The sequence below is a fragment of the Mesorhizobium sp. P2_E6 genome, from assembly GCF_056403835.1.
This window is the reverse complement of the sequence record NZ_JBFUEQ010000001.1, coordinates 112,494-338,272: the sequence shown is the minus strand read 5'-3', so window position 1 is coordinate 338,272 and position 225,779 is coordinate 112,494. Positions and strand designations below refer to the sequence as shown.

The 225,779-nt window shown below is 63.6% G+C and carries 217 protein-coding genes, 1 tRNA gene and 2 pseudogenes (2 of these 220 cut by a window edge); 118 read left to right on the top strand and 102 right to left on the bottom strand.

Going from position 1 to position 225,779, the window contains the following annotated elements:
• From AC1D08_RS01655 to AC1D08_RS01640, 4 genes are all read left to right on the top strand, one after another.
• Window positions 1–1,113: the 3' portion of a methyl-accepting chemotaxis protein gene (locus AC1D08_RS01655; RefSeq protein WP_477422451.1), read on the top strand. 702 nt of this gene lie to the left of the window's left edge; only the last 1,113 of its 1,815 coding nucleotides appear in the window; its start codon lies beyond the left edge, outside the window; the stop codon is at window positions 1,111–1,113.
• A 337-nt stretch (window positions 1,114–1,450) separates the two neighbouring features.
• The gene (locus AC1D08_RS01650) at window positions 1,451–2,554 is read left to right on the top strand and encodes a hypothetical protein (protein WP_457150159.1); all 1,104 of its coding nucleotides are present in this window, start codon (window positions 1,451–1,453) and stop codon (window positions 2,552–2,554) included.
• Window positions 2,555–2,665: 111 nt separating this feature from the next.
• Entirely contained in the window at window positions 2,666–3,286 is a 621-nt protein-coding gene (locus AC1D08_RS01645) for a nucleoside triphosphate hydrolase (RefSeq protein ID WP_457150160.1), read from the top strand.
• Window positions 3,287–3,370: 84 nt separating this feature from the next.
• Window positions 3,371–3,718 carry a hypothetical protein gene (locus tag AC1D08_RS01640; RefSeq protein WP_457150161.1) on the top strand — a complete coding sequence of 116 codons (348 nt, stop codon included), beginning with the start codon at window positions 3,371–3,373 and terminating at the stop codon, window positions 3,716–3,718.
• Between the two features lie 33 nt (window positions 3,719–3,751).
• On the opposite strand, the gene AC1D08_RS01635 is transcribed toward AC1D08_RS01640, so the two are convergent.
• Entirely contained in the window at window positions 3,752–4,456 is a 705-nt protein-coding gene (locus tag AC1D08_RS01635) for a glutathione S-transferase family protein (protein ID WP_457150162.1), read from the bottom strand.
• A 400-nt stretch (window positions 4,457–4,856) separates the two neighbouring features.
• On the opposite strand from AC1D08_RS01635, the gene AC1D08_RS01630 reads away from it, so the two are divergent.
• A complete protein-coding gene (locus tag AC1D08_RS01630) occupies window positions 4,857–5,675 on the top strand; it encodes a class I SAM-dependent methyltransferase (RefSeq protein ID WP_095083329.1) in 819 nt (272 codons plus the stop codon).
• Window positions 5,676–5,804: 129 nt separating this feature from the next.
• Here AC1D08_RS01630 and AC1D08_RS01625 read toward each other — a convergent pair whose 3' ends face one another.
• Window positions 5,805–7,013, bottom strand: a complete 1,209-nt coding sequence (locus AC1D08_RS01625; protein WP_457150163.1) for a beta-ketoacyl-[acyl-carrier-protein] synthase family protein — start codon at window positions 7,011–7,013, stop codon at window positions 5,805–5,807.
• Window positions 7,014–7,018: 5 nt separating this feature from the next.
• Entirely contained in the window at window positions 7,019–7,273 is a 255-nt protein-coding gene (locus tag AC1D08_RS01620; RefSeq protein WP_184873030.1) for an acyl carrier protein, read from the bottom strand.
• Between the two features lie 215 nt (window positions 7,274–7,488).
• On the opposite strand from AC1D08_RS01620, the gene AC1D08_RS01615 reads away from it, so the two are divergent.
• Genes AC1D08_RS01615 through AC1D08_RS01595 form a run of 5 tightly spaced genes read left to right on the top strand, consistent with a single transcriptional unit; the run spans window position 7,489 to window position 9,850 of the window.
• Window positions 7,489–8,322 carry an urease accessory protein UreD gene (locus AC1D08_RS01615; protein ID WP_457150164.1) on the top strand — a complete coding sequence of 278 codons (834 nt, stop codon included), beginning with the start codon at window positions 7,489–7,491 and terminating at the stop codon, window positions 8,320–8,322.
• A 28-nt stretch (window positions 8,323–8,350) separates the two neighbouring features.
• Window positions 8,351–8,653, top strand: coding sequence for an urease subunit gamma (locus AC1D08_RS01610; RefSeq protein WP_095083338.1), 303 nt, complete (start codon window positions 8,351–8,353; stop codon window positions 8,651–8,653).
• A gap of 11 nt (window positions 8,654–8,664) precedes the next feature.
• Window positions 8,665–8,919: a DUF1272 domain-containing protein gene (locus AC1D08_RS01605; RefSeq protein WP_457150165.1), complete on the top strand. Its 255-nt coding sequence runs from the start codon at window positions 8,665–8,667 to the stop codon at window positions 8,917–8,919.
• Between the two features lie 31 nt (window positions 8,920–8,950).
• The gene (locus tag AC1D08_RS01600) at window positions 8,951–9,538 is read left to right on the top strand and encodes a HupE/UreJ family protein (protein WP_457150166.1); all 588 of its coding nucleotides are present in this window, start codon (window positions 8,951–8,953) and stop codon (window positions 9,536–9,538) included.
• A gap of 6 nt (window positions 9,539–9,544) precedes the next feature.
• Complete coding sequence (locus AC1D08_RS01595) at window positions 9,545–9,850, top strand: urease subunit beta (protein ID WP_457150167.1); 306 nt, start codon at window positions 9,545–9,547, stop codon at window positions 9,848–9,850.
• A 50-nt stretch (window positions 9,851–9,900) separates the two neighbouring features.
• Here the strand turns inward: AC1D08_RS01595 and AC1D08_RS01590 are convergent, their stop codons facing one another.
• Window positions 9,901–10,395: a basic helix-loop-helix domain-containing protein gene (locus tag AC1D08_RS01590; RefSeq protein ID WP_477422447.1), complete on the bottom strand. Its 495-nt coding sequence runs from the start codon at window positions 10,393–10,395 to the stop codon at window positions 9,901–9,903.
• Window positions 10,396–10,509: 114 nt separating this feature from the next.
• Window positions 10,510–10,881, bottom strand: coding sequence for a hypothetical protein (locus AC1D08_RS01585; RefSeq protein WP_457150169.1), 372 nt, complete (start codon window positions 10,879–10,881; stop codon window positions 10,510–10,512).
• A gap of 179 nt (window positions 10,882–11,060) precedes the next feature.
• On the opposite strand from AC1D08_RS01585, the gene ureC reads away from it, so the two are divergent.
• The 9 genes from ureC to AC1D08_RS01540 all read left to right on the top strand — a co-directional run bounded on the left by ureC (window position 11,061) and on the right by AC1D08_RS01540 (window position 17,815).
• Window positions 11,061–12,776 carry an urease subunit alpha gene (ureC, locus tag AC1D08_RS01580; RefSeq protein ID WP_457150180.1) on the top strand — a complete coding sequence of 572 codons (1,716 nt, stop codon included), beginning with the start codon at window positions 11,061–11,063 and terminating at the stop codon, window positions 12,774–12,776.
• Between the two features lie 31 nt (window positions 12,777–12,807).
• Window positions 12,808–13,242, top strand: a complete 435-nt coding sequence (locus AC1D08_RS01575) for a hypothetical protein (protein WP_457150170.1) — start codon at window positions 12,808–12,810, stop codon at window positions 13,240–13,242.
• A 33-nt stretch (window positions 13,243–13,275) separates the two neighbouring features.
• The gene (locus AC1D08_RS01570; protein ID WP_477422445.1) at window positions 13,276–13,869 is read left to right on the top strand and encodes a hypothetical protein; all 594 of its coding nucleotides are present in this window, start codon (window positions 13,276–13,278) and stop codon (window positions 13,867–13,869) included.
• A 113-nt stretch (window positions 13,870–13,982) separates the two neighbouring features.
• Window positions 13,983–14,588, top strand: a complete 606-nt coding sequence (locus tag AC1D08_RS01565; RefSeq protein WP_457150172.1) for a glutathione S-transferase family protein — start codon at window positions 13,983–13,985, stop codon at window positions 14,586–14,588.
• The gene (gene ureE, locus AC1D08_RS01560) at window positions 14,585–15,190 is read left to right on the top strand and encodes an urease accessory protein UreE (protein ID WP_457150173.1); all 606 of its coding nucleotides are present in this window, start codon (window positions 14,585–14,587) and stop codon (window positions 15,188–15,190) included. The genes AC1D08_RS01565 and ureE overlap by 4 nt, the downstream gene beginning before the upstream one ends.
• Entirely contained in the window at window positions 15,183–15,854 is a 672-nt protein-coding gene (locus AC1D08_RS01555) for an urease accessory protein UreF (protein ID WP_457150174.1), read from the top strand. The genes ureE and AC1D08_RS01555 overlap by 8 nt, the downstream gene beginning before the upstream one ends.
• Entirely contained in the window at window positions 15,851–16,291 is a 441-nt protein-coding gene (locus AC1D08_RS01550; protein ID WP_457150175.1) for a DUF3995 domain-containing protein, read from the top strand. Before AC1D08_RS01555 ends, AC1D08_RS01550 begins: the two co-directional genes overlap by 4 nt.
• The gene (gene ureG / locus AC1D08_RS01545; RefSeq protein WP_457150176.1) at window positions 16,288–16,929 is read left to right on the top strand and encodes an urease accessory protein UreG; all 642 of its coding nucleotides are present in this window, start codon (window positions 16,288–16,290) and stop codon (window positions 16,927–16,929) included. Before AC1D08_RS01550 ends, ureG begins: the two co-directional genes overlap by 4 nt.
• 118 nt (window positions 16,930–17,047) lie before the next feature.
• Window positions 17,048–17,815, top strand: coding sequence for a class II aldolase and adducin N-terminal domain-containing protein (locus AC1D08_RS01540; RefSeq protein ID WP_095083360.1), 768 nt, complete (start codon window positions 17,048–17,050; stop codon window positions 17,813–17,815).
• Between the two features lie 11 nt (window positions 17,816–17,826).
• Here the strand turns inward: AC1D08_RS01540 and AC1D08_RS01535 are convergent, their stop codons facing one another.
• A complete protein-coding gene (locus tag AC1D08_RS01535; RefSeq protein WP_457150177.1) occupies window positions 17,827–18,459 on the bottom strand; it encodes an HAD family hydrolase in 633 nt (210 codons plus the stop codon).
• A 257-nt stretch (window positions 18,460–18,716) separates the two neighbouring features.
• Between AC1D08_RS01535 and AC1D08_RS01530 the strand changes: the two genes are divergently transcribed.
• Window positions 18,717–19,676, top strand: coding sequence for a sugar-binding transcriptional regulator (locus tag AC1D08_RS01530; protein ID WP_457150178.1), 960 nt, complete (start codon window positions 18,717–18,719; stop codon window positions 19,674–19,676).
• 58 nt (window positions 19,677–19,734) lie between these two features.
• Here AC1D08_RS01530 and AC1D08_RS01525 read toward each other — a convergent pair whose 3' ends face one another.
• Entirely contained in the window at window positions 19,735–19,920 is a 186-nt protein-coding gene (locus tag AC1D08_RS01525) for a hypothetical protein (RefSeq protein ID WP_095084331.1), read from the bottom strand.
• A 110-nt stretch (window positions 19,921–20,030) separates the two neighbouring features.
• Here AC1D08_RS01525 and gcvA (AC1D08_RS01520) point away from each other — a divergent pair, with 110 nt between their 5' ends.
• From gcvA (AC1D08_RS01520) to AC1D08_RS01480, 9 genes are all read left to right on the top strand, one after another.
• Window positions 20,031–20,936 (top strand): transcriptional regulator GcvA, encoded by a 906-nt coding sequence (gene gcvA / locus AC1D08_RS01520; RefSeq protein WP_477412133.1) that lies wholly within the window; start codon window positions 20,031–20,033, stop codon window positions 20,934–20,936.
• Window positions 20,937–21,166: 230 nt separating this feature from the next.
• Window positions 21,167–22,477, top strand: coding sequence for an ABC transporter substrate-binding protein (locus AC1D08_RS01515; RefSeq protein WP_477393067.1), 1,311 nt, complete (start codon window positions 21,167–21,169; stop codon window positions 22,475–22,477).
• A 122-nt stretch (window positions 22,478–22,599) separates the two neighbouring features.
• Window positions 22,600–23,472 (top strand): carbohydrate ABC transporter permease, encoded by an 873-nt coding sequence (locus AC1D08_RS01510; RefSeq protein ID WP_457154447.1) that lies wholly within the window; start codon window positions 22,600–22,602, stop codon window positions 23,470–23,472.
• Window positions 23,473–23,484: 12 nt separating this feature from the next.
• Window positions 23,485–24,309 (top strand): carbohydrate ABC transporter permease, encoded by an 825-nt coding sequence (locus tag AC1D08_RS01505; protein ID WP_457154448.1) that lies wholly within the window; start codon window positions 23,485–23,487, stop codon window positions 24,307–24,309.
• A gap of 50 nt (window positions 24,310–24,359) precedes the next feature.
• Entirely contained in the window at window positions 24,360–25,358 is a 999-nt protein-coding gene (locus tag AC1D08_RS01500) for an ABC transporter ATP-binding protein (RefSeq protein ID WP_095083372.1), read from the top strand.
• A gap of 2 nt (window positions 25,359–25,360) precedes the next feature.
• The gene (locus tag AC1D08_RS01495) at window positions 25,361–26,131 is read left to right on the top strand and encodes an L-iditol 2-dehydrogenase (RefSeq protein WP_457154449.1); all 771 of its coding nucleotides are present in this window, start codon (window positions 25,361–25,363) and stop codon (window positions 26,129–26,131) included.
• Between the two features lie 86 nt (window positions 26,132–26,217).
• The gene (locus AC1D08_RS01490; protein ID WP_477422441.1) at window positions 26,218–27,696 is read left to right on the top strand and encodes a mannitol dehydrogenase family protein; all 1,479 of its coding nucleotides are present in this window, start codon (window positions 26,218–26,220) and stop codon (window positions 27,694–27,696) included.
• A gap of 14 nt (window positions 27,697–27,710) precedes the next feature.
• Window positions 27,711–28,394 carry an HAD family hydrolase gene (locus AC1D08_RS01485; protein ID WP_457150825.1) on the top strand — a complete coding sequence of 228 codons (684 nt, stop codon included), beginning with the start codon at window positions 27,711–27,713 and terminating at the stop codon, window positions 28,392–28,394.
• The gene (locus tag AC1D08_RS01480; protein ID WP_457150844.1) at window positions 28,388–29,974 is read left to right on the top strand and encodes an FGGY-family carbohydrate kinase; all 1,587 of its coding nucleotides are present in this window, start codon (window positions 28,388–28,390) and stop codon (window positions 29,972–29,974) included. Before AC1D08_RS01485 ends, AC1D08_RS01480 begins: the two co-directional genes overlap by 7 nt.
• 72 nt (window positions 29,975–30,046) lie before the next feature.
• Here the strand turns inward: AC1D08_RS01480 and AC1D08_RS01475 are convergent, their stop codons facing one another.
• From AC1D08_RS01475 to AC1D08_RS01450, 6 genes are all read right to left on the bottom strand, one after another.
• The gene (locus tag AC1D08_RS01475) at window positions 30,047–31,132 is read right to left on the bottom strand and encodes an ABC transporter ATP-binding protein (RefSeq protein ID WP_457150826.1); all 1,086 of its coding nucleotides are present in this window, start codon (window positions 31,130–31,132) and stop codon (window positions 30,047–30,049) included.
• 2 nt (window positions 31,133–31,134) lie between these two features.
• On the bottom strand, window positions 31,135–32,181 hold the full coding sequence (locus AC1D08_RS01470; protein ID WP_457150827.1) for an NAD(P)-dependent alcohol dehydrogenase: 1,047 nt from the start codon (window positions 32,179–32,181) through the stop codon (window positions 31,135–31,137).
• A gap of 15 nt (window positions 32,182–32,196) precedes the next feature.
• Entirely contained in the window at window positions 32,197–33,009 is an 813-nt protein-coding gene (locus tag AC1D08_RS01465; protein WP_457150828.1) for a carbohydrate ABC transporter permease, read from the bottom strand.
• Window positions 33,006–33,872 carry a carbohydrate ABC transporter permease gene (locus tag AC1D08_RS01460; RefSeq protein WP_477225017.1) on the bottom strand — a complete coding sequence of 289 codons (867 nt, stop codon included), beginning with the start codon at window positions 33,870–33,872 and terminating at the stop codon, window positions 33,006–33,008. The genes AC1D08_RS01465 and AC1D08_RS01460 overlap by 4 nt, the downstream gene beginning before the upstream one ends.
• 142 nt (window positions 33,873–34,014) lie before the next feature.
• Window positions 34,015–35,286, bottom strand: coding sequence for an ABC transporter substrate-binding protein (locus tag AC1D08_RS01455; RefSeq protein WP_457150830.1), 1,272 nt, complete (start codon window positions 35,284–35,286; stop codon window positions 34,015–34,017).
• Window positions 35,287–35,529: 243 nt separating this feature from the next.
• Window positions 35,530–36,447: an AraC family transcriptional regulator gene (locus AC1D08_RS01450; RefSeq protein ID WP_457150831.1), complete on the bottom strand. Its 918-nt coding sequence runs from the start codon at window positions 36,445–36,447 to the stop codon at window positions 35,530–35,532.
• Window positions 36,448–36,720: 273 nt separating this feature from the next.
• Here AC1D08_RS01450 and AC1D08_RS01445 point away from each other — a divergent pair, with 273 nt between their 5' ends.
• Window positions 36,721–38,124: an MATE family efflux transporter gene (locus AC1D08_RS01445; protein ID WP_457150832.1), complete on the top strand. Its 1,404-nt coding sequence runs from the start codon at window positions 36,721–36,723 to the stop codon at window positions 38,122–38,124.
• 92 nt (window positions 38,125–38,216) lie between these two features.
• Here AC1D08_RS01445 and AC1D08_RS01440 read toward each other — a convergent pair whose 3' ends face one another.
• The 10 genes from AC1D08_RS01440 to speB all read right to left on the bottom strand — a co-directional run bounded on the left by AC1D08_RS01440 (window position 38,217) and on the right by speB (window position 47,273).
• The gene (locus AC1D08_RS01440; RefSeq protein ID WP_477422438.1) at window positions 38,217–38,978 is read right to left on the bottom strand and encodes a GNAT family N-acetyltransferase; all 762 of its coding nucleotides are present in this window, start codon (window positions 38,976–38,978) and stop codon (window positions 38,217–38,219) included.
• Window positions 38,891–39,877, bottom strand: a complete 987-nt coding sequence (locus AC1D08_RS01435; protein ID WP_457150834.1) for a methyltransferase — start codon at window positions 39,875–39,877, stop codon at window positions 38,891–38,893. Before AC1D08_RS01435 ends, AC1D08_RS01440 begins: the two co-directional genes overlap by 88 nt.
• Window positions 39,878–39,972: 95 nt before the next feature.
• Window positions 39,973–40,776 (bottom strand): ABC transporter permease, encoded by an 804-nt coding sequence (locus tag AC1D08_RS01430; RefSeq protein ID WP_095083388.1) that lies wholly within the window; start codon window positions 40,774–40,776, stop codon window positions 39,973–39,975.
• Window positions 40,773–41,627 (bottom strand): ABC transporter permease, encoded by an 855-nt coding sequence (locus AC1D08_RS01425; protein WP_457150836.1) that lies wholly within the window; start codon window positions 41,625–41,627, stop codon window positions 40,773–40,775. The genes AC1D08_RS01430 and AC1D08_RS01425 overlap by 4 nt, the downstream gene beginning before the upstream one ends.
• Complete coding sequence (locus tag AC1D08_RS01420; protein WP_184873001.1) at window positions 41,624–42,661, bottom strand: ABC transporter ATP-binding protein; 1,038 nt, start codon at window positions 42,659–42,661, stop codon at window positions 41,624–41,626. The genes AC1D08_RS01425 and AC1D08_RS01420 overlap by 4 nt, the downstream gene beginning before the upstream one ends.
• 195 nt (window positions 42,662–42,856) lie before the next feature.
• Entirely contained in the window at window positions 42,857–43,945 is a 1,089-nt protein-coding gene (locus tag AC1D08_RS01415) for an ABC transporter substrate-binding protein (RefSeq protein ID WP_457150837.1), read from the bottom strand.
• Between the two features lie 73 nt (window positions 43,946–44,018).
• The gene (locus AC1D08_RS01410; RefSeq protein WP_457150838.1) at window positions 44,019–44,663 is read right to left on the bottom strand and encodes an amino acid ABC transporter permease; all 645 of its coding nucleotides are present in this window, start codon (window positions 44,661–44,663) and stop codon (window positions 44,019–44,021) included.
• Complete coding sequence (locus AC1D08_RS01405) at window positions 44,660–45,316, bottom strand: amino acid ABC transporter permease (RefSeq protein ID WP_457150839.1); 657 nt, start codon at window positions 45,314–45,316, stop codon at window positions 44,660–44,662. The genes AC1D08_RS01410 and AC1D08_RS01405 overlap by 4 nt, the downstream gene beginning before the upstream one ends.
• Before the next feature lie 6 nt (window positions 45,317–45,322).
• Window positions 45,323–46,132, bottom strand: a complete 810-nt coding sequence (locus AC1D08_RS01400) for a transporter substrate-binding domain-containing protein (protein WP_457150840.1) — start codon at window positions 46,130–46,132, stop codon at window positions 45,323–45,325.
• Window positions 46,133–46,211: 79 nt separating this feature from the next.
• Complete coding sequence (speB, locus tag AC1D08_RS01395) at window positions 46,212–47,273, bottom strand: agmatinase (RefSeq protein WP_457150841.1); 1,062 nt, start codon at window positions 47,271–47,273, stop codon at window positions 46,212–46,214.
• Window positions 47,274–47,535: 262 nt separating this feature from the next.
• On the opposite strand from speB, the gene gcvA (AC1D08_RS01390) reads away from it, so the two are divergent.
• The 8 genes from gcvA (AC1D08_RS01390) (at window position 47,536) to AC1D08_RS01355 (ending at window position 56,573) form a co-directional block, all read left to right on the top strand.
• A complete protein-coding gene (gene gcvA, locus AC1D08_RS01390) occupies window positions 47,536–48,510 on the top strand; it encodes a transcriptional regulator GcvA (protein ID WP_457150842.1) in 975 nt (324 codons plus the stop codon).
• Between the two features lie 159 nt (window positions 48,511–48,669).
• Window positions 48,670–49,974, top strand: coding sequence for a nicotinate phosphoribosyltransferase (gene pncB / locus AC1D08_RS01385; RefSeq protein ID WP_477422436.1), 1,305 nt, complete (start codon window positions 48,670–48,672; stop codon window positions 49,972–49,974).
• Window positions 49,975–50,153: 179 nt separating this feature from the next.
• The gene (locus AC1D08_RS01380; RefSeq protein ID WP_457151181.1) at window positions 50,154–51,605 is read left to right on the top strand and encodes a hypothetical protein; all 1,452 of its coding nucleotides are present in this window, start codon (window positions 50,154–50,156) and stop codon (window positions 51,603–51,605) included.
• Window positions 51,606–51,759: 154 nt separating this feature from the next.
• Window positions 51,760–53,061 carry an ABC transporter substrate-binding protein gene (locus AC1D08_RS01375; RefSeq protein WP_457151180.1) on the top strand — a complete coding sequence of 434 codons (1,302 nt, stop codon included), beginning with the start codon at window positions 51,760–51,762 and terminating at the stop codon, window positions 53,059–53,061.
• Between the two features lie 218 nt (window positions 53,062–53,279).
• Window positions 53,280–54,161 (top strand): branched-chain amino acid ABC transporter permease, encoded by an 882-nt coding sequence (locus AC1D08_RS01370; protein WP_457151179.1) that lies wholly within the window; start codon window positions 53,280–53,282, stop codon window positions 54,159–54,161.
• Window positions 54,158–55,120, top strand: a complete 963-nt coding sequence (locus AC1D08_RS01365) for a branched-chain amino acid ABC transporter permease (RefSeq protein WP_457151178.1) — start codon at window positions 54,158–54,160, stop codon at window positions 55,118–55,120. The genes AC1D08_RS01370 and AC1D08_RS01365 overlap by 4 nt, the downstream gene beginning before the upstream one ends.
• Entirely contained in the window at window positions 55,117–55,842 is a 726-nt protein-coding gene (locus tag AC1D08_RS01360) for an ABC transporter ATP-binding protein (RefSeq protein ID WP_457151177.1), read from the top strand. Before AC1D08_RS01365 ends, AC1D08_RS01360 begins: the two co-directional genes overlap by 4 nt.
• The gene (locus AC1D08_RS01355; RefSeq protein WP_457151176.1) at window positions 55,839–56,573 is read left to right on the top strand and encodes an ABC transporter ATP-binding protein; all 735 of its coding nucleotides are present in this window, start codon (window positions 55,839–55,841) and stop codon (window positions 56,571–56,573) included. The genes AC1D08_RS01360 and AC1D08_RS01355 overlap by 4 nt, the downstream gene beginning before the upstream one ends.
• 147 nt (window positions 56,574–56,720) lie before the next feature.
• Here AC1D08_RS01355 and AC1D08_RS01350 read toward each other — a convergent pair whose 3' ends face one another.
• From AC1D08_RS01350 to pncA, 3 genes are all read right to left on the bottom strand, one after another.
• Window positions 56,721–57,677, bottom strand: coding sequence for an ornithine cyclodeaminase family protein (locus AC1D08_RS01350; RefSeq protein ID WP_477422433.1), 957 nt, complete (start codon window positions 57,675–57,677; stop codon window positions 56,721–56,723).
• 150 nt (window positions 57,678–57,827) lie between these two features.
• Complete coding sequence (locus tag AC1D08_RS01345) at window positions 57,828–59,210, bottom strand: sodium:proton antiporter (protein ID WP_457151183.1); 1,383 nt, start codon at window positions 59,208–59,210, stop codon at window positions 57,828–57,830.
• Window positions 59,211–59,280: 70 nt separating this feature from the next.
• Window positions 59,281–59,895, bottom strand: coding sequence for a bifunctional nicotinamidase/pyrazinamidase (gene pncA / locus AC1D08_RS01340; RefSeq protein WP_457151174.1), 615 nt, complete (start codon window positions 59,893–59,895; stop codon window positions 59,281–59,283).
• A gap of 263 nt (window positions 59,896–60,158) precedes the next feature.
• Here pncA and AC1D08_RS01335 point away from each other — a divergent pair, with 263 nt between their 5' ends.
• The 6 genes from AC1D08_RS01335 to AC1D08_RS01310 are packed head-to-tail and all read left to right on the top strand — an operon-like array spanning window position 60,159 to window position 67,445.
• Window positions 60,159–61,019: an FAD binding domain-containing protein gene (locus AC1D08_RS01335; protein ID WP_457151173.1), complete on the top strand. Its 861-nt coding sequence runs from the start codon at window positions 60,159–60,161 to the stop codon at window positions 61,017–61,019.
• Between the two features lie 17 nt (window positions 61,020–61,036).
• Window positions 61,037–63,991, top strand: a complete 2,955-nt coding sequence (locus AC1D08_RS01330) for a molybdopterin-dependent oxidoreductase (RefSeq protein WP_457151182.1) — start codon at window positions 61,037–61,039, stop codon at window positions 63,989–63,991.
• On the top strand, window positions 63,988–65,529 hold the full coding sequence (locus AC1D08_RS01325) for a 6-hydroxynicotinate reductase (protein WP_457151172.1): 1,542 nt from the start codon (window positions 63,988–63,990) through the stop codon (window positions 65,527–65,529). The genes AC1D08_RS01330 and AC1D08_RS01325 overlap by 4 nt, the downstream gene beginning before the upstream one ends.
• Complete coding sequence (locus AC1D08_RS01320) at window positions 65,529–66,410, top strand: UPF0280 family protein (RefSeq protein ID WP_457151171.1); 882 nt, start codon at window positions 65,529–65,531, stop codon at window positions 66,408–66,410. The genes AC1D08_RS01325 and AC1D08_RS01320 overlap by 1 nt, the downstream gene beginning before the upstream one ends.
• Window positions 66,403–66,987 (top strand): amino acid synthesis family protein, encoded by a 585-nt coding sequence (locus AC1D08_RS01315; RefSeq protein ID WP_477422430.1) that lies wholly within the window; start codon window positions 66,403–66,405, stop codon window positions 66,985–66,987. Before AC1D08_RS01320 ends, AC1D08_RS01315 begins: the two co-directional genes overlap by 8 nt.
• Window positions 66,984–67,445 (top strand): MarR family winged helix-turn-helix transcriptional regulator, encoded by a 462-nt coding sequence (locus tag AC1D08_RS01310; protein ID WP_457151169.1) that lies wholly within the window; start codon window positions 66,984–66,986, stop codon window positions 67,443–67,445. The genes AC1D08_RS01315 and AC1D08_RS01310 overlap by 4 nt, the downstream gene beginning before the upstream one ends.
• 39 nt (window positions 67,446–67,484) lie before the next feature.
• Here the strand turns inward: AC1D08_RS01310 and AC1D08_RS01305 are convergent, their stop codons facing one another.
• From AC1D08_RS01305 to AC1D08_RS01290, 4 genes are all read right to left on the bottom strand, one after another.
• A complete protein-coding gene (locus tag AC1D08_RS01305; RefSeq protein WP_477422428.1) occupies window positions 67,485–68,279 on the bottom strand; it encodes an inositol monophosphatase family protein in 795 nt (264 codons plus the stop codon).
• Between the two features lie 71 nt (window positions 68,280–68,350).
• Complete coding sequence (locus AC1D08_RS01300; protein ID WP_457151167.1) at window positions 68,351–69,352, bottom strand: LLM class flavin-dependent oxidoreductase; 1,002 nt, start codon at window positions 69,350–69,352, stop codon at window positions 68,351–68,353.
• Window positions 69,353–69,425: 73 nt separating this feature from the next.
• A complete protein-coding gene (locus AC1D08_RS01295) occupies window positions 69,426–70,589 on the bottom strand; it encodes an AI-2E family transporter (RefSeq protein ID WP_477422633.1) in 1,164 nt (387 codons plus the stop codon).
• A 113-nt stretch (window positions 70,590–70,702) separates the two neighbouring features.
• Complete coding sequence (locus AC1D08_RS01290; protein ID WP_457152959.1) at window positions 70,703–71,764, bottom strand: LLM class flavin-dependent oxidoreductase; 1,062 nt, start codon at window positions 71,762–71,764, stop codon at window positions 70,703–70,705.
• Between the two features lie 221 nt (window positions 71,765–71,985).
• Here AC1D08_RS01290 and AC1D08_RS01285 point away from each other — a divergent pair, with 221 nt between their 5' ends.
• Window positions 71,986–72,414 (top strand): DUF6481 family protein, encoded by a 429-nt coding sequence (locus AC1D08_RS01285; protein ID WP_184872979.1) that lies wholly within the window; start codon window positions 71,986–71,988, stop codon window positions 72,412–72,414.
• 264 nt (window positions 72,415–72,678) lie between these two features.
• Here AC1D08_RS01285 and sugE read toward each other — a convergent pair whose 3' ends face one another.
• The gene (gene sugE, locus AC1D08_RS01280; protein WP_095083439.1) at window positions 72,679–72,993 is read right to left on the bottom strand and encodes a quaternary ammonium compound efflux SMR transporter SugE; all 315 of its coding nucleotides are present in this window, start codon (window positions 72,991–72,993) and stop codon (window positions 72,679–72,681) included.
• A 206-nt stretch (window positions 72,994–73,199) separates the two neighbouring features.
• A complete protein-coding gene (locus AC1D08_RS01275) occupies window positions 73,200–73,325 on the bottom strand; it encodes a hypothetical protein (RefSeq protein WP_013528464.1) in 126 nt (41 codons plus the stop codon).
• 212 nt (window positions 73,326–73,537) lie between these two features.
• On the opposite strand from AC1D08_RS01275, the gene AC1D08_RS01270 reads away from it, so the two are divergent.
• The 3 genes from AC1D08_RS01270 (at window position 73,538) to AC1D08_RS01260 (ending at window position 75,848) form a co-directional block, all read left to right on the top strand.
• Window positions 73,538–74,347: a transglutaminase-like domain-containing protein gene (locus tag AC1D08_RS01270; RefSeq protein ID WP_457152961.1), complete on the top strand. Its 810-nt coding sequence runs from the start codon at window positions 73,538–73,540 to the stop codon at window positions 74,345–74,347.
• A 94-nt stretch (window positions 74,348–74,441) separates the two neighbouring features.
• Complete coding sequence (locus AC1D08_RS01265; RefSeq protein WP_457152962.1) at window positions 74,442–75,416, top strand: cation diffusion facilitator family transporter; 975 nt, start codon at window positions 74,442–74,444, stop codon at window positions 75,414–75,416.
• A gap of 27 nt (window positions 75,417–75,443) precedes the next feature.
• Window positions 75,444–75,848, top strand: coding sequence for a GFA family protein (locus AC1D08_RS01260; RefSeq protein ID WP_477224997.1), 405 nt, complete (start codon window positions 75,444–75,446; stop codon window positions 75,846–75,848).
• A 13-nt stretch (window positions 75,849–75,861) separates the two neighbouring features.
• On the opposite strand, the gene AC1D08_RS01255 is transcribed toward AC1D08_RS01260, so the two are convergent.
• On the bottom strand, window positions 75,862–77,133 hold the full coding sequence (locus AC1D08_RS01255) for a DNA recombination protein RmuC (RefSeq protein WP_477224996.1): 1,272 nt from the start codon (window positions 77,131–77,133) through the stop codon (window positions 75,862–75,864).
• A gap of 103 nt (window positions 77,134–77,236) precedes the next feature.
• Here AC1D08_RS01255 and def point away from each other — a divergent pair, with 103 nt between their 5' ends.
• The 4 genes from def (at window position 77,237) to truA (ending at window position 80,070) form a co-directional block, all read left to right on the top strand.
• Complete coding sequence (def, locus tag AC1D08_RS01250) at window positions 77,237–77,767, top strand: peptide deformylase (protein ID WP_095083447.1); 531 nt, start codon at window positions 77,237–77,239, stop codon at window positions 77,765–77,767.
• 5 nt (window positions 77,768–77,772) lie between these two features.
• Window positions 77,773–78,708 (top strand): methionyl-tRNA formyltransferase, encoded by a 936-nt coding sequence (gene fmt / locus AC1D08_RS01245; protein WP_457152965.1) that lies wholly within the window; start codon window positions 77,773–77,775, stop codon window positions 78,706–78,708.
• Window positions 78,705–79,214 (top strand): GNAT family N-acetyltransferase, encoded by a 510-nt coding sequence (locus AC1D08_RS01240; RefSeq protein WP_095083451.1) that lies wholly within the window; start codon window positions 78,705–78,707, stop codon window positions 79,212–79,214. Before fmt ends, AC1D08_RS01240 begins: the two co-directional genes overlap by 4 nt.
• A gap of 88 nt (window positions 79,215–79,302) precedes the next feature.
• Window positions 79,303–80,070: a tRNA pseudouridine(38-40) synthase TruA gene (gene truA, locus AC1D08_RS01235; protein WP_457152927.1), complete on the top strand. Its 768-nt coding sequence runs from the start codon at window positions 79,303–79,305 to the stop codon at window positions 80,068–80,070.
• Between the two features lie 14 nt (window positions 80,071–80,084).
• Here truA and AC1D08_RS01230 read toward each other — a convergent pair whose 3' ends face one another.
• Together AC1D08_RS01230 and dapE are read right to left on the bottom strand one after the other, a co-directional pair.
• Entirely contained in the window at window positions 80,085–80,717 is a 633-nt protein-coding gene (locus tag AC1D08_RS01230) for a transporter (protein ID WP_457152934.1), read from the bottom strand.
• Between the two features lie 2 nt (window positions 80,718–80,719).
• Window positions 80,720–81,913, bottom strand: a complete 1,194-nt coding sequence (gene dapE, locus AC1D08_RS01225) for a succinyl-diaminopimelate desuccinylase (RefSeq protein WP_457152928.1) — start codon at window positions 81,911–81,913, stop codon at window positions 80,720–80,722.
• 116 nt (window positions 81,914–82,029) lie between these two features.
• Here dapE and AC1D08_RS01220 point away from each other — a divergent pair.
• Window positions 82,030–83,068: pseudogene (locus AC1D08_RS01220) on the top strand (2-dehydropantoate 2-reductase).
• On the opposite strand, the gene AC1D08_RS01215 reads toward AC1D08_RS01220, so the two are convergent.
• The 4 genes from AC1D08_RS01215 to dapD form a co-directional block, all read right to left on the bottom strand.
• Window positions 82,971–83,744 (bottom strand): hypothetical protein, encoded by a 774-nt coding sequence (locus AC1D08_RS01215; RefSeq protein ID WP_457152929.1) that lies wholly within the window; start codon window positions 83,742–83,744, stop codon window positions 82,971–82,973. The pseudogene AC1D08_RS01220 and the gene AC1D08_RS01215 overlap by 98 nt on opposite strands.
• A gap of 13 nt (window positions 83,745–83,757) precedes the next feature.
• Window positions 83,758–84,135 carry a DUF805 domain-containing protein gene (locus AC1D08_RS01210; RefSeq protein ID WP_246461495.1) on the bottom strand — a complete coding sequence of 126 codons (378 nt, stop codon included), beginning with the start codon at window positions 84,133–84,135 and terminating at the stop codon, window positions 83,758–83,760.
• Window positions 84,128–84,481 carry a DUF805 domain-containing protein gene (locus AC1D08_RS01205; RefSeq protein ID WP_095083461.1) on the bottom strand — a complete coding sequence of 118 codons (354 nt, stop codon included), beginning with the start codon at window positions 84,479–84,481 and terminating at the stop codon, window positions 84,128–84,130. Before AC1D08_RS01205 ends, AC1D08_RS01210 begins: the two co-directional genes overlap by 8 nt.
• A 70-nt stretch (window positions 84,482–84,551) precedes the next feature.
• Complete coding sequence (gene dapD / locus AC1D08_RS01200; RefSeq protein WP_457152930.1) at window positions 84,552–85,406, bottom strand: 2,3,4,5-tetrahydropyridine-2,6-dicarboxylate N-succinyltransferase; 855 nt, start codon at window positions 85,404–85,406, stop codon at window positions 84,552–84,554.
• Between the two features lie 229 nt (window positions 85,407–85,635).
• Between dapD and AC1D08_RS01195 the strand changes: the two genes are divergently transcribed.
• Window positions 85,636–86,475 (top strand): LOG family protein, encoded by an 840-nt coding sequence (locus AC1D08_RS01195; protein ID WP_457152931.1) that lies wholly within the window; start codon window positions 85,636–85,638, stop codon window positions 86,473–86,475.
• A 158-nt stretch (window positions 86,476–86,633) separates the two neighbouring features.
• Here AC1D08_RS01195 and AC1D08_RS01190 read toward each other — a convergent pair whose 3' ends face one another.
• Window positions 86,634–87,341 (bottom strand): pyrimidine 5'-nucleotidase, encoded by a 708-nt coding sequence (locus tag AC1D08_RS01190; RefSeq protein WP_457152932.1) that lies wholly within the window; start codon window positions 87,339–87,341, stop codon window positions 86,634–86,636.
• 161 nt (window positions 87,342–87,502) lie between these two features.
• Between AC1D08_RS01190 and AC1D08_RS01185 the strand changes: the two genes are divergently transcribed.
• The 3 genes from AC1D08_RS01185 (at window position 87,503) to AC1D08_RS01175 (ending at window position 90,102) form a co-directional block, all read left to right on the top strand.
• Window positions 87,503–88,264 carry a GGDEF domain-containing protein gene (locus AC1D08_RS01185; RefSeq protein ID WP_095083469.1) on the top strand — a complete coding sequence of 254 codons (762 nt, stop codon included), beginning with the start codon at window positions 87,503–87,505 and terminating at the stop codon, window positions 88,262–88,264.
• A 201-nt stretch (window positions 88,265–88,465) separates the two neighbouring features.
• Window positions 88,466–88,666, top strand: coding sequence for a hypothetical protein (locus tag AC1D08_RS01180; protein ID WP_095083471.1), 201 nt, complete (start codon window positions 88,466–88,468; stop codon window positions 88,664–88,666).
• Complete coding sequence (locus AC1D08_RS01175; protein ID WP_457151636.1) at window positions 88,663–90,102, top strand: GMC oxidoreductase; 1,440 nt, start codon at window positions 88,663–88,665, stop codon at window positions 90,100–90,102. The genes AC1D08_RS01180 and AC1D08_RS01175 overlap by 4 nt, the downstream gene beginning before the upstream one ends.
• Window positions 90,103–90,154: 52 nt before the next feature.
• Here AC1D08_RS01175 and AC1D08_RS01170 read toward each other — a convergent pair whose 3' ends face one another.
• The gene (locus AC1D08_RS01170) at window positions 90,155–90,322 is read right to left on the bottom strand and encodes a hypothetical protein (protein ID WP_184872957.1); all 168 of its coding nucleotides are present in this window, start codon (window positions 90,320–90,322) and stop codon (window positions 90,155–90,157) included.
• Between the two features lie 95 nt (window positions 90,323–90,417).
• Here AC1D08_RS01170 and AC1D08_RS01165 point away from each other — a divergent pair, with 95 nt between their 5' ends.
• The gene (locus AC1D08_RS01165; protein WP_457151637.1) at window positions 90,418–90,915 is read left to right on the top strand and encodes a MarR family winged helix-turn-helix transcriptional regulator; all 498 of its coding nucleotides are present in this window, start codon (window positions 90,418–90,420) and stop codon (window positions 90,913–90,915) included.
• A 48-nt stretch (window positions 90,916–90,963) separates the two neighbouring features.
• Here the strand turns inward: AC1D08_RS01165 and AC1D08_RS01160 are convergent, their stop codons facing one another.
• Window positions 90,964–91,596: a TetR/AcrR family transcriptional regulator gene (locus tag AC1D08_RS01160; RefSeq protein WP_379105054.1), complete on the bottom strand. Its 633-nt coding sequence runs from the start codon at window positions 91,594–91,596 to the stop codon at window positions 90,964–90,966.
• Between the two features lie 103 nt (window positions 91,597–91,699).
• Between AC1D08_RS01160 and AC1D08_RS01155 the strand changes: the two genes are divergently transcribed.
• On the top strand, window positions 91,700–92,104 hold the full coding sequence (locus AC1D08_RS01155) for a VOC family protein (protein ID WP_477422425.1): 405 nt from the start codon (window positions 91,700–91,702) through the stop codon (window positions 92,102–92,104).
• Window positions 92,105–92,212: 108 nt separating this feature from the next.
• On the opposite strand, the gene phhA is transcribed toward AC1D08_RS01155, so the two are convergent.
• Window positions 92,213–93,049 (bottom strand): phenylalanine 4-monooxygenase, encoded by an 837-nt coding sequence (phhA, locus tag AC1D08_RS01150; RefSeq protein ID WP_457151638.1) that lies wholly within the window; start codon window positions 93,047–93,049, stop codon window positions 92,213–92,215.
• 139 nt (window positions 93,050–93,188) lie between these two features.
• Between phhA and AC1D08_RS01145 the strand changes: the two genes are divergently transcribed.
• The 3 genes from AC1D08_RS01145 to AC1D08_RS01135 all read left to right on the top strand — a co-directional run bounded on the left by AC1D08_RS01145 (window position 93,189) and on the right by AC1D08_RS01135 (window position 95,944).
• Entirely contained in the window at window positions 93,189–93,665 is a 477-nt protein-coding gene (locus AC1D08_RS01145) for an Lrp/AsnC family transcriptional regulator (protein WP_457151639.1), read from the top strand.
• Window positions 93,666–93,779: 114 nt separating this feature from the next.
• Complete coding sequence (bchE, locus tag AC1D08_RS01140) at window positions 93,780–95,327, top strand: magnesium-protoporphyrin IX monomethyl ester anaerobic oxidative cyclase (protein ID WP_477422423.1); 1,548 nt, start codon at window positions 93,780–93,782, stop codon at window positions 95,325–95,327.
• Window positions 95,328–95,545: 218 nt separating this feature from the next.
• Window positions 95,546–95,944: a RidA family protein gene (locus AC1D08_RS01135; RefSeq protein WP_457151641.1), complete on the top strand. Its 399-nt coding sequence runs from the start codon at window positions 95,546–95,548 to the stop codon at window positions 95,942–95,944.
• Between the two features lie 33 nt (window positions 95,945–95,977).
• On the opposite strand, the gene argB is transcribed toward AC1D08_RS01135, so the two are convergent.
• Together argB and AC1D08_RS01125 are read right to left on the bottom strand one after the other, a co-directional pair.
• A complete protein-coding gene (argB, locus tag AC1D08_RS01130; protein ID WP_112559011.1) occupies window positions 95,978–96,871 on the bottom strand; it encodes an acetylglutamate kinase in 894 nt (297 codons plus the stop codon).
• A gap of 182 nt (window positions 96,872–97,053) precedes the next feature.
• A complete protein-coding gene (locus AC1D08_RS01125) occupies window positions 97,054–98,550 on the bottom strand; it encodes an amidase (protein ID WP_477422421.1) in 1,497 nt (498 codons plus the stop codon).
• Window positions 98,551–98,702: 152 nt separating this feature from the next.
• Here AC1D08_RS01125 and AC1D08_RS01120 point away from each other — a divergent pair, with 152 nt between their 5' ends.
• The 4 genes from AC1D08_RS01120 (at window position 98,703) to msrB (ending at window position 101,474) form a co-directional block, all read left to right on the top strand.
• A complete protein-coding gene (locus AC1D08_RS01120; protein ID WP_457151643.1) occupies window positions 98,703–99,242 on the top strand; it encodes a sigma-70 family RNA polymerase sigma factor in 540 nt (179 codons plus the stop codon).
• Entirely contained in the window at window positions 99,239–99,967 is a 729-nt protein-coding gene (locus tag AC1D08_RS01115; RefSeq protein WP_457151648.1) for an anti-sigma factor, read from the top strand. Before AC1D08_RS01120 ends, AC1D08_RS01115 begins: the two co-directional genes overlap by 4 nt.
• A gap of 214 nt (window positions 99,968–100,181) precedes the next feature.
• A complete protein-coding gene (locus AC1D08_RS01110; RefSeq protein WP_457151644.1) occupies window positions 100,182–100,739 on the top strand; it encodes a fasciclin domain-containing protein in 558 nt (185 codons plus the stop codon).
• Window positions 100,740–100,970: 231 nt separating this feature from the next.
• Window positions 100,971–101,474: a peptide-methionine (R)-S-oxide reductase MsrB gene (gene msrB, locus AC1D08_RS01105; RefSeq protein WP_457151645.1), complete on the top strand. Its 504-nt coding sequence runs from the start codon at window positions 100,971–100,973 to the stop codon at window positions 101,472–101,474.
• A 142-nt stretch (window positions 101,475–101,616) separates the two neighbouring features.
• Here msrB and AC1D08_RS01100 read toward each other — a convergent pair whose 3' ends face one another.
• Both AC1D08_RS01100 and AC1D08_RS01095 read right to left on the bottom strand, forming a co-directional pair.
• On the bottom strand, window positions 101,617–103,170 hold the full coding sequence (locus AC1D08_RS01100; RefSeq protein ID WP_457151649.1) for a DHA2 family efflux MFS transporter permease subunit: 1,554 nt from the start codon (window positions 103,168–103,170) through the stop codon (window positions 101,617–101,619).
• 61 nt (window positions 103,171–103,231) lie between these two features.
• Window positions 103,232–104,413, bottom strand: coding sequence for an HlyD family secretion protein (locus AC1D08_RS01095; protein WP_457151646.1), 1,182 nt, complete (start codon window positions 104,411–104,413; stop codon window positions 103,232–103,234).
• Window positions 104,414–104,545: 132 nt separating this feature from the next.
• Here AC1D08_RS01095 and AC1D08_RS01090 point away from each other — a divergent pair, with 132 nt between their 5' ends.
• On the top strand, window positions 104,546–105,280 hold the full coding sequence (locus AC1D08_RS01090; protein ID WP_457151647.1) for a TetR/AcrR family transcriptional regulator: 735 nt from the start codon (window positions 104,546–104,548) through the stop codon (window positions 105,278–105,280).
• On the opposite strand, the gene yihA is transcribed toward AC1D08_RS01090, so the two are convergent.
• The 3 genes from yihA to AC1D08_RS01075 form a co-directional block, all read right to left on the bottom strand.
• Complete coding sequence (gene yihA, locus AC1D08_RS01085) at window positions 105,277–105,936, bottom strand: ribosome biogenesis GTP-binding protein YihA/YsxC (protein ID WP_095083510.1); 660 nt, start codon at window positions 105,934–105,936, stop codon at window positions 105,277–105,279. The two genes, AC1D08_RS01090 and yihA, sit on opposite strands and share 4 nt — an antisense overlap.
• Window positions 105,933–106,571, bottom strand: coding sequence for a CatB-related O-acetyltransferase (locus tag AC1D08_RS01080; RefSeq protein ID WP_184872944.1), 639 nt, complete (start codon window positions 106,569–106,571; stop codon window positions 105,933–105,935). Before AC1D08_RS01080 ends, yihA begins: the two co-directional genes overlap by 4 nt.
• Before the next feature lie 125 nt (window positions 106,572–106,696).
• Window positions 106,697–107,017: a hypothetical protein gene (locus AC1D08_RS01075; protein WP_477422418.1), complete on the bottom strand. Its 321-nt coding sequence runs from the start codon at window positions 107,015–107,017 to the stop codon at window positions 106,697–106,699.
• A gap of 168 nt (window positions 107,018–107,185) precedes the next feature.
• Here AC1D08_RS01075 and AC1D08_RS01070 point away from each other — a divergent pair, with 168 nt between their 5' ends.
• From AC1D08_RS01070 to AC1D08_RS01060, 3 genes are read left to right on the top strand one after another with little or no spacing between them, the layout of a single operon-like run.
• Entirely contained in the window at window positions 107,186–107,650 is a 465-nt protein-coding gene (locus AC1D08_RS01070) for a MarR family winged helix-turn-helix transcriptional regulator (RefSeq protein WP_457151954.1), read from the top strand.
• Window positions 107,643–108,932, top strand: coding sequence for an HlyD family secretion protein (locus tag AC1D08_RS01065; protein WP_457151955.1), 1,290 nt, complete (start codon window positions 107,643–107,645; stop codon window positions 108,930–108,932). The genes AC1D08_RS01070 and AC1D08_RS01065 overlap by 8 nt, the downstream gene beginning before the upstream one ends.
• Window positions 108,929–110,476 (top strand): DHA2 family efflux MFS transporter permease subunit, encoded by a 1,548-nt coding sequence (locus tag AC1D08_RS01060; protein WP_457151956.1) that lies wholly within the window; start codon window positions 108,929–108,931, stop codon window positions 110,474–110,476. Before AC1D08_RS01065 ends, AC1D08_RS01060 begins: the two co-directional genes overlap by 4 nt.
• Window positions 110,477–110,660: 184 nt before the next feature.
• Here the strand turns inward: AC1D08_RS01060 and AC1D08_RS01055 are convergent, their stop codons facing one another.
• The 4 genes from AC1D08_RS01055 to rpmH all read right to left on the bottom strand — a co-directional run bounded on the left by AC1D08_RS01055 (window position 110,661) and on the right by rpmH (window position 113,724).
• Window positions 110,661–111,221, bottom strand: a complete 561-nt coding sequence (locus tag AC1D08_RS01055; protein ID WP_457151957.1) for a fasciclin domain-containing protein — start codon at window positions 111,219–111,221, stop codon at window positions 110,661–110,663.
• Between the two features lie 169 nt (window positions 111,222–111,390).
• Window positions 111,391–113,205: a membrane protein insertase YidC gene (gene yidC / locus AC1D08_RS01050; RefSeq protein WP_477224979.1), complete on the bottom strand. Its 1,815-nt coding sequence runs from the start codon at window positions 113,203–113,205 to the stop codon at window positions 111,391–111,393.
• Between the two features lie 14 nt (window positions 113,206–113,219).
• Window positions 113,220–113,573 (bottom strand): ribonuclease P protein component, encoded by a 354-nt coding sequence (rnpA, locus tag AC1D08_RS01045; RefSeq protein WP_111545239.1) that lies wholly within the window; start codon window positions 113,571–113,573, stop codon window positions 113,220–113,222.
• A gap of 16 nt (window positions 113,574–113,589) precedes the next feature.
• Window positions 113,590–113,724 (bottom strand): 50S ribosomal protein L34, encoded by a 135-nt coding sequence (gene rpmH, locus AC1D08_RS01040; RefSeq protein ID WP_008833937.1) that lies wholly within the window; start codon window positions 113,722–113,724, stop codon window positions 113,590–113,592.
• A 278-nt stretch (window positions 113,725–114,002) separates the two neighbouring features.
• Here rpmH and AC1D08_RS01035 point away from each other — a divergent pair, with 278 nt between their 5' ends.
• Together AC1D08_RS01035 and AC1D08_RS01030 are read left to right on the top strand one after the other, a co-directional pair.
• Window positions 114,003–115,493, top strand: coding sequence for an ATP-binding protein (locus AC1D08_RS01035; RefSeq protein WP_457151959.1), 1,491 nt, complete (start codon window positions 114,003–114,005; stop codon window positions 115,491–115,493).
• 278 nt (window positions 115,494–115,771) lie between these two features.
• Window positions 115,772–115,848: transfer RNA gene (locus AC1D08_RS01030), tRNA-Arg, on the top strand.
• A 146-nt stretch (window positions 115,849–115,994) separates the two neighbouring features.
• Here AC1D08_RS01030 and AC1D08_RS01025 read toward each other — a convergent pair.
• From AC1D08_RS01025 to AC1D08_RS01010, 4 genes are all read right to left on the bottom strand, one after another.
• Window positions 115,995–117,242 carry a flavin-containing monooxygenase gene (locus tag AC1D08_RS01025; RefSeq protein ID WP_477422416.1) on the bottom strand — a complete coding sequence of 416 codons (1,248 nt, stop codon included), beginning with the start codon at window positions 117,240–117,242 and terminating at the stop codon, window positions 115,995–115,997.
• A 467-nt stretch (window positions 117,243–117,709) separates the two neighbouring features.
• Window positions 117,710–118,204, bottom strand: coding sequence for a DUF302 domain-containing protein (locus tag AC1D08_RS01020; RefSeq protein WP_457151961.1), 495 nt, complete (start codon window positions 118,202–118,204; stop codon window positions 117,710–117,712).
• 68 nt (window positions 118,205–118,272) lie between these two features.
• On the bottom strand, window positions 118,273–119,133 hold the full coding sequence (locus AC1D08_RS01015) for an alpha/beta fold hydrolase (protein ID WP_457151962.1): 861 nt from the start codon (window positions 119,131–119,133) through the stop codon (window positions 118,273–118,275).
• A gap of 146 nt (window positions 119,134–119,279) precedes the next feature.
• Window positions 119,280–120,050 (bottom strand): alpha/beta hydrolase, encoded by a 771-nt coding sequence (locus tag AC1D08_RS01010; protein ID WP_477422631.1) that lies wholly within the window; start codon window positions 120,048–120,050, stop codon window positions 119,280–119,282.
• Window positions 120,051–120,259: 209 nt separating this feature from the next.
• On the opposite strand from AC1D08_RS01010, the gene AC1D08_RS01005 reads away from it, so the two are divergent.
• Window positions 120,260–121,222 carry a cupin domain-containing protein gene (locus tag AC1D08_RS01005; RefSeq protein WP_477422413.1) on the top strand — a complete coding sequence of 321 codons (963 nt, stop codon included), beginning with the start codon at window positions 120,260–120,262 and terminating at the stop codon, window positions 121,220–121,222.
• Between the two features lie 262 nt (window positions 121,223–121,484).
• Here the strand turns inward: AC1D08_RS01005 and AC1D08_RS01000 are convergent, their stop codons facing one another.
• Window positions 121,485–122,042: a dihydrofolate reductase family protein gene (locus AC1D08_RS01000; RefSeq protein WP_457155462.1), complete on the bottom strand. Its 558-nt coding sequence runs from the start codon at window positions 122,040–122,042 to the stop codon at window positions 121,485–121,487.
• Window positions 122,043–122,692: 650 nt separating this feature from the next.
• A complete protein-coding gene (locus tag AC1D08_RS00995; protein WP_477422411.1) occupies window positions 122,693–124,144 on the bottom strand; it encodes a LuxR C-terminal-related transcriptional regulator in 1,452 nt (483 codons plus the stop codon).
• Between the two features lie 178 nt (window positions 124,145–124,322).
• Between AC1D08_RS00995 and AC1D08_RS00990 the strand changes: the two genes are divergently transcribed.
• Complete coding sequence (locus tag AC1D08_RS00990; RefSeq protein WP_477422409.1) at window positions 124,323–124,709, top strand: hypothetical protein; 387 nt, start codon at window positions 124,323–124,325, stop codon at window positions 124,707–124,709.
• Window positions 124,710–124,831: 122 nt separating this feature from the next.
• Here AC1D08_RS00990 and AC1D08_RS00985 read toward each other — a convergent pair whose 3' ends face one another.
• Together AC1D08_RS00985 and AC1D08_RS00980 are read right to left on the bottom strand one after the other, a co-directional pair.
• On the bottom strand, window positions 124,832–126,760 hold the full coding sequence (locus AC1D08_RS00985) for an adenylate/guanylate cyclase domain-containing protein (protein WP_477422629.1): 1,929 nt from the start codon (window positions 126,758–126,760) through the stop codon (window positions 124,832–124,834).
• Window positions 126,761–127,106: 346 nt separating this feature from the next.
• The gene (locus AC1D08_RS00980) at window positions 127,107–127,319 is read right to left on the bottom strand and encodes a hypothetical protein (protein WP_095084346.1); all 213 of its coding nucleotides are present in this window, start codon (window positions 127,317–127,319) and stop codon (window positions 127,107–127,109) included.
• Window positions 127,320–127,514: 195 nt separating this feature from the next.
• Here AC1D08_RS00980 and AC1D08_RS00975 point away from each other — a divergent pair, with 195 nt between their 5' ends.
• Complete coding sequence (locus tag AC1D08_RS00975; protein ID WP_457151106.1) at window positions 127,515–128,273, top strand: SDR family NAD(P)-dependent oxidoreductase; 759 nt, start codon at window positions 127,515–127,517, stop codon at window positions 128,271–128,273.
• Window positions 128,274–128,949: 676 nt separating this feature from the next.
• Here the strand turns inward: AC1D08_RS00975 and AC1D08_RS00970 are convergent.
• Entirely contained in the window at window positions 128,950–129,651 is a 702-nt protein-coding gene (locus AC1D08_RS00970) for a GntR family transcriptional regulator (RefSeq protein ID WP_095083584.1), read from the bottom strand.
• Between the two features lie 238 nt (window positions 129,652–129,889).
• Between AC1D08_RS00970 and AC1D08_RS00965 the strand changes: the two genes are divergently transcribed.
• The 7 genes from AC1D08_RS00965 to AC1D08_RS00935 all read left to right on the top strand — a co-directional run bounded on the left by AC1D08_RS00965 (window position 129,890) and on the right by AC1D08_RS00935 (window position 138,254).
• On the top strand, window positions 129,890–130,930 hold the full coding sequence (locus AC1D08_RS00965; RefSeq protein WP_477393179.1) for an ABC transporter substrate-binding protein: 1,041 nt from the start codon (window positions 129,890–129,892) through the stop codon (window positions 130,928–130,930).
• An 81-nt stretch (window positions 130,931–131,011) separates the two neighbouring features.
• Window positions 131,012–132,094, top strand: a complete 1,083-nt coding sequence (locus tag AC1D08_RS00960) for an ABC transporter ATP-binding protein (protein WP_457151108.1) — start codon at window positions 131,012–131,014, stop codon at window positions 132,092–132,094.
• The gene (locus tag AC1D08_RS00955) at window positions 132,094–133,005 is read left to right on the top strand and encodes an ABC transporter permease (protein ID WP_457151104.1); all 912 of its coding nucleotides are present in this window, start codon (window positions 132,094–132,096) and stop codon (window positions 133,003–133,005) included. The genes AC1D08_RS00960 and AC1D08_RS00955 overlap by 1 nt, the downstream gene beginning before the upstream one ends.
• Entirely contained in the window at window positions 133,002–133,802 is an 801-nt protein-coding gene (locus tag AC1D08_RS00950) for an ABC transporter permease (RefSeq protein ID WP_457151103.1), read from the top strand. The genes AC1D08_RS00955 and AC1D08_RS00950 overlap by 4 nt, the downstream gene beginning before the upstream one ends.
• A gap of 29 nt (window positions 133,803–133,831) precedes the next feature.
• The gene (ggt, locus tag AC1D08_RS00945; RefSeq protein WP_457151102.1) at window positions 133,832–135,418 is read left to right on the top strand and encodes a gamma-glutamyltransferase; all 1,587 of its coding nucleotides are present in this window, start codon (window positions 133,832–133,834) and stop codon (window positions 135,416–135,418) included.
• A gap of 326 nt (window positions 135,419–135,744) precedes the next feature.
• Entirely contained in the window at window positions 135,745–137,271 is a 1,527-nt protein-coding gene (locus AC1D08_RS00940; protein WP_457151101.1) for an acyl--CoA ligase, read from the top strand.
• 2 nt (window positions 137,272–137,273) lie between these two features.
• Complete coding sequence (locus AC1D08_RS00935) at window positions 137,274–138,254, top strand: 2-dehydropantoate 2-reductase (RefSeq protein WP_457151100.1); 981 nt, start codon at window positions 137,274–137,276, stop codon at window positions 138,252–138,254.
• Window positions 138,255–138,438: 184 nt separating this feature from the next.
• On the opposite strand, the gene AC1D08_RS00930 is transcribed toward AC1D08_RS00935, so the two are convergent.
• The gene (locus tag AC1D08_RS00930; RefSeq protein ID WP_457151099.1) at window positions 138,439–138,693 is read right to left on the bottom strand and encodes a DUF1127 domain-containing protein; all 255 of its coding nucleotides are present in this window, start codon (window positions 138,691–138,693) and stop codon (window positions 138,439–138,441) included.
• A 253-nt stretch (window positions 138,694–138,946) separates the two neighbouring features.
• On the opposite strand from AC1D08_RS00930, the gene AC1D08_RS00925 reads away from it, so the two are divergent.
• The gene (locus tag AC1D08_RS00925) at window positions 138,947–140,464 is read left to right on the top strand and encodes a winged helix-turn-helix domain-containing tetratricopeptide repeat protein (protein WP_457151098.1); all 1,518 of its coding nucleotides are present in this window, start codon (window positions 138,947–138,949) and stop codon (window positions 140,462–140,464) included.
• A gap of 45 nt (window positions 140,465–140,509) precedes the next feature.
• Here the strand turns inward: AC1D08_RS00925 and AC1D08_RS00920 are convergent, their stop codons facing one another.
• On the bottom strand, window positions 140,510–141,379 hold the full coding sequence (locus AC1D08_RS00920) for a helix-turn-helix domain-containing protein (RefSeq protein WP_457151097.1): 870 nt from the start codon (window positions 141,377–141,379) through the stop codon (window positions 140,510–140,512).
• 92 nt (window positions 141,380–141,471) lie between these two features.
• On the opposite strand from AC1D08_RS00920, the gene AC1D08_RS00915 reads away from it, so the two are divergent.
• Window positions 141,472–143,016: a 4-hydroxyphenylacetate 3-hydroxylase N-terminal domain-containing protein gene (locus AC1D08_RS00915; protein WP_457151096.1), complete on the top strand. Its 1,545-nt coding sequence runs from the start codon at window positions 141,472–141,474 to the stop codon at window positions 143,014–143,016.
• A gap of 6 nt (window positions 143,017–143,022) precedes the next feature.
• Window positions 143,023–143,532 (top strand): flavin reductase, encoded by a 510-nt coding sequence (locus AC1D08_RS00910; protein WP_095083603.1) that lies wholly within the window; start codon window positions 143,023–143,025, stop codon window positions 143,530–143,532.
• Window positions 143,533–143,561: 29 nt separating this feature from the next.
• Here the strand turns inward: AC1D08_RS00910 and hpaR are convergent, their stop codons facing one another.
• Window positions 143,562–143,957: a homoprotocatechuate degradation operon regulator HpaR gene (gene hpaR / locus AC1D08_RS00905; RefSeq protein ID WP_457151107.1), complete on the bottom strand. Its 396-nt coding sequence runs from the start codon at window positions 143,955–143,957 to the stop codon at window positions 143,562–143,564.
• A 223-nt stretch (window positions 143,958–144,180) separates the two neighbouring features.
• Between hpaR and AC1D08_RS00900 the strand changes: the two genes are divergently transcribed.
• From AC1D08_RS00900 to hpaH, 5 genes are all read left to right on the top strand, one after another.
• Window positions 144,181–144,567: a 5-carboxymethyl-2-hydroxymuconate Delta-isomerase gene (locus AC1D08_RS00900; protein WP_457151095.1), complete on the top strand. Its 387-nt coding sequence runs from the start codon at window positions 144,181–144,183 to the stop codon at window positions 144,565–144,567.
• Between the two features lie 11 nt (window positions 144,568–144,578).
• Complete coding sequence (gene hpaE / locus AC1D08_RS00895; RefSeq protein WP_477422406.1) at window positions 144,579–146,096, top strand: 5-carboxymethyl-2-hydroxymuconate semialdehyde dehydrogenase; 1,518 nt, start codon at window positions 144,579–144,581, stop codon at window positions 146,094–146,096.
• A gap of 16 nt (window positions 146,097–146,112) precedes the next feature.
• Entirely contained in the window at window positions 146,113–147,093 is a 981-nt protein-coding gene (gene hpaD, locus AC1D08_RS00890; RefSeq protein ID WP_477422404.1) for a 3,4-dihydroxyphenylacetate 2,3-dioxygenase, read from the top strand.
• Window positions 147,094–147,337: 244 nt separating this feature from the next.
• Entirely contained in the window at window positions 147,338–148,210 is an 873-nt protein-coding gene (locus tag AC1D08_RS00885; RefSeq protein ID WP_457151800.1) for a fumarylacetoacetate hydrolase family protein, read from the top strand.
• The gene (gene hpaH, locus AC1D08_RS00880) at window positions 148,207–149,007 is read left to right on the top strand and encodes a 2-oxo-hept-4-ene-1,7-dioate hydratase (RefSeq protein WP_457151799.1); all 801 of its coding nucleotides are present in this window, start codon (window positions 148,207–148,209) and stop codon (window positions 149,005–149,007) included. The genes AC1D08_RS00885 and hpaH overlap by 4 nt, the downstream gene beginning before the upstream one ends.
• A gap of 18 nt (window positions 149,008–149,025) precedes the next feature.
• Here the strand turns inward: hpaH and AC1D08_RS00875 are convergent, their stop codons facing one another.
• The 6 genes from AC1D08_RS00875 to AC1D08_RS00850 are packed head-to-tail and all read right to left on the bottom strand — an operon-like array spanning window position 149,026 to window position 155,487.
• On the bottom strand, window positions 149,026–150,048 hold the full coding sequence (locus AC1D08_RS00875; RefSeq protein WP_457151798.1) for a phosphotransferase enzyme family protein: 1,023 nt from the start codon (window positions 150,046–150,048) through the stop codon (window positions 149,026–149,028).
• On the bottom strand, window positions 150,045–151,367 hold the full coding sequence (locus AC1D08_RS00870; protein ID WP_457151797.1) for an aminotransferase class III-fold pyridoxal phosphate-dependent enzyme: 1,323 nt from the start codon (window positions 151,365–151,367) through the stop codon (window positions 150,045–150,047). The genes AC1D08_RS00875 and AC1D08_RS00870 overlap by 4 nt, the downstream gene beginning before the upstream one ends.
• A gap of 29 nt (window positions 151,368–151,396) precedes the next feature.
• On the bottom strand, window positions 151,397–152,746 hold the full coding sequence (locus AC1D08_RS00865) for an aminotransferase class III-fold pyridoxal phosphate-dependent enzyme (protein WP_457151796.1): 1,350 nt from the start codon (window positions 152,744–152,746) through the stop codon (window positions 151,397–151,399).
• Window positions 152,747–152,765: 19 nt separating this feature from the next.
• Window positions 152,766–153,422: an HAD-IA family hydrolase gene (locus tag AC1D08_RS00860; RefSeq protein WP_457151801.1), complete on the bottom strand. Its 657-nt coding sequence runs from the start codon at window positions 153,420–153,422 to the stop codon at window positions 152,766–152,768.
• An 8-nt stretch (window positions 153,423–153,430) separates the two neighbouring features.
• Window positions 153,431–154,717 (bottom strand): Tm-1-like ATP-binding domain-containing protein, encoded by a 1,287-nt coding sequence (locus AC1D08_RS00855; RefSeq protein WP_457151795.1) that lies wholly within the window; start codon window positions 154,715–154,717, stop codon window positions 153,431–153,433.
• Complete coding sequence (locus AC1D08_RS00850) at window positions 154,717–155,487, bottom strand: IclR family transcriptional regulator (protein ID WP_457151794.1); 771 nt, start codon at window positions 155,485–155,487, stop codon at window positions 154,717–154,719. The genes AC1D08_RS00855 and AC1D08_RS00850 overlap by 1 nt, the downstream gene beginning before the upstream one ends.
• 169 nt (window positions 155,488–155,656) lie before the next feature.
• Between AC1D08_RS00850 and AC1D08_RS00845 the strand changes: the two genes are divergently transcribed.
• The 5 genes from AC1D08_RS00845 to AC1D08_RS00825 all read left to right on the top strand — a co-directional run bounded on the left by AC1D08_RS00845 (window position 155,657) and on the right by AC1D08_RS00825 (window position 161,571).
• Window positions 155,657–157,105: an APC family permease gene (locus AC1D08_RS00845; protein ID WP_477422400.1), complete on the top strand. Its 1,449-nt coding sequence runs from the start codon at window positions 155,657–155,659 to the stop codon at window positions 157,103–157,105.
• Between the two features lie 59 nt (window positions 157,106–157,164).
• On the top strand, window positions 157,165–158,652 hold the full coding sequence (locus AC1D08_RS00840) for an aldehyde dehydrogenase (RefSeq protein WP_457151792.1): 1,488 nt from the start codon (window positions 157,165–157,167) through the stop codon (window positions 158,650–158,652).
• Window positions 158,653–158,902: 250 nt separating this feature from the next.
• Entirely contained in the window at window positions 158,903–159,757 is an 855-nt protein-coding gene (locus tag AC1D08_RS00835; protein WP_457151791.1) for a MetQ/NlpA family lipoprotein, read from the top strand.
• An 88-nt stretch (window positions 159,758–159,845) separates the two neighbouring features.
• Window positions 159,846–160,934: a methionine ABC transporter ATP-binding protein gene (locus AC1D08_RS00830; protein WP_457151790.1), complete on the top strand. Its 1,089-nt coding sequence runs from the start codon at window positions 159,846–159,848 to the stop codon at window positions 160,932–160,934.
• Complete coding sequence (locus tag AC1D08_RS00825; RefSeq protein WP_127266743.1) at window positions 160,915–161,571, top strand: methionine ABC transporter permease; 657 nt, start codon at window positions 160,915–160,917, stop codon at window positions 161,569–161,571. The genes AC1D08_RS00830 and AC1D08_RS00825 overlap by 20 nt, the downstream gene beginning before the upstream one ends.
• Window positions 161,572–161,695: 124 nt before the next feature.
• On the opposite strand, the gene AC1D08_RS00820 is transcribed toward AC1D08_RS00825, so the two are convergent.
• Window positions 161,696–161,902, bottom strand: coding sequence for a hypothetical protein (locus AC1D08_RS00820; protein ID WP_457151789.1), 207 nt, complete (start codon window positions 161,900–161,902; stop codon window positions 161,696–161,698).
• A 117-nt stretch (window positions 161,903–162,019) separates the two neighbouring features.
• Here AC1D08_RS00820 and AC1D08_RS00815 point away from each other — a divergent pair, with 117 nt between their 5' ends.
• The gene (locus AC1D08_RS00815; RefSeq protein ID WP_477422397.1) at window positions 162,020–163,924 is read left to right on the top strand and encodes a BTAD domain-containing putative transcriptional regulator; all 1,905 of its coding nucleotides are present in this window, start codon (window positions 162,020–162,022) and stop codon (window positions 163,922–163,924) included.
• An 80-nt stretch (window positions 163,925–164,004) separates the two neighbouring features.
• Here AC1D08_RS00815 and AC1D08_RS00810 read toward each other — a convergent pair whose 3' ends face one another.
• The 5 genes from AC1D08_RS00810 to AC1D08_RS00790 form a co-directional block, all read right to left on the bottom strand.
• Window positions 164,005–164,547 carry a glycine cleavage T C-terminal barrel domain-containing protein gene (locus AC1D08_RS00810; RefSeq protein ID WP_457155178.1) on the bottom strand — a complete coding sequence of 181 codons (543 nt, stop codon included), beginning with the start codon at window positions 164,545–164,547 and terminating at the stop codon, window positions 164,005–164,007.
• Window positions 164,544–165,119 carry a hypothetical protein gene (locus tag AC1D08_RS00805; RefSeq protein ID WP_477422395.1) on the bottom strand — a complete coding sequence of 192 codons (576 nt, stop codon included), beginning with the start codon at window positions 165,117–165,119 and terminating at the stop codon, window positions 164,544–164,546. The genes AC1D08_RS00810 and AC1D08_RS00805 overlap by 4 nt, the downstream gene beginning before the upstream one ends.
• Window positions 165,120–165,187: 68 nt before the next feature.
• Window positions 165,188–165,964, bottom strand: coding sequence for an ABC transporter substrate-binding protein (locus tag AC1D08_RS00800; RefSeq protein WP_457150539.1), 777 nt, complete (start codon window positions 165,962–165,964; stop codon window positions 165,188–165,190).
• Between the two features lie 115 nt (window positions 165,965–166,079).
• Window positions 166,080–167,822 (bottom strand): hydantoinase B/oxoprolinase family protein, encoded by a 1,743-nt coding sequence (locus AC1D08_RS00795; protein ID WP_457150541.1) that lies wholly within the window; start codon window positions 167,820–167,822, stop codon window positions 166,080–166,082.
• A gap of 16 nt (window positions 167,823–167,838) precedes the next feature.
• On the bottom strand, window positions 167,839–169,923 hold the full coding sequence (locus tag AC1D08_RS00790; protein WP_457150538.1) for a hydantoinase/oxoprolinase family protein: 2,085 nt from the start codon (window positions 169,921–169,923) through the stop codon (window positions 167,839–167,841).
• Between the two features lie 220 nt (window positions 169,924–170,143).
• Between AC1D08_RS00790 and AC1D08_RS00785 the strand changes: the two genes are divergently transcribed.
• From AC1D08_RS00785 to AC1D08_RS00765, 5 genes are all read left to right on the top strand, one after another.
• Entirely contained in the window at window positions 170,144–170,971 is an 828-nt protein-coding gene (locus AC1D08_RS00785) for a ferredoxin--NADP reductase (RefSeq protein WP_457150537.1), read from the top strand.
• A gap of 243 nt (window positions 170,972–171,214) precedes the next feature.
• The gene (gene deoC, locus AC1D08_RS00780) at window positions 171,215–172,270 is read left to right on the top strand and encodes a deoxyribose-phosphate aldolase (RefSeq protein WP_477422394.1); all 1,056 of its coding nucleotides are present in this window, start codon (window positions 171,215–171,217) and stop codon (window positions 172,268–172,270) included.
• Between the two features lie 65 nt (window positions 172,271–172,335).
• The gene (locus AC1D08_RS00775) at window positions 172,336–174,708 is read left to right on the top strand and encodes an aldehyde dehydrogenase family protein (protein WP_457150535.1); all 2,373 of its coding nucleotides are present in this window, start codon (window positions 172,336–172,338) and stop codon (window positions 174,706–174,708) included.
• Between the two features lie 283 nt (window positions 174,709–174,991).
• The gene (locus tag AC1D08_RS00770; protein WP_457150534.1) at window positions 174,992–175,723 is read left to right on the top strand and encodes an SDR family oxidoreductase; all 732 of its coding nucleotides are present in this window, start codon (window positions 174,992–174,994) and stop codon (window positions 175,721–175,723) included.
• Window positions 175,724–175,748: 25 nt separating this feature from the next.
• Window positions 175,749–176,594: a fumarylacetoacetate hydrolase family protein gene (locus AC1D08_RS00765; RefSeq protein WP_457150533.1), complete on the top strand. Its 846-nt coding sequence runs from the start codon at window positions 175,749–175,751 to the stop codon at window positions 176,592–176,594.
• Window positions 176,595–176,693: 99 nt separating this feature from the next.
• Here AC1D08_RS00765 and AC1D08_RS00760 read toward each other — a convergent pair whose 3' ends face one another.
• The 6 genes from AC1D08_RS00760 to AC1D08_RS00735 form a co-directional block, all read right to left on the bottom strand.
• Window positions 176,694–177,692 carry an ABC transporter ATP-binding protein gene (locus AC1D08_RS00760; protein ID WP_457150532.1) on the bottom strand — a complete coding sequence of 333 codons (999 nt, stop codon included), beginning with the start codon at window positions 177,690–177,692 and terminating at the stop codon, window positions 176,694–176,696.
• A 15-nt stretch (window positions 177,693–177,707) separates the two neighbouring features.
• Window positions 177,708–178,769: a Gfo/Idh/MocA family protein gene (locus tag AC1D08_RS00755; protein WP_477422391.1), complete on the bottom strand. Its 1,062-nt coding sequence runs from the start codon at window positions 178,767–178,769 to the stop codon at window positions 177,708–177,710.
• Window positions 178,766–179,605: a carbohydrate ABC transporter permease gene (locus AC1D08_RS00750; RefSeq protein WP_095083652.1), complete on the bottom strand. Its 840-nt coding sequence runs from the start codon at window positions 179,603–179,605 to the stop codon at window positions 178,766–178,768. The genes AC1D08_RS00755 and AC1D08_RS00750 overlap by 4 nt, the downstream gene beginning before the upstream one ends.
• A gap of 10 nt (window positions 179,606–179,615) precedes the next feature.
• Complete coding sequence (locus tag AC1D08_RS00745) at window positions 179,616–180,545, bottom strand: carbohydrate ABC transporter permease (protein ID WP_477224936.1); 930 nt, start codon at window positions 180,543–180,545, stop codon at window positions 179,616–179,618.
• Between the two features lie 255 nt (window positions 180,546–180,800).
• Entirely contained in the window at window positions 180,801–182,060 is a 1,260-nt protein-coding gene (locus tag AC1D08_RS00740; RefSeq protein ID WP_457150529.1) for an ABC transporter substrate-binding protein, read from the bottom strand.
• A gap of 2 nt (window positions 182,061–182,062) precedes the next feature.
• The gene (locus AC1D08_RS00735; RefSeq protein WP_457150528.1) at window positions 182,063–183,022 is read right to left on the bottom strand and encodes an N-acetylmuramic acid 6-phosphate etherase; all 960 of its coding nucleotides are present in this window, start codon (window positions 183,020–183,022) and stop codon (window positions 182,063–182,065) included.
• A 198-nt stretch (window positions 183,023–183,220) separates the two neighbouring features.
• Here AC1D08_RS00735 and AC1D08_RS00730 point away from each other — a divergent pair, with 198 nt between their 5' ends.
• The 5 genes from AC1D08_RS00730 to AC1D08_RS00710 are packed head-to-tail and all read left to right on the top strand — an operon-like array spanning window position 183,221 to window position 188,242.
• Complete coding sequence (locus AC1D08_RS00730) at window positions 183,221–184,102, top strand: glucosamine kinase nucleotide-binding domain-containing protein (protein ID WP_457150527.1); 882 nt, start codon at window positions 183,221–183,223, stop codon at window positions 184,100–184,102.
• On the top strand, window positions 184,099–184,881 hold the full coding sequence (locus AC1D08_RS00725; protein WP_457150526.1) for a GntR family transcriptional regulator: 783 nt from the start codon (window positions 184,099–184,101) through the stop codon (window positions 184,879–184,881). The genes AC1D08_RS00730 and AC1D08_RS00725 overlap by 4 nt, the downstream gene beginning before the upstream one ends.
• Window positions 184,882–184,934: 53 nt before the next feature.
• Entirely contained in the window at window positions 184,935–185,948 is a 1,014-nt protein-coding gene (locus AC1D08_RS00720) for an SIS domain-containing protein (protein WP_457150540.1), read from the top strand.
• The gene (nagA, locus tag AC1D08_RS00715) at window positions 185,945–187,120 is read left to right on the top strand and encodes an N-acetylglucosamine-6-phosphate deacetylase (protein ID WP_457150525.1); all 1,176 of its coding nucleotides are present in this window, start codon (window positions 185,945–185,947) and stop codon (window positions 187,118–187,120) included. Before AC1D08_RS00720 ends, nagA begins: the two co-directional genes overlap by 4 nt.
• Window positions 187,121–187,129: 9 nt before the next feature.
• Window positions 187,130–188,242 (top strand): NAD(P)/FAD-dependent oxidoreductase, encoded by a 1,113-nt coding sequence (locus AC1D08_RS00710; RefSeq protein ID WP_457150524.1) that lies wholly within the window; start codon window positions 187,130–187,132, stop codon window positions 188,240–188,242.
• Window positions 188,243–188,266: 24 nt separating this feature from the next.
• On the opposite strand, the gene AC1D08_RS00705 is transcribed toward AC1D08_RS00710, so the two are convergent.
• From AC1D08_RS00705 to AC1D08_RS00685, 5 genes are all read right to left on the bottom strand, one after another.
• Window positions 188,267–189,781, bottom strand: a complete 1,515-nt coding sequence (locus tag AC1D08_RS00705) for a malonate--CoA ligase (protein ID WP_457150523.1) — start codon at window positions 189,779–189,781, stop codon at window positions 188,267–188,269.
• A 170-nt stretch (window positions 189,782–189,951) separates the two neighbouring features.
• The gene (locus tag AC1D08_RS00700) at window positions 189,952–190,698 is read right to left on the bottom strand and encodes a GntR family transcriptional regulator (protein WP_457150522.1); all 747 of its coding nucleotides are present in this window, start codon (window positions 190,696–190,698) and stop codon (window positions 189,952–189,954) included.
• Between the two features lie 391 nt (window positions 190,699–191,089).
• The gene (gene rpe, locus AC1D08_RS00695) at window positions 191,090–191,767 is read right to left on the bottom strand and encodes a ribulose-phosphate 3-epimerase (RefSeq protein ID WP_457150521.1); all 678 of its coding nucleotides are present in this window, start codon (window positions 191,765–191,767) and stop codon (window positions 191,090–191,092) included.
• A gap of 193 nt (window positions 191,768–191,960) precedes the next feature.
• On the bottom strand, window positions 191,961–195,818 hold the full coding sequence (locus AC1D08_RS00690) for a DUF7929 domain-containing protein (protein ID WP_457152724.1): 3,858 nt from the start codon (window positions 195,816–195,818) through the stop codon (window positions 191,961–191,963).
• Window positions 195,819–195,828: 10 nt separating this feature from the next.
• On the bottom strand, window positions 195,829–197,787 hold the full coding sequence (locus AC1D08_RS00685; protein WP_457152725.1) for an NHL repeat-containing protein: 1,959 nt from the start codon (window positions 197,785–197,787) through the stop codon (window positions 195,829–195,831).
• A 489-nt stretch (window positions 197,788–198,276) separates the two neighbouring features.
• Between AC1D08_RS00685 and dnaK the strand changes: the two genes are divergently transcribed.
• The 9 genes from dnaK (at window position 198,277) to AC1D08_RS00640 (ending at window position 205,557) form a co-directional block, all read left to right on the top strand.
• Window positions 198,277–200,193 carry a molecular chaperone DnaK gene (gene dnaK / locus AC1D08_RS00680; protein ID WP_095083681.1) on the top strand — a complete coding sequence of 639 codons (1,917 nt, stop codon included), beginning with the start codon at window positions 198,277–198,279 and terminating at the stop codon, window positions 200,191–200,193.
• Window positions 200,194–200,395: 202 nt separating this feature from the next.
• Window positions 200,396–201,526: a molecular chaperone DnaJ gene (gene dnaJ, locus AC1D08_RS00675; RefSeq protein WP_457152726.1), complete on the top strand. Its 1,131-nt coding sequence runs from the start codon at window positions 200,396–200,398 to the stop codon at window positions 201,524–201,526.
• Window positions 201,527–201,679: 153 nt separating this feature from the next.
• Window positions 201,680–202,282, top strand: a complete 603-nt coding sequence (gene pmtA, locus AC1D08_RS00670; RefSeq protein WP_477422387.1) for a phospholipid N-methyltransferase PmtA — start codon at window positions 201,680–201,682, stop codon at window positions 202,280–202,282.
• Window positions 202,283–202,370: 88 nt separating this feature from the next.
• Window positions 202,371–202,967 (top strand): NADPH-dependent FMN reductase, encoded by a 597-nt coding sequence (locus AC1D08_RS00665; protein ID WP_457150880.1) that lies wholly within the window; start codon window positions 202,371–202,373, stop codon window positions 202,965–202,967.
• A gap of 26 nt (window positions 202,968–202,993) precedes the next feature.
• Window positions 202,994–203,707, top strand: coding sequence for an orotidine-5'-phosphate decarboxylase (gene pyrF / locus AC1D08_RS00660; RefSeq protein ID WP_457150896.1), 714 nt, complete (start codon window positions 202,994–202,996; stop codon window positions 203,705–203,707).
• An 18-nt stretch (window positions 203,708–203,725) separates the two neighbouring features.
• Window positions 203,726–204,013: a DUF1330 domain-containing protein gene (locus AC1D08_RS00655; protein WP_457150881.1), complete on the top strand. Its 288-nt coding sequence runs from the start codon at window positions 203,726–203,728 to the stop codon at window positions 204,011–204,013.
• Window positions 204,014–204,318: 305 nt separating this feature from the next.
• Complete coding sequence (locus tag AC1D08_RS00650) at window positions 204,319–204,639, top strand: ArsR/SmtB family transcription factor (protein WP_095084355.1); 321 nt, start codon at window positions 204,319–204,321, stop codon at window positions 204,637–204,639.
• A complete protein-coding gene (locus AC1D08_RS00645) occupies window positions 204,636–205,100 on the top strand; it encodes an SRPBCC family protein (RefSeq protein WP_457150882.1) in 465 nt (154 codons plus the stop codon). Before AC1D08_RS00650 ends, AC1D08_RS00645 begins: the two co-directional genes overlap by 4 nt.
• Window positions 205,101–205,143: 43 nt before the next feature.
• Entirely contained in the window at window positions 205,144–205,557 is a 414-nt protein-coding gene (locus AC1D08_RS00640; RefSeq protein ID WP_095083692.1) for a GFA family protein, read from the top strand.
• 56 nt (window positions 205,558–205,613) lie between these two features.
• Here the strand turns inward: AC1D08_RS00640 and AC1D08_RS00635 are convergent, their stop codons facing one another.
• The 9 genes from AC1D08_RS00635 to AC1D08_RS00595 all read right to left on the bottom strand — a co-directional run bounded on the left by AC1D08_RS00635 (window position 205,614) and on the right by AC1D08_RS00595 (window position 215,358).
• Complete coding sequence (locus AC1D08_RS00635; RefSeq protein WP_457150883.1) at window positions 205,614–206,687, bottom strand: D-alanine--D-alanine ligase family protein; 1,074 nt, start codon at window positions 206,685–206,687, stop codon at window positions 205,614–205,616.
• Between the two features lie 120 nt (window positions 206,688–206,807).
• On the bottom strand, window positions 206,808–207,689 hold the full coding sequence (locus AC1D08_RS00630) for an SMP-30/gluconolactonase/LRE family protein (protein ID WP_477422385.1): 882 nt from the start codon (window positions 207,687–207,689) through the stop codon (window positions 206,808–206,810).
• Complete coding sequence (locus tag AC1D08_RS00625) at window positions 207,689–208,327, bottom strand: 2-dehydro-3-deoxy-6-phosphogalactonate aldolase (RefSeq protein ID WP_477422383.1); 639 nt, start codon at window positions 208,325–208,327, stop codon at window positions 207,689–207,691. Before AC1D08_RS00625 ends, AC1D08_RS00630 begins: the two co-directional genes overlap by 1 nt.
• Entirely contained in the window at window positions 208,324–209,283 is a 960-nt protein-coding gene (locus AC1D08_RS00620; RefSeq protein WP_457150886.1) for a 2-dehydro-3-deoxygalactonokinase, read from the bottom strand. Before AC1D08_RS00620 ends, AC1D08_RS00625 begins: the two co-directional genes overlap by 4 nt.
• Window positions 209,280–210,047, bottom strand: coding sequence for an SDR family NAD(P)-dependent oxidoreductase (locus AC1D08_RS00615; RefSeq protein ID WP_457150887.1), 768 nt, complete (start codon window positions 210,045–210,047; stop codon window positions 209,280–209,282). The genes AC1D08_RS00620 and AC1D08_RS00615 overlap by 4 nt, the downstream gene beginning before the upstream one ends.
• A 215-nt stretch (window positions 210,048–210,262) precedes the next feature.
• Window positions 210,263–211,612: a putative bifunctional diguanylate cyclase/phosphodiesterase gene (locus AC1D08_RS00610; RefSeq protein WP_477422381.1), complete on the bottom strand. Its 1,350-nt coding sequence runs from the start codon at window positions 211,610–211,612 to the stop codon at window positions 210,263–210,265.
• A 149-nt stretch (window positions 211,613–211,761) separates the two neighbouring features.
• On the bottom strand, window positions 211,762–213,576 hold the full coding sequence (locus tag AC1D08_RS00605) for a GtrA family protein (RefSeq protein WP_457150889.1): 1,815 nt from the start codon (window positions 213,574–213,576) through the stop codon (window positions 211,762–211,764).
• 100 nt (window positions 213,577–213,676) lie between these two features.
• Window positions 213,677–214,075: a GtrA family protein gene (locus tag AC1D08_RS00600; RefSeq protein WP_457150890.1), complete on the bottom strand. Its 399-nt coding sequence runs from the start codon at window positions 214,073–214,075 to the stop codon at window positions 213,677–213,679.
• The gene (locus AC1D08_RS00595; protein ID WP_457150891.1) at window positions 214,072–215,358 is read right to left on the bottom strand and encodes a glycosyltransferase family 2 protein; all 1,287 of its coding nucleotides are present in this window, start codon (window positions 215,356–215,358) and stop codon (window positions 214,072–214,074) included. The genes AC1D08_RS00600 and AC1D08_RS00595 overlap by 4 nt, the downstream gene beginning before the upstream one ends.
• Before the next feature lie 237 nt (window positions 215,359–215,595).
• Here AC1D08_RS00595 and gshB point away from each other — a divergent pair, with 237 nt between their 5' ends.
• Together gshB and AC1D08_RS00585 are read left to right on the top strand one after the other, a co-directional pair.
• Window positions 215,596–216,537: a glutathione synthase gene (gene gshB / locus AC1D08_RS00590; protein ID WP_457150892.1), complete on the top strand. Its 942-nt coding sequence runs from the start codon at window positions 215,596–215,598 to the stop codon at window positions 216,535–216,537.
• Window positions 216,538–216,924: 387 nt separating this feature from the next.
• Window positions 216,925–217,566: pseudogene (locus AC1D08_RS00585) on the top strand (magnesium chelatase domain-containing protein); the annotation flags it as partial.
• Window positions 217,567–217,579: 13 nt separating this feature from the next.
• On the opposite strand, the gene AC1D08_RS00580 reads toward AC1D08_RS00585, so the two are convergent.
• From AC1D08_RS00580 to AC1D08_RS00565, 4 genes are all read right to left on the bottom strand, one after another.
• Window positions 217,580–219,232 (bottom strand): recombinase family protein, encoded by a 1,653-nt coding sequence (locus AC1D08_RS00580; protein ID WP_477422379.1) that lies wholly within the window; start codon window positions 219,230–219,232, stop codon window positions 217,580–217,582.
• A 380-nt stretch (window positions 219,233–219,612) separates the two neighbouring features.
• Complete coding sequence (locus AC1D08_RS00575; RefSeq protein WP_477422377.1) at window positions 219,613–220,314, bottom strand: hypothetical protein; 702 nt, start codon at window positions 220,312–220,314, stop codon at window positions 219,613–219,615.
• A 7-nt stretch (window positions 220,315–220,321) separates the two neighbouring features.
• Complete coding sequence (locus AC1D08_RS00570) at window positions 220,322–223,537, bottom strand: hypothetical protein (protein ID WP_477422376.1); 3,216 nt, start codon at window positions 223,535–223,537, stop codon at window positions 220,322–220,324.
• Window positions 223,538–224,807: 1,270 nt separating this feature from the next.
• Window positions 224,808–225,056, bottom strand: a complete 249-nt coding sequence (locus AC1D08_RS00565; RefSeq protein WP_477422374.1) for a hypothetical protein — start codon at window positions 225,054–225,056, stop codon at window positions 224,808–224,810.
• Between the two features lie 670 nt (window positions 225,057–225,726).
• Here AC1D08_RS00565 and AC1D08_RS00560 point away from each other — a divergent pair.
• Window positions 225,727–225,779, top strand: the beginning of a protein-coding gene (locus tag AC1D08_RS00560) for a very short patch repair endonuclease (RefSeq protein ID WP_477422372.1). Its footprint extends 427 nt past the window's final position; only the first 53 of its 480 coding nucleotides appear in the window; the start codon lies at window positions 225,727–225,729; its stop codon lies beyond the right edge, outside the window.

Here is a 225,779-nt window from a genome sequence, read left to right as displayed (position 1 = left end):
GAGTTTTATCACAACGCCCGCGTCTACGAATTGTCGGGCGACATGCTCAATGCGCGGCGCTCCTACCTCGCCTTCGCGGGCTTCGATGTCGATGCCATCGACCCCTACACGCGCTTTGCCACGCTGCTCAGGGTCCAGGACGGCAAGGCCGGCGCCCGCGAGGTGTTCGGCGCCCTTTCCGACAAGGGCAAGGCGCTGTCGATCAAGCTCGTGCATATCCTGCAGTTCGACGACGCCCAGCGCCTCGACAAGCTCAACGCCTTCATCGCGGCCAATCCGGATTTCGCACCGGCCTATTTCCTGCTGGCGCAGGAGTTCTCGGAAGACCGCCTCGGCGCCCAGCCGCTGGCCGACAAGCGCAACGAGGCCAAGGCGCTGACCAAATTCATGTCCTACGAAAAGGACGGCGGACTGCTCAAATATTTCGTCGACCAGACCCAGCTCGCCGACTGGCTGGACCGCAGCCGCAGCCGGCTGGCAGCCCTCGGCGACGTGCTCGATCCCTCGCGCTTCGTGCCGACGCTGACGCCGATGCGCTCGAACCAGGGCTGGTCGATGACCATCTCGCTGCCCGAGCCGGCGACCGCCATCTCCTGGCGCATGGGCGACAGCGGCCCGTTCACCGACACCGGCTTCCTGGCGCTCAACGACCAGACCACCGGCAAGCCGATGCCCAATCCGAGTTTCGAGCTGCCTGGCAGCACCGCGGCCGGCACCATCGCCGTCAAATATCTCGACATCAGGGGGCGCGAGACCGGCCCGTTCGACATCCGCTTCGACCCGGAGGCAGCACTCCAGCAAGGCGACAAGCAGATCCTCGACCAGTTCTGGACCTCGTGGATCGCCTTCGACTCCGGCGGCAATCACGGCCTGGTCTATTTCACCCAGATGCTGTCCTACCGCTGCGCCATCAAGGAGGTGCATTACAGCCTCAACGGCGCCGCGCTCGACAAGTCGTTCGAGATACCAGCCTGCGACAAGAAAGACCCCTACGCCATCCCTTACGAGGCCAAGGGCTACATCAAGGTTGCCGACAGCGTGACGTCGATGTCGGTGCAGGTCACCTATACCGACGGCACCAAATCGCCGGTGCGGGAATACAAACGGCAGTAAGCCTTTCATGGCGATGGCTTCGGGTCGAGATTTGCCTTGCCCGGCGTTTGCGCCGCCCCTCACCTGCCTGCCGGCATCCTCTCCCCGTATAGGAACGGGGAGAGGGGCGCTGTCGTCAACGGTTTCGCCGATCACCAGCGTTGCAGAGAAAGCGCGGGCGTTGCGGTCAGTTCCCTTCTCCCCGTCACTATAAGGGGAGAAGGTGCCGGCAGGCGGATGAGGGGCAGCGCCGACCCGACGGTTTCCATTGTGCCTGATGCAAAATGCCTTACGCGGTGCTTGCGCAAGCCGCGCCGAACGGGTTCTTGTTCCGCCCATCAGAATCGGTGAGAGCGCTATGACTATCAGCACGATCAAGGCAAAAGGCATTTCGGTCTCGCTCGACCTCACGGTCGGCCACATCGCCGACATGGTCGTCGACGGCGGCGGGCGGAAGCTCAAGCCGCTGCATCGCGCGCCGTGGATCGATGAGCCGCGCGAGACGCTGCCGAAAGACCTGCCCGAGGGCACCGTCCGCCTGTCCGGCGACTTTCTCTGCGCGCCGTTTTCGCGCAGCGATGTCGAGGAGGCGCCGCTGCATGGCTGGCCGGCCAACAGCGCCTGGGATGTCACCGACAGCGCCGCGACCAACGATGGCTGGCGGGCCAGCTTCCGCTTGCGGCACAAGGTGATGGGCGCGACGGTCGACAAGATCCTGACGCTGCGCGACGACCATCCCTTCCTCTACCAGGAGCATGTGTTTTCCGGCGGCCATGGCGCGATCTCGGTCGCCCATCACCCGATGACGGCGATGACCGGCGGCGGCAAGCTGGCCTTTTCGCCAAAGCGGTTCGCCGCGACGCTCGACGATCCACTGGAGCCGGATCCCGCACGCGGCCGCTTCATGCTGGCCTATCCGGCGCGGTCCACCGATCTCAGCCATTTCCCCGCCGCCGGCGGTGGCACGCTCGACCTGACGCAGTACTGCATGGACGACCGTCGCGAGGATTTCGTCACTTTGGTCGAGGCCGATCATGGCGGGCCGGGTTGGACGGCACTGGCGCGCCAGGCCGAAGGCGATCTGGTGCTGGTGCTGAAGAACCCGGCCGAGCTGCCGATCACCATGCTGTGGCTCAGCAATGCCGGGCGCGACTACGCGCCGTGGAGCGGTCGCCATCGCGGCGTGCTCGGCATCGAGGATGGCCGCGCGTCCGTCGGCCATGCCGCGTCGATCGGCGACAACTGGCTGAAGCGCGAAGGGGTGGCGACCGCCTTTGCGCTCCGCGAAGGCCACAGCGTTTCCTTTCGCCATGTCATCGGCGCCATGCCGCTCTCCGGCGGCGAGCCACCACAGGCGGTCACCACGGCGAACGGCCGCATGCGGCTGGCGGCCGGTAGCTCGACCTGGGAGGTTCCCTTCGACAGCGATTTCCTGCGCATCGGCCAGCCTGTGGCTGCCTGAGTGCGCGGCATCAATGCGGATTTGAAATTTCCGCCGACTGCCGCCAAGATGTGGCCGAAATCATCATGCGGAACATGGTGGATTTGAAGCTCCTGCCAGAGAGAGGCTCTCATGTCCGAAATCGCCCATCTCGCCGCCACCATCTTCAAGCGCGCCGGCAAGGTGCGACGCTTCGTCGTCGCCATTGCCGGTCCGCCGGGTGCCGGCAAGTCGACATTGTCGGCAAGCCTGCATGACCTGCTGCCGGAAGGCGCCGTGGAAGTCGTGCCTATGGATGGCTTCCACTATGACGACATCGTGCTCGAGCGGCGCGGCTTGCGCGCGCGCAAAGGGGCACCGGAAACCTTCGACTTTGCCGGCTTCGAAACCTTGCTGAAACGGATCCGCGCCGGTGAACCCGATATCGCCATCCCGGTTTTCGACCGCACCATGGAACTGTCGCGCGCCGCCGCCTCGATCGTCGCCACCGAGACCAAGTTCATCCTGGTCGAGGGCAATTACCTGCTGCTCGACGAGGAGCCGTGGTCGCGGCTGGCGCCGCTGTTCGATTTCTCGATCTTCGTCGACGTGCCGCGCGACGAGCTCGAGCGCCGCCTGCTCGAGCGCTGGCACGGTCATGGCCGCTCCGACGCGGATGCCCGCGCCTGGATCGCCTCCAACGACATGCCCAACATCGACCGGGTGCTTGCCCGCCGCCGGACCGCTGACCTGGTGATCGGCGTTTCGGCGTGATTGTAAGGATTCTTCAAGGGGAACCTTAAGACTTTCAGGCCGTTATCTCCCCAGGCAATTCGGCCAGAAGAGGGATTCCATCCGATGGCACAAAAGGCAAGAAGACCCGCGCCCGCCAAGGGCAAGGCAACCCAATCGAAGGCAGGCGCCGGTCCGGCGATCGCCGAGCGTTCCAAGGACGCCAAGCCGTCTTTCGGCAAGGCGGCGCCGAAGAAAGTGGTGCCTGCCGCGGCGAAGACCGCGCCCAAGGTGGCAAAGCCCAAAAAGCCGGCAAACACTGGCGATTCGCTGTCGGGCAGCGCCATGCGCACGGTCAAGGCCACGGCCAATGTGGCAGCCGGCGCCGTCGTCGTCGCGGCAAGGGGTGCGGCATCGTTTGCCGCTTCCGTCGTGGGCAGGGGCGGCTCGAAAGCCAAGGCGAAGGCAAAATAGCAGCGTTCTGTCGAGGGCCTGGCCGGCTTTGATTCAGCCCTTCGCCGGGATGGTCAGGCCCTTTTGTACGGCTGGCCTGGCAAGGCCGCGTTCCAGCCATGTCCCGACATTGCCGAAATCATCGAAGCCGACGAGTTCGCGCGCTTCGTAGAAGCCGATCAGGTTGCGCACCCAGCCGAGCAGCGAGATGTCGGCGATGGTGAAGTCATTGTCCATGATCCACTTGCGGCCCTTCAGCCTGCCGTCGAGCACACCGATCAGCCGCCGCGATTCATCGCGATAGCGCTCCAGCGGGCGCTTGTCGGCAATTTCACGGCCGGCGAATTTGTGGAAGAAGCCTACCTGGCCGAACATCGGCCCGACCGAGGCCATCTGGAAGAACACCCATTGGATCGTCTCGTAGCGCCGCGCCGCGTCCACCGGCATGAGCAGGCCGGTCTTTTCGGCGAGGTAGAGCAGGATGGCGCCGGATTCAAACAGGCCGATCGGCTTCCCGTCCGGACCGTTCGGATCGATGATCGCCGGTATCTTGCCGTTGGGGTTGAGCGACAGGAATTCCGGTGTCCAGCTCTCGTTCTTGCCGATGTTGACCAGATGCGGCTCGTAGGGCAGGCCGAGCTCTTCCAGGGCGATCGATATCTTCACCCCGTTGGGCGTCGTGGCCGAATAGAGCTGGATCTGGTCCGGATGCCTGGCTGGCCAGCGCGTTGCGATCGGAAAGGCGGACAGGTCGGCCATGGAAAACTCCTGAACGGGGATTGGCGCCGGGGCGGCACTGGTTTTGGCGGGTTCAGCCAAGGATTTAGGCGGACGGCCGATTCTGATCAATATGGCGGCGACTGTTTCACTGCGCACGGACAGTCCATGAACCGGACGGTTCGGGGACGGTAGGGATCGCCTGGGCGGGTGGTAGCCGCCTTATTGCCACGCCTGGCGCGATGCGCCACCTGACCGTCATAGCACTTTTGAAAGCAGGGCGCGCGCAGGCTCGATCGACGTGGGAGCATATTGCCGGAAAGACCACCGGCAGCAATTGCCTGCGGTATCCGAAGCACGTCCGTCATCAGGATGTCGGCAACAGGTGCACGACATAGCGAACGTCGCGATCCGTGCTATATCTGGGCAGTTGGGGGGCTCGATGAACGACACCGACTACGCGCTGGGACATGCAGAGGCGGAGTTGCGCCGCCTCAGCACCCAGGCACGGTTGATCGATCCGATCACGCGTCGCTTTCTGGAAGCTGCCGGAATCACCAAAGGTATGCGCATCCTCGATATTGGCAGCGGCGCCGGCGATGTCGCGTTTCTCTGTGGCGAACTGGTTGGGCCGACTGGAGAAGTTGTGGGTACCGACCTTGCCCTTGCAGCCGTCGAAAGGGCGGAGCTGCGCGCCAGGAATGCCGGGTCAGGCACAATCTCCTTCAGACACGGCGATCCGGCTGAACTGAATTTTGACGAACCCTTCGATGCGATCGTTGGTCGCTACGTTCTCCAATTCATGCCCGATCCAGCACAGTCGCTCCGACGGATCGCCCGTCATTTGCGGCCTGGTGGGGTCGTCGTATTCCACGAACTTGACTGGGATGGCGCTCGTTCGTCGCCCCCGTCGCCGACATACGATAAGGTATGCGGGTGGCTCAGCCGTACAATCGAGGGGGCGGGAGCGCAGGTGCGCCTTGGTGCCCGACTTGCCTCTCTGTTTGAAGAGGCTGGTCTACCCTCGCCTGTCCTGAGGCTGGAGGCGGTCATCTCGTCAGGGCCACGGGCAGTTGACGTTGTACACCTTGTGACCGATCTCGTGGAAACACAATTGCCGACCATGGAGCGGCTAGGGATCGCAGCAGCTTCGCAGGTCGAGCCCCTTACACTCGCTGACCGCATCCTGTCGGAGGTCGGTGCCGACGGCACGTTGATGGGGCGATCGGAGATAGGTGCCTGGACCACGAGGCCGGAGTGAACGCACGCGTCGTCGTGCGATGACCGCTCTCCAACCTCCTCCAGACGGTCTTCCAGCAGCACAGCATCGGGCAGACGCAACCGCCCGGACAGGCCGGGATCGCCTGCGGCCGGTCGAGATCGGGTGGGATCAAACCGCCTTGAAGGCCAGCACCGCATTGGTGCCGCCGAACGCGAAGCCATTGCTGATCGCCGTGCGCACCTTGCGTTCACGCGCCACGTTCGGCGTGATGTCGAGGTCGCAATCGGGATCAGCTTCGCGAAAATTGGCCGTCGGCGGCACCATGCCTTCACGGATCGCCATCACGCAGGCGATCATCTCCAGCGCGCCCGATGCGCCAAGGCAATGGGCATGCATGGATTTGGTCGACGACACCGACAGTTTGTAGGCATGGTCGCCGAAGACGCGCTTGATCGCCGCCGTCTCGATCTGGTCGTTGGCCTTGGTGCCGGTGCCATGGGCATTGAGATAGTCGACATCCTCGGGATTGAACCCGGCGTCGGCCAGGCAGGCGCGCATGGCGGCCGTCGGTCCTTCGATGGTTGGCGCGACGATGTCGGACGCGTCGGCGGAAAGGCCGGCGCCGGCAATTTCGGCAAGGATGGTGGCGCCGCGCGCCATGGCATGTTCGTAGCTCTCCAGCACCGCCATGCCGGCGCCCTCGCCGAGCGACAGGCCCTGGCGATCAGCCGAGAATGGCCGGCAGGTGTCGGGCGCCAGCACCCGCAATGCCTCCCAGCCCTTCAGGATACCCCAGACCAGCGGCGCATCGGTGCCGCCCGCGACCATCACGTCGGCGCGGCCGAGCCTGATCTGGTCGACGGCCGAGGCGATGGCATGGTTGGACGACGAGCAAGCGGAGGTGACGCCGAAAACCGGACCGCGCAGGCCGAGACTCATGCTGACCTGGCCGGAGGCCGCACTGGGCATCACTTTCGGCACGGTGAAGATGCCGGCGCGGTTCTTGCCCTCGATCAGGATGGCGCGGTAGTTTTCCTCGATCGCTTCCCAGCCGCAAACACCGACGCCGACGACGGTGCCCATCCGGTAGGTAGTGGCTTCGTCCGAGGCCAGACCGGCCTGCTGCATAGCCTCCCTGGCCGCGATCACCGCCAGCAGGCTGAAACGGTCCATCGACACCAATTGCTTGCGGTCAATGCCGTGATCGGGAAGCGTCTTGATTTCGCAACCGACCTTGACCTTCAGATCATGCAGTTGCGGACTGCTGATCTGGCCGATGGCCGAGCGGCCGGCGCGCATTTCATTCCAGATCGCGGGCGCGTTGGTGCCAAGCCCGCAAATACCGCCCATGCCGGTGATGACAACGCGCTGCCGCATTCAGGTCAGGCTTTTTTCGCGATCAGCGCGCGAACAGCTTCCACCATGTCGCCGACATTCTTCAGATTGCTCCAGGCATCGACCGTGTTCATCTCGATCTCGATGCCATAATCTTCCTCGAGATCGAAGATGATCTCCGTCAGCTCGAGCGAATGGATACCAAGCGAGGTCAATTCAGTGTTGGTCGTGATTTCTTCGCCGCCGGGCTCGGCATGAGCCTTGATCTTCGCGATGATATCCGTTGCCAGCTGGTCGGCCATTCGGTTTCTTCCCCACTATGTCGCGTTTCCCGACGCCAATTGAGCAGCGCCCCTTTTTCTCCCGGTATCAAGCCGCCGTCTTCGCTCTATACCCCCGCCAAGCGCTGCATGACCGTACCAAGGTGGTTCCCTCTATAGAAACCGAAACGTTGTCAAGCAACAAGCTATATCAAGCCATGCATCGACAAAGGCGCCGGAGTGCTTAACGTGCTGGCATGGATAAGACCGAACATGGCAGGATTTCGACGCAGCGCGCCGCGGGCGCGGCTCGGCTTTCCTGCGCCGTCGTCGACGGTCGCACGCGGCTGCGGCGCCTCTATCAGGACGGTGCCGCCAAGATAAGGATGCCGGCGGTCTCGACCGATCCGCTCGAAGCGGTGCTGATCAACACCGCTGGCGGGATGACCGGCGGCGACCGTATCGCCTGGGACGTGGATGTCGGCGCGGCGGCCTCGGCATCGATCACGACCCAGGCCTGCGAGAAAATCTATCGGGCGGCATCCGACCATGCCGAGGTGCGGGTGAAACTATCGGTCGGTGAAAACGGCCGCATCGCCTGGCTGCCGCAGGAAACCATCGTCTTCGACCAGACGGCGTTTGCCCGCACGCTGGACGTCGAGCTTGCCGTCGGCGCCGAGGCGCTGGTGCTGGAGGCCGCCGTCTTCGGCCGCCTGGCCATGGGCGAACACGTCACGAAAGGCAATTTCCATGACCGCTGGCGTGTCCGCCAGGACGGCGAGCTCATTCATGCCGAGGATTTCCGCATCGGACCCGATATCGCGGCCACGCTCGACCGCCCGGCGATTGCCGGTGGCGCGGTCGCGATGGCGACGCTGCTGCTGGTGTCGCCGCGGGCCGAGGCCCTGCTCGATCCGGTTCTGGAGATCGTCGGCGACCAGGGCAGCGCCAGCGCCTGGAGCGTGAGGAAATCTGGCAAGCTTCTTGCGAGGCTCTACGCCGGGGACGGCTATCGGCTCCGCCAGCGGCTGGTTCCGCTGGTCCAATTGCTCAACGGAAAGGCGGGGTTGCCCAAATTATGGTCATTGTAAGTCCGTCTATGCCAGTCCAGGGAAGCGCATGAACCTGACACCGAGGGAAAAGGACAAGCTGCTGATCGCCATGGCGGCGATCGTGGCGCGCAAGCGGCTCGAACGCGGCGTCAAGCTCAATCATCCGGAAGCGATCGCGCTGATCACCGATTTCGTCGTCGAAGGCGCCCGTGACGGCCGCCCGGTCGCCGAGTTGATGGAGGCCGGCGCCTACGTCGTCACGCGCGCGCAGGTGATGCAAGGCATCGCCGAGATGATCCCTGACGTGCAGGTCGAGGCGACATTCCCCGACGGCACCAAGCTGGTGACCGTGCACGAACCCATCAGGTGAGGAGAGAAAAAATGCTTGAGCTGCGTCCCAATTGCGAATGCTGTGACAAGGACCTGCCGCCGCAGGCGACGGACGCGCTGATCTGCACCTTCGAGTGCACCTTTTGCGCCGACTGCGTGGAACACATCTTGGGCGGCACCTGCCCCAATTGCGGCGGCAATTTTTCGGCGCGGCCGATCCGCCCGCCGGCGATGCTGAAGAAATATCCCGCTTCGACCAGGCGCGTTCTCAAAGCTGAAGGGTGCGGGCCCCGCAAGGCGGCGTGACACCACCACCCGCAAACGAAAGGCAAATAGAATGATGTCCGCCAAACGCCTGTGCCTGTCGGCGATCCTACTGCTGGCAGCAGTCATGCCGGCCTATGCCCATGTCGGCATCGGCACGACCTCCTCCTTCACGGTCGGCTTCATGCACCCGCTCTCCGGCCTCGATCACATGACGGTGATGATCGCGGTCGGCCTGTGGGCGGCGCTCAAGGGCGGCAAGGCAATCTGGGCCTGGCCGGCGGCCTTTGTCGGCGTGATGCTGGTCGGCGGCGGGCTCGGCATGCTGCATATGCCGCTGCCGTTCGTCGAACCCGGCATATTGGCGTCCGTCGTGGCGCTCGGGCTGCTGGTGGCGCTGGCAGTCGATCTACCGGTCTCGGCCGGCGTCGCCATCATTGGCCTGTTCGCGCTGTTCCACGGCCACGCGCATGGCACCGAGGTGCCGGAAAATGCCGGCGGGCTGGAATATATAGCCGGCTTTGCCATCGCGACAGTGCTGCTGCATGCCACCGGCATCGCTGCCGGGCTCGGGCTTGGCATCAGGTTCCGTGGCCTGGCCCGCGCCGCCGGTGCGGGCTGCGCGGCGGTCGGTGTCGGCCTCGTCTTCGGCGTGATGTGAGGCACGATGATCCCCGGCGAAATCATCCCCAAAGACGGCGACATCGAACTGAACAAGGGGCTGCCGACCGTCACCCTGAAAGTGGCCAACAGCGGCGACCGGCCGATCCAGGTCGGCAGCCACTATCATTTCTTCGAGACCAACGAGGGACTGAGATTCGACCGCGAGCGGGCGCGCGGCATGCGCCTCGACATCGCCGCCGGCACGGCCATGCGTTTCGAGCCTGGCCAGGAGCGCGACGTGACGCTGGTGCCGCTCGGCGGCAAGCGCGAGGTCTACGGATTTCAGCAGAAGGTGATGGGCAGGCTGTGAGATCGATGGCGTCTCATGCATGTCGCCCAAGAATAATTGGCGCTTTCGACTCAGTCCGACGGCTTGGCCGCAGCGTAGATGACGATCTTTCCAGGGTCATCGAAGTCGACGGCGAGGACGTCCTGTGCCAGCACGCGCCGCGACTCGATGGCGTTGAACAGCAGCGCGTTGGCCTCGATCTCCTTGCGCAGCTCAGCAATGTCGTCCTGATGCTGTTTGACCTTGCTCTCGATCACCGGCGGCGGGCCGCCTTCGCTGCGCGCCGCATCGGTGAGGCGCACAATCTCGACCTTGTCGAGCTTGGACGTCTTGCGCACCATGCCGATGTTTTCACGCGTCCGGTCGATCGCCGTGTTGACGTTGCGGGCTTCGGCGGTGGCGTTGGCCTCTTCCTTCTTGACCTCCGAGCCGACGATGCGGTTGACGGTATCGGGGCTTTCAAGGCCCTGCGCTTTCAACGTGGCGTTGGGCAGGCTCGCCGACAGAAACGCAGCCGCTGCAATGGCATGCAGCCATCGGGGGTCGGGCAAGGTGGTGATGGTCATCGCTCGCTTTCGAGATTTGTTTCGACACTCAAAAGGCGAAACGAATCCAGCCCTGCCAAGGTTCCTTTCCCTCTGCAGCCGGCGGGCCGGACGTCGGCCCGCCGTGCCGCGTTGTCAGCTCGCCTTCTTGGTGATCAGGGTCAGCGCGCCATTGGGCTGCATGCTGGCGGCGACGACCTGCGCCGAGCTAAGCCCCTTGGCTACCAGCGCGGACTTCACCTTGGGCGTGGCGTCGATCGAACTGCGCAATTTCTGGAGGCCGGCGTCGCCACGCTGGGCGATCACCTGGTTGACCTGCGTCTGGGTGTCCTTTGGCAGCTCCGTGATGTCGACGATGTTGACGCTCTGGATCGTCGGAACGGCAGGCTGAGCCTTGGGCGCGGCCGGGGCAGGCGTGGTCGGCGCCGGAGCGGGTTGCTGCTGGGCATTGGCGGCGCCCGCCAGCATCAGCGTGGCGGCGGCTGCAATCAATATCGTCTTGCGCATGGATTTTCCTTCCATCGATTTGGCAAACGGTCGGTTTGGGGTGACGCCCTAACCTCAACCGTCAAATCGGATGAGAAGGTGTCGGCCAGCGGGTCATTGCGTGACCATTGGATGGCGACAATGTGCAGCCAGGCTTCAATCAAATCGCATTTCGGCAAACCACATTTCGGGAGCAATCGCTGATGGCCAGAGTTACCCGCGCCGCCTATGCGCAGATGTATGGCCCGACCGTCGGCGACCGCGTGCGGCTTGCCGACACCGAGCTGTTCATCGAGGTCGAGAAAGATCTCACCACCCATGGCGAGGAAGTAAAATTCGGCGGCGGCAAGGTGATCCGCGACGGCATGGGCCAGAGCCAGGTTTCACGCGCGCAAGGCGCGGTCGACACCGTCATCACCAATGCGCTGGTGGTCGATGCCAGCGCCGGCATCTTCAAGGCCGATATCGGTCTGCGCGACGGCCGCATCGCGGCAATCGGCAAGGCGGGCAATCCGGACATGCAGGAAGGCGTCACCATCATCATCGGTCCCGGCACCGAGATCATTGCCGGCGAGGGCAAGATCCTGACCGCCGGCGGCTTCGACGCGCATATCCATTTCATCTGCCCGCAGCAGATCGAGGAAGCGCTGATGAGCGGCATCACCACCATGCTCGGCGGCGGCACCGGCCCGGCCCACGGCACACTGGCCACCACCTGCACGCCGGGGCCATGGCACATGGCCCGTATGATCCAGTCCTTCGACGCCTTCCCGATGAACATCGGCCTGTCGGGCAAGGGCAACGCTTCGCTGCCTGCGGCACTCGAGGAAATGGTGCTCGGCGGCGCCTGTTCGCTGAAGCTGCACGAGGACTGGGGCACGACGCCGGCGGCCATCGACTGCTGCCTGTCGGTTGCCGACGATTACGACGTGCAGGTGATGATCCATACCGACACGCTGAACGAGTCCGGCTTCGTCGAGAACACGGTGGCGGCGATCAAGGGCCGGACCATCCATGCTTTCCACACCGAAGGCGCCGGCGGCGGCCATGCGCCTGACATCATCAAGGTCTGCGGGCTGCCCAACGTCATTCCGTCCTCGACCAATCCGACCCGGCCCTACACGGTCAATACGCTCTCCGAGCATCTCGACATGCTGATGGTCTGCCATCATCTGTCGCCATCGATCCCCGAGGACATCGCCTTCGCCGAAAGCCGCATCCGCAAGGAGACCATCGCGGCGGAAGACATTCTGCACGACATCGGCGCGTTCTCGATCATCTCGTCGGACAGCCAGGCCATGGGGCGCGTCGGCGAGGTGGCGATCCGCACCTGGCAGACCGCCGACAAGATGAAGCGCCAGCGCGGCGCCCTGCCGCAGGAGACCGGCAACAACGACAATTTCCGCGTTCGCCGCTACATCGCCAAATACACCATCAACCCGGCCATCGCGCATGGGCTGTCCAGGGATATCGGCTCGATCGCTGTCGGCAAGCGCGCCGACCTGGTGCTGTGGAACCCGGCCTTCTTCGGCGTCAAGCCGGATATGGTGCTGATCGGCGGCATGATCGCCGCTGCCCCAATGGGCGATCCCAACGCCTCGATCCCGACACCGCAGCCGATGCACTACCGGCCGATGTTCGGCGCCTATGGCAAGGCCAGGACCAACTCGTCGGTGACCTTCGTCTCCAAGGCGGCGCTCGAGTCGGGGCTGCATGGCAGGCTCGGCGTCGACAAGCAGTTCGTCGCCGTCGAGAACACCCGGGGCGGCATCGGCAAGCATTCGATGGTGCTCAACGACGCCATGCCGCGTATCGAGGTCGATCCCGAAACCTATGAGGTCCGCGCCGACGGCGAGCTGCTGACCTGCGAGCCCGCGACGGTGCTGCCGATGGCGCAGCGGTATTTTCTGTTTTAGGGTCATGGTCTGCAACGAATCTGGACCCGCCATGGACGAGCAAAAGAAGGCAGCCCTGATTTCAAGGATGGGTCCGTTGGAAGCCTACAACGGTGGCGCTGCTCCACGCGTCATGCCGATGATTACGCTGGAGCAGTATTTTGACGGAGCCGAAGGCGAAGCGGGTCTACTGTGCAATAGCCACGCTGCTCCCGACAACGACACGGTCCTGGCGACGTTCAAGTCGATACGCGACCGACCCGAGGTTCACGACATCAGGATAGCGATTACCCAATGCGATAACGGGGAATGGCCGTTCTCGGACAAGGTCGTCGTAGTAACTCGCGCCAGCGAAGACGAAGTGCTTGGCTGGCTGCCGTCTGGCTTTGAGCCGGACGAGACCTGGGAGGGAGATGTCGACCATCTGCCTGCGGAGAAGATCGAGGTTCCGTCCGACTACAGGAAGCTGTGGCTCTGGTACGATTGAGGCCGCAACTGCTGGAGTGCACAGAGTCGACCTATGGCCACCGAAATCACTTCCGCCCACGACATCTTTCCGCATATTCGCATCGTCATGGGCATGGTGATCGGGCTTGGCGTCGCCCGCCTGCTGTCGGGGGTGGCGCGCATCGTCCAGCATCCCGGCCAGTACCGGCTCTATCCCGTGCACCTGGCCTGGGTCGCTTCGGTGCTTCTGATGCTGGTGCATTTCTGGTGGTGGGAGTTCGGCCTCTACACCATCGAGACGTGGACCTTCGGCAAGTACCTGTTCATCATCTTCTATGCGATCACGCTGTTCCTGCTCTGCGCGCTTCTGTTTCCGGATTCGATGCTGGACTACACCAGCTACGAGGATTTCTTCTATTCGCGCCGGGCGTGGTTCTTCGGCCTGCTGGCGGCGACCTATCTGCTCGACGTGATCGACACGCTGCTGAAGGGACCGGAACATTTTGCCCGCTTCGGCAACGAATATCTGTTCCGCACGCCGGTCTTTGTCGCGCTGTGCATCGCCGCGATCCTGGTGCAAGACCGCCGCTTCCACATCGCCTTTGTCGCGGCCGCGCTCGTCTATCAGATATCGTTCATCCTGCGGCTCTTCGACACGATCGTTTGACTACAGCGCCGCGCGTCTTTCCGACGCGCAAAGGACGCTGTAGCACTTTGACTGGCGCCCATTGGGATGAAGTGAGGGATGGTCTAAGCTTCCAGGGAAAGGCAGGTTTGCGCATGTACAAGGCCGTCGGATCGCGTGGATCCCGGGTCAGCCGCGTTCTCTGGATGCTCGAGGAGCTCGGGCAGCCCTATGAATTCGTCGAGGTCAAGCTGCGCTCACCGGAAGCCTATGCGCTGAACCCTTCGGGCAAGGTGCCGATCCTGATCGACGGCGATTTCACGGTGACGGATTCGGCGGCGATCTGCGTCTATCTCGCCGACAAGCACGCCGACAAGGGCATGGGCGCCGATCCAGGCGTTGCCGGGCGTGCCGAAATGGATTCCTGGATGCATTTCGCTCAATCGGAATTCGAAGCACCGCTTTGGAACAAGCTGCGCCATCGCTTCCTGCTGCCGAAGGAGGTGCGGGTCGATGTCGGCCCGGCGGCGGCTTACGACTTCGCGTCCGAGCTCAAGGCTCTGGACCGTCGGCTGGGCGACAAGCCCTTTGCACTGGGCGACCGGTTTTCGGCCGTCGACGTGCTGCTCGGCGATATGGGCGGCTGGGCGCGCGCCGGCCGGTTTCCAATCGAATCCGAGCGCGTCAACGCATATTTCGACCGCGTGCTGGCGCGGCCCGCCCGTGCGCGGGCGCAAGCCAATGGGGGATCCATGAAATGAAGCTCGACATCCGCACCGACTTCACCAAATTTCCCCGCGCCGTCTCGGTGCTGACTGCCGGCAATGCCGGGGCCACGGCACCCTCCGGCCGCGCCATTCTCGCCCATGACGAGCGGCATCTGCGCCGCCGGGCGATCGAGCTTGCCGACGGCAGCAAGGTGCTGGTCGACCTGCCCGAGCCCGTCGCCCTGAACGATGGCGACCGGCTGGTGCTGGAGGATGGCCGCCACATCGAGATCATCGCGGCGCCAGAAGATGTCTACGACATCCGCGCTCGCGACGGCGTGCATCTGGCCGAGCTCGCCTGGCATATCGGCAACCGCCATCTCGCCGCGAGCATCGAGGCCGGGCGCATCCTCATCCTGCGCGACCATGTCATCAGGGCGATGCTGGAGGGGCTGGGGGCCACGGTGACCGATGTCTCCGAGCCGTTCAGGCCGGTGCGCGGCGCCTATTCCGGCCACGGTGGACACAGCCATGATCACGGCCATGCGCACGCCGAGGCGCACGCGCACAGCCATGGTGAAGCGCATTCCCACGCGCACAGCGAATCCCTTTCCCATTCGCATTCCCACGCTGGCCACCACCACGATCATGAGTGACCAGCCTTCCAACATCGCCCTGCTACGGCTGATGGCGTGGCTGTCGCCGGCCTTTCCGGTCGGCGGCTTTTCCTACAGCCATGGTCTGGAACGCGCGGTGCATGACGGGCTGATTGCCGACGCGAAAACCCTCGCCGGGTGGCTGGAAACGCTGGTCGAGATGGGTTCGGGCTGGAACGACGCCGTGCTGTTCGCCGAGAGCTGGCGCCGCGCGCGCAACGACGGTGATCTAGACGAAATTGCAGCACTTGCCGAGGCGCTCGCCGGTTCGCGTGAACGCCACACCGAGGCCATGCTGCAAGGCGCCGCCTTTCTCAAAGCGGCGGCAGCCTGGCCCAGCCCCGTGCTGGAGCGCCTGCCGGCCGAATGCGCCTATTGTGTCGCCGTCGGCGCCATCGCAGGCGGCAATGCGATTGCGCTTCAGGACGCGCTGTCCGCCTTCCTGCAGGCCTTCTTCTCCAACCTCGTCCAGGCCGCGATCCGGCTCGGCATCGTTGGCCAGAGCAAGGCCACCGCGCTGCTTGCCGGCTTCGAGCCGCTGGCGTTGTCGACAGCCGGCCGCGCCGCGCGCTCGACATTGGACGATCTCGGCGGCTGCGCCCTTGTCTCCGAAATCATGGCTATGAGACACGAAACCCAGTATTCGCGGTTGTTCCGTTCATGATTTTTCTCGCCTTCGCGCTATCGTTTGTCCTGCTGCTGATCACGGCGCTGCATGTCTACTGGGGCATTGGCGGCATCTGGCCGGGCCGGGATGCGGCCTCCTGCGCCCGCGCCGTCGTCGGCTTTCGCGGCGTCGATGAGATGCCGACACCGTTCGCCAGTTTCGCAGTTGCCGCGTGCCTTGCCCTGGCGACACTGTGGCCGCTGGCGCTTGAAGGCGTCTTTGCCTCGCCCTTTCCCAAGCAAGGCCTCGCCGCCACCTCGCTGCTCATCGGGCTGGTGTTCCTGGGGCGCGGCATTGCCGGCTTCACGCCATGGTGGCGACGGCTGGCGCCGGAACAACCTTTCGCGCGGCTCGACCTGCGCTACTACTCGCCGCTGTGCCTGTTGATCGGGCTCGGCTTCGCCATCCTCGCCATCACGGAGTTTCCCGCATGACACAGAAAAATGGCCCGCTGCGCGTCGGCATTGGCGGTCCGGTCGGTTCGGGCAAGACGACGCTGACCGAAAAGCTGTGCAAGGCGCTGCGCGACGAATTCTCGATCGCTGTGGTGACCAACGACATCTACACCAAGGAAGACGCCATGATGCTGGCCCGGCTGCAGGCGCTGCCGGAGGATCGCATAATGGGTGTCGAGACCGGTGGCTGTCCGCATACCGCCATCCGTGAGGATGCCTCGATCAACCTGCAGGCGATCGCCGAGATGAACAAGAAATTCCCCGACCTCGACATCGTTTTCATCGAATCCGGTGGCGACAACCTCGCCGCCACCTTCTCGGCTGATCTCGCCGACCTCACGCTTTATGTCATCTCGGTCTGCCAGGGCGAGGAGATCCCGCGCAAGGGCGGGCCGGCGATCACCCGCTCCGATTTCCTGGTCATCAACAAGAGCGATCTGGCGCCCTATGTGAACGTCAATCTCGATGTCATGGAGAGCGACGCCGGCCGCATGCGCGGCAAGCGGCCGTTCGGCTTCACCGACCTGTCGCGCGGCAAGGGTCTGCGGGAGGTCATCGACTTCATCGTCGAGCATGGCGGCCTGCGGGCTGGCGCCGCCGCCAGCACGGCGGCATAGGCAAGGACATCGGCGTCCGGCGGCGATCGCAACAAGGACCTTGGCTCTGCACCAAGCGAAAGCGGTTGCGAGCCTCGGCTGGTCGCGGCATTCTCGCCTCTTTCACGGAGTGTCCTCGATGAGCATCGCCCGCCTGCAAAAGGAAACGCTGACCAACCTGCCCTTCTATGAGGAGCGCGTCGATCTCGCCTGCGCCTTTCGCTGGACGGCGCGGCTCAACATGCACGAGGCGGTGGCCAACCATTTCTCGCTGGCGGTCAATGACGACGGCACGCAGTTCCTGATGAACCCCAACCAGGTGCATTTCTCGCGCATCAAGGCGAGCGACCTGCTGCTGATCGACGCCAACGATCCCGACACGCTCTCGGGGCCGAACGCGCCCGACCCGACGGCGTGGGGGCTGCATGGCGCCATCCATCGCAATGTCCGCCACGCGCGCTGCGTCATACATGTGCATTCCATACACGCCACGGTGCTGGCATCGCTCGCCGACTCTCGCCTGCCGCCGATCGACCAGAACTCGGCGATGTTCTTCAACCGCCATGTCGTCGATGCCCATTATGGCGGGCTGGCCTTCGAGGAGGAGGGCGAACGCTGCTCTCAGCTCCTCGTCGATCCCAAGGTCAAGGTGATGGTGATGGGCAATCACGGCGTGCTGGTCATCGGCGACACGGTCGCCGATGCCTTCAACCGCATGTTCTATTTCGAGCGCGCCGCCGAGACCTACATCAAGGCGCTGTGGACCGGCCGCCCGCTGCGCACGCTGTCCGATGCGATCGCCGAGAAGACGGCAAGCGAGATGGACGACTATCCCGGCCAGGCCGAACGCCACCTCAGCGAGTTGAAGGCGATCCTCGACGAGCAGGAACCGGTCTACCGCAACTGAGCCTCTGAAGGCTAAAGCCCGAGTTCGGCGCGCAATTCCTCGGCGCTGTTGATGACGATAGCACCGGGCGGGCCTTCCATCGGCTTTTCCGGCCAGAAGATCGTCGTCATGCCTGCCGCCAGCCCCGCCATGGCGCCCGGCCAGCTGTCGTCGATCGCTATCGCCTCAGCAGGAGCGACGCCAGCGAGATATGCGGCGCGCAGGAAGGGTTCGGCGTGCGGCTTGCCCTCGCGCACATCGTTGCGGCTGATCGTCTTCATGCCGGGATAGGTCAGCCCGACCATCCGAAGGTTGGCGTCGACGATCATGCGGTCCGAATTCGACACCACGGCTTGCGCCACGCCCCTTGCCCGCAAGTCGTTGAAGATCTCGATCGCGCCGGGGCGCGGCTGCAAGCGCTCGACCAGCGGCAGATAGTGCTCGTATTTGCGGATGATCCAGTCGTCGAAGGGCAGGTCCAGGCAGAACTCGTCGCGCATCATCTCATAGACCGGCCAGGCGGCGACGCCGAGCACGCGCTCATGCAGGTCGGCCGGCGGGACGAGGCCGACATTGCGCATCGCCGCCACCAAAGCGGCCTCGTGCAGCGGTTCGCTGTCGACCAGCGTGCCGTCCATATCCCAGAAAACCGCTTTCGGCGTCATGCAAGGCTCCTTTTTGCGATCCCTTAAAGGGTTTACGCGGGGAGATAAACCTTCCCGATCGCAGAACGTGCCGGCTGTCGGAACTGAAACCGATGGTCTTTCTCCGGCGCAATCATCGCCGAAGAACGAAATTCTCTCGCCATGTGCCCCCAAGCTTGCAAGCAATTGCCCTTGAGATTGACAATTGCGCAGCAGCCCGTTCCCTGCAAGAGTAGAAGCGGACCGCGCTCATGACAGGCGGTTTCGGGAGGCAGGACGTGAATACCCGGCAAGATGGCGGCAGCAACAGGCTGGACGACGCGGCGCGCGCCGGCTGGCTTTATTATGTTGCCGGCAACACGCAGGACCAGATCGCCACCACGCTCGGCATATCGCGGCAGACGGCGCAGCGGCTGGTGTCGCTGGCGGTGTCGGAAGGCTTGATCAAGGTCCGTGTCGACCATCCGATCGCCAACTGCCTCGATCTGGCGGCGCGGCTGAGATCGCGCTTCGCGTTCGACCTAGTCGAAGTGGTGCCGAGCGATCCCAATTCATCGTCCACCACCATCGGCATCGCCGAGGCGGCGGCGGCCGAGATCGAGCGGCGGCTGCGCTCGCCGACGCCGATCGTCATGGCGATCGGCACTGGTCGCACGCTGAAGGCGGCGATCGAACAACTGCCGCCGATGGAATGCCCGCAGCACAAGGTCGTGTCCCTGACCGGCAACATCTCGCCGGACGGCTCGGCCGCCTTCTACAACGTCATCTTCACCATGGCCGACAGGGTCAAGGCGCGATCCTTCCCGATGCCGCTGCCGGTCATCGCCTCTTCGCCGGAGGAGCGCGAGATGCTGCTCAACCAACCGATGATCCAGCCGACGCTGGCGCTGGCCGCCGAGGCCGACGTCACCTTCATCGGTATTGGCGATCTCGGCCCCAAGGCACCGCTCTATGAGGACGGTTTCATTTCCGAAAGTGAACTGAAGGCGCTGCAGAAGGCCGGCGGCATCGCCGAAATCGTCGGCTGGGTATACGATCGCGAAGGCCGCATGATCGAGGGCATCACCAACGACCGGGTGTCGTCGGCTTCGCTGCCATCGCGCGAAAAATCCCTGGTGATTGCACTGGCGATGGGCGAACGCAAACTGCCGGGTATCCTGGCGGCGGCCAACCGGCGGTTGATCAACGGCCTCATCACCGACGAGCGGACGGCGGCGGCCCTGCTGGCCAGCGTTTGATCGGGCTGCCGTCGATCGCAGACGCCGGCCCGACTGATTTCCGATAAAGCCAGCCGGGCTATTTGCCCCGCCCGAAAGGGTCGTTGCCGTCGAGGAAGCCGACGTCGCGCTGCAGATGCGGCGACAGGTCCCTGATGTCGAGATGCGTCCGTTTTCTGATTGCGAACCAGCCCAATCCGTCCGTGAGCCACGAAATCCAGCGATGATCCGGAGCGGGAGTGCACTTTTGCTGCGCCATGGTCATGATCGTCAACCTTCGCTATCCTGAACCCGAATGAATGGTTGACTCTGAATGTCGGTCTTGCCGGCCGGCTTTGCCAATCGAACATCTGTTATGGCCCATAAGGAGGTTTTATGCCTGACCTCAGCTCGCGACAGCTCTCCCAACTCCCGCCGCTGCAAGCGATCAGGGTGTTCGACGCGGTGGCGCGGCATCTTTCCTTCACCAAGGCCGCCGAGGAGCTCGCCATGACGCAGGCGGCGGTCAGCTATCAGATCAAGGTGCTGGAGGAGCGGGTCGGCACACCGCTGTTCCTGCGGCGGCCGCGCCAGATTGTGCTGACCGAAGCCGGACAGCGCCTTGCCCCGGGGGTCAGTGAAGCCTTTGCCCTTCTTGGCCAGGCCTACGCCGCGGCGCGCGGCGGCGCCGACGGGCTGCTGTGCGTCACCACGGTGCTGACCTTTGCCTCGAACTGGCTGGCGCACCATCTCGGCTCGTTCCAGATCGCTCATCCCTCCCTTGCCGTTCGGCTCGAGACGTCAAGCCGCCTGACCGACTTCGCCCGCGAGGATGTCGATCTCGCCATCCGTTCGGGCGGCGGCAAATGGCCGGGACTGGAAGCCTACAAGCTACTCGATGCCGATTTCACGCCGATGCTGAGCCCGAAACTCGCGGCGAGCATCGGCGGCGTCAAAGAGCCGGCCGACCTGTTGCGGCTGCCGATCCTCGATCCCGGCGACATCTGGTGGACCGAGTGGTTTTCGGCTGCCGGCGTCAACTCGCACGACCTTGCCAAACGGCCCGGCAGCAGCATGGGCGCGCAGGCCTATGAGGCCAATGCGGCCATCGCCGGCCATGGCGTGGCGATCCTGACCCGGGCGCTGTTCAAGGCGGAACTCGCCGACGGCCGGCTGATCCAGCCTTTCGACCTGGTGGGCGACGATGGCCATGCCTATTGGCTGGTCTATCCCCAGGCGCGCCGCAACGTGCCGAAGATCCGCGCCTTCCGCGACTGGCTGCTGGCCGAAATCGCCTGCTGACAGGCAAGTCCTCCGGCACTCCAATCCTGCCCTGTCGCCTGAATGGCTGTCCTGTCGCCTGAATGCCCAGGACCGGCGAAGTCGGCTTGGCAATTTCCACACACACATGGTCCGCCGATACCGCCGGGTGCTGCGCTGCAGCATCGAATCCGGCTTGACATAATTGACGTCAGGTGAGTAATTGCTCAAAGCCAAGGCAAATGCTCATCTTGGTTCATGGGAGGAATTTGATGAAACTTCGTACGCTCACCCTGGGCTTGTTGTCGGCCAGCGCTCTTGCCTTCGCCGCACATGCCGAATCCATCACCATCGCCACCGTCAACAATGGCGATATGGTCCGCATGCAAAAGCTGACGGAAGACTTCACCAAGGCTAACCCCGACATCCAGCTCAACTGGGTCACGCTCGAAGAAAATGTGCTGCGCGAGCGTGTGACCACCGACATCGCCACCAAGGGCGGCCAGTATGACGTGATGACGATCGGCACCTATGAAGTTCCGATCTGGGCCAAGCAGAGCTGGCTTCTGCCGCTCGACAAGCTCGGCGACGACTATGACGCCAAGGACATCATCCCGGCCATATCAGGCGGTCTTTCGGTTGATGGCAAGCTCTATGCAGCGCCCTTCTACGGCGAAAGCTCCTTCGTCATGTACCGCAAGGACCTGATGGACAAGGCCGGGCTGAAGATGCCCGACGCGCCGACCTGGGACTTCATCAAGCAGGCCGCCGACAAGATGACCGACCGCGCCAATGGCGTGAACGGCGTCTGCCTGCGCGGCAAGGCCGGTTGGGGCGAGAACATGGCTTTCCTGACCGCCATGTCGAACTCCTTCGGCGCACGCTGGTTCGACGAGAACTGGAAGCCGCAGTTCGACCAGCCCGAATGGAAGAACACCCTGCAGTTCTATGTCGACCTGATGAAGGCCGACGGTCCCGAGGGCGCATCGTCCAACGGCTTCAACGAAAACCTGGCGCTGTTCCAGCAGGGCAAGTGCGGCATGTGGATCGACGCCACGGTCGCCGCATCCTTCGTATCGGACCCGAAGAACTCCACCGTCGCCGACAAGGTCGGTTATGCGCTGGCACCCGACAATGGCCTGGGCAAGCGCGGCAACTGGCTGTGGGCCTGGTCGCTGGCCATTCCCGCCGGCACGCAGAAGGCGGATGCTGCCGAGAAGTTCGTCTCCTGGGCAACCAGCAAGCACTATGCCGAACTGGTCGCCTCGAAGGAAGGCTGGGCCAATGCTCCTCCCGGCACGCGCTCCTCGCTCTACGCCAATGCCGACTACCAGAAGGCGGCTCCGTTCGCCAAGATGACGCTGGACTCGATCAATGCCGCCGACCCGACGCATCCGACCGTCAAGCCGGTGCCCTATGTCGGCGTGCAGTTCGTCGCCATCCCTGAGTTCCAGGGCCTTGGCACCACTGTCGGCCAGCTCTTCTCGGCGGCTCTTGCCGGCCAGTCGAGCGTCGACGACGCCTTGAAGCAGGCCCAGGACGCTGCCACCGCGGCAATGACCGAAGGCGGTTATATCAAGTAGGCTCCTCCCGGTGCCGAATGCCGGTCGCCTCCTTGACCGGCAACGGCCGCCCGAGTCCCAGTTCGGGCGGCCGCCTTTAACGCCTTTTGAAAATTCAGTCTGACCATTGAAGGGTGACCGTCATGGCTACTCAGCAGACCCGTTCGCTTGCCCGTTTCATGATGGCGCCATCTGTCGTGCTCCTGCTGGTCTGGATGGTTGTTCCACTGGCGCTCACGCTGTGGTTCTCCTTCCAGCAGTACAACCCGCTCAACCCGATCCGCGACGGGTTCGTCGGCTTCTCGAACTACGCGCTGTTCTATTCCAACCCGGCATTCCTGCAATCGATCCTCAACACGCTTACGCTGGTGATCAGCGTGCTGTTGATCACGGTGATCGGCGGCATCCTGCTGGCGCTTTTGATCGATCAGCCGATGTGGGGACAAGGCATTGTCCGCATCCTCGTCATCTCGCCGTTCTTCGTCATGCCGCCGGTGGCCGCGTTGGTCTGGAAGAACATGATCATGCACCCGCAATACGGGGTCTTTGCCGACATAGCGCGCTTCTTCGGCGCCCAGCCGATCGACTGGTTCGGGCAACATCCGATGACGGCGATCATCATCATCGTCGCCTGGCAATGGCTGCCCTTTGCGACGCTGATCCTGTTGACCGCGCTGCAGTCGCTCGACGGCGAGCAGAAGGAGGCCGCCGAGATGGACGGCGCCGGCTTCATCAGCCGCTTCATCCATCTGACGCTGCCGCACATGTCGCGCGCCATCACCGTCGTCATCCTGATCCAGACGATCTTCCTTTTGTCGGTCTATGCCGAGATCCTCGTCACCACCAATGGTGGCCCTGGATACGCCTCCACCAACCTGCCCTTCCTCGTCTACCAGAAGGCCTTGCTGGAGTTCAAAATCGGCCAGGCATCCGCCGGCGGCATCATCGCTGTCATTCTCGCCAACATCGTTGCCTTCTTCGCCATGCGCGCCGTCGGCAAGAACCTGGACAAGTAAGGGAGGATTAAGATGGCACGCTCAGTCACCACCCAGCACAAGACAATCGCGACCGTTGCCGCCTGGATCGTCGCGCTGCTGATCTTCTTCCCGATCCTCTACACGATCATCACCTCGTTCAAGTCGGAGCAGGAAGCCATCCAGGGGTTCAACCTGATCCCGTCGGGAACGTTTGAGAGCTACACCGAGGTTCAGGCGCAGAGCGGTTACTTCAAGTTCTTCTTCAACTCGGTGCTGCTCTCGGTCGGCTCGACCATCCTGGCCCTGCTTGTCGCCATTCCGGCGGCATGGTCGATGGCTTTCTCGCCGACCAAGCGGACCAAGGACATCCTGATGTGGATGCTGTCCACTAAGATGATGCCGGCGGTCGCCGTGCTGTTCCCGATCTACCTGATCTTCCGCAACTTCGGGCTGCTCGACAGCCGCATCGGCCTGATGGTCATGCTGATGCTGATCAACCTGCCGATCGTGGTGTGGATGCTCTACACCTACTTCCGCGAAATCCCGGGCGAGATCTTGGAAGCGGCGCGCATGGACGGGGCTTCGCTGTGGAACGAGATCGTCTATGTGCTAACGCCGATGGCAGTGCCGGGCATCGCCTCGACCATGCTGTTGAACATCATCCTGGCCTGGAACGAGGCATTCTGGACGATCCGGCTGACCACCACGGACGCCGCACCCCTGACCGCCTTCATCAGCTCGTTCTCCAGCCCGCAAGGCCTGTTCTGGGCCAAGCTTTCGGCCGCCTCGACGCTGGCCATCGCCCCGATCCTGATCATGGGCTGGTTCAGCCAGAAGCAGCTGGTACGCGGCCTGACATTCGGTGCGGTGAAGTAACAGAAATTGCCTGAAGCAATCCGGCAGAAATAGCCCTCGGGGAGGAAACCATGGGAAACATCACGCTCAAGAACGTCTCCAAGCATTTTGGATCGACGATCATCATCCCCGGCCTCGACCTGGTGATCGAAAATGGCGAGTTCGTCGTCTTCGTCGGCCCGTCGGGTTGCGGCAAGTCCACGCTGCTGCGCTTGATCGCCGGGCTGGAGGACACCAGCGGCGGCACCATCAACATCGATGGCCGCGATGTCACCGGTGAAGCGCCGGCCAAGCGCAAGCTGGCCATGGTGTTCCAGTCCTATGCGCTCTATCCGCACATGACGGTGGCCAAGAACATCGCCTTCCCGCTGAAGATGGCGGGGGAAGACCAAGCGACCATCGACAAGAAGGTGAAGGATGCGGCGCGCGTCTTGAACCTGACCAACTATCTCGAACGCCGGCCCGGCCAGCTCTCCGGCGGCCAGCGCCAGCGCGTCGCCATCGGCCGTGCCATCGTGCGCCAGCCCTCGGCCTTCCTGTTCGACGAACCGCTGTCCAACCTCGATGCGGCGCTCCGCGGCACGATGCGGCTGGAGATCAGCGAGTTGCATCATCAGCTCAAGACGACGATGATCTACGTCACCCACGACCAGGTCGAAGCCATGACCATGGCGGACAAGATCGTCGTGTTGAACGCCGGCAACATCGAGCAGGTCGGCTCGCCGATGGAGCTCTACAAGACGCCGCGCAACCTGTTCGTCGCCGGCTTCATCGGCTCGCCGAAGATGAACCTGATCGAAGGGGCGCCAGCGGCCAAATACAGCGCCAAGACCATCGGCATCCGTCCAGAGCACATGGAGATCTCGACCACGGCGGGCGAATGGAAAGCCATCGTCGGCGTTGCCGAGCATCTCGGCTCCGACACCTTCCTGCATGTCCAGGCCGATGGCGTCGGTCCGCTGACGGTGCGCGCCGACGGCGAACTCGCCGTCCACCACGGCGACACCATCTACCTGACGCCCGACAAGGCCAAGCTGCATCGCTTCGGCGCCGACGGGAAGGCGATGTGAGCATGCGCCTGGCCGGCAAATCCGCGCTGATCACGGGTTCGGCCCGTGGCATCGGCAGAGCCTTCGCCGAAGCCTATGCCGGCGAAGGCGCCACCGTTGCCATTGCCGACATCAATCTCGAGGCTGCGCGGAAGACAGCCGCCGAGATCGGCGGAAAGGCCTATGCGGTCAAGCTCGACGTAACCGACCTCGCCTCCATCGAGGCGGCGGTGAAAACCGTCGAGACGACGACCGGTGGTCTCGACATCCTGATCAACAACGCCGCCCTGTTCGATCTGGCGCCGATCGTCGAGATCACCAAGGCAAGCTACGACAAGCTGTTTTCCGTCAACGTCGCCGGCACGCTGTTCATGCTGCAGGCAGCAAGCCGCTCGATGATCGCGCGGGGCAAGGGCGGCAGGATCATCAACATGGCGAGCCAGGCAGGACGGCGCGGCGAGGCGCTGGTCGGCGTCTATTGCGCCACCAAGGCCGCCGTCATCTCGCTGACCCAATCGGCAGGGCTCGACCTGATCAAGCACGGCATCAACGTCAACGCGATTGCCCCTGGGGTCGTCGACGGCGAGCACTGGGATCACGTCGATTCGCTGTTTGCCAAGTATGAAAACCGGCCGAAGGGCGAGAAGAAGAGGCTGGTTGGCGAGGCGGTGCCGTATGGCCGCATGGGCACGGCGGAGGACCTCACCGGCATGGCGGTCTTTCTCGCCAGCAGCGATGCCGAATACATCGTCGCCCAGACCTACAATGTCGATGGCGGCCAGTGGATGAGTTGAGGGCGGGGGTGGTCTCTGCTCCTCGTCCCTCCGCGGGGAGCAGAGGCCGACAAACGAAGGCCGAAGCCGGCCAAAGGGTAAAACAGATGACCGTGAAACTCTCGTCTTCCAACCTCGCCAAGCTGCCCGCCAAGGTTGCCGGTCCCAAATACGACCGCGCGGCGCTCAAGCCCGGCATCGTCCATTTCGGCGTCGGCAATTTCCACCGCTCGCATCAGGCCGTCTATCTCGACGATTTGTTCAATTCGGGAATCGGCCATGAGTGGGCGCTGGTCGGCGCCGGCGTGTTCGAGGGCGAGAAGATCGGCCGCGGCAAACTGGAGGAGCAGGACTGGCTGACCACCGTGGTCGAACAGGATAGCGGCCATATGAGTGCCCGCGTCACCGGCGTCATGATCGACTTCCTGATGCCGGGCGATGCGGCGGGCATCATCGAACGGCTCGCCGACCCGGCGATCAAGATCGTTTCGCTGACTATCACCGAAGGCGGCTACTTCATCGACCCGGCTTCCGGCGTCTTCAACCCGACCCATCCCGACATCGTCGCCGACGCGCAGCCGGGCGCCACGCCGAAGACGGTGTTCGGCATCATCCTCGCCGGGCTGGTCCGCCGGCGCGATGACGGCGTCGTGCCGTTCACCGTCATGTCCTGCGACAACATTCCCCACAATGGCCACGTCACCTCCGATGGCGTCATCGGCCTTGCCCGGCTAATCGACGAGGATCTGGCAAACTGGGTCAGCGAGCATGTCGCCTTTCCCAATGGCATGGTCGATCGCATCACGCCGGCCACCACGGATCGCGAACGCGGCATCCTGGTCAGCGAGTTCGGGCTGGAGGACAACTGGCCGGTGTTCTGCGAGCCGTTCCGGCAATGGGTGCTGGAAGACCATTTCACCGACGGCCGGCCGCCGCTGGAAAAGGTCGGCGTACAGTTCGTCAAGGACGTCGCGCCCTACGAGCTGATGAAGATCCGCATCCTCAATGGCGGCCATGCCACGATCGCCTATCCGGCCGGACTGATGGACATCCATTTCGTCCATGAGGCAATGCAGGAACCACTGGTCAGCGGCTTTCTGGCCAAGCTCGAACGGGAAGAGATCATTCCGACCGTGCCGCCGGTACCGGACACGGTTCTGGAGGACTATTACCAACTCATCGAGAGCCGCTTTTCCAATCCGAAGATCGGCGACACGGTGCGCCGGCTCTGCCTCGACGGCTCCAACCGCCAGCCCAAATTCATCATCCCGACCATTGCCGACCGGCTGAAGGCCGGCAAAGGCGTCGCCGGCCTGGCGCTGGAATCGGCCCTGTGGTGCCGCTACTGCTTCGGCACGACGGACAGCGGCGCCGTCATCGAGGCCAACGACCCGAGCTGGAACCGGCTGCAGGCGACGGCAAAGGCGGCAAAGGACGCGCCCGCCGCCTGGCTTGCCATGGAGGACATCTACGGCGATGTCGGCCACGCCACGGCGTTTGTCGAGGCCTTTGCCCATGCGCTCAACGTGCTGTGGGCGAACGGCACACGCGCGACGCTGACGCGTTACCTCGCCGGCGCGCTCTGAGACCATTCGGCGCCATGACGCCTGAACTGGTCATCTTCGACTGCGATGGGGTGCTCGTCGACAGCGAGGCGCTCTCAGTCTCTGCGCTGCTTGGCATGATCCGGCTTGCCGGCGGCAGCATCGGCGAGGATGTCGCCTACGAGCATTTCCTCGGCAAGAGCATGAAAAGCGTGCGCGAGATCCTCGGCCGCGAGTTCGGGCTTGAGATCACCGACAGCCAGCTCACCGACATGCGCGTCGAATTGATGCGCAGGTTTCGCGAGGAGCTGAAGCCGATCCCTGGTGTTAAGGAGATACTGCCGAGGCTCGGGCTGCCCTTCTGTGTCGCGTCCTCGGGCACGCTCGACCGCATCCGCTACGCGCTCGACGTCACCGGGTTGCTCGGGCTGATGGAGCCGCATCTGTTCAGCGCCGCTATGGTGACCATGGGAAAGCCGGCGCCGGATCTGTTCCTCCATGCCGCCGCCAGCATGCGGGCCCATCCGCGCAAATGCCTCGTCGTCGAGGACAGCCCGGCCGGCATCGCTGCGGCGCGGGCGGCGGGCATGCGCGTCTTCGCCTTCACCGGCGGCTCGCATGCCGGCAACCCGAGCTTGCAAGCGCGGCTTGCGTCGAGTGAACCGGACTTTATATTCGCTGACATGCTGCAATTGCCCGATCTGATTGCAGGCCTGGGAGCGAGAGTAAGAGCATCTTGAAACAGTTCGTTTGCGCGGTCGATGTCGGCACCGGGAGCGCTCGCGCGGGCATTCTCGACACCAGCGGCACCTTGCTCGGCCGGGCCGAACGGCCGATCGCCATGAACCAGCCGAAGCCCGATCACGCCGAGCATGATTCGCGCGATATCTGGTCGGCCGTCTGCATCGCCGTGCGTGCCGCGCGCGAGAAAGCCGGCGTCGCCGTCGAGGATGTCGTCGGCATCTCCTTCGACGCCACCTGTTCGCTGGTGGTGCGCGACCGGCAAGGCGACCAGCTCAGCGTCTCGGTCACCGGCGACAGGCGTTGGGACACCATTGTCTGGCTCGACCACCGCGCCATCGCCGAGGCCGACGAATGCACGGCCAGCGGCCACGCCGTGCTCGACTATGTCGGCGGCGTCATGTCGCCGGAAATGGCGACACCGAAGCTGATGTGGCTGAAACGGCACCTGCCGAAGATCTGGAATGAAGCCGGCTACCTATTCGACCTGACCGACTTCCTGACCTGGCAGGCGACCGGCTCCCTGGCTCGTTCGCAATGCACGCTGACCGCCAAATGGACCTATCTGGCGCATGAGGAGAATGGTTGGCGCCGCGATTTCTTCGAGCTCGTCGGCCTCGACGATCTTTTCGAGCACGGGAACCTGCCCGAGAGGGCCAGTCCGGTGGGCACCGATATCGGGCCGCTGACGGCGCAAGCGGCGGCGGATCTCGGCCTCACGCAGAAATGCCGGGTCGGCGCCGGCGTCATCGATGCCTATGCCGGTGCGCTTGGCGTGCTCGGCGGGTTTGCCGGCGACGAACAGGACATCGGCCGGCACCTGGCGCTGATCGCCGGCACTTCGAGCTGCGTCATGGCGATGTCGCCCGATCCACAACCCTTCGCCGGGGTCTGGGGTCCCTACTACGGCGCGGCGCTGCCGAAGCTGTGGCTCTCGGAGGGCGGGCAGTCCGCCACCGGCGCCCTGCTCGACCATATCATCCGCTGGCACGGCGCCGGCGGCGAGCCGGACGCCGCCATGCATGCCAAGATCGCCAGGCGCGTCGCCGAGTTGCGTGCAGCCGAAGGCGAGGCGCTCGCCGCACGGCTGCATGTGCTGCCGGACTTCCACGGCAACCGTTCGCCGCTCGCCGATCCGCACGCCGTCGGCGTAGTCAGCGGGCTGACGCTGGACTCCTCCTTCGACAGCCTGTGCAAGCTCTACTGGCGCACCGCTGTCGGCATTGCGCTGGGCGTGCGGCATGTGCTGGAGGCGTTGAACGAAAACGGCTACCTGATCGACACGCTGCATGTCACCGGCGGCCACACCAAGAACCCGCTCTTGATGGAGCTCTATGCCGACGCCACCGGCTGCACGGTGGTCGAGCCGCTGGCCGACGAAGCGGTGCTGCTCGGCACCGGCATGGTCGCCGCCACCGCGGCCGGGATTTTCCCGGACCTCAACGCCGCCTGCCTTGCCATGCAGCAGGGCGGCAGGACGCGTGCGTCGAACCCGAAATCGGCCGGGCGTTTCGACCGCGATTACAGGATTTTCCTGGAGATGCACCGGCAGCGGCAGATGCTGGACGCGATACGGTAGCGCACGTCTCTAAATCAAAGAGATGGAGCATCATGTCGTCCGAAACCGCTTCACACTTTCCGGCATCATGCTCTATTGGCTCAGCAGGGACGCGCCGGACTCGGCATCGAACAGATGAAGGCTCGTTTCGTCAACGGTGTAGCGGACATTGCTGTTGACGGCCGGGCATTCGCGGGTCGGCACCAGCGCGCTGATTTCCTTGCCGCCGGAACCGAAGATCACCAGTGCGTCGTTGCCATGAAACTCGATGAGGTCGGCCGTGCCTTCCAGAAGGTTGCCGGCTTCAGGGCCGGCGGTCTTCAGGTCCGGAGGCCTGATGCCAAGCACTGCGCGCTGGACGCCTTGCAGATCGAAGCGGGAGCCTTCGATGGAAAAGATCGATCCGGCACTCGTCAGCGTCCAGCGGTCTTCCTTTCGTCCGACCGTGACGTCGATGAAATTCATGTTCGGCGTTCCAATGAACCCGGCGACGAACAGATTGCCTGGCCGCTCGTAGATTTCCGCCGGCGAGCCGATCTGCTCGATCCTGCCATCGCGCAGCAGCACGATGCGGTCCGCGAGCGTCATCGCCTCCAACTGGTCGTGGGTGACGTAGACGGTGGTCGTCTTCAACGACTGGTGCAGCCGGGCGATCTCGACGCGCATGTGGTTGCGAAGCTTGGCATCCAGATTGGACAGCGGCTCGTCGAACAGGAAGACCTTCGGCGTCTTGATCATGGCGCGGGCAATCGCCACGCGCTGCTGCTGGCCGCCGGACAGTGCGGACGGCTTGCGGCCGAGATAAGGGTCCAGGCCCAGCGTCTTCGAAACCGCTTCGACGCGCTGTTGTATTTCAGCCATCGGCACCTTCTGGCGCTTCAGGCCGAAGGCGATGTTGTCGAAGATCGTCATATGCGGGTAGAGCGCATAGTTCTGGAACACCATGGCAATGCCGCGATCGCCCGGGTCGAGGTCATTGACCACCTTGCCGCCGATCGAGACCTCGCCGCCGCTGATATCCTCCAGCCCCGCCAGCATGCGCAGCAAGGTCGACTTGCCGCAGCCGGAAGGCCCCAAGAAGACGACGAATTCGTGTTCCTCGATGCTCAGATTGAGGTCGCGGATGACGGTCGTGGCGCCATAGGATTTCTCGACATGGGAGCAGGTAATCGCGGACATGGTCAGGTCTTCTCGTCGGAAATCAGGATCTGCAGCTTGACGTCTTCCGGATGCGCCGCCGCCGCGCGCTCGAAAGCCTCGATGCTCTCGCTGAAAGGGTATGTACCGGTGATCAGCGGATTGAGGTCGACCTTGCCGGATGCGATCAGTTGCAGGGCACGGTCGAAGATGTTGGCGTAGCGGAACACCGTCTCGATCCGCACTTCCTTCGATATGGCCGCCGGCACGTTGAGTGCCACCGGCTCCACCGGCAGCCCGACAAGGACCACCGCGCCGCCGGGACGCACGACATCGAACAGATTGGCGAACGCCTTCGGGCTGCCGCTGGCCTCGAAGACGATGTCCGCCCCCCAATTGTCGGTGACCGCCGCAACCGCATCGACCAGTGACTGCTCGCCGATATTGACCGGCACGATGCCCGCATAACGCGCCGCAATTTCGAGCTTGGGGGCGGAGAAGTCGGAAATCAGCACCTTCGAGCAGCCGCCGGCAAGGGCAGCGAGCGAAATCATGATGCCGATCGGGCCGCAGCCGACGACAACCGCGACGTCGCCGGGAACGATGCGGGCGCGGGCGGCGGCCTGCATGCCGATGGCAAAGGGTTCGACCATCGCCCCTTCGGCGAAGGAGACATTGTCCGGCAGCCTGTAAGTGAACGCGGCGGGATGAACGGCTTGAGGCGCAAGAATGCCGTGAACCGGCGGCGTCGCCCAGAAGCTGACATCCGGGTCGACATTGTAGATGCCGAGTTTTGTCGCGCGTGAGGACAGGTTCGGCACGCCGGGCTCCATGCAGACGCGGTCGCCGACCTTCAGCGTCCTGACATTGGCGCCGATTTCGGTGATCGTTCCGGACGCTTCATGGCCGAGCACCATCGGCGCGCGCACGACGTAACTGCCGATGGCGCCATGGGTGTAATAGTGCACGTCGCTGCCGCAGACACCGACCGTGTGGATGGCGATCCTGACGTCGTCCGGCCCGACGTCGAGCGGCAACGCGATCTCGCGCAGCGCCAGTTCGCCCTTCTTCTCAAGCACCAATGCCCGCATCGTGTCGTCCTCGCTTCAAGTCTTTTTTTGCTGGAAAACGGAATTCAGGAAGCCGCTGAGCACGCCGAGGAACAGCAGCGGCGGCAGCGACAGAAGCACGACCGAGGCGTTGAGGATTCCCCACGGCACGTTCATGCCTTGCTGGGACAACTCGGATGCGACGATCGGCAAGGTCTTGGCGTTCGAGCTGGACAGCATCAGCGCGATCAGGAACTCGTTCCAGACCAGCACGAAGCTGAAGGTGACCGCACCGATCAGCGACCGCGCCGCGACTGGCAGCGCGATCCGCCAGAACACCGAAAAGGCGCCGTAGCCGTCGACGAAGGCGGCTTCCTCGACCTCCTTCGGCACGCTCTGGAAGGCGGGAATGGCCAGCCACATGATCACCGAGATGGTGAGCAGCGAATAGGTGACAATCAGTGCCGCCAGCGTGTCATAGAGCCCTAGCTGCAGCCAGATCACCATCAGCGGTATGGCCACCGCCACCGGCGGCAGGAAGCGCAGCGACAGCACGAAGAACTGGATGTCGCCGGCCCAGCGGTTGGGATAGCGCGCCACCGCATAGGCGGCCGGCAGGCCGAGCACCACGCCGATCAGCACCGCGACGCCACAGGCGATGACCGAGTTGTAGAGGCCGGTCATGACGCTGTCGCGGCCGATGATATAGCTGATGTTGGCAAGTGTCGGCGTGAACACCAGGCGCGGTACGCGGGTGATGATGTCGACATTGTTCTTCAGCGAATTGAGCGCCGTCCAAAGCAGCGGAAACACGGCCATGAAGCCGGCGAATGCCAGGACGGTCTTGCCGATCAGGCGGCCCGGCCTCATGCCTGCACCCGCTTCCACAGCATGGTGAAAGTGATGACGGTGGCAATCATCATCAGCACGGCCATCGCCGAGGCGTAGGACACCTTGCCCGACTCGATGAAGCCTTGCGAAAACGCATACATGTCGAGCGTCTCGGTCGCGACGCCAGGCCCGCCGCGGGTCATCACATAGATCAGGTCGAAGGAACGCAGCGATTCGATCATCTTGACGAACATCAGGCTGACCAGCGGCGCCTTCAGCATGGGCAAGGTGACATAGGCGTGGATCTGCCAGCGCCTGGCGTGGTCGAGCCGCGCCGCCTCGATCGGCTGCGGCGGCAGCGTTTCCAACAGCTTCAGCACGATGACGGCGAAGAACAGGCCCCATTGCCAGACATCGACCGAGGCGACGGCGAACAGCGCCGTCGACGGCTTGGACAGCGGGTCGAAGATCAGCCCGCCGGTCAGCAGCCGATAGGGGTAGGTGGCGATGCCGTAGAGCGGGTGGTAGGCGAACTTCCAGACGAAGGCCGCCGAGACGCGCGGCAGCAAAACCGGAATGATGAACAGCAGGCAGTAGATGTTGCGCAGGCGCGGCGACGCGACCTCGAACATCAGCACCCCCAGTCCGATGGCCACGGCCATCGTCGCCGCAACGGTGACGATCTCCCACTTCACCGACACCCAGACGGCGTTGAGAAAGCGGCGGTCGAAGAACAGGTCGTAGAAATTCGAAAGCCAGACATAGGAATAGGTCGTGGAACTCAGCTCGCGGTTCTGCAGGGCGATGACGATCGCGTAGAGCGTCGGTACCATCGACAGGATCAAAAGGATGACGAGCGTCGGCACGAGGAAGGCGACCGGCAAGGATGAGCGTCGAGGCATTGGTCAGGCCTCGCTGTATTCGAACATGGCTGGATCCTCGCGTGGAGATGCTTCAGGCGGCGCCAGAGCAGGCCTTCCCGCGACGCACAGGTCCCGGCATTCGACCGAATGCCGTGGGCCGTGCGCCGCCAGAGGGAGGCTGCTACTTCTTCGCCAATTCGTTGGCGTAGGCTTCAAGTTCGTTGAGGCCGCCCTTGATGTCGGTGCGGGTGCCGGTGACCAGTTCCTCGAGGATGATGCCCCAGCGGTCGCCGAGGTCCGGCCAGCGCGGATCCTGCCAGAAGTTGACCGCCGTGACCTTGCCCGTCTCGGCCAGAGCCTGGCCAAGGTCGGCGCCGTAGATATCAGCGAATTCCTTGCTGGACAGGATGCTGGTGCGGTTCAGCTCGCCGAACTGGTGGGCGTCGAGCCGGCGCTTCTCGTTCTCCTTCGACGTCGCCCAGGCGATGAACAGGCCGGCGCATTTCTTCGAAGCGTCGTCGGCATTGGCCTTCGCCGCAATGGCGAGGCCATGGCCGTAGCCACCACCGGTGAGCGGCGCCGGCGGCGGCAGGAAGCCGATCTTGCCGACCACCTGCGAGGTCTTGGGATCGACCGACATGCCCGACAGCGGTGTCGATTCGACGAGGATCGCCACCTGGCCCGACAGGAACGCACCGGTCGATTCATCCCAGCTGCCGGTCTGCGTGCCGGGCGCCGAATCCTTGAACAGCTTCAGATAGGTCTCGGTCGCCTTGACGGCGGCGTCCGAATTGAAGACAGGCTTGTTGCCGTCGAACCACTGGCCGCCATAGGCCTTGAAGAAGGGCATCCAGCGCCAGACATTGGCGCCCGAACCGCGCGCGCCGCGCAAGGCGATGCCATACATGCCCTTGTCCGGATTGGTCAGCTTCGGCACGTCGGCGATCAGCTCGTCCAGCGTCTTCGGTGGCTGGATTCCGGCCGCCTCAAGGACATCCTTGCGGTAGACCATCAGGTCGCCACCGCCGGTCAGTGGCGCAAACCAGACCTTGCCGTCATAGGTCGCGACCTTCTGCCGGCCCGGGTCGAAATCGGCGTAGTCATAGTCCGCCGGATAGTAATCGGTGAGCGGCACGATCCATTTCGACGACGCAAACAGGGCGACGTTGGCCTCGTCGACATAGTAGACGTTGTAGTTGCCGACGGTGGACGCATCGGCGCGCGATTTCGCCCGGCGGTCGTTCTCGTTCAAATAGTCGATCTGGAAGCCGGCGCCGGCAAGCTTCTGGAACTCGTCCTTGGAGTCCTCCAGAAGCGTCAGGCCGTCGCGCGGCTGCGCCAGCACCTTGACCGGCGCCGAGCAGACCGGCGCCTGCGCCAGGGCAATGGTGGAAACGGCAGTGGAAAGCATAAAAGCTGCGCCAAGGCTGGCAGCGAGCCTAACTGGTTTCATTGATCTTTTCTCCTCCAGGAACACTTCGCAGGACGCGCAAGTCCTCGGGTCACGCGATCCTCACCATCGCCCGAACGACATGCCACCCATCGCCAAAATGCGGAGTTGCGGCGGGCCACGCTAGAAGCCCCGTTGCAACGGACCTGTACTTTTATGCATTGTGCAGCGCAAAAACTGGCGTCCGCTTGGGGAGCCCGTCACATGAGTATCGATCGAGGCCGGGGTAGGATTTTCAGGAACCGCTTATGCGCGCATCGTCAGCCGCTGCCGCGACAGCCGCCGATAGGACGACGGCGTCATCCGATGCTTGCGCATGAAGGCGCGGTTGAAGTTCGAGATGTTCATGTAGCCGACCTGGAAGCAGATGTCGGTGATCGCGATGTCGGTGTCCGCCAAAAGCTTGCAAGCCTGCCAGAGCCTGAGCTTGGCAAGGTGGTCGCTGAAACTGTTGCCGGTGTTTTTCTGGAAGAAGCGCGAGAATGTGCTCTCGGTCATTCCGGCGAGTTCCGCCACTTCCGGCAGCTTCAGATCTTCGGCGAAATGCTGGAACAGATAGGTCAGCGTGCGCTGGATGATGTCCAGCGAGGCGGCATCGAGAACCGGCGAGAAATCCGGTGACGACAACAATTCGTATTCGTCGGTCCGGGCGAGAAGATCGACCAGGCACAGGAAAAGGCAGAACCTGCTTAGCCCGCTAACCTCGCCCATCCGCTCCATCAGTTCGGCGCCTTCGCGTGCCGTCTGGCCGTGAAAGACCATCCCGCGCAGCGATCGCTCCAGGAACGGTTCCAGTTCGCGCAGTTCCGGCAGCAGGCCCACCGACCCGCGCAGCCTCTGCGCATCGAATTGCAGGACGATGTCGCGGCCTTCGATCAGTTCGCCCGGCTGCGTGGCGGTGACCCAGTCGTGTGGCAGTCCACCACCGACGATGGTGAGATAGCCTGGCCCGAACTCGCCGATGTGATCGCCGACCAGCACCACGCCGGAGGATTTTCGCAGCAGGTGGATCTCGTACTCCGGATGGAAGTTCCAGACGTTGCGTTCCCATGGGTAGTCGTCGAGCCGCCACAGGAAACTGTCGCTCGCTTCGGTGACGATGTGCTCGAAGGACGGCGCCGTCCGCGGGATAGCAGCCGTGTTTTTTCTGCGCCTGAACTGCATCCTGCCTCCTGGAAAATCCGGGATCTGTCGTCGCACCTCGTCGTCCAGGCAATCCGTAGCAGCCCGTTGCCGGCGTGTGAAATGCGCTTCGGCGGCACGCAACAATCGGTCCGGGCGTTCCGCTGGCTCAATCTGTTCCGGCCCCTCCTCTCTTGCCTTCATGTCGCGTTTCGTCCAAAAGCTGACGCAAACGCTGCGAAACCGAAGGTTTTGCCGTTTGAAATGCGGCTTCCGGCTCCTTGCCGACGCGCCGTACCTGGAAAGAGCGGAACAATGTCTGCGATCGAAGCCGGCGCTCACGCGCCGGAAAATCTTTGGCGTCAGGAAATCAGGGCGACGCTGGCGCTCGCCTGGCCGATGGTGCTGACCAATCTCGGCCAGACCGCCATGACGGCCACCGACGTCATGATGATGGGTCGCCTGGGGGCGGACACGCTGGCCAGCGGCGCGCTTGGCGCCAACCTCTATTTCATGCCGCTGATCTTCGGGCTCGGCCTGATGCTGGCGACGTCGCCGATGATTGCCACCGAGCTTGGCCGCCGCCGCCATTCGGTGCGCGACCTGCGCCGCACGGTGCGCCAGGGCCTGTGGCTGGCGATCCTGATCTCGATCCCGATCTGGCTGGTGCTTTGGCACGGCGAGGCCATTCTGCTGGCAATGGGCCAGGAACCCGCGCTGGCGCATCAGGCCGGCATCTATCTGCGCTGGCTCGAATGGGCGGTGCTGCCTTTCTACGGCTATATCGTGCTGCGCTCGTTCATCTCGGCGCTGGAGCGGCCGGGCTGGGCGCTGATCATCGTCTTCGTCGCCGTCGCCTGCAACGCCCTCTTCAACTGGGTGTTCATGTTCGGCAATCTCGGCGTGCCATCGATGGGCATTGCCGGCTCAGGGCTTGCGACCACGCTGTCCAGCACGCTTATGTTCATCGGCATGGCAGTGGTGGTGATGCTGGAGAAGAAGTTCCGGCGCTACCGTCTGTTCGGGCGCTTCTGGCGGTCCGACTGGCCGCGCTTCAAGGGGCTGTTGCGGCTCGGCATGCCGATTGCCGGTATCCTGGCCTTCGAGGTGACCATCTTCAACGCCGCGGCGCTGCTGATGGGCCTGATCGACGCCGATTCATTAGCCGCGCACGCAATCGCCATCCAGATCGCCTCGATCAGCTTCATGGTGCCGCTCGGCCTCAACCAGGCGGTGACGGTGCGCGTTGGCCTGGCGCATGGCGCCGGCAATCCGGAAGGGGTTTCCCGCGCCGGCTGGACGGCCTTTGTCATCGGCGTTTCGTTCATGGCGCTGATGGGGCTGGTGATGATCCTGTGGCCGCATCTGCTGATCAGCGCCTTCATCGATCTCGCCAACCCGGCCAATGCCAGGGTGATCGCGCTTGCCGTGTCGTTCCTGGTCTTTGCAGCGCTGTTCCAGATCTTCGACGGCGCGCAGGCAGTTGCCGCCGGCATGCTGCGCGGCCTGCATGACACCAAGGTGCCGATGATCTACGCCGCGATCGGCTATTGGGGCATCGGCCTGCCGCTCGGCGTGCTGCTCGCCTTCCATTTCGGCCTCCATGGCGTCGGCATCTGGATCGGCCTGTCGTCGGGGCTGGCCGTGGTGGCGGCGCTGCTGCTGGCGCGCTGGCTGCGGCGGGACCGCCTGGCGCCGCCATTGGTGTTTGGGCATTGAGCCAAGGCCTAACATCGTGGCTCGTCAAACGACGGCCTGCGAAACGACGTTAAGCGCCATGAGCCGACTTTGGCACCGAGGCGACGAATGCATTAGCAGTCCGGCATCGCGTTGCTCGCCAACAGTGACGATCCGATGTCTCCGTCGAGCGCAAAACGCTCGCAGCGCTCGCCGTCGGACTCATCGATGAAGCTCTCGATATGTTTGAAGCCGAGCTTCGCCAATATCCGCAGCGACGCGAAATTGCGCGCCGCCGCCTCGGCCGTTACCCGTTCAAGCGCCAGAGTTTCAAAGGCGTAGCGGAGGACTTCGCGCGCTGCCTCGCTGCCCAATCCGTGCCCCCAATGCGCACGCGCCAGCACAAATCCCAATGCCGCTGCCTTGGCGTCGGTTGCGCCGAAGGACAGGGTTATCGTCCCGATCGCGTTCGATACCCCTGCCTGGTCTATGGACCACTTGATCGCCTTGCCGTCAGCGAACCGCTGACGCGAACGGGCGAGCCATCGTTCGCCTGCGCTTTTGTCGTCGGGAACGGGATCGCCGGCAAGGGAGGCGGATTCGACATCCGTCGCGCGCGCAAACCATGCCGGGATATCCCGTTCGCTCGGCGCCCGAAGCACGAGCCTTGGTGTCGAGAGCCTGGGAAATCGGACAGCTTCCATGGGGGCATTTTCGACGTGAGGCGGCGCCGATGCAACGGCCGGGCATACTGCCGTGTGCTCATGGGCGCCTGCCCACGCGTCCGAAACCAGGCATCCGGCAACAATCAGCCCGCAAGGCGCGCACGAAACAAGGTGCAGCCGTCCGTCAGGCGCGACCTTGAGATATCGCGGAATCCAGCCTCCGTCATCCACGCCCGATACTGACCTTCAGTGTACGATTCGCCGTTGCGATAGAGGTTCAGGAAGGTGAGATTCAGAAAGACACCCTCACGCGGGCCGAGGCGGTCGTCATCGACGACACCCCACCCCGCAATTGCGATCTCGCCGCCCGGTGTGAGGCAACGCGCCGCGTTCAGGATCGAACTGCGCGCCTGGTCCGGCGGCAGGACCTGGACGACGGCCTTCAGGATCGCCAGATCGTGCCGACCGACCGATGGCGCGACAGTTATGTCCCCTTCTTCGACGACCACGTCTTCGGCACCATATTCCGACAGGATATCCGGCGCGACCGCTGCGACCGTTGGGAGTTCCATCAGCGTTGCCGCAATCTGCGGCCACCGCTCGCGAAGTCCGACGAGAATGGTCCCTGGGCCCCCACCGATGTCAATCACCGAACCGATCGCCGAGAGGTCCATCTCCTGGGCCAGAAGTCGGCCGAAAATCACCGCCCCCGGTGCGAGCATGCGGCTGAAGGCCGCCGCTTCCTCGGACCCTGCTTCGGAAAAATCGTGCAGCGCAGCCGGCCGGTTCTGTCGCAGCGACTCTGCGGTAAGCAGATCGGCTCCCCAGAGCTCGCGCAGGAGCGCATGATCGCCGACGCGATAGGTCGGCTTGGACGCGTCGAGGAAGGCCGACGCTTCGGCTCCGTTGCGAAATTGGCCATCCTCGACTTCGAGGAAACCAATGCTGGCGAGTGCGTAGAGGAGCCGCGACAGGCGATTGGGCTCGACTTTGAGCGCGGCCCCAAGGCTGTCCGCAGTCAGCGCGCTGTCGCCGAGCCGGGTGAAGATGCCAAGGTCCAGCCCGGCTCGAAGCGCCAAGGCGGGGGGCACCGCTTTGATCATCTTGTCGATCCGATCAGAATCCACCATGTCGCATCCCCTTCCGCGATCCAGGACCGGCTAAGATTAGAACTCCGTTCTCCCGAAAGTGAAGACAAAATGATCATTTCGAGCGACAGGTCCGGTCAGTTGCCCTCGGAGGACATCGCGCCGAGCAGCCTGCGGATGTCTCCGAACTTGGCGATCGCCCCGAACACCAGGGCTGCCACCGCGACGAAGAACACCGACACCGACGCCATGGTCGGCGTGTAGCCGTAGCGCAGCGCGTTGAAGATCTTGATCGGCAGCGTCTCGGTGGTGAACCCGATCGTCATGTAGGCGACGATGTATTCGTTGAGCGACAGCACGAAGGCGAAGGCGTAGCCGGAGACGAGGTAGGGCAGGATCAGCGGCAGCACCACCGTCTTCAGCACCGTGCGGTCGTCGGCACCCATGGTCGCGGCGGCCTCGACCAGCGAGCGGTCGATCGACGCAAAACCCAGCGACAGCGTCACCAGCGGCAGCGTGACGAAGAAAATGGCGTGGCTGATGATGGCGGTGAAGAACTGGCCGAACAGCCCGACCGTCGCCCAGAAGGTGAGGAAGCCGAGCGCGGTGATGACCGGCGGCAGGATGAAAGGCGCAAGCCCGAGCACCTGAAAAATGTTTGCCCAGGGTGCGATGCGCCGCCACAGGAACCAGGCAAGCGGCAGCGCGATAGCGACCGCGATCGCCGCCGAGCAGACGGCGAGCGTCACCGAATGGATCAGCGCCAGCCGCCATTCCGGATCGGCGAAGATCTGACCATACCAGGCGAGCGAGAAGCCTTTCGGCGGGAAGGTCAGTTCCTGCCGCGCGTTGACCGAGACGCCGGCGACGACGATCAGCGGCGCGGCCAGGAACAGGGCCACGATGGTGAAATAGAGCCGGCGAAGGAAGGTGGCGGTCATAGTGCGTTCTCCCTGCGGCCGACGAGCAGCGTCAGCCCGACCAGCGCCAGCGAGATCAGCACCAGGAAGACCGCCATGGCGGCTGCGAACGGCATGTTGGACTGGTAGATCGCCTGGTCGGTGATCAGCACCGACAGCGTCCAGTGGCGTGGCCGGCCGAGGATCTGCGGCAGCAGGTAGGAGCCGAGCGCGAAGACGAAGACCATGATCAGCGTCGCCACGATGGTGTTGCGCAGCGCCGGGGTGACGACGTTGAAGAAAGCTTTGACCGGCGAGGCGCCAAGCGTGCGGGCGGCCTCGAGCAGCGTCGGGTCGAGGCGGACCAGGGCCGGATAGAGCACCAGTATGGTGTAGGGCAGCGCCTGGTAGATCATGCCGGCCAGCACCGCGCCGAAGGTCGGCAGCAGCGCCACCGGCTTGTCCATCAGCCCGAGCGCGACGAAGAGGTTGGTGATGCCGGCGGTCTGCGAAAACAGCGTCGACCAGGCAAAGCCGATGATGACTTCCGACAGCGACAGCACCGACAACAGCCCGACCAGCCACAGCGTCTGCACGCGGCGCGAGCGCTTGGTCAGCAGATAGGTGAACGGAAAGGCGATCGAGACGCAGCAGACGGCGACCAGCACCGCCAGCATCAGCGAAAAGCCGAGCACGCCGGCGAAGAAGGTGGTCAGGAACCGCGCATAGTTGTCGATGACGAAATCGGGCGTGTAGAAACCGGCCGGATTGCGCTTGAAGAAGCTGACCGCGATCATCGTCGAAAACGGCACGACGAAGAACACCACGAGCATTAGCCCGGGAAACAGCAGCGGCGTATAGTCGGCGAATGATTTCGGCGCTTCGCGTCTCATGAGCCGAGCACCACGCAGCTCTCGGGCGGCAGCGTGACGCCGACCTTGGCGCCGACCGAGACGTTGGGCCTTTCGCGCGGCGTCGCCACCGCGATGATGCTGGTGCTGCCAACCTCGACGAAGGTTTCGATGGTGCCGCCGAGATCGCGCACGAAGGTCACCTGGCCGGTGATGGCGCGGCCGCCGGGTTCGCCCAGATGCACGTCTTCGGGACGGATCGACACCGAGGCCTTGGTGACGCCGGCCGGCATGGCGAGGCCCGGAATGGCGGTGCCGAGGATGGTGGTGCGTCCGGCGCTGTCGACCTCGGCCGGCAGAAGGTTGGTGATGCCGATGAAATCGGCGACGAAGGCGTCGGCCGGCTTGCGGTAGATCTCGATCGGCGGTGCCGCCTGCAGGATCCTGCCGTGGCCCATGACCACGACCAGGTCGGCCATGGTCATCGCCTCGCGCTGGTCGTGAGTGACGACGATGGTGGTGATGCCCAGCCGTTGCTGCAACTGGCGCAGTTCCACCTGCATGGCCTCGCGCAGTTTGGCGTCGAGCGCCGAAAGCGGCTCGTCGAGCAGGAACAGCTTTGGCGACAGTGCCAGCGCACGGGCGATTGCCACGCGCTGGCGCTGGCCGCCCGAAAGCTTCGCCACCGGCCGGTCGGCAAAGCCGGGCAGATGGATCAGCGTCAGCAATTCGTCGACGCGCTTCTTCTGCTCTTCCTTCGAGGCGCCGCGGATGCGCAGCGCGTAGGCGATGTTGTCGCCGACCGAAAGATGCGGAAACAGCGCCAGCGACTGGAACACCATGCCGAGATTGCGCTTGTGGGTCGGCAGCGGCGTGATGTCCTCGCCGTCGAGCACGATGGCGCCGCTGGTCGGCTCCTCCAGCCCGGCGATCATGCGCAGCAGCGTGGTCTTGCCGCAGCCGGATGGTCCAAGCAGGCAGACGAAGGTGCCGTGCGGCACGTTGAGCCGAACATTGTCGACCGCGATGAAATTGCCGAAGGCCTTGGTGATGGCGTTGATATCAAGTCCGGACATGGCTGATCCTGTTAACCGGAGGATATGGGATGGTTCCTCGCCGCCTCGTTTTCGCGGCGGCCTCTCCTCGGCCGCAAGAGGAGAGGCGCCGCGATTTCGGCGCGTAGCATATCCTCTCCCATCGCAATGGGAGAGGTGGTTCGCGAAGCGACCCGTCATGAGGAGCGCTTCGATGTCGGGCGAGCTGTTTTCGGCTTAGCCGACGATCAGCTCGGTCCACTTCTGGTTGATCCAGTCGGCCTTGGACGTATAGAGGTCGTAGCGCGGAATGATCGGCTCGATATCCGACGACACCGATGCGAACTCGGCCGGCGTCAGGTCGAGCACCTCCTTCTTCAGCGTCGGCGTGGTGCCGACCTTGCGCGACATCACGCCCTGCATCGACGGCTGGCTCATATAGTCGATGAAGGCATGCGCCTCGTCGACCTTGGTCGAAGCGCGCGACAGCACCCAATTGCCGGAGTCCTGGATGCCGCCCTCCTTCGGGAAGGTGGTGCGGACATGGAAGCCGTCGGCGATCGCGAGGCCGGTGACGTCGTGATAATACTGGCCCATCGGGATTTCGCCCGACTTCAGCGCCTGCTCGAACTGCGCTTCGTCGCGATACCAGAGGCGCACATTCGGCTTGACCTCGGCGAGCTTCTCGAACGCCTTGTTCAACCCTTCCTCGGTGTCGAGGGCATTGGTGCCGCCCATGAAGGTCTTGGCCGTCACTTCGAGCAGGAACGAGTTGGAGGCGAGCGCCAGCAGGCCGAGCTTGTCCTCGTTCGCCTTGTCCCAGAATGCCGCCCAGGAGGTCGGCGCCTCCTTGTAGACATCGGTGTTGGAGACCAGCGTGATCCACCAGGCCACCGCACCGATGCCGGCAACGCGGCCATCCGGATATTTGTTGATGAAGCGCGGCAACAGGTCGCCGTAATGCTTGAACTTCGAGGTGTCGAGCGGCGTCCACAGTTCGGTCGACTGGCCCTTGAGCGTCGAGGTCTGCGACATCATCGAAAGATCGGCCGGCGCCTGGCCCGCCTTGGCCGCCTGTTCGAGCTGCACCAGCCACGCCTCGCCGGTCGGCTCGGCAACCGATTCTACCGCGATGCCGGTGGCCTTGGTGAAGTCGGGGAAGACGTGCTCGTCGAAGGATTTCTTGAAGTAGCCGCCATAGACGCCGACCTTGAGCGACTTGTCCTGCGCCCGCAGGATCGACGGCATGGCGAGCACGCCGGCCGTCGCCAGGCCAGCGCCAAGCACGCTGCGCCGGCTGACTTGTGTTGCGATCAATCTGTTCATCTGGTCTCTCCTCTGTTTGTGCCGGATCTCCGGCTGGTTCCCTTGAATCCGTTGCCCGCCGTCTTCTTGCGGCTCAGTGGGCGGCGCGTCGTTCGAGCGAACGCGCGTATTGCGTCAGTGGAAAACACATGACGAAAAAGATCAGCGCCACCAGCCCGTAGACCTTGAAGGGTTCGAAGGTCGCATTGTTGATGGCGTTGGAGGTCCGCACCAGCTCCTCGAAGCCGATGATCGAGGTGAGCGCCGTCGACTTGATGAGCTGCACCAGAAACCCGACCGTCGGCGCGCGGGTGATCGAAAACGCCTGCGGCAGGATGATCAGCCTCAGCTCCTGCAGATAGTGCAGGCCAAGGCTGGCGCCGGCATCCCACTGGCCACGCGGCAGCGCGTCGACGCCGCTGCGCCAGATCTCGGCCAGATAGGCACTGGCAAAAAAGGTCAGGCCGAGCACCGCCGCCGTCCACGGCTCGATGCGCAGGCCTAGCATCGGCAGACCGAAGAACATCAGGAACAGCTGCATCAACAGCGGCGTCCCCTGGAACAGCGCTATATAGCCGGAGGCAATGCGCCGGCTCCATTTGTTCTTGGCGATCCTGAAGAACAGCACGACCATGCCGACAACGCCGCCGCCCACGAAGGCGGCCAGTGACAGCAGCACCGTCCAGCGGGCGGCGAGCAAAAGGTTGCGCACGATGTCCCAGAAGGTGAATTCGATCATGACACGCCAGCCCCCAGGACGCGGCGTCCGCCCGTGACCAACAGCCGGCGCAAGGCCATCGACAGGACGAGATAAACCAGCGTCACGACAAGATAGGTCTCGAAGGACCGGAACGTGCGTGCCTGCAGCATGTCGGCCTCGTAGGTAAGCTCGCGCACCGCGATCTGCGACACCACGGCGGACTCCAGCATCATGATGACGATCTGGCTGGTCAGCGCCGGATAGATCACCTTGAGCGCCTGTGGCAGCACGATCTTGATGAACACCTGGCGTGGCCTCAAGCCCAGCGCAAGGGCTGCTTCGGTCTGTCCGGGCGGCACGGCGTCAAGTCCGGCGCCGACAATCTCGATCGTATAGGCCGCCATGTTGAGCGTCATCGCCAGGATGGCGGCCAGCACCGGATCGAGCCTGATACCGAGACTGGGCAGCCCGAAGAAGATGAAGAACAGCTGCACCAGGAACGGCGTGTTGCGCATCACCTCGACATAGGCGGCAATCGCCCGCTTGAGCAGCACGGGGCCGTTTCGCCGTCCCGCGGCACCCAGGATACTGAGGAACGTCCCCGCCAGCGTGGTCACGGCGATCAACAGGATCGTCGTGACCGCTCCGCGCGCGATGTCACCCGCAGCCCCTGGAAGCCAGGCAAAGGCCACCGGACCTCAATCCTTGAGGTTGTCGGGGTTGAGCGGCGTCTTCAGCCAGGCCTGCGAGCTTGCGTCCAGCTTGCCGTCCGCCAGCATCTTGGCGATGGCGTCGTTGACCGCCTTCTTCAAGCTGTCTTCGTTCTTGTTGAGACCGATGTGCGAAGGCGAGGTCAGAAGCTGGAACTTCTGCTCCGGCTTCAGCGCGTCCTGCTTGGCCAGCACCTGCGCGCCGACATCGTTGCCGACGACCATCAGCTGCGTCTGGCCGGAAATGAAGGCCTGGATCACCGAATTGTAGTTGTCGAAACGCTTGATGTCGGCCGACGCCGGTGCTGCCTCGGTGAGCGAGGTGTCCTCGAGCGTGCCGCGGTTGACGGCGATCGACTTGTCGGCAAGGTCTTCCTTGCCTTTGACCGATAGCGCCGCCGGGCCGATCACCGCGATGTAGTAGGGCGCGTAGGCAGCGGCGAAGTCGATCACCTGCTCGCGTTCCTTCGAATAGCCGACGCTCATCAAGAGGTCGACGCGATGGTCGTTCAGGTACGGGATGCGGTTCTGGCCGGTGACGGCGACGGGATTGAGCTTCACCTTGAGCGTGTCGGCAATGTATTGCGCGACATCCATGTCATAGCCCTTGAGGCTCATGTCGGCGCTGGCCGAGGAGAAGGGCGGAAAATCGGCGAAGACGCCGACATTGATGGTGCCGGCCTTGGTGATGTCCGCCAGCGCGTCGGCATTGGCGGCTTGCGTGCCGAGGCCAAGGCTTGCGGTGCCAAGCATCAGCATGGCGGCGATGGATGATTTGAGCGTGATACGGATCGTCATTTTTATTCCCCCCTGGAAGCTTTGTTTGTCTGGGTCGGCCGCCGGCTCCAGCGCGGCGGCCGCCTTCGTCTTCTAAACGTCAGGCTCCCTTGCCTGTGATCGCCGGGCTGAACACCATCAGGCTCAGGATTTCGAACAGAACCTGGGCACCGGCGTGCGCCGTGTTGGTGGTCGCGTCGTATTGCGGCGCCACCTCGACGACGTCGCCGCCGACGATGTTGAGGCCCTTCAGGCCGCGCAGCAGTTCGAGCACTTCGCGCGTCGTCAGGCCGCCGACCTCCGGCGTGCCGGTGCCGGGCGCGAAGGCCGGATCGACGCTGTCGATGTCGAAGGAGACATAGGTCGGCCCGTCGCCGACGATCTTGCGCGCCTTCTCGATGATGGCGGGGATGCCGAGACCGGTCACCTCCTCGGCATGCACGACGGTCATGCCGGACTCGTAGGTGAACTCCCACAGGTATTCGGCCGAGCCGCGAATGCCGATCTGGATCGTGCGCGTCGGATCGAGCACGCCGTCGAGCACCGCGTTGCGGAACGGTCCGCCGTGGTGGAACTTGGTCATGTCGAACAGGCCACTGGTGTCGCAATGGGCGTCGATGTGGATCAGGCCGACCGGGGCTTTCTTGCCGACCGCCTTCAGGATCGGATGGCTGATCGAATGGTCGCCGCCGACCGACAACGGGATGACGCCGGCATCGACGATCTGGTTGGTGCGGCGCTCGATATCCTCATGGCTGATCTCGAGCCGGTAGCGGCTGCGGAACGGCGTGTCGCCGATGTCGGCGACCCGAAGTTCATGCGTCGGGGCGCATTCCAGCACGTGATTGTAGGGGCCGATGCGTTCGATGGCGCGCAGCGCCCTTGGTCCGAAACGCGAGCCCGGCCGGTTGGTGACGCCGAGGTCCATCGGCACGCCGATCATCGCCACCTGCAGGTCGCCGAAATCCGGATTGTCGGCCGCTATTTCGCGGTAGGGGGCGGCGAGGAACGTGGGGATGCCGGAATAGGGCGCCAGCCGGGTGCCGGACTTGGAAAAGATCTTGTCGGCGACGCGCCGGAATTTCGGGTCGAACATTTCGCCGCCATGGCTCTCGCCATATTTGCGACGCAACGCGTCGAGCTTACCGCGATCGTAACCCATGTCCGCTCCTCCCGCCTGATGCAGTGCGGCCGCCGGTGACCTTGGCGAAGCGACCGTCATCCGGCCGGGTCGTTGTCCCGCTGGCTGCCTGCAGATTTCACGTCTTGATGCTGTTCCGGGCCAAAGTGTCTGGCAGCCGCATTGAAAAATCAATTGATATTGTTAGGGTGTTGGCTGTGAGAAAATCTCACAATCAACTCTGAGCACGATCTCATCCGAAAACCGGCCTCCATTTTTCGGGATCGTGCTTCAATGGATGCCCATGGCCAAGCGCCTGCCACCGCTGAATCCGCTGCGCGCCTTCGAGGCAACGGCCCGCCATGGCTCGCTGACCAAGGCGGCGAGTGAGCTGAATGTCACGCATGGCGCCATCAGCCACCAGATCAAGGCGCTCGAGCAGTCGCTCGGCGTCAAGCTTTTCGAGCGCGCCGGCCAGCGGGTCAAACTGACGCCGCATGGTGCCGAGCTGCTGCCGGCGGTCTCGAGCGCCTTCGACGGCATCGCCGCCGCCACGCAGCGCATGACAAGGCCGGCGAGCAGCGGCACGCTCTCCGTCTCCTGCGTGCCCGCATTGCTCTTGCTGTGGATGACGCCGCGGCTCGGCAGTTTCATGGCGCAATATCCTGACATCAGGCTGACGTTGATCCCTTCCAACGACGCCAAGGATATCCGCGCGCCGCAGATCGATGTCTGCGTGCACTACGGCGACGGCAGCTGGACCGATTGCTGGATGCGCAAATGGTCGGGGCTCGAACTGTTTCCCGTGGTGAGCCCGACGTTGATCAACAACCGTCCGATCCGCAGCGTCAGGGATCTCGCCGACCATGTCTTCCTGCATGGCGATGACGGCCGCGAATGGCACACCTGGCTGGCGGCCGCCGATGCGCTGGACCTGGAACGCGGCCGCCGTCATCATCTGGGCGATGCACGCATGGCGGTTGAAGCCGCGGTCCACGGCCATGGCGTGGCGCTGGGCGATTCGGTGACGGCCAGTTCGCTGCTGGCCAGGGGCATGCTGGTGGCGCCGTTCAGCCTGTCAGTGCCGGCAATCGACGACTTCTATGTCGTCTGTCGCAACGAGATGAAGTCGACGCCGATCGTGCAGCTTTTCATCGACTGGCTGTTTGCCGAGAAGGCGCAGGATGACGGCCGCGCCGATGCGCCGGTGGCGGGCCGCGTCGTCACCCGCCGCAAGCGTCCGGCGCTCAGGGTCATCGGCGGCAGAACCGGGAGCTGACACCGGCTGGCGGCGGCGGTGCCGGCCGATCGTGTCCGGCCGCATGCAGGGTTTTCTTTTTGTCGGGCCAGCCCTGAAACCGGGCAGCGTTTTGGCCAATTCGATGCTATGAGGCCTGTCGCGGTTGTGGGTAGCAGGCAGCGAAGGCGGTGTTGAAACATGGCTAAGACCGATATTGCGCGGCGTGTCTACAACCACACCTGGAAGCTCGACCCGATCGTGCGCAGCCTGCTCGACACGGACTTCTACAAGCTTTTGATGCTGCAGATGATCTGGGGCATGTACCCCAAGGTCGACACGACCTTCTCGCTGATCAACCGCACCACCTCCGTGCGGCTGGCCGACGAGATCGACGAGGGCGAACTGCGTGAACAGCTCGACCATGCCCGCACCTTGCGCTTCAGCAAGAAGGAGATGATCTGGCTCGGCGGCAACAATTTCTACGGCCGCAAGCAGATCTTCGAGCCGGAATTCCTCGCCTGGCTGGAGAATTTCAGGCTGCCGGAATACGAATTGTCGAAGCGCGACGGCCAGTATGAGCTCACCTTCAGCGGGCCGTGGATGTACACGACGCTGTGGGAGATCCCGGCGCTCGCCATCATCAATGAGCTCCGTTCCCGCGCGGCCATGCGGGCGTATGGCCCCTTCGCGCTCGATGTGCTCTATGCCCGCGCCAAGGCCAAGATGTGGGCCAAGACCGAACGGCTGAAGGCGCTGCCCGGCATCCGCATTTCGGATTTCGGCACGCGCCGGCGCCATTCCTTCCTGTGGCAGCGCTGGTGCGTCGAGGCGTTGAAGGAAGGCATCGGCGAAGCTTTCACCGGTACCTCCAACGTGCTATTGGCCATGGACAACGACCTCGAAGCGCTCGGCACCAACGCGCATGAACTGCCGATGGTGTTCGCCGCGCTCGCCAATTCGGAAAAAGAGCTGAAACAGTCGCCCTACAAGGTGCTGCAGGACTGGCAGCGCTATTATGGCGGCAATCTGCTGATCGTGCTGCCCGATGCCTTCGGCACGGCGTCGTTCCTGCGCGACGCGCCGGACTGGGTGGCCGACTGGACCGGTTTTCGCCCCGACAGCGCTCCGCCCATCGAGGGCGGCGAGAAAATCCTGTCCTGGTGGCGCGACAGGGGCAAGGATCCCCGGCAGAAACTGCTGATCTTCTCCGACGGGCTCGAGGTCGAAACGATCGAGGAGACCTACCGCCACTTCAGGGGCAAGGTGCGCATGTCGTTCGGCTGGGGCACCAACCTCACCAATGATTTCGAGGGCTGCGCGCCAACCGAAACCAACAGCCTGGACGCCATATCGCTGGTCTGCAAGGTCACCGAGGCCAATGGAAGACCGGCGGTCAAGCTCTCCGACAACCCGGCCAAGGCGACCGGCGACGAGAAAGAGATCGAGCGTTATCTCAGGATCTTCGGTCAGAAGGACCGCGTGGAGCAACTGGTCAAGGTGTGAGGGGTGATGGGTTGAATGACATGACCGCCCGGTCGCATTCCCTCCCACCCCCCTCTGTCCTGCCGGACATCTCCCCCGCAAGGGGGGAGATCGGCCGCCACCTCTGGTTTCGCCAATTTTCAACATTGCAAGAAAGGTGGCCGGCAGATGAACTGCTGATCTCCCCCCTTGCGGGGGAGATGTCCGGCAGGACAGAGGGGGGTGCGAAGGATCGCGGCAGTGGAGTGTATCCCTGCTCGACGATTGCCTTTGTCGGAGCCCTGATCTTTGTCCTCCCCACGCCCGCCTTGGCCCACGCTTCCGACCGTGGCCATGTCCTGCTCTTACCGACCGGCTACTATCTGGCAGGCGGGGCTTTCGCCGTGGCCGTCAGTTTCCTCGTGCTGGCGCTGCTGCCGGGGGATTGGCTTGATCGTTTCTGGCGCCGGCGCATGCCGCTGTTCGGATTTGGCGACAGCGCGCGCGCCGCAGTCAGCCTGGTCTCCTTTGCCGGCTTTGCAATCCTCATCGCCGCCGGCTTTTTCGGCAGCCGCGACCCGCTTTCAAACCCTTTGCCGCTGGTGATCTGGACCCTGCTGTGGGCTGGCGTCACGCTGCTGCAAGGTGTCCTCGGCGATCTCTGGTCATGGCTCAACCCATGGTATGGGCCGTGGCGCCTTGCCTCACGTCTGCTCGGCGCCGGGGATGAAGGGAGCTGGCGACTTCCCCGATGGCTCGGCTGCTGGCCGGCCGTCCTGTTGTTTTTCGCCTTTGCCTGGTTCGAACTCGTCGATCCGGCGCCCGACGATCCGGCGCGCCTGGCATATGCTGCCGGCCTCTACTGGCTGCTCACCCTCCTTGCCATGCTGGCGTTCGGCTGTCGAAACTGGAGCCGCAACGGCGAATTCCTGTCGGTCTTCTTCTCGATGGTGGCGCGTTTCGCGGTCGTCGAGCGCAACAAAACCGGCGGGCTTGGCCTGTGCTGGCCGGGTGCCAAGCTGCTCGCCGCCGAGCCGTTACCGGCCAGCGGCATTGCCTTCCTGCTTCTTGCCCTGTCGTCGGTGTCCTTCGACGGCCTGTCGAAAACCTTCTTCTGGCTCGGTCTGTTCGGCATCAATCCGCTCGAATTTCCCGGCCGCACGGCGGTGATCGGCAGCGGCAGCCTTGGGCTCGTTCTGACGTTCACGTTGCTTGCAGGCGTGTTCATGCTCGCCGTCTGGCTCGGTCAGCGTCTTGCGCGAAGCGATCGCCCTTTCGGCCAGGCAGCCGGGCTGCTGGTGTGGTCGATCGTACCGATCGCGCTTGCCTATCATGCCGTGCATTATCTGACGTCGCTGCTCGTCGACGGCCAGTATGCGCTTGCGGCACTGTCCGACCCGTTCGCGCTGGGCTGGAACCTGTTCGGCACCGCCGACATGCAGATCGAGGCGGGCATCGTTGCCGGTGCGGATTCCGCCTGGTGGCTGTGGAATGTCCAGGCCGGCGCCATCATATCAGGCCATGTGCTCGCCGTCCTCGTCGCCCACGGCTTCGCCTGGCGCCTGCACCCGCAGCCCTCCCGCGCTACCCTCAGCCAGTTCCCGCTCACCGTGCTGATGATCGCCTATACGGTCTTCGGCCTCTGGCTGCTTGCCACGCCGACGGTTGGCTGAGCCGTTCGCGTTGGAAAATAAACCGGGCTTCCCCCAGGGAACCGGCATTGCCGTGTCCGGACTTTGGTGATTTAGTTTGTACACATGCAATTTTTCGACTTCCGGAAATGAGCGGACTTTGCGCTCCTAAACGCTGAACAAGGGGAACGGCATCATGGACAAGAGCAAGACCTTCGACCTCTCGAAAACCGGTCTCACCCGCCGCACGGCGCTGAAGGGGCTGGCCGCCACCGCCGGTCTGGTCACCGCGCCAGGCTTCGTCCGCTATTCCCAGGCACAGAGCTCGGCGCCGATCAAGATCGGCTTCCAGTCGCACCGCACCGGCATCGGCGCCGCCTATGGCCGCTGGTACGAGAAGACCACCGCTGCCGCCATCAAGGCGATCAACGCGGCCGGCGGCATCAACGGCCGTCAGGTCGAGGTGATCATCGAGGATGACGGCACCGATCCGGGCCGTGGCGCCGAAGTGGTCGGCAAGTTCGCCACCCAGCACAAGACCGACATCGTCTTCGGCACATTGTTCTCGCATGTCGTCATCGGCTCGGCGCCCGCCGCCGGCGAGGCCAAGATCCCCTATTTCGTCGTCAGCGAAGGCCATCATGTCGCTTCGACCAAGCTCAACCGCTATGTCTTCCAGCCCGGTATCACCGACGTGAAGAGCCAGATCCAGTCGATGGCGCCGTGGATTGCGGCCAATGCCGGCAAGAAGGTGACGCAGATCTTCCCGGATTTCGCCTTCGGCTACGACCACCGCGACTACCTGCCACCGGCGCTGAAGGCGCAAGGCGCCGACGTCATCGCGCAGATCGCCATCCCGCCGACGGAATCGTCCTTCACCAAATACTTCCCGCAGATCCCGGCCGAGACCGAGGTGATCTACCACGTCATGGTCGGCCCGGCCGTGCTCACCTTCGTCAAGGAACTTGGCGAGTTCTACGGCTCCAACCGGCCGCAGCTGTTCGGCTTCATGGATTCGCTGGAGGCCACCGACATCAACAGCCCCGGTCTCGAATTTTTGGACGGCAGCCATTTCTGGGAGGGTTCGCCGCGCTATGCTCAGGCCGACGACAGCGCCGCGCAAAAAGCCTATCGCGCCGCCGTCGGCATCGACGACAATGGCGCCGCCGTCGGCGATCCAAAGGACGTCTCCACCGCGTCGCACATGTTCGGCTGCTGGGAAACGCTCTATGTCGTCAAGAAGGCGATGGAAGACGCCGGCTACAAGGGGCCGGAAGACCGCGCCAAGCTGGTCGAGGCGACCGAGGCGCTGACCGCCTTCGCCGAAGGACCCGAGCATCCGCAGGGGCCAAAAACCTTCAACGGCAAGATCCACCAGTGCTTCGGTATCCAAAACATATCCAAGGTCGAAGGCGGCAAGCTGAAGGTCGTCCACAAGACCAAGATCGAGGACGGGCTTTACGAGGCCGAGGGGGATTACACGACGCAGGCGCTGTAGTCTTAGCTGCTCCAGCAAGCGTGAGCGCCAAGCCACCCCCCTCTGTCCTGCCGGACATCTCCCCCTCACGGGGGGAGATTGGCAGTTCGTACGAAGGCGGCCGCTTACCGGCTTTGACGGTTGGTGAAAGCAATCATTACAGCCAATCTCCCCCCTTGAGGGGGAGATGGCCGGCAGGCCAGAGGGGGGTGCACTTGGCGCCTGCCGAAGTGTAACCGATGCACTTCGGTCCCCACCTCCTCCTCGCCGCCCTCGAAGGCCTCGTCACCTCCGCCGTGCTGGCGCTGACGGCGCTTGGGCTGTCGCTGGTGTTCGGCGTCATGCGCGTCGTCAACGTCGCCCATGGCGAATTCTTCATGCTCGGCGCCGTGCTTGCCTGGGCGATCACCACGGCGATCGGCGGTCACCCGGCGCTCGGCTTCCTGGCGGCGCTGGTGATCGCGCCGCTGATCGTCGGCGCCATCGCGCTGGTTGCCGAACGGCTGGTGCTGCGCCGGCTCAACTACAATCCGGAAGCCACCATCGTCGCCACCATCGGCATGCTCTACATCATCCAGCAGCTGGCGCTGACCTTCTACGGCCCGGAGGCGCGGCCGGTGGAGCCGCCGTTCAGCTATCGCATCCTTTTGCCGTGGTTCGGCTATTCCGGCTACAAACTGTCTGTCATCGCCGCCTCCGCGCTTCTGCTGGTGGCGACATGGCTGGTGCTGACGCGCACGAAGATCGGCCTGGTCATGCGCGCCACGCAGTACGACAGCGAGACGGCGCAAGCCTTCGGCATCCCGGTCGGCCGCGTCTATGGCGGCGTCTTCGCGCTTGGCGCCATGCTGGCGGCCATCGCCGCGGTGCTGATCGTGCCGATCAGCCAGGCGCATTACCTGATGGGCCAGGATCCGCTGCTGCTGTCGTTCATCGTCGTCATCATCGGCGGTCTCGGCTCGCTGCGCGGCACGGTCGTCGCCGCCGTGCTGATCGGCCTGTCCGACGGCATCATCTCGGTCTTCTTCTCGCCGACGCTGGCCAAGATCATCGCCACGCTGCTGGTCGCCATGGTGCTGGTGTTCCGGCCGCAAGGCCTGTTCGGGACGGCGTCGCGATGAGCGAAGCTTCGCCGGCAAAGGCCTACGGCCTGCATCTCGGCGTTATCGCGCTGCTTTTCGTGCTGAGCTTCCTTTTGCCGGAGTACTATCACGGCCTGCTCGCCCGCATCATGGTCCTGGCGGTCTTTGCTATGGGCTACAACATGCTGTTCGGCTATGTCGGCCTGCTCAGCCTCGGCCACGCCATGTTCTTTTCCGCCGGGCTCTACGGTGCCGGCCTTGCCGTCATCCAGCTTGGCTGGAACGTGCCGGCGGCATTCGCCGCGGGCCTCGGCTGCGGTCTCGTTCTTTCCCTGGTGATCGGGCTGCTGGCGCTGCGCACGTCAGGCGTCGCCTTCATGATCGTCACCATGATGTTCGCGCAGGTGTTCTATCTCATCATCCTCTACTTCTCGTCATGGACCGGCGGCGACCAGGGCATGGTCGTGCCGCAGTCGGCGCGGGTGCTTGCTTTCGGCGCGACATCGCTCGATCTCACCAACCCGACCGTGCGCTACATGAGCGCGCTCGGCTTGTTCTCGCTGGTGCTGCTGATCACGCTTGCCATCGTCCGCTCCAGATATGGCCGCGTGCTCGTCGCCATCCGCGAGAACGAGGAGCGGACGAAGATGCTGGGCTACGACACCTTCTCCAACAAGCTCGCCGCCGTCGTCATCTCCGGCATCTTCTGCGCTGCCTCGGGTGCTGCCTATGCGCTGCTGTTCGGCTATGTCGGCTCGAGCTTCGCTTCGGTGCAGTATTCCATCCTGCCGCTGCTGTGGGTGCTGCTCGGCGGCGCCGCCACGACGCTTGGGCCGCTGATCGGCACGCTGTTCATGTACTACGTCATCGACATCACGAGCGGCTACACCTCGGCCTATCTGCTGATCGTCGGCGTCGCCCTCATCCTGCTGGTGCTGTTTTTCCCCAAGGGCATTCTCGGCAGCATGCGGCAGCGCTGGCTCGGGTGGCTGCCGTGACGCCGCTTTTGACCACCAAGGGCCTGTCGCGCAACTTCGGTGGCCTGCGCGCCGTCGATAGTGTCGATTTCACCTTGATGCCCGGCGAGATCCGCGCCGTCATCGGCCCGAACGGGGCGGGGAAGACCACCTTCGTCAGCCTGGTCAGCGGCCGCATCCAGCCGTCGTCGGGCATGATCATCTTCGATGGCGCCGACATCACCGGCCTACCTGCCTATGTCCGGGTCCGCCAGGGCATCGCCTACACGTTCCAGATCACCAGCGTCTTCGCCAACCTCACTGCCTACGACAATGTCGCATTGCCGGTGCAGCGCACGCTGAGCGATGGCCGCTCGAAGGGCGCGGTGCGGGCCGGCGTCATGGCGGCGCTCGAACGGACCGGCCTGGCCGACCGCGCCCACATGCCGGCCGGACAATTGTCCTATGGCCACCAGCGCCTGCTGGAAGTGGCGATGGGCCTGGCGCTGAAGCCGCGCCTGTTGATCCTCGACGAGCCGACGCAAGGCCTGGCCGACAGCGAGATCGACAATTTCATCACCCTGGTGCGCGAGATCGCTGCGAGTGCCACCGTGCTCCTGATCGAACACAACATGCCCGTCGTGATGCAATTGGCCGACCGTATCACCGTCTTCAACGCTGGCAAGATCCTCGCCGAAGGCACGCCCGAGGCGATCCGCGAGAACGCGGCTGTTCAGCAAGCCTATCTGGGGACCGCCCCATGACCGAAACGACCAAGGCGCGAACAAAGTCCGAGGCGCTGGCGATCTCGGGGCTGGACTGCTTCTATGGCGAGGTTCAGGTGCTCTACGGCCTCGATCTCGTGCTGAACAAGGGCGAGGTGCTCTGCCTGTTCGGCCGCAACGGCGCCGGCAAAACGACGACGCTGAAGGCCATCATGGGACTGGTCCCCTCACGAGCCGGCTCGATAAACCTCGGTGGCCAGGAATTGACCGGTCTGCCGGCGCATGAGGTGCCGAAGGCCGGCGTCGCCTATGTGCCGCAGGGAAGGCGGCTGTTCGCCGAAATGACGGTCGCTGAAAACATCGAGATCGGGCTGATGGCGCGCAGCAAGGGCAAGGCGACGCGCGAAACCGTGCTCGACCTCTTCCCGCTGCTGCGCCAGCGGCTGCGGCAACGCTCGGGCACCTTGTCCGGCGGCGAGCAGCAGATGCTGGCCATGGCGCGCGCGCTTTGCCTGGAACCGCAGGTGCTGCTGCTCGACGAGCCGACCGAAGGGCTGATGCCGTCGATGATCGCCAGGATCCGCGAGACGGTGTCGACCCTGCGCGACATGGGAGTGTCCACGATCCTCGTCGAACAGCGGGTCGATGCGGTGTTGTCGGTTGCCGACCGTGTTTGCTTCATCGAGAACGGCCGCAACCGCGAGACGGTCGATGTCGAGGAGCTGCGCGCCGACCCGTCGGCAGTGCGTCGCTATGTGGGTGTCGGGTAAGGCATGTAACGGTCGAGCGCTAGAGCAGTTCACCGTTTCACCGGAAACGCCGAACCGCTCTATCTGTTTGTTTTGGCGCAATTCCCTAAGGGAAAGCGCTACGCGCTTTTCCCGGGAAAACCGTTTCACACTTTTCCTGGAATTGCTCTAAGCTTCCAGCGCGCCGATCGCTTTCGCGCGCACAAATGCCAGGCCGGCTATTGCGAGATCGCCGACCGCCATGCCGCGGAACGCGAAAGCTGTTCGCTCACTCGCGCTTTGACGACCTGGCACGTCGCCGCTCACCAAACCCGTCAAGTCACCGGCAACGAGTTCGGGCCTGACCATCGGTTTGCTCATCTGCGCCTCTTGCACCAGATCGTCTATGGCGATGCGATCGAACGCAACCATGGTTTCAGCAAGCCAAGGCAGAGCCAGATCGGTCATGGTCGCGAACACTCCAGCCTTCAGCCAACGCGCATCCAGAAATGGAACGGGCTCGGGCACCAAAGTGACTGTTGTCACCACGATATCAGCAGATTCGACCGCCGCTTTGGCAGTATCACTCCGTACCGCGGTTAGACCGCGCGTCTCAGCTACCTGGCACAGTGCGTCACGACTGCCTTTGCCTCGACTAAAGGCGCGAATCTCCTGCAACGGAAAAAGATCGGCCAGAGCCTCTAGATGAGCGCGCGCCTGAACACCGCACCCGATAAACGCGACGCACGCCGAGCCCGCTCGGGCCAGACGCTTGGCCGCCACACAGCTTAGACCGGCCGTCCGCTTCGAAGTGACCCAATTGCCGTCGACCACAGCAAGCGGCAGCCCCGTTTCAGCGTCGAGAAGGGTGACCAGCGAGTTAAGGGTTGCAAGTCCCCGCTCGTGGTTACGGGGATTGACCACCAGCGACTTGGTGGCCAGCACCCGGGGCTCGGTCGCGACGGCGAGAGTCGCCATGATGTAGCGGTCGTCGCCTGGCAGCACCACCGCCTTGGGCGCACACCATACTTCGCCTCGCCTCTGACCGATGATCTGCCGCTCGATTTCGTCGATCACGTCGGATGTCGAAATCGCCAGGCCATCCAGGAATTCGGCTGACAGATAGGGCAGCTTCTCAATGGTCATTGTCGCCCCCGACCCAACCCTGCACCTCCTCTACAATAGCAGAAATTGCGGGCTCCGCATACGCATGTGCCATCGTCATCGGGCTACTCTATGCCAGCGGCTGCCGGAGGTTCCGGCTTCGACGCCAAGGGCGCCGAATCGAGTCTAGGCTCAACGGAAGAACACAAAACCCGCGATCAAAAAGGTCGGGATCAGCACCAGGCCGGACCACAGCATGTAGCCGAAGAAGCCCGGCATCTTCACGCCGCGATGCCTGGCGATGGCATAGACCATGAAGTTGGGCGCATTGCCGATATAGGTGTTGGCGCCCATGAACACGGCACCCGCCGAGATTGCCGCCAAGGTCGAGGCAAACTCCGTCATCAGATGCCGAGGGTCGCCGCCGGCGAGTTCGAAGAACACCAGATAGGTCGGCGCATTGTCGAGGAACGACGACAGCGCCCCGGTCAGCCAGAAATAGGCGAGATCGTTGGGCTGGCCGGAGGGCGAACTGACAAGCGCCACCAGCGGCGCCAGAGCGCCGTCATGGCTTGCCCTGAGGATGGCGATGACCGGCACGATGCAGATGAAGATGCCGGCAAACAATTTCGCCACCTCTGCTATCGGCCCCCAGTTGAAGCCGTTCGCTTCGCGGTGGCTCTTGTACGAGAGGGGAAGCGACAGCAAGGCCAGCGCCAGGTTGATGGCGTCGCGTACCAGATTCTGCAGCTCGAGGCTCACGCCCAACACGGAAAAGCTCACGCCCGGCTTCCAGGCCGCCGACAGCAGGATCGCACCGATCACACCTGCCAGCAGCGGAAGGTTGGCCAGGCCGCGCAGGCGTACCTTCGTATCCGGCGTCGGATCCCTGGTCTTCGGTGCACCGCTCTCGCGCCGGTGCAGGATGATGTCGATGCCCAGGAAGACGGCCAGCACGACGCCGCCGACGAACAGCGTCTCGCGCCAGAGATTGGCGGTGACCCAGAAAAAGTCGACGCCGCGCAGGAACCCGACGAACAGCGGCGGGTCGCCGAGCGGCGTCAGCGAGCCGCCGATGTTGGCAACAAGGAAGATGAAGAAGATGACGACATGGGCGTTGAACGGCCTGGCGTCATTGGCGCGCAGGATCGGGCGGATCAGGACCATCGAGGCGCCGGTCGTGCCGATCACCGAGGCCAGGATCGCGCCAGCCAGCAGCAGCCCGGCATTGACCAGCGGCGTCCCGTGAATGTTGCCGGCAAGCAGGATGCCGCCCGAAATCGTGTAGAGCGCGAACAAAAGGATGATGAAGGACATGTATTCCGCAAGCAGCGCATGCAGCACCGCCTCGGTCGCACTGGGAATTCCGAAGGCCAAAGCCAGGGGCACGATCACCAGCGCCGCCCACAGCGCGGTGATCTTGCCATAGTGATGCTCCCATATGTGATGGAAGAGCAAAGGCCCGGTGGCGATCGACAAAAGCAGGCCGACAAAGGGCAGCGCCCACCACAGCGACATCGCGGCGCCGGGCAGCGCGTGTTCCTCCGCTGCCAAGGCCTGGCCTGGAAACAGCATTGCGAGAGCGATCACAGGGCCCGCTCCTGTCGCAATCCGCAAAAAGCCCCTCTTGCGCCCCACGTTCAGTTCAATCCAAGACGTGGTCTTCAAGCGTCACGCCGGCATCGCGCATGCGGTGCAACATTGTCTCGAGCGAACCGTTGAGATCGATGCCACGACAGGCATCGAGCCGGACGGTGGTTTTGAAACCTTGGCTGATGGCGTCCAGCGCCGAAAAGGCAACGCAGAAATCTGTCGCCAGCCCGACCAGGATCAGTGTGTCGATCCCTCGCTCCCTGAGATAGCCGGCAAGGCCGGTCGGCGTCGTCCGGTCGTTCTCGAAGAAGGCCGAGTAGCTGTCGATGGCAGGCCGAAACCCCTTGCGGACGACGAGCTCCGCCTTGGTCCAGGCGAGGCCGGAGTGGAAATCCGAGCCCAGGCTGCCCTGGATGCAGTGATCCGGCCACAAAGTCTGCGGGCCGTAGGGCATGTCGATCATCGTGAAGGGCTGCGAACCCGGATGGCTTGAGGCGAAACTCGAATGGCCGGCGGGATGCCAGTCCTGCGTCAGCACGACGTGATCGGCGTGCCGGATCAGGTCATTGACCAGCGGCACGATCTCGTCGCCGCCAGCAACAGCCAACGCGCCGCCCGGACAAAAATCGTTCTGCAGGTCGATGACAACAAGCGCTTCGTCGGCCATGGGGCTTTCCTCTTCTGTATGCAGGCTCCAGTGGAAAATGCCGCTGACGCGACCGGAGGCAGAAACTCGACCAGATGGCAGGCGGCGTCAACCTCTCAAGGCATAACAAATGCGTGCCGGACGAGCTGCTACAAACTCTCGCTTTGACAATTCCTACGGTCTTGATATCATTTGCATACGAATGAATTTCGTCCGGCATCGATGCCGGCATGGTCTTTCGAAAATACCGGTTACTGGAAGGCCTCTTTTCTGGAAGGCAAAGCGTGATCCGTTACGCCAAACCCACCTCGGTCGACGAAGCGCTCGCTTTGCTTGGCGAGAGCGCCTGGCGGATCCTTGCCGGCGGCACCGATTTCTATCCAGCACAAGGCAGCAAGCCCTTTCGCGACAATGTTCTCGACATCAATGGCCTGACGGCACTGCGCGGCATTGCCGAGACGGATGACCACTTCGTCATCGGTGCGCGCACGACCTGGACCGACATCATCCGCCACCCCTTGCCGCCGGCCTTCGATGCGCTGAAACAGGCCGGGCGCGAGGTCGGCTCGGCGCAGATCCAGAACGTCGCCTCGGTCGCCGGCAATCTGTGCAACGCCTCGCCGGCCGCCGATGGCGTGCCGGCGCTGCTCGTCCTCGATGCCGAAGTCGAACTGCGGTCGGCGACAACGACACGTTGTGTGCCGCTGCAGGACTTCATTCTCGGCAATCGTCGCACGGCCTTGCAGCCCGGCGAGTTGGTCACGGCCATCCGCGTGCCGAAACCTGCTGCCGGCACGTCGGCTTTCGTCAAGCTCGGCGCAAGGCGCTATCTCGTCATTTCGATCGCCATGGTGGCGGCGCGTCTGGTGGTTGACAACGGCATTGTCGTGGAAGCGGCGGTTGCCGCCGGCTCCTGCTCGGTGGTGGCCAAGCGCCTATCCGGCGTCGAAGCCGCCTTGCGCGGCCTGCCCGCCGGCCAGGCGCTCGCCGATGCGGTCCTGGCCGCGCCGATGGCTGAGCTGTCGCCTATCGCCGATGTGCGCGGCAGCGCCGAATACCGGCTTGATGCGGTGCGCGAGATCGCTGCCCGCGCCGTGCTCATGGCCTGTGGGCTGATGAACGACCCGGAGGTGGTGGCGGCATGAGCCAGGTCTCGCCTGAAATGCGCGAAGCCCTGCCAGATCTCGGCGGCGTTCAGCCTCGCCTCGGCCCTGAGCGAGCCGACATCGCCTTCGAGGTGAATGGCGCAGCCGTCTCGGTCAACGTGCCGCCGCTGCGTCGGCTGTCCTCGGTGCTGCGCGACGAACTGCTTTTGACCGGCACCAAGGTCGGCTGCGACGCCGGCGACTGCGGCGCCTGCACGGTGCTGGTCGACGGTGATCCGGTTTGCGCCTGCCTGATGTCGACGGCTTCCGCGGCGGGAACGGCTGTGACAACCGTCGAAGGGCTCGCCAATGGCCGGCTGTCGGCGCTGCAGGCCTCGTTCCTCGACCATGGCGCGGCGCAGTGCGGCATCTGCACGCCGGCCCTGCTTGTCGCGGCCACGGCATTGCTGGACAAGAAGCCCAACCCGACCGAGATCGAGGTCCAGGACGCGCTGGGCGGCATCCTCTGCCGCTGCACCGGCTACCGCAAGATCATCGCGGCGGTGATGGATGCAGGGCGGTTCGAACCATCAACTGACGGCGCCGCTCCTCATCCGCCTGCCGGCACCTTCTCCCCGTATAGTGACGGGGAGAAGGGAAGCGCTCCAACGCTGGCGACCCCCTCTCCCCGTCCCTTACGGGGAGAGGGTGAGGGTGAGGGGCAGCGCCAACGCCGTTCGTTGGATCTCGGCCTTGATCGCAGAATGCCAATCTCGGGCCATGCTGTGGGCTCTTCGCCCATCCGGCTCGACGGCGTGCCGAAGGTCACCGGCGGTGAAAAATTCGGCGGCGATTCCTTCCCCGCCGATGCATTGGCCGTGCTGGTGGTGCGCTCGCCGCATCACCATGCCAGCTTTGCCTTCGGCGACCTCGACGGCTGGGTGAAGGCGCATCCCGGCATCGCCGGTGTCTTCACCGCCGCCGACATTGCGGGCAAGAACTGCTTCGGCGTTATCGGCCCGTTCGCCGACCAGCCGGCGCTGGCCGAGGGTTTCGCGCGCCTTCGCGGCGAAGCGGTGGCGCTGGTCGCCGGCGAGCGCGAGGCCATCCTCGATCTCGACCTGTCGGATTTCCCAATACGCTGGAGCGAGTTGCCGCATCTCCTGGAGCCTTGCGAGGCGCAGGCCAGCGGCGCCAGGCTGATCCACGACCACCGCCCGGCGAACCTGCTCACCGCCGGCTTTGTCGAGCGCGGCGATCCCGAGGCGGCGCTTGCCGGCGCTGCCATCACCGTGTCCGGCGCCATCGACACCTCCTATGTCGAGCACGCCTATATCGAGCCGGAAGCCGGCTATGCATATCTGGATGGCGACACGCTGGTCGTCGTCGCCTGCACCCAGGCGCCCTATATGGACCGCGACGAGACCGCGAAGGTGCTCGGCCTTGCCGTCGACAAGGTGCGCATCGTGCCGACCGCGACCGGTGGCGGCTTCGGCTCCAAGCTTGACGTTTCGCTGCAGCCTTTGATCGGCCTTGTGGCGCTGAAGACCGGCCGGCCGGCGGCGCTTGCCTATACCCGCAACGAATCCATGATGTCGACCACCAAGCGCCATCCGGCCGAGATGAAGGCGACCATCGGCGCCGATGCCGAAGGCCATGTCACCGGCATGATCTTTGTCGGCGACTTCAACACCGGCGCCTATGCCAGCTGGGGGCCGACTGTCGCCAACCGCGTGCCGGTGCACGCCTCAGGCCCCTATGGGACACCGAACTATCGCGCCGAGGGCCGCGCCATCCACACCCATGGGCCGATCTCCGGCGCCTTCCGCGGCTTCGGCGTGCCGCAAGCGACGATCATGCAGGAAACGCTCTATGACGAGCTGGCTGACAAACTGGGCATCGACCGGCTTGAGTTTCGCCTGAAGAACTGCCTTCGGAACGGATCCGAAACGGTTACCGGGCAGCGGCTGGATACCGGCGTCGGCATTGCCGAATGCCTGGAATCGCTACGGCCGCATTGGACGCGGGCGAAGACCGATGCGGAGGCATTCAACGATGCCAACAAGGATAGAAAGCGTGGCGTTGGTGTGGCTTCCTGCTGGTATGGCTGCGGCAACACCTCGCTGCCCAACCCGTCGACCATCCGCGTCGGCATCGCGGCTTCAGGCGACATCATCCTGCATCAGGGCGCGGTCGATATAGGCCAGGGCTCGAACACGGTCATCCCCCAGATCTGCGCCGACGCGCTTGGCCTGCCGCTGGAAAAATTCCGGCTTAAAAGCGCCGATACCGCCATCAGCCCTGATGCCGGCAAGACATCGGCCTCGCGCCAGACTTTCGTGACTGGCAAGGCGGCCGAAAAGGCGGGCCGTGCCTTGCGCGAAAAGATCCTGCGCTTTGCCAACGTCTCTGAGAAAGCATCCCTGCAACTGGACGGCCCGGCGATAATCATCCGCGAGGGCGAGGCCACGCGCCACATCGATCTTGCCGTTCTCGACATGGATGCCGACGGCTTCGTCTTCCGCGCCGAGGAAAGCTACGACCCGCCGACACTGCCGCTCGACGCCCAGGGCCAGGGCAAGCCCTATGCGGTCTATGGCTACGGTGCGCAGATCGCCGAACTCGAAGTCGATCTCAAGCTCGGCACGGTCAAGCTGATCAAGATCACCGCGGCGCACGATGTCGGCAAGGCGATCAACCCGCTGCTGGTCGAGGGCCAGATCGAAGGCGGCATCGCGCAAGGCATCGGCATGGCGCTGATGGAAGAGTATATCCCCGGCCGCACCGAGAATCTGCACGACTACCTCATTCCGACCATTGGCGACGTGCCGCCGATCGAGACCATCCTGATCGAGGTCCCCGATCCCGAAGGACCGTTCGGCGCCAAGGGCCTGGGCGAGCATGTGCTGATCCCGACGGCGCCGGCGATCCTCAACGCCATCCGCCACGCCACCGGCGTTCTGGTCACCAAGGTTCCGGCGACGCCGACGCGCATCCGCGCCGCCATTCGCGAAAAGGAGGCACGTCCATGAGCGAGCTTGCCGAACGCTTCGAAACCCACGATCCCGGCGAAAAGCAGATGGCGGAGAAGATCCGCTGCGATGCCTGTCCGGTCATGTGCTACATCGCCGATGGCCGTACCGGCGCCTGCGACCGCTACGGCAATATCGGCGGCAGGATCGTGCGCATGGATCCGCTGACCATCCTCGACCACGCGGCCGAGGCCGGCGCGGCCATGGTGCCGTTCATCGCCGAGGGCGACGCATGGGACGGCGAACTGGTCAACACCGGCCGCCGCTTCGTCACCGCCATCGGTGCGGGCACCACCTATCCCGATTACAAGCCGGCTCCGTTCATCGTCAGCCAGCAAGTCGAAGGCGTCGATCTCGTCACCGTCGTTACCGAGGGCATCTTCTCCTACTGCGGCGTCAAGGTGAAGATCGACACCGACCGTCATATCGGGCCCGAGACGGCTACAGTGCGATCGCAAGGCGAAGCGATCGGCCATGTCACGACGGGCGAATACGGCTCGCAGATGCTGTCGCTGGGCGGCGTGCACCACCTGACCGGGGGCTCCAAGTCGGAAGGCCGGGCCACTTGCGACGCGATGCTCAATCTGTGCAACCGCAAGCCGGTGGAGCTCAGCATCGACGGCGGCGCCACCGTCATCGTCGAAGCCGGCAAACCACCGGTTATCGACGGCAAGCACGAACACCGCATGCGTGTCGGCTGCGGCTCGGCCACCATCGGCATGTTCGCCACGCAATGGCGCGGGCTGGTCGACGAGGTGGTGGTGGTCGACGACCACATCACCGGCGTCGTGTCCGAGCATCAGGCCGGCAAGGTGCTGGGCTGGCAGGACACGGGCATAAAAATCATCGGCCGCCGCTCGACGCCTGGCCGCTATTTCAAGGTGTCCGATCCCGGCCTCGGCTGGGGCGGCACCAGCATATCCGACCCGCTGTCGATCCTCGGCGAGTGGAACGCCAAGAAGGGCGCGCGGCCGGGCCTGTCGCTGCTGATGGTTTCGACCACTGGCGAGCAGTTTGCCTATTACGAACTCGATGACGACTTGAAGCCAGTACAGAAACCCTTCCCAGAACGGCTGCAAAAGTCGGTCCGGCTGATCGAGGACAATTGCGAGCCGGCGCTGTGCACCGTGCTGTTCATCGGCGGCGCCGGTGGCTCGCTGCGCGCCGGCGTCACCGAAAACCCGGTAAACCTCACCCGTTCCGTGCAAGGCCTGAGCACCTATGTCACGGTCGGCGGCGCCCCGGTCTATGTCTGGCCGGGCGGCGGCATCACGCTGATGGTCGATGTCACGCGGGTTCCTGAAGGCGCCTTCGGCTATGTGCCGACCCCGGCGCTGGTGGCGCCGATCGAATTCACCCTGCGCCGCGACGACTATGTTAGGCTTGGCGGCTACGAGGCCGAGATCCGCAGCGTCGAGGATATCATCGCCAAAGGCGGTGAGTACCTCAATCCGCGCCGCGGCTCGGGTGCCGCGGCCGGCAATCCATGGCCGCCGCTTGCACAATTGCACCGTGTTCGCTCCAACGGGGCCGGGTGATGTCCGGCCCGCAAGCGCATTGGCTGCAGGACGGCAAGCGGCTGCATCTCAACCACGGGCCGATCGACCTGATCGTCGAGGCCTTTGGCGAGGCGCATGAATGCCGCCAAGCCTATGAGCAGGCGGTGGCGCGTTTCCAGACAATCTTGCCGGAGCTGGTCGAGGAATTGCCGGAATTGCGCCAGCCGGCCACGAGCCGACCGCGCGCTTTCGCCGGTTCGACAGCGCAGCGCATGGAAGCGGCTGTCGTGCCCTTGGCGAAAGATTTCATCACACCGATGGCCGCCGTCGCCGGTTCGGTAGCCGACGAATTGCTCGAGACAATGCTTGCCGGCCGGAAGCTCGACCGCGCCTATGTCAACAATGGCGGTGACAGCGCCATCCATCTCGGCGCCGGCCAGTCGATGACGCTCGCCATCGCCGGCACCGGCCACGGTTTGGCCGACCGCATTGTCATCCATGCCGGCGATGGCGTGCGCGGCGTCGCCACCAGCGGCTGGCGTGGACGCTCGTTTTCGCTTGGCATCGCCGATGCCGTCACCGTGCTGGCGCGGACCGGGGCCGAGGCCGATGCCGCCGCGACGCTGATTGCCAATGCCGTCGACCTGCCCGGCCATCCGGCCATCCGGCGCGTGCCGGCGCGCGACCTGGCGCCGGACAGCGACCTTGGCGACCGGCTGGTGACGCAAGAGGTCGGCCGGCTTTCCTCAGCGGAAATCGCCGCGGCGCTGGACGGCGGACTTGCCGTCGCCGAAGATTTCCGCCGCAGGGGATTGATCGCCGCATCGGCGCTGTTTCTTGCCGGCCAGACCCGCATCAGTGGTTCCATGGCGCTTGCCGCGCCCGACAAAAGTCCAGGGAAGGAAGTTGCCCATGCCTGAGTTTCCGATCCGCAAGATCGCGGTTCAGACCGAAGAGATCTTTCACGAGGGCGGGCCGGTGGCCAAGGTGCCGCGCCGGCGCGCCGCCGCCATGGCGCTGGTCAAGAACCCGTTCGCCGGGCGCTATGTCGAGGAACTGCAGAGCGCCATGGACGATCTGAAGCCGCTCGGCCTGCTGCTGGCCGACCGGCTGATCGCGGCGCTCGGCGGCGACGTGAAGCAGATCGACGGCTATGGCAAGGGCGCCATTGTCGGCACATCAGGCGAACTGGAGCACGGCGCGCTGTGGCATGTGCCCGGCGGCTACGCCATGCGCGAGCGGCTCGGCGATGCCAAGGCGATCGTGCCGTCGGCGAAGAAGGTCGGCGCCTTCGGCTCCAGGCTCGACGTGCCGCTTGGCCACATCAACGCCGCCTATGTGCGCAGCCATTTCGACGCCATGGAAGTCGGCATCAGCGACGGCCCGCGCCCCGACGAGATCCTGTTCTGCCTCGCCATGACCTGTGGCCCACGCGTCCATGACCGCATGGGCGGCCTGGCGGCTGGGGATATCAAGGCCTGGGACGGGTTGCGGTGAGCGCCGAGGACAATCTGCTGAAGCTGGTCGAGGCCGAAGAGCCCGACGAAAACGACTATCGCTTGCAGGAGCAGGTCGGTTTCATCCTGCGCAAGGCGCACCAGCGCCATGTCTCGATCTTCGCTGCCCACATCGCCGATCTGACGCCGCCGCAATTCGCGGCACTGGCCAAGCTGCGCGATGTCGGCGAGACCTCGCAGAACCAGCTCGGCACGCTGATTGCCATGGACGCGGCGACGGTGAAGGGCGTCATCGACCGGCTAAAGGCGCGCGGCCTGGTCGAGCTCTCCAAGCATGAGGTCGACAAAAGGCGGCTGCTGGTCAATTTGACCGCTGAAGGCCGCGACGCGGTCGAACGCCTGATCCCGCTTGCCCGCGACATCACCCAGGAAACACTGGCGCCGCTCTCGGCCAAGGAGATCGCCACATTCATGAAGCTGCTGGCGAAACTGGCCTGAGCCTCGACAGGCCCGAGCGTCTTTCGCACAAGGTAGCGTTCAGAGCTTGAACGCCTCCGAAGAAAGCTCCCGCAGCTTGGGAAAAACGCCCTTGCCGCCAGTGATGACCAGCGTTCCGTCCCGCAGCACCGTCTTCGGATCGGGTTTCACGACCATGCCGCCGGCTTCTTCGACCAGAAGCATGCCGGCCAGGCAATCCCAGGCGTTCATGTGCTCCTCGACATAGCCGAGCAGGCGGCCGGCGGCGACGTAGGCGAGCATCAAGGCGCCGGATGCGTTGCGGAAGAAAACACCGCCCTCGGCCAGCAGTATGCGGATCAGCACGGCGACATTTTCGGCGTCGGCGCGGTTTGAAAATCCGGTCCCGACGGATCCTTCTTCCAGTCTGGTGACCGCACTGGTCCTGATCGGTCTGCCGTTGACGAAGGCGCCGCCGCCAAGCCGGCCGTGAAACGTCTCGCCGGTCGACGGTTCGTGGATCACGCCAACCACGGTGTCGCCATGCAGGGCGCAGGCGATCACCACGCACCAGGCCGGGATGCCGCGCACGAAATTGGCGGTGCCGTCGATGGGATCGATCACCCAGTCATAGCCAGTCGTGCCGGTGACCGAGGCATGCTCCTCGCCGACGATGCCGTCTTGCGGATTGTCGGTGGCAATGGCGGCGCGGATGAACAGTTCGACCTCGCGGTCTGCCTCAGAGACCAGGTCCTGATGGCCCTTGCTCTCGATAGTCAGGCTGTCGAGGTCGCGGAAGTATTTCAGGCCGAGTTCGCCGGCACGCCGCGCAAGTTCGATGGCAAACTGCATGCGTGCGTCATGGTCATTTTTCACGGGGGAGCTCGATCTTGCGGAAGGTGCCCCGCCCTTAGCAGAAGCACCCCGTATCCTCCAAGCCAAGAATATCAGGCCGCCTGCGACAGCGATTTGTGGGCCTCGGCCAGGATCTCGAACGACCGCACGCGGGCCGCGTGGTCGAAGATCTGCGCGGTGACCATCAACTCGTCGGCGCCGGTGCGGCGCACGAACGCATCGATGCCTTGCCGGACCGTTTCCGGTGACCCGACGACAGCGCAGGACAGCGCCTGGCCAAGCATGGTCTTGGCCATCGGATCGAGATCGCGGTCATAGTCCTCGACCGGCGGCGGCAGGCGCCCGGGCCGGCCAGTGCGCAGATTGACGAAAGCCTGTTGCAGCGAGGTAAACAGCAGCCTCGCCTCCGCATCGGTGGGCGCGGCAAAGACGTTGAGGCCGAGCATCACATGCGGCTTGTCGAGCTGTTCCGACGGTTGGAAGCGCGAGCGGTAGACGTCCAGGGCATGGTCGAGTTCCGCCGGCGCGAAATGCGAGGCAAAGGCATAGGGCAGGCCAAGCATGGCGGCAAGTTGCGCGCCGTAGAGGCTGGAACCGAGGATCCAGATCGGCACGTTCTGGCCCTCGCCCGGCACGGCGCGGATGCGCTGGCCTTCCGCGGCCGGCTGGAAATAGCCCATCAACTCGACGACATCCTGCGGGAAATTGTCGACGCCGGCCTCGAGGTTGCGCCGCAAGGCGCGTGCGGTGCCCATGTCAGTGCCGGGCGCGCGGCCGAGGCCGAGATCGATGCGGCCCGGATGCAAGGCGGCCAGCGTGCCGAACTGTTCGGCAATCACCAGCGGCGAATGGTTGGGCAGCATGATGCCGCCGGCGCCGACGCGTATGGTCCTGGTGCCGCCGGCGACATGGGCAATGACGACCGCGGTGGCGGCACTGGCGATGCCCGGCATGTTGTGATGCTCGGCCAGCCAGTAACGCTTGTAACCCAGCCGCTCGGCATGACGGGCAAGATCGAGCGAGTTGGCGAGCGACTGGGAGGCATCGCTGCCTTCGATGATCGGCGACAGGTCGAGAACGGAAAGAGCGGTCATGAACGGGATCCTGTGTAGGACCGCATGTAGGGAGCGCCCGGCAACGCCGCAAACTCAAAAATATTGATCAGCCCTATGCGGATTCCGTGTCGGCGATGTCGTCTTCGACGACGACGGCCGTGTGCTGCGCGGCGAGGAAGTTGCCGACAGGGCTGAGCCCGTCGAAATGATCGCAGAACACCTTGATGACGACCAGCAGCGGAACCGCCATCAGGGCGCCGACGAAGCCCCAGAGCCACGACCAGAAGGCGATGGCGATGAAGATCGCCACGGCGTTGATCTCGAGGCGCCGGCCGACCACCATCGGTGTCACGAACTGGCCTTCGACGATGTCGCACACCAGCACGAAGGCCGGCGCCAGCAGCGCGTAGGAGATGGTGTCGAAGCTGATCAGCGCCATGACCGCGACAAGCACGATGGTCATCAGCGCCCCGACATAGGGCAGGAAGTTGAACAGGGCCGCGGCGACGCCCCAGACCAGTGGGTTGGGCATGCCGAGCGCCCACAAGCCAAGGCCGGTGACCGTGCCGAGACCGGCATTGATGATGGTGACGGTGAGCAGATAGTGCGAGATTTCCCGTTCCACGTCATAAACGACGCGCAGCGCGCGTTTCTTTTCGCTGAGGCTGGCGAAGGACTGGATAATCTTCTCGTAGAACATCGTGCCCGAAGCGAGCAGGAACAGCGACAGCACGAAGATGATGGTGAGGCCTGTTCCCGCCGACAGGATGTTGCTGGCCGCCGACGACAGGATGCCTGATTGGGCGACCGCCACCTTCTGGATGCCGGACTCCTGTGACGTCTCGGTCAGTTGCTCGATCTGGTGCGAGATCTGCATGATCCTCTCGAACGGACGCCGCAATTGCGCCAGCCGTTCGGTGAGCTGCTGGCCGATCGACGAGGTGTTGTTGATGAGGTCGATGACCGGGCCGCTGAGCAGATAGCCTGCACTAGCGAAAATGCAGACCGACAACAGCACCAGAAGGGTCGCAGAAATCACCTCGGGAACGCCGCGCCTGCGCAGAAGCCGGACGATCGGTGTCAGTGTCAGCGCCAGCAGGAAAGCCAGGATCACCGGCATGAAGAAGGCGCGGGCGAAGTAAAGCGCGTAGATGGCCATGAACAGGAAGATGCCGACGAGCAGCGAACGCATAAGATGCGTGTCCGCGCGAGCCGCTGCGCGCGGGTCTTCAGGCTCGGCAACGCCTGTGCCTAAAGCTGCAGGTTCGGCTTTCATCATGGACCCTCACCGGCGCACCGCAATTGGTGCAATCCAATGACGAAAACGCCTCTACCGCCGCTTGGGTTCCGTTAGCCGGGCAAGGCCCGGAGCGCGGACCTCCCGCTGACCTATGCGACGGGCGCCGGCACCGCGGGCGCGGACTTCGCTGTTTCCTTGCGCACGATCGGCGCCACCCTGGTGCCGTAGAGCTCGATCGCCTTCATGATCTTTGCATGCGGCATGGTGCCGATTGCCATCTGCAGCAGGAAGCGGTCATTGCCGAAGATCCTGTGCTGGGCGACGATTTTTTCGGCCACCTGCTCGGGATTGCCGACGAACAGGGCGCCATTGGGGCCACGCGACTGGTCGAAATGCGCCCGCGACGTCGGACCCCAGCCGCGCTCGCGACCGATGCGGTTCATCACCTCGGCTTGTGGGCCGTAGAAATCATCCGCCGCCTGCTCGGTCGTTTCGGCGATGAAACCGTGCACGTTTATGCTGGTGGCGAGGCTTGCCGGATCGTTGCCGGCGCGCTTGGCCGCCTCACGGTAGAGATCGAACAGCGGCGCGAAACGCGCCGGCTCGCCGCCGATGATGGCGAGCGCCAGCGGCAGGCCGAGCGCACCGGCGCGCGCCGCCGATTGCGGCGTGCCGCCAATGGCGATCCAGACCGGCAGCCTGTCCTGGAACGGCCTTGGATAGACGCCGCGATCGTTGATCGGCGCACGCAGATTGCCGGACCAGGTGACCTTCACATGATCGCGGATGGCAAGCAGGAGGTCGAGCTTTTCGGCGAACAGCTCGTCATAGTCCTCCAGATTGTAGCCGAACAGCGGGAAGGATTCGATGAACGAGCCGCGCCCCGCCATGATCTCGGCACGGCCGCCCGACAGAAGATCGAGCGTGGCGAACTGCTGGAAGACGCGCACCGGATCATCGGAGGACAGGACTGTGACCGCGCTGGTCAGCCTGATACGCTTCGAGCGCTCGGCGGCCGCGGCCAGCGCCACCACCGGTGCGGAGGCAGCATAGTCGGGCCGGTGATGCTCGCCGAGACCGAAGACGTCGAGGCCGACCTGGTCTGCCAGTTCGACCTCCTCGATCAGGTTGCGCAGTCGTTCATGCGGGCTGATGGCGCTGGGACCCGGCTGCGGGCTGACGTCGGCGAAGGTGTAGAGACCGAGTTCCATTCGAATGTCATCCTGGTGTTGGAGTTTCGGGCTAGAGGTAGCCATCGACCCGCCTCGCCGCCAGAGGGGCGGACGGTGAACAGTGCATGTCGGTTCCGGCCGAAAATACGTCTCCCAGGTGCAACATCGCGGAATTTCATGGCTGGCATGCCGTTTTGGCGCTTGAACTCTCGGCATTCGCGCGTATGTAAGCGTCGCGAATTGACTTCAGGGAAGTGGACTTGGCTATCTACAGGGAAAAAGACATTTTCGAGCGGCGCAATGCCGCAAACGAGGCAAAGAAGGCGCTTCTGGAGCGCTTCAAGTCAAAGCCGGCAGCAGACGATCCGACGGTGCTGGCACGACAGGCCGAACGCAAGGCAATCCTCGAGGCTCGCCAGATACGCGAGGCTGAAAAGGCCAGGCTGAAGCAGGAAAAGCTGGCACGCGAGGCGGTCGAGAAGGCCGAGCGCGAGGCAGCAGCCGAAGCGGCACGCATCGCGGCCGAAGAGGCGGCACAGGCTGAAGCCAAGATTCGGGAAGCCGAAGAAAACGAGCGCATCGCCCGTTTGCTGGCCGACGAAGCCGAACGCAAGGCCAAGCGCGACGCGCGTTATGCAGCGCGCAAACAGCGCACGGGCAGGACGCCTCCGGGCTTCTCCGCCCGCTAGCCTCCAGGCAATGGAGCAATCTGCTTCGAAGATCAGGGTCGCCTTGCAGCGGCCCTGAACGTGTTTGTCCAATGCATGTCTCGCAAATGAGGCCCCGGTTTTGGGAGGACGACATGCAAGACCCTAAAGCGCCTCACCCGAATCCGGCCCAACGCGACGCGCTTTAGAGCAATTCCAGGAAAAGTGTGAAGCGGTTTTCCCGGGAAGAGCGCGTAGCGCTTTCCCTCAGGGAATTGCGTAAAACAAAAAGATAGAGCGGTATGATCAGGCGGCGAACTTCAGCCCCATGATGCCGCAGACAATGAGCGCGATGCACGCCAGCCTGATCGCGGTGGCCGGCTCGCCGAGCAGCCAGATGCCGAGCAGCGCCGTGCCGACGGTGCCGATGCCGGTCCACACCGCATAGGCGGTACCGACGGGCAGCGCCTTCAGCGCCAGGCCGAGCAGAGTGAGGCTGACGATCATCGAGGCAACGGTCAGCACGGTCGGCATCAGCTTCGAGAAGCCGTCCGTGTATTTGAGGCCGATTGCCCAGCCGATCTCGAACAGGCCGGCAAAAAACAGAAAAATCCACGCCATCGACTACGCTCCATCAAAGCATCGGACCGAATTCGGATTCGGTATCCGACGCTCAATCAACAATGGCGGGTCGTCCCGGCCGGATTTTCGGGGAAAGCGCGAGGTCGTCCCCGCCCCGCCAATATAAGAAATTCAAGCGCTCGATCAACAACGACCGGCAACAACATTGCCGGTCGCAATCCCGTTCGGACGGGTATTGCCCGGACCTACTTGTCCTTGAGCTTCATCGCCTTGACCGGCGGCGCCTTCAGGGCCGGAGCCGGGGCTGGCTTCTTGGCATCCTTCTTCGGCTTGCGGGCTTCCTTGCCTGCCTTCATCGCACCTTTAGCCATGATTCGTTCCTCCGATTGCGGGAAGCGAAGTGAAACAAGAGAAACGTCCGACTGCAAGAGGCCAGCGCCTATCGACACCGCCAGCCGGCCGCTTTTAACCGGTTTCTAATTTGCTCGTAAACCAGGCCGGTCCGTGCCATGGTCATCTTCGCACTGCAGCATCCACCGGCGCTTTCGCCCGGAGATGAACACGCGGGCCGGTCAGGACGACAATGCGAATCCATATCGGCTGCGAGATGAGCTTCGACTTTCCCCAGGAAACCCCGCTCATCGCGATGCTGAATGTTCACTATTCCCGCGCCTCCGACCTTGAGCGGCCCGACTTTTTGACCTCCAACCCGCCCGTGCCGATCGAGAGTTATCGCGACAGTTTCGGCAATTGGTGCAACCGGTTCGTCGCTCCGCCAGGGCGGTTCACCTTCGGCACCGACGCGGTGATCCGCGATCCCGGCACCTTCGAGATGGGCGACCTGATGGCCTGGCAGCACGAGGTGCGCGACCTGCCGGCGGATACACTGCTGTTTCTGCTGCCCAGCCGCTTTTGCGAGAGCGACCTCTTGGCGAGCGAAGCGTGGCGGCTGTTCGGCCACACGCCGCTCGGCATTGCGCGTGTGCAGGCGGTCTGCGACTTCGTCCACAATCATATCGTCTTCAACTACGGCAATGCGCGGCCGACACGCACCGCTGCGGAAGCCTATCGCGAACAGAGTGGTGTCTGCCGCGACTTCGCGCATCTCGCGGTCACCTTCTGCCGGGCGCTCAACATCCCGACGCGCTACTGCACCGGCTACATCAGCGACATCGGCACGCCGAAGCCGTGGTCGAGCATGGATTTCGCCGCCTGGATGGAGGTCTATCTCGGCGGCCGCTGGCACGCCTTCGACCCGCGCAACAATGCGCCGCGCATCGGCCGCATCCTGATCGCCTCCGGGCGTGACGCGGCCGACGTGCCGCTGACCCATATCTTCGGGCCGGGCACGCTCGCCGGTTTCAAAGTTTGGACCGACGAGGTCGTCGAATAGCCGACCGAACGAGCCGACGGTTCGCGCGTTATGTTGTCTTGTGGAGCTTTGACGGGCTGGCCGTTAGACTGGCGCCTTGAACGGGGGCAGCATCATGGCCGGGCATGGCGGCTCAAAAAGGGTGATCTACGCGGCGCTCGCCGGCAATCTCGCCATCGCATTGACCAAGTTCGCCGCCGCTTTCTTCACCGGCAGTTCGGCGATGCTGTCGGAAGGCGTGCACTCACTGGTCGATACCGGCAATGGCGGCCTGCTGCTCTATGGCATGCACCGCGCCGCCCGCCCGCCCGATCGGACGCATCCGCTCGGTCACGGCCGCGAACTCTATTTCTGGAGTTTCATCGTCGCCCTTCTGGTCTTCGCACTGGGCGCCGGCGTCTCCTTCTACGAAGGTGTGATCCACATCATGGCGCCGGAGCCGGTCGTCAACGCGAAGGTGAACTACATCGTTCTTGGCCTGTCCTTCCTGTTCGAGGGCAGCTCCTGGCTGGTGGCGCTGAAGGAGTTCCGCCAGCAGAAGGGCAAGCAGGGCTGGCTGCAGGCCGTGCAGTCGAGCAAGGACCCCAGCGTCTACACCGTGCTGTTCGAGGACAGCGCCGCCTTGCTCGGCCTGATCGTCGCCTTTGCCGGCATCCTTGCGGCGGAGCTGCTGGAGATGCCGGAGCTCGACGGCGCCGCCTCGATCGGCATCGGGCTGATCCTGGGCGCGACGGCGATCTTCCTGGCCCGCGAAAGCAAGGGGCTGCTAATCGGCGAGCCGGCCTCCCCGGAGGTGCAGAGACACGTGCTGGCGATCGTCCAGCAGGATCCGGCGGTGCAACAGGCGAACGGCGTTCTGACCGTCCACATGGGGCCGCAAGAGATCGTCGCTGCTCTCAGCATCGAGTTCGAGGATCACCTGACTGCGCCGGAGATCGAAGCCTGTGTGGAGCGCCTGGAGGCGCGGCTGAAGACAGAGATGCCGGAGATCGCAAGGCTGTTCGTCAAGCCGCAGACGACCGGGACCTGGGAACAGCGGCGCAAGATTGTTGAAGCCGCGTCAGGAGACGAGCCGGATCAGGCCGGTTAAGATGCCGACGAAGCAGGGAGAAACAAGATGAAAATCGACGGCGGCTGCCATTGCGGCGCTATCGCCTACGAGGCGGAGGTCGACCCGGAAAAGACCTCGATCTGCCACTGCACCGACTGCCAGAAACTGACCGGCACGGCCTTTCGGGTGACTGTTCCGGCGCCTGAGGATCACTACCGGATCACCAAGGGTACGCCGAAAATCTATATCAAGACCGGGGCGAGCGGCGCCAAGCGCGCCCAGGCCTTTTGCGCTGACTGCGGTTCGCACCTTTACGCCACCTCGGTCGGAGATGGTCCGAAGGTCTATGGAATTCGAGCGGGAACCGCGCGGCAACGCGAGGATCTGGTCCCGACACAGCAAAAATGGCACAGTTCAGCGCTGCACTGGCTGCCGGAATTCCAGGGCATGACCACCGTGGAGAAGCAGTAGCGCTGCTGCGGCGTCAGTCGTCGCCTTCGACGACCCTCAGCCTGAGCTGCCCGGTCTTCGAATCGGCGACGCGGGTCCCTGTCTCGACCTTCGTGGTGGCAGGCCGTGATGCTGCTTCGGGGCCAGCCTCGCCGTCGGGCTGGGCGCCGAACTCCAGTGCCTCGATCTTCTGGCCGCGTCTGGTCACCTTCGACGTCGAGACGAGGATGTCGTCGATGTCCTTGGCCGACTGGCCGAAATGGACCTGCAGTTTGCGCACCCGCTCGTCGACGCGCGCAACGTCCTCCATCAGCCGGATGACTTCGCCCTGGATCAGATGCGCCTGTTCACGCATGCGGGCGTCCTTGAGGATGGCCTGGATGACCTGGATCGACAGCATCAGCAGCGACGGCGAGACGATGACGACGCGAGCGCGGTGCGCCTTGTGGACGATGGCCTCGAAATTCTCGTGGATCTCGGCGAAAACCGATTCCGACGGCACGAACATGAAGGCTGTATCCTGCGTCTCGCCCTGAATCAGATATTTCTCGGATATATCACGGACATGGATTTCGATGTCGCGGCGGAAGGCCTGGGCAGCGACCTTCTGCAGGTCGGCGCCATCGGCAGCGCGGATGGCGTTCCAGGCTTCGAGCGGAAATTTGGCATCGATGGCGAGCGACGGCGCGCCATTCGGCATCTTCACCAGGCAGTCCGGCCGGCTACCGTTCGACAGCGTTGCCTGGAACTCGTAGGCCCCGTGCGGCAAGCCGTCGGCAACAATCGCCTCCATGCGCGACTGGCCGAAGGCACCGCGCGTCTGCTTGTTGGAGAGGATCGCCTGCAATTGCACGACCTGGCCGGCAAGCGACTGGATGTTGCCTTGCGCGGTGTCGATGATCGCCAGCCGTTCCTGCAATTTGGCCAGGCTCTCATGCGTGGATTTGGTCTGCTCGGTCATGGTCTGGCCGATGCGGCCGGTCATGGCGTCGAGGCGCTGGCCGATCGACTGCGTCAGCTCGGCTTGGCGTGCTCCGAACACTTCGGCGATGGCGCCCATGCGGCCCTGCATCTCGGCCTGGCTTTGCAAGATGCCGGCCATCCGCGCCTCGGCGTCTCGGGCATGGTCGGCGGCCTCAGCGGCGGCGACGGCGCGCGCCTTTGCCGAACGCCACAGCGCGATGACAAGCGCCACGAACAGGCCGACAAACAGCAATGCGCCGACGGCCAGAGCATGGCCGAGCGTGATCGTGGAGGCGCCAAGCCGGGCGACAGGCTCCGAAAGGATGGATGTCAGATCATTCATGTGGACAGCATAGCCGATTCGCGGGGCTGGCACAGATCAAAACGTGAACGGCGCCCCGGCGCCCCGGTTGACGCTTTTCGCTGGAGGTCTTAGGTGGAAAGCCATGCCGATCAAGCCGCTCATCATCCTTCCCGACCCCATCCTGCGCCAGGTTTCCAAGCCCGTGGAGCGCGTCGACGGGCCTTTGCGCAAATTAGCCGACGACATGCTGGCGACCATGTATGACGCGCCCGGCATCGGACTGGCGGCAATCCAGATCGGCGAACCGGTGCGCATGCTGGTGATCGATCTGGCCAAGGAAGACGAAACGCCGGCACCGCATGTCTTCATCAACCCGGAAATCCTGAGCAGCGCCGACACGCGGTCGGTCTACGAGGAAGGCTGCCTGTCGATCCCGGACTACTATGCCGAGGTCGAACGCCCGGCAGCCGTGAGGGTCAATTATCTCGACCGCGACGGCAAGCTGCAGGAGATCGAGGCCGAGGGGCTGATGGCGACCTGCCTGCAGCATGAGATCGACCACCTCAATGGCGTCTTGTTCATCGACCACATCTCGAAGCTGAAACGCGACATGGTGGTGAAGAAGTTCAAGAAGCTCGCCAGGGACAAGGCGCCAGGCAAGATGGTGGGATAGGGGAAATGCCCCTTCGCGTCATCTTCATGGGCACCCCGAAGTTTTCGGTGCCGACGCTGCGGGCCATCGCCGAGGCCGGACATGAAGTTGCTGCCGTCTATACGCAGCCGCCGCGCGCCGCCGGACGGCGCGGGCTTGAGCTGACGCCGTCGCCGGTACAGCGCGAGGCGGAGCGGCTGGGCATCGAGACACGCACACCGGTATCGCTCAAAGGCGGGGCCGAGCAGGCCGCTTTCCGCGCCCTGCGGGCCGATGTCGCAGTGGTCGTCGCTTATGGCCTGCTGCTGCCGAAGGCAGTTCTGGAGGCCCCCCGGCTTGGCTGCATCAACGGCCATGCCTCGCTTTTGCCGCGCTGGCGGGGTGCCGCGCCGATCCAGCGCGCGATCATGTCCGGGGACAGCGAAACCGGCATGATGGTGATGCGCATGGAAGTGGGCCTGGACACCGGCCCGGTGGCAATGGTTGAAAAATGCGCCATCGAACCCGATATGACTGCCGGCGATCTGCATGATCGGTTGATGAGTGTCGGTGCTGCACTGATGGTGGAAGCGCTGGCGCGACTGGAAAGGAACACCCTGACATTTACCGCACAAGCGGTGGAAGGGGTGACCTACGCCAAAAAAATCGATAAATCTGAGACTCGCTTGGACTGGACTCGCTCGGCGAGCGAAGTGCACAATACCATTCGTGGCCTGTCGCCCTTTCCCGGGGCTTGGTCCGAGATTGCAATTGGCGGCCGCCCGGAGCGGCTGAAACTGCTTCGCTCGACGCTATCGCAAGGCGCCGGCGAGTCGGGAGGAATTCTCGATGACCGGCTGACGGTCGCCTGCGGGGCAGGCGCGATCAGTCTGGTCGAAGTTCAACGGGCGGGCGGAAGGCCCGCTGCCGCGTCGGAATTCCTGCGCGGGGCCAAGATCGAAAAAGGAATGAAATTCTCATGAGCATGATGTCGATACGCGCGGCGACGCCGCGGGATCGCGAGGCCATCCGCCTCGTCGAGGAACACGCTTTCGGCCAGCAGGCGGAGGCCGGACTGGTCGACGCGCTGGTGACCGGCGGCGACGCCGTTGCCGAACTGGTGGCGGAAGAGGACGGCCAGGTGGTCGGCCATATCCTGTTTTCGCGACTGTTCGTGCAGAGCGGCGGCAAGAACTTTGCGGCCGTGGCGCTCGCGCCGCTGGCGGTCGAGCCCTCGTTCCATGGCAGCGGCATTGGCGGCGCGCTGATCCGCGAGGCGCATATCCGCCTCAGGGATGCCGGCGAGACGCTGGCCGTGGTGCTGGGTGATCCGGCCTATTACAGCCGTTTCGGCTACACCCATGCCCGCGCCGAAAAGTTCGAGAGCGAGTACCAGAGCGAGGCCCTGCAGGCACTGACCTGGGGCGACGCCCCGGAAGCCGGCAGGCTGGTCTACGCCTCGGCCTTCGGGTCGGCACTCGCCGCGTAAGCGGCATCTGAATGCGCCTCTAACTCAAAGAGATAGAGCATGATGTCGTCCGAAAGCCGCTTCACACTTTTCGGCATCATGCTCTAGCATGCCGCGTTTTCGCCTCGACATCGAATATGACGGTAGTCTGTTTGCCGGCTGGCAGCACCAGGCGGATCAGCCTTCGGTGCAGCAAGCGATCGAACAGGCGATCGAAAAATTCTGCGGCGAAGAGGTCCGGTTGCGCGCCGCCGGCCGCACCGATGCCGGCGTGCACGCAACCGCCCAGGTGGCGCATGTCGACCTCGCCAAGGCGTGGTCGGGCGACAAGGTGCGTGATGCCGTCAACGCACATCTGCAGATGGCCGTCGCACATATCGCCGTCCTGAAGGCGACGGTCGTCGCAGACAGCTTCGACGCGCGCTTCTCAGCCACCGGCCGCCATTATGTCTACCGCATCCTCAACCGTCGCGCGCCGGCTGCTATCGACAAGGGCAAGGTGTGGTGGGTGCCGAAACGGCTCGACGCCGACGCCATGCACGAAGCGGCGAAAGTCCTGCTCGGTCGGCATGACTTCACCACCTTCCGCTCGACCCAGTGCCAGGCCAACAGTCCGATCAGGACGCTGGAGCGGCTCGATGTGAGCCGAGAGGGTGACCTGATCGAGGTGAAGGCTTCGGCACGCTCGTTCCTGCACAATCAGGTGCGTTCGATGGTCGGCTCCCTCAAACGTGTCGGCGAAGGCGCCTGGACCGTCGCCGACCTGAAAGCGGCGCTCGATGCGCACGACCGCGCCGCCTGCGGCCAGGTGGCGCCGCCTGACGGGCTTTTTCTCATTGGTGTCGATTATCCCGAGGGCGTCGATTATCCAGGATAGAGCCCCATAAGGCGCTATCCCGAGATGAACCCGGAAAGGCTCTGAGACCCGACATCGTCCGGCACAGAGATGCCGAGCAGCGCCTGCAGGCCGAACAGCGCCAACAGCGAAGCGATGAACATGCCGACGAAAACGGCGGAGCCGATGGCTACGCCCTTGCCGATTGTGGCGTTGGTCATGCGCCAGGTCAGCACCATGGACAGGGCAAACAGCAGCAGCGACACAAGGCTCGAAACCTGGCTTGCCGACGACAGGAAAAGTCTGATCAGCGCCGAGGGCAGCATCAGCCAGGCGGTGATGGCCGAGGCCCAGTTGCTGGCGACGACATAATGGACGAAGCGGCCGCCAATGCCAGCGCGCGGCGCGACCAGGGCCAGAGCGATGAGCGGCAGCACCCAGGAGCCTATATCGACCGTCGCCAGGCGCAACAGCATGCTGAAGCGTCCGGCAAAGGCCTCGGGATCGCCGATCTCGTTGGCGATACCGACCCACCCGACGATCAGAGCCGGTGCGGCAACGATGATGGCGAAAAAGGAATTCCAGAAGCCGTCGGCCGACAGGTCGAGCAGGCGCAGGCCGTCGGCCTTGCCGAGCATCAACCGCCAGGCGCCCGTCAGCGAAGCTTGGGTTTCGTCCGCTGAAAGCATGCTCATGCCTGCCCGAACCAGTCTTCGATGAAGCGCTGGTAGATTTGGGTCAGTGTTTCGAGATCGGCAATGGCGACGCGCTCGTCGACCATGTGCATGGTCTTGCCGACCAGGCCGAACTCGACCACCGGACAATAGTCCTTGATGAAGCGCGCATCCGAGGTGCCGCCAGAGGTCGACAGCGTCGGCTCCTTGCCGACCGCCGACCTGATCGAACCGCGCAGCGTTTCGATCAGCCTGTCGTCACGGGTCAGGAAGACATGGCTCGGCCGGTCGCGCCAGACGAGGTCGTAGTCGACCGGCGTCTTCTTGCCCTGCCGGTACTTCTTGCGTTTGGCCGCCTGATCGAGCCGGTTGTGGATTTCCGCCTGCACGGTCTCGGCCGTCCAGGTGTCGTTGAAGCGGATGTTGAAGGTCGCGGTCGCCTTGGCCGGAATGACATTGGTGGCCGGGTTGCCGACGTCGATGGAGGTGACCTCCAGATTGGTCGGCTGGAAGTCCCTGGTTCCCTTGTCGAAGACAGGATGCAGCAAGGCATCGACCAGGCCCATCAGGCCGCGCACCGGATTGTCGGCAAGCTGTGGGTAGGCGACATGGCCCTGGCGGCCGTTGACGGTGATGGCGCCCGACATCGAGCCGCGGCGGCCGATCTTGATCATGTCGCCAAGCGCGTCCGGGTTGGTCGGCTCGCCGACGATCGAGGCATCCCATTTCTCGCCCCTGGAAGCCGCCCATTCGAGCAGCTTGACCGTGCCGTTGATGGCCGGCCCTTCCTCGTCGCCGGTGATCAGCAGCGAGATCGAGCCTTTCGGGCCGCCATTGTTCTCGACATGGCGCGCCACCGCAGCGATGAAACAGGCAATGCCACCCTTCATGTCGACGGCGCCCCGGCCATACATCTCGCCGTTGGCGATTTCGGCGCCGAAGGGCGGATGCGTCCAGGCGGCTTCGTCGCCGACCGGCACCACGTCGGTGTGGCCGGCGAACATCAGATGCGGGCCGTTGCCGGAACGCCTGGCATAGAGGTTTTCGATGTCCGGCGTGCCATCTTCCGAAAACACCGGCCGATCGACCAGGAAGCCGAGTGGTTTCAGCATCGTCTCCAGCGCTGTCAGCGCGCCGCCTTCGGCGGGCGTCACCGAAGCGCAACGGATAAGGGCGGCGAGGTTCTCGGCGGGATCGGTCGGCAGCGTCATGGCAAAAGCGATAATCGAAAGCGGCGGGCCTGTCACGGCCAGACATAAGGGCCAGTGATGGCGCCGACATTATGGTTTTCATGTCGTATAGTTGCGGGGCGGTGCGGAGCGACGGGATGGCAAACGCGGACAAGAGGATCGTCATTGCCGGCGCCGGCAGCATCGGTTGCTATGCCGGCGGCTGCCTGGCACTCGCCGGGCGCCGGGTGATCCTGCTGGCGCGGCCGCGCATCGAGGCGGCGTTGCGGCAGCGCGGACTGCGGGTCAGCGACCTCCAGGGCCGCGACCGCATGATCGCGCCGGACGCGCTTGTCGTCACCGCCGATCCGGCTGTCGCCCTGTCCCAGGCGGATGTGATCCTGGTCACGGTCAAAAGCGGCGCGACGCAGGATATGGCAGACCTCATCAGGGCTCACGCCCACCGCGATGCGGTGGCGATCAGCCTGCAGAACGGCGTCGACAATGCCGACAGGCTGCGCGCCGGGCTCGACGGCCGGACGGTGCTGGCCGGCATGGTGCCGTTCAACGTGGTGCAATCCCCGGACGGCGAGTTGCCGCTGCGTGTGCACCGCGCCAGCGACGGCAAGGTGATGATCGAAGACGGTGATGCCGGCCTGGCTGGCCTTCTCGGTGTCGAAGGGTTTGCGGTCGAAACCCATGGCGACATGAAGGCCGTGCTGTGGGGCAAGCTGCTGATGAATTTGAATAACGCGCTGGTGGCGCTGTCCGGCCTGCCGTTGGCGAGCGAACTCGCCGACCGTCGCTGGCGGATGATCCTGGCCGGCCAGATCGACGAGGCGCTCACGGCGATGAAAGCGTCCGGCATCGAGCCGGCGCGGATCGCCGGCTTGCGGCCGGCACTGCTGCCGAAGGTGCTCGGGCTGCCGGACTGGCTGTTCGGGCTGCTGGCGCGGCGCATGCTGGCGATCGACCCACATGCGTTCGTCAATGTGGGACGATCTTCAGCGCGGCAGGCCGACGGAGATCGGCGAACTGCAAGGGTCCGTGCTCGGCCTTGCCGAACAGACGGGTACGCCGGCGCCCCTGCTTAAAAAGATTACCGCCTTGGTGCGCGCGGCGGAAGCGGAGCGGCTTGGCTCGCCGGGCCTGGCGCCGGAGCAGGTTGTTGCGCCGGATGGGCCTCGATCAGCGTGATCTTCTGCCAGATTTTCCGCGACAGGTTGGACGCCAGGTTCTCGATGTCGTTGACGCCGTCGATGACCACGTCGTCATTGACCGACTGCGCGAACAGCGCGGCGATCTTGCCGGTGATCGACAGCATTTCGGAGCAATAGTCGAGGTAGCGCGCCAGGTCGGCGGCATTGGTGATGCGGGCCGGTGAGTGCGAGGTCGGCTTGAAATTGGCCGAGAGGGCCGCCGGATCCTTGGTCAGCTGGTGCATGTCGATGACATGGATCAGCGACCGCAGGCCGTGCAGCTGGCGAAACACCCGCTTGCGCTTGATGCGCTCCTCGGTACGGACCAGCGCCAGGAAACCGAGCACGGCGAGGATCATCATGTTGATCGTGGCTTCGATGCCCTGCACCGACTGAACCGCGTCGTCGGCCTGGGAGATGTGAATGAGCGGCAGGATGGTGCCGACAAACAGGAAGACCAGCGCGCCGGCGACAACGGCGGCGACGATGAGCCCGCGCAGCCACCAGATCGGCGCCTCGAGCGCCTGAGCCGCCTTGGTCAGATCGCGCGACAGTGACACCAGTTCGGCGGCGACGCCGCGTAGTCCCGCGTTGGGAAAACGCTCGGCGACGCGGCCCTCCAGCCGTTCGGCGGTGTCGATGATCAGTTTCGGATCAAGCGTGCGGTAGCGCATGTCCGATCGGCCCTCAGGATTGCGCCGGCTCGTTGGTGCGCCGGCCATAGCGATTGGGCCCAGGCTGCCCTGGAAACAGACACAACACAAGGAAGGCGACGATCGAGACCACCGGCACGAACAGGATCAGCGCGGCAATGCCCGGCTTGTCGAGGTCGTGCAGCCGCTTCACGGCCAGCGCGATGTTCGACCATAGCGAAGCGATGAAGGCGATGAAGAAGATGAACGACCACATGTTGCTCTCGGCCGAACCTTCCGGCACCAGCGTGAAGCGGTAGAGCGGAAAGGCCTGTATGATGGCGACGAGCAACCCGCCAAGAAAATAGGCCGCGCGACTGACGCGGCCCGATGTTTTGAAGAAAAGCCAGGTGAGATCTGATCTGTCAGGCAAGCGGGTCCGGTCCATATTGATTGGCGCCCTTGGCGCCTTCGAGAATGCCGCACTCCACCAGAAACCAGATCCCGCCGATGATCGGCACGAGGATGATCAGGCTCCACCAGCCGGACTTGCCGCGATCGTGCCAGCGCTTGGCGTAGACGGCGAAGATCGAATAGAGCATGGCGAGCGAGTAGAGCAAATAGATAAAGCCGTAGGGCATTTGGTTGAACGTCGTGCCGAGTATGTTGTCGAGGATCGTCGCGATGATCCCGCCGACAAAGACAACGCCGACACAAGCCCAGAACTTGGCACGGTTGATGCGACCCTCGTAGCTGGTCAGCAGATACTTCCAGTCCATGTCACCCCTCCATCAGTCACGCGCGACTCATTGTCGCGCCGGCGGAAGGTGCGTCCGTTTCCGGGAAAGATCAATCGCGCAGCAATTCGTTGATCGAGGTCTTGGAGCGGGTCTTGGCGTCGACCCGCTTGACGATGACGGCGCAGTAAAGACCCGGGCCTGGCTCGTTGTTCGGAAAAGGCTTGCCAGGCATCGACCCGGCGACAACGACGGAATTCGGCGGCACTTCGCCGTAGAAGACTTCGCCAGTGGCGCGGTCGACGATCTTGGTCGACTGGCCGATGAACACGCCCATGCCGAGCACCGAGCCTTCTCGCACGATACAGCCCTCGACCACTTCCGAGCGCGCGCCGATGAAGCAATTGTCCTCGATGATGGTCGGGCCGGCCTGCATCGGCTCCAGCACGCCGCCGATGCCGACGCCGCCCGACAGATGCACGTTCTTGCCGATCTGGGCGCAGGAGCCGACCGAAGCCCACGTGTCGACCATGGTGCCGCTGTCGACATACGCGCCGACATTGACGAAGGACGGCATCAGCACGGCGCCCGGCGCGACATAGGCGGAACGGCGTACGATCGACGACGGCACGGCACGGAAGCCCGCCTTCTCGAAGTCGACGGCGCTCCAGCCGTCGAACTTCGACGGCACCTTGTCCCACCACACGGCCTGGCCGGGACCGCCCTTGATGATCTCCATCGGGTTGAGCCGGAAGGACAACAGCACGGCCTTCTTCAGCCACTGGTTGACATGCCATTTGCCGTCGGCCTGCCGCTCGGCGACGCGAGCGGTGCCGCGGTCGAGCAGGTCGAGCGCCGACTGGATGGCGTCGCGGGTTTCGCCACGGGTCGCCGTCGAAATCGCGTCGCGTTCCTCGAAGGCCTTCTCAATGGTCTTCTCGAGGCTCGCCAGATCGGGCTTCGACATGAATTTGCTCCATTACCAAGCTGTTAAGGGGCTGCGCCTTACCCTGTTTTGAACGTCGCGCGGACCCCTGGGCAGGCTTTGCCCGCCTGGGTCTTTGCATGTAGCAGGTTCTTGTCGCAAAACCGCCGGACACTTTTGCGGAACCTGCTTATGTTAAGGCTCAATGGGGGTCAATCGCGGCTGCGCCATGGGACGGCGCAAGTGAAGAAATTGGACGGGTAAGGTAACTATGACTCCTATGGAAAAGGCGGGGTGGACGCCGCTGCCGCATTCGGATGAGGATCTGGAGCGGTCGAAGAGCGTGCCGGACACGCCGCAGACGCGTGCCGAGACCTACCGGCTCGCCTGGAACGATCCCGAGTTCATGACCAGGCGCGAACTGCGCGCGGTCAGGCTGCAGCTCGAACTCCTGAAGCCGGAAATGATCCTGGCCGAACGCGGCATCCGCTCGACGGTGATCCTGTTCGGCGGCGCACGCCTGCCGGAACCCGGCGGCGAGGCCTGGGCGGCCAAGAACGAGACGCAGAAGAGGAACCTCGAGGAAAACAGCAAATACTACGAGGAGGCGCGCAAGTTCGCGCGGCTGTGCTCGCAGCAGTCAGCTGCGTCATACTACCGCGAATATGTCGTGGTGACCGGCGGCGGGCCCGGCGTGATGGAAGCCGGCAATCGTGGCGCCGACGACGTCGGCGCGCCATCGATCGGGCTCAACATCGTCTTGCCGCACGAGCAGGCGCCGAACGCCTATGTGACGCCGGAGCTCTGCTTCAACTTCCACTATTTCGCCATTCGCAAGATGCATTTCGTCATGCGCGCCAAGGCGGTCGCGGTGTTTCCCGGCGGCTTCGGCACGATGGACGAGTTCTTCGAGACGCTGACCCTGATCCAGACCGGGCGCATGGAGCGCGTGCCGGTGATCCTGTTTGGCAAATCCTTCTGGAAACGGGCGATCGATCTCGATTTCCTCGCCGAACAGGGCACGATCAGCCCCGGCGACCAGGACATCATCGATTTCGTCGACACCGCCGACGAGGCCTGGGGGATCATCAGCCGCTTCTACAATCTGTGAGAGCACTGACGGTTCGAGGTTCATCGAGATTCAGGTCAGGCCGAGCCGAAAACGGTGGGTTCCGAGAACCGGAGCGGAGCGTACGTTCGGGTACGTGAGCACCGGAAGCGCAGGAAGCCGCCGTTTGCAGGCCGGCATCACCTGAAGATCCATGAACCTCAGGCGGTGACCTCGACGATCGCGGTCAGGAAGCCGGCGAGGTCGTCGGTGACGAAATCGACATCATCCTCGTTGGCCGGGTCGCGCTCCCAGATCTCGGAAAAGGTCGGCTCGAAATTGCGTGGCACGACGAGCACCGTGGTCATGCCCAGCGACTTCGGCACAGCAAGGTTGCGGGCAAGGTCCTCGAACATCACCGCATTGTGGCCGGTGACGGCGTGGAGTTCGGCGAATTTCTCGTAGGTCTGGCGTGCCGGTTTGGGATTGAGCCCGGCGGCGACGATATCGAAGATGTCGTCGAAATGGTCGAGGATGCCGAGTTGGCGCGCGGTGCGTTCGGCGTGCCTGCGGTCACCGTTGGTGAAGATGAACTTGCGGCCCGGAAGCTGGCGGATGGCAGTGCCGAGAACGGGATCGGGCACCAGCCACGAATAATCGATGTCATGCACCTTCTCGAGGAAATCGTCAGGATCGATGCCGTGGCGCGTCATCAGCCCGTTCAACGTCGTGCCATATTCCAGATAGAGCTCCTTCTGCAGCTTGCGTGCCTGCTCGCGAGGCAACGCCAGCAGTTCGCCGACATAGGCGGTCATCTTGACGTCGATCTGCGAGAACAGATTCGAATGATGCGGATAGAGCGTGTTGTCGAGGTCGAACACCCAGTCGGTGACATGAGCGAAGCGGGCGGGGTCAGGCAGCGTGGTCATGCGCTCCTTATGGCATGAAACGGACATTCTGAAAGAGACTTTATCCACAACTTATGCGCGCCGAGAGTCGCGGAAATAGCGTCACCCTTCAATTTTTAAGCATCCCGGAAAGGTAGCCTTCAGGGCTTGCTGGCACAGAGGCAGACCTGTGGGAGCACGCGATGAATAGCATAATTTTGAGATCCGCCGCCGTTGCTTTTGCCTCTGTCGCAGCCTCTCTCCTTTTGACGCTGATCATCGTTCCGGCGATGGGATTTCCGGTCAACCGCACGATCTGGCTGACCACCACGCTCTGTCCGCTGGTCCTCGCCTGGGTCGCCAGCGCAAGCACTTTCTGGCAAAGCGACAGGCTGAAAAGTGCCCATCGCGACCTTGCCCGAGCCCATGCCCAGCTCGCCGCCGCGCATCGCCGCCTGGCGGACAAGGCGAGCCGCGACGACATGACCGGCATGCTCAACCGGGAAAACTTCTTCGCCGCCCTCGATGGTTCCCGCCGCAAGTCCGATCGCGGGGCGCTGCTGATCATCGACGCCGACCACTTCAAGAGGATCAACGACAATTTTGGCCACCTGACCGGCGATGACGCACTGCTCTTGATCGCCAGCGCGATCGAACGCGGCGTGCGCAGCGGCGATGTGCTCGGCCGCATCGGCGGTGAGGAGTTCGGCGCCTTCCTGATCGGCGCCACCGAGCAGGAGGCCAAGCGCGTCGCCGAGCGCATTCGCCGCGAAGTCGAGCTGATCCGCTTCCGGCCCGTCGACGAGCGGACCGTTCCGCTCACGGTCAGCATCGGCGGAACCGTCTGTGGCGAGGATATCAGCGTATCGGACCTGATGCGCGCCGCCGACCGGCGCCTCTACCAGGCCAAGCACCGGGGCCGCAATCTGACGATCCTCGACACGGACATTTCCGAGGCGGCGTGATCAGGCCGCCGATCCACTGGATCCGGCCCGTTAAGAAAATCCTAACCCTGTTCACACTCGGTTGCGCCGTTTACCCGGTTTTCGCTGCTTTGCGGGTAGCCTGGCACAATACTGGCTTCTGCCGCGATGCATGTGCCGTTCCGGGACCCGTCGTTCAGGTAACGCCATGCGCCGTCGAAGCCCCCACCCGAGAGACCAGCCATGAGTTTCTTCATCAAGAAAATATCCCGCCGCACGATCGTGCAGGCGTTGATCGCACTGCCTGCCCTGTCCCTGTTCCGCACGCTGCCTGACGCCGATGCCTCGCATGCTGATCCAAACCGAGCCGACCCGACACGGGCCGATCTGAACGAGATCGTCGAGATCAATGGCTGGATCCTGAAGCGGAGCGATCTGGCATGATCTTCGACAGCTACGATGCGTTTCGCGCCGCGAATTTCCCCGCCAAGGTCTGCATCCTCGGCTCCGGCCCGGCCGGCACCACCATTGCCCGCAAGCTTGGCGCCGCCGGCATTCCGGTCGTGGTGCTGGAGGCCGGCTCGCGTGAATTCAGCGACGAGTCGCAGGATTTCTACCGTGGCACGACGGTCGGCGATTTCTACTTCGATCTCGACGTCACCCGGCTGCGGTTCATGGGCGGCAGTTCGAACCACTGGGCGGGCTGGTGCCGCGTGCTCGACAAACAGGATTTCGAGCCTAAGGCTTGGGCGCCCGACACGGGTTGGCCGATTCGCCGCGCCGACATCGAACCCTATCTGCCGGAAGTGCACGATATCCTCGAACTTCCCGGTTTCCGGCCGGACGTGCCGGTCTCCGACGACATTCGCTGGGTGCAGCTGATCAAGAGCCCGGCGGTGCGCTTCGGCGAGAAATTCGCCGACGAGCTCGACAAGAGCGGGAACATCGCGGTCGTGCTCAACACCTACGCCACTGAACTTGCCGGCGACGGCAAACGCGTGACGGGCGCCAGGCTGTGGTCCAACGGGCAGGATGCCGGCGCCTTCAGCGCGGACTATTTCATCGTCTGCACCGGCGGACTGGAGAATTCGCGCCTGCTTCTGTGGTCGAACCAGCGCTCGAACGGCGGCGTCGTGCCGAATGCGACGGCGCTTGGCCGCTACTGGATGGAGCATCCGACCTTCGAGGGCGGCAATGCCATCCTGGCCGACTATGGCGAGTTCGAGGTCGATGCCGTCAACGAGGTCTTCTTCTCGCCGACGCTTGCCGCCATGGAGCGGCTACAGATCATGAATTTCGGCATCAGGCTGATCGAGACGCCGTATCCGGGCGTCAAGAGCCTGATCGCCGACCTCGCCTGCACGGCGCCAGACATGGCCGAATGGATGTCTGCCAAGCTCAGCCAGAATCTGCGATGCGCGGCCCAGCTCTATGTCGCCTGGGAACAGGCGCCGCTGGCCTCCAACCGGATCGAACTGTCGACGACCGATGTCGACCATGCCGGCGTGCCGCGCATCGAGCTGCACTGGAAGAAATCGGAGCTGGAACACCGCACCCTTCTCGAAGGGCTTAGGCTGTTCGGCACGACGCTGATCGAGAAGAATCTCGGCCGGGTGCGCATTGCCGACTGGATCACCAATGGCGGCGACTACCCGACCAACGACGAGACGGCGGGCCATCATCATATGGGTGGCACGCGGATGGGCACCGACGTCACCAAGAGCGTTGTCGACGCCAACTGCAAGGTGCACGGCATGGACAATCTCTATGTCGGCGGCTCCTCGGTGTTCTGCACGTCGGGCGAATGCAATCCGACGACGACGATCACCGCGCTGGCCTGCCGGCTGGGTGACCATCTTGCCAAGGTGGTCGCCGTCTGACGGTTCCATGAGTCGGCGCCAGTTGATGGCGCCGGCTGATGTTCGGCATATCTCAGAAGCCGTAGACCGCGATGCGCACCAGAACCGCGGCAGCGGCCAGCGCCACGAGCAAAATGCCAAGGCCGATGGGGGACCCCCATCCGTACCATTCCATGGCCAGCTTGGCATATTTGAACTCTTCCTCATGCGAGAGGGGCGTACGCTGTTGAATCAAGCTCATTTTTTCACTCCATGATGGCGGCCGGCTCTTGCCTTGTGGGCGCTGCAACCGCATATTGTTGAGATAGTCTAAATGTTAGACAGATTGATAGTTAGATGATCGAAATAAATTCGTCAAGCGAGAATCGGACCGAAATGACGACGGCCATCGGCCTTGCCATCATGCAATGGCAGGACGCGACGCAGGCCTATGACGAGGCGGTGGGGCTGAGGCTGGGGCTGAACATGGCCGAACGCCATTGCATCGGCCTGCTCCATGGCGGCCCGCAATCGGCCGGCGCGATCGCCACCGCAACCGGGCTGACGCCGGCCGCCGTGACAGCGCTGATCGACCGGCTGGAGGCGCGCGGGCTGCTGACGCGCACGCGCAGTCTCGAGGACAGGCGCAAGGTGGTGATCGAGGCGACCGAGGCCACGCGGGACCTGTCGGCGCGCTACTACGGCACTATTGCGCGGGAAGGCGAAAAGGTCATCGCGACCTTCAGCGACGCTGAGCTCACCACAATATCGCGCTTCGTCAACGCCGCCCTCGACCTGCAGCGCGCCCAGCTGGCGCGGCTAAAGGCCGAGGGGTCGGACAACCCTGGGCGATAGGGTGCGATGTGTTTGGCGGCGTTACTGCGATGTCGGCAGGCAACGGGACTATTTCGGCTGGACCCCATAGGCGACAAGAAACGCCCCCACTGAGGCATCCGCGTGCCGTTCCAGTTCGGCCTTGGAGCGCCGGTTGCTTCCCGTGAACATGGCTTCATTCATGGGGATCCAAAGAAGCATCCCAAAAAAGTGGCTGGCTGCCAGATAGGGGTCACTGGTCTGTATCAGCCCTCGACTGGTGAGCTTTTGAAAGCAGGAAGCCATTGAGCCAAGCATGCGCTCGAAGCCCTTTTCGTACCAACTGCGGCCAAGCTGCGGCATTCGATCCGCATTGGCGATGATCAAGCGCCGCAGCTTCAACAACTCTTCATCCATGAGCGTCGTTATCAAACATCGAGCAAGCTGCTGCAGGCCACCTTCCATGAATTTCGCCTCGGAAAGCAGCGTCGTCACGGACTCGATGACATCGTTGGCCTGGGTAGCGGTTGCAAGAACGACTTCGCCGAACAGCGTCTCCTTGTCGGTGAAATGCTTGTAGACGGTCTGCTTGGAGGCCCCCGCCCTGGTGGCGATTTCCTCCATGCTGGTCCCGTCATAGCCCTTGCCGATGAACGCCGCCGTGGCCGCCTGGATGATCTCACGATCCTTGCGTGCCGATCTCGTCTCACCGTCGATTTTCATGGTGACCTCCTGACCAGTACTAGACGGTACCGTTCCCGCATGATAGTCGTGAAAACGGTACTGGACTGACTAGTACCTGTCAACGAAGGCAAGGCTTAGACCGATGACCAAGATGATCTTCATAAATCTGCCGGTGCGCGATCTGCAGGCAGCGACCAAGTTTTATCTCGCGATCGGCGGCACACTAAATCCGCAGTTCTCGAACGACCAGGCCAGTTCGATCATGTTCTCCAACTCGATTGGGGTGATGCTGCTGACGCACCAGCACTATGGCCAGTTCACAACGCGTCAGATCGGCGACGCCAGGCGTGACAGCCAGATGCTGATCGCACTCACCGCCGGCAGCAAGGACGAGGTCAATGCCACAATCGAGAAGGGCGTGGCGGCAGGCGGCCGCGCCGATCCCAACCCTGCGCAGGACCTCGGCTTCATGTTCAACCGCCACATCGAGGACCCCGACGGCAACGTCTGGGAGTTCCTGTGGATGAACCCCGCGGCCATGCAATAGCCAGCGGGATCAAAGCGTCCAAAGCGCGTCGCGTCGACACGGATTCATGCGACGCGCTTTGTGTTTCATGCAAGTCGTTCCCGGCCGAAACAATTCTCCCGGATTTGTTTAGACCGTCGCCGGGTCGAGCGCCGGCTGGCCCTTGCGGCGCGCGACGATCGCCTCGAAATCGGCAGTCTGGAAGGCATCGCGCAAGGCGTCGAACGACGGGAGCACGAAATAGGCGCGCTGGAATTTGTCGATCTCGTAGCCGGTGCGCATCACCGTTTCGAGGTCGAACGGCACGTGGTGGGCGTCCTTGCCGTCGACGGCGAACTGCAACTCGGTGAACGACGACATCAGGCCGGCCCCAAAGGCCTTCAGCTGCTGGCCGTTCTCCTGCATCAGGCCATATTCGGCCGTGTACCAGTAGAGCCGGGTGATCATCTCGTCGCCGCCCAGCGCAATGATGTCGCCGGCCTTGCGGCCATACATCTGCATGAAGTCGGCAAACACCGGCTGCGACAGCACTGGTACGTGGCCGAAGAAATCATGGAACATGTCCGGCTCGACGATGTAGTCGAGCTCCTGCCTGGTCCGCAGCCAGTTGGTGACAGGGAAGCGGCGATTGGCGAGATGGTCGAAGAAAGGTGCGGCGGGAATGAGACCCGGCACGGCGACGATCTCCCAGCCGGTCAGCTTGCGCAGCTTGGCGCTGACGTCCTCGAAATCGGGGATGCGGTCGAGCAGGCCGAGCTTCTCGACGCCGTCGAGATAGGAGTGGTGGGCGAGCTTCCGCGTCAGCTTGGTCTGGCGGTCGCACAGCGTGCGCCACACCGCCTGCTCCTCTGTGCTGTAATCGTAACCCTGCGCTACTGTGAAATCGGCACGGCAGACCGAATAGTCGCCGCGCAACCCTTGCGCCGCACAGTCGCGGGCATATTCGGCAACGCTCATCGTCGTCATGGTTCTTCTCCCTGCAAGTCATGAATGGCGGACGTGCCGAAAGGATAACCGGATCTGCCGAGGCAAATCGGTTTTGATGATGGCTCGAGCGCGATATTCGGGATAGCATTCACTCCAGAAACGCTTTCATGGAGTGAAAATGCCTCAATTCGATGATTTCGAGATCAGGATGCTCGAGGTCCTGCAGCGCGACGGGCGCAAGCCGGTGTCCGAGCTGGCGCAAGAGATCGGGCTGTCGACGACCCCATGCGCACGACGTTTCGAGGCGCTGCAGGAGGCCGGTATCATCAAGGGTTTTGCCGCGGTGATCAGCCGCCGCGCGGTCGGCCTGATGGTCGAGGTGTTCATCCAGGTGCGCCTTGTCAGCCACAGCGACGGCTCGCCCGAAAGCTTCATCGCCGCCGTGCAGCGCATGGACGAGGTATCGTCATGCTGGACGATGACCGGCGACCACGATTTCCTGCTGCACGTCATGGTGCCGTCGGTCGACGAGCTCAATGCTTTCGTCATGCACCGGCTGATGCGGCTCGACGGTGTGCGCGACGTCCACACCCAGCTGGTGCTGCAGAACATCAAGGGCCCCGGCCACGTGCCGCTCGGCCACCTCAGGCGGTAATGGTGCCTGCCCTGCCCATCCCTGCGGAAAAGCTGCACGCAAACTGCTGAAACAGGCCAATCGGGCGTCCATATCGCCGGCCAACATCCGTGGACCAACTGCCGGAGGTCCGCCATGAAAATCGTCCTGATCAATCCACCGCACACCGCCATCGGCAGCCGCGTGCCGGACGATCACCTGCCACCGCTCGGCCTGTTGGCGCTCGGCGGCCCGCTGATCGATGCCGGCCATGAGGTGCGCCTCGTCGACGCCGAGTTCGGGTCGATGCCGCTCGACATGGTGGTGCGCAATGCCCTGGACGATGACCCCGATTTCGTCCTGATCGGCCATTCCGGCTCGACCTCGGCGCACCCGACCGCCTTGCTGATAGCCGGCATGATCAAGCAGCGCGAGCCGGCGACCATCATCATCTATGGCGGCGTGTTTCCGACCTACCACTGGGGCGACATCCTGGCTGAAACGGACGTCTTCGACTTCATCGTGCGCGGCGAGGGCGAGGCGACTGTGGTGGCGTTGGTCGAGGCGCTGGAAATGCACCAGCCGCCTGCAAGCGTGGCGGGCATCGCCTTTCGCGACGATCTGCGCCGTCCCTTCGCCACGCAGCCGGCAATGACCATCGCCGATCTCGACGCCTACCGTGTCGGCTGGGAGTTGATCGACCATATCAGCTACAGCTATTGGGGCGGCAAGCGTGCCGTGGTCATGCAGTTTTCGCGCGGCTGCCCGCATCTGTGCAATTATTGCGGCCAGCGCGGCTTCTGGACCCGCTGGCGGCATCGCGATCCGGTGAAATTCGCCAAGGAGATTGCCTGGCTGCACCGCGAGCACGGTGTCGAGCTGATCAACCTTGCCGACGAGAACCCGACCGTATCGAAGAAGGCCTGGCGCGCTTTTCTCGACGCCATGATCGCCGAGAACGTGCCGGTGCTGATCGTCGGCTCGACCCGTGCCGACGACATCGTACGCGATGCCGACATCCTGCATCTCTACCGCAAGGCGGGCGTCATCCGCTGGCTGCTCGGCATGGAAAACACCGACGAACAGACGCTTGCATTGATCCGCAAGGGCGGCAGCACCTCATCCGACCGCGAGGCGATAAGGCTGCTGCGCCTCAACGGCATCCTGTCGATGGCGACCTGGGTGGCCGGCTTCGAGGATGAAGGCTTTCGCGACCTGTGGCGCGGCTTTCGCCAGCTCATCGCCTACGATCCCGACCAAATCCAGGCGCTTTATGTCACGCCGCATCGCTGGACACCGTTCTTCAGGATCGCGCGGGACCGCAAGGTAATCCAGAAAGATGCCCGCCTGTGGGACTACAAACACCAGGTGCTGCAGATGACGCGGCTGAAGCCGTGGATGCTGTTTTTCAGCGTCAAGCTGATCGAACTGGCGGTGCAATCGCGGCCGAAGGCGCTGGCGCGCATCCTGTTCCACAAGGACCCCGAGCAGCGGCATTCGATGCGCTGGTACACGCAGATGGGGCGCCGCGTCTGGTTCCGTGAGGTCTGGGGATTTCTGGTCCGTGACGGCCGGGTGAAAGACGGCCCGACGCTTGCCGAGTTCTGGGGTGCGCCGCAGGACGCCGAGGAGCAATCGATGACCGTTCGACATCAGGCGCGCAAACCGGCTTTGCCTGGGATCGGGGTCTCACCGAACGCCTGACCGCTCGTCTCTTGGATTAATATACGCAGCGTATGCGTATTGACATACGCAGCGTATGCACCCACATCAACATACGGGACGTATGTCAATAGCCGTCCCGCGCAGTGGAGCGCAGCGATCCAGGAACCCGAAGCCTTGCGAACGACCCTCGCCCTGCCGGCGAAGCCAATTCGCGACGCCCGGAGGTCGGGGCTGCCTTGTTTGAAATGGAGTGAACTATGACCAAACGCGACGCGATCTTCCCAGCCGGCCGGCAGGCTCTCTACGAGATCAACCGTTACTCGGCGGCGATCCGCTCGGGCGACTTCCTGTTCGTCTCTGGCCAGGTCGGCAGTCGCGAGGATGGGTCGGCCGAGCCGATCTTCGAAAGGCAGGTCCAGCTGGCTTTCGACAACCTCGCCGCGGTGCTGAAGGCCGCCGGCTGCACGTTCGACGACATCGTCGACGTGACCACCTTCCACACAGATCCGGCCACGCAATGGGCAGCGATCGACGCCGTTCGCCTGAAGGCGTTCGGCGAACCGCCCTACCCGAACTGGACCGCGGTGGGCGTGAACTGGCTGGCGGGCTTCGATTTCGAAATCAAGGTCATCGCGCGCCTTCCGCAGCCCGCCTGATCGATTGGCGGCAGCGGAAGACCAAAGGGCGGCTCAGGGCACGATCAGCGTGCCGGCGCCGTGTTCGGTGAACAGCTCAAGCAGCACCGAATGCGGCGTCTTGCCGTTGAGGATAACGACGCCTTCGACGCCGCGCTCGATCGCCTCGATGCAGGTTTCGACCTTGGGGATCATGCCGCCCGAGACCGTGCCGTCCTTGATCAGCGCCTTGGCCTCGGCCACGGTCAGTTCGTCGATCAGCTTCTTGTTCTTGTCGAGCACGCCGGGCACGTCGGTGAGGAACAGCAGGCGCGTTGCCTGGCAGGCGCCGGCAATGGCGCCGGCGAAGGTGTCGGCGTTGATGTTGTAGGTGTGGCCGTCGCGGCCGGGCGCCACCGGCGCCAGCACCGGGATCATTTCGGAGCGCGCCAGAAGGTCGAGCAAGGTACGGTCGACCTCGACCGGCTCGCCGACGAAGCCCAGATCGAGCACGCGTTCGATGTTGGAGTCCGGATCGATCATCGTCTTGCGCGCCTTTTCGGCGAAGACCATGTTGCCGTCTTTGCCGCACAGGCCGATCGCCCATTCGCCCTCGGCGTTGATCAACGCCACGATCTCCTTGTTGATCGAGCCGGCCAGCACCATCTCGACGATCTCGACCGTCTTCTGGTCGGTGACGCGCAGGCCGCCCTCGAACTTGGATTCGATGCCCATCTTGGCCAGCATGGCGCCGATCTGCGGGCCGCCGCCATGGACGACGATCGGGTTGACGCCCGATTGCTTCAACAGCGCGATGTCGCGCGCGAAAGCCTTGCCGAGCTCGATATCGCCCATGGCGTGGCCGCCATATTTCACCACGACCGTCTTGTGCTCGTAGCGCTGCATGTAAGGCAGCGCCCGCGAAAGCAGGGCGGCCTGCATTTCGGCGGTGGCGGTGATTTCCGTCATCGGCGTGGTTCCTGGCTTTTGGTTTTGTGCATGTCGTCGTCCCAAAACTGCTGGGCACTCTTGGGCGACATGCACTTGGTTTATGCATGATGCATCAGGTAAGGACGGCGGCGTCTTAGCGGGAATTGGGGCCAGCCGCAAATGGCTTTGCTGTCATATTCGAGCGCCTCACGACGTCGTCATCATGACGGCACGCTCAGCGGCGCCCTGCGGCCCAACCAACCCGAGATCTTCTCCATCTGCGCGGCAAGCGACAGCAGTGTCTCCTCGTCGCCCGGCCGGCCCACCGCCTGGATGCCGAGCGGCAGGCCGGCATCGGTGACATGGACCGGCAGCGCGATCGACGGCTGGCCGCTGACATTCTGGATCGCCGGCCAATGGGTGAACCCGAGGCTCTTGTCCATCAGCTGGCCGAGCAATGGCTTCAGTTTCAGCAAGGCGGTGAGATGAAGCTTGTCGAGCAGGTTCTCGATGAGTTCGTCAGCGCCTTTCGGGTCCATGGCGCCGCAGGCGAGCGGCGGGTGGGCGATGATCGGCATCAGCACCGCATCATATCGCGCTGTCTCCGCGATCAGCTGTCGCGAGGTCGCATGCAGCCGCTGCAGGCCGGCATAGATCTCGCCGGCCGACACCAATTCACCGAAGCGGGCGAGGATGCGCGTCGCGCGCTCGATGTCGCCCAGAACGGAACGGCCGACACGCAGCGCCTCGGCCCGCATCGTGCCGGCGACGGCAGAGGCCACGCCGGTGGCAAAATCGGCGAAGAAATCGCGCCCGATAAAGGGCAGATCGATATCCGCGACCGTATGGCCGCCCTCGCGGGCCAGCGCCACCGCCACGTCGAGCGCGACAAGCGTCTCGGCCGAGACCGGCAGGCCGAGCGGCGACTTGCGGTACACGGCCAGCCTGAGCTTGCCGGGATCGCGCGCGGCAGCTGCAACGAAGCTGCCCTTGGGCGACGGCGCCGCATAGGGCGTCAAAAGATCTGGACCGTGGGTGAGGTCGAGCAGCAGCGCGCAGTCGCGCACCGAGCGGGTGAGCGCATGGTCGACGACCATGCCGTACCAGCTCTCGCTCACCAGCGGCGTCAGCGGTATGCGGCCGCGCGACGTCTTCAGGCCGACAAGCCCGGTGCAGGCGGCAGGCACCCGGATCGAGCCGCCGCCATCCGAGGCATGCGCCACCGGCACGACGCCGGCAGCGACCAGCGCCGCCGCACCCCCGGATGAGCCGCCGCTGGTATGGCCGGTGTTCCAGGGATTGCGGGTGATGCCGAAGGCCTTGGATTCGGTCATCAGCCGAAGCCCGTATTCCGGCGACGTCGACGTGACGATCGGAATGAGGCCGGCGGCGAGGTAGCGATCGGTCAGCACCGAATTGACATCCGCCCGCCATGCCGGAATACGGCTGCCGCCATGCGTCGCGACGCCCTTGATGGCGATGCCGAGATCCTTGATGGCAAAGGGAATGCCGGCCAGCGGCAGCGAGCGGTCGACGGTCTTCGCCTGGGCCCGCGCGGCATCATAAAGCGGCTCCGCCGTGGCATTGATATCGGGACGGGTGGCCTCGGCGCGGGCGATCGCCGCTTCGGTCAGCTCGATTGGTGAGACCTCGCCCTTGCGAACCAGGTCGGCAAGGCCGGTTGCATCTTGGGCCCACAATGTATGTTCAACCGACATGCGCGTTTTCCTCACAGTGGGAAGACAAGCTAGCCAGTGGCGATTTCATTGGCAATCGACGGGCAGATCCGGGCCGGCAATGCGGCAAAGTCTGGCGTGCACAAGGCGATTTCCGTCGTTGCAAATACGTTTCAATCCCCTAACTTGCCTGCATGACGCCGCAGGACATCACCAAGCTGATCGTCCGGACTTCGATGAAGGATCGGGCTGCGTTCGATCTGCTCTACCGGCAGACCAGTGCGAAACTTTTCGGCGTCTGCCTTCGTGTATTGAACGACCGGGGAGATGCCGAAGAAGCCCTGCAGGAAGTCTTCGTCAAGATCTGGACGAAGGCGGACCGTTTTGCCGTCTCAGACTTGAGCCCGATCTCCTGGCTGGTGGCGATCGCGCGCAACCACGCGATCGATCGCGTCAGAGCGCGACGCAAGCCCGGCCTCGATATCGATGCCGCGCTCGACGTGGCCGATCCGACGCCAGGGCCTGAAGCGATGGTGGTGGCGGGCGGTGAATCCGAACGCATCCATCATTGTCTCGACGAGTTGGAAAAGGACCGAGCGGCGGCCGTCCGTGGCGCCTATCTCAAGGGCGAGAGCTATGCCGAACTGGCGGAGAGGCATGGCGTACCGTTGAACACGATGCGTACCTGGCTGCGCCGCAGCCTGTTGAAACTCAGAGAATGTCTGGAAAGATGACGCTGGCGGAAGACAACGGACCGGAACGTGGAGGCGACGACCTGCTCGCCGCCGAATACGTTCTCGGCGTGCTGCCGGCGGAGGAGCGGCAGATCGCGTCCAGGCGCATCGATGCGGAGACCGAGTTCGCCCGTCTTGTCGACAGCTGGGAGGTCTCGTTCTCGCCGCTGGCCGCCGCCTACCCGGAAATCGAGCCGCCGGCTTCGGTCAAGGCTGCGATCGATCGCCGCCTGTTCACGTCCACCGCGGCCGTGACCACGCCCACCGAATCGCGCGGCGGGCTGTGGTCCAGCCTGGCCTTCTGGCGCGGCCTCGCTGCTGCGGCGGTCGCCGCTTTGGCGATCTACATCGCCGTGCCCACCCTCAACCCGCCGGTCGAGCAGCCGCAGGCGCGCCTCGTCGCCTCGCTGGCCGCCGAAGGCAGCGATGTCAAATATCTCGCCGTCTATGACGCCGCGCATCACGAGGTCGGCCTGTCGCATGTCTCCGGCGAGCGTGCCGCCGGCAAGGACTTCGAGCTGTGGATGATCGAGGGCAAGAACCCGCCGGTCTCGATGGGCGTCATCCCGACCGGCGCCACTGCGCATATTGTCGTCTCGCCGGCTGCCCAGCAGAAGCTCGCCCAGGGCGCGGTGCTCGCCGTCAGCCTCGAGCCGGCAGGCGGTTCGCCGACCGGCCAGCCGACCGGACCGGTGGTCGCGGCGGGCGATCTGAAGAGCATCTGACCGGCTTTATCGCTGACATAGAAGACTTTCAGTCTATTTTTCGCATATGACGTCTAACCGCGCCAGTGAGTGGACAAAACGTATTGTGTGAAAATCACCCTGCGGTGCAAATAAAAATAAAAAATCCCGATGTTTCTGAAACTCCCGCATTTGTATCCCGTATCTCCTCGCGTCCCCAAAGATGGGAAGAGAAAAACCCGAGGAGTTTGACATCATGCGTAAATACGCCACCCTTTTGCTTGCCAGCGCGATCGCTGTTTCGGCTCTTGCCACTGCGGCCTATGCCGAAAACCCGATGGTTGGCGGCGCTGCCATGTTTGCCAGCAAGACCATCGTCGACAACGCCGTCAATTCGAAGGACCACACGACGCTGGTCGCCGCGGTCAAGGCGGCCGGCCTTGTCGACACGCTGCAAGGCGCTGGTCCGTTCACGGTGTTCGCGCCGACCAACGACGCCTTTGCCGCGCTGCCGGCCGGCACGGTCGAAATGCTGCTCAAGCCCGAGAACAAGGACAAGCTCACCAAGATCCTGACCTGCCATGTCATCGGCGCCAAGGCGATGGGGGCGGACGTCGCCGCGATGGCCAAAGCCGATGGCGGCACCCACAAGGTCAAGACGGTTGGCGGCTGCGAACTGTCGCTTAAGGCCGACGGCGGCAAGGTCACCGTGACCGACGAGAACGGCAACGTCGCCAATGTGACGATCGCCGATGTCGAACAGTCCAATGGCGTCATCCACGTCATCGACAAGGTTCTGCTCCCCAAAATGTAAAAAGGGGGGCGAAGATGTAACAAGGGGCCTGCTGCCGACGAAATTGCAGCAAGGGCTCTCCGTCGATTGCATGGTCTCGCTCCCGTGACCCGCAACCGGCCCGCGCACTCCGCGCCGCCCACGTTCAGATGTGGAACGGCGCGGAGTGTTCGTTCGAGGGCCACCGTCACCGGCTTTTGATTTCCGCCTGGCGGTATAGTTTGGCAAAAGAGACGACAGGAGGAACTGGTCATGAACCGTCGCGACTTTCTTTTGAGCGGTGCCGCCGCCATCGGCGTCGCCGGGGCTGCCGCAACGATGCTGCGCATGGGCAAATCACAGCCCGCACAGGCTGCCGAAACCTTCGAGGTCACCAAGACCGATGCCGAGTGGAAAGCCATCCTGTCGCCGGCCGCCTTCGACGTGCTGCGCAAGGAAGGCACGGAATATCCCGGCACCAGCCCGCTGCTCAACGAACACCGCAAGGGCATCTTTGCCTGTGCCGGCTGCGACCTGCCGGTCTATCCGTCCGAGACGAAATTCGATTCCGGCACCGGCTGGCCAAGCTTCTGGCAGGAGATTCCCAAGGCCATCGGCACGACCGTTGACAGGTCGCTCGGCATGACCCGCACCGAGGCACATTGCCACCGCTGCGGCGGCCATCTCGGCCACGTCTTCGATGACGGCCCGGCGCCGACGGGCCTGCGCCACTGCATCAACGGCGTGGCGCTGACCTTCAAGCCCGCCACGGCCTGACATATCTCTTTTTGACGCAATTCCTGTGCTCTAATCCGAATACGAAAAACTCCGGGCTTGCGGCCCGGAGTTTTTTTGCGCGGTCAGAGCTTTTCGGGCGTGGACTGGAGGAGCTTCCCGAAACTGCTGTCCACGTTTGGTATCAGTGGCCGCCACCGCCGCCGCCGGCCGCAGCCGGCTTGCGGATCAGCATGGTGAACAGCCCGAGCGTCGCAAACAGCACCGTCAGCAGGAAGAACACGTCCATGAAGGACAGCAGCGCGGCCTGCTGCTGCACCATGCCCGACAGCTTGGAGATCGCCGCGCTGGTCGCGTCGAGGCCGGCGGTCTGCTCGAAATTGAGCGTCATGTTCTGCAGCTTTTGCTGCGCGGCGGCACTGCCCCACTGCACGTGCTCGGAGAGCCTGGCGTAGTGGAACGCGTTGCGGTCGATCAGCACGGTGTTGATGACGGCCAGGCCGACGGCGCCGCCGAGGTTGCGGGTGAGATTGAACAGGCCGGACGCATTCTTCAACCGGTCTGGCGGCAAGGTGCCGAGTGCCAGGTTGTTGATCGGCACCATGCACAGCATCATCGAACAGCCGCGCAGGATCTGGGGAATGAGCAGCTCATAAAAATCCCAGTCGGCGGTCAGATGCGTCATCCACCAGGTTCCGGTGGCGAAGCCGAAGAAGCCGACCATCATCATCAGGCGCGGGTCCATCTTGCTCGACAGGATGCCCGAGACCGGCGCGGTGAGGAACATCGCCAGGCCGCTGACGAACAGCGCCTCGCCGATCATCATCGAATCGTAGCCGCGGATGCGCCCGAGGAACACCGGATAAAGATAGGTCAGGCCATAGAGGCCGATGCCGATGACGAAGGAGAACAGTGAGCCGAAGGCAAAGTTGACGTTGGTGAACGCCTTCAGGTCGACGATCGGCTCCTCGGCGGTGAACACACGCCAGAAGAACAGCACGGCGCCCACGGTCATGACGATGGCGCAGATGAATACGCCCTGGTCCTGCAGCCAGTCGTTGTTCGGGCCTTCCTCGAGCACATATTCCATGCAACCCAGGAAGGCGGCCATCCCGGCGAGGCCCCACCAGTCGAACTTGCTGAACAGCTTGAGATTGGGCTTGTCGAAGTCGATCAGCGTCCAGGCCGCCGTCGTCACCAGGATGCCGGGCACGACATTGATGAGGAACAGCCAATGCCAGGACATGGCATGGCTGATATAGCCGCCAACGGTCGGGCCGATGGTCGGCGCCAGCGTCGCCACAAGGCCGATCATCGGCGAGACCACGGCGCGGCGCGACGGCGGGAAAATGGTGAAGGCAGCGGCAAAGACGCTGGGGATCATGCCACCGCCGATGAAGCCCTGGACGGCACGGTAGACGATCATCTGGTCGATGTTGGTGGCGGTCGCGGCCAGCGCGCTGGCCGCGGTGAAGCCGGCCGCCGAGATCGTGAACAGCACGCGCGTCGACAGCATCCGGCTGAGGAATCCCGACAACGGGATCATCACCACCTCGGCGATCAAATAGGCGGTCTGCACCCACGGGATCTCGTCGGAACTGGCGCTCAGGCCAGCTTGAATCTCGGCCAGCGAGGCCGAGACGATCTGGATGTCCAGGATGGCCATGAACATGCCGAACACCATCGCCAGGAAGGCGATGACGCGCCGCGTCGAGATGGTGTCAGGCACGGCCGGCATCGCCGGCAGCGCTCCTGCTGTCAGGGTTGCGGTGGCCATGGCATTGCTCCCCGGCGGCCGCTCAGTTCGAGGCCGTAGGCGCGGTACGGCTGTCGACGGCGACGACGACACTCAAGCCGGCGCGCAGCCTGCCGCTCTTCAGCACGTCGGCCGGCACATCGATGCGGACCGGGACGCGCTGCACGACCTTGGTGAAATTGCCGGTGGCGTTTTCGGGCGGCAGCAGCGAGAACACCGCACCCGAAGCCGGTGCCAGCGACGAGACGGTTCCCTCGAAATCCTGGCCGTCGGTCGCATCGACCGAGATCTTGACCTTCTCGCCGGGAACCAGCCGGGCAAGCTGCGTCTCCTTGAAGTTGGCGACGATGTAGAGCTTGTCCATCGGCACGATGACGGCCAGCTTCTGGCCGGGGCTGACGAGATCGCCTTGCTCGACCGAGCGGTTGCCGACGACGCCGTCATAAGGCGCCTTGAGCACGGTGAAGGAAAGATCGCGGGCGGCCTTGTCGCGGCTGAGCTGCAAGGAAGCCAGCGTGCTTGCCGATTCGGCGCGCTGCGCCTGCAGCACGCCGATATTGGCCTGTGCCGCGGCGATCTGCGCGTCGGCGCCGACAAGGGCGGCGTTGGCCTGCTGGACCGCCGTCTGGGCATCGTCCAGCTGTGCCTGCGTGCCGACATGCGTCTTGAGCAGTTGCGAGGCGCGTGCCTCGACCTTCGTCGCATTGTCGGCGGCGGCCTGGTCAGCGACCTTCTGTGCCTGCGCCTGCTGCAGCGAGGCGCGCGCCGCTTGGGTCTGAGCGTCGATACGGTCGAGCGTCTTGCTCAAGGTGGCGATCTGCGCCTCGGCCTGGGCAACGGCGATCTTGTAGTCGCCGTCATCGACCACAAGCAGGGGGTCGCCAGCCTTCACCGACTGGTTCTCGCTCACCTTGACCTGATCGACATAGCCGGAAATCTTGGGCGAGATGAACGCCATGTCGGCCTGGACATAGGCGTCGTCCGTCGAGATCATGAAGCGACCCGTGGTCCAGTAGTTGTAACCGTACCAGGAGGCGGCGCTCAGCAAGGCAACGCCGATGATCGGCAGCAGAAACGAGCGCACCGAGCGCTTCTTCTTGGCTGGTGCTTCCACCGGCGCGCTGATGGCGGGCTGGAAAGGCACTTCGGGTGCTTCCGTCGCCGGAGCGACCTTGGCATTGGGGAAAGGACGGACTTCGGCTGTGGCTGGCGCGTTCGAGGACATGACATCTCTCTAAAATAAAGCTATAATACTGAACCGTTCGGTTCGATCCGGCCGTTGACATAGCGCGGAAACAGGACCATATCAAGTGCAATCGAACCGATTGGTTCGAATTATTTTCGAGGTGTGACTTTTATGGTTGAGACCCAGCCTAACGTCGAAACCGACCCGTGCGGCGACCTGCTGGACCATGTGCGCCGCGGCCGCCCGGCGGCAGGCCAGGACCCGGTCAAGCGCAGCCAGATCATCGAGGGCGCCCGTCGTGTGTTCATCGACAAGGGTTTTGAGGCTGCGTCGATGAACGACATCACGCGCGAGGCCGGCGTCTCCAAAGGCACCATCTATGTCTACTTCGCCAACAAGGAAGAGCTGTTCGAAGCGCTGATCGAGGAAGAGCGCGGCACGATCTTCAAGAACATGTATGACGTGCTTGATAACGCCGACGACCTGCGCGAGACGCTGGTGAAGTTCGGCAAGGTGCTTGCCCTCAAGATCACGTCGGCCAAGGTCATCCAGGCGCAGCGCACGGTGATCGGCGCATCCGACCGGATACCCGAGCTCGGCGCGCGTTTTTACGAACGCGGTCCCAAACGCGGCCATGACAAGGTCGCGGCCTTTCTCGATGCCGCCATCGAGCGCGGCCTGCTGCGGATCGACGATGTCGATCTTGCCGCCTACCAGTTCACCGAACTGTGCCTGGCCGGTCTATTCCGCCAGTGCATCTTCGCCTACCGCACCAAAGCCCCGGGCCAGGATGAGATCGACCACATCGTCAGGTCCGGCGTCGGCATGTTCCTGAAGACCTACGGCACCGAAAGCCTCGCCGCGGAAGAAAGCCACCAGACGATTGCAATCGAGGCCAGACCCTAGCCACCATTCGCGGCCAACACGATCGCAGCCTGCAACTCGTCGAGGCCCTCGGCCTTTTCCGACGACGTCGCCAGGACGAACGGAAACGCCGCCGGCCGCTTCTTGATCTTTGCCAGCGTCTCCTCGATCAGCCGCGGCACGCCGGCAGCCTTGATCTTGTCTGTCTTGGTCAGCACGATCTGGTAGGACACCGCCGCCTTGTCGAGCAGCGACAGCACTTCGTCGTCCTTTGCCTTGATGCCGTGGCGGGCGTCGATCAGCACATAGACACGCTTCAGCGTGACGCGGCCCTTGAGATAGTCGAAGACCAGCTTGGTCCACTCGTCGACCTTCTCCTTCGGCGCGGTGGCGTAGCCGTAGCCCGGCATGTCGACCAGCGCCAAGGGCGGCAGGTCGGCGCCCTCGCCGGAAAATCCATCCGGCACGAAATAGTTGAGCTCCTGCGTGCGCCCTGGCGTGTTGGAGGTGCGCGCCAGTCCCTTCTGGTTGACCAGCGCGTTGATCAGCGACGACTTGCCAACATTCGAGCGTCCGGCAAAGGCGATTTCCGGCGGCCCTTCCGGCGGCAGGAACTTCATCGCCGGCACGCCGCGGATGAAGATCCACCCGCGCGTAAACAGTTCGGTGCCGATAACGGTGTTATTCAGAGCGTTCAAGCTGCTGCCTCCAGAAGAGAAATATCGGCACCCCGGATAGCATCGAGGTTGCGGCTGATCTTGTCCACCGGCCAGTCCCACCACGCCACCGCCAGCAGCCGCCTGATCGTCCGGTCGTTGAAACGCGTCTTCACCATTTTGGCGGGGTTGCCGGCGACAATCGCATAGGGCGGCACGTCATGCGTCACCACCGATTTCGCGGCAATGATGGCGCCATGGCCGATCGTCACACCGGGCAGGATCACCGCCTCCATGCCGATCCAGACGTCGTTGCCGAGCACGGTGTCGCCGCGCACTTCCTTCGACCATGTCGCCGGGTCAAAACCCTTTTCCCAGCCATGGCCGAAAATATTGAACGGATAGGTGGAAAAGCCTGACATGGCGTGATTGGCGCCGTTCATGATGAAGCGCGCGCCCTCGGCGATGGCGCAGAACCTGCCGATGATGAGCTTGTCGCCAATGAACGGATAATGATGCAGCACGCACTTCTCGGCGAATTTGTCCGGCCCGTCCGGATCGTCGTAATAGGTGTAGTCGCCGATCTCGATGTTCGGCGCGCTCACCAATCCCTTGAGGAAGCCGACGCGGGTGTGCATCGGGATAGGGTGCTTGATGTCGGGGTTGGGTCCGTCCATGTCGATGTCCGTCGGATGATTGGCCACCAGGCAACAGGCGAAGTTCGCATGCGCCGGTTCAAAATAGCGTGATCCGCCCTATAGCACCAATCGGCTGAGGAGCGAGTCTTGCGTGGTGGCGTTGCTCATTTGTTGCCGCGGCAGATCACGATCGGATCGGACAGCGCACTGTCGAAACCGCTGCCCTGGTAGACGGTGACGTTCGAAGCTCCGGGCGGCAACATGAAGGTGCCTTCGACGATTTTCTGATCGCCGGCTGACGTGTGCAGAGCCCAGCTAAACGTGCAAAACTGAGGCGGCGCCTGGGGTTCGACGTGGCTGCAGTTCAATTGCGCCCCACCCAGCATGGCGGCGCCGCCACAACTGACCGCCTCCTTTGCGAACGCAAAGCCGGGCCATCCCGCTAGGGCTGCCACGGTCACGATCTTTAGCCAATTCATCATCATATCCTTGTCCGGCAACGGCCTGTTGCTCGACCCTTCTGGGGCGCCGCAAGCGCGTGCGACATTTTTTCCGGACTTAGTGCGTCTTGTGCGCCGCGTCCAGCAGGATTATGTGCATGATGATAATAAGCATGCTCACTAAAAGTCGCGTTCAGAAAACCAGCCCCTCCCATGCCATCGTCACCCAACATCAGCTTCGTGCTGCACGATGTCGCGCGTCTGCTTCGAAAGCGGTTCGAACAGCGGTCGCGGGCGTCGCGGCTGACCCGCGCCCAGTGGCAGGTGCTGGCCTATCTGTCCCGGCATGAAGGCATCCACCAGAACAAACTGGCCGACCTGATCGAGATCATGCCGATCACGCTCGCCCGGCAGCTCGACAAGATGGAGGCGCGCGGCTTCATCGAACGCCGGCCCAATCCGGCTGATCGCCGGGCATGGCTGCTTTACCTGACGCCGCAAGCCCATCCGCTGCTCGAAATCATGCGCAGCAACGGCCAGAAGACGCGCGACGAGGCCTTCGTCGGCCTTTCGGCGGATGCCCAGCTGCATCTGCTGCAGACCCTATGCCTGATCAAATCCAATCTGCTCGAGGCTTGCGCTCAGCCAGCCGTCGACCGGGAGAACGACCATGACTGAATCGACCTCACCCAAAAAGCCCGGCAAGGACGAACCATCGGATCGCAAGAGCGACCAGATCATCCGGCTGGATAGCGAACGCGAGCAGAGGCGTGCCAGCGCAGTCATCGCCGATGGCGAGCTGGAAGCGCCGGTTGCACTGGAGCCGGTGGCACTTGAAGCCCCCTCCAAAGAGCCGCAGCCGCAAGCCATGGTGACGGTTGCGCCTGCGGCGCCGGTCAAGCCCAGGCGCAGCCTGACACGGCCGATCCTTTTCGCCCTGCTTCCCGTCGCGCTGGCTGTCGGCGGCTATTACTACGTTGTCGGCGGCCAGGTCATGACATCGGACAATGCCTACATCCAGGCGCAGTCGCTCGGCGTTTCCACCGACGTCTCCGGCACCGTCTCCGAGATCGACGTGCACGAGAACGAGGCGGTGAAGAAGGGCGACGTGCTTTTCCGCCTGAGGCCGGCCTCCTTCGAAACCGCTCTTGCCGCGGCCCAGGCCCAGCTGGGAACGGTGCGCAACCAGGTACTGACCTTGCAGGCAAGTTACCAGCAGTCGCTGGCGCAGATCGAGCAGGCGCAGGCCGACATTCCCTATTATGAGGCCGCTTTCAAGCGTCAGCAGGATCTTCTCAAGACGTCTACCTCTTCGCAGGCCACTTTCGACAGCGCCCAGCACGACCTCGATGCCGCCCGCCAGAAAGTGTCCGTCGCCAAGGCGCAGGCACAGGCGATGCTTGCCCAGCTGGGTGGCGACGCCAGCCAGCCGGTCGAGAAGAACCCCTTCTACCTGCAGGCCCAGTCGGCGGTGGACGACGCCCAGCGCAACCTCGGCGATGCGATCGTCAAGGCGCCGTTCGACGGCATCGTCACCAATGTGGACGCGCTCCAGGTCGGCAAGTACCTGCCGGCATCGCAACCGGCGTTCAGCCTGGTTTCGGCGACGGACCTGTGGATCGCGGCGGAGCCGAAGGAAACCGAACTGACCTATGTGCGGCCGGGGCAGACGGCGACGATCAGCGTCGACAGCTATCCGGGCAGTTTCTGGCACGGCACGGTCGCATCCATCAGCCCCGCCTCGTCGTCGAGCTTCTCGCTGCTTCCGGCGCAGAACACCACCGGCAACTGGGTCAAGGTCGTGCAGCGCATCCCGATGCGCGTGACGATTGACGATCTCCAGGGCAAACCGCCGCTGCGCGGCGGGATGAGCGCCGTCGTCGGCATCGATACCGGCCATGCGCGCGGCCTGCCGGACTTCGTCACGGATCTCATCAACCGGTTCGAGCAGAAGTCATGACCAGCGCGTCCGCGACAGGGGGCACATCGGTGGTCGCCAATCGCGGCGCCATCACCGCCTGCGTGATCCTGGCCGTAATCATGCAGGCGCTGGACACGACCATCGCCAATGTGGCGCTTCCCTACATCCAGGGCAGCGTTTCGGCGAGCGCCGACCAGATCAACTGGGTGCTGACGTCCTATATCGTCGCCGCGGCCGTGATGACGCCGCCTTCGGGCTACCTTGCCAATCGTTTCGGCCGCAAGCGCATCCTGCTGACCTCGATCACCGGCTTCGTCGTCGCATCGGTGCTTTGCGGCTTCGCGCAGTCGCTGCCGCAGATCGTCGGCTTCCGCCTGCTGCAGGGCCTGTTCGGCGCCGCCCTGGTGCCGCTGTCGCAGAGCATTCTGCTCGACATCTACAGCGTGGAAGAGCGCGGCTCGGCCATGGCGCTGTTCGGCGTTTCGGTGATGGTCGGACCGGTGCTCGGGCCGGTGATCGGCGGCTGGCTGACCGAAAATGTCAGCTGGCGCTGGGTGTTCTACATCAACGTGCCGATCGGCGCCCTGGCCTTCGCGGGCGTGTCGATGTTCGTCCTGGAAACCAAGACCGACCTCAAAGCAAGGCTGGACTGGCTGGGCTTCGGCATGCTCAGCCTCACCATCGCTTCGCTGCAGATGTTTCTCGATCGCGGCGAGCAGCTCAACTGGTTCTCGTCATCCGAGATCATCGTCGAGGCGCTGATCTGCGCGTCGGCCTTCTACATCTTCCTCGTCCACACCTTCACCGCCCGCAACTCGTTCGTGAACCCACGGCTCTTCCTCGACCGGAATTTCGCCGTCGGCATGGTATTCATCTTCATCGTCGGCATCACCTATCTCGCCTCGCTGGCCTTGATGACGCCCTATCTGCAGACACTGATGGGTTATCCGGTGGTGACCGCCGGCATCGTCATGGGGCCGCGCGGCCTCGGCACCATGGCGTGCATGTTCCTGGTCGGCAGGCTGGTCGGCAAGGTGGATACACGCTGGCTTCTCCTGACCGGCCTGCTGATCACCGCCTGGGCGATGTACGACATGACCGGCTGGACGCCCGATGTCTCGCAATGGACGATCATCAGCACCGGCTTCATCCAGGGTGCGGGGCTCGGCTTCCTGTTCGTTCCGCTGACCACCATCACCTTCGCCACGCTGGCGCCGGAGCGGCGCGCGGAAGGCACCGGACTGTACAATCTGTCGCGTAACATCGGCTCCAGTGTCGGCATATCGGTAGTCACCGCGCTTTTGACCCAGAATGTCCAGGTCAACCACGCCAACATCGCCACCTATGTGACGCCCTACAACCAGGCGTTCAGCAACCAGGCGATCTTCCAGGCGATGAACCCTTACAGCGCCGCCGGCCGTGCCGCGCTCGACGGCGTGGTAACGCTGCAGGCGACGATCATCAGCTACATGAACGACTTCAAGCTGATGATGATCCTTTCGCTTGCCGCCGTTCCGCTGGTTCTTTTGCTGCGCAAGCCGGCGACGCCGGCCAAGGTCGACCACAGCGCCGTCGTGGAGTGACGACGCGAGGGGCTACCCTTTGGATATGCCGATGCAAAAAGAAACCGGGGCCCTGTGGGGGACTACAGGACCCCGGCCGATGCCGATACGGCTTCCCAAGAAACATGGCACCTCGTCATGAGGTGGGGATGGCTGGCCCGAGAAAGCCCAACGGACCTGCCTTGATCCCCTGCGCCGGAAGCCGTTACTTCGGCAGCAGCACCTTGTTGACGACATGGATGACGCCGTTCGACTGGTTGACGTCGGCGATCGTCACCTTGGCCTCACCGCCGGACTCATCCATGATGTAGAGCTTGCCCTTCTTGACCTCGGCGGTCAGCGTATCGCCGGAGACGGTCTTCATCTCATACTTGCCCCCCATTGCCTTGGCCTTGGCCATCATGTCCTTGCCGGAGATCTTGCCGGCCACGACATGCGCGGTCAGCACCTTGGTGAGCTGGTCCTTGTTCTCGGGCTTGAGCAGCGTGTCGACGGTGCCTTTCGGCAGCGCGGCAAACGCTTCGTTGGTCGGCGCAAAGACGGTGAACGGCCCGGCACCCTGCAGGGTGTCGACCAGGCCGGCGGCCTTGACGGCGGCGACCAGCGTCGTGTGGTCCTTCGAGTTGACGGCGTTCTCGACGATGGTCTTGGTGGTGTACATCGGCGCGCCACCAACATTGGGGTTCTTGGCATAGGCTGGAGCGACGATCGTCGCGCCGGCGACGAGTGCGGAAAGGGCAATGGTCCTGAATGACGGCAAGCGCATGTGGTCTTCCTCCGGGTGAGGGCTGATCGGGATTGATAGCCTTTGGAAATGCACACGCAGTCACGCCCCGCGACCGCTTTCAGTTTCGCCGATCACGGGAACGTGACCCCGCCTGTGGCCAATAAAAAAGCCCCGGACCAGCCGGGGCTTTGATGGAAGGAGAGGCCTGCTATTCCGCTGGCGATGGTTTCTTTCGGAACAATGCCACGAGATTGTCCCACAACTCGATCTTGGCGCCCTGGCGCTTCATGATCACGCCCTGCTGCAGGATCGACAGCGTGTTGTTCCAGGCCCAGTAGATGACGAGACCGGCCGGGAAACCCGCCATCATGAAGGTGAAGATGACCGGCATCCAGGTGAAGATCGCGGCTTGCGTCGGGTCCGGCGGCGTCGGGTTCATGCGCATCTGCAGGAACATGGTGACGCCCATGATCAGCGGCCAGACGCCGATCATCAGCATGTGCGGCAAAGTGACCGGCACGAGGCCGAACAGATTGAAGATCGAGGTCGGATCGGGTGCCGCCAGATCCTGGATCCAGCCGAAGAATGGCGCGTGGCGCATCTCGATGGTGATGTAGAGCACCTTGTAGAGCGAGAAGAAGACCGGGATCTGCAGCGCCACCGGCCAGCAGCCGGCCAGCGGGTTGATCTTCTCGGTCTTGTACAGCTCCATCATCGCCTGCTGCTGCTTCATCTTGTCGTCCGCGTATTTCTCGCGGATCTCGAGCATCTTGGGCTGTACCTTCTTCATGTTCGCCATCGACGCGTAGGACTTGTTGGCGAGCGGGAAGAAGATGGCCTTGACGATGACGGTGGTGGCGAGGATCGCCAGGCCGAAATTGCCGAAGAATTTGTAGAGCGTGTCGATCAGCCAGAACATCGGCTTGGTGATGAAATAGAAATACCCCCAGTCGATCACCAAATTGAACTGGCGAATGTGACGGTCGGTCTCATAGGCGTTGATCTTGGCGACTTCCTTGGCGCCGGCGAAGATCTCTGTCTCGACTGTCGCGGACTGGCCGGCATCGACATTGATTGCATCGGTGAGGAAGTCGGACTGGTAGCGGTGACGACCATCGTCGAAAAAGGCATAGCGCGGCTGGAACGGTTGCTTCTCGGTCGGCACCAGCGTGACGGCCCAGTATTTGTCGGTGATGCCGAGCCAGCCATCGGTCGACTTGCCCGGAGTGACCTGCTTTTCGGATTCGATCTTGGCGTATTTGTATTCGGCCAAGCCCTCGGTGCCGGTAACGCCGATCAAACCTTCATGCAGCACGTAGGTACTGGCGACGGCCGGCTTGTCATAGCGCGTGACGCGGCCATAGTTGAACAGCGAAACGGCGCTGCTGCCGGAATTCTGCACCGTGTCCGAAACCGTGAACATATAGTCGTTATCGACGGAGAACGTGCGCTTGAACGTCAGGCCCTTGTCATTGGTGTAGGTGAGCGTGACCGGCGTCGACGGGCTCAGCGTCGGATTGCCGTCCACACTCCACACCGTGTCCGAACCCGGCACCGCACCGGTCTTGTCGTTGCCGACGAAACCGATCTCGGCAAAATATCCCGTCGCCAGCGCTTGCGGGTTGAGCAGCTCGATCTCGGGTGAATTCTTGTCGACGGTTTCGGTGTAATGCTTGAGCTTGAGGTCGTCGAGCCGCGCGCCGGTCAGGTTGATCGAGCCCTCGAGGCTCGGCGTATCGATCTTGACGCGCTTGCTTGCCGCCAGCGCCTGGTTGCGGTCGACCGCCGCAATCGCGTTGCCGCCGGGTGCGTTCGGAATGGCGCCAGGTGCGACGGGCGTTGCGGTACCGGCGCCTGGATTGGCGGCGTCGGCGGCCTTCTTCTGCTCTTCGACGCGCTGCTGTTCGACGCGGGCCGCCTCGCGCTGGGCTTCGCTGCGCGGCAAGACATAGAAATATTGCCATACCGCCAGGATCAGCACCGACAGCGCGATGGTGATGAAGAAGTTCCGGTTGTTTTCCATCGAAAGCCCTTGGCCTATCGTGTTCCGCGCAATCGGCGGGAAAGTTCGGCCTTCAACTGGCCGAACGGAATGGTCAGCACATCTTCGCGCCCGACGATGACATAGTCATTGCCAGGCGCCATGTCACTTGCGGCATGTGTACGGACCGCTTCTCGCAGCCGTCGCCGGACGCGATTGCGGACAACCGCATTGCCGACCTTCTTGGTGACGGTATAGCCGACGCGCGGCGACAGGCCGTCGCCACGGTCGAGAACTTCAACGAGAAAAAGCCGCCCGCGTCGCTTTTCACCACGACGGACGGCCAGGAATTCGGCGCGCTTCAGAAGCCGCTTGGGATTTGGTCCCACTGGCTTGCCGGATGCGGGCAACGATCTCGTCTTCCGTTCAGGCGCTGAGCCGCTTGCGACCGCGGTTGCGGCGAGCTGCGACGACGCCGCGACCACCCTTGGTGGCCATGCGGGCACGAAAGCCGTGCCGACGTTTGCGGACGAGTTTAGACGGTTGGTAGGTACGCTTCATTTGTTTTAATACCGCGGGGTGCGGCCCTTCTTGATTCTGTCACTGTGTAACAGGAGCTTTGCCGGGCCGGTTTTGGCGCGATCGAAACCGCGCCGGGACGAATGGCCCGAGCGTGAGCGGGCTTATAGAAAGAAGGGTTTTGGAAGTCAATCCGGAGTCGCCAGGCCGAAGCCGGTCGTCGTCCAGGCCGGTTTTTGTTTCCGGCCAAGGATGAAATTGGTAAAAAAGCCGTAATCGCCTAATCTGCGTTGATCAAGTGATCGTGAAGACATAGCCGCATGAGCGAAACCATACAGGCGGAGGAACGGATCGACACGGCGGCGCCAACCGCCGGGCGCACCGTGCCGCTGTCGCGCGGCCTGTCGACCAAGCTGCTGCTGCTCACCATCGTTTTCGTGCTTCTGGCCGAAGTGCTGATCTTCCTGCCGTGGATCGCCAGCTACCGGCTGAACTGGCTGAAGGAGCGGCTGAGCACGGCTGCGGCGGTGTCGATCGTGCTGGTGCAAGGTGAATCCACCTCGCTGTCGCGTGCGGCCCAAAACGACGTGCTGATGGCGATCGGCGCCAAGGCGATCGCGGTGCGTGACGGCGGCGTGTCGCGGCTGCTGGTGGTGGCCGAGATGCCGCCGCAGGTCGACGAACACATCGATATCGCCTCGATCGGCATGATCAAGGGCATGACCGGCGCGCTCGACACGCTGTTTTTCGGCGGCCACAGGATGCTGCGCGTCTTCGGCCCGGTCGGCGACAGCGACAAGGAGTTCGAGCTGATCATGCCGGACAACAGTCTGCGCAATGCCATGCTGCGATATTCGCGCAACGTCGCCTTCGTCTCGCTGCTGATCTCGCTGTTCACCGCAATGCTGGTCTATGCCGCGATCGACCTGATCATGATCGGGCCGATCCGGACGATGACGCGCTCGATGCTGTCCTTCTCCGAGGCGCCGGACGATCCCGGACGCATCATCCATCCCGCCGCCCGCGCCGACGAGATCGGCGTCGCCGAGCGCGAACTGTCGCAGATGCAGGAGCGGCTGCAAAAGATGCTCTCCGAGCAGAAGCACCTTGCCGACCTCGGCCTGGCCGTGTCGAAGATCAACCATGACATGCGCAACATCCTGGCCTCGGCGCAGCTGATGTCGGACCGCCTGCGCCAGGTCAAGGACCCGACCGTGCAGGCCTTCGCGCCGAAACTGCTGCGCGCGCTCGACCGCGCCGTCTCCTACTCCGAAGGCGTGCTTCACTACGGCCGCACCCAGGAGCCGCCGCCGTCGCGCCGCAGGCTCAGGCTGCGCCAGCTGGTCGAGGATGTGCACGGCCTGCTCGACATCGAGCAGGGCATCGAGTTCGTCAATGCGATCGAGCCGGGCTTCGAGGTGGATGCCGATTCCGAGCAGTTGTTCCGCGTGCTCACCAATCTGTGCCGCAATTCCGTGCAGGCCATGGCCGCAGACAATGAAAGCGCGCTGGTCCGGCGCCTGGCGGTATCGGCAGTGCGGCTGGGCAGCGTCAGCCGCATCGTCGTCACCGACACCGGCCCCGGCTTACCACCCAAGGCGCGGGAAAACCTGTTCGCGGCCTTTCGCGGCTCGGCCCGCAGCGGCGGCACCGGCCTTGGCCTGGCGATCGCGCACGAACTGATCCGGGCGCATGGCGGCACTGTTGAGCTGGTCGAAAGCATTGGCGGGCGCACCACATTCGCGGTCACCATCCCCGACCAGCCGGTCCGGCTCGACCAGGCCCGCAACGGCCTGCGCCGCCCGGCGTGATGGTTCGGGCGCTGTTTCGCCCGATGCTCTTCCCCTGCAGGCCCGGTGCCCATTTCCCCTGGGTCGGAGCTCTTCCCACCAGGGATCGCGTTTGAGCTCGACTTCGGGCCCTGTTGAACACGGCGGAATCCTGACCGCCGTCACCGGATGACATACCTGCGACAAAACTTTTGCCGGATCGGCTTGCTTTTCGGAAAATCAGTCGCTAGGGAACACGTCTCGTCGCGGCCGGTCGTTCACGATCGGCTAGCGGGGTCATGGAAAGCATGGCCTGTTGCGCGCCCGTAGCTCAGCTGGATAGAGCACCAGACTACGAATCTGGGGGTCAGGAGTTCGAATCTCTTCGGGCGCGCCATTACACCACCACCCCAGAGCAACACTGGGCACTCGGGGTCCGCTATTGACCCTCAGCGGCCATTCACCTTCGTGGCTTGGTCCTCGCGAGATGGAGGAAGCCGCCTGCCGGATGATCGCTCAGAGTCCGCACACTGAATCGGGACGTCAGGGGCAGGTGTCTGCCAAACGACGCTGGATATCCTCGACCAACAGGGCTGCTTCTTGCGCGATTGCCAATATTGTGCCCGACCGTCGCGAGATCGCGAAAGGCAGGCCGGCAAAATACACGCCAGGGGCGCCCGCGAACACGCCCTCGTGCAATGGTTGCCCTTGCGCATCGAGCGCATTGGGAACGCGCACCCACCCGAAATCCCCTCTGAACCCGGTGCACCAGATCACCGTTGTGATCCCCCGCGCGGCGAGGTCAATTAATCGGACTGGTGGATTCGGCAGAAGCGCGCCAATCACCTCCGCCGGGTCCGGCTCAGCCCTTGGGGCGTCGATCCCGTTGCGCGCGATGTACTCGTCGATATGGCTTCGAATTCTAGCGGAGCCCTCGTCTGCATGACGAACATGCTCCTCTGCATCGTCGCTGAACGAGAGGCGGCCGTTGTCGACGCCGGTGAAGCGACCCAGTAAGACAACGCCTTGCGCACTGAGGGACTGCAGGCTGATCGTATGGAGCGCACCTGTCAGCGGCCTTCCAGGGATGGGGCCCTGCTGAAGTATTTCGCTGCGCGTCACATCTATCAGTCCGCTAAGAACCATCCAGACGCTGATGTGACTGCCTCGGTACATTCGAGGCAGTCGGCCGACCCGGCTCGTTGCAAGAAAGACAGTTCGCCCCGCCTGGACCAAGTCCTCGGCTATTTGGCCGCCCGACTGGGCGCTACCGACCACCAACACGGCTCCGCTGTCGAGACGAGATGCGTTGCGGTAGGCCGATGCATCAATCTGTTGGACTTCCGGCGGCAGCAACGCAGAAAAAGGTGGGCGCGCCGGGCAATTCTGGTTGCTGCTTGCGATCACCACAGTCCTCGCCCACAAGGGGCCGTGCGGAAGGGCCAGCCGATACAGGCCGCCGCTCGCAACAAGTTCCGTCACCGGCGTGCCGGTTTCCACCGGGAGGCCATACCGGACTGCATAGTCCTCCAACAGCGTAACAAACTCACCGCTTGTCATTGCACCGTCGGGATCGGGGCCGACATAGGTATCCCCGGGCATGACCGTTTGGCTGTTAGGTGTGTTTACCCGAAAGGAGTCCCAGCGCTGGGTCCGCCAGGTCTCACCGATGCGACCTCGCTCCAACACTCTATGACGCAAGCCGCGCTGCGTCAGCGCATGACTGACGCCTAGACCCGCCCAACCGGCACCGATGACGGCGGCATCAAGAATGTCCGTTCCGCTCGTCATTAGGCCCCCTCTGATTGTCACCCTATTGTACTTTGTTAGATTAGCAAATGGCCTGCTTTCTAGTGCTGCTTGCTCTCACGCGACAAGATCGAACACGGCAACACTTGGCGAGGCGATAACTAAGATGTCGCGTCTCGTGCAAGCCGCGCCTCTGAGAACGTCTGTCAACCGAACGTCCGCCATTGGCGCAGAGCTGCGGGTGAGTTCGATCGATCTCGCGAGCTCGCTAGGTGAAGCGCAGGTCGCGTCGTGACGCAAGTGGTGCCGCCGAGACGGAACGGCTCGCTCGCGGGGCTGTCACCGTCTCTCGAAGCGATACTGTACTGAGCCGCTCCGCACGACCCGGAAGGATGCCGAGCCACCATCGCTTCGGCGACCGCTTTCCTCAACGCCGTCGCCGCCATGGAGGTCATGCGTGTTCGGGACGGACTCTCACTTCCGTCCGTTTGAAGCGTCACCAGGAGAGTTTAGCTCGTGCATTCGTGCAACAAGCTTGTGATTTTCGCATCAAGATCGCGGGCGACCGCAAGAGCCTCCAAATTACCATAAGAGAGCAGATAACTCTCCATTTTGTCATAAGAGACATGCACGCCATCGGGACGTTGATCAAGAAGGATTGTGACCGGGGCGTAAGATCCAGCATCGGGAACGTGCTTGACCATTTCTTTCATGATGAGTGGATTGCCCACCAAAAACCGCATGCTCTTAGGAGTGTCGCGTCCAGTCTCGCGGCGCAGAATGGCGCCCAAGTCGAATTCCGCGAAGAGCATGAGACCTGTGCGGCCTTGGCCGTTTTGCACAACGCGCTCCAAATCCGAGAAGGAATTTGCAGCCCTCGTCTCCTTGAAAAATTCGACCATGTCAGGTTGCCCGACCGCTGACTTGAGCGCGGCCACAACGGCGTCGAATGGTTTGGAACACGTCAGGCTGAAACGCTCAACCTCGACCTTTGCGATTGTCATTTCTTTCTCCGCAACAGCTCTCAAGAATAAAGGCGCGATCGATCGCGCCGGGATTATGCAACCGCCGATCAGGCTTCCAGGAAGGTCCGGACGTGGCTGACGAACAATTCGGGGTACTGAAACAGCGCGCCATGGCCGGAATCGGGATAGAGGACCAGCTGGGCGTTGCTTAGAGCCTTGAACATTGCGTAGGCGTTGTCCGCCGGCAGCATGGTGTCGTGGCTGCCGCTGACCACAAGGGCCGGCTGGTGGATGGCGCGCAGAATGGCGTGCTCGGGATCAGGTGTGGCGCACCAAGTAATAAGCGCCTTGGCCTGCGGATCCGTCACCGCGCCGCCGTTATCGGTGTCCCGATCTTCCTTGCGCACCTTCGCCCGCTTCAGGAACGCCAGGCCGGCCGACTGGCTGGCCGACGACTTCGTGAAGAATAGCGGCAGGCGGAGGTCCGGCGCCTCGGTTTGGGAAAACGCGTCCTGGAGAACCGTCAAAAGGTGTTCCTCTCCGCCTTTCGGAGCCGTGCCGACGAGGATTAGCTTGCGGACCAGCCGTCCGTGCTCGGCAGCGATCTGCTGGGCGACGAAGCCACCGAGGGAAAAGCCCAGAAGGTCGACTTCGGAGAGGCCGAGCAGTTTGATAAAAGCGACAGCGTCTTGGGCCATCGCCGCGATATTGTCGGGCGTTTGGCCTGTCGAGCGGCCGACCCCGGCGTTATCGAAAACGATCACCGGTCGATCGGCGGCCAGGACATTCACGACGGCGGGGTCCCACGCGTCGATGTTGCCCGAGAAATGCTGCAGGAGAACCAGCGCGGTTCCGGTCGATGGGCCGAGACGGCGATAGGCGAAGCGGATTCCGCTGCCTTCGATGTAACGGGTGGGCGCCGTTTCGAGCGTGGCGGCGTCCTGGCTCGCGATGTCGAACTCAGTCATGTCATCCTCCGGATGCTTGGCATAAAATAATCGAGTAGGATTAGCTGGTGCGGTTTTGGCTAGGTCTGAGCGGCTCGCGGTCCAAGGCATGCCGCAGTCTGCCGAGCACGTGTGCTCCCGGCACGAAAGTGCCGGGAGCGGTATCGTCACTTCACGAGTGCGGCCTTTTCAATCACGGCGGCGACTTCCTTCGCGTGGACGACGAGAGAGGCATGGCTGCCGGCGACCTCCGTCGTCTGGGCCTTCATCCTATTGGCGAAAATCTTCTGGACCTCGGGTGCGATGACCTTGTCCTTCGTGCTGATCACATAGAACGTCGGCTTGTCGCGCCAAGCTGCTATATCGACGGGAGCCTCGAACGCCGTGTGGTTCAACGGGAGCTGATGGTTTGCCAAGGATTCGGCGATCTCCGGAGGAAGGTCAGCCGCGACTGCCGAAGGAAACACTTTGGGATCGATGTAGAGGTTGCCCTTTTCGTCGGGATGGATCGCCGCGGCGCCTTCGGTTGCCGGACCGCTCTTGGATAAGCTCGCAAGAGATTCCCCCACGTCGGGCGCGAATGCGGAGACATAGACGAGCGCCGAGACCTTTGGATCGTCGCCTGCTTGGGTGATGACCACACCGCCCCAAGAGTGGCCAACGAGAACGGTCTTCCCGTTCTGTTTCGCGAGCGCCTGTTTGGTGGCATCGACGTCCGCTGCGAGGGAGGTGAGCGGGTTTTCGACGAGCGTTACGTTGTAGCCCTTCTTCGTCAGGATATCGGCAACCGGCTTCCAACTCGTCTGGTCGACGAAAGCGCCATGGACGAGCACGATATTGTGAGCCGCGCCCTTGGGCAGTTGAGCTGATTGGGCGGGGGCGGCAAGTGTTGCTCCGGCCATGAGGACGGTGGCGACTGAGAGTAGAAGATTTCGCATTGATTGCTCCTGTTGAGATGACGGACGACGCGGGTCCGGGGCAGGCGTGTCGGCAAAAGTCGCGGTTCTCCCATCTGCCGTTTGCGTAATGGTTTGCCGCGCGACCTGTTGGCTCGACTTGAGATCAGGTAGTACATGGAGCATTCGGACGTTAGCCATCAATCGTCCGAATATTGTGTCTGACCGTCCGTCGTATTAACATCGGGAGGATGGACATCCTCGCCCAAGTGCTCGATCGCATTCGCCTCGGTGGGACTCTGCTCTTCCACTTCGAGCTCGGCCATCCATGGAATCTGGCATTGCCAGCGCGCCCCTACGCCCTGTTCCATTATCTCAGTCGTGGCTCAGCTACCCTCGAGCTTGATGAGGGACGAGAACTCCACATGACCGCGGGCGACTTTGTCGTCGTCACACGCGGCGAGCCTCACCTGATTTATTCGGACCGCCGGACGAAGCCGTTACCGATTCCGGATCTCGGTCGACTGCCCGGACGTCTTGGCGTCGTTCGTCATGGAGGCAACGCGCAGCCGCTCTCGACGATGATCTGTGGCAATTTCACTGTGGAGCGGCCCTCGCGCGGCAGTGTGTTGGAATTACTTCCCCCCCTGCTTCTCCTGAAGCCGACGGAAGACGGCGGATGGCTCGAGGCGATTCTGCAACGCATGGTGAGCGAGTCGGCGCTTGCGCGTCCCGGCCAAGACGTCGCACTCTCACGACTGACAGAAGTGCTCTTCGTCGAGGTGTTGCGAAGCTGGATCAAGTCTCTCGATTCCGGAGAAGGCGGGTGGCTAGGGGCAATGGCGGACCCGCACATAGGACCGGCGCTTCAGTTGATTCACGAACGGCCGGATCAACCCTGGACCCTTGGCGACCTAGGGCAGCGCGTGGGGCTCGGTCGCTCGGCGTTTTCAGCTCGCTTCACCAACCTCGTCGGCCAGTCCATGTACCGTTATCTGATCGCACGCCGCATGTCGGAGGCTGCGTTTCTGCTCGAAACAAGCGACGAGGGGATTGCAAGGATTGCGACCCGTGTCGGCTACGAGACCCCGGCCGCGTTTTCGAAGCTGTTCCATCGACATCATGGCCTATCGCCTGGCCGTTATCGAGCAGCTCGCCGGTCTGACGGTGGCCGAAGGCAAGGGGACGTCCTGGAAGCAGAAGTCGCCGATTGACCTCGACCAAGCTGGCTACTGGAAGGTCTGGCGATGGGCGGCGGGGCGGCTCCGGCAGGAGTGTCCAGTTTGTTCACAAATGGCGCGCAGAATAGTCACCCCGCCAGTACGCGCAGCCAGCCGAGGTCTCCGCTACAGACGGCCCGGCGCTTGGGTGCATCTGGTCTCATCCAGGCCGCCAGGCGACCAAAGCCGACTGCTAATCGGCGGCGCTCCTGCGACACGCAAGCCCCCGAGTTGGGCGCGTTGAGGCTGCTCGGAGTCAGCGCTCGCGCCGATAGTGCATAGCGACCGCGCTGTTGCGGAGCGGCTTTGCCGAGACCAGCTCGAGCCGTCGCGCACTGGGCAGCCCGCCCTGGTACAGGGTCGGGCCGTGGCCAGCGATCCTGGGATGGACGAGGAGCTGATATTCGTCGATCAGATCCAGCCGGTCCAGCTCGGTCGCGAGTTTGCAGCTACCGAGGAGCACGCCGGCCGGAGTCGCGTCCTTGAGCCTCTGTACGCCTGTTCGCAGGTCGTCGGCGATGTGGTGGCTGTTGGCCCACGGGAAGTCCGTTCGCGTCGACGACACCACGTACTTCGGTTTGGCGTCCAGCTTGACCGCCCACTCGCGTAACGCCGGCGGCGCCTCCACGTCGCCGCGAGCCACCGCCGGCCAGTAGCTCTCCATCATCTCGTAGGTGATGCGGCCCCACAGCATCGCCCCGCCCTCGTCCATAAGGCGGGTGAAGAACGCGTGCGTCTCGTCGTCAGCGATTCCCTCCTCATGATCGACGCAGCCGTCCAGGGTGACGTTTATGCTGAAGGTCAATAGTCCCATGCGACGAGCCTAAGCCATCCGCTCGAAAAAACGTAGGGCTATTGCTCGCGGTTGATGTTCAACTTCCGCTATGAGAAAGCGTTGCCCACCCGTGATCCGCTACAACCGGGCTCGGGGGCTTCCGTTTCCCCGTGCGAGGTCATCGATGGGCTCGGATTCCGTCGGCCTTGGCAAGAGTAATAGTCAGCCCACTTACATCAATGCTTCAGCTCGCCATTTCTTGACAAAAGGGCGGTCGATTTGTGGTCATTGTCCTATTCTCAACATCACCTTGCGCCCGTCGGAAAGGGTTCCCGCTCCTGTGCCAGCTGGGGGTTGTCTGCTGGTCAGCGAGAACACGAACCGGGATGAGAGTTGCCCGCAAACGATCGTCCCTTCTCCATGCGAGAACGTAAGATTGACGATAGCCGTCCCTCGGCATTCGACCCCGGTATTGGTCTGTCCGCTAATAGTTCCGCGCCGTGTAATGCTGTTGACGAAAGCCGTCCCGGAAAAGGAGAGCGTCCCATCGGCAGTCTGACCGGAGACTGGTGCGATGATGGTGAGCAGATTTTGCGCCTGCGCGTAGCCGACAGCCTCTAAGGCACCATACGCAATCAGCATTGTGGCTAGGATTCGCCTGGTCTCGCCGAGGTCTCCGCAATGGTATCTCAATTGAAGCTTGCCAGCCCCGCGCGGCGGGCACCCTCTCGGATCGCGGCAATAGCGGGAGGATTGGTGACTGGATAGGAGCCGATAAACCCTTCGGCCGAAGTGTTTGGAAATTCTCTCGCCAACCGGTTGGCAATCTTTATTGCCTGGGGTGTTTCACCGAGCATGGCGTGCGCCATGGCCTGGAACAGCAGCGTTGCAGGCGAGTCCGGCGGTGCTTGGCTGAACGCGGTCAGGCACTCCCTGAGGAGACCTACAACGAAGCTCGATCGGCCAAGCATGCTATAGTACCAGGAAACATACGGATTGAGACGGATCGCGCGCTTCGCCAGTTCATATCCTTCCCGCGGGTCGCCTGTCACGAACGCCTTTCCTCCGGCAAGCAAGGCGAGGGTATCGGCATCGTGCGGGGCGGCCGCCAAGGCAAGATCATGTTCTCTTGCTGTGGCATCGAGATCGCCCTGCAAGGCTCGAAGCTCGGCTAGACATATGCGTGCATGGGTATCACCCGCGTCGAGCGCCAAAGCTCGTTCGAGGCACAGTTTCCATTGCTCCTTTGCGTCGGAAGGGTCGTTGGTGAACGCATTGATGGCGGCGACGGCATGCGCCAGCCCCAGTACTGTCCAGGCTCTGGCAAGTCCAGGGTCGAGCTCGATGGCACGCGTCAGAAGCCGCACCGCTTCCGCATTCGAAGCGTGCGTGTACAAATTGTGCTGCTCGACGCCGAGCAGATAGTAGTCATAGGCACGTAGGCTGGCGGGGTGTTTTCGGCGGACAACATCGCGTCGAAGTTTTGCGAGCTTGCCGCAACAGCTAGCAAGGACGTTGACGACGTTTTCGGTGCCCATGTCCTGCATCGCAAACAGGTCTTCCGCTGATCGATCATAGCGGGCCGTCCACAAATCGACTCCAGTGCGCGCGTCGACGAGTTGGACGCAGATCCGCAGCTGCTGCGCTGCCGCCTGCAAGGTCCCCTCAAGTAGATAATCCGCATTCAGTTCCCGCCCGATGGATAGCACGTCATCGCGCCGTCCCTTGTACGAGAGCATGGTCTGGCGGGCGATGACCGCAAGGTCGGGGTAGCGAGCGAGGTCGACCATGATGTCCGCCGACAAGCCATCGGCCAAGCGGTTCCATCGCTCGTCCGCGCTCAGATTGTCGAAAGGGAGAACCGCAACGACTGTTGGCCCAGAAGCCTCTACCGAAAGGCCACCGGATGATGCCTGGCCCGTGTCTTGCTCGCGTTGGTCGGCAAGCAAGTTTGCAAGCGCTACTTTGCTGCGAATATCGAGTTTCCGGTATATGGCCGACAGATGGGTCCGAACAGTAGTCGGCGCTATGAAGAGCGTCTCGCCGATTTCACGGTAGGTCATCCCCTCGGCGAATTTTCCAGCGACCACCCGCTCCCGGTCCGACAGACTGGTCAGAGGATTGCTCACGGCGCGAAGCATCGCTTCAAGTCTCCGATTCGCTACGAGTTGTGGCCGACCCGGCACGGCAAAATACTACAGATGCGATCTCGAAAACACTGCATTTGCACGATGCTATCCGACCGCCACCAATTCTAGGCTTTCCTGTCGACGGGGTTTGGTCGGGTCGCAGAATCCCGATCCATTCAGGAAGCAGGAGGTGTCCATGACAAAGTCATCTATCTTTGCCGCAATGCTGGTGCTGCCTCTGTCGGTTGGACCGTGCTTGTCCGAAGGCACGCAATCTGGCGGCAAGCTGATTTCCGAAGATGCTGTGAGAGCCGTTAGTGCCGAATTGTATTCCGACATTCTGATCCGAGCGTGCAGGAACGGATGGCGCTACCCTCGGAGCCAAATCGAGAACGGCTTCAAACGGCATCTCAGCGAGCTGAAATTGCAACTGGTCGATCAGGGTTACACGATCCTGCCTGGTGTGAAAGCGAACAGCTCGCCCCGGAGTCTCTTCGCACTGGCATTTGTCGCCAAGCGCCAATCTGTCGCTTCGCGCCAGTTCGGCTGTCCCCGCCAATACTGGCTCGACGAGTGACCGTTCTGGAGCGGGTAACTGGGGCAGGAATAACCGCCACTGGCCAGACTTCACTTGCCGAGCCGGCTTTCACTGTAGGGATGCTCATTTCACCGGGCGGTCAGCGCTCAGGCCGAGCTGTTCTATGGCTGCCCGAGAGGCTGCGCCTCCCCCGTCTCGCATTCCGGTAGTCGCACTGGTTTGGCGAGCTTTGCCAGCCCGTCGGGCTTGGCGCAAAGCGGGAAGCCGGCGAGCGGCATTGTCTCGATGAAACGACCGCGTTCCCTCTTGCTCGAGCTGAATTCATTGACCAGGCCCTCGATGGTCAGGTCCGGATACCGTTTGAGGGTTTCCCTGACTGAAGCATCCGCCTCATCGGTTCGACCCAGTGCCGCGAGGGAGCTGCTACGCACCACCCAATCCCCTTTGCCGTAGTTATCGGGCGTCTTGCGCTCCAGCATCTTCGCGGCGTCCTCATAGCGGCCAGCCATAAAATAGGCCGTGGAGTAGAAACTAGTTGCCCACATCGGGTAATTCGGGTCGAGCCGTATAACTTGGTCGACCAACTGAGCGCCGCGTTCGGGTTCGTCGAAGCCTGCCGCGTAGCCGGAATAGAATGTCAGGATTTCGGCCGAACCCGGAGCGAGGCGGAGGGCCGTGTCCATCTCGACCTTGGCGCGGGCGTTGTCGCCCATTTCTTTGAGGCTCATGCCAAAAACGGCGTGCGCCTCGGCGTCGCTCGGATCGAGCCGCACCGCGCGTTCGGCTACATCGGCAGCCGCCTTGATCTCACTCTCGGGATTGATACCGAAGCCAGCCAATATGTTATGAGCATGATAAAGTTCCACCCAGGCGCGGGCGAACCCGGGGTCCAGCGCGACAGCGAGGTTGAGCAGCCTGATAGCCTCCTCCTCATCGGCTGCGGTAATCTTTTCAATCCTTTCGGTTCCGAGCAGATAGTAATCATAGACAGTCAAGTTGTCCGGCCGTTTACGCTTCGCCGCAGCCCGCCCCGCTCCCTGAATCAGCCCCACGCCGTTGCCGAGACGGTTGGTGACTTGCTCTGCAATCTCGGTCTGGACGGCGAACACGTCCTCAGCGGGCCGGTCCCAACGATCCGACCAAAGATGGTTGCCGGTTTGTGCATCGATCAACTGCGCGGTAACCCGCACCCGCCCATTTTGCCGCTGGATAGAGCCTTCCACCACGAAGCCGACATGGAGCGCACTTGCGACCTGGCGGGCATCCACCGGCTTGCCTTTGTAAACTTCCGTCGAATTCCGGGCCACGACCTCAAGTTCGGGAAACCGTGCGAGGTCGGTGATGATATCCTCAGTCAATCCATCGGCCAAACGACCGGTGACCTCGTCGTCGCCATAATTATTGAAGGGCAGCACCGCGACCGACGGCTTGGCCCCCAGTGGCGCGGGCTGAAAGAACCACCAGGTCCCTCCACCCGCCAGAGCCAGCACCACGACGGCCGCCGCAGCCGTCCTGGTCCAGCGCGGCATCGCCTTGCGTAAGGTCCAACGCACCCGCTTGCCATCGAGCCTCACCCGGTACATCCGCACGGGGCGGTTGATGTTCTTGACATGCTGCTCGCCAACGAAATCGAGTGGCCAATCAAGCTTGCCCTGCAAATGGTCGTAGGCCGTACCTGACACCATTACTCCGCCCGGCTCGGCAAGCTGCTCTAGGCGAGCGGCGATATTGACGCCGTCGCCATACACATCGCCATCCACCAGTGCCACATCGCCAAGATTTATCCCGATGCGGAACACAATCCGCTCATGCTCCGGCAATCCACCATTGCGAACGGCCACAGCCTTCTGAATTTCGGCTGCGCAGATCACCGCATCGACCACGCTGTCGAAGACGACAAGCGCGCCATCTCCTAGCAGCTTGACAATTCGACCCTGGTGCAGAGCGATCGCCGTATCGGTCACATCGGCCCGGATAGCCCTCAGGCGTGCGATGGTGCCAGCTTCGTCGATCTCGATCGCCTTTGAATAGCCGACCATGTCCGCTGCCAGGATCGCCAGCAGTTTCCGGTTCAATGGAGGGACGATCATCACCCGGCCCCGGACCAACAGGGCCAAAATGGTACACCTAATGCTGCGCCCTGACGAGAGGCCCGCCCCGCGGCGCCGACTTTGCGGTGCGTCGGACTCTTTCAACGGAATCGGCGCAAAGCGGTCCGCACTACGCTGGACGCAAGGGGGCGCTGTTTTGCCCAGCCTGAAAGCTGACAGTCGCTTCCGGCCCCATTGAGATGTTCATCGCCTCGGTTGCCAAGCGTCGGCTCATGCCGCCAAGCGGGCCTAACACTCCGAGTGGGTGATCTCAGAAACCAACAGGCGCAGCAATGATATAGCGGCGCCCAATTTCCTTTCGGCCGGTGCGTCAGCTGGGTCTCGCCTATTGCCTGCGACGCCTGGTCGACGAGGCAAGATAGCCCATCGCCAGCGTCATCACGGCGACCGCGATGCCGGCGCTGATCACGCCTGCCGGCGTTATCCTGGCACTGCCCTGCAAGGTAACATGCTTGCCCAAGCGCAGGTCGAATACCGACTTGATTTCCTCTGGATGTGAGGGGACCGCGGGCGAAGCTTCTTCCTCGACAACTGACATTTGAGCCTCCGGTTGGAATCTGCCGTTCGCGCAGCGGCCGGCGACTGGTGCGCCAACATTCTGTGCAATGGCCGAGCCTATTAGAACTGATAGGCGCCAAACAACACAGCAGTACCAGTTTCATCTCCTCCGGCGCGCCAAATCCATTCATCGACTATGGTGCTTTGATTGCGACCATCGGAGGCTGATTTGACCATGTCCCCTGCCAGCATCAAGCGTGCGTTGATCACCGGGGCCGGTGCGTCCGACGGCATCGGCTTTGCTATTGCCCGGCAGCTCGGCCATGCCGGCCATGCCGTTGTCCTCACCGGCGCCAGCGCGCGTGTGCTCGATCGCGCCGCCGAGCTTCGTGCCGAGGGCATCGATGCCACTGCCGTGGTCGCCGATCTCACTGTCGCCGCCGATGTCGAGCGGCTGCGGGCAAGCGCCGGCACCATCGACATCCTGGTCAACAATGCCGGCATGGGCTCGCTGGCATCGCCCTCGGTCGACAAGGCGTTCCTCTCCATGACCGAGGCCGACTGGGACCAAGGGATCGACGTCAGCCTGAAGACAGCGTTTCTGGTGACCCGGGCGTTCCTGCCGGCGATGGTCGAAGCGGGCTATGGGCGTATCGTCAACGTGGCGTCGGTCACCGGGCCGCTGGTGTCCTTCGAAGGCACCGCCGCCTATTCCGCCGCCAAGGCCGGAATGGTCGGCCTGACCCGCACGCTGGCGCTCGAAGTGGCGAAAAGCGGTATCACCGCCAACGCCGTGGCCCCCGGCTGGATCGAAACGGGTTCGTCGAGCGAGATGGAGCGGACCGCGGCCCTGCATACGCCGCCAGCGCGGGCCGGCCGGCCGGATGAAGTGGCCGCAGCGGTCGTGTTCCTGGCATCGGAAGGCGCCAGCTACGTCAATGGCGCGCTGCTGGTGGTCGACGGCGGCAACAGCCTGCAGGAACGCAAGGGCTGAAGGGTCAAAGGCGCTTCGCCGGAACGAGGCAGCGTGTCTTTCGACAGGTTCAATTAGAATTCGGTGCATAACACCCGACCGATGCCCATTAGTTCTTGCTGATATACCATCCGCAGCGGATAGTATCCGTTGGGGCTTTCAGCAGGCGAAATGCTAAATCGGATCGTAGCTTCCACCACGTCGCGCCAATTCAACTTTCTTGTTCCCGATGACGTCACTGACGCTATCGCCGGATATATCGACTCCTCTGCTCCCGGACGCATCATCTCGACCTTTTCGGCAGTTCAGTCAGTTCGAGATAAAGTCCCTGATTGCGAGCTGTCGGACGATCAGCTTGAGCGGTGCGCTGTATTGGCAGCAGTCAACGAAGGCCTAGCGGTCCACTTCGATCGGCGGGGACGCCAGCCTGATCCATATTCGTCGCTAAGTAGGAGCCACTGGCATCTCGTGCCTATTTGGAAAACCAGGACGCGACTGGCTGACATGGCATTCCAGCGGCCGAATGCAGCCGGCCTCGCCGGCTGTACCCCTCCGCCCGTTATCGTTGGCCGGCCGCAGGTCCGGCCGCTGCGCATAGAGCTCAGCCCATGATAGGCGCCGGCCGCTAAGGGGTTCGAACTTCTTCGGGCGTGCCAATGAAAGCCTGCCAGGCGCTTCATCCCGTTAGCCGGCGTGTTCAAGACGCCTTGGCCAGGAAACTCTGGTAGTCCGATTTGGCCTGCAGCAGGCGCAGCACGTTGTCGCGGGATCCCCGCACATGGGCGCGCGCCAGCGTGCCGGCCCGGCTGGCATCGCCGGCGCAGATCGCGTCGACGATTTCGGCATGCTCGTCGCGGGCGATCTTCCATTCGTCCAGCCACAAGAGCTCCGTCCAGACATAGTGCTGACACTTGTCGAGGATGCCGCACAGCATGCCGTGCAGCATGACATTGCCGCTGATCTGCGCGATGACGCGATGCAGGTCGATGCCGGCCTCGAGCTCCTGGAATTTTTCCCTGGTGGTGCGATCCGGTATGGCGGCCAGCCGCTCGCACTCAGTCAGAATGGCGCGCAACCGCGCCTTGTCCTGCTCCGTCGCCACGGCCGCGGCCAACTCTGTCGCGTGGCCGTCGAGCAGTTCGCGGATCTCGAAGGCCTCGCGGAACATGCTGATGTCGAATTCGGTGACGACATAGCCCTGGCGCGGCCTGCCGGTGACCAGGCCATCGCGCTCGAGGCGGTTGAAGGCCTCGCGCACCGGCGTGCGGCTGACATTCAGCTTCGCGGCGATGTCGCTTTCGGTGACGCGCGAGCCCGGTGGAATCTGGCCGGTCACGATCATCGCCTTGAGCGAGGAATAGACCGAGTCGCGTAGCGTATTTTTGGTTTCCTTGGCCAAGGTTTCGTCCCCAGTTCTCCGGTCTTTCAGCCGGGACACGCACAGCTGTAGTCGCAGTCGGCGTAATTTGCCACGCCCCAGCGAGGCCGTCTCTTTCCATCTTTGCCCTGCTCGACACGCCTGAATTCGATCGCGCCGGACGGTGTTGACATCACCGATCGCTAGGCTACACTCAAAATTGTATACAAGATAGCATGCGAAATCAAAAACAATGGGAACACCGGTTGGAGAGCCGAAAATGAACATGACCAGAAACGTTAGCGTTGTTGCGGTTGCCGCTCTCATGGCGTCGCTCGCAGCCCCCGCCATGGCGGGCGATACCATCACCGTCGCCTCATGGGGCGGCACCTACCAGGAGGCGCAGACCAAGGCGTTCTTCAAGCCGACCGCCGATGCGCTCGGCATCACCATCAAGGAAGACACCACCAACGGCCTCGACGACGTGCGGCTGCAGGTCACCGGCAATGCCGTCAAATGGGACATCACCGAGCTTGGCGCCGACGAATGCGCACGCGGCTCGAAGGAAGGCCTGTTCGAAAAACTCGACTACGGCATCATCGACAAGAGCGGCATCAACCCGAAGCTGGTCCATGACGACTGGGTCGGCATTTCCTACACCTCGGTCGTGCTCATCTACCGGACCGATGTTTTCGGCGACAAAGGCCCGAAGACCTGGGCCGACTTCTGGAATGTCGAGAAGTTTCCGGGACGGCGCGCGCTGAGTGGCAGCCAGGCGACGGAGACGCTGAGCGTCGCGGCACTGGCCGAGGGCATTCCGATCGACAAGGTCTATCCGGTCGATATAGACGGCGCGCTGAAATCCGTCGACAAGATCCGTGGCCATGTCGATGCCTGGTGGACCTCCGGTGCCCAGGCCATGCAGTTGGTCAAGGACGGCGAAGTCGACATGGCGAGCATCTGGAACGGCCGCGCCGGCACCTTGAAGAAGGAAGGCGCGCCGGTCAGCTTCTCGTTCGACCAGGGTGTCCTGACCGCTGACTGCATGGTCATTCCCAAGGGCGCCAAGAACAAGGAAGCCGCCATGAAGGCGCTGGCGATGTTCGTCAGCCCGCAATTGCAGGCCAATCTGCCGCTCTATGTCGACAACGGGCCGGTGAACGAAAAGGCCTTCGAGACCGGCAAGATCCCGCAGGAGAGGATCAAGGACATCAATTCGGCGCCCGAAAACGTCAAGAAGCAGGTGCTGCAGGACGCCGAATTCTGGCGCGACACTCTGGTCGAGGCGACGGAAAAGTTCAACAATCTGGTCCAGCAATAGGCCCTGGCCAGAACCCAAACCACGGCAGGGCGGCGCAACCGCTCGCCCTGCTCTGCCGCCTCAGTTCAGGAGACGATGATCTTGTCCATTGCGCCATCCGCGCTGCCGATCAGCATGCGCCGGATCGAGAAACGATTTGGCAGCGTAGCGGTGCTGCGCGACCTCAACCTCGATGTCGAAGCCGGCGAGTTCCTGACGCTGCTGGGGCCTTCCGGATCCGGCAAGACGACGCTGCTGATGATCCTGGCCGGCTTTGTGCGCGCCAATGCCGGCAGCATCAAGGTCGGCGACGACGAGATCATCACCACGCCGCCGCACAAGCGCAACATCGGCATGGTGTTCCAGAACTACGCGCTGTTTCCGCATATGAACGTCTTCCACAACATCGCCTTTCCGCTGAAGCAGCGCGGCGTCGCCAGCACCGAGACGGCCGAGCGCGTCGAGAAGGCGCTGGATCTGGTCAAGCTGCAGGGCCTGGGCGAGCGCCGGGTCAACCAGCTCTCCGGCGGCCAACGCCAGCGCGTGGCGCTGGCGCGCGCCATCGTCTTCGAGCCGCGCATCGTGCTCATGGACGAGCCCTTGTCGGCACTCGACAAGGGCCTGCGCGAGCATATGCAGATCGAGCTGCGCAGCCTGCATCGCCGGCTTGGCATGACCACCGTCTATGTCACGCATGACCAGCGCGAAGCCATCACCATGTCGGACCGCATCGCGGTGATGAATGGCGGGCGCATCGAACAGCTCGACAGACCAGAAACCCTCTACGCCACGCCGCAGACGCGGTTTGTAGCCGGCTTCATCGGCGAATCGAACTTCATTCCCGTCGAATGCCGCAATGGTTCGGTCTGGTACGAGGACAGGAGAATCCATACCGCGGCGCCGGCGCCTGCATCGGGCCAACACCTGATGGTGGTGCGGCCGGAAAAGTTGCGGCTGCTGGCAAATGCCGAGCCGCAAAGCGGCGTCAATGTGATCACAGCGACGGTCGGTGACATCATCTACCAGGGCGACAGCTTCGTCTGCTACGCGGCGCTGCGCGACGGCCGCCAGCTGACGCTGCGCGACTATTGCCGCAGCGACGTGCTGGCCAGAATGCCGGCTCCCGGCCAGCCGATCAACCTCGGCCTCGACGCGCAGGACACGATCCTGGTGGCATCAGATTGATGAGCGCGCAATCCGCCTTCCACGCATCTGCCGGCGATCTGAATGCGCAGTCGTTGCGGGCCGACGCCCGGCGCGAGTCGCTGCGGCTGCTGGCGCTGCTGTCGCCAAGCCTGTTCCTGGTCTTTGCCATCATCGTGGTGCCGATCGGCTGGCTGTTCTGGCTGTCGCTGTTCGACGAGGCCGGCGTCCTCAGCACCGCCAATTATGCGCGCTTCTTCGAGCAGGCCTCCTACATCAAGACCTTCGTCACCACCTTCAAGGTCGCCTTCATCGTCACCGGCGCCTGCGTCCTGCTCGGCTATCCCCTGGCCTACATGCTGTCGCAACTGCCGCGCCGGGCAGCCTCGATCTGCCTGATCTTCGTCATCCTGCCGTTCTGGACTTCGGTCCTGGTGCGCACCTATGCCTGGCTGGTGATCCTGCAGCGCAAGGGCCTGATCAACAGCTGGCTAATCGACCTCGGCGTCATCAGCCAGCCGCTGTCGCTCGCCAACAATCTGTCGGGTGTCGTCATCGGCATGACGCACATCTTGTTGCCGTTCCTGGTGCTGCCGCTCTACGCCTCGATGAAGACCATAGACGGCGATTGCCTGCGCGCCGGGATGAACCTTGGCGCCGGTCCGGTCGCCACCTTCCGGCAGATCTTCTTCCCGCTGTCGCTGCCCGGGCTTGCCTCGGGCGTGGTCATCGTCTTCGTGCTTTGCCTGGGGTTCTTCGTCACCCCGGCGCTGATGGGCGGCGGCAAGGTGATCATGTGGGCAATGCGCATGGAACAGACCACCAGCCTCTACTCGAACTGGGGAGCCGGAGCGGCCCTCGGCGTGGTGCTGCTGGTGGTCACGCTGGCGCTTCTCGGCCTGTTCCAATGGCTGCTCGGCGCGCGCGCCACTGGCGTATGGAGTTCGCGATGAGCGAGGATATCGGCCTGCCGATCTCGCACCGGCAACGTCTGTGGCTCTACGCCCTCGGCGGCCTCGTGCTGTTGTTCCTGATCGCGCCGTCGATCATCATCGTCATCATGTCGTTTTCGGATTCGACGCTGCTGCAATTCCCGCCGCAGCAATGGTCGCTGCGCTGGTACCAGACCTATTTCCAGTCGCTGGAGTGGCGCGACGCGACGATCGTCTCGGTCAAGGTGGCGATCATGACGACATTGGTGGCAACGCCGCTCGGCACCGCCGCCGCCTATGCGATCAACCGCGGCACGCTGCGCTTCAACGGCACCATCAACGCGCTGCTGACGGCGTCGCTGATCGTTCCGGTGATCCTGATCGGCATCGGCACTTTCTTCCTCTATGCGCGGATCGGGCTCAACAACACGCTGACCGGCCTGGTCATCGCGCATACCGTGCAGGCCTTGCCGCTGGTGGTGCTGACGGTGCTGTCGGGCTTGCGCTCCTATGACATGAACCAGGAGCGGGTGGCGCGCAGCCTGGGTGCCGGACGGGTCGCCGCGTTCTGGCAGGTGACAATGCCGCAGATCCGCTTCTCGATCGTCTCGGGCGCGCTGTTCGCCTTCATCACCTCCTTCGACGAAGTGGTGGTTTCGCTGTTCATATCGGGCGGCGATACGACGACATTGACGCGCCGCATGTTCAACGCGCTGCGCGACCAGATCGACCCGACGATCGCCGCCATCTCGACCTGCCTGATCGTGCTGTCGGTCGTCCTGTTGTCGGTTGGGCAGATGTTCGGGCGCAGGAATTGATTCAAGTGACCATGGGATATCCAGACAGAATGCGTGATTTTCAGTTTCCCGGCCGCTCGCCGGTCCGTGCCACGGAAGCGGTTGCCGCAACGTCGCACCCGCTTTCGACGCTTGCCGCAATCGAGATGCTGCGCTCCGGCGGCAACGCCATGGATGCCGCCGTCTGCGCCGCCGCCGTGCAGGCGGTCGTCGAGCCGCAGTCGACCGGCATCGGTGGCGATTGTTTCGTGCTCTACTGCCCTGCGGGACAAGGCGACGTGCTGGCCTTCAATGGCTCCGGCCGCGCCCCGGCCAAGGCAACGGTCGACTGGTATCTGGAAAAAGGCTTCAACTGCATCCCGCTGCAGGGACCGCATGCGGTCACCGTGCCGGGTGCCGTCGACGCCTGGGCCCGGTTGCTGGAGGACCATGGCCGCAAGGGCCTTGCCGAGGCGCTGGCGCCAGCCATCCACTATGCCGAGAATGGATATGTCGTGCATGACCGCGTCGCCTTCGACTGGGCCGAACCGGAGACTGATCTGTCGGCCGACGAGCATGCCGCGCGCATCTTCCTGCCCGGCGGCAAGGCACCGAAGGCCGGCGATGTCCACCGGCAACCGGAACTCGCCGCCACGTTGCGGATAGTCGCCAAACATGGCCGCGCCGGATTCTACGAAGGCGCTGTTGCCGACGATATCGTGCGTCGGCTCAATGAATTGGGCGGACTGCATTCGACCGAGGATTTCGCAGCGACCAGGGGCGACTATGTGGCGCCGGTCAGCACCTCCTATGGCGGCCACGACATCCACCAGATGCCGCCGAACAATCAGGGGCTGACGGCGCTTTTGATGTTGAACGTGCTGTCTGGTTTCAAGCTCGGCGGGCTCGACCCCAACGGCGCCGAGCGCCTGCATCTGGAGATCGAGGCGGGGCGGCTGGCCTATCGCGACCGCGACCGCTTCGTCGGCGACCAGGATCATGTCCCGGTGCCGGTGGCACAACTCCTGTCCAGCGCCTATGCCGACCGGCTGCGTGCCGAGATCGACGGCGAGCGTGCCATGACGCACCTGCCGCGCCTGGACCTGCCAGGCAGCGACACGGTTTACATCTCCATCGTCGACCGCGACCGGAACGCGGTCTCCTTCATCAACTCGACCTATTATTCGTTCGGCAGCGGCGTTGTCGGGCCGAAGACCGGTGTCGTGCTACAGAACCGTGGCTCGAGCTTCCGCCTCGACCCGGCTCATCCGAATGCCATCGCGCCCGGCAAGCGGCCGATGCATACGATCATGCCCGGCATGGCAACCAGGAATGGCCGCGTGGTGATGCCGTTCGGCGTCATGGGCGGCGGCTACCAGCCGTTCGGACATGTCCATCTGCTGACCAACATGCTCGATTTCGGCATGGACCCGCAGCAAGCGCTGGATGCGCCTCGGGTATTCTACAATGATGATACCGTGGAGGCCGAACGCAACGTGCCCGCCGAAGCAATCGAGGGCCTGCGCCGGCGCGGCCATCGCGTGGCCGAGCCGCATCACCCGCTGGGCGGCGGGCAAGTGGTGCTGATCGACTGGGAGAAGGGAACGCTAACCGGCGCCTCCGATCCGCGCAAGGATGGTTTGGCGCTTGGGTATTGAAATGATCGGCAAAATGGTGGCGTGGTCCGGAGTCGGGCGATTACATCACCGGGTGTTGGCGCAGCCCCTCATTGCCCTGCCGGGCATTTCTCCCCGTATAGTGACGGGGAGAAAGACGCTTTCATCGATGGTTTCGCCAATCGCCAGCGTTGCGAGAAATGCACAGAGGGTGCGGCTCCCTCTTCTCCCCGTCTCTATACGGGAGAAGGTGCCGGCAGGCGGATGAGGGGCGGCGCTAACGTCGACTATCGGTCCGAGGCGATTGGCCCGGTGTCCGAAATCGCCGCTGGACTTTGTAAGCGGTCGCTTGAAACATAGGCGGTGACATGACCCACACTGGAAACGATGCAGACCTTTCCCACCGTCTTGCCGCCGGCGCCGATGATGCGCCGGCGATTTCGGCGCCCGAAAGAACCACGCTGACGCATCGCGGACTGCGCGAATTGATCGCCGCCACGGCAGCCGCGCTGCATGCGCGCGGTATCGGCCGCGGCGACAGGGTGGCCATCGTGCTGCCGAACGGGCCGGAGATGGCCGCAGCCTTTGTCGCGGTGGCGGCAGCCGCCTCCACGGCGCCGCTCAATCCGGCCTACCGGGCGGACGAGCTCGATTTCTACCTGACCGATATTGGCGCCAAGGCGATCCTCGTTGCGCAGGACGAGAGCGGGCCGGCGGTGACCGTGGCCGAACGGCTCGGCATCGGCGTGCTTCGGCTTATCGCTTTGCCTGACGCGCCGGCCGGAAGCTTTGCCATCGAGGGCCCTGCGATCGGGCCGCAAGCCGCGCCTGAGATGGCGCAGGATGGCGACATCGCGCTTTTGCTGCACACCTCCGGTACCACGTCGCGACCCAAGCTGGTGCCGCTCAGCCATGCCAATATCGCGGCCTCGGCCGCCCATATCGGCGCCACGCTCGGCCTGACGGCCAATGACCGCTGCCTCAACATCATGCCGCTGTTCCACATTCACGGCCTGATCGCGGCGGTGCTCTCCTCTCTGGCTGCCGGCGGCAGCATTTACTGCACCCCGGGCTTCAACGCGCTGCGCTTCTTCCAGTGGCTGAGCGATGCGCGGCCGAGCTGGTACACGGCGGTGCCGACCATGCACCAGGCGATCCTGCCGCGGGCGGCACGCAATGCCGAGGCGCTGGCGGCAGCGCGTCTGCGCTTCATCCGCTCGTCCTCGGCGTCGCTGCCGGCACAAGTGATGGCCGAACTGGAGGCGACCTTCGGCTGCCCGGTGATCGAATCCTACGGGATGACCGAGGCGGCGCACCAGATGGCATCGAACCGGCTGCCGCCAGGCCTCCGCAAGCCAGGCAGCGTCGGCGCCTCCGCCGGACCGGAGGTGGCGGTGATGGCGCCTGACGGGCAGCTGCTCAAGGCCGGCGAAACCGGCGAGATCGTCATTCGCGGACCCAACGTCACGGCAGGCTACGAGAAGAACCCGGACGCCAACGCCACGGCGTTCGCGCATGGCTGGTTCCACACAGGCGACCAGGGCGTGCTCGACGAGGATTTCTATCTGCGCGTCACCGGTCGGCTGAAGGAGATCATCAACCGCGGCGGCGAGAAGATCTCGCCGCTGGAGGTCGATGACGTGTTGATGGACCATCCGGCGGTGGCGCAGGTCGTCACCTTCGCCATGCCGCATGACAAGCTCGGCGAGGAGGTGGCGGCGGCGGTGGTGCTGCGCGAAGGCATGGCCGCCAACGAGAGCGATATCCGCGGCTATGCGGCGACGCGGCTCGCCGACTTCAAGGTGCCGCGCAAGATCCTGATCCTGGACGAGATCCCCAAGGGCGCCACCGGCAAGCTGCAACGGATCGGGCTTGCCGCCAAACTCGGACTTTGACGATGAAGATCACCATCTTCGGCGCCGGCGCGATCGGTGGCTATCTCGCCGCCAAGCTCGCCATGGCCGGCCGGACCGAGCTTTCGATCGTCGCGCGCGGCGCGCATCTCGACGCGATCAAGGCAAATGGGTTGCGCTTGATCGAAGACGGCCAGGAATCGGTGGCTTCTGTTCGGGCCGCGGCCAGAGCAGAAGAGCTTGGCGCCCAGGATTATGTGGTACTGGCGCTGAAGGCCCACTCCCTCACCCCTGCGCTCGATCAGATCGCGCCGCTGCTCGGGCCGGACACCGCCGTCGTCACGATGCAGAACGGCGTGCCGTGGTGGTATTTCCATGACGTCGGCGGGCCGCTGGAAGGCACGCGGTTGAACGCGGTGGACCCCGGCGGCAAGATCTGGGAGCGGATCGGGCCGCAGCGGGTCATCGGCTCGGTCGTCTATCCCGCCGTCGAGGTCGACGCGCCCGGCCTGATCCGCCATGTCGAGGGCAAACGCTTCTCACTTGGCGAACCCTCCGGCGAGCGCAGCGAACGGGTCACGCTTCTGGCCGACGAGATGGTCAAGGCAGGCCTGCAGGTACCGGTCCGCGACGACATCCGCAGCGAAATCTGGGTCAAGCTGTGGGGCAATCTCTCCTTCAACCCGATCTCGGCGCTGACCGGCAGCACGCTGGCGGCGATCGTTGCCGACGAGGCAACCCGAACGCTTGCCCGCACCATGATGCTGGAGGCACAGGCGATCGGCGAAAGTCTCGGCGTGCGTTTTCCCATAGCCGTCGACCGGCGCATCAAGGGCGCCGGCGATGTCGGCGAGCACAAGACCTCGATGCTGCAGGACCTGGAACGCGGCCGGCCGATGGAGATCGACGCGCTGGTCAGCGCGGTGCAGGAACTTGGCCGGCTAACGGACAAGCCGACCCCCACCATCGATGCCGTGCTGGCGCTGGTGCGCCGCCTCGGGATTGAACGCGGTTGCTATTCCTGAACCGTCCGGATCGATTGCTGTCAGTCCTTCGCTGCCGGTCAATCATTCGCTGCCGGCTTCAGAAGCCGCGCATAAAAAGTTCGCCGACGATGCCGCGCCGCCCGACAACTGCTGGCCAGCCCAGCCAATGCCGCCAGCATGACGAATGGCATGGCCGCGATCCGGTGCCCTTGCAACCTTCGCGCTAACGTTGCCAGAACGGCTTGGCGAGCTCTGCCTCGACCTGCCGGTCCGTCAGACCGATATCGTCGATCAGATAGGGATTGTCCCTCGCCATTTGCGCAAGCTCCCAGCGAAAGCGGATCCGCTCGCGCCAGGTCCGATCGTGCCAGCTCGCAATAATGCTCTGCAGGGTCGTCAGATGCCGACGCGCCTTTGGCGCCACGGGCGTTCCCGACTGCGCTGTCTTGTGCGGGGCAAATTCAAGAATGTTGGTCATGACAACCTCCATATGGTTTGAGGGTCCAGAGGCCCTCGACCTGAAAGAGGCCGAATTCTGCAGGTTACGGACAGCGCCGTAATTAAGCCTTCCCAAATAGTTCTCAAAAGTTCCAAATGGGTAGAGCCGGTCACCGGTTCACGGAACCGGCAACCTGCCCAAACTCTTTGTTTTGACGCAATTCCCTGAGGAAAAGCGCTACGCGCTCTTCCCGGGAAAACCGTTTCACACTGTTCCTGAAATTGCTCTATAGATGCGCCCTATGCAGGGATCACGCTTCGCCTTTGGTCCGTTCGTGCTTGATACCGGTGCGGGAACGCTGCTTCGGAACGATGTGCCCGCTGCCGTCGGCTACCGCGGGCTCAAGTTGCTCGCGGCGCTCGTCGGACGGCCCGGCGACATCCTGAGCAAGGCCGAATTGATGGACGCCGCATGGCCGGGCACTGCGGTCGAGGAAGGTAATCTCACCGTTCAGATCGCGCAGCTGCGCAAGCTGCTTGGCCCGGTTGGGGATGGCGGCGAATGGATCGTCACCGTTCCACGCGTCGGCTACCGCTTCACGGGGCCCATCGAACAGCTTGGTGACGCGAAGCGAAAACCTTTGCCGCTACCCGGCAAACCATCGATAGCCGTGCTGCCTTTCGTCAATGTCAGCAACGATCCCGAGCAGGACTCCTTCGCGGATGGGTTGACGGAAGACCTGATCACCGACCTGTCGAGGATATCCGGCCTGTTCGTCATCGCCCGCAACTCGGTCTTTGCCTACAAGGGAAAGGCGATGGACGTGCGTGAGATCGCTGGCGATCTTGGCGTGCACTATCTGCTGGAGGGCAGCGCCCGACGCGCCTCGGGGCGCGTGCGCATCAACGCGCAGCTGGTCGACGCGGTCAGTGGCGATCATCTATGGGCGGAACGCTTCGATCGCGGCCTGGAAGACATCTTCGCCGTCCAGGACGAGGTGACGGCCAAGATCGTGGAGGCGCTGCTCGGCCGGTTGCGCGCACCGCCGCCACGCCACCGACCCAGAAATCTCGAGGCCTACGATCTCTGCGTGCGGGCGCGCAAGCTGATGGATGATTCGCCGCAGATGGCGCAGGAAGCGCATCTGATGCTGACGCGCGCGGTGGCGCTCGATCCCGAATATGCCGAGGCCTATCGCTGGCTTGCCATGAACCATTGGATGGGATCGGTGCATTCCGGCGGACCAAGTGAGTCTTCCCGCAGCGTTGCCCTGGAACTGGCGCGCAAGGCCGTGGCGATCGATCCCAACGATGCCGGCTGCCGCTGGGTCCTGGCTTACCTGCTTGCCTATGAGCGCAGCTTCACTGAGGCGGATGCGGAATTCGCCAAGGCGTTCGAGCTCGACCCGAACGAGGCGGACGCCTGGGCGGCTTTGTCCGACATCGCGGCGCTGGCCGGGCGGGTCGAGGAGGCCCTCGAGCATATTCGCAAGGCGTTCCGCCTGAACCCGTTTCCGCCAAGCTGGTACTATCTGACGCTCGGCGCGGCGCAATATGCGGCCCGCGATTACGAAGCCGCTGTCGAGACATTGCGCCGGGACGAGACCTATCGGACAAGCTCACGCCGTTTCCTGGCGGCAAGCCTCGCGCAACTCGGCCGGCTCGACGAAGCGCGCGCGGAGGTCGAACTGTTCCTCGTCGGCAACCCGCATTTCACCACCCGCCACTGGGCCACGACAGAGCCCTTCCGCGACGCAGCGACGCTTGAGCACTTCGTCGATGGCTTCCGCAAGGCCGGTCTCCCGGACTGACGCGCCGGCGTAACCTCCCGCAAGGCCCGCATCCAGGTGACCCGCTCAATGCCCCCGCAACTGCTTGCGGCGCCAGGCGGCCGGCGCTTCGCCGATCCGTTCGCGGAAGACCCTTGAGAAATAGGCCGGGTCGTCAAAGCCGATCTCGTAGGCGATGTCCTCGACCGTGCGCACTGTGAACAGCAGCAGTCGCTTCGCCTCCAGCAATCGCCGCTCGCTGACCACCCGCTTGACGCCGGTGCCCAGCACCGCGCGGGCGGCCTTGTCGAGCAAATGCGGTGTCGTGGCCAGCGTCTCGACATAGCGGTCGACCGGCCAGTTGTCGCGAAAATGCATGTCGACGAGCCGACGCAGGCCCAGTGCCAGCGAAGCCTCGGAAGAGGTTGTGGCGGTGGTCCCATCAGGACCGAGGCGGGCGATGTGGGAGAGCGCGACGGCGATCATCGCCGGCAGCACCTTGTCGTTGCCGGCTTGCGCCTCAGCGTATTCGGCAGCGATCATCTCCAGCACAGCCGCCAGCCTTTTCCACGCGGTATGGTGCGGCGGGCCGTCGGTAAACACCGGCCTGTCCAGCGGCAGCAAGCTCTGGCCGGCAATGGCGGCGAGCGCGTCATCGGCAACCGAAACGACGATGGCGTCGGTGCCGGGGCCGATCGAGAAGCCATGCACGACATTGCTTGGCACGAAGCTGACGGCGGGCGCCGAAAAGTCCCAGGAGCGGTCTTCAATGCGGTAGGTACCTGAGCCACCGGTCCAGTAGGTGATCTGGCCCATCTGCGGATGCTTGTGCGCGGCGACCTCGCCGAGATGGATGTTGCTGCGAGCAAGCACCGTCTCGACATGCAGGAAGCCGACATCGAGCGGCCGCACCGGCTCGCCATAGACGAAGAAGTAGGGGATGGAACTCTGGCTCATGGCGCCGGAAAAAGTCCAATCAGTTTTGTGGTTCCGTCCATAACCGATCCCCGGCCCAGGCGCTACAGTCGTCACGCAAGTGGAGGAACATCATGCGCTCAGAAGACTTCCGTGCCGACAAGGGGCGTCCGTTCACCGGGGCCGAATATCTGGCCAGCCTGCGCGACGGCCGCGAGGTCTACATCAACGGCGAACGCATCGCCGATGTCACCACGCATCCGGCGATGCGCAATTCGGCGCGGTCGCTGGCGCGCCTTTATGATGCCCTGCATGACACCAAGCAGCAAGACGCGCTGACCTCGCCAACCGACACCGGTTCGGGCGGCTACACCCACAAATATTTCCGCGTCGCCAAGTCTTCCGCCGAGCTTGTCGACCAGCAAGCAGCTATCGCCCAGTGGTCGCGCATGTCCTATGGCTGGATGGGGCGCACACCCGATTACAAGGCGGCGCTGATGAACACGCTTGGCGCCAATGCCGACTGGTACGGGCCGTTCAAGGACAACGCGCTGTCCTGGCACAAGCGCGCCCAGGAGGCGGCGCTGTTCATGAACCACGCCATCGTCAATCCGCCGATCGACCGCCACAAGCCGGCCGAACAGGTGAAGGACGTCTTCGTACACATCACTGGGGAAACCGATGCCGGCATCACCGTGTCCGGCGCCAAGGTGGTGGCGACGTCCTCGGCGCTGACCCACTACAATTTCCTGGCGCAGGGTTCGGCGACGGTCACCGAGGATCCGTCGCTGTCGGTGATGTTCATCGTGCCGATGAACGCGCCGGGGATAAAGATGTTTTGCCGCGTCTCCTACGAGCAGACGGCCAATACCGTTGCAGCACCCTTCGACTATCCGCTGTCGTCGCGCTTCGACGAAAACGACGCGATCCTGGTGCTCGACAATGTCTTCATCCCCTGGGAGGACGTGCTGGTGCTGCGCGACGCGCAGAAAATCCTGTCATTCCATCCGGCTTCCGGCTTCATGCACGGCTATTGCTTCCAGGGCTGCACGCGGTTTGCCGTCAAGCTCGACTTCCTCGCCGGCCTGCTGGCGAAGGCGCTGCGCGCCACCGGTGGCGATGCCTTCCGCGGCAACCAGGCAGCGCTGGGCGAGGTCATCGCGCTGCGTCACATGTTCTGGAGCTTTTCCAATGCCATGGCGTACAACCCGATCCCGTGGGCGAACGGCGCGGTGCTGCCCAATCTGGAGGCGGCCCTTGCCTACCGGACCTTCATGTCGGAAGCCTATCCGCGCGTCATCGACACCGTGCGCCGGGTGATCGCCTCGGGGCTGATCTACCTGCCGTCCTCGGTGCGCGACTTCAACAATCCCGAGATCGACAAATATCTGGCGCAGTATGTGCGCGGCTCGAACGACATGGGCCATATCGAGCGCATCAAGATTATGAAGCTGTTGTGGGACGCGACCGGCACCGAATTCGGCGGCCGCCACGCACTCTACGAGCTCAACTATGCCGGGGCGCCGGAAGAGGTGCGGCTGCAGGTGCTGAAGGGCGCCGAACGCGGCGGGCGGCTGAAGGCGATGGAAGAGCTGGTCGACACCTGCATGGCCGACTATGACGAGAACGGCTGGACGGGAGATACCTGGTTCAATCCGCTTGCTTCGTCGGCTGAGTGAACCCAGATGGCCACGCAGATTTCGAAAGCCGATTTCCGCGACGCCATGGCGAGGGTCTGCGCGCCGGTCAACATCGTCACCACTGACGGCCCGGCCGGACGCGGCGGCTTCACCGCCACCGCCATGTGCAGCGTCTCGGACGAGCCGCCGACGCTGCTGGTGTGCATGAACGGCCGCTCGACGCAGGCCGCCATGTTCCTGTCCAACCGGCGCTTCTGCGTCAACGTGCTGACGCACGACCACATGCATCTTGCGGGAAAGTTCGCCGGCGCGACCAGGGACATGGAAGCGCGCTATTCGGCGGCACGTTGGCAGACGCTTACTTCCGGCACGCCGGCACTGTCGGATGCGATCGTCAATTTCGATTGCGAGATCGAGGATGTGCATATCGTCGGCACGCATAACGTCATGATCGGCCGGGTCATCGATGTCCGGCATGGCAGCGGCGGCTCGGCGCTGCTCTATGTCGACCGCAACTACACGCAGCCGACGCGGCTTGGCAGCTTTGGCGGGTGAGCCCAAGCGATGCCGCCCGGACCGAACGGTCAGCTCTCGCCGTCGATGAGGTTTTCCAGGAGATCGAGCAGCGTTTCCAGCCTGTCGTGGCCGAAGCGCTGTTCGATGTCGTCATAGATGATGCGACGCTCGGGTGAAAGCGCATCGATCAGGGCGGATCCGGCCGGGGCGATTGTCAGCACGACACGGCGGCCGTCGCCTTCGGCCTTGTTGCGGGTTATGAACCTGCGCCCCTCGAGCGCCTTGATGATGCGCGTCAGGCTGGGCGGCAACACCGATGCGCGATCGGCAAGCTCGGTCGCCTCGACCGGGCCGGCTTCGCTCAGCACGCGCAGCACGCGCCATTGCTGTTCGGTCACATCGTGGGCCGCGAGCATCGGACGAAAACGCGCCATCACCACTTCGCGGGCGTGCAGGAGCGCCATTGGCAGGGAACGACGGGTGTTTTCAGGCAGCAAGAAAAAAAGCCTCCCACGCTGGCTTGCGATCGAAAACAGGCCTTCCTTTAGCCGAATCCGCCCACCGAAAGCCCGTTCCAGCCATCCCCGTATCGTTGCGCCAAGGCCGATGCAAGACTTGACTTCATGGGCGCCTCATGTAATTAACGCGTTAACTACAACAAGACAAGTGATTGGGGAGCGAAACGCGGTGCCGCACTTCTCCATCGAGTATTCGGCCAATCTCGATGCCAAGGTCGATATGGGCGAGTTATGCGCACTGGTGTTGCGCGCCGTGCTGGATACCGGGCTGTTCGAAACCGGCGCCGTGCGGGTGCGGGCTTTTCGCGCCGAAGCCTATGCGGTGGCCGACAGGCTGACGGAAAACGCTTTCCTCGATATGTCGTTTCGCATCGGAATCGGGCGCAGCGCCGAGGAGAAGAAGCGGACCGGCGAAGCCGTCTTCGCGGCGGTGAGCGAGCACCTTGCCGCGCTGTTCGAGACACCGCATTTCGCCCTGTCGCTCGAGATCCGGGAAATCGACCCGGTGCTGAGCTGGAAGAAGAACGCAATCCACCCGCGACTGCGCGGCAAGTGACGGAAGCTAAGATGTCCGACCTGCAAGGCAATCTGAAGAAGGCCGAGGCCTATCTGGCCCGTTTCAAGCGCGATGGCGTGCTGAACCAGATCGGCGGCGAAGCGGTGCCGGCGCTCGACGGCACGACGTTCGAAACGCTGTCGCCGGTCGACCTCAAGCCGCTGGCCAAAGTCGCGCGCGGCGGTGCCGCCGACATCGACCGCGCCGCCAAGGCGGCGAAGGCGGCGTTTCCGGCCTGGGCCGCGATGCCGGGCGAAGCGCGCAAGAAGCTGCTGCACAAAATAGCCGACGCCATCGAGGCACGCGCCGAGGAGATTGCCTTCGTCGAATGCATGGACACCGGCCAGGCGCTGAAGTTCATGGCCAAGGCGGCGTTGCGCGGTGCCGAGAATTTCCGCTTCTTCGCCGACCGTGCGCCAGAGGCGCGCGACGGCGAGACGCTGCGGACCACAGGCCAGATCAATATGACCACTCGGGTGCCGATCGGCCCGGTCGGCATCATCACGCCGTGGAACACGCCGTTCATGCTGTCGACCTGGAAGATCGCGCCGGCACTGGCCGCCGGCTGCACCGTGGTTCATAAGCCGGCTGAGTTCTCGCCGCTGACAGCCCGCCTGCTGGTCGAGATCGCCGAAGAAGCTGGCCTGCCGAAAGGTGTGTGGAACCTCGTCAACGGCCTCGGCGAGCACGCCGGCAAGGCGCTGACCGAGCATCCCGACATCAAAGCGATCGGCTTCGTCGGCGAAAGCCGCACCGGCTCGATGATCATGCGCCAAGGCGCCGACACGCTGAAGCGCGTCCATTTCGAGCTTGGCGGCAAGAATCCGGTGATCGTCTTCGCCGACGCCGACCTGGAGCGCGCGGCGGACGCCGCCGTCTTCATGATCTATTCGCTGAACGGTGAACGCTGCACCTCCTCGTCACGGCTGCTGATCGAAGCCTCGGTCTACGACGAATTCACCGATCTGGTGGCGGAGAAGGCAAAGCGCATCAAGATCGGCCATCCCCTGGACCCCGCAACGGTGGTCGGCCCGCTGATCCATCCGGTGCACGAGGAAAAGGTGCTCTCCTATATCGAGATCGGCAAATCGGAAGGCGCGGTGGTCGCTGCCGGCGGCGGCAAGTTCGCCGGCCCGGGCGACGGCTGCTATGTCAGCCCGACGCTGTTCATCGGCGCCACCAACAGGATGCGCATTGCCCAGGAAGAGATCTTCGGGCCGGTGCTGACCGCCATTTCCTTCAAGGACGAGGCGGAAGCGCTGGCGCTGGCCAACGACACGCAATACGGCCTGACCGGCTATCTCTGGACGTCGGACGTCACCCGCGCCTTCCGCTTCACCGACGCGCTGGACGCCGGCATGATCTGGGTCAATTCGGAGAATGTGCGCCATTTGCCGACGCCGTTCGGCGGCGTCAAGAATTCCGGCATCGGCCGCGACGGCGGCGACCATTCCTTCGACTTCTACATGGAGACGAAGAACATAGCCTTCGCCACGACCGCGCACGCGATCCCGAAACTCGGCGGCTGACCGGAGGAGATCAGAAATGCCCTTGCCCAAGCCCAATCTATACCCTGAATTCAACATCGTGCGCCTCAGCCATGTCGAACTGGCCGTCACCGACCTCGCCAGGTCCCGCGCCTTCTATGTCGACACACTCGGCCTGCAGGTCACCGACGAGACCGCCGATACCATCTATCTCAGGGCATTGGAGGAGCGCGGGCACCATTGCATCGTGCTGAAGAAGGCCCCTACGGCCGAAGCGCGCGACCTCGGCTTCAAGCTGTTCTCCGAGGAGGATCTCGACAAGGCCGAGCATTTCTTTGGAGGAAAAGGCCTGCCGGTGGAATGGGTCGAGCGGCCCTACCAGTCGCGCACCTTCCGCACCCGCGATCCGCACGGCATTCCGCTCGAATTCTACGCTCAGATGGAGCGGCTGCCGCCGATCCATCAGAAATATGCGCTCTATCACGGCGTCAAGCCGCTGCGCATCGATCACTTCAACTGTTTCTCGCCCAATGTCGACGAGTCCGTCGCCTTCTACAACGAGCTCGGCTTCCGCGTCACCGAATACACAGAGGATGCGAGCAGCGGAAAGCTGTGGGCGGCGTGGACGCACCGCAAGGGCGGCGTCCACGACATCGCCTTCACCAACGGCATCGGGCCGCGCCTGCACCACGTCGCCTTCTGGGTGCCGACGCCGCTCAACATCATCGACCTGCTCGACCTGATGGCGACGACCGGTTACCTGCCAAACATCGAACGCGGCCCCGGCCGACACGGCATTTCCAACGCCTTCTTCCTCTATATCAGAGACCCCGACAACCACCGCATCGAGATCTACTGTTCGGACTACCAGACGGTCGACCCGGACCTCGAGCCGATCAAATGGGACCTCAAGGACCCGCAGCGGCAGACGCTGTGGGGTGCGCCAGCACCCAAAAGCTGGTTCGAGGAGGGTAGCAGCTTTGCCGGGGTTGCGGCGCGCCAGCCGGATCTAACGGCTTCGCCGATCATCGCGCCATGAGTGTTTCGAAAATGATGTCTGCGTTCCTTCGCGCCCCCCTCTGTCCTGCCGGACATCTCCCCCTCAAGGGGGGAGATTGGATGTCACCTCTGCCTTTGCCAATTTTCAACGCTGCAAGAAGAGCGGTAGCCGCACGAACTGCCAATCTCCCCCCTAGAGGGGGAGATGTCCGGCAGGACAGAGGGGGGCGCCGTAGAGCATCAACCTCGCCCACATCCACCAAGACCACCGGCGGAGTCCCGGCATGAGCCCCGCAAGGCTCGCCACCTTCACCGTCGGCGGCAAGGCACGGTATGGCGCGATCACCGGCAAGGGCGTCGTTGACCTGTCGGCCCGCTACGGCCAGTGGCCGACGCTGCGCGAAGTGATCGAGGCCGGCGCCCTGCGGCGGCTGGCGGAGGAGGCCGAGGCCTTGGCCGCCGATTTCGCGCTCGACGCCATCGCCTACGACATCCCTGTCCCGTCGCCGGAAAAGATCATCTGCGTCGGCGTCAACTATCCGGACCGCAACGAGGAGTACAAGGACGGGCATGCGGCGCCGGCCAATCCGTCGCTGTTCATCCGCTTCCCCCGCTCTTTCGTCGGCCATGGCGCGCCGCTGGTGCGGCCGCCGGAATCCCCTCAGCTCGACTATGAGGGCGAGATCGCCATCGTCATCGGCAAGGGCGGCCGGCGCATCGCGGAGACCGACGCGCTCGGCCACATTGCTGCACTCTCGCTGTGCAACGAAGGCACCATCCGCGACTGGGTGCGCCATGCCAAGTTCAACGTCACGCAAGGCAAGAATTTCGACCGCAGCGGCTCGATCGGTCCCTGGCTGGTGCCGTTCACGGACGAGGCGCAGATCGCCGACATTACGCTTTCCACCCGGGTCAATGGCGAGCTGCGCCAGCAGGACCGCACCAGCCGCATGATCTTTTCCTTCCGCAAGATCATCGCCTACATCTCGACCTTCACCACGCTGGTGCCTGGCGATATCATCGTCACCGGCACGCCGACCGGTGCCGGCGCGCGCTTCGACCCGCCGGTCTGGCTGAATCCGGGCGACGTGATCGAGGTCGAGGCAGACGGCATCGGCGTGTTGCACAACAGCGTCGTCGACGAGGCAGCGACATGACCCCGGAGCAAGTGGAAGACGCCGCCAACCGGCTGTTCGAGGCCGAGCGTTCGCGCCGCCAGATCCGGCTGCTCAGCCTCGACTTCCCCGAGGCGACGATGGAGGACGCCTATCGCGTGCAGGCCGCTCTGGTGACGCGCAAGATCGATGCCGGGCTGAAACCGAAGGGCTGGAAGATCGGCCTGACCTCCAAGGCGATGCAGTATGCGCTGGCCATCGACACGCCGGATTCGGGCGTGCTGTTCGACGACATGTTCTTCAACGACGGTGCGACGATTCCCGCCGGCCGCTTCATCCAGCCGCGTGTCGAGGCCGAGATCGCCTTCGTCATGAAAGCGCCGCTCAATGGTCCCGGCGTGACCCTCTTCGACGTGCTCAACGCCACCGACTACATCACGCCGGCGCTCGAAATCCTCGACACGCGCATCGAGCGCGTCAATGCGGAGACGAAGAAGACGCGCACCTTCTTCGACACGATTTCCGACAATGCCGCCAATGCCGGCATCGTCATCGGCGGGCGGCCGCAACGACCCGATGAAGCCGACATGCGTTGGATCGGCGCCATCGTCTCGCGCAATGCCGAGGTCGAGGAGACCGGGCTTGGCGCCGGCGTGCTCAACCATCCGGCGATGGGCATTGCCTGGCTGGCGGACAGGCTCGCCCGTTACGGCATGTCGATCGCGGCCGGCGAGGTGGTTCTCTCGGGGTCCTTCGTGCGGCCAGTCGAGGCGCGGCCCGGAGACACCATCGTCGCCGATTTCGGCAGTTCAGGCACGGTCAGCATTCACTTCGCCTGACCGGCAGGCCAGCGCCGGTCACTCACCATGCAGATAGTCGATCACCACATCGGCTGCGATGGCCGACATGCGCATGCCGACATCCCTGGTGATGTCGCCTTCGACGCGGCTCTGCACCCAGCCGAGGAAGGCGAAAGCGCGCAACGCTGAAAACAGCGGCAGTGCGGCGATGTCCTGCGCCGTCAGTCCCCGCAACTGCCGATAACCGTCGAGCAGGGCGGCCTCGATCAGCGGATGGATCGCCTCCTCGCGGTTCTGGTAGAGGGCAACGGCAAGATCGTACATGTGCCAGCCATAGCCGCAATCGTCGAAATCGATGATGCGGATCGCGCCGTCGTGGACGAGCACGTTCTCGCGCACCAGATCGGCATGGATGATGCCGAAATTACGGGCGCTGCGTTCATGCTCCGAGAGCGCCTTCACGGCCTTGTCCCGCGCCTGGAAAACCAGCTCGCGGCGAAGACGGTCGAGGAAGGGCGAGGTCTCGAAGCGGCCCCAGGTCGGGGCCGGGCCGAAGAAGCCGTCGAAATCCCAGGCATGGCGGGTAAAGCCGGCGGGCGGCGTCCAGGCGGCGGTGACATTGTGCATATGCGCGATGGTTCGCCCGATCGCGGTGAAGACCTGCCTTGCCTGCTCGGGCGTGTAATCCAGCGGCACGCCTCGCGCCCCAACGGCGCGGCCTTCCAGCCAGCTGAGACAGTCGACCTGGCGAGGCGGCGCCGATGTGCCGGTATCGACCGGCACGAACAGGTCGCCGCTCAGCGCCGCGAGCGGAGACGGCGTGGCGACGCCGGCCGACTGCAGGAAGGACATCCATTGCAGTTCCGAGCGCAGCGCGGCGTCAGAATGATAGCCAAGCCGGTGAACGCGCATGGCTGCCGGTTGTCCATCCGGCAGGCGAACCCGAAACACTGCGTTCTCGCGGAATTTCAGCAGCTCTGGCTCACCGACGCGGATGCCCCAATGCTGGAGCGCGCGCCGCGCCAGTTCAGTGACGGTGGCGGCATCTTCCGGTTCGGACGGTACGGAAACAGCGTTCACGCCGGCACTCCGCCGACTTCGTCCAGCACCTCGTCGAGCGTGCCGATCAGGAAGGCGGCATCGTCGCGGGAAAACGGCATGGGCGGACGGATCTTCAGCACATTGCCGTGGATGCCGGTCTTGCCCATCAGCACACCGCGATGGCGCATCCGGTTGGCAACTTGCTCGGCAAGGTCTGATGCCGGCTCGCGCGTCTTGCGGTCGTGAACCAGCTCGGCGCCGAAAAACAGTCCGGCGCCCCTGACCTCGCCGATGCATTCGTGGCGTTCGGCCAGCGGGCGCAGCAGGCCCTGCGCATAGGCGCCGACATCGCGTGCGTTGGCGGCAAGATCTTCCTGCTCCAGAACATCGAGAACGGCATTCGCCACCACGCAGGATACCGGGTTGCCGCCAAAAGTGTTGAAGTAGCGGAAAGCGTCGCGGAAGGTCGCCAGGATCTCCCTGGTGGTGACCACGGCGGCGACCGGGTGGCCGTTGCCCATCGGCTTGCCCATGGTGACGATGTCGGGAACGAAGCCGGCGCGCTGATGGCCCCAGAAATGGCTGCCGGTGCGGCCGAATCCCGGCTGCACCTCGTCGGCGATGACCAGGCCGCCGGCTTCGCGCACCGCGCGCAGCGCGTCATCGAAGAATCCGGACGGCAGCACCGGAAAGCCTTCGTTGGCGAGCAGCGGACACAGGATGATGCCGGACAGGCCGATGCCGTCCTGCTCGAGCGAGGCGATCGCTTCGCGCACGGCGCCGCCAAAGGCCTTGCCGTTGGCCATCGCATCCGGATGGCGATAGCTGTCGGGCGCCGGCACCAGCTTGACATGGCGGGCGCGGCCACCGACCGGCGGCATGCGCGTGCTGAGCTGCGAAACCGCTGCCGTGTTGCCGTGATAGGTGGCGTCGGTGGCGATGATGCCCATGCGGCCGGTGGCGGCCTGCGCCATGCGCAACGCGATGTCGTTGGCTTCGCTGCCGGTGCAGGTGAGGATGGCGGTGGACAGGGTGGCATCGAAAGTCGCGGTCAGCCGCTCGACATAGTCGAGGATGGCGGTGTGCAGATAGCGCGTGTGGGTGTTGAGCAGGCTTGCCTGCCGGCACAGGGCCTCGACTACATGCGGATGGCAATGGCCGACATGCGCGACATTGTTGTAGGCATCGAGATATTTGCGGCCGTCGGCGTCATAGAGCCAGACGCCTTCGCCGCGCACCAGATGCACGGGCTTGTCATAGAACAATTGCGATTTCGCGCCGAGTAGCTGGGAACGCCGGCTAACCAGCGCCTCAGCACCCTCATTTTGCTGCCCCACTTTTTCCTGCGAATAAGCCATTTGCGTTCCGAAACTCCGTTGTAGCCGCGTCAGACCTTCGACAGGCCTGCGTCCAGTGCTTCGCCGATCTTCACAACATCGGCGGCGCTGATGATCAGCGGCGGCGACAGGATGATGTTGTTGCCCGAAACGCGCAGCATGACGCCGGCTTCGTAGGCCGCCTCCGAAACCACGGCCATGGTCTTCTTGTCGGTCGGCTTCTTGGTGGCGCGATCCGAGACCAGTTCAAGCGCCGCCATCAGGCCCTTGTACCTGACATCGCCGACGATGGCGTGTCGGGCCTTCAGCCCTTCCAGCACAGATGCCAGTTCGATGCCCCGCGCGGCCGCGTTCTCGTTCAGGCGAAGCCGTTTGGTTTCGGCAAGCGCCGCCAGCCCGGCCGCGCAGCCGACCGGATGGCCGGAATAGGTGTAGCCGTGGCCGATCGAACCGAAGCTGGTTTTGTCGGCTTCAAAAACGTCTGCAACCTTTGCGCCGATCAGGGTGGCGCCGAGCGGAAAATAGCCGGAGGTGATCGCCTTGGCGATGGTCATGAAATCCGGCTTCACGCCCGACAGCCTGGAGCCCGACCATGCGCCCGAGCGGCCGAAGCCCGTGACCACTTCGTCGGCGATCAAAAGGATCTCGTGGCGGTCGCAGATCTCGCGCACCAGCGGCATGAAGCTCTCATGCGGAACGATGACGCCGCCGGCGCCGAGAACCGGTTCCATGATGAAGGCGCCGATGGTGTCACCGCCCTGGAAGGCGATCTCGTCCTCCAGCGCCTTGGCGCACAGTTTCGCCAACCGCGCCGGGTCGGTCTCGTCGAACGGGTTGCGGAAGGTCCACGGCGCCGGGATGTGGAAGACACCGGGCAGCAGCGGCTCGTAGTTGCGGCGGAAATTGGCGTTGCCGTTGACCGAGGCGCCGCCGAAATGGGTGCCGTGGTAGCCCTTCTTCAGCGCGAGGAATTTGGTGCGGTCGCCCTGGCCGCGAATCTTCCAGTATTGCCGGGCCAGCCGTAGCGCGGTTTCGACCGAGTCCGAGCCGCCCGAGGTGAAGAAGGTCCGCACCATGCCCTCCGGCTCGAACCATTCACTGAGCTCGTAGGCGAGCTCAATCGACGGTCCGGTCGAGGTGCCGCGGAAGCCGGAATAGTAGGGAAGCGCAGTGAGCTGGTCCGCGATTGCCTTTTTGATCGGGTCGCAGCTGTAGCCGAGATTGACGTTCCACAGGCCGCCGACGGCGTCGAGCACGCTTCTGCCATCGATGTCGGTGACGGTGACCCCCTCGCCCTTCATGATGATCTTCGGCGGATTTGCCCGCATCTCGGCCGGATGCGCCATCGGATGCCAAATCGGCTTGGCGTTTGTCTCGGTGAGGAAATTGATGTCGCGCATGGCAGGCTCCGCAAATGGTCTAGGCAGCTGGGACGAGGTCAAAATGGCCGAGGGCTTCGGCATAGGAAAGTGCTGGCCGTGCAACGTCGAAATGAACGGTGTGCATGCCGGCAGCGCGACCGCCATCGACATTGCGCTGCTGGTCGTCGACGAAGACGCAAGACTCGGCAGGCAGGCCGAGCGCCTCGGTGACGAAGGCATAGGCGCGAGGGTCGGGTTTGAGGATACCGGTATAGGTGGCGTCGACTATGATGTCGAACAGGCCGAGCAGCGGCAGCCGCCGGCGGAAGTCGGCGCCGTAGAAGAGGTCGAGCTCGTTGGACAGGATGGCCAGCCGAAAGCCCGCCGCGTGGACGGCGCGGATGGCGCTGTCGGCCTCGGGCCGCACCACCTTTTGCGGCTCCGCGCCGCGCGCACGCTGGACGAAGGTCTCCATCGCCTGCCAGTCCTCGCCGACGAGCCGGCCGACTTCGCTTGTGCGGGTACGCCAGTAGTCGCGCTCGCTGATCTCGTCGGCCTGCATCGCGCGCCAGAGCGGATCGCTGTCCGGATCGAACGGCCCGCGCCATTGCAGCGTGCCTAGCTTTAGGCCGAGCGCCAGTTCGGTCAAGGCATGGGTCTCGAACAGCGTCCGGGTGACGACACCGCCGAAATCCAGGACCAGCGCCTGGGCCAAAGGAACGCTCAAGCGGCTTCTCCCTTGGCTGGTGCACCGCGCGGAACAATGCCTTCCTCGACCCATCGGTCGAAGATCTCGAGCGCCTTGCCGACGAAGTCGTCACTGTTGATGTGGGCGTCGATCTCGTGGAACTCCACACCAACAGGCATGGCCTTGCGCATTTCGTCGGCGAAGGCGGCGAGAGCCTCCGGCTCGTAGAGCGGCTCGCCCGGCATGTCCCATTCCTGGATGCCGCCGGAGGGCAGGATGAAGGCGGCGCGCCCTTTCGCCGCGCCGAGCTTGGCGGCGATGGTCCTGGCGACCTGGCGGCGATCGTTGGCATCGACGGTGACCGAACCGATCAGCCTGTTATGAGCGTGGAACGGGCGTTGCGCAAATTTAGCCGGCAATTCCTGCCAGGTCGGCAGGTCGACCATGTCGACGGCTCCGGGCGCCGCGATCTGCGGAATGCCGCGGGCGCCGGCATTCTCCAGCCGGTCGATGCCGGAACTGACGACGGAGCCGGCGAGATGGTTGGTGATTTCCTGCAGGCTGAAGTCGAACACCGCGCAGAAATGGCCTTGCCCGGCAATCGATTCGAAGGCGCGGCCGCCCATTCCGGTGGTGTGGAAGACGGCGACATCATAACCACGCTGCTCCAGCGCAGGCTTCAGCGTCTTCATGTAGCGCAGGCAGCTGCTGCCGAGCGAGGTCATGCCGATGGTTGGGCCGGTGGCGGGAGCCGTGGCGCGCGACGCCAGCATGATCCTGGCCGCACCGACAACCGCGCCGCAGGCCTGCGAGAGAACCGCCTTGCAGATGCTGTTGAGGCCATAAAGCCCACCCGCCCAGAGGATCATCATCAGGTCGGGCGCGACGCGTTCGGGTGGGATGAGGTGCGAATAGGCTATGGTCGAGACAACGATTTTCGGCACGCCGAGCGGCAGGCAAAGCGCCACGTCGAGCGCCAGGTCGGTTCCCATCGAGCCGCCGATGGCGATGAAGCCGTCGATCTCGCCGGATTGATAAAGCTTGCGCGCCAGCTGCACGGCGCCGCCGGCCATCAGCGTCATGGCGGTGTTCTCGTCGCCGCTCGAAACGATCTCGGCGATCGTCACATCCACGGCGCGGGCAACGGCATGCTTGTCGTGATCCGGGCTGTACGGCGGGTCGCCCAGCACGCTGACATCCATCATCACCGCGCGGCCACCCGATGCCTCGATGCACTGCTTCATAAACCCGAGCTCGTCGGCCTTGGTGTCACCGGTGCCGATGACGAGGATTCGGGGCACTGTTGCCGTCTCTGCCGACATCACGCCTGCCTCCTCAGCGTTTGCAGGTTTTCGCCATTGAGGCGCATCGAAATCTCCCGTGCCGCGGCCATCACCGCAAGTCCCCGTTCCGCGATCGCCGCCGGCGTCGTCCTGGCATTCGGCGCGGCCACCGCGATGGTGCCGAGCGCAAAGCCGTCCGCCGCGCGGATTGCAGCCGCGACGCTGATCACCCCTTCCTCGAAACCCTGGTCGCAGATCGAATAGCCGCGATCGCGCGTCTCGGCGATGGATGTGGAGATGGCGGCCGGATCGATCAACGTATGCGTCGTGAAGGCCTTGAGGGAGCCCGTCAGGCATGCCTTGACGGTGTCGTCGCGGGCGAAGGCCAGATAGGCGATGCCGGAGGCGGTGGAGTGCAGCGGCAGAAGCTGGCCGATATCGATATTGACCCGGTTTGCCCAGGCCGGATGCTCGACATGGACGGTGACCAGCGCATCGACGCCGAATTCCGACAGATGCACGGTCTCGGCTGTGGACGCCGCGAGATCCCGCACCAGGGGAACCGCTGTCTGCAGGAAGGGAAAGCGCGCCTCGCGGATGCGGGCCAGACGCGACAGGCCAGCGCCGAGGCGATAGTGCCGCGTGGCGGCATCCTGTTCGACGAAGCCATGGCCGGTCAACGCCACCAGCAGCCGTCGCGTCGTCGCCTTGTCGAAGCCCGACCGGCGCGCCAGATCCGACAGCCCGAGTTCGGGCTCGTCGACGGTGAACAGCTCCAGAAGTGAGATCGCCTTGCCGACCGTACCCAACTTCGCCTCCTTCGACTAATCATTTAACGTGTGAATTAACTTGACAGGCATCGACTTTGTTTGCAAGTCTATATTCGAAATAAGGGTTCAAATAATGAACCGATATCCAGAGCAGATGGAACAGGCCGATTGGCCGGCGGACCGAAGGGTTCGCACACAGGAGGGACCAATGTCAGCAGTTACGGAGCGGGCGCCGGCCAACAGGCTGCGCAAGAACAGTCTTGGCGTCGGCGCCATCACCTTCATGGTGATTTCGGCGGCGGCACCCCTTACAGCGGTAGCCGGCGGCACACCGCTCGGCATGTTGATGGGCAACGGCGCCGGCTTTGCCGGCACCTATCTCATCGTGACCATCCTGCTGCTCTTGTTTGCGGTCGGCTATGTGACGATGTCGCGTCACGTCGGCAATGCCGGCGCCTTCTACGCCTATGCGGCGCGTGGACTCGGCGGCCTGGCTGGCGGCGCCACGGCGCTGATCGCCATCCTGTCCTACAATGCCATGCAGATCGGCGTCATGGGCCTGCTCGGCGCGGCGACGGCCGGATTGTTTGCCGGCTGGGGCATCAATTTGCCCTGGTGGGTATGGAGTTTCATCGCCATCGCGCTGGTCGCCGTGCTCGGCTTTCGCCAAGTCGACCTGTCGGCCAAGATCCTAACGGTGCTGGTCCTGTGCGAATATCTGGTGGTGCTGGTCCTCGACATCGCCATCCTCAAGACCGGCGGCGATAGCGGGCTGTCGGCGGCGCCGTTCAGCTGGAGCCAGATCACATCAGGTGCACCGGCCATCGCCATCCTGTTCTGCTTTGCCGCCTTCATCGGTTTCGAGGCGACGACCATCTATGCCGAGGAAGCCCGCGACCCCGAGGTCACGGTTCCGCGCGCCACCTATTTCTCCGTGCTGCTGATCGGCGTCTTCTACATGTTCACGGCATGGCTGATGGCGGTCGGCGCCGGTGTCGACAAGCTGCTGCCGGCGCTGCAGGGACTGCAGGACCCGACGACCTTCCTGTTCGGCCTGTCCGACCGTTACGCCGGAACGATGCTGTCGCATGCGATGAGCATCCTGTTCGTGTCGAGCCTGTTTGCCGGCGTGCTGGCGTTCCACAATGCGGTTGCCCGCTACATCTACGTCTCGGGCCGCGAAAAGCTTCTGCCGCAGACGATCGGCGTGACCCATTCGGTGCATCAGAGCCCGCATGTCGCGTCAGTCATCCAGAGCGCGCTGGCGGCAATCGTCGTCGGGCTGTTCGCCGTGCTCGGCCTCGATCCGGTGCTGGCGCTGTTTTCGTGGCTGACCAATGTCGCAACGCTCGGCGTCATCGTCATGATGGCGGTGGCGTCGCTCGCCGTGGTGATGTTCTTCCGCGCCAATCCAGCCGCCCGGGAGAATGCGCTGAAGACCACCATCCTGCCCGGGCTGACCTTCATCGCCTTCGTCGTCATCATCTACCTGATCGTCATCAATTTCGGCAGCCTGTCAGGCGCCGGCGGCTTCCTTGGCGTGTTCCTGCCGGGGTTGGTGCTGATTGCTGCAATTGTCGGATTGCTGCTGGCAAGCGCGCTGAAGAGCCGCGATCCGGTCGCCTTCGAAAATCTCGGTCAGCCGTTGAAAGACTGAGCGCGGGGGCGGCGCATCATGCCGCCCACCACTGCATGTTTCCTTGAAGTGAGAAGACAATGATCAGCCAGAATGCCATCGACGCGCTGCGCAAGACGGAGATCGGGGCGCGGCGCCTGTTCATCGATGGCGCACAGATCGATGGCATGAGCGGCGCGAGCCTGCCGGTGACGTCGCCGATCGACGGCCGTCCCTTCGCCAGCATAGCCGACGGCAATGCCGCCGACATCGACCGTGCCGTCAGGTCGGCGCGCAAGGCATTCGAGAAAGGTTCGTGGTCGCGCTCGGCACCCGCCTTCCGCAAGAAGGTGCTGACAAGACTTGCCGAGCTGGTCGAAAAGCATGCCGACGAACTGGCCGTGCTCGGCGTCCGCGACAACGGCACCGAAATCGGCATGGCCTACAAGGCCGAACCGCTGTCGGCGGCAGGCACCATCCGTTACTATGCCGAGGCGATCGACAAGATCTATGGCGAGATCGCGCCGACGGCCGAGAACGTGCTCGGGCTGATCCACAAGGAGCCGCTCGGCGTCGTCGGCGTCATCATGCCGTGGAACTTTCCGCTGATGATCGGCGCCTGGAAGATCGCGCCCGCGCTCGCCGCCGGCAATTGCGTGGTGGTCAAGCCGCCGGAGATCGCTTCGCTGACGCTGCTGCGGCTGGCTGAATTGGCAAGCGAGGCCGGACTTCCGGCCGGTGTGCTCAACGTCGTCACCGGGCGCGGCGCGGTCACCGGTGAAGCGCTCGGCCTGCATATGGATGTCGACGCCATCGCCTTCACCGGGTCGGCGCCTGTCGGCCGGCGGCTGCTCGAATATTCCGCGCGTTCCAATTTGAAGCGGGTCTTCCTCGAACTCGGCGGCAAGTCGCCCAACATCGTCTTTGCCGACGCCCCGGACCTGAAGCAGGCGGCGGTCGTCTCGGCCAATGGCATCTTCCGCAATTCCGGCCAGGTTTGTGTCGCCGGCTCGCGCCTGCTCGTCCAGGCATCCGTCTATGACCGTTTCATGGGCGAGCTGCTCTTGGCGACCACGCGGCTGAAGGTCGGCGATCCGCTCGATCTCTCAAGCGACGTCGGCGCGGTGTCGAGCTCCGAACAGCTGGACAAGAATCTCGGCTTCGTCGAGCGGGCGCAAGCCGAAGGCGCCCGGCTGGTCACCGGCGGCGAACGGATACTTGCCGAGACCGGCGGCAGCTACATGGCACCGACGATCTTCGAAAACGTGACGCAGGACATGCAGCTTGCCCGCGAGGAGGTGTTCGGTCCGGTGCTCGGCGTCATGCGCTTCGAGACCGAGGAGGAGGCGGTGCGGCTTGCCAACTCGACAGTCTATGGACTTGCGGCGGCGGTCTGGACAGCCAACCTTTCCACCGCGCATCGCATGGTGCGCGCCATCAATGCCGGCGTCGTCCACGTCAACACCTATGGCGGCGCCGACATCACCGTGCCGCTCGGCGGCGTCAAGCAGTCCGGCTTCGGCCGCGACAAGTCGCTGCACGCGCTGGAGAAATATCTCGACCTGAAGACCGGCTGGATCGCTCTCTGAGACCGGCGGCAGCCGGTTCTCTTGGAATCTGCCTCCCTCTCAGGGCGCGCCGGGATCGACTGTAGGCCCCGCCGCGGTCGGTCCGGCGGCGTCTTGTGCTCACTCTCCTGAAATTTTTGAGAGAATATTCCTGGCTTTGACGAGAACGGCGAAACGCGTTCTTTGATAAAATCGATAGAATTTCTGACGATGTGCTCAAGGCTCGGCAATCCGCCTGGCTGCCATGACTTCACAACCGCAGAGATCAATCATGACTGACTCCAAAAACACTTTGCCATCTTCCCTTTGGTCAACCCTCAACCGGCGCAGTGGCCTTGCTCTGCTGTTCGCATCGGCTGTCGCCATCGGCAGCCTGATGGCGCCTCATGCGTCGTTCGCCGAGGACAAGAAGGCGATCAAGGTCGGCATCATCAGCGGCGAGGACGAGGATGTCTGGCGCGTCGTTGTCGCGCAGGCGGCCGAAAAGGGCCTCACCATCGAGACCGTGGTGTTCAACGACTATACCCAGCCCAACGAAGCGCTCGAGCGCGGCGAGATCGACGCCAACGCCTTCCAGCACCAGCCCTATCTCGACAACCAGATCAAGACACAAGGCTACCACATCGTCCGCGTCGGCTATACCGGCGTCTGGCCGATCGGTCTCTACTCGAAGAAGTACACCAAAGTCGCCGACCTGCCCGAAGGCGCGGTCATCGGCGTGCCGAACGATCCGTCCAACGAAGGCCGGGCGCTGCGCGTGCTGCAGAACGAGGGCGTGATCAAGCTGAAGGACGGCACCGGCATTCTGGCCACCACCGCCGACATCGCCGAGAACGCCAAAAAGGTGGTGATCAAGGAGCTCGACGCCGGCATCGTCGGCCGCTCGGTCGAGGATCTCGACGCCGCCGTGGTCAACACGGACTGGGCGCTGAAAAGCGGCCTGACGCCGGAAAACCGCATCGCGCAGGAGCCCATCGCCGACAATCCCTATCGCAACTTCATCGCGGTGAAGGTCGGCAATGAGAACGAGACCTGGGTGAAGACGCTGGTGGCGTCCTATCAGAACGAGGCGGTGAAGGCCGAGTTCGACAAGGTCTACAAAGGCACCGGCCTCAGCGCCTACTAGGCATATGCGGGCGCTGACATGCCTGCTTTTGCCGGGAAAGCGGTCCGCGCAACGCGCGGGCCGCAATTGTATTTCTAGGGATCCGCGCATGAACCAGCATTTTACCGCAACCGCCGAGACCACGGACCAGCCGGGCGCAACACCGCAGGACGTGGTGCGCCTTGTCGACCTGAAGCGCCGTTTTGGCGCGACAGCGGCACTCGATGGCATCTCGCTGACGGTGCGCAAGGGCGAGATCCTCGGCATCATTGGCCGCAGCGGCGCCGGCAAATCGACGCTGATCCGCTGCCTGAACGGGCTGGAGCGGCCCGATTCCGGCGAAGTCTTCATCGAAGGCCGCGAGATTAGCCGGCTCGGCGAGCGCGATCTGCAGCCGCTGCGGCGGCGCATCGGCATGATCTTCCAGCATTTCAACCTTTTGTCGGCCAAGACGGTCGAGGACAATGTGGCGCTGCCGCTGAAGATAGAGGGCCGGCCGAAGGCCGAGCGGCTGCAGCGCGCCGCCGAATTGCTTGACCTCGTCGGCCTGTCGGAGAAGGCCAAGGCCTATCCGGCGTCGCTATCGGGCGGCCAGAAGCAGCGCGTCGGCATCGCCCGGGCGCTTGCGGCGCGGCCGGCGCTGCTGCTGTCGGACGAAGCCACTTCGGCGCTCGACCCGGAGACGACACGCTCCATCCTCGCCCTGCTGAAAGACATCAACCGGCAGCTTGGACTGACCATCCTGCTGATCACCCACGAGATGGAGGTGATCCGCTCGATCGCCGACCGGGTGGCAGTGATCGATGCCGGCCGCATCGTCGAGGAAGGGCCGGTGTGGTCGGTATTTGCCGAGCCGCGCTCCGAGATCACACGCAGCCTGCTCGGCGCCATCCGGCCGCAGCTGCCCGCCGAACTGGCCGCCCGGCTGCTGCCGTCGGCCGGCACGGAGACGGTCCTGCGCGTGGACGTGGCCGGCGAGGCGGCTCGCGGCCCATTGCTGTCCGATCTCGCCACTGCTGTTCCAGGCCCCTTCCGCCTCATCCATGGCGGCATCGACCACATCCAGCAGCAGCCCGTCGGGACGCTGTTCGTTTCTGTCCCTGGCAGCGATGCAAGCCATCTCGCCGCCGTCATCAAATTCCTGAAGGCCCGCCAGGCGCGGGTGGAGGTGCTTGGCCATGTCACCAATCCTGTTTGAGCTTCTGCTTCGTTCGATCTGGGAAACCGTGCTGATGACGGCCGCGTCCGGCCTGATCTCGCTGGTCTTCGGCCTGCCGCTGGGGCTGGCGCTGATCGCCACCGAACGCGGCGGCATCGCCGAAAGCCTATGGGTGAACCGCGCGCTCGGCGCCGTCATCAACGGCTTCCGTTCGGTGCCCTTCATCATCCTTCTGGTGGCGCTGATCCCGGTGACGCGGCTGATCGTCGGCACCTCGATCGGCACGTGGGCGGCCATCGTGCCGCTGTCGATCGCCGCCACGCCCTACTATGCGCGCATCGCCGAAGTGTCGCTGCGCGAAGTCGACCGCGGGCTAATCGAGGCCGCGCGCGCCATGGGCGGCAATCGTTGGACGATCATCCGCGAGGTGCTGGTGCCCGAAGCCCTGCCCGGCATCGTCGCCGGTTTCACGGTGACGCTGGTGACGCTGATCGGCGCCTCGGCGATGGCCGGCGCCATCGGCGCCGGTGGGCTCGGCGATCTCGCCATCCGCTACGGCTACCAGCGTTTCGAGACTAGCGTCATGATCGCCGTGGTGATCGTGCTCATCATCCTGGTCTGCGGCATCCAGTGGGCCGGCGACCGGCTGGTGGCGAGGCTGGATCGGCGGGGGTGAGGACGGGGCCGACGATCTGGGTGACGTTGTCTTCCATACGAACCTATAGCGATGCTTCTGAACCACAAGGTCCGACGATCATGGCTTGGATGAGGTCTGCGTCGCGGCGTTGGGACGAAGAAGTTCAGTAGTTGCCGACGTCGTCGTCAGGTCGACGTCCGGGACTATTCGCACCAAGGCCAGTAGCCGCCCCGTAGGCCTTCCAGGTCGCAGAGGCATATGCCGCTGCTATGCTGTACAAAAATCGGCCAAGGTGGACCTTGCGCCACTTCGGCAGTTCGTTCGTGAGCGTTTCACCTGCCTTTCCCAAAACCTCGGTGACGATGGACATTGGAGTTTCCTCTCGGATGTTGTTAGTTGCGAGAGGCAACATCGAATGCGGGGCGTGAGATGCCTGTGAAAAGCTCGTGAATATCGCGGAAAAAGCAGAAATTCAGAGTACATCGCGATGAGCCCGGCGCGGCTCGATCTCCTGGGTGGTTTTCACCTGACGTCGCCGCAGGGGAAACCCTTGGAGGTGGCCGCCAAGAAGAATAGAGCACTTCTGGGCATTCTCGCCGTAGCACCGAACCAGGAGGCGACGCGTCACAAGCTGGCTGCTCTTCTTTGGAGCGATCGAGGCGAGGAGCAGGCAAGGGACAGTCTGCGGCAGGCCCTGGCCGCTATCCGCAAGGACTTTGCCGAGTTGGGAGCGGATGCCTTGGCCCTGGTCGGGGATCGTGTCGCGCTCAATCCGAAGTTCTTCACCATCGACGCGACTGAATTCGTCGCTGCATCCGCGAGCCGTGATGCGGCCGAGCTTCGGCGGGCTGCCACCCTCTATGCCGGCCCTTTTCTTGATGGCTTGAGCACGTTTGACAACGCTTTCGAGGATTGGCTTCGCGAAGTCCGTGCCGACCTGTCCTTGCGGGCAATCGATGTGTTCCAGCTTCTGGCAGAATCGGAGAGCGGCATCGAGCGCGTTGCAATTTGCGAACGGCTGGTTGCTCTTGATCCGCTGCGGGAGCCGTCACATGTCGCGTTGATGCGGGCGCATATAGCCCTGGGTCAGGCCGCGCTCGCCATCAAGCATTATGAGGCGTGCAAGCTGTTGCTGAAGCGCGAGCTGAACCTGGAGCCAGGTGACGAGCTTCGGCTATTGCGCAAGAGCATGGACGAGACGTCCAAACCGCAAACCGGTGGCGCATCAAGCCGCGGACCAGTGGTTGCAGTTCTTGCATTCGAGAATATGAGCAGCGACGCCAGCCAGGAATATTTCAGCGACGGCGTCACCGAGGACATCATCACCGAACTGGGACGATTCGGCGAACTTCATCTCATAGCGCGCAATTCCTCCTTTGTGTTCAAGGGAAAGATTGTCGACGCCGTCACCATCGCGAAGCAGTTGTCCGTCGACTACCTGCTTCGGGGCAGCATTCGCCGTGCCGGCGACAGGGTCAGGATCTCATCGCAACTCATAGAGGCCAAATCCGGCAATCAAATCTGGGCCGATCGATTCGATCGGGAGCTGACAGATATTTTTGAGCTCCAGGAGGAGATCGCCAGAAGTGTCGCTATCACCGTCGTCGGCACAATCCGAACTTCGGGTGTGGAGAAGATACGGCGCCTTCCGATCACCCAGCTCGATGCCTACGATCTGTATCTTCAGGCTCGCGTTCGGATGGTTCGCTATGACACTACTCTGGAAGCAGAGCCCTATCTTGCCAGGGCGATTGAGCTCGACCCGAATGTCGCTACCATCCATGCAATGATGGCGACCGTACTCACAAGCAAATGGCTGCTTGAGGGGGACGGGAACACGCTCACGATCGCTCTTGCCCACGGTCGCCGTGCTCTAAAACTTGAACCGAAACAGGCATGGAGCCATACAGCGGTGGGTCACACGCTCATCTTCATGGGACAGTTAGAGGAGGCGTTGCTGCATCTCGAGCAGGGTGTGAACCTTAATCCGAACGAAACCCGGGCGAGAGCAATACGGGGCTTGTGCTGGAGCTATCTCGGTCGGCATGAGGAAGCTTTGTCCGATCTGGACGTCTGTATCGCCCGTGATCCCCTGAATTACGATTGGTTCTGGGATCTACGCGGACAGGTTCTCCTGGTTCTCGGACGGTATCCTGAGGCGATAGCCTCCTACCGGAATCTCAATGCCTATGCATTTTGGGCCTATGCGTTTCTGGCGGTGTGTCATTTGAGAATGGGCGACGAGCAACTCGCCGCTCACGTAGCCAGGCAGTGTCTGGCGGCAAGGCCCGGTGCGACCGTGAGCACCATCTTGATCGATCCGTATCGTAACCCAAAAATCCTGGAGGACCTTCGGAGAGACCTGCTTGCTGTCGGCATACCCGATGGATGAATGTCGGCCTTCCGCAACGATACCCCGTTTATTCGCTAACCCAAAAGGAAAGCCCAAAGCGATTTCCGGAACAAGCCGCGCTAGGCCCTCAGCCTCTCCCCCTCAGGGTCGAAGAACGGGATTGGCGCGACGACCGCGTGGGTCGGCTTGCCGTCGATGTCGATGCTGAGTTCTGTGCCGACAGCCGTGAACGGCAGCCGCAGATGCGCGGTCGCCAGCACCTTGCCGAGGGAATAGCCGTGGTCGCTGTAGGTGACGATGCCGGCGTCCTCACCATCGGCCAGCACCCTGGCGTCGGTCGCGGCCGGCCTGTCGCCGTCGAGGATCAGCCCGACCCATTGCTCGTCCAGGCCCTTGTCGCGGACGTTGAGCAAGGCTTCGCGGCCGACGAAATCGCCCTTGTCGAATTTGATCCAGCGGTCGAGGCCGACATGGAACGGCGTGCGGGTCTCGTCCATGTCGATGCCATGCGCCGGATAGGCTTTTTCCAGTCCGAGCGTGAACATCGCCAGCACGCCATAGGGTTTCAGGCCAAAGTCACGGCCGGTTGTCATCAGCGCGTTCCAGACCGAAGCCGCCTCGTCGGCCGGCACGAACAGTTCGAAGCCGAGCTCGCCGGTCACGCCGGTGCGCGAGTCAGCACCTTCGTTTCACCAATGCGTCCCGAGGTGAACGACCAGCGCTTGAGCCCGTCCAGATCGGCATCGGCGATCAACGCCTTCAGCAGTTCGCGCGAGCGCGGCCCCTGGATGGTCGGGAAGGCGATGGCCGCGGTGATGTCGGTGACATAGGCCTTGCGCCCCTGCGCATGATGCAAAAGCCACGGCAGCATCTTGAGACGATTGACCGAGCCGGTCACCAGCATGAAATGTTCGGGCGCCAGACGGAACACGGTGAGGTCGTCCATGATGCCGCCATCCTCGCGGCAGACGGTGGAATAACGGACCTGGCCGGGCTTCATCGCCGCCGCATCGTTGACGATGACATGATTGACCAGCGCCTCGGCGTCTGGCCCCTTGATGTCCATCTTGCCCATGGTGCTGAGATCCTGCACGCCGACATTCCTGCGCGTGTTCAGGTGCTCGTCGGCAATGCCGGAATAAGTCTTGGCCGAGATGAAATCGCCACCGACCCGACCCATGGTCGCGCCTAGTCCGACGATGCTGCTGTAGAAGGGGGAGCGCCGTTCAGCCAAGAAAGTCTCCATTATTCATAGAAATCGGCAGCGCCGGACAGCGCTGCCGAAGGGAATTTCTGCCGGGATCAGCTGCCGTAAACGTCGAAGGAAAAGTATTTATCGTTGATTTCCTTGTATTTTCCGTTGGCACGCAGTGCGTCTATTGCCGCATTGAACTTGTCGGCCAGCTCCTTGTCGCCTTTCTGCAGCGCGATGCCGACGCCGGGGCCGTGAATGGCCGGGTCGGCCGTCAAGGTGCCAAGCAGCTTGCAGCAGGCGCCGTCTGGTTTCTTCAGCCACTCGGTCAGAATGATCGAGCCGTCCATCATCGCGTCGAGGCGTCCGTTGGCCATGTCGGTGCGGGCGTCATCGCCGGTCGGATAGGCCTTGACGGTCGAGCCTGAGTATTTCTGCTCGGCGAATTTCTGGTGGATGGTCGCGGTCTGCACGCCGAGCGCCTTGCCTTTTAGGTCCTCCGGCGATGTGCCTGATATGGTCGAATCCTTCGGCACCGCGATGGCCGGCGGCGTCTGGTAGTATTTGTGGGTGAACTCGACCTTCTCGGCCCGCTCCGGTGTGATGGTGATGTTGATGATCGCATCGAACTTGCCGGCCTGCAGCGCTGGGATAGAACCGTCGAAATCCTGCACGGTGAACTCGCACTCGGCCTTCATCTCAGCGCACAGCGCCTTGCCGAGGTCGATGTCGAAGCCGCCCAGCGTGCCGTCGGCATTGGCGTAGTTGAAGGGCGGATAGGCGCCCTCGGTGCCGATCCTGAGCTTCTTGTCCTGGGCGGATGCGGCACCCGTGGCGAGAACCAGGGCGACCGAGGCGGCAAGCACGAAACGACCGAAAAGACGCATGTCCGAGATCTCCGTTGACCGGAGAAGTCTACGGGCTTTCGTGACTCCGGCGGAGACGGAAACGACATGTGCTGCGGCGATCACGGCGCGCGAGCGATCCAAGCCGCCTTCAGTGTTAGCCGGCGCGCTGCTCGTCCGTCGCCTTCCGGTCAATGGCGAACTCGCCCGCCGACAGGACAACGCCGAATTTTTCGCTGGCTTCCGCTGACGTGTAGTATCCCAACGCCACATCGCGCAGCACCAGATCGGCATCGCGCTCCATCGGATCACCATAGCCGCCGCCGCCCGGCGTGCCGACGCGCACACGGTCGCCGGCCTTAAGCGCGATATCCTGCTCCTTGGACAGATGTGGCGGCACATGCTCCTCGCCATTGCGGAAGACGGTCACCGTGTTGACCGCGCCGTCCTTGCCGCCGAGGGCGCCCTGCGGGCCGAAACGGCCATGATCCATGACGAAGGAAGCGCGGGCGTCGCCGCGCAGGATCTCGACCTCATAGGCGAGGCCAAAACCACCACGCTGCTTGCCGGCGCCGCCCGAGCCTTCGCGCAAGGCGTAGTGGCGGTAGAGCACCGGAAAGGCCTGTTCCATGATCTCGACCGGCGGCGACTTGGAGATGCCGATGGTCGAGCAGCCATTGGTCAGGCCGTCATGGCCTGAATTGCCTCCATAGCCGCCGCCGGAGATCTGGTACATGACGTAGTCGCGGCCGCGCGCCGGATCGTTGCCGCCGAGCGCGAAATTGCCGCTGGATCCGGCGGGTGCCGCCGTCACCTTGTCCGGCAGCGCCTGGACCATCGCCGCGAACACCGCCTCGGCGATGCGTTGCGAGACCTCGGCTGCGCAGCCCGAGACGGGGCGCGGATATTTGGCGTCGAGGAACGTGCCCTCCGGACGCTTGACCTCAAGCGGCTCGAAAGCGCCGGCGCTGATCGGCACATCCGGGAAAATGTGGCGCATGGCGAGGTAGACCGAGGACAAGGTCGTCGCCAGCACGCTGTTCATCGGCCCAGCGCAGGGCTTTGACGAGCCGGCGAAATCGAAGGTCAGCGTGTCGCCCCGTTTCTCGACAGCCAGCGCGATGGTCAGTGGCTCGTTGACCACCCCGTCGGAATCGACAAAGGCCTTGGAATGGTAGGTGCCATTGGGGATGGCGGATATGTTGGCGCGCATCTGTTCGGCGGCCCGCCGGCGCAGTTCGGCGATCGCCTCGACAACGGTTTCGTCTCCGTAACGATCGAGGATTCCGTTAAGCCGATCCTGGCCGATCAGCAACGCGGCGGCCTGGGCGCGGATGTCGCCGATCCGCTGGTCGGCAACGCGGATGTTGGAGCAGATGATGGCGTAGATTTCGGGGTCAAGTACGCCCTTCTTGAACAGCTTGACCGGTGGCAGCCGGAGGCCTTCCTGTTCGACCGCGGTCGCGGAAGCCGAGAAACCGCCCGGCACCGAGCCGCCAATGTCAGGCCAGTGGCCGGTGTTGGACAGCCAGCAGAAAATCTTGCCAGCCCGGTAGACCGGCATGGCGAAGCGCACATCCATCAGGTGGGTGCCGCCGAGATAGGGATCGTTGACGATGTAGATGTCGCCGGGCTCCGGCGGCAGGCAGCGGCCATCGGCGATCATCTCGATCACCGTTTTGGTCGAATACTGCATGACGCCGACGAACACCGGCAGGCCCTGCGACCCCTGCGCGATCAGCGAGCCATCGACAGCCGAATAGATGCCATCGGAGCGGTCGTTGGCCTCAGCGATGACCGGCGAGAAGGCGGCGCGGGAGAAGGTCAGGTCCATCTCGTCGCAGACCTGCTGCAAGGCCGCCTGGAGGACCGAAAGGGTGATGGCGTCGAGCTTTGCCATATCAATGTCAGGCATCTCAGGCCTCGCCAATGTCGATGATGATGTTGCCGTCGGCGTCCGAGCGCGCCCGGTCGCCGGGTTCGAGCACGGTGGTCGCATCCATCTGTTCGAGGATCGCCGGGCCTTCGATGACCGCGTCGAGCGGCAGCTTTTCGCGCGCGTAAACCGGCGTGTCGTGCCAGCGCCCGCCGTACCAGACCGGCCGAATCTCGCGCCGTGCCTCGTCGAGCGTTTTTCCGCGACCAGCCGGGTCGATCAAACGCGACAGGTCGATCGCCGGCCGCACACCCGTCACCGAGGTGTTGAGGTTGACGAGGTTGGCGCGGATTTCCGGCAGCTCGACCTTGAAGCGGGCGAAATAGGCTTTTTCGAACAGCGTTTGCAGCTCATGTTTGGTCACCGACGAGGATGGCAACGGCACGTTGATGATGTGGGTCTGGCCGACGAACTGCATGTCGGCGGAGTGGGTGGCGCGGATCGTCTCGGGCTTCACCGCTTCCTTGCCGATGAGCTCCTCGCCTTCGTTTCGGTGCCGTTCCAATACGGCGTGAAGCTGGTCCTGGTCGAGTACCGCCACCGGCTGGTTGACGGTGTTGACGAAGTCGTGGCGCAGATCGGCGACGACGCAGCCGAGCGCGTTGGTGATACCTGGCCGCGCCGGCACCAGCACCTTGGGCAGGCCGAGTTCGCGCGCCAGGGCGGTTGCGTGCAGCGGCCCGGCGCCGCCGAAGGCGAACAGTGCGAAATCGCGCGGATCATGGCCGCGCGACACCGAAACCATGCGGATGGCGCCGGCCATCTTCATGTTGCCGAGCCGCAGCACCGCGCCCGCCGCCTCGACGCCGGACAGGCCGGTCGCCTTGCCGATCTTCTCCTCGAAGATACCGGTGACGCGCTCGACAGTGACCGGGTTTTCGACCGCCAGCAGCTTTTTCGGGGCCAGCCGGCCGAGCACCAGGTTGGCGTCGGTGATGGTCGGCTCGAGGCCGCCGCGTCCGTAGCAGATCGGGCCGGGATTGGCGCCGGCGCTTTCCGGACCGATCTGGATCAGGCCGGCGGCGTCGACGCGGGCGATCGAGCCGCCGCCGGCGCCGACCGTGTGCACCGCCACCATCGGCACGTGGATCGGCATGGCATATTCGATCTCGATCTCGTTCGAGACAGCCGGCTCGGCGTTGCGGATCAGCGCCACGTCGGTCGAGGTGCCGCCCATGTCGTAGGTGACGAGGTTTTCGTAGCCGGCGCGTTTTCCCGTATAGGCGGCGGCGATGACACCCGAGGCCGGACCGGACATGACGGTCTTGGCCGATTCACGTGTGACGAAGCGGGCCGAGATCATGCCGCCATTGCCGTTCATGATCAGGAAGTCGCGGGCATAGCCTTTCGAGCCCAACTCCTTGCGCAGCCGCTCGACATAGCGCTCGAGGATCGGCTGCACCGACGCGTTGACCGAAGCGGTGACGCCGCGCTCGAATTCGCGCGCCTCCGACAGCAGCGCGTGGCCCGACGTGATGTAGCCGTTCGGCCAGAGTTCGGCGGCGATTTCGGCGGCGCGCCGTTCATGCGCCGGGTTGGCGTAGGAATGCAGGAAGTGGATGACCAGGGATTCGCAGCCGGCCTCGATCAGCGCCTTCACGGCGTCGCTCATTTCAGCCTCGTCGAGCGGCGTGCGCACCGTGCCCGACGCCTCGACGCGCTCCGAGACTTCGAGCCTCAGATTGCGCGGGATGATCGGCACGAAACTACCGGTCATGCCATAGGGCTGCGGCCGCGTGCGCCGGCCAAGCTCGATCACGTCGCGAAAGCCGCGCGTGGTGATCATGCCGGTTTTCGCCAGCCGGCGTTCGAGCACCGCATTGGTGGTGGTGGTCGTGCCATGCACGATGAGGTCGATGCCGTCGATCGGAAATCCGGTGGCGCCGAGCGCCGAAACGACGCCGAACGCCTGGTTGTCGACCGTGGTCGGGGTCTTGGCTATATGCACCCGGCCACCGTCTCGGCCGTCGATCAGAAGCAGGTCGGTAAAGGTCCCGCCGACATCGATACCGGCGACGACGCTGCCCAGGGAATCCGGCTGCTGCACCGAAAAATTCTCTTTCATTGTCGAAACCCGAAATGCGCGGACTACGGATATGTCACAGTTTGGAAAGGTGTTTCGCGGCGGTATCTTGACGCAAATATCGTTTGTATACTAATAAATTCCGGACACAAGAGCTTACTGCTTCGGAGTGTGCAGGCAGCACGCCGGAACCTGAACGGTTCGGGCGCGCAGGTGAAGGTTTGGTGCCCGCGTTTGCAGTTGGGCCAGAAGGTTGGATTTGATGAACACCACATCCGCATTCAATACCGCCGGCGCCCGCCCGCTGCAGTTTCCGATTCCGGCCAATGTCTATGCCGAGACCGTCGTCTCGGTGAAGCACTATACGGACCGGCTGTTCTCGTTCCGCATCACCCGGCCGCAGTCGCTGCGCTTCCGTTCCGGCGAGTTCGTCATGATCGGCCTGCCCAATGCCGAGAAGCCGGTGTTCCGCGCCTATTCGGTGGCGAGCCCCGCCTGGGACGACGAGCTGGAGTTCTTCTCGATCAAGGTGCCGGACGGCCCGCTGACCTCGGAACTACAGAAGATCCAGGTCGGCGACACCGTCATCATGCGCCAGAAGTCGACCGGCACGCTGGTCGTCGACGCGCTGACGCCCGCAAAACGCCTGTTCATGATCTCGACCGGCACCGGCATAGCACCCTTCGCCAGCCTGCTGCGCGACCCCGACACCTATGAGAAGTTCGAGCAGGTCGTCCTGACCCATACCTGCCGCGACACTGCCGAGCTCATCTATGGCCAGGAGCTGGTCGCCGGGCTCGAAAGCGATCCGCTGATCGGCGAGCTGACCGGTGGCCGTGTCACCCTCTACAATTCGACGACCCGCGAAGAATCGGCGCGCATGGGCCGCATCACCGCGCTGATCGGATCCGGCAAGTTCTATACCGATCTCGGCATCGACAAGCTCAATCCGGAAACCGACCGCATCATGATCTGCGGTTCGATGCACATGCTGAAGGACGTCAAGGAGCTGGCCGAGCGCCTCGGCTTCGAGGAGGGCTCTCTGCATCATCCGGCGAGTTTTGTCGTCGAACGCGCCTTCGTCGGCTGAGCCGACCAACACACTCAGAAATCAAGTTTTGACCTTTCGGTCAAAAAACTAGCTGCTTTCGCGGCCTTTTTAAGCTATGAGCGCAAAAGCGCGTCGCCTTACGCGACGCGCTTTTTGTTTTTTGTCGATGCATGCCGTTGTCCCAAAACCGCTGCGCACTTTGGGCGGCATGCATTAAGGGACTCGTGAAGCGTCAATTCACGGGCTATCTTCGGCGCAAGTCGCTGAATGAAAGGGCAGGAGATGAGCAGCACTATCCGCGAAGCCGAGCTTGGTGCCGGCGCGTCGAAGGTGACGCCACTGCCGGCGCGCGCCGCCGCCAATACCCCCGTTCCGCTGGACCATCGCATCGCGCGCAACCCCGGCATGAAGCTCGACCTCGGCTTCATGGAGTCGGTGCGCAGCGTCAACCGCTCGGCGCTCGAACGCCGCGTCGCGAGCCTGACCAAGCGGCGCTCTATCAAGGCCGACAATCAGGCGGCCTGGCTGCTGCGCGCCGTCGCCTGCATGGACCTGACGACGCTGAATTCCAACGACACCGAAGAGCGCGTGCGCCGGCTGTGCGCCAAGGCGATCAATCCGTTCCGCCGCGATATCGTCGAGGGTCTCGGTATTGCGGGCGAGGTCATTCGCCCGGCCGCCGTTTGCGTCTACCATCCCTTCGTCGCGACCGCGGTCGATGCCGTGCGCGGCACCGGCATTCACGTCGCAGCCGTTTCCACCGCCTTCCCGCACGGCCTTGCCCCACTTTCCACCCGCCTGCAGGAAATCGAGGCCTCGGTGAAGGACGGCGCCGACGAGATCGACGTTGTCATTCCACGCGGGTTGGTGTTCGGCGCCAAGTGGCGGGAGCTCTACAACGAGATCGTCTCGATGCGCGCCGCCTGTGGGGATGCGCATCTGAAGGTTATCCTCGGCACCGGTGACCTCGCCACGCTGCGCAATGTCATGCTCGCCTCGATGGTGGCTATGATGGCCGGCGCCGACTTCATCAAGACCTCGACCGGCAAGGAAAGTGTGAACGCCACGCTACCGGTTGGCCTCGCCATGGTTCGCGCCATCCGCGCCTATCTCGAGGAGACCGGCTATCACATCGGCTTCAAGCCGGCTGGCGGCATCTCCACGGCAAAAGCCTCGCTCGACTGGCTGGTGCTGATGAAGGAAGAACTCGGCCGGCCATGGCTGGAGCCCGAGCTGTTCCGCTTCGGCGCCTCGAGCCTTTTGACCGACATCGAGCGCCAGCTCGAACACCATCTGACCGGGCACTATTCGGCCAATCATCGCCACGCGATGGCTTGAACGCCCCACCCCGATCGGCTTTGCCGATCGACCCTCCCCACGAGGGGAGGTGAAGGAGGAACCCTATGAACATTCTCGACCGTTATCACGCCATGGAGTACGGCCCGGCGCCGGAAGCCCGCAACGAGGCCGACGCCTGGCTTGCGGCGCGCGACTTCGGCAAGGCGCTGTTCATCGGCGGCGACTGGAAAGCCGCTTCCGGCGGCAAGACCTTCGAGACCAGCGAGCCCTCCTCCGGCAAGCTGCTGGCCAAAGTGTCGGACGCCAATGCCGCCGATATAGACGCCGCGGTTTCGGCCGCGGCCAAGGCGCTGCCGAAATGGTCGGCGTCTTCAGGCTATGTCAGAGCGAAAGTGCTCTATGCCATCGGCCGCGCCATGCAGCGCCACCAGCGCTTGTTCGCGGTGCTGGAGTCGATCGACAATGGCAAGCCGATCCGCGAAAGCCGCGACATCGACGTGCCGCTGGCCATCCGCCATTTCATCCACCATGCCGGCTGGGCACAGGCGCTGGACGGGGATTTCCCCGGCCACAAGGGTGTCGGCGTCGTCGGCCAAATCATCCCGTGGAATTTTCCGCTGCTGATGCTGGCCTGGAAGATCGCGCCGGCGCTTGCCGCCGGCTGCACCGTGGTTCTGAAACCGGCCGAATTCACGCCGCTGACCGCCATCCTGTTCGCCGAAATCTGCGAACGTGCCGGCGTGCCGAAGGGCGTCGTCAACATCGTCCAAGGCGGCCCGGAGGCCGGTGCGGCCATCGTCAACCACCCCGGCATCCAGAAGATCGCCTTCACTGGTTCGTCGGACGTCGGCAAAATCATCAGGAAAGCTACGGCGGGTTCAGGGAAGAAACTGTCGCTGGAGCTTGGCGGCAAGTCGGCCTTCATAGTCTTCGAGGACGCCGATCTCGACAGCGCCGTCGAAGGGCTGGTCGACGGCATCTGGTTCAACCAGGGCCAGGTCTGCTGCGCCGGTTCGCGGCTTCTGGTGCAGGAAGGCATCGCCGATGCCCTCATCGCCAAGGTCAAGACACGCATGAGCCGGCTGCGCGTCGGCAGCCCGCTCGACAAGAACACCGATATCGGCCCGCTGGTCGACGCCACACAGCTCGACCGGGTCAAGGGCCTGGTTGCCGAGGGCGCCAGACAGGGCGCTGTGTGCTGGCAGCCGGACGCCGCGCTGCCTACCTCCGGCTATTACCATCTGCCGACGCTCGCCACCGGTGTTTCGCCGGCTAATATTTTGGCGCAAGAGGAAGTGTTCGGGCCGGTGCTGGCGACCATGACCTTCCGCAACACCGAGGAAGCGATTGAGCTTGCCAACAACACGCGCTATGGGCTGGCCGCCTCGGTGTGGAGCGAGAACGTCAACCTCGCCTTGCATGTCGCGCCGCAATTGAAGGCTGGCGTTGTCTGGGTCAACGGCACCAACATGTTCGACGCCGCCTGCGGTTTCGGCGGCTACCGCGAGAGCGGTTTCGGCCGCGAAGGCGGGCGCGAAGGCATGTTCGAATATCTGGCGGCCAAATTGCCACTTGGCCCGGTGATCAAGCCGGCGGCAGTCTCCGAGCAACCTGCCGAGCAATCCGACGGCGATACGATCGACCGCACGGCAAAGCTGTTCATCGGCGGCAAGCAGGTGCGGCCGGACGGCAACTATTCGCTGGCTGTCGCCACCGCCAAGGGCAAGCTTGCCGGCGAGGTCGGTCTCGGCAGCCGCAAGGATATCCGCGACGCCGTTTCGGCGGCGCGAGCCTGCAAAGCCTGGCCGGAAGCGACCGCCTACAACCGCTCCCAGGTGCTCTACTATCTGGCCGAAAATCTTTCCGGACGCGCCGGCGAGTTTGCCGCTCGCCTCACCGAGCTGACCGGCGCTACGCCCAAGGCAGCGCGCGACGAGGTCGACCAGTCGATCGAGCGGCTGTTCCTCTATGCAGGCCTTGCCGACAAGTTCGAGGGCCGCGTTCACCAGCCGCCGGCACGTGCCGTGACACTGGCGCTGCACGAACCGGTCGGCGTTGTCGGCGTCGTCGCCCCCGACGCGTCACCGCTGCTTGGCCTGATCTCGCTCGTCGCACCGGCGCTCGCCATGGGCAACACCGTGGTCGCGGTGCCGTCCGAGCGGTACCCGCTGGTCGCCACCGACCTCTATCAGGTCATCGAATATTCCGACGTTCCGGCCGGCGCCATCAACATCGTCACCGGCCGCACGGCCGAACTTGCCGGTGTGCTGGCCAAGCATGACGATGTTGACGGGCTTTGGGTGTTCGCCGATGCCGACACCTGCGCCAAGGCGGAGGCCGAGTCCATCGGCAACCTCAAGCGCGTCTGGAGCGGCAATGGCCGCGGCCTCGACTGGGCGTCCGACGAGGCGGCCGGCGATGCCTTCCTGCGCCGCGCCGTCGAGGTCAAGAACGTCTGGGTGCCTTACGGGGACTGATGAACGTCGCCCAAAAGGCGTCAGCGGTTTTGGGACACGACATGGATGAAGACAGGGAACCAAAGCGCGTCGTGCGCTTTGGGCAGTTTCGACACCGCTGCCGCGATGGTGATCGTGTTCGGACTTGACGCCCGGATGCATGTTCTTTAACGAGAAAAAACATCTTTATCTGTATCTGTGGGCTGACAGGCGCGCAGGCCGCATGATGGCGTCCGACTGGCCCATGACGCCGTGGCCGACCACCGGTAGACCCGGACGACCCCAAGCGGACGAGGAGAAGAGCATGGCGGATCTGGCAGGCAAGGTCGTTGTCGTCACGGCAGCGGCGCAAGGCATCGGCAAGGCGAGCGCGCTGGCCTTCGCCAAGGCGGGTGCCATCGTCTACGCCACCGACATCAACGAGGCGCTGCTGGCGGAACTCGCCAAGACCTCCGACATCAAGACCCGCAAGCTCGATGTGCTCAACGACGATGCCGTCAACGCCGCCTTCGCCGAGATCGGCAAGGTCGACGTGCTGTTCAATTGTGCCGGCTTCGTCCATTCCGGCTCGATCCTCGAGATGAAGGACGCCGATCTCGATTTCGCCTTCAACCTCAACGTCCGCGCCATGATACGCACCATCAAAGCGGTGCTGCCCGGCATGCTAGAGCGCGGCGACGGATCGATCATCAACATGTCGTCGGTTGCCGGCGCCGGCAAGGGCGTGCCGAACCGCTTCGCCTATGGCGTCACCAAGGCTGCGGTCATCGGCCTGACCAAGGCAATCGCTGCCGACTATGTCGCCAAGGGCATTCGCTGCAATGCCATTTGCCCCGGCACGGTCGAGAGCCCGTCGCTGCAGGACCGCATGCATGCGCAGGGCGACTACGAAGCGGCCCGCGCCGCCTTCATCGCCCGCCAGCCGATGGGCCGGCTCGGCACGCCGGAGGAAATCGCCGATCTCGCCGTCTATCTGGCCGGCGCTACCTATACGTCCGGACAGGCCTATAATATCGACGGCGGCTGGTCGATCTGAACCAAACCGACTGAGGAGACATACCATGAAGCTGCTGCGCTATGGCGAGGCGGGGAGCGAACGCCCCGGCCTGCTCGATGCGGATGGAACGATCCGTGATCTCACCGGCCATGTCGCCGACATCGGCGGCAAGGCGCTCGATCCGGCATCGCTGGCGACGCTGGCCAAGCTCGATCCCAAGTCGCTGCCGGCGGTTTCCGGCAAGCCCCGCATCGGCGCCTGCGTTGCCGGCACTGGCAAGTTCATCTGCATCGGCCTCAACTATTCCGACCACGCCGCCGAGACCGGCGCCACCGTGCCGCCGGAGCCAATCATCTTCATGAAGGCAAGCTCGGCCATCGTCGGGCCCGACGACGACGTGCTGATCCCGCGCGGCTCGGTGAAGACCGACTGGGAAGTCGAACTGGCCGTGGTCATCGGCAAGACGGCGAAATATGTCAGCGAAGCCGACGCGCTTGACTATGTCGCCGGCTATTGCGTCGCCCACGATGTCTCCGAACGCGCCTTCCAGGCCGAGCGGCAGGGCCAGTGGACCAAGGGCAAGTCCTGCGACACCTTCGGTCCGATCGGCCCGTGGCTGGTGACCAAGGACGAGGTCGCCGACCCGCAGAACATCAAGATGTGGCTGACCGTCAACGGCAAGACGATGCAGAACGGCTCGACCAAGACCATGGTCTATGGCGTGGCATACCTTGTTTCCTACCTCAGCCAGTTCATGTCGCTGCACCCCGGCGACATCATCTCGACCGGCACCCCACCCGGCGTCGGGCTGGGCATGAAGCCGCCGGTGTTCTTGAAGGCCGGTGATGTTGTCGAGCTCGGCATCGAAGGCCTTGGCCAGCAGAAGCAGACGTTCAAGGCTGACGCTTGAGCACTTAAGGTCGATAAGTTTGCGCCGCCCCTCATCCGCCTGCCGGCACCTTCTCCCCGGACGGGGAGAAGGGAACCAACGCTGCCCTCTGCAGCGATATTACTTCAGCACCTTCCCATCCGCGCCAAACCGATAGGTCTTGGCCGGGTCCGGCGTCGCATAGAGCGTGGCGCCCGGCTCGGCGTCGTAGACGCCGAAGATGCGCACGGTGATCAGGCCGGCCTTCTCGCAGTCGAGATAGAGATTGGTGTCGGCGCCAAGATGCTCGGCGTGGACGACCGTGCCCTTCCAGGCGCCGGATTTGGGATCGACGGTCAGATGCTCCGGCCGCACGCCGATGGTCTTGGCGGTTTCACCAAGCCTGGCGCCGTCGACGAAGTTCATCTTCGGCGAGCCGATGAAGCCGGCGACGAACTCATTCGCCGGCGAATTGTAGAGCTCCATCGGGCCGCCGATCTGCTCGATCCGGCCGGCGTTCAGCACCACGATCTTGTCGGCCAGCGTCATCGCCTCGACCTGGTCGTGGGTGACGTAGATCATCGTCGCCTTCAGCCGGCGGTGCAGCTGCGCGATCTCCAGCCTTGTGTTGACGCGCAATGCGGCATCAAGATTCGACAGCGGCTCGTCGAAGAGAAAAAGCTTGGGCTCGCGCACCACGGCGCGGCCGATGGCGACGCGCTGGCGCTGGCCGCCGGAAAGTTCGGCCGGCCGCCTTTCGAGATAGGGCTCCAGCGACAGCATCGAGGAGGCAATGCCGATGCGGCGGTCGATCTCGGCCGCCGGCGTGCCCGCCTGTTTCAGCCCGAGGCCCATATTGTTCTTCACCGTCAGATGCGGGTAGAGCGCATAGGTCTGGAACACCATGGCGATGCCGCGCTTGGCCGGCGGCGTGACGGACACGTCCTGGCCGTCGATGACGACCCGGCCCGAGGTCGAATCCTCCAGTCCGGCAATGACCCGGAGCAAGGTCGACTTGCCGCAGCCCGACGGGCCGACGAAGACGACGAATTCGCCGTCCGTCACCTCGAGGTTGATGCCCTTCAGCACCTCGACCGGCCCGAAGGCCTTCTTCACGTTCTCGATGTTCAGCGAGCCCACGGCTTCGTCCCTGTTCTAGAGTTTGACGGCTGCGCCGCTGCGCACGCTCTCGTCTGCGGCAAGGCAGACGGCGAGCGATTTCACCGCGTCGTCCATGTGCCTGGTGAGATCGATATCCTCGCGGATCGCCTTCAATACGAAGGCCTGTTCGAGATCGCAGAGATCCTGATGGCCGGGCTCGCCCGCCATCGACAGCATTTCGTCCGGCTTGGCGAACTTGCCGTCCGGGCCGGTCGCCGCACTGTGCAGGCGAATGGTCGAGGTCTTGGTGTGGGTGTCGATGTCATCGGACTTCACACCCTCCTTCATAACGATCGACACGCAGCCATTGGGCGAGATGACGTCCTTCACGAAGAAGGCCGTTTCCGAAATCATCGGACCCCAGCCGGCTTCGTACCAGCCGACCGAACCGTCATCGAACAGCACCTGCAGATGGCCGTAATTGTACATCGACGGCGCGATCTCTTCGCTCATCCGCAACCCCATGCCGCGCACCTCGACCGGCCTGGCGTCGGTGATCTGCAGCATCACGTCGAGATAGTGCACGCCGCAGTCGACGATCGGCGACGTCGTCTGCATCAACTGCTTGTGCGTGTCCCAGGTATGGCCGGAGGATTGCTGGTTGAGGTTCATGCGGAAGACATAGGGGCCGCCGAGCTTGCGCGCCTCGGCGATCAGCCTGATCCAGGACGGGTGATGGCGCAGGATGTAGCCGATCACCAGTTTCTTGCCATTGGCCTTCGCGGCCGCGACAACGCGTTTGGCATCGGCCACCGTCGTTGCCAGCGGCTTTTCTACGAAGACATGGCAGCCGGCCTCGAACGCCTTCACCGCATAGTCGGCATGGCTGTCGGAATAGGTGGCGATGCAGGCGACATCGGGCTTTTCGTCGCGCAAAGCCTCGTCGAAGGAGCGCCTGATGCCATAGCCGGAAAGCCCTTCCGGCAGCGGCACATCGGAGCGGTTGACCAGTGCCGAGATCTGGAAGCCCGGATTGGTATGATAGGCCAGCGCATGGCTGCGGCCCATATTGCCGAGGCCGGCGACGACGACGCGAAGGGGTGTCTGCGAACTCACTTGACGGCTCCCGAGGTGATGCCGCGGATCAGCTGCCGCGAGAAGATGACGTAGAGGATCAGCACCGGCATGATCGCCAGCGAGAGCGCTGCCAGGATCGCGTTCCAGTTGGTGACGAACTGGCCGAGGAACAATTGCGCGCCGAGCGTCACCGTCTTGGTCTCTTCCGACGGGGCCAGGATCAGCGGGAACCACAGATCGTTCCAGATCGGGATCATGGTGAAGACGGCGACGGTCGCCATCGATGGCCTGACCAGCGGCAGCACCAGCCGGAAGAAGATGGTGTATTCGGACAGGCCGTCGATGCGGCCGGCGTTCTTCAGGTCGTCGGACACCTGCTTCATGAACTCCGACAGGATGAAGATGGCGAGCGGCAGGCCTTGCGCGGTGTAGACCAGGATCAGCGCCGTCAGCGTGTTGACCAGCCCGCTCGCCACCATCAGCTGCAGGATGGCGACGGTGCCGAGACGGATCGGGATCATGATCCCGAGCGCCAGATAGAGCCCCATCAGCGAGTTGCCGCGAAAACGGTATTCCGACAGCGCGAAAGCAGCCATGGCGCCGAACAAAAGCACGAAGAACAGCGAAGCGACGGTGACGACGAGGCTGTTCTGGAAATAGTGGATGAAATCGCCCTGGCCGATGACGGTGGTGTAGCCGATCAGGTCGAAGGTTTTTGGCGTCGGCGGCGTCAGTGGCGCGCCGAAGATGCCGGCGCGGGACTTGAACGAATTCATGATGACGAGGATAACCGGAAACAGCGCGATCGCCGTATAGGTCAGCAGGATCGCGTGGGCGCCGATGGTGCGGGGCAGGGAACGGGTGGCGGTGCTCATCTCTTGCTCCTCAGAACTGGTAGCGACGCAGGCGCGTCTGCACGAGGAAGAGATAGACGCAGACGCCGCCGAGGATGATCAGGAACATCATCGTGGCGATCGCCGCGCCCATGTTGGGGTCGCCGACCTGCAGCTGGAAGCCGAAGAAGGCGCGGTAGAGGAAAGTGCCGAGAATATCGGTCGAATAGTTCGGCCCGGCGAGCGCGCCTTGCGCGGTGTAGATCAGGTCGAAGGCGTTGAAATTGCCCACGAAGGTGAGGATCGAGATGATGCCGATCGACGGCAGGATCAGCGGCAGCTTGATCTTCCAGAACTGCGACATGCCGGTGATGCCGTCGCATTCGGCTGCCTCGATCACCTCTTCGGGGATCGACAGCAGGGCGGCATAGATCAGCATCATCGGGATGCCGACGAACTGCCACACCGAGATCAGGCTGAGCGCCGTCAGCGCGTATTCTTCCTTGCCCAGCCACGGCGTGAACAGGCTTTTCAGGCCGACGAGATCGAGCAGATGCGGCGCCACGCCCCACAGGGGCGACAGGATCAGCTTCCAGGCGAAGCCGACGATCACGAAGGACAGGATGGTCGGCACGAAGATCGCCGTGCGGTAGAAGGCGGCAAATCTCAGCCTCGGGCTGGACAGAAGGGCAGCCAGCATGACGCCGATCGGGTTCTGCACCAGCATGTGGATGATGAAGAACCAGGTGTTGTTCCGGAGAGCATTCCAGAAATTCACCGACCAGTTGGGGTCGCCGAACAGCGTGCGGAAGTTTTCCAGCCCGACGAAGACCTGGTGCTGCTCGATGTTGCGGAACAGCGACAGCTGCAGCGTGCCGGCCAGTGGCAGGATCATGATCGCCGTATAGACAAGCACCGCCGGCGCCAGGAAGACGCCAATGTGCCAACGGAACGGTCTTTTCGGTCGTGTGTCTGCGGCCATGAGTTCGGTCCCCGCCGTCTCTCGGTTCCAAATGGGTGTTGATCTAGATGATGCCTCGATGCACGGCCCGAACATTCTTGCCCGGTGCGGCAAGAACAAAGGCCTGCGACTGATCAGCTAGCCTTCCCCAAGAAGAGCAAGGGTAAGGCCGAGAGGCGGTGCCGACAATCGCTATCTGAACGGGCGCAATCTGAAGAACCAGGGTAGTCCGAGACCGGCCAGGCGTACGCCCGGCCGATCTCGTTGCCTGAGCTCTTACTTCGCCGGCTTGTACCAGCTGTCGAGGCCGGTCTGCAGCTTCTTGGCCGCAGCTTCCGGGGTGTCGGTGCCGTTGATGACGTTCGCCGATTCAACCCACGTCTCGTTTTCGAGGTTCGGCGTGCCGCGCGACAGGATCTGGTAGGTCGAGCGGATCGTCGACTTGCACTTGCCGCGCCAGGAGACGAATTCCTGCGCCAGCGGGTCTGCCATCTTCACCGGCGAGGAGTTCAGGCTGAAGAAGCCTGGCAGCGCGTTGGCGTAGATGGTGGCGAAGTCCGGCGAGGCGACCCAGGACAGGAAGGTCTTGGCCGCATCGGCGTTCTTCGAAGCCGCATTCAGGCCCATGCCGATATCGGTATGGTCGGAGATGTAGCAGGTGTCGCCGGCCTTCTCGACCGGCGGCGGGAAAGCGCCCATCTTGAACTGGGCCTGGGTGTTGAACAGGCCGATTTCCCACGAACCGGCCGGGTAGATGGCGGCGCGGCCAAGCGTGAACAGGTTCTGGCTGTCTGGATAGGTCTGCGCCTCGAAGCCGTCGCCGAGATAAGGCTTCCACTTGGCCAGTTCCTCATACGGCGCGACCCAGTCTTTGTCGGTCAGCTTCTGGTCGCCCTTGATCAGGGCGGCGCGGCCGTCCTCGCCTTTCCAGTAGTTGGGGCCGATGTTCTGGTAGCCCATGGTCGCGGCTTCCCAGAGATCCTTGGTGCCCATCGCCATCGGGATGTAAGTGCCGTCGGCCTTGATCTTGTCGAGCGCGGCGAAGAACTCGTCGCGGGTCTCCGGCACCTTGATGCCGAGCTTGTCGAAGGCATCCTTGTTATAGATGAAGCCGTGGATGACCGAGGCCATCGGCACGCAGAAGCTCGCCTTGCCGTCGTCAGTCTGCCAGGCGGACTTGGCCACCGGCGAGAAATTGTCCATGCCGGGCAGCGCCGAGAGGTCGGCAAGGTTGCCCTTCTTGAACAGTTCAAGCGACTTGTCGAACGGGCGGCAGGTGATCAGGTCGCCCGCCGAGCCGGCGGCGAGCTTGGCACCAAGGGCGGCGTCATACTCGGTCGGCGCCGACGGTGCGAACACCACCTTGATACCCGGGTTCTTGGCTTCGAAGGCCGGGATCAGCTTGTCCTTCCAGATGGCAAGGTCGTCACCGCGCCAGCTTTCGATGTTGAGCGTTACGTCTGCAGCATTAGCCACCCCGGCCGTGCCGAGAATGCTGGTGCCCAGAAGCAGTGCCGTCAGTAGTTTCGTTGTCATGCTCAGTCTCCCTGTTGACCTTTTTCAGGTTCGGTTTTGATGAGAACAGAGGCAGCGCGCCCCTTGCTCCCCTCGATCGCGGAAAGCGCCGGCCTCAGCTTCTGGCCGGTTCCTTCCAGCAGTTTCTCCGCCGCATCGGCGCTGTCGGCGCCGGCGGCGAGCAGAATGGCGGTCTTGACCGCGCCGCCGCTCTTCTCGAGCAGGCGGGCCGCTTCGTCCCTGCCGCGCCCGCTGACGGCGGCGACGATGCGCGCAGCGCGGTCGCGCAGCTTGATGTTGTCGGCCAACAGGTTGACCATGTAGCCGTCATGCACATGGCCGAGATGGACGGCTGTCAGCGTCGACAGCATGTTGAGCGCGATCTTCTGGGCGGTGCCGGCGCCCATGCGCGTCGAGCCGGCAATCAGTTCCGGCGGCGTTTCGAGCAGGATGGCGGTTTCGGCCTGCCGCAGCAGAGCCGAGTCCCGGTTGTTGGCGATGCCGATGGTGGCGGCGCCGCGATTGGCGGCTTCCTCGATGGCCCGCACCGCATAGGGCGTCGTGCCGCTGGCCGAAATGGCAATCAGGCAATCGCCCTTGCCGATGCCAGCATTGATGACGGCCGTTGCTGCCTCCTCGGTGTCGTCCTCCGGCCCGCCGGCCAATGTCCGGAAGGCTTCGTCGCCACCGGCGATCAGGATGGCGATGCGGTCGCGGTGAATGCCGAAGGTGCCCGGAAGCTCAAGCGCATCGGCCAGCGCCATCAGGCCTGAACTGCCGGCCGCGGCGTAGGCAAGCTTGCCGCCGCCGCTCAACCTGCCGGCGATGATCTCGGCCGCCCTGGCGATGGAGGGAATGGCATTGCGCACGACCTTTGCGGCCTCGATCTGCGCATCGGCCAAAGAAGAAAGGATGGCGTCCGGGGCCTGGATATCCAGCCCCTCGGCATTTTGGTGAAGCGCTTCGGTGCGCGTTTCGGCCATCCCGGTTCCTCCAATGGAGAAACAATACCAAAAAAATACCACTTGTCCACATGCATTAACGAATTCGCCGGCTGGAAATCGCTCAGCCGACGAAATGCCTAGGTTTTTCAATAAAATACGGCTTAATCTTTTTGAAACGGAAATTAACTCTTGGCTATTGGTATTTTATTGGTATTATCCGCCCGGAGGAGAAATCGCGTGAATTTCGTGCTCGGTATCGATGGCGGCGGCACCAGCTGCAGGGCCGCCCTGGCAACCGCGGATGGCGCCGTCATTGGCCGCGCCAAGAGCGGCGCCGCAAACATCCGCACCGATCTCACCGGCGCCCGGTCGAACATCGTCGAGGCGGCACGGCAGGCGTTCATCGCCGCCGGCGAGGATCCGGAGCTGATCCCGCAGACACCTGCCATTCTCGGCCTTGCCGGCGCCAATGTCGGCACCTACCGGCAGCAGCTCGAAGCGATCCTGCCGTTCAGCATCAGCCGTGTCGAGACCGACGCCGAGATCGCGCTGGAAGGGGCTGTCGGCTCCGGCGACGGCGCCATGGCGATCCTCGGCACCGGCACCGCCTATATGGCGCGCAAGAACGGCAAGTCGCGCGCCATCGGTGGCTGGGGCTTTCAGGTCGGCGACCAGGGCAGCGGCGCCCGCATCGGCCGCGACCTGCTCGAACAGACGCTGCTTGCCTATGACGGCGTCCGCGAAGGTTCGCCGCTGACGCAGAGCATGCTGGCGGTTTTCCGCAACAACCCGCAGGACGTTGTCGAATTCACCACCAACGCCAAGCCCGGCGATTTCGGCGGCTTCGCGCCCAAGGTGTTCGAGCATGCCGAAAAGGGCGACAGCGTCGCCAACTGGATCCTGGACAGGGTGGTCGCCGATGTCGAAGCCGCACTCGGCGCGCTCGACCTTGCGGACGACGCGCCGCTGTGCCTGCTCGGCGGGCTGGCGCCGCTATACGCGCCGCGGCTGTCGGCCCGCTACCGGGCGCTGCTGAAGCCGCCGATCGGCGATGCATTGGGCGGCGCCGTGCAGATGGCGGCCCGGCTTTTCGCCGGGACAGCGGAGGCGGCTCGATGAACGATGCCGCCGACCAGATCTTCGCCATGCTGAAACAGTCGTCGCAAAGCGGTGCGCCACTTTATCTGCAACTCAGGAAGAGCATCGAGGACGCCGTCAATCGGGGCCTGATCGGACCGGGCGACGCACTGCCCTCGGAGCGCGACATCGCCAGTAAGGCAGACATTTCGCGCGTCACCGTGCGCAAGGCGGTGCAGGACCTGGTCAAGGGCGGCATCCTGGTGCAACGCCATGGCTCCGGCACGTTCGTGGCGCCGCGCATGGAGCGCGTCGAGCAGTCGCTGTCGCGGCTGACCTCGTTTACCGAGGACATGGCGCGGCGCGGCATGGCGGTGCGTTCGGCCTGGCTCGACCGCGGCCTTTACGCGCCCTCGCCCGACGAGATGATGGTGCTCGGCCTGTCGTCGAACGAACTGGTGGCGCGGGTGGCGCGCCTGCGTATCGCCAACGACACGCCGCTGGCGATCGAACGCGCCTCGCTGTCGGCCAGCGTGCTGCCCGACCCGGCGGGAATAGGTTCCTCGCTCTATGCGGCGCTGGAATTGACCGGCAACCGGCCGGTGCGGGCGGTGCAGCGCATCTCCGCCGCCAACCTCGGCGACGGCGACGCGCGTCTGCTCGAGGTGCCGCCGGGCATTGCCGGCCTGCACATCGAACGCATCTCCTATCTGGCGAGCGGCAAGGTGATCGAATTCACCCGTTCCATCTACAGGGGCGACGCCTATGATTTCGTCGCCGAACTGCGGCTGACAGGGCCGAGCGAAGAGGGCCGACCATGACCACAGAGCCGACCATGCCGACTGAGCCGACCAAGTCGACAGAAATGACCCATATGCGGCGCGAGATCGAGGAGATCCCGCTGGCCGTCGCCCGCCTGCTCGACGGCTCCGGCGCCGTGCTGACCGAGGCCGGGCGCGGCATCCGCGAACGCGACCCGCAATTCGTCGTCACCGTGGCGCGCGGTTCGTCCGACCATGCCGCGACCTTCATGAAATATGCCGTCGAGCTGACCGCAGGCCTTGCCGTCGCATCGGTCGGTCCGTCGATCGCCTCGATCTATGGAGCCGAGCTCAGGCTCGGCGGTTCGGCCTGCCTGGCGATCTCGCAGTCGGGCAAGAGCCCCGACATCGTCGCCATGGCCGAAACGGCGCGAGCCGGCGGCGCGCTGACCATCGCCATCACCAACACCGCCGATTCGCCGCTGGCGCGTGCCTCGGACTATGCGATCGATATCCTGGCCGGACCGGAGCGCAGCGTCGCGGCGACCAAGACCTTCATCAATTCCGCCGTCGCCGGTCTTGGCCTGATGGGGCATGCCACTGGAGACGAGGCGCTGCTGGCAGCGCTCTTCGAATTGCCCGAGCATTTCCGCAAGGCGATCGCCTGCGACTGGATGACGGTGCTGTCCGAAACGATCGAAAAGCAGAAGTCGCTGTTCATCCTCGGCCGCGGCCCGTCGGCGGCGATGGCCAACGAGGCGGCGCTGAAATTCAAGGAGACCTGCGGCATGCATGCCGAGGCCTATAGTGCGGCCGAAGTCATGCATGGCCCGCTGGCGCTGATCGGCCCGGACTTTCCGGTGCTGGCGCTGGCCGCGCGTGACGCATCCGAGCCTTCCGTTGCCGAGGCCGCCGACAGCCTGGCGGCCAAGGGTGCGCCGGTGTTCGTCACCTCCGCACTTGCCCAGCGCGCCGTGCGCCTGCCGCATGTCGCCACGGGCCATCCGCTGACCGATCCGCTGACGCTGATCGTCTCCTTCTACATGTTCGTCGAGGCGTTTGCCCGCCATCGCGGCCTCGATCCGGACACGCCGCGCAATCTTCGCAAGGTGACGGAGACCGTATGAGCGACCGTTTTGCCCTGACTGGCGCCCGCATTTTCGACGGTGACGACTGGCACGACGGCGCAGCACTCGTCGTGCGCGACGGCCTCGTCGAGGCCATCCTGCCCGCCGGCGCCCTTGCCTCCGACCTCCGCATCGTCGAGACCGGCGGCGGCATGCTGGCGCCCGGCTTCGTCGACCTGCAGGTCAATGGCGGCGGCGGCGTCATGCTCAACGACCACCCCGATGTGGCCTCGCTCGAAACCATCTGCCGGGCGCATGCGCCCTTCGGCACGACCGCGCTCCTGGTGACGCTGATCACCGATACGCCCGCCATCACCGCCGCCGCCGTCGCCGCCGGCGAAGCCGCGACGCTGCGGAAGCTGCCGGGTTTCCTCGGCCTGCATCTGGAAGGCCCGCATCTGTCGATCGCCCGCAAGGGCGCGCATGATCCGGCGCTGATCCGGCCGATGCTGGACGCCGACCAGGCGGAGCTGATCGCGGCGCGGCAGAAACTGCCGGTGCTGCTCACCACCATCGCACCGGAATCCGTCGAACCGGCGCGGGTCTCGGCGCTGACCAGGGCCGGCGTCGTCGTCAGCCTCGGCCATTCCGACACCGGCTACGCCACGGCCAGCACCTTTGCCGAGGCCGGCGCCTCGATGGTCACCCATCTGTTCAACGCGATGAGCCAGATCGGCAACCGCGAGCCCGGGCTGGCTGGCGCAGCCATCGATATCGGCTCCCTGTCGGCCGGCCTCATCGCCGACGGGATCCATGTCGATCCCGCCACCATCAAGATCGCGCTGCGCGCCAAGCAGGGGCCGGCCAAAATCGTGCTGGTCACCGACGCCATGGCGCCGATCGGCACCGATATGACCTCGTTCACGCTCAACGGCCGCACCATCTACCGCAGGGATGGCAGCCTGCGGCTTGCCGACGGGACGCTTGCGGGCGCCGATCTCGACATGATCTCGGCCGTGCGCTTCATCCACCTCGTCGTCGGGGTCGAGCTTTCCGAGGCCTTGCGTATGGCCTCGCTCTACCCGGCGCAAGCGATCGGCCAGTCGCACCGGCTCGGGCGCTTCGCCAATGGCACGGCAGCCGATATCGTTGCGCTGTCGGACGATCTCGACATCAGAGGCGTCTGGATCGGCGGCGGGAAGGTTTTTGCAGGCTCCAACAGCGCTGGGTGATATCAGGCCATGCATGACATCGATTGCGTCATTGCAGGAGCAGGTGTCGTCGGGCTCGCCATCGCCAGGGCGCTCGCCCTGTCGGGCCGCGAGGTGCTGGTGGTCGAGCAGGCCGGCGCGATCGGCACCGGCACAAGTTCGCGCAATTCCGAAGTCATCCATGCAGGGCTCTACTATGCGCCGGGAAGCCTGAAAGCCCGGCTCTGCGTCGAAGGCCGCGAGCGGCTCTATGCCTATTGCCGCGAGCACAATGTTGCCCATGCGCGCACCGGCAAGCTGATCGTCGCCGTCGAACCGGGCCAGTTGGACAGGCTGGACGCGATCAGGGCCAACGCGCAGAGCTGCGGCGTTGGCGATCTCGAAATCTTGACGCAGGCACAAGCCGAGAGCCTCGAACCCGCGCTGCAATGCGCCGGCGCGTTGCTCTCGCCATCGACCGGCATCATCGACAGCCAGGCACTGATGCTGTCGCTGCGCGGCGACGCCGAGGCCGCCGGTGCATCCTTCGCCCTGCTCACGTCCGTTACCGGAGCGGCGATCGAAGCCGATGGGATCCGGATCGATACCCACGATGCCGATGGCGAGGGCTTCGCGCTGAAGGCTGGCGCCTTCGTCAACGCCGCGGGCCTCGATGCGCAGGCTCTCGCCGGCCGCATCGAAGGTTTTCCGCAACGCCTTGTTCCACCGCGATGGCTGGCGCGCGGCAACTATTTTTCACTCTCGGGCCGGTCACCCTTCTCGCGGCTGATCTATCCGGTGCCGGTTAATGGCGGCCTCGGCGTCCATCTCACCCTCGATCTGGGCGGCAGCGCGCGCTTCGGTCCGGATGTCGAATGGATCGACAGCGTGGATTACACGGTCGACCCTGCTCGTGGTGCGGCCTTCTACGGCGAGATCAGGCGCTATTGGCCCGATCTTGCCGACGGCGCCTTGCAGCCGGCCTATGCCGGCGTCCGGCCAAAACTGTCCGGCCCGGGCCAGCCTGCGGCCGACTTTATGATCCAGGGTCCGGCCGACCATGGCACAGGGCCGATCGTCAGTCTGTTCGGCATCGAGAGCCCCGGCCTGACGGCAAGCCTGGCGATCGCCGAGCATGTAGTCGAGCTGCTGTACCGCGGCTGACGAGCTGCCTGCGCACGTCCAGCCTTAAGATGTGTAGAGACCCCTGTAGGTATCGCGCAGCAGGTTCTTCTGCACCTTGCCCATGGTGTTGCGCGGCAATTCGTCGACGAAGATCACCTGCTTCGGGTGCTTGTATTTTGCGACGCGTTCCGCGATGGCGCCGAGAATTTCGGCTCCGGTGATGTTCGAAGCCGGCGACCGCACGACGACAGCGGTGACGCCTTCGCCGAAATCGGGATGGGCAACGCCGATAACAGCGCTTTCGCTCACGCCGTCAAGCGCGTCGATCTCGCTTTCGAGCTCTTTCGGATAGATGTTGTAGCCGCCGGAAATGATCAGATCCTTGCCGCGGCCGACGATGTGGACGTAGCCGTCGGCGTCGACGATGCCGAGATCGCCGGTGATGAAGAAGCCGTCGGCGCGGAATTCCGCCTTGGTCTTTTCCGGCATGCGCCAATAGCCGCCGAAGACGTTCGGGCCCTTGACCTCGATCATGCCGACCTCGCCCTGAGCGAGCGGCCTGCCAGTGTCGGGATCGGCAATGCGAAGCGCCACACCCGGCAAGGGAAAACCGACCGTGCCGGCACGCCGCTCGCCGTCATAGGGGTTCGAGGTGTTCATGTTGGTCTCGGTCATGCCGTAGCGTTCGAGGATCGCGTGGCCGGTTCGCTCACGCCAGGCCTTGTGCGTCTCGGCCAGCAGCGGCGCCGAACCGGAAATGAACAGGCGGATACTTTTCGCCGCCTGACGGTCCAGCCCGTCCTGCTGCAGCAGGCGCACGTAGAAGGTCGGTACGCCCATCAGAGCAGTGGCTCGCGGCAAAAGCGAGACGATGCGGGCCGGGTCGAATTTCTGCTCGAACAGCATCGAGGCGCCGGCCATCAGGACGACGTTGGTGGCAACGAACAGACCATGGGTGTGGAAGATCGGCAGCGCGTGGATCAACACGTCGTCGGCCGTGAAGCGCCAGTGGTCGACCAGCACCCGCGCGTTCGAAGCAAGGTTCTCGTGGCTGAGCATGGCGCCCTTCGAGCGGCCCGTCGTTCCCGAGGTGTAGAGGATCGCCGCGAGATCGTCCTTGGCCCGCACCACGTCGTGGAAGTCCGCCGGCAATCGCGAGGCCTGATCCGTCAGCGATCCCTCGCCATTGCGGCCGAGCGTGATGGTGACGGCGCCCGATTTTTCCGCCAGTGCGCCGATGTCGGCCGCCCTGGCCGGATCGCAGACGACCAGGCGTGGTGCTGCGTCGCCGAAGAAGTACTCCAGCTCGGCCAGCGTGTAGGCGGTGTTGAGCGGCAGGAAGACGGCGCCGGCACGCAGGCAGGCGAGATAGAGCAGGACGGCTTCGGGGCTCTTCTCGACCTGCACGGCGACCCGATCGCCCGGCTCGACATCCAACTGCAAGAGCGCATGCGCGAGCTGCGCCGACCGCGCCAGCATATCGCCATAGGTCAGCGAGCGGCCATCATCGGTTTCCATCAACAAGCGATCGGGGGCCGGCATCCGGGAACGGAACGCGTCGAACAGATGGTTGCTCATGAAGTCTTCCCGGGGATAGTGACGGCGGCGCCGGGCATGCTTTTCGAGCGGCATGCATGGGCGGCGAAGAGTTCGCGGTTCTTGGCCGCGCCGTCAAGACCCGCGGACAGGTGTTTGCCCGTGGCGCCTATGGGCTGCAGGGATGGCTGCAAAAGATGCCGGACCCGCCGCTATCGCCGGGCGCGTGCGGCCTTGCCGGCGACCGACTTTAGGCCTTCCGATTGCCTGATGCGTTCCATGCACATGGCAGCGGTCAGCTGGTAGTGATTGATCAGCGCTTCGACGGCGCCGTCGGCATTGCCGTCCAGCGCACATTCGGCGATCCGGCGATGCTCGCCGAAATCGTCGCGCTGGGCGCTTTCGCTGTCACTCGCCATTTGCCGGTAGCGGTAGGCGTGATCGGAAAGCTGCTCGCAGAATCCCACCAGCCATTGCGACCGGCAGGCCGAAATCAGGACCCGATGGAAGATGCGGTGCAACTTCTCCCAATCGGGATTGAGCGACGAGTGATTCTGCGGCGAAAGACGTGACGCACGCCCCAGGCGATGCAGCGCCAGCACGAGTTGTTCTTCCCATTCGGCGGTGCGGTGGGCGATCGATTCGCGAAGCGCCCGTTCCTCGAGCCAGCAACGGGTGCGCGTCAACTCTTCGAGCTCCGCCGCGCTGACCGGCATAATGAAGAAGCCGCGCTGGTCGTGCCTGCCGAGAAGTCCTTCCGAGGCGAGGCGATTGAGCGCCTCGCGGACAGGGGAAGCGCCGGCTCCATATTTGGAAACCACCCATTCGACCCGCAGCTTGCTCTCGGCTTCAAGAACTCCACCGAGAAGGTCATCCCGCAATTGGTGATAGACCGTGCTGGCAAGCGTGCTCTTGGGCCCTGCGCCGTCGTCGTTCAGATTGGCAGCTCCGTATGTCAAAGCGACTCCTTGTCCCCAAATTATGTTTGGGCAATTCGAGTCCGAAGCATCCCCCTTCGTACACGTACCATATCGCGTCTGGCCCCGGAGGCTCAAGCAGAAGATCACGCTATTGTACTTAAGCACGAAGATATATACGGCATTTTGCCGTTCAGCGATGCAAAGTCGCGTATTTCTACAACCTTCGGAAACTTAACGTGTTTTGTATGCACGCAGGATCATCTGTTCTTGTGAGCACGCGCGATCGGCTTTTCTGCCGCGTGCAAAAGACGGACCGAATCAGGCGTCTCGACCAGGCTCGATGCTTCGCGAATCAGGCTCTGACGGACCCTGCCGGGCATGAGAGCCGTTGGCGGCCAATTGGACTTGAAGACAGGATTGGCGTCGTGGATCAGCCGGCTGCCTTGTCGGCTGCCGTCCTGATCGCCTGGATGTTTTGCCGGTAGGCGTCGACGCTGCCGCCCTTGAAGATCGCGGCGCCTGCCACCAACACGTCGGCGCCGGCGGCAGTGACCAGAGGCGCGGTTTCGGCTGACACACCGCCGTCGATCTCGATGCGGATCGGCCGACTGCCGATCAGCGCCTTGACCCGCTTCACCTTGTCGACGATCGCCGGAATGAAAGCCTGGCCGCCGAAGCCCGGATTAACGGTCATGATCAGGATCAGATCGAGCCGGTCGAGCACATATTCGACCGCACTTTCCGGTGTTGCCGGATTGAGCGACACGCCGGCCTTCTTGCCAAGGTTCCTGATGGTCTGCAGCGAGCGGTCGAGATGCGGCCCGGCCTCGGCATGCACCGTCATGCCGTCACAGCCGGCGTCGGCGAAGGCGGCCAGATAGGGGTCGGCCGGCGCGATCATCAGATGGCAGTCGAAGAAGGCCCTGGTGCGGTTGCGGATCGCCTTGATCACCGGCGGGCCAAAGGTGATGTTGGGGACGAAATGTCCGTCCATCACATCAAGGTGGATCCAGTCGGCGCCGGCAGCCACCACCGCTTCGACTTCATCGCCGAGCCTGGAAAAATCCGATGCCAGCACCGAGGGCGCAATCAAGGTTTTTTTGCTCATGGGCGCGGCCTTTCCGAGCGCCCTTCTCATCCGGCCACTCTATCGACTGCCTAATGCGCCGCAGGTGACTTGTCGAGTGCGCAGGCGGCTGGCAGCACAGGCTACGTGCCGCCCATGTCGGCTGCCGGTGCTCCGGTCCAAACAAAACCCGCCGGATTGCTCCGGCGGGTTTCTGGTTGTGTCGCGCAGACGGTTACGGCTTCAAGTTCTGGATGTTTCCAGCCGGATCGCCCTGCTGTTGCTGGTCAGTTTGCGTCCTGCGCCGCGGAAGCAGCTGCTGCAGGACGTTCGGGTTCAGCAGGCCTGGTTCCAATTGGCCACGGATCGGCCTGCAGTTTGGATAGCGCCCGATCGTGCCTTCCGGGCAGTGCCGCTTGATGATCGGCTGGCACTGGCCATTGATCATCTGCGAGCCCGGCGCGCACTCCTCCACCTGCGGCCTGGATCTGCGGCATGCGCCGTCGATCACCTCGGTCCCGCGCGGACAGACACACTCGCCGCGCTTGTTGTGGACCTGGCCGCGTATGTCGCACTGCTCCACCGGCGGCTGTTTGCGCCGGCAGGCATTGCCTTGCACCTCGGTACCCCTCGGGCAGACACAATTGCCGTTGGCGTCGTGGACCTGGCCACGGATGGTGCATTGCTCGGGCTGCGGCCGGATCGGTCGGCAGGCATTGGCCCGGACTTCCGTACCTTTCGGGCAGACACAATCACCATCGGCATTGTGGACCTGGCCACGGATGGTGCACTGCTCGGGCTGCGGCCGGATCGGACGGCAGGCATTGCCCCTGACTTCCGTACCCTTCGGGCAGACACAATCGCCATCGGCATTGTGGACCTGGCCACGGATGGTGCACTGCTCAGGCTTCGGCCGGATCGGACGGCAGGCATTGCCCCGGACTTCCGTACCCTTCGGGCAGACGCAATCGCCGTCCGAATTGTGGACCTGACCGCGGATCGTGCACTGCTCAGGCTTGTCGGTCTTGACGCACTTCCCGTTTTGAAGCCCGGTTCCGCGTGGGCAGACGCAACGTCCGTCCTGGGTGCGGATCTGGCCTTCGAGCAGCACGCAGGGCCGCGGCTTTGGCTCGACGATGACACCACCGTCGGGCGAGCACTGGCCGTTGCGGAAGGTGGTGCCTTGCGGGCAGACACATCTGCCGGCGTCGTTCATGACGAAACCTGGCGAGCACTCGTTCTTCACCTCATGCGTGATGGTGAAGGGATGGCACGCATAGGCCTTGCCGCGGTCGCCCTGGACATTGGCCTGGTCGCCGGGAAGCATGTCGCCGCCTTGCACCCGTGTGTCGGGAGACAGGACGCCGACGCAGTTCTGGCCGCTGACATTGCCCTGCAGATTGGCCAGGCGGCCGTCGTCGGGAATGACCACGGTGACTTGGTGCACCTGGCTCTCCCCGGCGCCGAGCGTCAGGTTGGCAATGCAGGACAGTGGCAAGGTCGCCGGTTCCGGCGAGCAGCCGAAAGGCGGATCGATCGAGGTGATCGCAACGCCGTCCAACCTGCCGAGACCTTCGACGCCGATCGCATCACCGATGCGAACCGGACCGGAGAAGGGGCTCGTCCCGTCATTCGTGATGGTGATCTCGAACGAGCAGGGCTGGCCGAGCTTGCATTCGCGGTCGCCGGTCTTTTCGACGCGGATGATCGAAGAGCCGCCGCCCTTGGCGCAGGCCTGGCCGATCGGATAGACGATGTCGTCGCCGGGGGCCGGACCATACGAACCCCGCGCGCAGTTCTCGAACTCGCCGTTCGCCGAAACCGTCACGTCGAAGTGACGGCTGGTTCCAGGTGTCATGACGGCACCGGGAATCTGGCACGACAGCGTATTGGCCGGAACCGGTCCGCACGCCCATTCCGCGCCGTCGGGGGTGACGGTCTGGATCTGGACGGGCGCGCCGCCCGCCACCAGCGTGGCGGCGTCGTTGACCCGCACCGGACCGGTGGGGGCAGCGGTGCCGGCATTGACGACGGTGATGCGGCAAGAGACGACCGCGGCACCGGCCAGCGAGCCATTGCACACCTTGGTGATGCGCAAGGCGGGCTTGCCGCCATTGGGGTGACGAATGCGTTCCTTGGCGCAGGCCTTGTTGTTGGTGAGGTCGGTTTCACCGGGGATGGCCTTCACCTCGGCGCAGTTCTCCACCGTGTCGGACTGATAGCCGGTCGGCATGACCGCCTTGACGAAGATCGGCGTCGAGGCGCCCGGTGCGAGCGAGATGCCCGCATTGTCGCAGCGGAACTGGCCGGGGCCGGTCGGGCCGCATGTCCATGGCGGGGTCGGGCCGAAGGTCGAGGAGGCCGGCGCGCCGCCTGGATAGCTGTCGATCACCGTCAGCGGCCCATTGTAGGTGAAGGTGCCGTTGTTGATGATATCGATCACGAAGGTGCAGATGCCGTCGGCCGTGCAGACCTCGGTGCGGGCACGCTTCTTGAGGATCAGGTCGACCTTCTTTTCGACCGGTGGCTGGCATTCGCGATCACGATCGCCACGCCGGCAGATCGGGATCGAGGCACAGCCGCGATCGTTCGACTGGCTGCCGAACAGCGACTTGCCGCTGGCCGCATAATTGTAGGTGGCGCAGTTGCGCAGCACGCTGCCTTGCCAGCCGCCAGCCGGCTTGAAGCCAAGCTTGAGGTCGACGAAGGCTCCCGGATTGAGCGTGGTCACCGGATAGGTGCACGTCATCGGGGTGGTGCCGGGTACGCAGACCCAGGGCGGATTGGGCCCTGAATTGAGCGTCGAGCCGGCCGGCAGCGTCACCTCGTCGAGCACGATCTTGCCGTGATAGGCACCGGTGCCGACATTGGTCACCCTGATGGTGAAGTCGCAGCCGCCGCCCATCGTGCAACGCTGGACTTCGGCACGCTTTTCAACCTTGAGGTCCGGTTCCTTGTCCTTGGGCGGGCATCTCTGGTCGCGCGGGATGACGATGTCGATGGTCTGCGTGCAGCACAGGCCCCAGCCTTCCTCCGGGCCGGCATAGGTTTCGATGCCGGTGACGATGAGGTGGATGACATCGCCGGGTGACGCGCCAACGATCTTCCAGTTGAGCACGCCGCCGCCCGCCGGCACCAGCTGGGTGTCGGGGATGATGGTGATGCCGGGTGTCGTCGTCGACACCTGCACCCATTTGCCGCCCATCTCCGGGCCGACCGGCATGTGGTAGATGAAGGCGCCGCCACCGGGCACGCAATCAACCGTGCCGCGCTCCACCTTGAAGCATTCCTTGCCGGGAGGCGGCGGTGGCGGATTGCACTTGGTGACATCGATCTTGATCGAGGTCTTTTCGCCGGTCTTGAAGTCGCCGTCGTCGGGCTTGCTCGGATCCTGCGACGAGATGATGATCCCCGTGCCGGCTTCCGGCGTCACCTTGATCATGCCCTGGTTGTCGACGATGGTCGGCGAAGGAAACGCCGCATGGTCGATCTTGGCCGTGATCTGGAAGGTGATGACGCGCTCGTTGGGAGCGCCGACGCCGTCGAGATCGGAGGCGGAAATCCGGAAATCGGAAACCGTCGCCGTGTCGTTGGGATTTGCCGATGTGCTGATCGTTGCACCCGGCAGTGGTCCGCCGGCCGCATCCGTGCCGTCGCCGGACACATTGACGTTGACGATCTCAAGGCCGTGCGGAAGCTGGTCCTTGAAGTCGAGTCGCGCCTTTTTCAGTCTGGCCGCGAAGCCAGGGTCGGCAAAACCCTGCGGGTCGCCGCGCAGGCCGAAGCTCAGGGAATAGACGACATAGTCGCAGCCTCTCTGGGTGCCCTTCTTGGTGAAAAAAGGCACGACCCGGCCCGGCTCCGGATTGATGATGCGCGGATTGTCGAGGTCGAGTCTGGGCTCCGTAATGACGGTGTAGAACTCTTCGGCGAAGCCTTGCACCGGGGTCAGGGTGGCGACCGCGATACCGGCCGCCATCAGCCAGCGCGCGCCGCGCCTGGCGAGTGACAGGGGTTTCATGATCGTCTCCAAGACGGTTGACTGCTTCGACTGGTTGCTCGTTGCGAGCGGGGAAAGTGCGAGATTTTTCATCTTCCCCTCCTCAACGTTCGCAGCTGACGGCTGGGGTTCTGAGCGGCAAAGTCATCTTGCAGCAAGGGTAGTAGCCACCCTTGTCCTTGTCGGACTTCCTGTAGAAGCAGAGCCCAACATCGACTGTGTCGCCCGGATAGTGGCCGGTGATGCCGATCGTGTATGGCGTGCCGGGCGCATGCGACATGGGGGAAGTCACCCCGACGCCTGGCGTCCTGGACTGGGCCTTGATCGAATCGCCGCCGAAGCCGGCATGGTCATGGAGATAGAGATCGGCCTCGAGGCCGGAAGGCGTGCAGTAGTACTGGACGTCCTCGACATCGAGACAGGGAGGCAGATTGCCGGGCGGTGGGAAGTCCGGCGGGTAGAAGGGGGGCAGATAGCCACCCGGGATTTCTTCATAATAGCCGGCGCGACCTTCACAGGGATGCCAGACCGCGACGTCGCCGACATGGCCTTCCACTTCGGGATCTTCGAAATAGCCGTCGAAATCGACGAACCAGGAGCCGAAGGGCGGCACGTTGGCCGGTTTGACCAGCTCCCTGGGCGTGATCTGCACGCCGTGCACGGCCAGCGGCCCGCCGGCGGCGAGCTGCTCGGCGAGCGCCGGATTGTCGCGCAGCTTGTCGCCGGTGTTGACAAGCGTCTGCGTGCAGACCGAGGTGTCGAGATTGCCGTCGGCATCATAGCCATATTGCAGGTCGAGACCGCCGGCCGACTGCCGGTTGCCTTGCGGGAAGCCTACCGCATATTCCTGCGGCACTTCGACCCAGACCGATTCCGTCGCCGGATCGTCCGGATTCTCGCGCCAGTAGCGAATGACCTCGCCCTTGCCGGAATCGGCGAACTGGCTGTAATCATAGCGGTTTTCGACCGGGCCGCGCTGTGCCAGATACATGAAGCCGCTGTTGTCGAAGGCGATGTCGGTGACGGCGTAGTCCTTGTCGGCCTTGACCGTCAGTTCCCAGCGCGGATCGCCGGCGAAGGTGCCGTCGCGGGCAATGCCGACCGACCAGATTTCCGACTTTTCGCCAACCGAATAATAGAGCCGGCCGCCGTGATAGGAGACGCCCCAGACGCGGCGCTCGTCCTGCGTGTAGCCCCAGCTGTCGGGGTCTTCGCTGTCGAAGGCCGCGCCCTGTATGTCCATCACCGAACCGTCGTCTGCGACCGGGGCCAGCCCGTGCGCCGGACGCCCGGCAACGCCATGGTCGAAGCTGTCGATCAACCTGCCTTCGGCGTCGATGCGATGGATCAGGCCGGTGTCGAGGTCTGAGGCAAAGAACTGGCGGTGGATGGGATCGAAAGTGAGATTGCCGATGCCGGGACCGCTGTTGGTGTCGATGTCGGCAAACTTGGAGACCTGGCCGGTGATACCGTCGATCTTCCAGATGGTACCCGGCCCGCCACCGTTTTCAGTGCCGAACTGGCCATCCATGAAGGTGGCGCCGGCCGCGCCGCGGCGCTGCCGCTCCGGCCTTCCATCGCTATCGGCATCCGGCGTGACGATACGGATGCCGTGCAGCGAGGTGGCACCGGCATAGAGATTGGGAACGCCCGACGGAACACCGTCGCGCACGCCGTCATCATAGGTGAGGCCGAACACCTGGCCGATCTGTTCGGCCGTCACCTCGAAGGGCGGCGGCGTGGAGACGAGCTGGCCGGCGGCCGGCCCGCCGAGATGCGAGACGTCGAACACGCGCAAGGTGGCGCGCGTGGTGTCGATGAAGGTTTCGTCGACCGGATCGACACCGGGCGGCAGGCCCTCGTCGAAATTGGGAATGATGGTGCCGGAAAAACCGGTTACCGCCATCGAGCCGGGATATATGATCTGGGTGTCCTGCGCCCGTGCTGCGTCACCCAGCCAAAGGCCGGCAGTGAGTGCCAGCGCCAGCAATCCGCCCGGATGCATGGCGTGGCGCAGGCCGCTGTTGAGAGAAGACACGAACGTGCCGCGGACGCGAGACATGAAGCTACCCCCGTTAGCCACGGGAGAAACATCCGGCGTTGCCGCGCAAACCAGGGCAAGGCGCGGTGGTCCGGCACGTTCTTCCCTGATCGAATTGTCTGCTTTCCTCATCTTGACGATACGCCTGCTCTTACGCAGGGTCAACGGAATCAACAGGAAGCCCAGGGCGTCGACCTCGTCTCGAAGGCGGTGGTCGCGCCGAGTTCCTGTTGTTCCCGGAGACCTCAGAGCCTCTGGGTTAATGGTCATGGGGGCTTCCTTTCCGGGCCGCACAATGCGGCACCTGGACATCAGTCGCGGGCTGAGGTGGAAAGGTTCATGGAAGCCTTGCGCAGAATGCTTGCGCGCGATGCTGCCTGTTCTTATATACGCGCCAAGCCGTTCGGCGCCGGAATGCCGGTTGCCGGAACGGAATTTCTTGTGAACAGGGGCTTTCGTCGGAACGCCTGTACGGGTCCTGAGAGCCTGCTTAGCGGAGAGACTAGAAAAATGGCAAAAGTAATCGGTATCGATCTCGGCACCACCAACTCCTGTATCGCCATCATGGATGGCAAAGAGCCGAAGGTGATCGAGAATGCGGAAGGCGCGCGCACGACGCCTTCCATCGTCGCCTTCAGCGGCGACGGCGAACGTCTCGTCGGCCAGCCGGCCAAGCGCCAGGCGGTCACCAATCCTGAAAACACCATCTTCGCGGTCAAGCGCCTGATCGGCCGCCGCTATGACGATCCGGTGACGGAGAAGGACAAGAAGCTTGTCCCCTACAAGATCGTCAAGGGCGACAATGGCGATGCCTGGGTCGAGGCCGGCGACAAGAAGCAGTCGCCCAGCCAGATCTCGGCCATGATCCTGCAGAAGATGAAGGAAACGGCGGAAGCCTATCTCGGCGAGAAGGTCGAGAAGGCGGTCATCACCGTTCCGGCCTATTTCAACGATGCCCAGCGCCAGGCAACCAAGGACGCCGGCAAGATCGCCGGGCTGGAAGTGCTGCGCATCATCAACGAGCCGACCGCGGCCGCGCTCGCCTACGGCCTCGACAAGAAGGATGGCAAGACCATTGCCGTCTATGACCTTGGCGGCGGCACGTTCGACATTTCGGTGCTCGAGATCGGCGACGGCGTGTTCGAGGTGAAGTCGACCAATGGCGACACCTTCCTCGGCGGCGAGGACTTCGACATGCGCCTGGTCGAGTATCTGGCGGCTGAGTTCAAGAAGGAACAGGGCATCGACCTGAAGAACGACAAGCTGGCCCTGCAGCGCCTCAAGGAGGCGGCTGAAAAGGCCAAGATCGAGCTGTCGTCGACGACGCAGACCGAGATCAACCTGCCCTTCATCACCGCCGATGCGACCGGGCCGAAGCACCTGACGCTGAAGCTGACGCGCGCCAAGTTCGAGCAGCTGGTCGACGACCTCGTCCAGCGCACCATCGACCCTTGCAAGGCGGCGCTCAAGGATGCCGGCCTGAAGGCTGGCGAAATCGACGAAGTCGTCCTGGTCGGCGGCATGACCCGCATGCCCAAGATCCAGGAGATCGTGAAGCAGTTCTTCGGCAAGGAGCCGCACAAGGGCGTCAACCCGGATGAGGTCGTCGCTCTCGGCGCCGCCATCCAGGCCGGCGTGCTGCAAGGCGACGTCAAGGACGTGCTGTTGCTCGACGTGACGCCGCTGTCGCTCGGCATCGAGACGCTGGGTGGCGTGTTCACGCGGCTGATCGAGCGCAACACGACGATCCCGACCAAGAAGAGCCAGGTGTTCTCGACGGCCGAGGACAGCCAGTCCGCAGTGACCATCCGCGTCTTCCAGGGCGAGCGCGAAATGGCCGCCGACAACAAGGCGCTTGGCCAGTTCGACCTGGTCGGCATCCCGCCGGCGCCACGCGGCGTGCCGCAGATCGAGGTCACCTTCGACATCGACGCCAACGGCATCGTCAACGTTTCGGCCAAGGACAAGGGCACCGGCAAGGAGCACCAGATCCGCATCCAGGCATCGGGTGGCCTTTCGGACGCCGACATCGAGAAGATGGTCAAGGACGCCGAGGCCAACGCCGAGAGCGACAAGAAGCGGCGTGCGGTGGTCGAGGCCCGCAACCAGGCCGAGGCGCTGGTGCATTCGTCCGAGAAGTCGCTGAAGGAATATGGCGACAAGGTCTCGGAAGCCGAACGCACGGCGATCGCAGATGCGATCACGGCGCTGAAGGCCGCGGCCGAAGGCGATGACGCGGCCGACATCGAGGCCAAGTCGCAGGCGCTTGCCGAGGCTTCGATGAAGCTTGGCCAGGCCATGTACGAGGCTTCGCAGAAGGAAGCGGCGGAAGCCGACGCCAAGGCGGATGCCGCCAAGGACAGTGACGTGGTCGATGCCGATTTCGAGGAAATCGACGAGGACGACGACAAGAAGAAGTCGGCCTGAACCGTTTGACGGCAAGATAAAGCGAAAAGCCCGGCGCAGGCCGGGCTTTTTTGCAACCCTGGCGGAAAAAATCGCTGAAAAAGACGGACAGAACCGCGCCGGCCCTAGCATCCGGGCAGCACCGCTCCTAAATCGAGACAACGTGCCGGCAAACGACGCAACATATGCATCAAGACGTTGAACATCCGGACTGCGGGAAAAAATGAAAGCTGATTTCTACGAAACGCTGGGTGTCCAGAAAGGCGCCGACGAGAAGGAGCTCAAGAGCGCTTTCCGCAAGCTCGCCATGCAGTTCCATCCCGACCGCAATCCCGGCGATCATTCCTGCGAGCACAAGTTCAAGGAAATCAACGAAGCCTACGAGACGCTGAAGGACCCGCAAAAGCGCGCGGCCTATGACCGTTTCGGTCACGCGGCCTTCGAGCAGGGTGGCATGAATGGCGGCGCGCAAGGCTTTGGTGCCGGCGGCTTCGCCGACATTTTCGAGGATATTTTCGGCGACATGATGGGCGGGCGCCAGCGCCGCTCGTCGGGCGGCCGCGAGCGCGGCGCCGACCTGCGCTACAATATGGAAATCTCGCTGGAGGAAGCCTACGCGGGAAAGACCGCGCAGATCCGCGTGCCAGCATCGATCTCCTGCTCGGAATGCTCGGGCAGCGGCGCCAAGCCGGGCACCCAGCCTGTCACCTGCTCGATGTGCAACGGCCACGGCAAGGTGCGCGCCACGCAAGGCTTTTTCTCCATCGAGCGCACCTGCCCGCAATGCCAGGGCCGCGGCCAGACCATCAAGGATCCGTGCCCGAAATGCGCTGGTCAGGGCCGCGTCACCGAAGAGCGTTCGCTGTCGGTCAACATCCCTGCCGGCATCGAGGACGGCACCCGCATCCGCCTTGCCAGTGAGGGCGAGGCCGGCCTGCGCGGTGGGCCGTCTGGCGACCTCTATATTTTCCTGGCGGTCAAGCCGCACGAATTCTTCCAGCGCGACGGCGCCGATCTCTACTGCAAGGTGCCGATCTCGATGACGACGGCCGCCCTTGGCGGCTCCTTCGAGGTGACGACGCTGGATGGCACGCAGACCAAGGTGAAGGTGCCGGAAGGCACCCAGAACGGCCGCCAGTTCCGCCTCAAGGGCAAGGGCATGCCGGTGCTGCGCCAGCCCAATGTCGGCGATCTCTACATCCAGACCGCGGTCGAGACGCCGCAGAACCTCACTCGCCGCCAGCGCGAGCTGTTGGAGGAGTTCGAACAGCTCTCCTCGCAGGATAATTCGCCCCAATCGAGTGGCTTTTTCACCCGCATGAAGGATTTCTTCGAATCCTTCGGCGAGCGCTGATGGGAATTCTAGGCAAGCCGCGTGATTTCGTGAAATGCGTCGCATATTGAGACGCGACGAAACTTATCTTATCCACGACATGCGTCTGACCGCGCCTTGCCTTGCGCCGCTCAGATGTTAAGTAATTTGGGGGGAGTGCTGAGGAGAGCTTGCATGACACGTCCCGGACTGCGCAAGGCGCTTGCCGAAAAGTTCGACGACGAGCTCAAATTCTTCAAGGGCTGGATCGACAAGCCGAAGACGGTCGGCTCGATCGTGCCGACCAGCTCGGTCACCGCCCGCAAGATGGCCTCGATCGTCAATCCGAAATCCGGCCTGCCGGTGCTCGAGGTCGGTCCCGGCACCGGCGTCATCACCCGCGCCATCCTGGCCCTCGGGGTGCGACCCGAAAATCTCTACGCTGTCGAATATTCCACCGACTTCGTCCGCCACCTGCGGCAACTCTATCCCGGCGTCAACGTCATCGAGGGCGATGCCTTCAACCTCAACGCGACGCTTGGCGAACAGAGCGGGATGATCTTCGATTCCGTGGTTTCCGGCGTGCCGCTGCTCAATTTTCCGGTCGCCCAGCGCATCGCCTATATCGAGAGCCTGCTCGACCGCATCCCGGCAGGACGGCCGATCGTGCAGCTGACCTACGGACCGATGTCGCCGATCCCGGCCGGCCGTGGCGACTACACGGTCAAGCATTTCGATTTCATCTTCCGCAACATCCCGCCGACGCAGCTGTGGATCTACCGGCGCGAGGCGCATTAGGGCGACCTGAATTTCGACTTTGATTTTTGGGCAGGTGCGTTGATTTGAGCGGCCTCTGGCTGTACCTGTCCGGGAACAAGGTTGGCCAATGGCAGTGATCCCGAAAATCCTCGTCTTCGCCGGCTCGGTGCGCAGTGGCGCCTACAGCGGCAAGACCGCCGACGTGGCGCAAAAGGAGCTCGCCATGCAAGGCGCCGAGGTGACCCGCATCTCGCTCGCCGACTATCCCCTTCCGATCCTCGACGAGGATCTGGAAAAGGAAAAGGGCGTTCCCGTAAATGCCCTGAAACTTGGCCGTCTGGTCATCGCCCATGATGGGCTGCTGATCGCCACGCCCGAATATAACGGCTCGATCCCGCCGCTGCTCAAGAACACGATCGACTGGGTGAGCCGGGTGCGCAGGGACGGCAGCAGGACGGTCAGGCCGCTGGCCGGCAAGGTGGCTGGCCTCTGCTCGTCCTCCAACGGGCATTTTGCCGGGATCCGCTGCATCAACCATCTGCGCGCCGTGCTGGTGCGTTGCCAGATGGAGGTGGTGACGCCGGAATGCTCGGTGCCGGAAGGCGGCAGCGCCTTCGACGAGGGCGGCAATTTCCGCGACGAAAGACTGTACAAATCGATGGAGCACCTATGCCGCACGCTGATCGAAACCTCGCGCATGCTGTCGACCCGGATCGAGGCGTGATCGTCGACACTATGCGGTCAGAATCCATCCAGGCCCCATCGATAAAGGCCAAATCCATGCAGGAAAGACTGATCGTCGGCCTCGACGTACCGACCGTGCAGGAGGCCGAACAGGCGGTGCGCGAACTCGACGGCGTCGTCTCCTTCTACAAGATCGGTTATCAGCTGGCCTTTGCCGGCGGGCTCGACTTTGCCAGGGAACTGGCCAGCGGCGGAACAAAGATCTTCCTCGACATGAAGCTGCTCGACATCGACCACACGGTGGCCAAGGGCGTCGAGAACATCGTCAAGATGGGCGTGACCATGCTGACCATCCACGCCTATCCAAAGGCGATGGCGGCGGCGGTGGAGGCGGCCAGGGGTAGCGGCCTTTGCCTGCTGGCGGTCAGCGTGCTGACCTCGATGGACGAGCAGGACATGATCGACGTCGGCTATGAATATGACCCGCACACGCTGGTGCTGCGGCGTTCGGAACAGGCTCTGCATGCCGGCATGGGCGGCATCGTCTGCTCGGCCGCGGAAGCGGAAGCGGTGCGCCGCATCGTCGGCCCCGACATGGCGGTGGTGACGCCCGGCATCCGGCCGGCGGGCACCGACCATGGCGACCAGAAGCGCGTGGTGACGCCGGCACAAGCGATCCGCAACGGCGCCAGCCATCTCGTCGTTGGCCGGCCGATCGTTGCGTCGGCCAACAGACGAGAAGCGGCCGAAGCGATCATCGCCGAAATGCGCTCAGCGTAAGCAACAGGGAGAAGAAGAATGCCCAAGGGATACTGGATCGCCCGCGTCGATGTGCGCGATGCCGAAGGCTACAAGGAGTATGTCGCTGCCTCGAAACTGGCCTTCGACCGCTTCGGCGCGAAATTTCTGGCGCGCGGCGGTGCGCATGAGTTGGCCGAGGGTGTCGGACGCGCACGCAACGTCATCATCGAGTTCGAATCGCTCGCCATGGCGCACGATTGCTACCACTCGCCGGAATACCAGCGCGCGGTCGCCATCCGCCAGAAGGTCGCCGACGGCGAGATCGTGCTCGTCGAAGGCATCTGAGGGCCATCGACCAGAACTGACGGAGCGTCAGACGAAGTGCTGACGGTCCTCTTCGCTTGACTCCGCCCGGCCAAGCCGAGCACTCCGATAAGATGGTGCCCTGAAGGCCAGGCAGCTTCACTATGCCCTGGCCGACAGCCGGGCGGAGCCGTTCGACACCGACCGCCACATGGCCGGCCCATCCAACAAACGACTGCCGAGCCAGAGTCGCTTTCGCCCAAGGTGAAGGCGACCGGATTCGTTGCCAGTTGACATGCAGGTATTTACCTGCATATTACAACCTCGCAAGCCAACGAGTGAGGCTGATGGACGCTGACAAGGTTTTCAAGGCACTGGGCGACCCGACACGCAGAAGGCTGCTTGACCTTCTTTGCGAGAAGAACGGGCAGACGCTCAGTCAGCTTTGCGAAAACCTGGACATGGCGAGGCAATCCGCCACCCAGCACATCGACCTGCTGGAAGCGGCGAACCTGGTGAGCACGGTCAAGCGCGGCCGGGAAAAACTGCATTTTATCAACCCCGTGCCGCTGCACGAAGTCTACGAGCGGTGGGTGCGGAAATTCGAACGGCAGCGGCTCAGCCTGCTGCACGATCTGAAGCAAGAACTCGAAGGAGAGGACCAATGACCAGAGAGACGACCAGCTTTGTCTACGTTACCTACATCAAATCGACGTCGCAAAAAGTGTTCGAGGCCATAACCAGGCCTGACATTGCGAAACGCTACTGGGGCCACGAGAACGTCTCCGACTGGAAGCCGGGATCGACATGGGAGCATATCCGCGCCAATGACGAGCGGACCGTCGAACTCGTCGGCAAGGTCGTCGAGATCTCGCCGCCGACCCGTCTCGTCATCACCTGGGCGAACGCTTCGCAGGCCAACGATCCCTCGCAATACAGCCGGGTGACTTTCGGCATCGAGGAATACGACACCATGGTGCGGCTGACCGTCACCCATGACGAACTCGAAGCCGGCAGCGGCATGGCGAAAGGCGTCAGCCAGGGGTGGCCGGCGGTGCTGTCCAGCATGAAATCCTTCCTCGAAACCGGCAGCGGCATCGACCTTTTCGCCAAGCCGAAATCGGCCTGATGCCTTGCGATATCATGCAGAACCAGGCCAGTGGAGAACGACAATGACCAAGCGCTATATCGGTGGCTGTGCATGCGGCGCGATCCGCTACGAAACCAGCGGCGAGCCCATCTTCCAGAACCACTGCCAGTGCCTCGACTGCCAGAAGCGCGCAGGCACCGGCCACGGATCCTATCTGACCTTCGGCCGGCGCGCCGACATGAAAATTGCAGGCGAAGCGACCACCTGGCGTGTGAGAGGCGACAGCGGCAACGAAAAGGTCCACGCCTTCTGCCCGACCTGTGGAACGCCGGTCTACCTGACATTCGTGGCCATGCCGGACCTGATTGCGGTCAACGCGACCAGCCTTGACGACCCCGGCCAATTCGACCCGCAGGTGGTCACATACGCCATCCGCGGCCATGCATGGGACACGATCGATCCCACGTTGCAGAAATTCGAGCGAATGCCGGGATAGCGGGTTCGCCTTGGGCTGTCATGTCATGTCGGGCGCTCGTCGCGGGCGCCGCGCGTTCAAATATGGTGGTTTTGGCCGAGTAGCCGGCTGGCAGCGGTTTCGGCCATGGCGTCGGCAAGCTCGAGATCCCATTGCTGGCGGCAGTAGGCGCGGAAATCGAAGCAAGGCAGGCCGGGGCAGACCTCGAACTCGATAAGGTGAACCGTGTCGTCGGCCTCGACGCGAAGGTCGATGGAAAACACATCGCGCAGGCCAAGCCCGCTCATCAGCCGCTCGGCGATCGCGCGAACCCTGACATCGGCGATCGGCTGGCTGTCGGCGACCGCAACGAGCTCCGGTTCGGCATAGTGCCCGGCCGCTTTCGCCGCCTCGCCGGTGTCGCCGTAAAGCGCCAGGCTGTCCGCCATGGTCTGGAAATCTGCGCCTGAATCGACAAAGGCCACGCCAAGCGCTTCGACCCCGGCGCCCGGCACCAGGCCGAGGAAACTGGCGCGCACATTGCGGCCGGCGACATAGGGCTGGACGACGACATCGTCGCGATAGGCCGCAAACACACGCCGGCTAAGCTCCAGTGCGTGGCCGAGATCGCTTGTGCGCGAATCCGCCCAGATGCCGATCTTGGCGCCTAGCCGGTTGGGCTTGACGAACCAGCCGGCGGCAGATGCAGGCGGCTCGACCAGCCATTTGCCGTCGCGCGCAAGACCGGCCTGCGGCACCGGCAGACCGAGCGCGCCAAGCACCGCGCCGGAACGGAACTTGTCCTGGCAGAGCGCGAACAGCGCATCGTCGGCGCCGATCGTCTTGAGCCCGCCGAGCCTCGCCAAGGCGGGTGCTGCGCTGCCCCGGAAATAGGCAATGCCGTCGGTCAGCGTCCAGACCATTGTCGTGCCGGGATGCTCGCCGGCGAGCACGCCCGCGGCGTCGTCCAGCGCCACCGGCGTGAACGACAGGCCGCGCGCCTGGCAAGCGGCGGCTAGCGCATCAAACTCATGGGCGAGATCGGTCGACTGCGCCAGATAGGAGGCGATTTCGGCGGCACGCTCCGCTGCATGGCCGTCGGCGACGAGACGGTCGAAGCAGACCTTTTCCGGCTCGTGGACGAGGATCAGTCTTGGCGTTTGGCTCGTCATGGATTTGCATGGTTTTCCAGCGATGGCGTCGCCTACCATCGCATGGGAAGCGCAATCGGCTGCCGCGAAACCGACCGGGTCGGACGGTTGCGTGACAACGCAACCGCCGACCGTGTTCAATCAGGCGATCAGCACGCGCGGCTCGAAACGGCCGTTGACAGGGATGTCGAGCAGGAAGGTCATGCCCGCCTGCGGATCGAGCTTGCGCTGCTTCTCATCCTTGCCCTTCCAGGCGGATGTCACCGCCAACCGGTCGGCGTTCTTGCCGACAAAGGCCGGACAGGATGGCTGTGTCACCGGCATGGCGACGGACCGCAGCAGCGTGCCGTCAGGAGCATAAGCCTTGACCACTTTGCCGCCCCAGACGGCGTTCCACAGCACGCCGTCACGATCGACCACCGAGCCGTCGACATAACCCTTGGCCGAGCGGTGATCGACGAAAACTTTCGGCTCGCCGGTGGGCAGGCCGGTCGCCGGGTCGCAGTCGACGCGCATCAACAATCCGGTCGAGGTGTCGGTGTAATAGGCGAGCCCGCCATCTTGCGAAAAGCATATCGAGTTGGAGACTGTGATGTCCGAAAACAGGCGGCGCAATTCGCCCTTGAAGAACCAGTAGATGGAGCCGGCGCCCTTTTGCTCCGTCTTGCCCATCGTGCCGGTCCACAGGGCACCACAGGGATGGACGCGGGAATCGTTGGAGCGGGTGGCGAGATTGTCGGCCTCGATCGGCGTGTGCAGGCTCATGGTGCCGGTCGCGACATCGCGGACATGAAGCCCGGTCTCGGTGGCGATCAGCTGGCGCTGGTCGTCGATGATGGCGATGGCGCTTGCCATCTGGCCAAGCTCGTGGATTTTCAGCGCGCCGCCGGCCACGGGCTTTTCCAGAAGCTGGCCATTGACGATGTCGAACCAGAACAGCGCATCGGTGACTGGATCGTAGCTTGGCCCTTCGCCGAGCTGGCAGATGTGGTCGGAAAAAACCGAGACGATCGCTTCGCTCATCATGCCTCTCCGAACACCGCATCCCAGGCCGTGACGGCGGCATGTGCTCGCGCCGCCACCTCGTCGACGGTCATGCCGGGCTTGAACAGGCTGGAGCCGAGACCAAACACCGTCACCCCCACCGCCTTGTAGCCGGCAAAGTCGTTCTCCGAAACGCCGCCAACCGCGCCGACCAATGTCTGCGCCGGCAGCACCGCCCGGATCGCGGAAATGCCGCTGGCGCCGAGCACGCTCGCCGGAAAGAATTTCAACGCCGAAGCGCCGAGCCGGATCGCCTGGAAGGCTTCCGTCGGCGTGAACACGCCGGGCATGGTAACCATGCCGTGATGCATCGCACGCGCCATCACTTCGGCATCGATGTTGGGGCTGACCAGCAGCCGGCCGCCGGCCTTGTGCAAGCCATCGACATCGGTCGGCGTCAGCACCGTGCCGGCGCCGACCAGTGCCGTTTTCGGCAGCACTTCGACGATCCGGGCGATCGACGAAAACGGCTCCGGCGAGTTGAGCGGCACTTCGATCGCCTCGATGCCGGCGTCGAACAGCGCCTGGCCGATCGCGATCGCTTCGTCCGGCTTGAGCCCGCGCAGGATGGCGACCAGGCCGCGCTTGAGCTTCGGGAAAGGTGCGGTCTGGCTCATGGGGCTGCTCCGGTTCTGGCGATCATGCCGTTCTCGCGTGCCGCTTCGATGAGCCCGGCACGCACCGCCTCGTCGGCATCGACGGTGCGGACCTCAAGTCCAGCAAGGCCGAGGGCGGCCTGATAAAGTGCTGAAAGCGCGCCGGACGCCACCAGCACGACAGGTTCGGCGCCAGCGCCATGGCGGCGGCTGGCCGAGGCGATCTCGCCACCGATCAGCAGGCCGGACAGGCAAGCGGCGGCATCGTCGGCTCTTAGATCCTGCAGCAGGCCCGCGGCACGGATGGAAAACAGCCTCGAGGTGACATCGCCGGCCTCGGCCAGTGCGGTTTCGCACCAACTGCGGAAGAATGGATTGCTAGGGGTGACCGGCTTGGGATGTTCGCCGAGCGAATGGCGCAGGATCGAGTGCGCGGCAAGCACCGAAAACAGCTCGCCGGTCGGCCAAGTCCCGAAACCGGCAACCGCGCCGTCCTCGACCAGCACCCATTTCGAATGGGTGCCGGGCATGCAGACCAGGTGGCGCCCCTTGGCCGGCAGGCCGGCGCCAGCAAGCTGCGTTTCCTCGCCGCGCATCACGTCGGGCGCATCGATCTGGCGCTGGGCGAGGCCCGGCACGATGCGGACATCGCGGTGCTGGCCCGGTACCCTCGCCGCACCCGCCAGGATGGCGCTGAGCGGCGCCGGAACGGTGACATAGGGCGCCTCGAGCCAGCCCTGGCGAGAGCCGGCCATGCCGCAGATGATGACGGGCAGCGCGTCCGGCGCAGCCATGGCTGCGAGGTGCCCTTCGAGAATGGTCGAAAAACCCTTTTGCTGGGCGGTGATCAGACCATCATCGCCACGGCGTTCGGCAAGGACCTTGCCGCCCTTGTCGATCAGCCAGACCCGCATGCGGGTCGTGCCCCAGTCGACGACGGCTACCGCCGGCGCGTTGCCGGCAAACCCTGGGCTCACAGGAAACCTCCATCGACGATCAGCATCTGCGCGGTCAGCATGCGCGAGGCATCCGAGGCGAGGAACAGCACCGTGCCGACGATGTCGTCGGGCTGCATCACCTGCTTGATGCACTGCTTGGCGACATGGGCGGCAAGCGCCTGTTCGGTCACCCAGAGCTCCTTTTGCCGCTCGGTGATCACCCAGCCGGGCGCAATGGCGTTGACGCGGATGCCGTCCACGCCGAGCTTGCCGGCCAGCCCCTTGGTCAGACCGAGGATGCCGGCCTTGGCGGCGGTGTAGGCCGGCATGTCGGGGTGATTGATCAGGTAGGACGTCGAAGTGAAGTTGATGATCGAGCCGCCGCCGGCCCGCTTCATGCCCGGTGCCACCGCTTGCGCGGTGAAGAAATGCGGTCTGAGATTGATCGCCTGGTTGTTGTCCCAGAATTCCACCGTCACGTCTTCGACGGCGTGGCGCTCGTCAAGCGCCGCATTGTTGACCAGCACGGTGACTTCGCCGTGCGCGTCGGCCGCCCTGGCTGCCGAGGTCCGCAAGGCCTCGACGTCGCGCAGGTCGGTCTTGAGATACAGCGGCCGGCGACCAAATGCTTTCTCGATGCGGTCGGCAAGGGCAGTGCTGGGGCCGTCGGCGATGTCGATGAAGGCGACATTGGCGCCCTGGCGCACAAAACCCTCGGTCAGTGCCGCGCCAATTCCGGAGCCGCCGCCGGTGATCAGCACCGAGGCTCCCTCGAGGTCGGCAAAATGCGCCGATGGCATCATATTTTTTCTCCCTGCGCATGACCCCGACAGCGTCCTTTGCGCGTCCTGAAGGACGCGCGGCGCTGTGGTCAGGCCGGCGCGCATCCTAGCCAGACATGTCGTGCGGGCAAGGGCGAAACGACGGATTGCGGGCTTATGTCAGACAAAACGACAATGCGCCGCAGCGGACGCACAGCTGCCCCACAGGGATTGCGGGGCCGCTTCGAGCTAGCCGGTCAGATCGCGTTGGCGCGCAAGACGCCGCGGAAGGAATCGCGGAGGTAGCCAAGCGTGGCATCGGCATCGACCGGTTTGCCGAACAGATAGCCTTGTCCGCCGGCGCAGCCGAACTGGACCAGGCGATCGGCCTGCGCCTCCTGCTCGATGCCTTCGGCGACCACGTCCATGCCGAGCCCCTCGCACATGGCGAGAATGGCGCGGATGATGTGTTCGGACGGGCGGTCGTCGAGAATGGAGGAGACGAAGGCGCGGTCGATCTTAAGCTTGTCGAAATGAAATTCGCGCAGGCGGCCGAGCGAGGACTGGCCGGTGCCGAAATCGTCGAGCGAGACTCGGATGCCGACACGGCGCAGATCCTCGACGATCTTCTCGGCCGAGGCCGGATCGTTCATCAGGCCGGTCTCGGTGATCTCGATCTCCAGCCGGCGCGGATCGAAGCCGGTGCGCTCAAGTATCGCCAGAATGTGCAGGCCGGTGTTCTGGTCGACGAGCTGCGAGGGCGACAGGTTGAAGGACAGGAACAGGTCCTTCGGCCAGCTCCTGGCCGCTTCGGTCGCCTTGCGCAGCACCAGTTGCGACAGCGGGCCGATGATGCCGCGCTCCTCGGCGATGGGAATGAAGACCGTTGGCGGCACCGAGCCGAGATCGCGATCGGTCCAGCGCGCCAGCGTCTCGAAACCGATGGTGCGGCGCGTGTTAAGGTCGACGATAGGCTGGAAATGCGGCTCCACCTCGCCGGCCGAGACAGCACGGCGCAGCGCCTGTTCGATGCGGGTGACGCGCTTGGCCGCCTCTTCCATCTCGCGGGTGTAGACGACGACGCGGCCACGGCCGGAACGCTTGGCGTGGTAGAGCGCCGTCTCTGCCTTGTTGATGAGGATCTCGGTGGTCTCATCGCCCGAATAGAACAGCGAGCAGCCGACCGAGGCCGAAAGCCTGGCGGTGCGTTCGCCGACATCATAGGGCGCCGAAAGTATCTCGATCAGCATGCGGGATTTCTCAGCCGCCGCTTCCTCGCTGAACACCATCGGGTAAAGATAGGCGAATTCGTCGGCGCCGATGCGGCAGACGGTGGAATGGCCGTCCATAGAGGCGCGCAGCCGCATCGCGACCTGGATCAGGATATCGTCACCGGCCTTGTGGCCGAACAGGTCGTTGATCGGCTTGAAGCCGTCGAGGTCGAGAATGCCGACGGTAAACGGCGCCGGGTCGTCGGCACGGTCGCTGATCAGGCGATCGACCTTGTCGAAGAAGCGGCGATGGTTGCCAAGCCCGGTCAACGGATCGGTGAACGCCAGATCCGTGCTATCCCTGTTTGCCTGACCGGTGCCAAACGAAGTTTGCATCGGTATCCCTGTTTTGTGACTTCGGAATTTAGCTTCAGATTGGCAGCAAACCCTTTAGGAAACGTATCCCCAAATCGATTATTCGCGGGTAAAGCGCGTCGCGTTCGGAAGGATCGACGCGCGGTGCGTCCAGCCCTTGTTTCAGGCCGTCAGCCCCTGGGCCGGACACGGTAGAGTTCGAGCGAGGCGCCCTTCGTGTCCGCGATCGGCTCCAGCCATTCCGGCACGTTGCCGCGCATCAGCCCGGCAAGAAAGCCGTCCGGCGCGGTGGAGGCCAGAAGCTGGCTTTCCGAGTTGCCGCGGCACAGCGCGACAAGGCCGACGTGATGATCGCCGACGATCGACCTGGCTTGCGCATCGGAACCGAGGAACGCGTCGAGCGCAAGCAGGTCTCCCGCGACGTTGCGGTGGTAGGGCCCGGCGAACACGCGATGCCCCGAGTACACCAGGATCGGCGATCCGATATTGGAGACGGCAAGCACGGTGGTATCGGGCAACCTGCCGAGTGTGGCGAACGTAGCCTTGGCCTGGCAAGACGGGTCGACGCCAGCGTCGCTGGTAATCTTTACACCGGTTGCGAGCGCCGCCGACGCCGCCTGGGCGGCGCCAGACCAGAGCGAGTTCACCGAGATGAGCCAGGCTGCGGCCATCCGCAGCACCGAGCCGCGCGACGGGCTGGTTTCGGCCCGCTGCCGCCATTTGGCAATCCAGGCCGACAGCGGGATCACCGCGAAGACAATCGAGAATGTCGAGCCGCGCACTTGCCAGACACTGACCAGGAACGCCACGACAAGCAGCGTGGCGACGAGGCTGTCCTGGTGCCGCCAGCCGCCACGACGTAGGCGCAACGCCATCAGCACGAGCGCCACCAGCGGCGTGGCATAGCGCGCCGCCAGCTCGGCGGGATCGTGGGCGGCGAGCTGGAACAGCGACTGCGCCTCGTCGACATGATCGAGCCACAACGTCTTCAGGCGCGGATCGAGCCCGCCATAGGGCGAGGCCAGACATTGCGGGAACAGCAAAAGGAGGACCGCGCCGAGCGCAACGCCGAGCACGGCAAGCGACAGCCGACGCTGCCCGCGCCCGGCCGCTTCGAGCGAGGCGATCGCCGCAAGGCCGGTTCCGGCAAGGGCCGCGACGACGAACTGCATCGTCGAGAAGGCATCGCATTGCGCCTGGCCCCACGCCGACAGCGGGACGGTGGCGACGAAGACAAGCGCCGCGACGCCGGCAAAGCCAAGGCCGAAATCCCTCGCGATCAGTCTTTCGCCTGATGCGTCAAAGGCGAACAGCGTCGCCACGCAGACGCCGATGGCGGCGACGTAGGGAGCGGTCTCCATGCCGACGGCCAGGGTCAGCGCGGCGCACAGGCCGGCAAGGAACGCCGCCGGCCTGCGCATACGCGCTTCGAGCAGGAAACTCAGGCTTGCGACGGTCAGCATCAGCTGGACATTGTGATGATCGAGAGCGGCCGGCTCGAAGATGCCGATGAAATACTGCGCTGCCGCGCCGACGATGACGGCGGGCAGCACAGCGCCATCGCCAGCAAAGCTGCGCGCGGCGCGAATGATGAAGACCATCGTCAGGCCGAAAAGCAGCGCCGGCCACGCCACCTGCGCAACGTTCTCGGCCAGCAAGGTGTTGCCGGTCAGGCTCGATACGGCGAGCACGATGGCGGCGATAGGCGCATCGACCAGCCGCGACCAATGCATGACGAAGCCGCCTTCCAGGCCCATCCGGTATTGATGCAGGTCGAACCAGCCCTGGCCGGCCAAGAGATCGCGCACTTCGACCAGCCGCAGCAGATCGTCATTGTCGCCGCCGGCATTGTTCAGCGCCGGGAATCCAGCCCAGGCGTTGACGACAAGGAAGCCGAGCGTGGCAAGCAGCGCCAGCATGAGGTCCGCTCGCCAGGAGGCGCGTTCCCCGTCTTTGGAAAGCATCGCGGTATGAGCGGTGGTCATGGAGTGGGCTTTCAGCCTGTGTCTGTCGGCGCACGCTAGCGCCGGCCGCTTCACAAAGCGTAAAGCGGCGCGATTTTGCGCCACTTTTGGGCGCCATGCATCAATCGCGCGCCGGAAACACCCACAGCGACGACAGAATGTAGCTTACCGTGCTTGCGGCAACCGTCATCAGCGCCGACATGGCTAGCGCCGACATGCCGAAACGGGTGACCGCCAGATGCGACACCAGGCCCGAAAACAGCGCGCATCCGACCTGCAGCGCAAGATAGCGCGGCATGGCGCTGGCATGATCGTGCTGGCCGCCGAATGTCCAGCCACGCTGCGCGCTATAGCCGACAACGAAGGTGATCGCATAGGCGACGACACTGCCGATGAAGGGCGAAAAGCCCAGCGACACCAGGAGCCACGACAGGACGAACAGCAGCAATGCGGCGCCGACGCCGACCGTCAGGAACCGGAACAGGCGCGTCCGGACAAAGACGGGCAATGCCTCGCTCATGCGTCGCGCGCCGGCCGTTGGTTAGCCGGCGATTCACAGGTCGGCAACTCATTGGCCGGGAGTTCATTGGATTGACCGGCCCGGCCGGACTTCAGCCGCTTGACCGGTATTTCCAGGACACCGAGCAGAAAAGCCGAGAAGAAGACCTGCAATGAAATGACGATCAGGCTCAGGCCCAGCACGACGATGCGTGGGATCTCGGAATCGTCCAGCGGGCCGAAGCCGAGATGCGCCCAGCGCGCCACGGCATAGCCGAAGAACAAGACGCCGCCGGCAAAGCAGATGCCGGCATTGGCGGCGAGCCGATCGGTGCTGATGGTCCTGGTCAGCCAGTCGGAACGGCGGCTTGGCGGCAGGATGCCGGTTATCTCGGCATAGTATCGCGAAATGGCGCCGAAGGTGATGAGCTGGACGCCGGTGACGACCATGAAACAGGCGGCGACGAAGGTGTTGAGGTCGAGCGACAGGTTGTCGATCACGCGCAGCGGCCCGAACACCAGCAGCGCCGCGAACAACAGGCCAAGGCCGGCGAGCACCGTGCCCGGGATGAAGAACATCCAGCGCGGGTTGTAGACCAGCAGGAACTTCAGGTGCCGCCAGCCGTCGCGCCAGGTCCTGAGATGCGGCGGCCGGCTGCGGCCGTCGGGCTTGAGCGTGGTCGGCACTTCCTCGATGCGCAGGCCGGCAAGGGCGCCACGCACCACCATCTCGCTGGCGAATTCCATGCCGGTGGTCTGCAGGTCGAGCTTCCTGATGCTGTCGGCATTGAAGCCGCGCAGGCCGCAGTGGAAATCGCCGGTCTTGATGCGGAAGAACAGGCGGCCGACAAAGCTGAGCACCGGGTTGCCGAGGTAGCGGTGCAGCGGCGGCATGGCGCCGGCCTCGATGCCGCCCTGGAAGCGATTGCCCATGACCAGGTCGGCGCCGTCGCGCAGCCGCGCGACGAAGGCTTCCAGCGCGCCGAAATCATAACTGTCGTCGGCATCGCCCATAATGATGAAACGGCCCTTAGCGGCGGAGATGCCGCCCAAAAGGGCTGCGCCATAGCCTTTCTGGGCCACCGGGACGACACGGGCGCCACCTTCCGCGGCAATCGCCTGCGATCCGTCGGTGCTGCCATTGTCCGCGATCAGCACCTCGCCGGAGATGCCCGCTTTGTCGAGGAAGGCCTTCGCCTTGCCGATGCAGACGGCGAGCGTCTCGGCCTCGTTGAGGCACGGCATGAGAATGGTGAGTTCGAGCTGTTTGGTTGCGGAGGCGCGGATGGCGGTGACGGCGTTCATTGGTCGTTGTTCCATCGAGTGCCCGGCGCTGCGTCAATTCGGCCGGGCGCATTCGGGCTTACCGTTGCACGGCAAGGCTTAAGAAAGCGATGACGCGCAGCCTCGCCTTGTCTCCAATCGATCGGCACGGCGGCTTGCGGTTGTCTGATGCCAATCTTCAAAATGTCGCGATTGGCAGACGGTCAGTGAGCCTGTACAGGCAAGACAGTCGCCCATCCGAGCCGCCGGAGACTTGCCATGAAGCTGAAAATCGCCGTCCAGATGGACCACATCTCCACCGTGTCGATCGCCGGCGACACGTCCTTCGCTCTGTCGTTGGAGGCGCAGCGGCGCGGCCATCAGCTGTTCCACTACACGCCCGACCGGCTATCGCTGCGCGAGGGCAAGGTGTTTGCCCGCATCGAGGAGATGCAGGTACGCGACGAGAAGGGCAACCATTATTCGCTGGGCGAGAAGGTACGCACCGATCTGGAGGAAATGGATGTCGTCCTGCTGCGCCAGGATCCGCCTTTCGACATGAACTACATTACTACCACGCATATCCTCGAACGCATCCACCCGAAGACGCTGGTGGTCAACGACCCGGCCTGGGTGCGCAACAGCCCGGAAAAGATCTTCGTCACCGAGTTTCCCGACCTGATGCCGGACACGCTGATCACCAAGGATCCGCTCGAAGTCGCCGCCTTCCGCAAGGAGTTCGGCGACATCATCATCAAGCCGCTCTACGGCAATGGCGGAGCCGGCATCTTCCACATGCTGGAGGCCGACCGCAACCTTGCCTCGCTGCTCGAAATGTTCGGCCAGATGTTCCGCGAGCCCTATATCGTGCAGCGCTATTTGAAGGATGTGCGCAAGGGCGACAAGCGTATCATCCTGATCGACGGCGAGCCGGTCGGCGCCATCAACCGGGTACCGGCCGAGCACGATTCCCGTTCCAACATGCATGTCGGCGGCCGTGCCGAAAAGACCGAGCTGACGACGCGCGAGCGCGAAATCTGCGCCCGCATCGGGCCGGCGCTGAAATCGCGCGGCTTCATCCTCGTCGGCATCGACGTCATCGGCGACTACATGACTGAGATCAACGTAACGTCGCCAACCGGCGTGCGCGAAGTCAGGCGCTTTGGCGGCGCCGACATCGCCAGCCTGTTCTGGGACGCGGTCGAGGACAAGCGGAAGTAAGCCGTTTTCATTTTGTCTTAACCATGTTCCGCTTTTTCAACCGGGCACAACCCGGCCGCGACCGGCGGGGCTGGGTATTCCTGCAATGTTCCTGATTTGATCGATTCGATGTATGGCCCAGTGCGGATCGACACCGGCGATGGGCTTTCTTCCCACCCACTGACCTTGCTGTTTCCCGTTAGTTGCGCGACAGTTAATCACCCAAGCTTCCGATCGAAGCCGACTCATGAACGGTGCGTGCTTGCCGGTAGCTTCTTCGGCTTGCGTAAAGCAACCGCATGTTCTTGTAATGTTCTTGCCTAACTCCGAAATCTGTGGTTGTCTTGTCCGATCTCACTCGCGCCTTGATCGCCAAGGCATAAGCGAACCACTATCCGGAGGCATAAAATGGTGGCGCGGGTTCGCACGGTCGCTTTCCAGGGCATCGAGGCCGTGCCGGTCGACGTGCAGGTGATGATCGCGCCCGGCAAGGTCAACATGCATATCGTCGGCCTAGCCGACAAGGCGGTGGCCGAAAGCCGCGAGCGGGTGCAAGCGGCACTGCATGCGTCGGGCCTGTCGATGCCGTCGAAGAAGGTCACCGTCAATCTTGCCCCGGCCGACCTGCCCAAGGAGGACAGCCATTACGACCTGCCGATCGCACTTGGCCTGATGGCGGCGCTCGGCGCCATTCCGGGCGACATGCTGGCCGGCTACGTCGTGCTTGGCGAATTGTCGCTCGACGGCACGATTGCCGCGGTGGCCGGCGCCTTGCCAGCGGCAATCGGCGCCAACGCCGAGGGCAAGGGCCTGATCTGCCCGTTCGCCTGCGGCCCGGAAGCGGCCTGGGCCGGCAAGGATTTCGACATTCTGGCGCCACGCAGCCTGATTGCGATCGCCAATCATTTCCGCGGCACGCAGGTGCTGTCGCGCCCCGAAGCCGGCATCCACGCCTCGGCGCGCGACCTGCCCGACCTTGCCGACATCAAGGGCCAGGAGACAGCCAAGCGGGCGCTGGAAGTGGCGGCGGCCGGCGGGCACAACCTTTTAACATTGTGGCTAATTAAACGGCGGGCTCTGAGGGACAATTAGGCGTTAGACGCTTCAGCGCCGCCTTTACGATAGCACTCTGATCGGAAAGATACCCAACTCGGGCGTAGGCCGCCTTTGGGCCGCCAAGCCGCCGGCGGAAGAACTGGCTGGTCGGTGTGGTAGGATCTGCATCAATGACATCTACCGAAAGGTGGCCGTGGTGATTCATCAACCGTCGCAGGTGATCCAGAAGCTGTTCATCAGTGATGCGGCTGCCATCTTCGTTGAACCGGATCGTCGATCGCGTAACGCCCCTTTCATGCCGCTCACGCTGATTTTGCAATGAAGCTGCCCGGCGGCTCGTCATGCTCACTTCGCCAACACCTGCCAAGTGACACGCGTTGGTAAGACCGCCGAACCTCCGAATAAAATATCTGGCAGTGGGCGAATGGAGATCCTTGTTGATGATCGCCGTCGTTAGGCGCCCATGCTCGGCGTAGATGCGACGCAGTTCGTTGAGAAGATCCTCGTTGGTGTATGGTTTGCCGTCGGCGTTTAGTTTCCATCGCGTCGGCATTTCATATCCGACTGACAGATAGGCTGCGTACAGGCTACCGTAGCGTTTCCGTACTGCCTGAGGCAGAGGCAGGTACGGACAATCATGCACGAGTGAATACGTCAGGCGTCCGTGCTGTACGTAAAGCCGAGTAAGACGGTCATGGAGGTCTTGGTCACTCAGGCGCACCCTGGTGATCTCTTTCAGCCGACGCGCCGCGGCTTTAAATAGTTTTATGGGAATGATGGGCTCCATCATTTCCGAACGCGACCAGGTCTCGGGCAGAGTCTTGAAAGGCCGGCCCAAATTGTTGAGCTGCCGGCCGAAGACGTAGCGGCCGATGTAGATTTCGTTTCTCAGGAGATTACGGATGGTGCCCAGTGACCAGTCGCCACCACGGGTGGATGTACGCCCCTCTGACGCCAGCGCTTTTTCGATCTCGGCAAGGCGCATTTTTTGATCGACGAACATTTGGAAGATTCGACGTACGAGATCCGTCTCCTCCCTCGGCCCATGGGTCAGAATGATCCGATCGGTGATGATCGCTTTGCGTTCGCCCGGCTCCAGTATCATACGGCGAGTGCCGCCCTCGTCGATCAGCTGCCGCCTGGTGCCGTAAGGAGCATCGCCGCCTTGCCTGAAGCCAAGCCGCGCCTGTTGGCGCTGCGCGCGCGATACCTTTCTTGATAGCTCTCGGCTGTATTCTGCCGCCATGACGCGTTTTATCTGCTTGACGATCGCGGACGTCGCGCTGCCATCGTTTTCAAACGCTTCCGCACAATAGGCGACCGAAACGCCAGCCTCTCGGCATAGGAACTCGTAGTGGGCTGACTGATCCACGTCCTGGAAACGCCCCCATCGGCTGATGTCGAGAACGAGAATAATCTCGTAGGGGGCCTTGCCACCCATTACATCGCTGAGCAACTGTTTGAGGCCCGCTCGTCCGCGCAATGACAGGCCGCTCCGTCCCGCGTCCTTGTAGGTTTCGACAATCTGATAGCCACGCGATTTGGCGTAAGCCGCGATCCCGGCGCTCTGATTGTCGAGCGAATAGCGTTGGTGTTCGGTGGACATGCGAAGGTATTGCGCAGCCGGAATTGACCCGGTGCGTGCGACTGGCAGTTTCAAAGCTACTTTTCCTCGGGAGTCGGCGGCGTACAATCTGCCACGGGGAGTAACCGAAGCATGGTAACAGTCAAGGGACGGACTCCGCCCCGTCGAAGCCGATATTCTCACGGAGCGCGACCGAAGGTCATTGGGAACTTCCCCCTCGGCATTCAGGCCGTATGTTTGTGGACCCAGGCCGACGTTGGCCGGTGGACGGTTCATGCTGATAATGTGGCCAATTAAGTTGCCCAGTGCCGCCATCAGGTCAGCCCATCGGACCAACCGACCGCATCCTATGCTGTCCGCCGAGAGCAGGTTGCCCATAGAGCCGGCAGCTCCCCAATAGTTCTTAGCTGCCTCAGAGCAGCGAGGAGTATGCACCCTTAGAACCTCGCTCACAGCTATGTCGCGGGCACTTGCAACCCCAACATAGACCGGATCATTCTAACAATCTGGACAACGCCGGCGAGGTCTTGAAGAGTGGCTTCATTATGCACCAATCGATGAAGCGAGGACTTTCCAGCCATCGTCAGTTCGCGATGCGTCTTGTCACTCTCCCTCCTCCGGTGGGTAATCATCCCAGGGTATCTTCGCTCGAATAGCTGCAGAAGTCGCGGAGACAACGCATCCTCGATTTCCCAGTCCAGTGTTCGATAGGGGAGGTTGGCAAGATCACACTCGCGCTGGCGACCGATCGGCTCCATCTGCTGGAATGTTGGTGTCACAGGTCGCACGGCGACGATGTCCCGAAACTCGAATGCGCTTCGGTCCACGCGGACGACATCTTTGATAATTCTACGCCCGGCTCCGTCATTGTCGACGAGACCCAAGACCCGATACACGGGCCTTCCATGTCGGTCGAGTACGAGCGGCACCATAGAGCGAACCGTGATGAGCTCACGGGCGACCCCGTAAGTGCCCCCACGGTCACGTCTACCTGCCGCTACGATGCTGATCTCATCGCCGAGGAGCGAACGGCCGGCTTGCACGGACAATTCGTCGGCACGTTTAAACAGCGCTTCGTCGGATGTCCCCTCGACTAGGACTATGTTGGCCCGCAAGGTCCATGCCTTTGATGCCGCGTATATGGCGACCATATCCATGATGTGGTCAGCCGCGCTTCGGGCCGGCGGACGGAGGGCGAAGGAAGGGCCCATTGTGGCCGAAAGAAACGTGCGCGCGGAATGGGGTACCAGGTCGCATGTTGCGCACGGCGAACTCCTCGGGCCGGAATGGTGCGACGATATTCCCGAATTCGGCGATGCGCGCCATCGGTCTGAAGCTCTGATCTGAGCCGACGTGCGCCTGAACGGTGCGGAGCGTGTCGCTTTCACCGTCACGCAACCAATCAAGCGGCTCCGGTACCTGAACGAAGTACTCGGCGTCACGCCAAAGCCGGCGAAGAGCTCGGAAGCGCTTGTCACCTTCAGAAGCCCGCCCGACTTGGTATAGTAGGAGGGCGTACTCAAGCTGCAGCTGTGGTGAGAGGCGGCCGTCGGTAATCTGAAGGTTCTCGACGATTGCGAGACGCTTCGAAAACTCGAAAGGCCTGGCCGCGCTCAGGATGCCGTACTGGAACCGGAGGATCTGCATGTCGCCTCGCCCTGCCGGGTGCGAGAGCATCGCCAAAGCCTCGTCCGCCACGCCCGGAGGCAAATCGGTCAGGGTTTCGTCGAGGCCGACGACACCCACCCGCGCCAGGATTCTCCATGTGGCGACGAGAACGTCCACCGGGCTCGCCATATCAGCCCGGCTGGGGGTTGGCGGCGCGTTTGCCAGCAGGATCGTGAGCGCGTCCTCGCCCAGGCGACCAAGCTTGCCGGTGCGAAGATTGACGTCTGACGTTCGGAGCGCGCCGTATACTGCGATCAATGCCTCAAGCGCCGAATCGACGGCGCGTTCGGGCTCGGACCTTGCGATGCTCAGCAAGTTTTTGATGTGGGTTTCGACGACCCACGGATTCGTCGGGTTGTCGCTGTATGCCCTACGCGTGGCATCGCTTGCGAGTTGGCGGAGTTCGGCGACCTTCTCTCGGGATGCTTGGTTAGTCGCGAATACGTCGGCGAGATTGAGATATGCGTTCGCGAGCGAGTTGTAGAGGTTGATATCAGGCTCCTCGCCTGGAACCCTATCGATCGCGGTGAGGGCGTAGCGAATATCCTCGATCGCCCTCTCCAAAAGGTCCACGCGATCTTGAATCGTCACCCCGTAGAGCGGGTTGTCGAAGGCGGCGATGCGCCGTCTCGAGATAGCCGTGTGGTGACGGAAAACCCGGCTGGTGTCGCGCAGCAGCTTCGGCATGTCGTCTAAGGCGGCGAGCACCTCGCGCCAGATATTTGCGAAGGCAGGTGCGCCGTGGTCCGGGTCCACCTTGAAGATCGTCGTCGCATACTGGTCGGCAAGTGGCCGGTAGCGCGTCTCAGCCATGGAGGGTTTCACGGCGATACGCTTCAGTGCGAGAAAGCGCAGGTGCTCTGGATCTTGCGCTTCCCCAAAGCCGAGCTCAGTTCGCGTCGGGAAGTCGTGGAATAGCGCGTTCAGTAGCAAGCGGCCTAAAATGTCGTGGGCCAAGCCCCAGTAGTACTCGCCGTCGGCCTTAACGCGCATCAAGCCCAAGGCGGAGAGACTCTGACGCTGGTCCTCCAGACGGACTGAGAGTGGCCACTGGTCGTCGGATGGCGGGAGCAGACTCTCGTTAAGAGGGAGTCGCTCGGTACTAAGCGCCGCGATTTCAACGAGCGCGGAACGCAAGGGCTTTGTTCCCGCGTGAACGATGAACGCATCATACACCCAGTCCTGAATCGAGCCCGTGATGTCGCGGCTCGCTCGCAGCCAAAACGATAGTGCGATCCAGAACGCGGCCACACCGTGCATCTGCTGCACACTGTGTTCGCGATAGAACTGGGACCACGACTCGGGTGGACGCGACTTCTGGTACATGCTGAGAAATCGGTTGAGATGGCGGCCAAGCGCCTCGACCTCGTCGCCTCTTAGGAAGTGGGTAGGCGCGGCTATCTCCTCCGCGACGGTCTCACTATAGAACTCGACTGGCTTGATCGGACCTGTTACGGCTAGCACGATCGCCGGTCTTCCCGACCGCGTTAGCTCGTTCACGAAGTGGCGAAGATCTCCCTCTCGGTGTTCGAAATGCATCCGGTCGAAGACTATTACCCACGGCGTCTCATACAGTCGGCGGTCCTCTCGCTGCTTCCCCGATTGCTCTCCTTCGATGGCAAGCGACGCCTGATGGGCGCGGGTGAGGTAGCCAACTACCGGCAGCGCGTCGGGAGCGAAGGGGATTGGTTTCGCTACGAGCGTCGGGTATCCGGCCCGCGCGGCCTCGAATGCAATGACGCGTGCGAGCGTCGTGCCGCCAGCGCCGGGTTGCGCGGCGATGTAGGCGATCTTGTTCTCGGGGGAGCCGACTGTATCTAGCTTGCGGAGCAGCCTATGCAAGCTACGCCAAGCATATTCGTCCCTCAGCCAAGGAACTCCGGCTGCGTAGGGGCGCCAAGAATCCTGCCGACCTTCGAAAAATCCGATAAACTCCTCCTCATCGAGACCTTCGGCTGCGACTATCGCCAGATTGCGCTCCTGAATGACGTCATATGCATTCAGGATTGGGCGCTCGATATCATCGACTTCGGTCATGTCGACTAGGATTTTTGAGTCGTCCACGCGACGTAGGCGAACGATAGTCGCATCGAGCGGGTAAATCTCGGCGTAGCGCGCAACGAGCGCTCGGACGAAGTCCGTGGGCGACATGCGGACGAGTTGAGCAGGTGGCGCCAGCACATTGCTTTCGGCCCATGCGGACACGGTGGCCAGTCCCAATTCGGTTGCGGACACCAGGGTGACAAAGGGCCTAAAGCCAGCATCAACCACTCTTGCGAGCTCGGCAGGGAGCGTTCCGTGTTCGTCAGAGACGATAAGAAGGTGGCGCACGCCGGAGCGCCTCAGGCAACCGAGCATCGCCATCCGGCGAAGCATCATGTCGAACTCGGACTCGGACGGAGCAGCAGCGTCGAGCTGGTATACGGGGAGCGACCGGGGCGGCAGCGAGACCAGCGATGGGTCGGTCTGAATCACCTCCATGTAGCCGCGACGGCGAAGGAGATTCGGGTCCGCGTCGAGCGAGAGCGCGTCGAGGAGCTCCTTCGTGGTCTCGCTAACGAGGACTTCGCGCCATGGCAGGCCAATGAGTTTCGCTAGCTCGCTGGGGTCAAGTCCGGCCGGCAGATGGTGAAGCCAAAGAGTAATCTCCCGTCCACTCAAAGTGGAGAGCAAGCCGTCTGGCAACCGATCAATAGAAAGCAAATTTTGCATCACATTCACTCGGGCGTTTGTTCGCCCGAGCCCCCGGACCTTTCAGGCCTTGATAGAACCAGAAACAGAGGACGGAAAGAGCAGATCCCGCATAGTGTCGATAAATCGCACCGGCTGACGATCAACACACGCCCAAACTCCCCCCGCTATGCCAAAACACAACTAAACTGAAATATTTCAAGTTTTGGTGAGTGCTGGCAGTCACTTTTTCTGACATTGTGGCTAATTAAACGGCGCGTCATGATCGCAACCCGAAACGCGAGCGCAGGCTCCAATCGCTATTCCTATTGGCCACTCGACTCGCGGCCGCGTACGTGCTCCGATAGGCCGATACGAAGTCGGGGATGCCATGCATGAGGTATGGCTCGTTAGAATGGGTCTATGCGCAGCCGTTTGCGAGGGCTTTGTCAGAAGATGCGAGCTTTCGCTCTTGGGTGCTGCAGCGAACTAAGTTTGCAAGTCTTGCGGGAGAAGCACGACTGCTAGACAGGGAGATGCTGGCCGCGCGCACTCCAGGAACAACCTCATGGTGGCGATCTCACTATACCGAAGCGTGCCGATGCCCGGGCTGTGCCGGAAAAGAGACGGACCTCCTAGCAATCTTCGCCACTAAAAATGAATATCGTTTTGCGCTGCATCTCGAGTTCAAAAGACCGTCAGATCGATTTCAACTTGGCCAAGCTGAAGCGTATCCCATCCGAGCTGATTGCTGGGTACAGAAACCGCCGCGTAGCGTGCTCCCTCATGCTGCGGCGACAACGGCGTTGGTTTGCAGCGACGGCGATGTACCAAGCTTCCGAGCGAACTTGCGGCATTTTTCAGCAAGGTTCACATTCGAAGAGATTGCAAGCGCTTTCCCGGACGCCACTGCTACTACCAAAACGAGAAATGATGCGACATCTCTGCGTCTTAAGCCTGGGGCGGTCAGTACCCAACACGCGCAGGGGTTCGAGGACAAGAACATAGACTGGAGTGCTGCGGCAGAAGACACCCTTACTCACTTGAGGCAAGGTAACCGGGTGTTCTCAGTTAGGTTGATGGCCGGATTTGTGGACAAACTCTGCGTGGAGAGGCAACTCTCCCAAGAGCAGCTTCTAAGCGTGTGCCCGTCGACAGATGCCATCGGCACAATCCTTGGCCATGTCACAAAGGCCGTTCACGGGCCTGGCCCTGTGCCGATCGGCGGTTGGTATCGAAAGGCTGGCCAAACCTACGCCGTTCATCCAGCCTTCGCAGAAGAGTGGATTAAGCTTCGGAGACTCTGACAATTTTATAGCTGAGTTGGCCAATCCGAGGTGGCTGCGTGGTCGCCCGCAAAGATCAAGACGATATCTGACTCCCATCCTTCCGTTTTCTGGACCCCAATCAGCTCGTATTGCATGGCTTCGTCCGGCACGGGGGCCTCATTTGGTTTGCGGATCACCACCCGGATAGGGATATCCTGCGCAGGGTCGAGTCCGCCATTCTCTGTCTTTTTCGCTAAATGGGTTAGCTCATCGATTAAGTCGATCAATGTCATCTCGATCCTCCTCCAATCCCGAATGCCATGTTGCACGATCTGCTGCACACATATTCGACATTCCTACGCAGCCGACTTTTTCAAAGCTATCCGCCAAACGCGCCCTTGGCCGGTGGGCGATGCATGCTGACATTGTGGCTGATTAAACGGCGGGCGATGATCGAGCCTGAAAAGGCACCATAGGTCCTAGGACCCAATACCTTAAGGTCGCTCTCGGATGGATCGTGATAGTGATCGGCGAGACACGTGGCGGGGTTAGCGCTCGCGGGCTTTGGGCCGCTTGCGGACTGGTGAGTTTCGGGTGTCCCAAGGGAAGTTGCCATTAGCTGAGCTTAGGATTGTCTCTTTCCGCCCGACTGCCAGTGGTCACCTGCTTAAAAAATCGAAAATCAATGTCTTGACCGTTGCTTGTGCCGTTGACCAAGACCTTCAGCTTGGCTCTACTCGCTTAGTGAGCGCCATGCACCCGACCAACCTGATTCGCCTGCCCTGTGATTCAGGCCACCGGGTGCGATCGCGACTGAAATCGCCTCTTGGCCGGCGCGCGTCGTGGGCCTTTGCGTTCGAGGCCGCCATGGACCCGGCGACTCATAAGGCGCTGTTGATCGCTCGGCATCGATGTGGCTCAGCAGTAACCAGCGGTTGGCGTTCTTCCGGATCGGGATCCCTCATGGCCGACATCGTTGATGCAACCACACGTTCGAGGATAATGGCAACGATCCG

Coding starts and splice junctions, on each gene's coding strand:
- AC1D08_RS01625 (WP_457150163.1), bottom strand. CDS start 7,013: ATGCGGCAGCGCGTTGTCATCACCGGCATGGGCGGTATTTGCGGGCTT.
- AC1D08_RS00845 (WP_477422400.1), top strand. CDS start 155,657: ATGTCAGCAGTTACGGAGCGGGCGCCGGCCAACAGGCTGCGCAAGAAC.
- AC1D08_RS00565 (WP_477422374.1), bottom strand. CDS start 225,056: ATGACATTGATCGACTTAATCGATGAGCTAACCCATTTAGCGAAAAAG.
- AC1D08_RS00785 (WP_457150537.1), top strand. CDS start 170,144: ATGAACACCACATCCGCATTCAATACCGCCGGCGCCCGCCCGCTGCAG.
- gcvA (WP_477412133.1), top strand. CDS start 20,031: ATGCCTGACCTCAGCTCGCGACAGCTCTCCCAACTCCCGCCGCTGCAA.
- AC1D08_RS01025 (WP_477422416.1), bottom strand. CDS start 117,242: ATGACGAGCGGAACGGACATTCTTGATGCCGCCGTCATCGGTGCCGGT.
- AC1D08_RS00835 (WP_457151791.1), top strand. CDS start 158,903: ATGACTGACTCCAAAAACACTTTGCCATCTTCCCTTTGGTCAACCCTC.
- AC1D08_RS00920 (WP_457151097.1), bottom strand. CDS start 141,379: ATGAGCCAGAGTTCCATCCCCTACTTCTTCGTCTATGGCGAGCCGGTG.
- AC1D08_RS01475 (WP_457150826.1), bottom strand. CDS start 31,132: ATGTCCGCGATTACCTGCTCCCATGTCGAGAAATCCTATGGCGCCACG.
- AC1D08_RS00610 (WP_477422381.1), bottom strand. CDS start 211,612: ATGCAAACTTCGTTTGGCACCGGTCAGGCAAACAGGGATAGCACGGAT.
- AC1D08_RS01540 (WP_095083360.1), top strand. CDS start 17,048: ATGAGCATCGCCCGCCTGCAAAAGGAAACGCTGACCAACCTGCCCTTC.
- AC1D08_RS01355 (WP_457151176.1), top strand. CDS start 55,839: ATGACCGAAACGACCAAGGCGCGAACAAAGTCCGAGGCGCTGGCGATC.
- AC1D08_RS00615 (WP_457150887.1), bottom strand. CDS start 210,047: ATGATGCCATCGGCGCATTTTGCCGACCTCGAGGGAGCCTCGGTGCTG.
- AC1D08_RS01005 (WP_477422413.1), top strand. CDS start 120,260: ATGGACATCCTCGCCCAAGTGCTCGATCGCATTCGCCTCGGTGGGACT.
- AC1D08_RS01495 (WP_457154449.1), top strand. CDS start 25,361: ATGCGCCTGGCCGGCAAATCCGCGCTGATCACGGGTTCGGCCCGTGGC.
- AC1D08_RS01590 (WP_477422447.1), bottom strand. CDS start 10,395: ATGACCATCACCACCTTGCCCGACCCCCGATGGCTGCATGCCATTGCA.
- AC1D08_RS01525 (WP_095084331.1), bottom strand. CDS start 19,920: ATGACCATGGCGCAGCAAAAGTGCACTCCCGCTCCGGATCATCGCTGG.
- AC1D08_RS01090 (WP_457151647.1), top strand. CDS start 104,546: ATGGTTGAGACCCAGCCTAACGTCGAAACCGACCCGTGCGGCGACCTG.
- AC1D08_RS01325 (WP_457151172.1), top strand. CDS start 63,988: ATGAGCGAGCTTGCCGAACGCTTCGAAACCCACGATCCCGGCGAAAAG.
- hpaE (WP_477422406.1), top strand. CDS start 144,579: ATGTCCGACCTGCAAGGCAATCTGAAGAAGGCCGAGGCCTATCTGGCC.
- AC1D08_RS01375 (WP_457151180.1), top strand. CDS start 51,760: ATGGACAAGAGCAAGACCTTCGACCTCTCGAAAACCGGTCTCACCCGC.
- AC1D08_RS00770 (WP_457150534.1), top strand. CDS start 174,992: ATGGCGGATCTGGCAGGCAAGGTCGTTGTCGTCACGGCAGCGGCGCAA.
- AC1D08_RS01215 (WP_457152929.1), bottom strand. CDS start 83,744: ATGCGCTACCGCACGCTTGATCCGAAACTGATCATCGACACCGCCGAA.
- AC1D08_RS01555 (WP_457150174.1), top strand. CDS start 15,183: ATGAGTGACCAGCCTTCCAACATCGCCCTGCTACGGCTGATGGCGTGG.
- AC1D08_RS01535 (WP_457150177.1), bottom strand. CDS start 18,459: ATGACGCCGAAAGCGGTTTTCTGGGATATGGACGGCACGCTGGTCGAC.
- AC1D08_RS00630 (WP_477422385.1), bottom strand. CDS start 207,689: ATGAGCGAAGCGATCGTCTCGGTTTTTTCCGACCACATCTGCCAGCTC.
- AC1D08_RS01435 (WP_457150834.1), bottom strand. CDS start 39,877: ATGGTGGATTCTGATCGGATCGACAAGATGATCAAAGCGGTGCCCCCC.
- AC1D08_RS01175 (WP_457151636.1), top strand. CDS start 88,663: ATGATCTTCGACAGCTACGATGCGTTTCGCGCCGCGAATTTCCCCGCC.
- AC1D08_RS01035 (WP_457151959.1), top strand. CDS start 114,003: ATGAGCGAAACCATACAGGCGGAGGAACGGATCGACACGGCGGCGCCA.
- AC1D08_RS01615 (WP_457150164.1), top strand. CDS start 7,489: ATGGATAAGACCGAACATGGCAGGATTTCGACGCAGCGCGCCGCGGGC.
- AC1D08_RS00650 (WP_095084355.1), top strand. CDS start 204,319: ATGGACGCTGACAAGGTTTTCAAGGCACTGGGCGACCCGACACGCAGA.
- AC1D08_RS00980 (WP_095084346.1), bottom strand. CDS start 127,319: ATGTCAGTTGTCGAGGAAGAAGCTTCGCCCGCGGTCCCCTCACATCCA.
- hpaD (WP_477422404.1), top strand. CDS start 146,113: ATGCCCTTGCCCAAGCCCAATCTATACCCTGAATTCAACATCGTGCGC.
- AC1D08_RS00930 (WP_457151099.1), bottom strand. CDS start 138,693: ATGACCAACATTCTTGAATTTGCCCCGCACAAGACAGCGCAGTCGGGA.
- phhA (WP_457151638.1), bottom strand. CDS start 93,049: ATGACGACGATGAGCGTTGCCGAATATGCCCGCGACTGTGCGGCGCAA.
- AC1D08_RS00595 (WP_457150891.1), bottom strand. CDS start 215,358: ATGAACGCCGTCACCGCCATCCGCGCCTCCGCAACCAAACAGCTCGAA.
- AC1D08_RS01115 (WP_457151648.1), top strand. CDS start 99,239: ATGACGCTGGCGGAAGACAACGGACCGGAACGTGGAGGCGACGACCTG.
- AC1D08_RS01265 (WP_457152962.1), top strand. CDS start 74,442: ATGGCCGGGCATGGCGGCTCAAAAAGGGTGATCTACGCGGCGCTCGCC.
- AC1D08_RS01595 (WP_457150167.1), top strand. CDS start 9,545: ATGATCCCCGGCGAAATCATCCCCAAAGACGGCGACATCGAACTGAAC.
- AC1D08_RS00570 (WP_477422376.1), bottom strand. CDS start 223,537: ATGCAAAATTTGCTTTCTATTGATCGGTTGCCAGACGGCTTGCTCTCC.
- AC1D08_RS00625 (WP_477422383.1), bottom strand. CDS start 208,327: ATGAGCCAGACCGCACCTTTCCCGAAGCTCAAGCGCGGCCTGGTCGCC.
- AC1D08_RS00855 (WP_457151795.1), bottom strand. CDS start 154,717: ATGTCGGCAGAGACGGCAACAGTGCCCCGAATCCTCGTCATCGGCACC.
- AC1D08_RS01330 (WP_457151182.1), top strand. CDS start 61,037: ATGCGCGAAGCCCTGCCAGATCTCGGCGGCGTTCAGCCTCGCCTCGGC.
- AC1D08_RS01190 (WP_457152932.1), bottom strand. CDS start 87,341: ATGACCACGCTGCCTGACCCCGCCCGCTTCGCTCATGTCACCGACTGG.
- AC1D08_RS01515 (WP_477393067.1), top strand. CDS start 21,167: ATGAAACTTCGTACGCTCACCCTGGGCTTGTTGTCGGCCAGCGCTCTT.
- AC1D08_RS01240 (WP_095083451.1), top strand. CDS start 78,705: ATGAGCATGATGTCGATACGCGCGGCGACGCCGCGGGATCGCGAGGCC.
- rpe (WP_457150521.1), bottom strand. CDS start 191,767: ATGAGCAAAAAAACCTTGATTGCGCCCTCGGTGCTGGCATCGGATTTT.
- AC1D08_RS00705 (WP_457150523.1), bottom strand. CDS start 189,781: ATGAGCAACCATCTGTTCGACGCGTTCCGTTCCCGGATGCCGGCCCCC.
- AC1D08_RS01640 (WP_457150161.1), top strand. CDS start 3,371: ATGGCACAAAAGGCAAGAAGACCCGCGCCCGCCAAGGGCAAGGCAACC.
- AC1D08_RS01645 (WP_457150160.1), top strand. CDS start 2,666: ATGTCCGAAATCGCCCATCTCGCCGCCACCATCTTCAAGCGCGCCGGC.
- sugE (WP_095083439.1), bottom strand. CDS start 72,993: ATGGCGTGGATTTTTCTGTTTTTTGCCGGCCTGTTCGAGATCGGCTGG.
- AC1D08_RS00935 (WP_457151100.1), top strand. CDS start 137,274: ATGAAGATCACCATCTTCGGCGCCGGCGCGATCGGTGGCTATCTCGCC.
- AC1D08_RS01455 (WP_457150830.1), bottom strand. CDS start 35,286: ATGAAACCAGTTAGGCTCGCTGCCAGCCTTGGCGCAGCTTTTATGCTT.
- AC1D08_RS01070 (WP_457151954.1), top strand. CDS start 107,186: ATGCCATCGTCACCCAACATCAGCTTCGTGCTGCACGATGTCGCGCGT.
- AC1D08_RS00710 (WP_457150524.1), top strand. CDS start 187,130: ATGCATGACATCGATTGCGTCATTGCAGGAGCAGGTGTCGTCGGGCTC.
- AC1D08_RS01510 (WP_457154447.1), top strand. CDS start 22,600: ATGGCTACTCAGCAGACCCGTTCGCTTGCCCGTTTCATGATGGCGCCA.
- AC1D08_RS00950 (WP_457151103.1), top strand. CDS start 133,002: ATGAGCGAGGATATCGGCCTGCCGATCTCGCACCGGCAACGTCTGTGG.
- ggt (WP_457151102.1), top strand. CDS start 133,832: ATGCGTGATTTTCAGTTTCCCGGCCGCTCGCCGGTCCGTGCCACGGAA.
- hpaR (WP_457151107.1), bottom strand. CDS start 143,957: ATGGCGCTCCTGCACGCCCGCGAAGTGGTGATGGCGCGTTTTCGTCCG.
- speB (WP_457150841.1), bottom strand. CDS start 47,273: ATGGGTTACGATCGCGGTAAGCTCGACGCGTTGCGTCGCAAATATGGC.
- AC1D08_RS00765 (WP_457150533.1), top strand. CDS start 175,749: ATGAAGCTGCTGCGCTATGGCGAGGCGGGGAGCGAACGCCCCGGCCTG.
- AC1D08_RS00975 (WP_457151106.1), top strand. CDS start 127,515: ATGTCCCCTGCCAGCATCAAGCGTGCGTTGATCACCGGGGCCGGTGCG.
- fmt (WP_457152965.1), top strand. CDS start 77,773: ATGCCCCTTCGCGTCATCTTCATGGGCACCCCGAAGTTTTCGGTGCCG.
- AC1D08_RS01000 (WP_457155462.1), bottom strand. CDS start 122,042: ATGGGACTATTGACCTTCAGCATAAACGTCACCCTGGACGGCTGCGTC.
- AC1D08_RS00815 (WP_477422397.1), top strand. CDS start 162,020: ATGAGCCCGGCGCGGCTCGATCTCCTGGGTGGTTTTCACCTGACGTCG.
- AC1D08_RS01585 (WP_457150169.1), bottom strand. CDS start 10,881: ATGCGCAAGACGATATTGATTGCAGCCGCCGCCACGCTGATGCTGGCG.
- AC1D08_RS01315 (WP_477422430.1), top strand. CDS start 66,403: ATGCCTGAGTTTCCGATCCGCAAGATCGCGGTTCAGACCGAAGAGATC.
- AC1D08_RS01010 (WP_477422631.1), bottom strand. CDS start 120,050: ATGCGAAATCTTCTACTCTCAGTCGCCACCGTCCTCATGGCCGGAGCA.
- AC1D08_RS01270 (WP_457152961.1), top strand. CDS start 73,538: ATGCGAATCCATATCGGCTGCGAGATGAGCTTCGACTTTCCCCAGGAA.
- AC1D08_RS00665 (WP_457150880.1), top strand. CDS start 202,371: ATGGCAGTGATCCCGAAAATCCTCGTCTTCGCCGGCTCGGTGCGCAGT.
- nagA (WP_457150525.1), top strand. CDS start 185,945: ATGAGCGACCGTTTTGCCCTGACTGGCGCCCGCATTTTCGACGGTGAC.
- AC1D08_RS00635 (WP_457150883.1), bottom strand. CDS start 206,687: ATGACGAGCCAAACGCCAAGACTGATCCTCGTCCACGAGCCGGAAAAG.
- bchE (WP_477422423.1), top strand. CDS start 93,780: ATGAAAATCGTCCTGATCAATCCACCGCACACCGCCATCGGCAGCCGC.
- AC1D08_RS00640 (WP_095083692.1), top strand. CDS start 205,144: ATGACCAAGCGCTATATCGGTGGCTGTGCATGCGGCGCGATCCGCTAC.
- AC1D08_RS00775 (WP_457150535.1), top strand. CDS start 172,336: ATGAACATTCTCGACCGTTATCACGCCATGGAGTACGGCCCGGCGCCG.
- AC1D08_RS01185 (WP_095083469.1), top strand. CDS start 87,503: ATGAATAGCATAATTTTGAGATCCGCCGCCGTTGCTTTTGCCTCTGTC.
- AC1D08_RS00925 (WP_457151098.1), top strand. CDS start 138,947: ATGCGCCCTATGCAGGGATCACGCTTCGCCTTTGGTCCGTTCGTGCTT.
- AC1D08_RS01410 (WP_457150838.1), bottom strand. CDS start 44,663: ATGATCGAATTCACCTTCTGGGACATCGTGCGCAACCTTTTGCTCGCC.
- AC1D08_RS00965 (WP_477393179.1), top strand. CDS start 129,890: ATGAACATGACCAGAAACGTTAGCGTTGTTGCGGTTGCCGCTCTCATG.
- AC1D08_RS01630 (WP_095083329.1), top strand. CDS start 4,857: ATGAACGACACCGACTACGCGCTGGGACATGCAGAGGCGGAGTTGCGC.
- AC1D08_RS01300 (WP_457151167.1), bottom strand. CDS start 69,352: ATGACCGCTCTTTCCGTTCTCGACCTGTCGCCGATCATCGAAGGCAGC.
- AC1D08_RS00655 (WP_457150881.1), top strand. CDS start 203,726: ATGCCCAAGGGATACTGGATCGCCCGCGTCGATGTGCGCGATGCCGAA.
- AC1D08_RS01080 (WP_184872944.1), bottom strand. CDS start 106,571: ATGGACGGACCCAACCCCGACATCAAGCACCCTATCCCGATGCACACC.
- ureG (WP_457150176.1), top strand. CDS start 16,288: ATGACACAGAAAAATGGCCCGCTGCGCGTCGGCATTGGCGGTCCGGTC.
- AC1D08_RS01135 (WP_457151641.1), top strand. CDS start 95,546: ATGACCAAACGCGACGCGATCTTCCCAGCCGGCCGGCAGGCTCTCTAC.
- AC1D08_RS01195 (WP_457152931.1), top strand. CDS start 85,636: ATGACTCCTATGGAAAAGGCGGGGTGGACGCCGCTGCCGCATTCGGAT.
- truA (WP_457152927.1), top strand. CDS start 79,303: ATGCCGCGTTTTCGCCTCGACATCGAATATGACGGTAGTCTGTTTGCC.
- dapD (WP_457152930.1), bottom strand. CDS start 85,406: ATGTCGAAGCCCGATCTGGCGAGCCTCGAGAAGACCATTGAGAAGGCC.
- AC1D08_RS01060 (WP_457151956.1), top strand. CDS start 108,929: ATGACCAGCGCGTCCGCGACAGGGGGCACATCGGTGGTCGCCAATCGC.
- AC1D08_RS00690 (WP_457152724.1), bottom strand. CDS start 195,818: ATGAAAAATCTCGCACTTTCCCCGCTCGCAACGAGCAACCAGTCGAAG.
- AC1D08_RS01600 (WP_457150166.1), top strand. CDS start 8,951: ATGATGTCCGCCAAACGCCTGTGCCTGTCGGCGATCCTACTGCTGGCA.
- AC1D08_RS01470 (WP_457150827.1), bottom strand. CDS start 32,181: ATGCGGGCATTGGTGCTTGAGAAGAAGGGCGAACTGGCGCTGCGCGAG.
- AC1D08_RS00840 (WP_457151792.1), top strand. CDS start 157,165: ATGATCAGCCAGAATGCCATCGACGCGCTGCGCAAGACGGAGATCGGG.
- AC1D08_RS01380 (WP_457151181.1), top strand. CDS start 50,154: ATGTCCGGCAGGACAGAGGGGGGTGCGAAGGATCGCGGCAGTGGAGTG.
- AC1D08_RS00725 (WP_457150526.1), top strand. CDS start 184,099: ATGAACGATGCCGCCGACCAGATCTTCGCCATGCTGAAACAGTCGTCG.
- AC1D08_RS00750 (WP_095083652.1), bottom strand. CDS start 179,605: ATGAGCACCGCCACCCGTTCCCTGCCCCGCACCATCGGCGCCCACGCG.
- AC1D08_RS01370 (WP_457151179.1), top strand. CDS start 53,280: ATGCACTTCGGTCCCCACCTCCTCCTCGCCGCCCTCGAAGGCCTCGTC.
- AC1D08_RS00995 (WP_477422411.1), bottom strand. CDS start 124,144: ATGCTTCGCGCCGTGAGCAATCCTCTGACCAGTCTGTCGGACCGGGAG.
- hpaH (WP_457151799.1), top strand. CDS start 148,207: ATGACCCCGGAGCAAGTGGAAGACGCCGCCAACCGGCTGTTCGAGGCC.
- AC1D08_RS01610 (WP_095083338.1), top strand. CDS start 8,351: ATGAACCTGACACCGAGGGAAAAGGACAAGCTGCTGATCGCCATGGCG.
- AC1D08_RS00740 (WP_457150529.1), bottom strand. CDS start 182,060: ATGACAACGAAACTACTGACGGCACTGCTTCTGGGCACCAGCATTCTC.
- AC1D08_RS00910 (WP_095083603.1), top strand. CDS start 143,023: ATGGCCACGCAGATTTCGAAAGCCGATTTCCGCGACGCCATGGCGAGG.
- AC1D08_RS01120 (WP_457151643.1), top strand. CDS start 98,703: ATGACGCCGCAGGACATCACCAAGCTGATCGTCCGGACTTCGATGAAG.
- gshB (WP_457150892.1), top strand. CDS start 215,596: ATGAAGCTGAAAATCGCCGTCCAGATGGACCACATCTCCACCGTGTCG.
- AC1D08_RS00745 (WP_477224936.1), bottom strand. CDS start 180,545: ATGGCCGCAGACACACGACCGAAAAGACCGTTCCGTTGGCACATTGGC.
- AC1D08_RS00790 (WP_457150538.1), bottom strand. CDS start 169,923: ATGAAAGAGAATTTTTCGGTGCAGCAGCCGGATTCCCTGGGCAGCGTC.
- AC1D08_RS01570 (WP_477422445.1), top strand. CDS start 13,276: ATGGCCACCGAAATCACTTCCGCCCACGACATCTTTCCGCATATTCGC.
- AC1D08_RS00870 (WP_457151797.1), bottom strand. CDS start 151,367: ATGGCTTATTCGCAGGAAAAAGTGGGGCAGCAAAATGAGGGTGCTGAG.
- AC1D08_RS00795 (WP_457150541.1), bottom strand. CDS start 167,822: ATGGCAAAGCTCGACGCCATCACCCTTTCGGTCCTCCAGGCGGCCTTG.
- AC1D08_RS01445 (WP_457150832.1), top strand. CDS start 36,721: ATGTCTGCGATCGAAGCCGGCGCTCACGCGCCGGAAAATCTTTGGCGT.
- AC1D08_RS01165 (WP_457151637.1), top strand. CDS start 90,418: ATGATCGAAATAAATTCGTCAAGCGAGAATCGGACCGAAATGACGACG.
- AC1D08_RS01290 (WP_457152959.1), bottom strand. CDS start 71,764: ATGGAACTCGGTCTCTACACCTTCGCCGACGTCAGCCCGCAGCCGGGT.
- AC1D08_RS00645 (WP_457150882.1), top strand. CDS start 204,636: ATGACCAGAGAGACGACCAGCTTTGTCTACGTTACCTACATCAAATCG.
- dnaK (WP_095083681.1), top strand. CDS start 198,277: ATGGCAAAAGTAATCGGTATCGATCTCGGCACCACCAACTCCTGTATC.
- AC1D08_RS01345 (WP_457151183.1), bottom strand. CDS start 59,210: ATGCTGTTTCCAGGCCAGGCCTTGGCAGCGGAGGAACACGCGCTGCCC.
- AC1D08_RS01075 (WP_477422418.1), bottom strand. CDS start 107,017: ATGATGATGAATTGGCTAAAGATCGTGACCGTGGCAGCCCTAGCGGGA.
- AC1D08_RS01100 (WP_457151649.1), bottom strand. CDS start 103,170: ATGCCGGCCGTGCCTGACACCATCTCGACGCGGCGCGTCATCGCCTTC.
- AC1D08_RS00955 (WP_457151104.1), top strand. CDS start 132,094: ATGAGCGCGCAATCCGCCTTCCACGCATCTGCCGGCGATCTGAATGCG.
- AC1D08_RS01620 (WP_184873030.1), bottom strand. CDS start 7,273: ATGGCCGACCAGCTGGCAACGGATATCATCGCGAAGATCAAGGCTCAT.
- AC1D08_RS01450 (WP_457150831.1), bottom strand. CDS start 36,447: ATGCAGTTCAGGCGCAGAAAAAACACGGCTGCTATCCCGCGGACGGCG.
- AC1D08_RS01020 (WP_457151961.1), bottom strand. CDS start 118,204: ATGACAATCGCAAAGGTCGAGGTTGAGCGTTTCAGCCTGACGTGTTCC.
- AC1D08_RS01065 (WP_457151955.1), top strand. CDS start 107,643: ATGACTGAATCGACCTCACCCAAAAAGCCCGGCAAGGACGAACCATCG.
- AC1D08_RS01055 (WP_457151957.1), bottom strand. CDS start 111,221: ATGCGCTTGCCGTCATTCAGGACCATTGCCCTTTCCGCACTCGTCGCC.
- rpmH (WP_008833937.1), bottom strand. CDS start 113,724: ATGAAGCGTACCTACCAACCGTCTAAACTCGTCCGCAAACGTCGGCAC.
- AC1D08_RS01550 (WP_457150175.1), top strand. CDS start 15,851: ATGATTTTTCTCGCCTTCGCGCTATCGTTTGTCCTGCTGCTGATCACG.
- AC1D08_RS01430 (WP_095083388.1), bottom strand. CDS start 40,776: ATGACCGCCACCTTCCTTCGCCGGCTCTATTTCACCATCGTGGCCCTG.
- yidC (WP_477224979.1), bottom strand. CDS start 113,205: ATGGAAAACAACCGGAACTTCTTCATCACCATCGCGCTGTCGGTGCTG.
- dapE (WP_457152928.1), bottom strand. CDS start 81,913: ATGACGCTGCCGACCGATCCCGCCGAGAACCTCGCCGCCCTTATCCGT.
- AC1D08_RS01170 (WP_184872957.1), bottom strand. CDS start 90,322: ATGAGCTTGATTCAACAGCGTACGCCCCTCTCGCATGAGGAAGAGTTC.
- AC1D08_RS01415 (WP_457150837.1), bottom strand. CDS start 43,945: ATGAACAGATTGATCGCAACACAAGTCAGCCGGCGCAGCGTGCTTGGC.
- AC1D08_RS01320 (WP_457151171.1), top strand. CDS start 65,529: ATGTCCGGCCCGCAAGCGCATTGGCTGCAGGACGGCAAGCGGCTGCAT.
- AC1D08_RS01095 (WP_457151646.1), bottom strand. CDS start 104,413: ATGTCCTCGAACGCGCCAGCCACAGCCGAAGTCCGTCCTTTCCCCAAT.
- AC1D08_RS01420 (WP_184873001.1), bottom strand. CDS start 42,661: ATGTCCGGACTTGATATCAACGCCATCACCAAGGCCTTCGGCAATTTC.
- AC1D08_RS01350 (WP_477422433.1), bottom strand. CDS start 57,677: ATGACCATTGAGAAGCTGCCCTATCTGTCAGCCGAATTCCTGGATGGC.
- pncB (WP_477422436.1), top strand. CDS start 48,670: ATGGCTAAGACCGATATTGCGCGGCGTGTCTACAACCACACCTGGAAG.
- def (WP_095083447.1), top strand. CDS start 77,237: ATGCCGATCAAGCCGCTCATCATCCTTCCCGACCCCATCCTGCGCCAG.
- AC1D08_RS01505 (WP_457154448.1), top strand. CDS start 23,485: ATGGCACGCTCAGTCACCACCCAGCACAAGACAATCGCGACCGTTGCC.
- AC1D08_RS00825 (WP_127266743.1), top strand. CDS start 160,915: ATGTCACCAATCCTGTTTGAGCTTCTGCTTCGTTCGATCTGGGAAACC.
- AC1D08_RS01260 (WP_477224997.1), top strand. CDS start 75,444: ATGAAAATCGACGGCGGCTGCCATTGCGGCGCTATCGCCTACGAGGCG.
- AC1D08_RS00985 (WP_477422629.1), bottom strand. CDS start 126,760: ATGATCGTCCCTCCATTGAACCGGAAACTGCTGGCGATCCTGGCAGCG.
- AC1D08_RS00685 (WP_457152725.1), bottom strand. CDS start 197,787: ATGTCTCGCGTCCGCGGCACGTTCGTGTCTTCTCTCAACAGCGGCCTG.
- msrB (WP_457151645.1), top strand. CDS start 100,971: ATGAACCGTCGCGACTTTCTTTTGAGCGGTGCCGCCGCCATCGGCGTC.
- AC1D08_RS01015 (WP_457151962.1), bottom strand. CDS start 119,133: ATGACTGAGTTCGACATCGCGAGCCAGGACGCCGCCACGCTCGAAACG.
- AC1D08_RS01145 (WP_457151639.1), top strand. CDS start 93,189: ATGCCTCAATTCGATGATTTCGAGATCAGGATGCTCGAGGTCCTGCAG.
- AC1D08_RS01180 (WP_095083471.1), top strand. CDS start 88,466: ATGAGTTTCTTCATCAAGAAAATATCCCGCCGCACGATCGTGCAGGCG.
- AC1D08_RS00820 (WP_457151789.1), bottom strand. CDS start 161,902: ATGTCCATCGTCACCGAGGTTTTGGGAAAGGCAGGTGAAACGCTCACG.
- AC1D08_RS01125 (WP_477422421.1), bottom strand. CDS start 98,550: ATGTCGGTTGAACATACATTGTGGGCCCAAGATGCAACCGGCCTTGCC.
- gcvA (WP_457150842.1), top strand. CDS start 47,536: ATGGCCAAGCGCCTGCCACCGCTGAATCCGCTGCGCGCCTTCGAGGCA.
- AC1D08_RS01500 (WP_095083372.1), top strand. CDS start 24,360: ATGGGAAACATCACGCTCAAGAACGTCTCCAAGCATTTTGGATCGACG.
- AC1D08_RS00885 (WP_457151800.1), top strand. CDS start 147,338: ATGAGCCCCGCAAGGCTCGCCACCTTCACCGTCGGCGGCAAGGCACGG.
- AC1D08_RS01485 (WP_457150825.1), top strand. CDS start 27,711: ATGACGCCTGAACTGGTCATCTTCGACTGCGATGGGGTGCTCGTCGAC.
- ureE (WP_457150173.1), top strand. CDS start 14,585: ATGAAGCTCGACATCCGCACCGACTTCACCAAATTTCCCCGCGCCGTC.
- AC1D08_RS00600 (WP_457150890.1), bottom strand. CDS start 214,075: ATGAGCGAGGCATTGCCCGTCTTTGTCCGGACGCGCCTGTTCCGGTTC.
- AC1D08_RS00915 (WP_457151096.1), top strand. CDS start 141,472: ATGCGCTCAGAAGACTTCCGTGCCGACAAGGGGCGTCCGTTCACCGGG.
- AC1D08_RS01110 (WP_457151644.1), top strand. CDS start 100,182: ATGCGTAAATACGCCACCCTTTTGCTTGCCAGCGCGATCGCTGTTTCG.
- AC1D08_RS01425 (WP_457150836.1), bottom strand. CDS start 41,627: ATGAGACGCGAAGCGCCGAAATCATTCGCCGACTATACGCCGCTGCTG.
- AC1D08_RS00575 (WP_477422377.1), bottom strand. CDS start 220,314: ATGGATATGGTCGCCATATACGCGGCATCAAAGGCATGGACCTTGCGG.
- AC1D08_RS01650 (WP_457150159.1), top strand. CDS start 1,451: ATGACTATCAGCACGATCAAGGCAAAAGGCATTTCGGTCTCGCTCGAC.
- AC1D08_RS00720 (WP_457150540.1), top strand. CDS start 184,935: ATGCGGCGCGAGATCGAGGAGATCCCGCTGGCCGTCGCCCGCCTGCTC.
- AC1D08_RS00735 (WP_457150528.1), bottom strand. CDS start 183,022: ATGGCCGAAACGCGCACCGAAGCGCTTCACCAAAATGCCGAGGGGCTG.
- AC1D08_RS01400 (WP_457150840.1), bottom strand. CDS start 46,132: ATGACGATCCGTATCACGCTCAAATCATCCATCGCCGCCATGCTGATG.
- AC1D08_RS01275 (WP_013528464.1), bottom strand. CDS start 73,325: ATGGCTAAAGGTGCGATGAAGGCAGGCAAGGAAGCCCGCAAGCCGAAG.
- AC1D08_RS01205 (WP_095083461.1), bottom strand. CDS start 84,481: ATGGACTGGAAGTATCTGCTGACCAGCTACGAGGGTCGCATCAACCGT.
- AC1D08_RS00940 (WP_457151101.1), top strand. CDS start 135,745: ATGACCCACACTGGAAACGATGCAGACCTTTCCCACCGTCTTGCCGCC.
- AC1D08_RS01490 (WP_477422441.1), top strand. CDS start 26,218: ATGACCGTGAAACTCTCGTCTTCCAACCTCGCCAAGCTGCCCGCCAAG.
- AC1D08_RS01460 (WP_477225017.1), bottom strand. CDS start 33,872: ATGCCTCGACGCTCATCCTTGCCGGTCGCCTTCCTCGTGCCGACGCTC.
- argB (WP_112559011.1), bottom strand. CDS start 96,871: ATGACGGAAATCACCGCCACCGCCGAAATGCAGGCCGCCCTGCTTTCG.
- AC1D08_RS01635 (WP_457150162.1), bottom strand. CDS start 4,456: ATGGCCGACCTGTCCGCCTTTCCGATCGCAACGCGCTGGCCAGCCAGG.
- AC1D08_RS01155 (WP_477422425.1), top strand. CDS start 91,700: ATGACCAAGATGATCTTCATAAATCTGCCGGTGCGCGATCTGCAGGCA.
- pmtA (WP_477422387.1), top strand. CDS start 201,680: ATGACACGTCCCGGACTGCGCAAGGCGCTTGCCGAAAAGTTCGACGAC.
- AC1D08_RS00830 (WP_457151790.1), top strand. CDS start 159,846: ATGAACCAGCATTTTACCGCAACCGCCGAGACCACGGACCAGCCGGGC.
- AC1D08_RS00800 (WP_457150539.1), bottom strand. CDS start 165,964: ATGCGTCTTTTCGGTCGTTTCGTGCTTGCCGCCTCGGTCGCCCTGGTT.
- AC1D08_RS00605 (WP_457150889.1), bottom strand. CDS start 213,576: ATGACCACCGCTCATACCGCGATGCTTTCCAAAGACGGGGAACGCGCC.
- deoC (WP_477422394.1), top strand. CDS start 171,215: ATGAGCAGCACTATCCGCGAAGCCGAGCTTGGTGCCGGCGCGTCGAAG.
- AC1D08_RS01365 (WP_457151178.1), top strand. CDS start 54,158: ATGAGCGAAGCTTCGCCGGCAAAGGCCTACGGCCTGCATCTCGGCGTT.
- AC1D08_RS01295 (WP_477422633.1), bottom strand. CDS start 70,589: ATGAAAGCCGAACCTGCAGCTTTAGGCACAGGCGTTGCCGAGCCTGAA.
- pncA (WP_457151174.1), bottom strand. CDS start 59,895: ATGGCCGACGAAGCGCTTGTTGTCATCGACCTGCAGAACGATTTTTGT.
- AC1D08_RS00865 (WP_457151796.1), bottom strand. CDS start 152,746: ATGCGCGACATCAATTTCCTCACCGAGACAAACGCCAAGCCGATTTGG.
- AC1D08_RS01160 (WP_379105054.1), bottom strand. CDS start 91,596: ATGAAAATCGACGGTGAGACGAGATCGGCACGCAAGGATCGTGAGATC.
- AC1D08_RS01230 (WP_457152934.1), bottom strand. CDS start 80,717: ATGCTTTCAGCGGACGAAACCCAAGCTTCGCTGACGGGCGCCTGGCGG.
- AC1D08_RS01575 (WP_457150170.1), top strand. CDS start 12,808: ATGGACGAGCAAAAGAAGGCAGCCCTGATTTCAAGGATGGGTCCGTTG.
- AC1D08_RS01465 (WP_457150828.1), bottom strand. CDS start 33,009: ATGAGGCCGGGCCGCCTGATCGGCAAGACCGTCCTGGCATTCGCCGGC.
- AC1D08_RS01565 (WP_457150172.1), top strand. CDS start 13,983: ATGTACAAGGCCGTCGGATCGCGTGGATCCCGGGTCAGCCGCGTTCTC.
- AC1D08_RS01255 (WP_477224996.1), bottom strand. CDS start 77,133: ATGAATGATCTGACATCCATCCTTTCGGAGCCTGTCGCCCGGCTTGGC.
- AC1D08_RS01605 (WP_457150165.1), top strand. CDS start 8,665: ATGCTTGAGCTGCGTCCCAATTGCGAATGCTGTGACAAGGACCTGCCG.
- dnaJ (WP_457152726.1), top strand. CDS start 200,396: ATGAAAGCTGATTTCTACGAAACGCTGGGTGTCCAGAAAGGCGCCGAC.